Source organism: Paenibacillus taiwanensis DSM 18679 (assembly GCF_000425125.1).
Lineage (GTDB): Bacteria > Bacillota > Bacilli > Paenibacillales > Paenibacillaceae > Paenibacillus_B > Paenibacillus_B taiwanensis.
Genome location: NZ_AULE01000024.1, coordinates 115,344 through 346,029, shown reverse-complemented (window position 1 = coordinate 346,029; position 230,686 = coordinate 115,344). Strand labels below are relative to the sequence as shown.

The following is a 230,686-nucleotide window of genomic DNA, read 5'->3' as shown; positions in this document are numbered from 1 at the left end:
GTAAAGATTAGATCTCGGCCTTTGAAACGGAATACGGCAAGCGGATAGGCTGTAAGACAAGAAAAGAAGATGTTCATTACAACGCCCATCAGCGCAATGATAACGGTATTCATTAAGTATCTTGGAAAGTCCATGTAATTCCATACTTGGACAAAATTATCAAAGTCGATAAATGTCGGCAAGATCGCCGGCGGAGAGCTGAACACATTCTTGCCGGGCATGAGCGACACACTTAATATCCATAGGAACGGTCCCATCATAAAAATGGCAAATAAAATCAAAGCTCCATACAACAATAATAATTTCACGAATCGAAGTGGTTTTTTTCTCATATCATGCATCCATTAATATGGATTGACACCACCCTTCCGGTTGAATCTGAAGATGACGATACTAAGTGCACCAATCATGACGCTGACAATTAAGCCAAGTGCCGATGAGTAGCCGAAATTAAATTGCTGGAAACCCTGCTGATATATATACAAACTCGATGTTAAGGTAGCATCCCCCGGTCCACCCATCGTCAGGATGAACACTTCATCAAACACACGGATTGCTGCCATTAGAGATATAAGCGTGCAGAAAAAGACATACGGCTTCAACAGCGGAATTGTAATTTTACGAATGGTCTGCGCCCGGTTCGCGCCATCAATCATCGCAGCCTCTGTCAGGTCCTTCGGAACGGATTGCAGTCCGGCCAAATAAATCATCATATAGTAGCCAAGGCCCTTCCACATCGTAATGAACATCAGTGTCCACAGTGCTGTATCTTTGTTGGACAGCCAAGTAATTGGCTCTTTCATTAACCCTACATTGGTCAGCACATAGTTTATGACCCCATTCTGGTTGAGCAGCCAGCCCCAAATAAGCGCTACCGCAACCATAGAAGTAACTACGGGGATGTAATAAGCCGTACGAAATAATTTAATGCCTTTAACATTGCTATTGACTAGAATCGCCATAAGAATAGATATAATCTGAATAAATGGCACAACAATGACGTATAGCAATGAGTTGAGCAGTGACGTGATGAAGCTCTTATCCTGCAACGCCTTAACGAAGTTATCCAAGCCAACAAATTCGGTTTTGCCTATGACGGAGTAATTCGTCAGCGCCAGCGGTACGCTATAAATAATCGGCCAGAAGACAAATAGGGCCAGTAGAATCAAACCCGGCGTCATGAAGAGCCAAGCCACCGACGCTTCCGACTTGCCGAATCTAGCAAAAAATTTTTTCATGATAGTAATCCTCCACCACCATTAATTAGATAGTTCAAAAAGTCCACTTTTGAACATCCATTATAGAAAGCGGGCAGGACAAGCCCGCCCACCCAGACGTATTTAGTTGCCCAAGATTTTGTTAACATCGCTCTCGGCCGTAGTCAATGTCTTCTTCACGTCAGCACCATTCAAATAAATTTCCTGCAATGCTTTGGTGATAGTCTGATTAACGTCTTTAGCACTCTCAACGCCGATGTAGAAATCTTCGGCTTTATCAAGGCTCACTGCAGATACGGACTTAGCCACCCCTTCTAGAGTTCCGTCATTCTCCGAGAAGAATGGATCTTTGGCACTCTCTACCGTGGAAGGCAATGTATTAGCGATCTTGGAAAATTCCACCTGATTAGCCGCATTCGTGACGAATACAGCGAAGTCAACCGCTTCTTTCTTATGAGATGTTGCCGCAGGCACGACGATGTTCATCGTGTTGGAATAGCGGATTCCCGCTTTGCCAACCGGACTTGGAACGGCAAGCATTTTGTTGTATACATCCGGCGCGGCTGTCTTGATCTTGTTAATAAATGGCGAGCTGGATAAGGACATGGCCACTTGCTCACTCGCGAAGTATTGCACTTGTTTATCGTAGTTAATAATGTCTTTTGGAATGACGCCGTCTTTTAACAGCTGTAAATTCTCATTAACATACGCTTCCACTTCAGGTGTATTAAAAGCTGCCTGCTTATAATCCTCGGTCAGGAACGGCAAGTTCTCTTCCAGCAGAGTGCGCGCCTCCATCGTGAAGATGTAGCCGTAGGCGCCGGTTTTCTCTTTGATCTGGCGACCCCATTCGTTCAATTCCTGCTTTGTCTTCGGCGGATTGTCCGGATTCAGTCCCGCTTTCACCACCAGATCCTTATTCATAAATAGGACAGGCAATCCGGTGTACCAAGGGAGCGCGAACCCTTTGCCGTTCATTTCTGTTGAGGAGTAGATTCCCGGGAAATAAGCTGCCTTCTGATCCGCTGTCAGCTCTTGGTTGAAGTCAACCAATGCATCTTTGGTTCCCATCTGATTGGCCAGCTCCGTATTAAGGTTCACCACGTCTGGCGCATTACCGCCAGCAATATTCGTCATGAGCTTGTTCAGTACAGCATCGTAAGGGTAATCCTTCCAATCGATCTTGACATTCGGATTCTTCGCTTCATAATCCGCAATCAATTTGTTGAAGTAATCATTGAAGGTCGGCTGCAATGAGATGGTCCAGAACTCTACCGAGACTTTTTCCACGTCGTTGTTCCCACTTGAAGCAGCACCTTTGCTGCTCGATGAATCCGAACCACACGCCGCCAGTAGCCCCACCATCATCATTGATGCCAATAATAATGAAATCAACCTTCTGCCTTTAAAACTCATACCACAACACCCTCTCTTCTTGATAAACTATCTCTCAAAGCTAGGAGAAGAAATGACTATAAGTCCGGAAACGGTAGCGCTTACAAAAAAACCTTGTTATGCTAAGCTATATCTGTAATTGCTCCAATCCATAAATGATTTCGGAAAAAGAGTCGTTCCTGCAACCTCCTCCCTTCTTGCATGTTCATTGTAACATGTATAGAATGATTTCTCCACTATATTTTATAAAATAGGAGATTATTTTCTTCAAATTCATTAACTCCTGTTCACGTTGGCTTTGAATCGATCGATATCGGGCAATTGACCCGCTTCATTCGCCTCTCTCTTCAAGATATCGCAGATAATACACAATCCAGCTGCTCCCACCAGCTATAATCATCCAGATGGCTCACATCGAACAGCATCACACCGTGCGTGCGTTCTCGGCAGATCCGAACAGCTTTTTCAAATTGATCTTTGTTTCCTTCATAATCCTTCAAATACAAGCTCGCGATGACTGGAATCTGCCCGTTAATTGCCTCTAGGCTCATTTGGATCGCACCTTCTACGCTGTACCATTCCGCAGGCCTGCCATTATGTACCGCTTCTTCAATTCGCACTTCGGGATAATAACAACCGGTCATAATGAAATCCAATTCATCGGCATACGCGGAAATAAGATAATCTTCAGAAGCCCATGGCAAGTTCGAACGATAGGTTTCACTAGCCCAATTGACACCTTCGTTGTAATATAACGGATACCACGATCCAACATAAATGCTAAAGGACAGACTTGGATTTGTGGATTTAACAACTTGCTTAGCCGATTGCACGAAGTGTTTAATGTTCAGCGCACGCCATTCCGTCCATTTCGCGAACCAAGGACCATACTCGAGTTGTTTCGTACCTTCTTGTAAGGTAAAAATGTCCTGTGGCCATTGTGCTATCGGCTGCCCAATATATTGTTCGAATGCTCTCCTGCTTAATTCGCTAAAATCACCATAGACATTCGGATAGCGGCAGCGGTCTAGCACAATACCACTAATTTTATAGTTCGAGGCAATCTCCTTCAGAATCCCAAGTTCGTGCAGTTGAACCTCTTCATGAATCGGATTCACAAAAATCGTATCATCATCCGCATTTTCAGCCGCAACCGATTCCGAAGAAAGACTCGGATTATAAAGCATGACCTGCCAATCCTTCTTGTCATAAGCAATACCGTCTCTTGAATGCGTCGTACCTTCAGCGAATACATCCATATTCGCAATGACTTGAAGCCCGACAACACTCGCTTCCTCTATCATTTCCGCAAGAAAGTCTCTTCCTTCCCATATTTGATAACGTCCGTCCGACCAGCAACTTACATGATAAGCATAAGAACTTGGGAATGTCGTATGTCCATAGGGAATTTTGGCATCCACCACCAAGTGGGTTACTCCAGCTTGTTTCGCACTGTTCACAAGGCGCTGCCTCTCTGCACGATCCGCTAGTCGAACCCCATTCGCGATAAAATCAACCCACAACACATTTGCACCTTTTTCCATAGATATACTCATATTGGGATCACCTCAACTCTATAATTCTGATTACTTGTAGTCGCCGTAATATTTAGCTGCGTAACCGAGTGCCCGACCTTTACCTTGTAATCATACGTCGATGGTGTGAAGGAAGGCGTTAACTTCATTACCTTCTTCCTTGAGCTCACCGTCAATTTACTTAATTGCGTTTTCGCTGATTTGGATAAATAGACGTCTATCATTTTACGGCCATAGTCCAAATCATGCTTCATTCGATTCTTCACTTCTGTATGAATCGGGTTGCTTGCAAGAAGTTTGCTTATGCTGTCGATCTTCAGTTTCACGTCACTTGCAGTCTCATCCGTCATATCGGGATTCACATGTAGATTTTTTACAGCGGATTCAAGTTTCTGTATTAGTTTCTCGCCGTCCTTACGGCTCATCCCTTGGAAAGGAACGTAAATCTCATTGATTTTACGGATCATTTCTTCCATCACGATCACTAGCGGCTTGGTCGTTTCATATTGAGGCAAAATTGCCTTATTACGATACACCCCAATCTTCAACACCTTGTCATACTTATAATTAAATAGTCCTTCAAACTCGAATAATCCGGATCCAGCTCCATCATTCTTTGTCGCTTCGTTAATTTGATCCACAACAGTCGATGTAGGATTGCCTTGGAACGTGTCTAGACCCGATGAGACGAACGCCTTGTCCCCTGCTAATGCCATGGAGTTTCTCAAGTCCGTTACCGTTAATTCCGAGCCTGGCGCATAAGACATATGGAACAAGTGATCGATTAAATGATGATCTAACCAGTATTTCGCTTCTTGTGCGTGCGATTTCGGTGCTTCATCATAGTTCGGCCATACCGCAGTTGTTATTTGTAGCTTTGGTTTGATTTGATGCGCCTCGTTAACTACCCGAACGACCCAGGTATTGATCATGTCCGCACGGAATTGCAGCCATTCATCCCAGTAGCGATCTCCTGGATGAAGGTCAAGCGGATCAACCCCATACTTCTCGCTGAACAAATTGCGGGTATACGTGTCGTAACCGAAATCATTCGTGTAATCTCCAGACCCTGGATATCTCGCATAATCCAAATGCAGTGAAGCAATGTCATATTTCGTAACGAGTTCATCGTATACAGAAGCAACGAAATTTCTAGCTTGCGGGAGCGCTGGATTAAGCCAATACCACTTGGCATTGTGACTGCCTTCTTCATAATCAATACCTTGTCTGCTTTTCATAAGCCAATCGGGATGATTCACCACAACCGGTCCGCCTACAAAGAAGTTCTCTACCCAGGCATGAATTTCAATCCCCTGTTTCTTGCCTTCCTCAATGAATGCCCCAAGTACATCAAAGCCTTCATACAAAGGATTTAATTCAGTATCTGGCAACGACGTTGGCCAAGTGGTATATCCATTCCACCATGTTTCTAGATAGATGGCATTGATACCGGTCTCTTTAATTTTCTTCACATGCTCTCGAACCTGCGTCAAGTTCTTTTCCTTCGGCCTCATCCAGAGACCTCGAGTTTGTACTTTCGGAGACTCAAAATTCATGTAACTTGCATCCGTAACTTTCTGATCTAAATCATTCAGTAAATCCACCAATCCATTGGTACCGCTTTCATTTAGGCGTTGTTTGGCTAATTCATAAACGCCCTTCGCTTCTACAATCTTCTGTTCAATATCGGCATAAGGCACATCCATAAATTGATTCTTGGATAACTGGAGCGCCTTATCAGCGCTATCGATATTTATCGAGGCTTTATCTAAGTAAGATTCCGGCGTAAAAATAACCAGCACTTCTTTTTTAGCAAAATCTAGACTCAATTTAGCTCCGACCAGTGCATTGTTCTTTAACCATGTGTTCTTAACCCCATGACCGGATAATACGTATCCGCCGCCTTCAGGAATTTTACTGTTGTTCCCGCCATTGTTTGTCACATATCCGTCCGCATTAACAATCACTTCATTGCCCCATGAGTTCGTGCCAGTCTCCTCGCCGTAATTACGATCATAGACGATCAACTGATTCGATCCACGAAATCCTGGATAAGGCACATTGCCAACATTGTCCCAGCCTCCGGGATTATCATCTTTTACTTTCGGATTAAATGCATCAAACGAAGTTCTAGCGGCTTGGTAAATTAAACTATCCGTCACGAGCTCAACCTCTGCACCAATACGCACTTGACCCGCTAGTTGGTTATAGAATGGACTTGCCGATTGAATCGACAGTACATATCCATCCGATGGAATGGAGGAGTTGTTATCAAGATAAGCCCCTGTGTTGGCATCGTATGCAATTGCCACGACGTTGATCACCTTATTGCCAACAACTGTAAGCTCCATTCCCCAAGCATTCTGATTGGTGGTTGCGCCATAAGTAGGCTGGTACAACACCACTTCTCCCGATCCACGCGGACCATTTATTTTATCAATGGCTACCGCAGTACCATTCACTTTCAAATATTTGCTAGGCAGAATAGGAATATCTACGTTAATCGCTTGTACGGACTGCCCCACCTCCAAATTCAAGGATGACGCAGCGTTGCCAGAAGCCGAGATGACATAACCGTTCGCGGGAATGTAGGTTCCTCTCTGACCATGAACACCATATGTGCTTTTCACGACCGATACATCATTGGTGATGATATATTGAACGGTATCTTCGGAGAATGGTTTTGTCATCTCACCAAAATGACGTGTATAGACCGCGATGGTGTTCGTCCGTTGAGCCTGATCTACAACGTCGATCGGTATGCTTCCCTGCTCTGTGATGAGCTGTGGACCTCCGACCACCGGTGCAGGTAACGTGTAGCCAACAATCTCAACCGGATCTCCCGGACTCATATTGTCTTTAATCCACTGTTCACTCGATCCGTGACCAAACAGTACAAAGCCATTCGTCGGTATTTGTATAGCACCTTCTCGATAAGTCACGTCCGTAACGCTGTAACTACCTTCATGATAGTCCACGACTGCAGCAGCCGCATAAGGGTTCGAATCTGTGAGCTTACTACTATTTTCTCGGGTAAACAGAATCATTTCATCTGAAGCTCCGATGGCTCGATTCACTGCTGTAATGCTGATGGTGTTGCCATTTGCAGCTTTCGCCGTGATGGCTTCATCGGCCAACACAGTCAACGTCGTGCCTGAAAAAATGAGAGCAAAACATAAGATAAAAGACAGCGTATTCTTTAATCTCATTTTCAAACCTCCCCATGTTGTTCATGAAAAAACAGCTTCCCAAGCACTCCATCTTATGTACAACTAATCTCATCTACAAATCTATTTTTATGCCGAGTTTGCTACAGCATCACCTCCAACAATAATGATGGAATTATGGGTATTCCTCTTATGCTATGATTTGTGAATCATGTTGATTTTCCACGTGGAATTAATTAGTTTCGTGTGTGCTTCATACAACCCTGCCAACTCCCAAAAATATGAATACACCGTTATATTGATCATATCAGACAACTCAAATTTAAGGAAGAATATTTCCTCTTATTTCATACATAAAATTAAATTATTTCTCCAATTTGTCTTTACTTTTAATGAACGGCATTGGTTCCTCCCCTAAAATGGAATTTGAAATGCGAAACGAGCCTTAGAAGCGATTCTAAAGGCTCGTTTTTTTGCGGACTTTATTGTTGATGTTTTACAGTTGATGAAGGAAGAAATGTAGTTAAAAATTAAAAAATATTTTACCTGCCATCATGTGCACCCTCATACGAATCGAAATTGTCAGCCAACCAAAACCAATTTTCACCTTTACTAGCGTATAAATGCTCTAACAGTTCCGTAAAGCTTTTAGCAATAATCTGACTGTCCCCTGGTGTTGCATGTGTTTCCAAGAAACTATCATAGCACATAGCAAAAACCTAAATGAGAAGCGCTTAAGTCAATGCTAATGTACTGGTTTATTTGTTCAGATTCAGCAATTAGATACCACTCATTACTAATATTCCCCTCCAGTTCCTCCCAAATGACATCATCCTCTGAGTAAAGCCTTTTACTAGTTGGAATAAACTCATTTGAAGAAACTATTTTTATTCCATAAAGCTACTATTCTGATCCTATTCAAAGTCTTGTTTGTTCAGCAAATTTGCCAAAATCAACACTTCTAAGCTATGTAAACTTGATAAATTGGGAATATAACCCATTTTTCCAAAGGAAATTTGCAAGTACTTTAGATTCGCTCCTTCTAATCAGAAATGATCCCTTTCTCTTTCAGAAATAAAAACCAATCATCCTGTTCAGAATCTGGGATCACGTTGCAATATCCAGACCCAAACACATCATTTTTCAAAAAGAAATCTAATTCTCCAAAGCCATTCATCGTAGTTCCGTCTTCATCCAATCTATAAACATTCCCGTCAAATCTATTCATGATTAATGGTTCATAAAGAATCTGGCCTATTGATAACCATGATTCTTTGTCATCTTGCATATCGGAGAGAACATACTGATTACGCTCTAATTCACTGTAACTCCAAAAATCAATATCACCAAACCGCGCTCCATTTGTTACTTTTAATAAGTCGTAGTATTTCCCTAGCTTTAACGAATCAGCTTCTTCATGAATCCCCGTGACCCCGTCATTTAATTTTCCGAAAACAATAGCTGAAGGATCTTCTTTTAAAGCTAATTTTAGGCAATCAATCATTTTTGTAATATCCTCGTTCATTCAAAATCAACCTCTCTACACTTTTTAGGATGGGCATTTCATATATACTTTTAAGAATATTGCCAATAACTTTTTATGGGGTTCTCAATCGAATCTTCTAACATTTGTGCATATAAATAGATAGCACCGAACGCAAAGGGATAACTTTTTCTTGGTTTTATGAGTGTATCTGGATACCCATCTTCATCAACCTGGAATATAAAATCAAAACCGTCATCATGCAACTCCTTATAGTAATACTTTTCTCCTTGAATATGCCTTGGATTTCCTCCAAATTTGATAAGAAAACGTTCTTCAAATGACGCTTTATCACTTACCACATTGGCTTCCGAAATAAAGTGCTTTACTAAATTAGGGTCGGTAAAAGTATCAAATTTGCTCTCTTCTGTTTTAGGATGCTTCATTGTGAATAACGAACAATTGGGATATCTATTTTTAGAAATACGATCTTCAAATTCTTTAGGAGCAAAAATGGAGATCATCTCATTATCATCAAAAGGGTTAACGATAGAACAATAAAAATACATCTCCGTTTCCTTATTTATCATGCCTTCCATTTCATCAAAAAAAGCCGGTGCATTCCCTCCGATCCATCCATTACGGCTATCCTTTTCACTCGTTTGAAAAAGCATACACTCTTTTCGTTCTTTAAGACTTTTTAAATCTCTCATTGTAATCTTCCTTCTCTATTTACATTTTATGTGATATCGTCCTGTTCATCTTCTCACCATAATCCGACACCAATTGAGTTAAATCCCACCAAAAAAAAGGGGATGGCTATGTTTAAAACGTCAAAAGCCCGCCAAAAGGCAGGCAATACACAAATGAACTGAATCGGCAATTCCAGCAATATGAGGCTAAACGCGTTGTAATCAGCGACCTAACCTATGTCAGAGTCAAAAACAGATGGCACTACATCTGTGTGTTGATCAATCTCTTTAATCGAGAAATTATTGGTTTCAATGTGAGGCCGAAAGACGCTGCACTCGTAGTAATGCCTTCAGCATCTGAAATTGGACATCGAATTTACGGAACACTAGGCTATATGAGCCCAGTTAATTTCAGAAAATTGGCCCTTAAAAAGTTGTCTGGTTTGGTGTTGACAGTCCAAAAGCCCCTCTGCGATTGACCTTTTCTTATCCATAATTCAATCTTTATTTTGATAGCACTGATTCTCTATAACGTGCTCCCTCTATTATGGCGACTAATGATATTTCACATGTTAACTAATGATAATTTTTGTTGATATTATAGCTACTAATGATTATTTTCCGTAGTTGATCTTTCTATTAAATGACCACATATCGTCATAGCTATCTTTCTTTAACGCCATCAATCTATTTTTATCGCTAGCTCTCCTAGCCACGCTACAACCATTCCTAAGAATGGTAAAGACGGACCCATACCGAGTCGGTACAAGTCCGTCTTTAATTTTGCCTTCTTATTTATTTGCTATGCTTAAGCATAGGATTTTGAAAACTTTTAATGTACAAATACAGTAACAGCTATACTGGAAGATGAAGCATTGCGGGCTACGTCTACTGCTCTAATTAGGATGGTATATGCTCGTAGCCTTTCATATCGTTCAGGATGACCTGTTCATTATCACCTGTCGTCATGACTAATTCATCATTCACAAAAACTTGATGCTCTTTCACTCCATTATAATCCGTAGATGGATTCCAACTCAGCACTAGCTTTTTTTGCCGCGATGCTGCCGTCACACTAACTGGAGCGGTAGGTGCAAACAGATCCTCCATGAATTTTTTCTCAACTGGTAACGATGGCAGCTGGGATGCTAGGATTGTCGTACTCTTCGTGCCTTTCGCTACCGTCTTGGTTGAAGTACCCGCCAGACCTGTAGGAGCTACTGGCTACTTCGTTGTTGTAGTGTTCTCGATCCCAAGTTACCCCGCCATATTATATCCCCAGTTTAATATTCCATCGCCGATAACAGTTGCGTCATGGAGATAACCCGCAGATATACCGGATGAATTATTTAGTGCGGCAATTGTCCTCGGTGTAAGTACGTCTGCTGACACGCTTTCCCCAATTTTCCCTAAATTGTAGCTACCCAAACCAACACCGAGTTAGCATTTGTCCGAACCATGCTATGCTAGTACCCCCCAGAAACTTCCTTAATTCCGCTCAATGAACTGATCTGAACAGGTTTGAGACGCTCAACTTTTGTTACATTGCCGATTTGGCCGTAGCACAACTACGCGATTTTTAAGCATAAATTTCTGTCACCCGACACATCGGTGGATGGACATTATGACAAGGCAGCTGATCAAGCAATTGCTATCTTGTCATAATGTCTACAATTCATCGCTTAATGATTGCGCGATAAATAAATTTGGGCAGTGCTGCTTGTCTACGCCATCTCGATTTTTCCCCTTTAGAGACAGGCACTGTAAGTAAGCGATGCAGCCATTCAAGATTCAGTTTTTTCCATAACGCTGGGGTTTCTGGCACTTTCCCTGCTATGACATCCAAACTTCCTCCTACCCCAAAAACGACTTTGACATCTGAAAGTTTACTTTTATGTTTATAGATCCATTTATCTGAATACGGGGCTCCCATTGCAACAATTAAAAAGTCCGGTTTTGTTCGTTTTATTTCTTGAATAATAGATGCGCCCTCTTCCTCTGAAAAAAAACCGTGATGCCGCCCTGCAATCGTCAAATTATGATACTTGTTTTGGATTTCTTCCACTGCCTTTTTGTTGGTTTCCTCATCTGTTCCTAAAAAAAGAAGCTCCAGCCAAATGAGTTGCCTTTGTCTAACAATCTAAGCAATAAATCATACCCCGTAACTCTTTCCGGTACGGGAGTGCCTTTTCGCTTGGACGCAATTACAATTTCGATTCCATCTGGAGTAATTAAATCTGCTTCTTTTACAATCGTTTGCAGCAGTTTATCGTTCTGGTGTGTAATTGCAATTTCGGGGTTAGCTGTTATTAGATGAAATAATCCGGTTTCACTATGCATACGGTCAGCGAGAAGCTGCACAGTTTCTTCTAGAGTTAATCTAGAAAAAGGTATTCCTAATATGTTTACAGTATCTTGCAAATTAATCACCTTCGATAGTTATTATATATGCATCTGTCTTCACTTGGCGCATTGTTCTGAATGTCCAAAAAGCTTCTCTATAATTTCAATTATTTGGCTAGATTTGTTATGTATATAGAAGTGATTTCCTTCAATCATGTGAAGGGTGCATAGCCTTGTCGTTAACCCCCCCCCATGATTTCAATTCCCTTCTTGTTACTATTATATCATTAGTTCCCCCAAATACTGTAATAGGACAATCTAATGGTTTTTCCGAGGTGTAGGAGTAGGTTTCACATATTGAGAAGCCGTTTCTAAGTTGGGGAATCCACACACTTTCATTATCTCATAAGTAATTATAATATTTCCCGACTCATCATTATCCAAATGCAATACCAGTCTATTAATTTTTGAGATTAAATTCAAATACTCTGTTTTACTTGTTCCTCGAATAGCCGCATAGCGGGGGATGCCTTGTAGGTCATACCCGACAAAAACAGCATTATGGTAAGGACGGCTTTCATAGAGCCTACCAGATGAAAGACAGAAATCTATGATGCTACGATCAATGCCTCGACTGGTCAAATAAGCAATGACACGCTGATTGCTGTCACTTCGCTCTGGAAGCTTAAATTCCTTACTAGAAGAAGTTTCGGTATCATGCTGAACACCCCTATGCGATCTTTCTATTGAAGCTGGTCCTGTTAACGCAAGCACGGCTTCTGGAAAGGTTAATTCCCTGACTTTAATGAGGTAGTCTAATGCGGAATGACCGCCAAATCCACGCGACCACCAAAACCATTTTCCATTGGAGATTTTCAGACTATCGTGGGTTCGAGTACAGTAGACGTTACGAGAGCAGCGAGCCAGTTCGTAAGGCTCGTACATCTGTAAATATGTCAGCAAATCAAGCTGCTTCACCTGTTCAATTTGCTCCTTACTTACATAGCTCATAGCGTCCCCCCTAAACTAATTTTGGACAAAAAAAAGACAGCCCTGCGGCTGTCATTTGATTGAATCGTCAACTTTTATAAGGTAAACAATTCATTTTAGATTATTGCTTCAATCCCTTTACTTCTTCAACCGATAAGCCAGTTGCCTCTGAAACGGTTTGCAAATCCACGCCTCTTTCCAAAAGACGAATCGCAATTTCTTTGCTTGTTTCTGCTCTGCCTTTTTCTTCGGCAAATTTTTGGGCACTTTCAATCAGGGATACTTCATCGCTCAAGGCCTTCATGCGAGCATCATAAGCCAAACGTGCCGCCGTATCCTGACTCAAAAACTCCAGCGTATCCATAGCTTTTTTCAGCATTGGCTCCTTCATCGTCAGCACCTCCCAATTGGATTGATCGACTCCCTTTAAAAACAATAGCCAGTTCACCAGTCCGCCTTCTTCAAGCTCTGCCGAATGCTCGCTCAGCTTGGTCAACTCCATAATGTGAATTTCAATGTCATCCACCAGTTTAATTCCGGTGCGATCCTCTCGCAAATGAAACACGCTATGGTAACGGTCATTAGGCAGACAGGAATAGTTCAGTATATTAATGGTCACGCATTTCTTTAAGGTATTGTAATTTCCGCCCTTAGGTATCTGATGGTAGTACATTTCAGACCAATAGAACAGTGTTCGTTTTTCCATATGGTATGGGTTAAACAGCTGCATTTCTATATTCAACAGCTCGCCCTTGGCTGTCTTCGCCTTAATGTCCATAATGGACTGCTTGTCATTCGGACTATCTGGCTCGGTGTACGGATTGAGTAGCACAATTTCAGTCAGTGGCGGTTCACCCGCCTCACGGAATGTACTGTTTAAAAAGGCCAGCAGCACATCCTTGTTATGCTCGCTGCCGAAGATTCGTTTAAAAATAACATCTACACGCGGATCAAGCAGTTCAAGCATGAGCATCTCACTCCATTCCTGATTATCTTCATTATACCATTTTATCCAGATGGATTGCATCTCCTCACCTGTTTTAAAGGGACATTACACAAGGCCTATTTTACGCAGATAGCTGTAGCAGTCAGCATATCCCTGTAAATAAATGGACTTTCGATCCGTCTGTTCAAGCTCATCACAGACTCTGGCTTTCCAGCAAAGCCTCAGCGTCTGATAGAGATAGGCATCGAAGGTGTTCTCGGTGACATAGCGAAAAATATGAACCTCACCGTTCTGATTGCCAGTCGAATAATTCGTCCACTACGCTGCTCCAAATCCCTCGGACGCCACGGAAAATCCAGATCATGAAGTGCGATCAACTTTGTCTGCACATTCGTACCCGCACCTAGCTTAGCGGTTGATCCAAGCAAAATCCGCACCTGTCCAACACGTACCTTGGCAAACAGCTCCTTTTTTTGCACATCCTTATTGGCTTGATGGATATAGACAATTTCCTCAGCCGGCACACCCTTTTTTATCAGCTTTCGCTTCAACTCATCATACACGTTGAATGTGCCATCTGTTTTGGGAGTAGACAGGTCGCAAAATACGAGCTGTGTGAGTCGCTCCTTCGAGCCGTCCAACCAATGCTGATAGACGTTGCTTACACAAGCGCTCACCTTGCTACTCTCATCATCAGGGAGTATGGGATTAGCCAATCGTTGGTCTAAAGCCAGCTTACGTCCATCATTGGTAATCTTGAGCATATTATCCTCGTGAGGCTCAACCTGCTTAGCACGAACCTTCTCTGCACGCTGTGGCAGCTCTGCTACGATGTTTTTTTTGATATTCACTTTGCGGTACAGCAGCATTGTGAAAATGCGCCTTCGGCACAGGAAGCTGGAGCATATCTGCTGTTTGAATGTCTGCCACTTCCTTAAACATACTCATCAGCTCAGGCAAATTATAAAAGCGAGCAAACCTTGTTTTCGCTCTATACCCCGTCCCCTCCGGTGCAAGTTGTCAAGGAGGGTTTTACTCAATTAGAAAAACAGAATTAATACCGAAGGAACAAGATTACCAGCCGAAAAAAATTATCGCTCATTATCGTGATTTCGTTCCCTCCGTTTTTGCCATTCTCCCAACAATTTTATAATCGTCTGCTCCATTTGCAAGGCTGTGTAATCCTTTTGGAAAAAACCTCCTTCCGAAATTTGATTTGCGCCTTTTGATTAGGCTTTTCCTGGGTCATAATGCCAAAAATCACATCCATATCTAGCTTGTCTGCCCCACTCAGCTTTTTCATTCGCTGTGCTTGAGAAAGCGAAGGCGTGCTATCCTCGCTTCTCATCGTCCCGAGCAGGTCTGTTTGTTCTTGTTTGGATAGGTACGACAGTTCTACAGCAGGGCTAACAGCTATTTCCCGTCGTCAACCATTTCAAGAATCGGAGGAATTAGCTCCGTTAATCGAATGTAACGCTGAACCTGGGTTGAGCTTGTACCAACCTCAGACGCAATCTTTTCAAGTGACTTCTGTCTAACTTGGTCACAGGTTAACGGCTCGGATAAATCGTTTCGCTGCCCCTGAGCTTTAATTGCGTCAAGCTTTAGCTTGTAAGCCCATGCTTTTTCGGATGGTGAAACATATTCTCGATGTAAATTGCTATCCACCAGTGCAATAATGGCTGCATTTCTGTCCATGCCACGAACAAAGGCTGGAACGATTGTAATCCCAGCCTTTTCACAAGCTACTCTATGACGATGCCCTGAAATAATTTCATAACCTCCCTTCTCTCTTGGTCGGACTGTGTTTACATACCCGAAAGGCTTACGGCAGCGATAGCTACGGAATGGCTGTGTTACTTAGCCTTACAGGGTTGTCTGCATGAAAAAAATTCTTCGAAGTGTCACTGGTAGACCTCTTCTACTAATCTATATCCTTCATAAGCAAGCTTATCAGTTTTGGCTTTTCCATCTTCAGAGTAAAAAACCCAATTAGTAATAAACCCGTATTTTTTACGATTGTTCTCCTGCTTTTTACGTTTATATTCTGAAGACATATTCCTCGAATCAGATTCAGTACCTAAGAAACTGTCAACCGAAGACATGATTGCAGAACCTGTGCTCTCGATGACTTCAAATTTAGTAACATCATCAACATATAACGGTAAAGACCCACAAAAAGCATCGTTTTTATCTTTTGAATACGGAAACTCTAATATTTCAAAACTATTAGGATCTGCCTTTAATACTCGATATACAGACCAATCATCACTTGCATAAATATACACATTGTTCTTATCCTTCGCATAACGATACCGACCTTTTTTACTAATAATCTGGAAAGTATCTGGATCTGACCCTTCTATTTTTGTAGATTTAAAATATATTCTATTGTTATCTCTTGCGAAATCATTGTATTTTAAAATTTTGAATTCGTCTTTACTTACATTGATTGGATTAACTCTTCTGCCAACGCTTTCATCATAGGAAACATAATTCCATGTTCCATTTTCATATACATATCCTGGTTTGATTATGATATAAATGCAGAACAATATAGTAAGACCACATACAACATTTCCAACAGCTACTAACGTCTTTTTCATAAACACCACTCAATTCTAATTAAGCTGTAAAATTTCAATGATCCCTTAATTATTTTCACTATTAACTCCGAAGATAGTTCAATCCTTGTATTCTACAAATCCAAGTTATTTAGCGATAACGTTCTTGTATATATGAAACTAGGAGGCGTAAGGAGCAGAGTAGCTGGGTGGCTACGCTGCTAGCCTTGCAGACTAGTCTTCTTTGAAACACTCCCAAATTCATCTATCTTCAAACCATGCTTTATCAATAAATTCGTTCCATTCAATTATTATTTTTTTGTATTTAATTATGCAGTAACCAAAATCAGCATTATATTTCAAAGAAGCCGAGCCATCAAATCTATGTACAAAATAATCTTCTGCTGCTTGCAATTCCTCATTTTTAAGAATTTCAAAATCTAATAATAGTTCACTTTCTAACATTACCCTCTTTTGAGCTGCTTCCTCAACAATAATGTGCTTCATCCCTTTTATTTGGGATGTATCATATAGTATGGACTCAATAATCTCATAGTCAATAAATCTAACTTTTGACTTCCCAGTATACATACTGAATCCTGTATGATTAAACGGATGAACCGATAATACGTCTATGTGTTCAAGCCATACGATCAAATTCTTATCTTCTATTGAAACTTCTTCAATTACACAATCATGCAAGGATACAAAATTCAAAGTGTTTTCTGATTTAAAGCTAAATTCAGACATAAAATCATTCACTTTCATTCATGTTCTACTGTATGTTTACACAAATTCTTATAACGTTAGCCTCAGTGATTCCACTTCCTCACTCATCACTTCTTGTGAGCCAAGGGCGAAGCCCGCAGCATAGAGAAGGTGCTATATGATGAATCGATCTTCTTGTATGACTTTCATACTCAATATATTTATATGTACTTTTTTTAGTCAGTTAAATCTAGGCATAATAACCTCCTTCTAACAAATAAGTAGTTGTCTCTTTATAATGTTTATAGATCTTACTGAATGCTCTGTTTGCCTTATGCTGATATTCTCCATCACTGAGGCATGGTCTAATTACTTTTACTACTTCCTTCATATCCGTATTACTTGGTATCTCGCCAGATAATAATTTTTCTAATTCTAATTGAAACATCCCTTCAAAGTTTTCAGAACAATCCCCGTACACATAAATTGCTTTATTATCATCCATTTTTAGTAACTTAAATAGGATACAAAATGCCATTGTACTAACACCCTTCAATCTTATTTATTATTTGCAGCCGATACTTCATATAACGTGCTTGTGTCTCCGAATCCTCAACACCTTAAGGCAGCAGCATCCCGCCACGAACCGACGTAGATATGGTATTAAGCGAGTTCGGCCACTTCCTATGTTCCCCTCATTCAATAATTCCTTGGCTTAGTAATTCACTTCTAGTCGCTGGCCTTAAAGAAACGTCCCCTCTTGATCCAATCTTATTTCCATTTTTACCGTTATATAAACAACCGCATGTTCTACATTCTTTTAATACTGTATTACTAATTGTATTTGTATAATATTGGAGTTCGCCTTGACATACATCACATGATTCTTCATACGACCTATTAAAAATAGCTAGACCCTCAACAATTGAAATGTACAATTTAAAATATTCTTTTACTTCTCGCTCTTTAACTATTTTCTCCACTCTCTTAAATGTATCTTTGATCATATCCTCTTAAAAAGCTAATTCGTTTGAATCTATTGACTCTAATGTGTGATTCCAGTTAGTTGTCCAATTTGGATGTGTATTTTTTATGTACTTTTCGATATAAACCCAAGAATCCTTAAATATATTTATAATAACCAGTGGAACAAAGTTACATCTTTGAGAAATAAGATCTAGAAATATTTCATTAACTTTATTTAGATGGCCATATATATTCATGACATCACCCTATTATTATTTTTTCTGATTTCACTTAACGTTCTTGTATTGATGAGCTCGTGAGGCTTAATGGAGTTAACTTTCATTCTTCATTTAGCTTTCATCTATCATCCATGAAAAATTTTTCGCAATTGCATTTGCAAGATCTGTAATCTTCTGTTCCAAAACATCATTGATACACCAAGGGACTGCTATTTCAATTAAATTTATTTCTTCAATTCCATCAAGTGAATAAAACGCATAGTTTCCTTGCGAATTCGCAGGGATACCATTAATTCTAATAACCGCTCCATCAATCTCCTTAAAATAGATTAAGTTCCTCTTCTTCGTGAATTGTAGAATAGTTACTAAGTACTCATCGAGTTGATTTGTTCTTATCTTCTTCGAATACAACCTATCAGAACAAATTGAAATAAAATCGTACAAAGTTTACCTCCCTTATATATCATGCGAAAGGATTGTTATATGTGTGGTACACGCCTCTATGAAATATAATTACCAAGGTTCTTTAACCCATCTTTCTCTCCGAGCTATTAATATTTCATTCTCCTGAAGATTCGAGAAAAATATTGCCTCTTCAATACTTTGATAATAATTCATATTGCCTTTATTTATTATGGCAGCATCAAACATCCATATATCATCCAAGTCATTTTGCATTAACGCTTCCCAAGGACGACCATCCCCTGCTTCATTAGTAAAATACACACCCGATTGATTAGGGAGATGTGAGAATGCAGTCATTACCTTCCAAATCACTGATCTAACTTCTTCTCTTAATACGTAATCGAAAGAACTTTGTACAATCTCCTCTGTCCAGAAAAGAAGGCTAACTTCAAGCCAGGATTGCTGCAATTCTTTGATGCTTTTTGAGGTCCAGCCCATAACAAAAGGGCGAATGTGTAAAAGTTGTCCAGCAACCAAAAGTTCTTTTGTTTCTTCTCCTTCACTCACATACATAGAGCCGTCCTCATCCATTTCCCACTCTAGTCCACGAAAAGCAGAAATTAGTTCAGCGTCTTTAATCCCGCATTCTTGTAATGCATTTATAAAGTTATGCATTATCTCTTTTATATTGGTTTGATCGCACTTAATATAGGTTTGGATTTGAGAATATTCAGGCACTTTATCCCTCATTTCATTATTGCGTGTATGTCACCTAAATACATGTTTACGAAATTATTTAATAATTCCATATTATGAAAATTAATGAACTTCGTAAATACCAACTCCTATATCGGCAAAAGAGTATATATTAAAATATAAAAAAACCGCGATTTAAGCGGTTTACAAGGTCTATATAAACTTACCATCAGTGACTCTTACTGTTGATCTTATTTATATACAATTAATATCAAATGCTTCCTACCCTAATCCCAATCCATATACGATTGAACACTTAGCTTTTCATTTCCGCAATCAGGACAGTCCAGTTGGACATCCTCTATCTGGTCAATAGGCTTTGACGGCATTAAAGCCGAGCAGCGCAGACAAGTATGTCGATTGGTGTAATCATCGCTGTCTGATTTGATGTGCAAATATACTTCATTTAACAAGTAATGACACGACTGACAAACATACAGGCCGTCAAAACATTCAAACGACGCTTCCTTGTCCGTCTGAATGAAATCTCTGATTCGTTGTCTACCGACGTCATCCTTGTACCATTCAAGAATGGAACTCAAACTACAATAGCTGAACCCGAATCCCATGTACATATTTTGGTTATAGGTGCAATGCCCGCAGCTTAATTGATATGCCACTCCCATTAGTTCAGCCTCCTTTATGCTGTTCTGCATTTTTTAAGACCACTTTCTGTTTGATTTACAACTTCCTGCGATTGTTCTTGTTCAGAAACGATCTAGTAAAATAAAATGAAAGTCCAACTGACAACAATAAAGCAATCAAGCTCTTTAAGTGATAATCGGAAATCATGGTTGAAACAAACGCATTAACAAATACTTGAATTATGATCAACAAGACGATAAAAACTGCAACCGCATACAGAACCCGTTTTGCTTTTATCACGATAGTGTTCCCCCTATATAAAACTACCAGTCGTGTAATTATAATTACCTATTCCATATTATGAGATTCGATAAACTTCGTAAATAACTAAACGCACATCATTTAACCACACAAAAAAAAACGCAAAATATGCGGCATGGGACGTCTATATGCTTGTCGTCTTATTCCTTCTTTATGTAAATATGATGCATTAGTTCTTAAAGGATAGTCCGTTATCCTGCAGAGCAGCCCTAAGCTTAGGCAAGGAGGCCGGCCCCATACCGTGAAACTGCAAAATTTCTTTTTCTGAATATGTGGCAAGCTGTTCTAGTGAGGTTATTCCATTGTGTTCCAATGCCCGCCGTGCTGGTGCCGAGAGCACAGCTAGAAAACCTTGTTCCGGTTTACGTTCTTGCTCACAGATCGGACAAGTTGGACAATCGCTGCTTTTCTGGTATTGGTGTCCTCGAAGACATGTCCGTATCGTTTTATTGGATGTCGTCATAATGATTTGCCGCCTTCCTTATACATATCCATTCATTCCCTCTAAAACTGATCATCATGACACTAGCTTAGCTGCAACTACCTACATATAGAAACGCATATGTGTTTTATGTTTTCTATAATACTCCATTCGATCTTCTAATTGTCCTGTATGCAACTCAAATTTATGCCCATCAGGGTCTTCAAAATAAATAGAGTTCAGATCCTGAGCGTCTCTGATTCTTCCTGTTAATAGCTTAACGTTTAATTTTTGTAACTTTTCTACCCAATTTTTATAATCCGCTTCTGTTATGGAAAAGGCAATATGCGTATACGACTCTTTCACTTCAATACGTGGTATGTGCGCTTCCTCATTTATTGCAATCCACAAGCCGTTCAAATTAAAATAGGCAAGTTTTCGACCTTGAACCAACAATTCAGCATCAAAAACTTGCTTATAAAATGAAATCGATTGATGTAAATTTGAAACCGAAAAACAAATATGATTAATTGGACCCAGTTTCATGTCTTTGTCCTTTCAGCGCAACGGTTGGCCATAACTTACACCCAGAATATACGATTTTTATCATGGTCTATAATTTCAAGTTGTTCTTCAAAGCTTTCATTCGGTTCTATGTCGTCTATAAAGTGCCATCTTTTTTTACTGTCTTTCCAATATACTTTCCATAATTCATTCTCTCTTCTTAATTGCGCAATATCATGTTGTACCCATTGTTCACTCCTAAAAGCAGGTCTTTCTTCTATGAGCGTTACGTTATTACCTCGAATTTTATAATTGATTTTGATTTGATTTTGCAAATGTTTAGGGATTTTGTCCTTCACATACCCATCCATAATTTTCTTCACCTTTGCTTTTGTAAATTCATCCATATGCTCTCTCCTCCAGCTAATAAAGGCTGTATAAGCTCGTCTGCTTCGTCATGCGACGGGCAGCACCGTGATCCGTCCTTATCCTTATCGTTTCATGCTGCAATTCCTTATATTTACCTATCCCACATAGTGTAACCTACCTATCAAACAGCTTCAACCTCTCATCAAAATAGCCCTTGTCCCATTAGACAAAGGCTATCCGAAATCCCACTATTCCAAACACTCGAAACTTACCACTGCTCAATCCTGAGCGTTGGGGAATGCAAGCGCACCTGTCTCTGCACAGCGCTCCCCCTAAGGCAGTAGCCGATGGCGATCAAACCAACTACACACTCATGCTCTCCAATATCCGCCAGTGACAAAATCTCCTTGCAATCGGAAAACGCTCCTGCCTCCCAATACATGCCAATGCCATGTGACCACCCCAATAACTGCACGTTGCGAACTTGACAGCAAGCCGCTGCATAGTCCTCACCAGCAATGTGATCGTCTTTTTCTCTGCGAGCAGCAACGATCAGTATTCCCGCTGCTCGCTCCATGATGCTGCCTAGTTCCGCACTACGCTCCTTGGCAATTGCCTTGACCAGTCGCTTCTGTACCGCGGCTGTCGCATAACGAAAGCTCCACGGTTCTCGATTGCGATGGTTAGGCGCCCAAACAGCGTCATCTAAAATCTCCATAATCAACTCTTGCGGAACAGGCTGCGCCGTATAATCTTGAATCGGTTGCGAATCTAGGATCATAGAACGAATCGTTGTCATTAGTTCGGCCATCCCTTTCCGTCAGCAGCGTAAATTTATGTTTCGCCCCTATCCGCGGCTTTGCTTTTGGAACTTTGTCGTACTCTCCCACATAACACAAGCAATGGAGGTGTTCCCCCGGCTGAAGCCCTAAGCCCTTACTTAAAGAAGGATGCTGTAACTTTTCATCCGTCCCCCAAACCATGCCTATACGCTGCTCCCATGCCAATAACGAAAAGGTATGCAGCAACGAGCTTACTGCTGCATCATTTCGCTTCCTCTGATCTATATCCACGTCGAAACGGGTAATAACCGCAAGCAGAGCTGGAATTTTCATAATTCGATTAATCATAAACTGACTTACTTTGTTCGGTACCCACTTGTACAATTTCTGCTCCGTATATATGCTCATAACAGCTTCTCCTGCCCTGCGCTTTCCTTCTGCACTTGTCGCCAGCAGAATACTTTAGCTATTTCTGTTTATTAAAACGAAAACTCTGATGCTGCTTATATGGACTGCTCGAATCTCACTTTTTTGGATGTAGTAAACCATCAAAAAAAAGCTAGGATATAATCATAGCAAAAAAATTTGGGTATTATCGGGGAAAGAAAGGATGCTGCTTCATATGAGACCTATCATGCATGCACAAAGAAATTGCGAGGATCAGCAAAAAATTAACCATTTCTTGAATCACACACGGACAGGCTTATTAGGCTTGTCTGATGGACTTCAACCGTATGTTATTCCCTTAAATTTTGTTTGGTGGAATTCATGCATCTATTTCCACGGTCTAAGCAGCGGAAGGAAAGTTTCTATTATTAAACAAAATAATGCAGCTTGTTTTACGATATTCGAAGAGTTTGGTACTGTGACTGACCCCGTGCCCGCTAAAACGGATACAGCCTACATGAGTGTAATGTTATTTGGAGATGTCGAAAAGGTAACGCAGCTAGAGGATGCAACAGCTGTTCTTCAACAATTCCTGAACAAGTATGTACCTGGTTTTTATGATCGGCCGTTATCCAAGGTTCATGTGGATAAATACCGGTCCTCTCTTGATAATCAAACCGTATCTGTATATCGTCTGCAACCTCACACCATAACAGCTAAACACAATCCGGTTAATGAGCAACATCTGTTTTACCCGGGAAAATCGGCTTCCCCTTCCAACTACTGATGCGTTATTAGTAAACAGGACTGTGCACGACAAAACAGGCTATCAGAGGCGCTAACCATATTGATAGCCTGTATAGTCACAAGAGTATGCTTAAAATCCAACCTACAGATTGCAGACGAGGCGCTCTGTATGGTAACATTCCAACTATTGGATGGTTTCAAATTTGCCCAATTCACATTAATTGAGCAATCCATAATTGGCATGCATGCATCGGAGGTCAGTCCATTGCTAAACATTAACCGTGATGATCGTCTGCCCATCTGGCAGCAATTACTTGATCAAGCGATCCATAACATTACGACCGGAAAGTGGCCGCCAGGCGAGCTCCTGCTCCCCACCCGCGAGCTTGCCCAATTAGTGGGCGTATCACGTTCAACGATCCAAATCGTATATGAAGAGTTGTACAGCCGAGGATTTACCGTCACTTCGCGTCGAGGCGGAACTAGAGTAAGTGAGTGGACGTATCATCCAATTTCCACCACAACTACTTCACCGCCAGGGCCGCTTCAACCGGAATTGCCTACCTTGAATACAACAGTTACACATTTGCAAAATTGGCTTCACGGCAAAGAAAAAACGGTTGCAGCTATCGATTTTAGCCCACACGAGCCTTATTTGGATGACCATTTCCATAAGCTCTGGCGGCAATCGTTTGTACAAGCCTCGGCTAAGTCTGATTTATCTCATTGGGCTTATGGCAGCGCCTACGGCTTTGAGCCGCTGCGTGAGCAAATCCAACGCTACCTATCCCTGACGAGGGGTGTGCACGTGCAAACAGACCAAATTTTGTTAACTTCAGGTGCTCAGCATAGCCTTGATCTGATTGCACAAGCGCTCTTGCAGGCAGGAGATACGATGTCGGTGGAAGATCCCGGCTTCCCGGCTTCCTGGATGGCAATGAAATATCGACACGTAGAGGTAAACCCCGTTCCCGTCGATGAGCATGGCCTCCAAGTAGAAGACATTGATCCGAAGTCCAAGCTTGTTTTTGTTACTCCTTCACATCAATGTGCGACAGGTGTCATTTTATCAGAACCGCGCAGGCAGCAATTGCTGCATATGGCCGCCCAACGTCCATTTTGGATTGTTGAAGATGATTACGACAGCGAATACCGCTACCGTGGTGATCCGCTTCCGACTTTATATAGCCAGTTGCCGCAGAACACGTTGTATTTGATGAGCTTTTCTAAAATGATTGCCCCCGGCATCCGTATATCTGCGATCGTCGGACCTCAAGCGGCCATTCGCCAAATGGCTCAAGTGCAGGAGCTTGTGTATCGGCACCTTCCGATTATGGAGCAAGTAACACTTGCCCATTTTATCGAGCACGGCCACTTTATACGCCATATGCGCAGAGTACGAAATGTTTATCGCCGCCGGCATGAAGCGATGACAAAAGCAATCAGCGCCGCTGGCCTCGGCCAGCGCTTCATGCTGAGCGGCGTGGAAACGGGGCTGCATATGCTGCTTGAAGCCGGAGAGGATGCAACTTTTGACGAAGAAGCATTAGCAATTCAAGCGCTCCAGCATGGGATTAAGGTGTATCCGCTTAGTATGTACTGCCTAGAAAGCAAACGTAAGGGATGGGTGCTGGGCTTTGCCAAAGTGAATGAGGCCGCTATTGAAGCAGGCATATATCGCCTCTCAAAGCTGCTGTTATAAACGATGACCTCTTATTGATTAAAGCCTGATGTCATCAGGCTTTTCGGTAGGTTTTATCTGACTTGGAAGTTAAATCAAACTGGGCATCTGCTATACTTGTTCTTGTTTATGATTTCTGATCAGCGTGATAAGAGCCCTTTGCAGCATAGTATTTTTTGCGAAACTGCCCGTGTATTAAGGTGTGGGCTGTCAAGCCTGCGACCAATCCCCAAAATGCGCCGCCGACCCCAAGCAAGGTGACATTGGCAGCTGTCGCCAAAAAAGTAATAAGTGCAGTCTCACGGCCTTTTGGATCAGCCAGCGCATTAGCCAAGCTGCCCCCTATAGTACCAAGCAGCGCCAATCCTGCCAACGTTGCAATAAATGTAGCGGGAAGGATGAGGAACAGTGAAGCCAGCGTAACTCCAAATACCCCGACGATGATATAAAATAGACCACAGGCAATCCCCGCTAGGTAACGTTTGTTCGCATCTTCATGTGCGTCCTTTCCAGTACAAATCGCTGCCGTAATAGCCGCTACATTAAAAGCATGCGAACCGAATGGCGCTGCAAGCAGCGATCCCAGACCCGTTATAGTCAAAATGGGATTGGCGCTTGTCTGAAACCCGTCGTTACGAAGCACCAGCATCCCTGGCATATACTGTCCTGTCAACGTAATGATAAAAAGAGGTAATGCTACACCTAATAACGCGTGCAAAGAAAATTGTGGGACAACAAACATCGGCGAAGCAGCGGCCAGCTTAATAGTGCCGAAGTCAGCTTTCCCAGTCGTAATCAAATAAACGAGCCCGATCGCCAACATACCAATGATGGCATAACGTGATGTAAAACGCCGCAGCACCACATACACTGCAAACAATCCCACCACCAGCACAGGATCAACCTGTGCACCGCCGAATGCTGAGATGCCAAATTGAAGCAAAATACCTGCTAACAATCCAGAGGCAATGCCAGGCGGAATCATCCGTACGAAACGTTCAAACATGCCGGATAATCCCAATACGATAAACGCTAGCGCTGAGATCATATAAGCGCCAATTGCTTCTGCATATGGAGTTACCGCTAGCGCCGAGACAAGAAAAGCAACCCCGGGCGTTGACCACGCCGTAATAATGGGCGCTCGGTAGCGGTAGCTCAGCCATATTCCGGTAATTCCTACGCCAATCGATATGGACCAGATCCATGAAGCCGTCATTTCAGGGCTCAAACCTGCAACTTTTGCCGCCTGAAATACTAAAATAAATGTGCCGCCATAATTGACAATGACTGATATTAATGCTGCAATCGTAGTTGGTATCAAATCGCGGGCACGCAGCGATGGAAACGTTGAGTTCATATGTAATCTCCTGCCTCTCCTCTAGTCTTCATCATGTGCTTGTTCATTCCAGTAGTATCCGTCTGGGAGATAGCGCTGTCCAAACACGTTTGTCCCAACACGTATAATTGTGGCCCCTTCTTCAATAGCCACCCTAAAATCACCGGACATCCCCATCGAGAGCATATCCAACTCAACTCGTGCAATCTGCCTCTTTTTAATATCAGTTTGAATTTGCTTTAATAGCTGGAAGCAGTGTCGTGTCTCGTCATTGTTCGCGCCAAGCTTTCCGATCGTCATTAAACCTTTGATGTTTAGCGTTTCAAATTGGGACAATTGTTCGACCAGTTCCCATGCTGATTCCGGTGAAGCTCCAAATTTGCTTTCTTCGTATGACGTGTTAATTTGGACTAAAATATCGATAGTTTTGTTCTCTTTTAGTAGTTGCTGATGCAGCGCTTGGCCCAACCTCAAGCGGTCTACCGAGTGGATGAGCGTTACATACTTCACAACATCCTTAACCTTATTCGTTTGCAGGTGGCCAATAAAATGCCACTCCACCTGTTCATATTGCTGCATGAGTGGAAACTTGCTCCGCAACTCCTGCGCTTTATTTTCCCCAAACAAAGTTTCACCCGCTTGCATCGCCATTGTTAGTTTTTCAATGGGTACCGTTTTGGTCGCCAGCAACAATTTGACTTCTTCTGGCTGGCGTCCTGATGCTTGGCAAGCCAGTTTCATCTGTCGTCTGACCAGCTCGAGATTTTGTTTAATTAATTTCTCCATGCCCTTCCTTTTCCCCCTTTTTATTTGTCTGTTCTGTCTAGTGTCGGATTGTTAAACGAGCCGTGAATCGAAGCTTATATCCACCTGTTGCCTTATCAGATTGAATACCCTGCTAGTATAACAACAGTTGGATTGGTTATGTATATCCATAATGGTCATTATTAAGCAATCCATAATGGGATTGGAAACTTCATTTTTCGACTACGATAATTAAACATAAAAAAGACTGTTGAGACTATGCTCAACAGCCTATTTCACACAATCAATTGAAGTAATTTTCAAAGTACCATACTCCAAATGTAAATAAGATTCCTAGAATCAACAGTACCCCGTACAATGTTAGCAAAATAGTTAATAGTGCCTTCCCTATCCATTTTAGAGTTCGCATTTCATCTTCCCCTTCATATGTGAAATAGGTGAGCTGTGACCTTTGTTCGTACATATAGGATCTAACTTATCGATTAGCAAACCTTACATGAAGGCTGCTAGTGATCTAGCCTATTACATATCATTTTCTCCATTCTACGCGCTGTAACGATTATGGTTATGCTCTAGGAAGCTATGTACAATTGCCTTATTTGCCAATCACACCTCTTGCGAGGTTGGTTTTTATATAGATCAGGACATGAACCCCGACACCTCTCTCTCGAAGTTCAGGTCCCATTTCTTAATACCCTTGACAAACGTCTATCTCTACTATTCGCAAACAGACATTCGAAAGTTCCGGCGCAAGTGCAGTAAAAGTGGCCCCGCCAACGGTCTGATTTACAATTTGTAAAGTTTGAGCAACTGCACCTGTCCGAATCGTTACCGCAGCAGCAACACCTGCGTCACCCGCAACTAATATGCTGCAATCCTGACTATGAGGAATTTCGATATTATCTAGCAATAACGCCGTGCATACTTCGGCTGTAGTCCCTAGTGTAGGGATACCATTAGCGGAATAAATAATACGGTACGTTCGGTTAGCTGCAAGGATAACATCTGTGGAACCTGGTGTATGTGAAATGTCCGTACCATTAATGATTCGATTCGTATCAAGCGAGATAAGACCATTTTCGGCAACTACAATATCTGCCAGATTAGTAATAATGGCACTATTTGCTGGTAAGTCCACTCCCAATGCAACATCGAGATCACATAATAATAGGACTTCTGTATCTGTTACTTCATCTATCGTTTGCTGGACACCTGTATTAACGACAAGCAGGTCACTGATAGTTGAAGCTGGCGTTCCGCCTGGCAATGTTCCAACCGCTTGCTGTATAAGTTCTCCCTGCTCATTAATAATCTCAGCTAATTCTAATTCTTCCTGTGCAATCGTAAGTAATATATCTTCGTCCTGCTGAAGATGAATCGAATTAGGTGTCAAATTCGGCATATTAGAATCACTCATGCTATCCCCTCCCTTTCCTACTCTATAAATATAGTATGCTCAGAATAGAGAGAGGATTGGACACGCCATCTGATCTATTTCCAGGAAATAGAACCTAAATCTTCTCAAATAAGTAGATCGTATTTAGTGATCATTATATCCCTAATAAAGGAAATTACAATGCTCGATCATTCTCCATTGATTTCGTCATTCACAAAATCTTTGCATGCCGTTGACCTTCTGTTGATATACATACGGTAACGTTAGACGTAAAGAGATACCTCTCAGCACCGACCGCTTTTCAAGACAGAATAACGCCTTCTCTCCTCTGTCTCCCCACATTCGGTTCTGACCACCCACTTCAAGCAACACCTGTATACCTCACCAATACACCACCTTATGGAAAGGGGAATGACCCAATGAATCAAGTAGTACGTAAGCGCCCCGCACTGCTTATGCTTACTCTTGCTGTATCCCTCTTTATCTTGAGCCTTAGTCCTGTAGCAACTTCTGCAACTACGGCTTCACCACTACCTGCCACGCCTAACTATGAAGTGAAGCTGTTCCTCGATCCGAGCCTTGTGCTTGGTGCAGATTTCAACCTAAACAACACCGTACTTAACAAATTTGCAATGCCAAGCAGCAAAACTAAAATGAGTGTGCAGTACATGGACACAGATCAACTTCTGCTTGATGAGCAAGGCTGGAACGTAAGGGTCCGTAAAAAGGAAGGGTCCAAGGATAAGGAATTCGAACTCACCTATAAGAAACGTTATCCGATCACCAATGGGAATATTCAAGGTGCACTCGCTCAAGCTGCGCTCGATGGGTTTGATGCGAATGAAGATGATTATGAAGCACAGGTGGATTGGGGATACACTAAACAGACACTTAGCTTCAGCAACAATAAAAAGGTAAATAAGAGTGGATACAGCGGCATGGAGCTGCCTAACAAAGCAGATTCACGCACGTTGACGGTCAACAATGCACCTGGCAAGTTTAAAAACTGGACTTCAAGCAACTGGGGTACGACCCATCTTGCGGTCGCAGACAAATTCGGACCTGTTGATGCCAAACGTTGGACAGGAACATGGAACGGGAACAAACTGTACATTGAAGTATGGAAAATAATTAAAGAAAGTGGCGTCGGTTATGACTACGTGGTGGAAGCTTCTTTTAAGACAGACACACATGCTGAAGCCTCAACATTAAGAAGCCAACTCCAGCAAGAGCTGATCCAGCAAGGCTGGTTCCTGCCCATTGACGAGCTAAAGACGCAAATGATCCTTCATCGTTATTAATTTTTGCTACTAACGTTAATATAAAGGCACAGCCGCGAACCTCTTGTTCCAGGCTGTGTCTATTTATTGGGCGAGGAAAGAATAATAGCTGTATCTGATCTCGAATACTCGTGCTGCACAAAAAACCGAAGCGTTATCAGGCTAACGCTCCGGTTGGATAAGATAGATCATTTAGTTCATTCCATACAAATGTATATCCTCTTGCCGGCTTCCTCTATCACCTATTCAATCACTTGCGCCAGCTTCGTGAAGATTACACCCAAAGCATGTGCGCCCGCATCGGGATATCCCAGACTGCGTTCACCCACCGTTCCCGCTCTACCCATCCGGGCTACGATCGATTCCGTATGCTTAGCGCCTTGGACGGCTGCTTCCGCAGCTTTAACGGCAGCCAATTGGAGACTGTCGCCGTCTTCTGCACTGCGCCCCCATGCTTCTGCAAATGGAGCCAAGGCATCGATCAACGTCTTATCTCCTACAACAGCTCCACGTCCAAATGAACGTTCCCCTGTATCTTGAATGCCCTTCACTACAGCCGCCATCATACCAGCAAATTCAGCTACCGACAAGACGTTCTTGGCGCCAGCATATTTACTGGCAGCTCGGAATGCAGAACCCCAAATCGGGCCAGATGCACCCCCGCAGTGCTCCATAATGATCAGCGAGCAAGCATTCAGGAAGTCACCGATGTTTCCGGTGTGATATTGAGTGAGCTCCTTCCACTCTCGCTTCAACTGCTTAAATCCTTTAGCGACACTCATACCAAAGTCGCCGTCGCCTGCGTGCGAATCCAACTCGCAAAACGGGACTTCATTTTCAATAATAATCTCACTCATCTTGTCTGTCAGGAAAATCAGATTGTTAAGCGTGAACATATCGTGTTCTGTTTTGGCATACTTCTGATCCGTTTCACAGCGGTAGGACACGTCTTCCTTCTCTTCTGTGCTCGTATACACTTCTGCTACACGTGGTGGGGTGAACGGACCCGAAATTTGCAGCGCCGGCGTACTGCAGCTAGCCGCCAAATAATGTTTAAGCTGTTCATCTAGTCGAATAATTGACACCGATGCGCCCGCCATATCGATGCTAGTCATGTAGTTACCAACAAACATGTTTACGATGCTCACATCGTGTTGGTTTATCTCTTTAACAACCGCGTTAGCTAGTAAATACAATTCTTGCAGCGGTGATCCACCAAAGCCGTTAACTAATACTGCGATCTCTGAACCGTCGTTAATATTCATGTCACGGAATAGATCGGTTACCATCTTCTTGGCTAATTGATTCGCAGATACATTTTGCTCTCTGCGAATGCCTGGCTCGCCATGAATACCGACACCATATTCGATCTCATTGTCGTTTAGTTCGAATGTTGGTGTTCCTTTGGCGGGAACGGTGCACGAAGTCAATGCAAATCCGATACTACGTGTATGATCGATGGCGCGCTGTGCAATTTCCTTCACTTCTGCTAAAGTTTTGCCTTCTTCAGCGGCTGCACCAGCAATCTTATGCACAAGCACAGTTCCTGCAACACCTCTTCGACCAACGGTATACAGGCTGTCCTCTACTGCAATGTCATCATCCACTTTTACATAATCTACGTCGATGCCATCCTCACTTGCAAGATGCGCCGCATTTTTGAAGTTCATTATGTCGCCGCTGTAATTTTTAATGATAAGCAAAGTGCCTTGTTGACTAGCAGATGCTTTGATCGCTTGATAAACCTGAATCTGAGAAGGCGAAGCAAACACATCGCCGCAAACCGCAACATCTAGCATCCCTGTTCCAACAAATCCGGCATGTGCAGGTTCATGTCCACTGCCCCCACCGCTAATTAACGTCACTTTGTTACGATTGATTTCTTTTTTTTGAACAATTTTATATTTACTGTTAAATGTTAGTTCCGGATGTGCAAGCACAAGTCCACTACACATTTCCCGTACCAGTGTTTCCGGCTGATTAATAATTTTTTTCAAAGCACTCACCCTTTTAGTTTAAATTGCTGCCCTAGCTGATCTGCGACCCGAATTGCTGCCACTACTTGATCTTCATTAACCGGGAACGGCATAGAATGAATCGATTCTTCCGGTATGCAAGCTTTGCGGGCTACTTCACGCAGCTCGTCGTCTGTTACACTTGTCACGCCGATATCTGCAAGGCAGATCGGCAAGCCAACACTAAGACAAAATTGCAGCACTTGATTTATTTCCGCTGATGTCGCATTTTCAAGTACCAGTTGTACCAATGTCGTAAATGCGACTTTTTCTCCATGATAATACGAGTGGGTACCTTCAAGCGAAGTTAACCCGTTGTGAATAGCATGCGCAGCCGCCAGGCCACCACTCTCAAACCCTAAACCGGACAACAAAATATTCGTCTCGATAATATTTTCAAGCGCAGGTGTTACTAAGTTGGCATCACAGGCAATTTTCGCTTTAGCACCATCTTCCAACAGTGTCTCATAACACAGCTTGGCAAGGGCAAAAGCTGCCTTCGTTCCCTTCGCAGGACCTACTCCAGTGCTCGAACCACACGGCAGTCCTGCATTTACGTTTGAGTAAGAATGAGCCGTTGCTCGAGCCTCAAAGTATGTGGACAACGCATCACCCATACCAGCTACGAGAAAGCGTGTTGGCGCATTGGCGATTACAGTCGTATCAATCATAACGACACTTGGGCTTTGTTTGAAATAAGCATAATCGTCAAATTCACCTTCTGGAGAATACAAAACTGCCGAGTGACTTGTCGGTGCATCCGTCGCTGCAATTGTAGGTACGATAATTAACGCCTCGCCAGCGGCGACACATTTTGCTGTATCAATCGCTTTACCTCCGCCTAGACCTATCGTACAAGCGCAGTTATGCTCCTTTGCAAGCTGCTGCAAACGCTTAACTTCCTGACGTGAGCACTCCCCATTGAAACCGCTCTCAACAATAGTAACATGATAAGTATTCTTTGTATGTTCAAGCTGCTGCTTTACACGTTGTACATCATCAGCATGTGCAATTAGTAAGGCTGAATGACCAAACGTTTTGATGAAGTACCCTAAGTTTAATAGCTCATTTTCACCTTGTACATATTTGGCTGGACTTATAAACGCTTTTCTCATGTGCGTCATCCTCCTCTGTGTTCTTGTATCTCCATTATAGGGACGATGTAAGGGGATAGCATGGGACTATTCCTGCAAAATAAAGCGTTATTCCATCGTATTATTTTATCCTTATTTGACAAAATGGTACTATCTTGTCCTCTAATCCGATTATTATGTTATAATGACACGACTCGCGCTAAAGGAGCAAACGACTATGAGTTCTCATTTTCATCTGGATCATATTATAGATATGGAAAAGTGGCAAAAACTGCAAGATTCGCTATCCTTAGTTACCAAAATGGCCATCATTACAACCGACTATAAAGGCGTGCCTGTTACCGCGCACAGCCACTGCCAAAGCTTCTGTCAGGCCGTCCGCAAAGATGAAGCATTATCACCATACTGCCAAAAATGTGATGCTCGTGGCGGCTTGGAGGCGGTGCGACTCAATAAGCCCTATATTTATCTCTGTCATTTTAACATCGTTGATATAGCGATCCCGATTATAATCAACAATCAATATATGGGTGCCATTATGGCAGGCCAAGTAAAGCTGCGGGACAACCCGATGGAGTTAGAACAAATCGTGAACCGACCCACAAATGCCGATTCCCATCACAAATTTCGCAGTCTCGAACAAGATTACAGTTCACTCCCCTTACTGAGCTATGACGAAGTGAGCACGATATCGGAAATGCTGTACCATCTTTGCAATTACATTGTCGAAGAAGCCGTTCTAAAAAATTCAACCATTGAAATGTACCGGCAAACGTTACTCAACGACACGCCTTTAGCCGATTCATTAGCTGGACATTCGTATCGCAGCATCGTTACGATCAAAAATGAACTGGAGCATACTTTAATTGACAGTCAGATTGCGAAATTGTCGCTGCAACAAAAAAAATCCAGCAATGTGATGCTGCAACCGGCGTTTGATTATATGTACACGCACAAAAATGAAAACGTAAAGCTGACGGATATGGCCGCACTTTGCCATGTCAGCGCCAGCTATTTTAGTCGCATGTTTACGAAGGAGACTGGAGAAAATTTTTCGGTGTTTGTGCCAAGATTAAAGATGGAGTGGGCCAAACATATACTAGAGACTACAGATTTGCCCATATCGCAAATTAGCAATGAATTGGGGTTCAGCGAACCTAGCTACTTTATTAAAACGTTTAAAAAGTTTGAGCGTATAACCCCTTCTCGGTATCGCCAAGTTTATAAACGTTAGCGATAATATGTGAAATTTAAATATTTTAAGATCAAATCGCTCACTTACTCGTCCACATTTATAGTATAATTAACCAGGCATGATGACATACTATCATGTGGACATGCTGTCATTACCAGAATGAAGGAAACAAACAAAGGAGCGATGTAGATGTCAGTAGATGTGTATATTAATTTTAATGGAAACTGTCGGGAGGCCGTCACATTTTATGCAGATGTGTTTGAGACGGAGCAACCTCAATTTATGACCTTCGGTGAGGCACCTCAGAACCCAGAATACCCGCTCCCGGAAGCAGCTAAGCATCTTATCATGCATACAAGACTCTCCATCAGCGGAAGCAATGTCATGTTCTCCGACGTTTTTCCGGATATGCCCTTTGTTGAAGGAAACAATATAAGTCTTGCACTTGTCTCGCAAGAAGAAGAAAAGCTAAGAGCTTATTTTAACAAGTTAAAGGAAGGCGGTTCTGTAAGAATGGAACTGCAAGAAACGTTTTGGAGTAAATGTTACGGCAGTGTAGTCGACAAATATGGCATCGAATGGCAAGTAAACTGTATGAGCGAAGAAGATTGCGGGTAACCCAAATAAATGAACGACAAGGATATGGACGATCTCACAAGAGGTCATCTATATCCTTTTTATGTTGGCGCTGTTTGCAGCGAAAGCGACGAGGGATCATACGAATCATACGGCAACAGGTATCCGATGTATGGCTTAACAAATCTCCTATTGCATAGTTAAAAGAGAAGTGCTAAACTCATCTTAAACAACGTTTTAAACATTGTTTAAATTACATAAAGGAGGCTTTTTATGGTCCAATCCGATCCTAGCAACGATACAAAAGCCAAAATATTGGCGACCGCTCTCGACATGATCAAGGAGGACGGCTTCGAAAGCATCACAATCCGCAAAATCGCGGCAAGGTCTGATACAAACATTTCACTCGTTAATTATTACTTTGGCTCGAAGGATAAGCTTATTAATGAAGTAATCAAGCATTTGTTATCGGGATTTCAAGAGTCGTTTGAATTACTGGACGATTTGTCTATGGCACCTTCGCAACGACTCAAGTCGTTTCTGCTCCATTATGTACAAGTTATTCAACAGTATCCGGAACTTGTAGCTCGCACAATTGCTATGGGCACCAGAATGTTTACCTCACAGGTGGAATATGGCGAGTTTCTACAGGCTACCGGCTTTGACAAAGTACAGCATGTGTTGTCTGAAATGACGGATGAACGACAGCCTGACCAACTCATGACGATGCTGATGCAAGTGTTTGGTGCCATTTTTTTGCCCGCACTCATGCGGCCTATTCTGGAAGGCGGAGCTGGCGTGAAGATGGGGGCAACTGAGCAGCAGATTGATTTGTTGTTTGAACGCTATTTTAACAACCACAATCACTAGGCGTAGAGGAGAGAGTTACGATGAACTTCTTGCGAAAATACTGGTCTGATCTAGGTATGCTTATCGGCGTTATCGTATGTGTGAGCTTGGGTGTATACGGCAATAGCATGTCTGAATTAAGCATTTTGTTGTGGCTCAGCTTTGTAGCTATTCTTGTGCATCAATATGAAGAGTATCGTTGGCCAGGTTACTTTGCAGGGCTATTTAATGTCGTTATTTTTAAGAGTGACCGTCCAGATCGATATCCGCTTAATACCCAATCTGCCATGATCATTAATTTGATTATTGCTTACGTATTCTATCTTCTGCCCGTCTTTTTTCCTAACGTCATTTGGCTTGCACTTGCTCCTATCTTCATGGGATTTTTCCAATTTATATGGCATGGCATCTTCGCCAATATGAAAACCAAAACCATCTATAATCCAGGCTTATTTGCAGTTGTTACACTTCATTTACCCATTGGTGGATGGTATATCTATCATATCGTGACCTATCAGCTAGTAAATACGCTGGATTGGATTCTCGGCACCATATACTTTTTTGTAGCAGTCTATATTTTGATTATTAAAGGTAACATGTGGTTAAAAGATAAAAACTCACAGCACAGCTTTTCTGATAAGCAGTTAGGCCCGTACAAGTCTAAAACCATATAAGTTTCAGGAAAGTAACCTTGCCAGTATATTTCATGTCGAAGGGACATTGCCACCGTCGATAGAGCGATGCTCCTTTGACATGCAAGGTTTTATTTTGAAGACCGAATTCCCATTAAATTTATGAACAATTTAGTTCTAATCCGTAATCCGCTTTGCGTATACGTATTATTGCAGTCCAATGAAGGCTGTTCATTATTTAGAGCCGCAAAGTTTATACGTTATCAATTAATAAAAATGATGATGTATTAAATTTTGTTAAAATCTTTAGTTCACACAACGTTCACAATTTGAGATATGATAAGGACAAGTCATCTTCCCTCTTCCAACTTCATCCGTTATGAACACCACTCCAGTTATCTGTTATCAACTAGTCATTTCCCAGCTGATTTATCGACAACACACCTAATGTTTTCGATCTCACCTCGTATATGAGCTCATATGAGTTTATATAAATCTAGTCCTAGAAAGGAGTGTTCCTTGCCGCTTGAAGATCATAATGTTATCGCTTTAATAACACATGTATGGAAAGGAGGTTATAACGTCCATTTTCTGAAGCTCATTATCGAATTTTATAGATTGTCATTTTCCCAAATCTGAGGAGGTTAATGATATGAATCAACTTCGATTGTCGAACCAAGTGATGACCAAGCTATTGATGGCGTGTGGCGTGATGTTTATTGCTGCTATATGTATGGTACTTTTTTCAGATAAAGCATTTGGGCACGGATATATAGAGGGGCCAGCCAGTCGTGCCGCTTTATGTAAATTAGGTCAGAACACAGATTGCGGCGCTATCATTTATGAACCACAAAGCTTGGAAGCCCCTAAAGGCTTCCCTAACGCAGGCCCTGCGGACGGGAAGATTGCAAGCGCTAACGGTGCATTCCCTAAGCTAGATGAGCAATCTGCTACACGTTGGACGAAAGTGAACATTAGCGGTGGCCAGACTACTTTTAATTGGAAGCTGACAGCTGCTCATGCCACAACGAGTTGGAAATACTATATTACAAAGCCTAATTGGAACCCTAATTCAGCACTTACGCGCGCTTCCTTTGACCTTACCCCGTTCTGCTCTGTTAATTATGGCGGCGCACGACCTCCATTTACGTATTCCGATACGTGCAACGTGCCTACAGATCGTTCTGGCTATCATGTCATCTTAGCTGTGTGGGAAATCGCGGATACAGGAAATGCGTTTTATAATGTCATTGATGTGAACTTTGGCGGCAGCAACCCTACTGATCCCCAAGCACCAACTGCTCCCTCTGCTCTTAACTCTACTGCCATCACATCAACTTCAGTATCATTGGCTTGGAACGCGTCTACCGATAATGTAGGCGTAACAGGATACTACATCTATAACGGCAGTACCCTTGTTGCTGCTGTGACTGGATCGACATTAAACTACACCGTAACCGGACTTATTTCCAACACCGCTTATACGTTCTCTGTCAAAGCCTTTGATGCGGCTGGCAACATATCGGCTGCAAGCAATGCCATTACTGTCACTACGCCACCCGTTCCAGTAGATACGCAAGCACCAACTGTGCCAACCGGCTTACACGTGATGGGCACACCAACGTCTACTAGTGTATCGTTAATGTGGAGTGCATCTACTGACAATGTTGGCGTAGCAGGTTACCGTGTATATCAAGGAACCACCTTAGTGGGGACTGTATCCGGCGCAACAACGACTAGTTACGTCGTGACAGGTTTAAGCGCCAACACGACTTACACGTTTACGGTGCGTGCATTTGACGCAGCTAATAACGTATCCGCAGACAGCAATGCCATTAGCGCTACAACTGCCGCTACACCTACTGTTCCTGCGTGGGCACCTAATACGACATATACCGTCGGCACAAAAGTTAGCTACAATGGTAACGTATATGAGTGCCGTCAGCCGCACACTTCATTACTTGGTTGGGAACCAAGCAATGTACCTGCTTTGTGGCAGCTGAAATAAATTCATTATTTTGACCCCATCCACAATAATACGCTAGGGGCATAGCCCCTAGCGTATTATTGATTAGGCATTGCATATATATCCAGCTTTGCACCCGTCTTGAAATCAAAAAAATGATAAAAATATCGGCTAATACCATTTTCATCCGGACGTCGTACCTGAGCCTGCCATACAAATGTTTGTTCGCCCTTATCGTTAGCTTTCACGCCAGGAATAACACGTTCAAGATGAATGCCTGCATATTCCGTCTGAAGCATTTCCGTAATTTGCGCCTTCGAGACACCATCTGCTGCCTTCATCACCGTTACAGGGTCTGTATCCTTAGCACCTACCCATACCATCTGTATAGCATCGGTTTGGTCTTTTCCTGTTACGATATAATAAACGTTATCCCATATGGACTTGTCTATATGGATAATTTCTTTCAGTGCAATGGCTTTATGGGCACGCTGAATGATCTCTGCTTCTTTCGTATGCTCAATATCGGTTACCGACATCAAATATCGAACAGTTAAAAATCCTACCAACACTATGACAAAAGATACGGCTAATATCCACAACCTCATCCGGCTGTGCCGCCTCGCTCGAGTTCTGGCCATCTTCGCCTCCTACGTCTATCGGCTAAGCAAGCCTTCAAAGCATTGCGAAGCTTCATAACGAATTTGTTCTTCATCAAGCGTTGTGCAATTGCCATCCTTGACCACTTGTTTGCCGTCTACCCATACATGCTTAACGTCTTGCCCTGATGCGGAATACACCATGTGTGATACGAGATCGGTATGTGGCAGTAAATGCGGCTGATCTATGTTCACTGCCACAAAATCGGCCTTCATGCCCACTTCCAGGAGTCCGACATCGTGCAGGCCAATCATACGCGCCCCGTTAATAGTAGCCATCCGCATCGCCTCAGCAGCAGGAACCGCTGTTGGATCACCTGACACTCCTTTATGGATCATAGCGGCTAACCGCATTTCCTGAAACATATCCAGGTTGTTGTTGCTTGCCGCACCGTCTGTACCAAGTGAAACATTAACACCGGCACGTTGAAGATCTACTACTCTTGCAATGCCGCTCGCCAGCTTCAAGTTGCTAGCAGGGTTATGAGATACACCAACACGATGACGTGCAAGCACTTCAATTTCTTCATCTGTTAAATGAACACCATGAGCTACAAAGGATGGGCGGCTAAAGAAGCCCAACTTCTCAAGGTGAGCTACAGGGCGCAGACCGTAATCTTTAACGTTTTGCTCTACCTCTGCACGAGTTTCGGACATATGAGTATGCAGCATCAGATCCATATCATGTGCGGCCTGCACAAACTTCTCAATGAAGGCTGGCGGACACGTATAAGGAGCATGCGGAGCTAGCATTGTCGTAATACGACCTTCTGCCTGACCATTCCAATCTTGCGCAAATAGGACCGCTTCCTTCAACTTCATCTGCTGTACTTCGTCACTGCACAAGCCGATAGCTCCACGCATTAGTGCTGCACGAATTCCGGCCTGCTCACTTACCTTTGCTACTTCATTCATATGATCGTACATATCTACAAAAGTAGTCGTACCACCCTTTAACATTTCAAGCACTGCCAAGGAAGTCCCCCAGTATACATCCTGATCCGTAAACTTGCCTTCCATTGGCCACATTTTCTCTTCCAGCCATCTTTGGAGTACCATATCGTCTCCATAACCACGAAGCAGCGTCATAGCAGCATGCCCATGTGTATTAACAAGACCAGGCATAAAAAATAGCCCGTTACCATCCAAAATCTGTGCATCAGCTTGATGATATTGTTCAGGCAAATCTGCGCCAATATGCTTGATTCGACCATCTTCAACTACCATGTAGCCTTTGAGGGTTGAACTAGTCGCATCAGGCTGCAATTGTGCAAATAAACCGTTACGTACGATTAATGTTGTCGTCATGTGTCACTAGGTCCTTTCCTTCTTCATCATCTTGTAAATAATACGCTAGACTAAACAGGTCCGTCGTGAAGTCTGCCGTATGCACACGGATATGCGCTGGAACTTTTAAAATGACAGGTGCAAAGTTCAAAATCGCCTCCACACCTGCTTCAACGAACTGATCTGCAACTTGCTGTGCTTCCAATGCGGGTACCGTAATAATCCCGATGCGAATGCGATTGTTGATCACAGTAGATTGTAACTCTTCCATTGGTTGAACACGTAAATTGTTAATCGTCGTATTTATTTTAGACGGCTGCGCATCAAATACGGCTACAATTTTCATATTATCATTTAAATATACGGTGTAATTACATAAGGCATGACCGAGCTTACCAGCACCAACCAAACCTACGTGCACTTTCTGATCCAGCTTTAAAATATGTTTAATTTGCTCAATCAGGTAAGACACATCATAACCGATCCCTTTTCGTCCGAAATCACCAAAATAAGCTAAATCTTTACGAATCTGGGCTGGATTTAAATCCAGCTTCTGCCCAAGATCCTGCGAGGATACCGTTAGCACCTCACGTTGCTTTAATTCCAACAGGTGACGCAGGTAAATCGGTAGTCGACGAACGACTGCTTCTGATATTTTTAACGTCTTCATCGATAGAGCCCCCTCTCAATAGTTGAAATCCAGTTGTAGAGTTCTTAGCTGTTATTGTTTATCGTTTCATTATCTACTAACCATGTCTCAATCCGAGGCACTAGTTGGTCGGTCGCCATATGTTCCATCTTCGGACCTGGCAGCGAGTATAAGAAGTGCTTGCCATAACTCGTCTCAATAACACGCGTATCATAAATGATAACGATTCCTTTGTCCTTCGTCGTACGTACCAAGCGCCCGAATCCCTGCTTAAATCGAATGACGGCTTGTGGTATGGACAACTTGCGAAACGGGTTTTGCTTTTGTCTTTTCAGGCGATCTGATTTCGCTTCTACAAGCGGATGATTCGGCGGCTGGAAAGGCAAACGAACAATAGCAAGGCAAGTTAGTGCATCACCTGGAATATCTACACCTTCCCAGAAGCTGCTTGTACCCAGCAGCACTGAAGACGTCTGTTCTTGAAATCTTCTGGTCAGCTTACTCCGGTTGCCACTATCCATCCCTTGTCCTAACACTTGAATGCCGTGTGGAGCTAGCGAATCTTTGAGCTGTTCATACACATCCTTGAGCATACGGTAAGATGTAAACAGTACGAGCATGCGTCCACGAGTGACTTTAGCAATATCGCCAATCGATTGAGCCAGCTTACTGTTAAATAACGGGTCTCCTGAACCTTTAACAGTCGGGAAATCACGTGGAATTACGACTAGCGCTTGCTCGCGATAATTAAATGGAGAAGGTAAAATTACGCTATGCAGCCTGCCATCTCGTGCAGCTTCCTTCAAACCAATTTGTTCTTCCACGAACTGGAATGATTTATCAACAGATAATGTTGCCGATGTCAAAATAATACTTTTCTTCGGTTCAAAGAAATAACGGTTTAACGCTTCACTTACATCAACTGGCACGCCATACATCTGCATCGATTTATGACGGTACTGCATGTTGCCTTCCATCCAATAGACGGTATCAGGCTCCGTGCCCTTCATAAACTGTCTAAATTCATCTCTCACTTCAGCTAAATCTTTAAACAGCCCCGTAACGTCAACAACAACGGCTTGCAGTTCTTCATCATCTACATCTTTCCATTCGTTGACCAGCTTCTCGCCCGTTCGTACGATGTCACTTAATCGTACATGCACATCTTCCTCCAGCTCAATGACGCTGCTCCACGACTCCGGACGTGATTGTGATTGCAGTCTCAGCACGGATTGTCCTGCCTCTGCCTGGCCCGCTTCAGGAGGAGGCATCAGTTGGAACAAGGCATCATTCATCCGATCCCACACTTCTCGTACATCAGCAAGCTGTGTGAGCAGCTTCTCAATCCCGTCAGCCCAAACCATCGCTTTCTCGTTGCCAGAAAGACGCAAACGCATCTGTAAAAGAATGAGCGCCCCATTCTTGCTGTCTTTGAACAAACGAATTAATGGATGAATTAGTGAAAAGTATTGCAAGTGCAGACCCAAGTGCTTCCCTGCCGTCTCTTCAAAATGATGTGCTTCATCAATGACCAGGTGTTCATAGGCAGGCAAGAGTCTATGTTCTGCGATCACGTCCGTGAACAATAACGAGTGATTCGTAATAATAATGTCCGACATGTTCGCATCATTTTTAGCCCGATGATAGAAACACCTTCTGAACCAAGGACAAGCCCGGTTCAGGCATGAATCACTATCACTCGCCACAGTATCCCAGAATTCCGGCCCCTTCTGGATCAGATGCAGCTCCTCATCATCGCCATGCTCCGTCTGGCTTAACCAGACGATCATCTGTGCCGCTGTCAAAATATCGTCCTTGACGTGCACAAACTCTTTATAGTTTATTTTATGTTCAAATTTTCTCAAACACAAATAGTGGCTGCGCCCTTTAAGAATCGTCGCTTTAAATGGAACAGGCAATATCTGCTCCAGAAGCGGTAAATCGCGCTGTCTTAATTGCTCCTGCAAATTGATCGTGTGTGTGCTAACAATCACTTTCTTATCGTACTTCACACTATAATAAATGGAAGGCAGCAAGTAGCCGAGCGACTTACCTGTCCCGGTTCCGGCTTCAATTAACAGATGTCGATCATGATCCAGACTGTCCATTACCTCTTGGAACATCTGTTCTTGAGCCTCGCGTGGCTCGTAATGACTTAATTTTTGTTTCAAATTAGACTTCACTTCGTCCAGAAACTGTGTAAATGAGCTTCCTTCCAAAGCAGGCTGATCCATACCTTCACGTGGTGGAAGCACATGTGTCCACTCCCCCAGCTTAAATGCAAGCTGGCGATAAGCCGATACGTCCCCTTCGTCGCTGAGCCGAGCCGCATCTTGCTCACGTTCAACTAACTTCGTATATAAGAGCCAGCCAAGATCTTTCTCGTCGGAGCCAAACAAGTCCACAATCCGCTGAAGCGTTAGCAGAGGCAAATCATCTATAGCCTGTAAACAACGAACAAAAATATCCGCTGTTGCAAGCGCATCGCTGTCTGCTTGATGAGGACGTTCATGTGTAATATTAAATGCTTGAGCAACCGATCCTAACTGATATGAAGTCAAGGAAGGAAATAAAATGCGCAGCAATTCTATCGTATCGAGGATTCTACCCGTAAAAGGCAAGTAACCTGTATGTTCTAGCGCTTGTCTTAAATATTGATAGTCAAAAGCAACATGATGTCCAACAAGCACAACATCATTTAACAACGGTACCATTCCCGTCATCGCTTCATCCAGATCAGGTGCATCTTGCACCATCTCTTCGCTAATGCCCGTTAATTGTGTAATAAATGCGGGTATCGGGATTGTAGGTTTCACAAGAGTATGGTATTCCTGTTCTACCTGCAAATTAGCTCCGAGAATAACGAGTCCAATTTGGATAATTTCATCTCCCGGTTGATTACCCGTCGTCTCAAAATCCAATACGGCAAATCTCATCCCTAACAATTCCTCTCACCATTTCTGTTTTAAGAATAACAGATGTTCCGTCGTTTGAAAATGAGGAGAGGGCAACATCTACGAAAAGATGTTCCCCTCTCCCTGTGTATGATGCTGTTCTGAGCGAACGTTTGAGTACAGCTATACGCGTCATTTTATCGTTACGACATGTACGCCATCCGCTTCTCTCCAAATTGAAGTACGCCGTCGTTATGAATGCATACCTTCAAATTGGCAATTGGCTCCGGAATTGACGGATCAGCAAAATGCGCCTTCTGAAAATAATGTTGTGCCTTTTCAGTATTACGATGGAGCGCTTGTATACAGCCAAGAGCATTATATGCCAGCGCTTTAAGCTTTGCATCTTCCGTCAAGGGAATTATAAAATGAAAATGACGGCAAGCCTCTTGATTGCGACCGAGATGCAAATACGAAATGCCCAAATATACACGTGCTAACAATTTGTCCGGATGTCGGGAAATCGCTTGTTCCAGATGTCGGGAAGCTTGTTCATACATTCGAAGCGTAAAGTAACCTTGCCCATACTGTAGTGGATCATTGTAATCCGGCAGCTCATACTCCGCGCCTGATGGATTCTGATTCGACACTGCGGCTGGTACGTGATTACTTGTGCTCCGCTCAGTTCGAACAAGAGCCAGCTTTTCTTCAAAACGGAGCCATTCCTCGACTATGTGGTCACTCATGGAACGCAGCAAAGACATCTGATGTTCCAGTTCCTGCTTTGTTGCTCCTTCTGCTGAGGGGTACTGCTGAATAATCTCATCCAGCAGTTCATTCATCGTCGCGAACATGTGCTGCAACACAACTTCATCCCACCTTTACAATGTGATGCTGTGCATGATTGTACGGCTCATGTTCATTGTGTGTTAATCACGGATGTTTCATGCGATGCCCCAACGATCCAACAGCTTTACCGGTACTTGCTCGTTAAGAACCTGAATACTAACGGATAGTCGCGTGTACTTCAACATGAGCAAGCTCCACAGGCTGGTTACGATCATCAACAAATACAACTTTAGGCTGATATTGACGTGCCTCCTCATCATTCATCCCCGCATAAGAAATAATAATGACATTATCACCAGGTTGAACGAGTCGGGCAGCCGCGCCATTCAGACAGATTACGCCAGAATGACGTTTACCTGTAATTACATACGTTTCCAGACGAGCACCATTGTTATTATTGACGATCTGAACTTTTTCATTCGGTAAAATATCCGCCAATTCCATCAACTGCTCATCAATTGTAATGCTGCCTACGTAATTTAAGTTAGCCTCTGTCACCGTTGCACGGTGTATTTTCGATTTCATCATTTCACGGATCATATGTCTCACCCCTATTGTACAGCTTGAAGTAATCGATTATCAATTAAACGGGTAGTCCCGAATCGAACCGCCAGTGCAATTAATACGTCTGTGTTCCGTTCACTCATCGGGAACGAAGCAGCCAACGGCTGTAAGGAAGGGAAAGCGACCACTTCCACATATTCAATCTCAGCTAGTGGCGAACCGTTAATATACGTGCGAATACGATCTGCCAATGCAGCAGTTGTTAATACCGGTTCAACTGCAAGCCACTCCTGAACAAGCTGCAACGATTGCGACAGCACAAGCGCTTGTGCTCGCTCATCCTCGGACAAGTAAACATTACGCGAGCTAAGTGCAAGTCCGTCTTCTTCCCTTACGATTGGACATGGCACCAGTTCAACCGACATATTCAGGTCATACACCATCTGCTGTAACACAGCAACTTGCTGGGCATCCTTCATGCCGAAGTATGCTCGGTCAGGCTGCACCATATGAAACAGCTTCGAAACGACCGTTGTCACCCCATCAAAGTGGCCTGGTCGGGAAGCCCCACACAGTGAAGCGGTCATCTGTGCGACTACAACTTTCGTTTTGGTTTCCTGAGGATACATCATCTCTACAGAAGGCAAAAACACAATATCGATACCGCAATTTTCAGCTAGTGCCAAGTCACGCTGCTCATCCCGCGGGTAACGGTCAAGGTCTTCATTTGGTCCAAATTGAATCGGATTAACAAAAATACTGAGCACTGACACCTCATTCTCAGCCGCAGCACGTCTCATCAAACTTGCATGACCTTCATGTAAATATCCCATTGTCGGGACAAATCCGACTGTACTTTTCTCCTGTTTGCTTTTATTTTCTTGAATCGCGGTTCTCAGCTCCGCAATCGTTCGCACTACTAACAACGTTACTCCACCTTTCCATGTCCATACAAGCTGTCAAGCACCACATCATCCGCATGAAAAGCGTGAGATTGCGCTGGGAAAGAACGCTGCTTCACGTCCTTTACGTAGTTCTGCATGCTCTCCCGAATAGTAGAGCCGATATCTGCATACGTCTTAACAAATCGTTTCTCCCGATAAGCCGGTGTATATTTTAACACATCGTGGAATACGAGCACTTGTCCATCACAGGATGCTCCTGCTCCAATACCGATAGTTGGTATCGATAATCGTTCACTAATGTAGGCCGCAACTTGATCTGTCACAAGCTCTAATACGATTGCAAAGGCACCTGCTCTTTCTAACGTCAAGGCGTCATCCAAGAGACGGGCCGCATCTTCTGGTGTCTTGCCCTGAACACGATATCCGCCAAGCTGATGTACCGATTGCGGTGTCAGCCCAATATGACCAAGCACGGGCACACCCGCTTTCACGCAAGCGTCAACCATTAATGCAATCTCGGAACCACCTTCCATTTTAACCGCATTTGCATGACCTTCCTGCATTAAGCGCCGTACGTCCTTCATCGTCTCACTTACAGAGCTGTGATAGGTCATAAAAGGCATATCTGCCACAATAAAGGTATGAGGTGCTCCTCTGCGAACTGCTCTTGTATGATAGACCATATCATCAATCGTTACAGGCAATGTCGAGTCGTACCCAAGGACGACGTTTCCTAAAGAGTCGCCAACTAAAATAATATCCATATCGGCTTCTTCTACAAGGGCCGCAGAAGGATAATCATATGCCGTCATCATTGTGATCGGCTCTTTATTCACCTTCATTTGTTTCATTTTAACGATACTAAGGGGCTGTTTCGCTTTCATTCTAACTCATCTCCTTATCGATTCTCTTTTTAGTTTGCGCAAAACAAAAAAACCTTTTAGCGTTTCCACTAAAAAGGTCCCAAAGCAAAAAAGAGGTCGCATGCGACGTCTCTCTGTCTCGGTCCCTTCGGCTCAGAGCAGAAATATGCAGCACAACAAGGATATGTACTTGTCAGCACAGTTCCTTTGCTTTGCGAGTGCGATTCCAAACGGATATCGCCTACATAGGTAGTATAATCAAATCTGTAAACGAAGTAAATCCTCGAGTGTACCCATAGCTTCCATTTCTTATGCAAATTAGAATGCCGTTCCTTCGCTAGTAAAATGAACGTCGCCTGAAAATACTTTCCGGTACTGTCCATCCTGTCCGAGCAAAACTAATGCACCCGATTCGTCTAATCCTTGTGCAGTTCCCGTTACATCACCATAAGGTGTTGCTACCGATACCTCACGACCAATCGTGACACTTTGTGCCTCCCATAAAGTCCGTATTGGCCCGAAACCCTGCTCTTCATACAGCTTGTACAATTGCTCCAATTCCAGACAAATTTCAGCTAGCAGCGTAGCGCGATCTATTTCATGACCGTATTCACGCTTTAGCGACGTAGCAATTGAACGCAAATGGTCTGGATAGTCTTGCTCGTCCAAGTTCACACTAATGCCGATACCAGCAATAACACGAATTAAGCGCTCATCTTCTGCTTGCGATTCCAGTAATATCCCACAGACTTTACGCTCATGAATAAGTAAATCATTCGGCCATTTGATGCCAACCGGTACAGGTACGATCCGTTTGATCGCTCTGCACAATGCAACAGCTGTTAACAGCGTTAGATGAGGGGTAAAATGCAAGGGGATACGGGGTGTCAACACCATACTCATCCATATCCCTTTACCAGGGGGCGAATGCCACACACGCCCCCGTCGCCCTCTGCCTCCTGTCTGCTCCTCGGCGATTACAAGCGCACCTTCCTGCGCACCGTTTTCCGCCCATTGCAGCGCTTCGTTCTGCGTCGATTCCGTCCGGGCCACGATACGAATTTGCCGACCTAGCGTTCGTGTCTTTAACTGGGTCAGGAGCGAGATTTCATCGAGACGAGTTGGTTGCTGCAACAATCTGTAGCCAAGCTTTGGCACAGCTTCAAATTCAAAGCCTTTTGCACGAAGTCGATTAATATGCTTCCACACGGCTGTTCGTGAAATATTTAATTCCCGGCTTATTTCTTCACCAGATACAAACTCATTTGGGTGCGCTTGAAACCAAGCTAACATGCGATCGTTCACGATGCCCCCCACTTTCTTTCTAAATGTTGTTGCAGCATGTAAACGTTGTTCTCTACATTACCTAATGCCACATCAAGCCAAATACTTTCCAAACATGCTTTGACCCACGATCCTGCTGGTCGTGCAATTAATTTTAATACGTCTTTGCCGCTTATCGCTAAATCTTTAAGCTCGCGCACAGCCAATTCGTAAATCCATTTATCTCCTTCATTGAGCAGCAACTTCCAGTACGTATCGATAGATAAAGTCGATGGTGAATGTGTGCCATTGCCGCTCGCTAAAGGAAGCGGCGGATGTTCATAACTGTAAGGCGCGGCACTGTTGTCGACAAGCAGCGCCGTGGCAATGTCGCTTGCCGCAAGCCATGCGCGGCCGCAAGCTAGTGCTCCGCGCACTGCCGTCTCGCCATAAGCGAGCACGGCTTGCGCGACAGCCCGCCGCAGGGCGACAGCGTCGTCCCCTGCGGCTATGACGCTCGCGCAGGCAGCAGGCGTCATAGCCGCCTGCGCGAGCAGTTCGTGCGCGTGCAGGACGCCCAGAATGGCGTCCTGCTGCGCACCAGACAGGCGCAGCGCAGCTAGCACCTGCGCCGCCTCGGCTATGCTTGCGCGGTGCCCAAGCGCAAGCGTAGCCATACGCAGCTCGGGCGTAGCAACATGCCCAAGCGCATTCCATACCGAGAACGGCTGCGCTATAGAAGCAGCCTGATCGTGATGATCGCAAGCCCCTGACTTGATCATTGTCCGTGCATAATTACACCTATTAGCATTACGCCTAGAGATGCCTAATCGATCATCGGGTAGCTCTTTCGCAAAGCAGCCTACAGGCTCTTTCACATAAGCCAATACACCGCTACGGACCACCATGTCCCATCCGCGAGCTGGGTATGGACCAGCCAGCAGCTTCCATAACTCATCACGTACGCGCTCCATCGCAACAAACTTCAGCTTGCTGCGAGCTTCCCGCATGGCACGCCATGTACTTTTAGTCATACGCATATGGAGAACAGACGCAAATCGAATTCCTCTCAGCATGCGCAGTGCATCTTCATTAAAACGTTCACGAGCAGAGCCTACACAGCAAATGCGTCTACTGATTAAATCTTGTTGTCCCCCAAACGGATCAACGATGGAACCATCTGCTGCAAGTGCCATCGCATTTATGGTAAAGTCGCGTCGTGCGAGATCTTCTGTCAAATCTGTAATGTATTCCACATGTTCGGGCCTGCGATAATCTACATAAGCGGATTCTTTGCGAAAAGTTGTAACTTCGTATGTATGTTCGCCCATCAATACTGTCACCGTACCGTGCGCAATACCTGTTGGAATAACTTTATCAAACAACGCGGCCACCTCATCTGGCAAGGCGGAGGTCGCAATATCCACATCATGAATCGGGCGTCCAAGCAGTGTATCCCTTACGCAGCCGCCTACCATATATGCTACGTATCCACTTTCATGAAGACGGCAAATAACAGCTTGTGCTTCTTTCCATAAAGGACCTTGCAATTGCAGCTTCATATTTATAAACTCCTAATCCATCAATCCCTATAAAGCGATAGATTAGCAAGAAGGCTTCGCATTCATCACTTCACGATTGAGTACTCGATAATATATTTTTTCATATTCCCACGTAATAAGATCGTTACAGAATACATGACGCGCACGATGTAAACAAGCTTCTCTCATCTGTGCCGCAAGTTGGTCATTGCTAAGCAGTTGTACAGCATGTTCCGCCATCTTGTCTGTATCGCCAACAGGAGCCAAGTAGCCCGTTTCACCGTGGGTGACCAACTCTGGTATACCACCGGCTTCTGAGCCAATTGTTGGAACTCCGCAAGCCATAGCCTCAAGGGCCACTAAACCGAAGCTTTCTTTCTCTGATGGCAGCAGCAAGACGTCAGCCAATGAGATGACTTGTGCAATTTCGTCTTGCTTACCCAGAAAATGAACCCTGTCCTCCAAACCCATGTTTCGAATCATACATTGAACTTTTGGCATGTCAGGACCTTCTCCTACGAAGACGAGTCGGGAAGGAATTTGCTCATGTACTTTGGCAAACACTTCCACTACATCACTTACCCGCTTCACAGGACGGAAGTTAGAAATATGCATCAATATTTTCTCATGAGGATAAGCAAATTCGGAGCGCAAATGCGCAATATCCCGTGGATAATATACCCTTTTGTCAATAAAGTTGTAGGTCAAGTCGATATCTCGATTAATATCCAGCATTTCTCTCGTTTGATTAATCAAGTCCTGTGATACCGCAGTAACCGCATCACTCTGATTAATAGCAAACCTTATCATATCCTTCAACGACTCATCTTGTGCCAGCACGGTGATGTCCGTACCATGTAACGTCGTCACGACCTTAAGATCCGGATGAGCCATCTGTTTGGCAAGATAAGCACATACCGCATGTGGCACAGCATAATGAACATGCAGCAAATCAAGCTGCTGAAGGTTGGCTACTTGCGCCATCTTGCTGGCTAATGACAAATCATAAGGCGGATATCGGAATACGTAATAATCATTTACATCTACTTCGTGATACTGTATATTCTTTTGAAATTTCGAACCTAAGCGAAATGGAATATTATGTGTTATAAAATGGATTTGATGACCGCGCTCTGCTAACAACTTGCCTAGCTCTGTCGCAACAACTCCTGACCCGCCGAGGGACGGATAACACGTTATTCCAATTTTCAAACCTTCGCTCAACCCGTTCCCCTCCTCTATTCAAGCGCTGTCATCTTCCTATATGTGGTCATAACTTGACGGAACTAGAATAAATGCACCGCGTATGGCCCTTTATGAATAAATGCTTCCGCTTGTGTCATCCCTTTGCCTTGTCCAAGCAATGAATCACGAGCTTCCACTCGTTCTACATATCCTTGATTTAATGGTGTAGATACAAAATCAGTCTGGGCTGACGGAGCCGTAAATTGGGACTCATAAGCGAGCAGTGCACGACGCTTGCGATCATATACGTCCGACACGTCAACAATTAGATCAGCAGGTGCAATATCATTAATAAAATAATAATAAACCTGTTCAACAAGATGAGCCTCGATGTCAGGCAAATAACGTCTCAGCTTGGCATTAAACACAGCTTCCTGCACAATGCGACTGCACATAACATGATCAGGATGCCGATCTTCCCAATAGGGAGCGAATACTATGCGCGGGCGATATCGGCGAATGATACGAACAACTGCCTGAATATGCTCATCCGCCAGTTGAAGTCCTCGGTCAGGCAAGCCGATCGTTTCCCTCGCATACAATTGCAGCACTTCACTCGCGACGCCCGCTTCCTGCTGTCGCTGCTCTACCGTACCATTGGAGGACATCTCCGCATAGGTAAGATCACAGATCACTGTTCGGTAGCCAGCGAGCTGATGTTTGGCGAGTGTACCCGCCATTCCGATCTCGACATCATCAGGATGTGCGCCAAAGGCAACAATGTCCACCTGTTCCATTAGGATTCATCGACTCCTGGTTTATATTTATGCTGCAATTCACGCCATGCAAAATCTCCACGTTCCAGCGCTTTAACGAGAATTTCAGCTGTAGCGATATTAGTAGCCACTGGAATGCCTTGTACGTCACACAAACGCAACAGCGCAATGATGTCCGGTTCATGCGGCTGCGCCATTAACGGATCACGTAAGAAGACAATCAAGTCCATTTCGTTGTCTGCAACTAACGCACCGATCTGTTGATCTCCACCCAGCGGCCCCGATTGAAATCTAGTAATATCAAGGCTTGTCTGCTCCATAATACGCAGTCCTGTTGTTCCTGTGGAGTACAATTTGTGACCTTGGAACACTTTTTCATAAGCAATTACAAAGTTTACAATTTCTGATTTCTTCCGATCATGAGCAATAAAAGCAATATTCAGCATAAGTCTACTCCTCCATCATCTATCCCATTAATATGTACGTTCTACTGCTGAAAATCATAGGTCGATGATATCAACATGTCTATTCTTGATCCAAAATATGTTCAAAACCGTAAATAAGCTGGTCCAATTGCATCACTTTCTTAATCGCAACGTTGACACCTGGCATGTAACCTGCACGCTCGTAGGAATCATGGCGGATCCTTAACGTCTGACCATTGCCCCCAAATATAACTTCCTGCTGTGCAAAGATTCCTGGCAGCCGCACACTATGAATGCGGAAACCGTTGTAGTAGCCGCCGCGAGCCCCTTCAATCTTCTCTTCTTCATTCGGGTTGCCCTGCTTATGTTCCGCTCGTACTTGTGCAACCAGCTCTGCTGTTTTCACTGCTGTGCCTGACGGAGCATCAAGCTTCTGATCACCATGATATTCAATAATTTCCAGATCAGGGAAGTATTTTGCTGCTTGCTGGGCAAAACGCATCATTAGTATCGCACCTATTGAGAAATTAGGTGCAATTAACCCACCTAGCTCTTTTTCTTTGCAAATAGCTTGCAGTTCCTCAATCTGCTCAGGGGTAAATCCTGTCGTGCCAACTACTGGCCTCACACCGTGCTGTATAGCTAATGTTGTATGCTCCATCACTGTGTTTGGTGTCGTAAAATCAACAAGCACATCTGGCTTGCTGTTCACTAGTGCAGCAGTAAAATCGTTAGTTACCGTCACACCACAAGACGGCAGACCTACCAAAGATGCTGCATCTACTGGTCCTGTTGATGATGCAATGGCTGCCGTCAATTCCAAGGTGTCATCCTGGAGTACCATCTTCACTACTTCGCGTCCCATTCGTCCGCCTGCTCCAGCTACTGCTACTCGAATACGTTCCATGCTGTTTACGCTTCCCCTTCCGAGCTTTGCTTGCCGTCAATTCGTGTCCAACGATTTTTGTCGCGTGTGTTGAACTTATGCATGACTTCATCATGTGCTTTCGTTAAGTCTATGCCCAATGAATTTGCAAAGCATATTATTATAAATAGAAGATCACCCAGTTCATTCTCAATGGAATTATCGGCTTCTGTAGCTTTCTTAGGTTTCTCTCCATAGAGATGGTTTACTTCACGCGCCAATTCTCCAGCTTCTTCAAGCAGTCTGGCAAGCATCGACAGCGGACTGAAGTACCCTTCTTTAAACTGAGAAATATATTGTTCCACCTCATGCTGCATATCGGCTAAAGGCTTGCTGCGCAGCGTGTCTAAGATGGCTTTGCGGTCTTGTTCTGTCATGCCATCCCCTTCTTCTACTCGTACATTATTGTAGGCGGTATTTAGCTTCTATGTTATCGTAAAGCAACATGGAAAACAAATGCTTTTTATCCTCACATCATTTCGATATACTAAGAAAGGTTAAGCATTTTGACACAAGGAGAACAGCGATATATGACATCAACGTTTCTGAATAGGGTTTGGCATACATTCCTTCCGATTATGATTGGAACTGCCATTTACGCCTTTGGTCTGCTCTACTTTATTATTCCGAATCAACTTATGGAAGGCGGCGTAACAGGAATCACCGTCCTGCTCAAATATGCCGCAGAAATTAATCCTGCACTTTCCACCCTCGTTATTAACATTCCTTTATTTCTAGTCGGTTGGCGATCCCTTGGCAAGGTTCAAATGATTTATAGCATTTTTGGTGTTCTGTCTCTTACGTTCTTTTTATGGTTGTTCGAAATCGCCGTAACTAGACAGTGGATCGTACCGTTCCAAACCGAACATGACTTCATTCTGGCTACCCTTTATGCCGGCGTTACACTAGGAACCGGATTAGGCATCGTTTTCCGTTTCGGGGGTACAACTGGCGGTGTTGACATATTAGCAAGAATTGCAAATCGCAAGTTTCATATTAGCATGGGTCAATTTATTTTAATATTGGACGTATTTATTATAGGGGCAGCCTTGTTTTACATACCTAAAGAGAAAATATTGTACACACTTGTAGCTGTATTTATCGCATCCAAGATGATTGACTTCATTCAGGAGGGAGCATATGCAGCTAAATCATTTACGATTATTACGGACCATCCTGATGAGATTGGCAAGTTAATTACATCGGAATTAGAGCGCGGCGTCACTTTGATTCCCGCAATCGGTTATTATTCTCGACAGGACAAGCAAATGGTATATTGTGTCGTTGCCCGTCATGAGATGAGAAGACTAAAGTCCATCGTAAAAAATGTAGACCCAAGAGCATTTATCGTAGTTGGAGATGTTCATGATGTGCTTGGAGAAGGCTTTAAAGAAGAATAAGAAGCACTGAATCAAAAAGAGGTCGACATACTCGTCAATAGACGTGTACTGTCGGCCTCTTTTATATAGGATCGATTAATACTCATGATAGGTCGTTTCGTTTCAGCACAAGCTTGATTAATTCCACGGACCTGCATGAATATGATGTTCTTGATAACGATATTTCTGATAAGCGACATATGCCAAAGTCACTGTTACTATACAAGCTAACCACATTACAACCCGTAATGGAATTTGATCCTCCGTCACATTCGCAAATGCAGGGCTATCTTTTATGTGACCAAACAACGCCTTCATCAGCATAGGCTCATAATTCTGTAAAGCTTTTCGCGCCTGATCTCTTGATGCTTCTGCATCCGTAATCTTCAGCACGAGCACATTAATAGACTTTAACATTTCAATTGTCTGTACAGGCCTTTGTATCGCCACTGCGGGCATTATCCGATCCGTATGCTCTAACCAGAGGCGACTGGCTTGATCCCACTGCTGCTTAGTCACCGCCTGAACCATTTGTTCCAGATCATCTCGCAGCACTTGTTCATACTGTAGCCACATCGATTGGTCCGGATGTGCGAGCGCATCAACTGCCAGTTTAAACTTGGCAACCGCGTGAGATAGCTCTTTTCCGTTAGAGGAGGCTGCCTGAAGCTTACGCAACATGTCCTTATACGTTTCTGTAATGACGTTCATTTGATCAGTAGTCATGTTATGAAACAATTCTGCTGACGAAAACGCCCGTTCCAGCTCTTTCACCGTATGCAAAGCTCCCGACACATCACCAGAAGCAACTTTTCGGTATAAACGTTCCGTGGAGGCATCAACCATCCTCCATCCTTGGTGTATCGTCTGTTCTTTCGACTCCTTAACCGTATCATTTAACGCATGAAGGAGTGGGCTGGTGAAGATGAGTATAATGACAGCCAATAAGACACTCACAATTGTGTACCGGTACATGGACATCCCTCCTTGACTAACCTATGGGGTGATGTCCGTATTTAGAACGGCATTTTCTTCTATAAATAAAGAAAACAAGTGTGGCTACGCTCAACAACGAAACCAGCTTTCCTATTTCACATTCAGCTTAACGAGTTGCTGTTCGTCATACGTTCTTGTTTAAACCGGTAGTAACACGCGACGCCAGCAGTCAATACACTCATTCCGGTTAACACGATCGTAAAAGTAGACACTGTTGATACGTCGTCCCATAATGCTTGTGGTAAATAGGGATACACACCATATTTGTAATCCACATAATCATTCAGCCACGTCCATGCTGCTGCAACACTAAGACTTATTCCAGCAAAACGGAATAGCCGCACAAATAAAACGGCTTCAATAGCCATCGCTAAATGTGAACCTATTAACATCCAATCCTGCCAAATCATCGGGTCCCCTTGATAAGCACCTGCCAATATCATTGCACATGCCCAGACCCCGTACTTAATAGAAGTTACAACAGCTAAGGCCTCGATGACAACTCGGGCCGCGCTTAGCCACTTTTTCGGTTTTGTTATCGGAAATAGTAAGAACAACAAGGCTAATGAAAAAAACAAACTTGCTGTCGGACTATCGGGAACAAATACAATTTGCCATTTCGGAAAATTGTCCCACGTGTCCACCAATTGATACTTATACCAGTAGTAACCATAAATAGTTCCTGCCAGATTGGTTAGAAATAACGTCCATAGCACCCATCTTTGCTTCAAAAAATAGCGACTCCACAACATTGATACCTTCAACGAATACCACAGCCTCCCAAAATAATAAAACAAAAGCGACTAGACCAACGACATCGCTTGGACAACATACATCCCCAAAAAAGCTATGTACTAGCTGTATAACAAACAAAACCTGACCGTCATTAACGATCAGGTTGTTCCTAACTATATTTTACTGTGCTGCTTTCTGTTTCGCAAGCCATTCCGCTAGGTGATCAATGTCCTGATCTGTAAGGCCTGCACCAATTGCCGTATCATACATCGCTGGCATTTTGCCATCGTTTTTGCCCTCGTGGATGATCTTTAAAATCTCATCTTTTGAAAGCGTATCCCCAATTCCGCGTAGGCTTGGAGCGCTTGCGCCTTTCAAGTCAGCACCGTGGCACGCCACACAAGTCGCTTTCTTAAAGGAGGCCATCGCCGGGTCATCTTTGTCTACGATTGCAACTTCCTTGCCTCCTGGCTTAGCTTGACCCGTAGGCTTACCAGCCGCTGCTGCCTCGCGAGCTTTCTCTTCACGTTCAATATGCTCTGGGATGATGTTAAGCTCTTTTAACTCATGTTCATATCCATTCCACGCGACTTTGGTTAAGTATATAATCGCAAGCAGAGATACAAACATTAAGGAGGAAGCGATTGGTCGTTTGTAGAAACGACGTTCTTTACCTGAATCGAGGAAAGGTGCCATAACCAGCCCGCCGAACATAACTGCTGGAATTAGTACGGTTCCAATTACAACGTAGGAACCAGAGGCATATGGATACTTCAGTAATTGATACAGGAACAGGAAGTACCAGTCTGGAATCGGAACAAATCCTGTGTTGTTTGGATTGGCTGGATAACCTAACGGTGGCGGCTCGGAAATCGTCAGTACAAGAAATGCAACCAACGCCACGACGCCTACCATCCATTCCTTAAGCAGGAAGTTGGGAATAAATGCTTCCGACTTGCCAGGATACGCCGTGTAGTCCGGCTGTTCCGGATTGTAACTTCTTTTCTTTACGCGGGAGTCGCCAACATACACGACTTTTTCTTTGGATGAATGTCCGTGTGCCATCTTGGTTCCTCCTCTCTTATAGCGGTCCGGAAATACCTTGACGGCGAATCATAAAGAAGTGAGCGCCTAACAAGGCTAACAGGCCTGCCGGCAGGAAGAAGACGTGGATGGCAAAGAATCGCGTCAAAGTCTGGGCGCCTACGATCGTGCCGCCTTGCATCAATTCTTTTAAGTAAGGTCCTATGTAAGGAACCGTATCCGCAATCTCCATACCGACTTTGGTAGCAAAATATGCTTTGTTATCCCACGGGAGCAAGTATCCTGTGAAACCAAGGCCGAGCATTACAAAGAAGATTAACATCCCAACGACCCAGTTCATCTCACGCGGAGCCTTGTATGAACCCGTAAAGAATACGCGAAGCGTATGTAAAAACATCATTACAATAACGAGACTTGCGCCCCAATGGTGCATACCGCGAACGATCTGCCCAAATGCTACTTTAGTCTGCAAATATTCAACGCTGTAATAGGCATTCACAATATCCGGTACATAATACATAGTCAGAAACATTCCAGACAAAATCTGGATAACGGTAATAAAGAACGTCAATCCGCCGAAGCAATACACAAATGCGGAGAAATGGTGCGCGGGGTTGACATGTTCCGGTACTTCGTGATCGGCAACGTCCCGCCACATCGGCGTAATATCGAGACGTTCGTCAATCCAGTTGTAAACACCCTTAAACATCTGTTGCTACGCCTCCTTATTTCGCACGTGTGTTCGGCATCTTATCGCCCAAGTAAACAAAACCGTCTTTGATCTTTACTTTGTATTCATCCAATGGTGCACGGGCTACAGCTAGCTGCTTACCATCCGATGTATAGTGCGCGCCGTGACAAGGACAGAAATACTGGTCTTTATACTTCGCATTGTTGTTCCAGGAAACTGTACAGCCCAAATGCTTACATATCGGGGATAACGCCAAAATTCCTTGATCATCCTTGCGAATCCACGCTGTCAATGTCGGCTTGCTTTCGTACCAACCGTCAACTTGCGTCACTTCGAAGTTGAATTCTTGCGGCTGATCTGTAATCTTGCTTACTTCTACAACCTTGATGTAATTTCCCTCTGTCTTTTTCTGCAAAAGTGGATCTACCGCAAACCGAACCATTGGCAATGCTGCTCCCCCCGCCATAAAAGCAGTCGCCCCACCTAACGTGTATGAAAGAAATTGTCGACGCGACATTTCTTTGCGTGCCGCTGGTTTGTGAGGATTATGCTCGTTCTCATGCGGTTTGCTCATCGTCTCTTCCCCCCCTTTACCCAACCATTCTCGCAGCTTACTATGACGATTATCACATTCTAACTAGGACATCACTATAATATCCCAGCCCTATGTAAGCGTCAAGAATTTACCAATTAATTTGGTACGATCAACCAATAGTGTTTCGTTAAATGTTGGGATTTTGTCACATTTGACACTAGTATTGTGATGAAGACCACATTGTTTGGACAAGTTCACTGATTCGTTGGCGACTATTTTCACTCTCCGTTATTCGAATCGCAAATGGCGTTAATACAAGATCAAAATTCGACAGCGGCTGATGCGGAAGCTCCACCTGAGCAGACATCGCAATTACATAACGGAAGCCAGCAGCTTTAAGCTCTAAGGCTAAACGATCTAACTTGGTCCACTCTCCATTTACAGTCTGAAAGTCCGATGAAGGGTCAACAAAATGGTAGGCGGGATAAGTGACGATACGTCCATGAAAGGGAATTTCGACATGCTCCAGCCAATCTCTTAACTGTTCCAAACTTGCTGTCGCTTGGAAAGGTGCCAGAGCTCCTGTCAATCCTGTAACAGGAATGACACACGTGTCCAAATACGGTTTCCATTGTTGCCACTGCGCTTCCGAGATTTCACTGAACTTCATGCTGTCCCCTCCGTTTTTCCTACTTCTTCCTCTCCATTATACTGATTTGCACAAAAAAATGAAGAATCGCATGATGCGTTCTTCATTGTAACGTTTTCAGCTCGTTCGTCAGCATTTGAAAGGATGCTTCATCCCCTGTAGCCAATGCTTCATCAATTGCTACGTAAATTTGACGGGTACGATGCTTGCGAATGGCGTCGTCCCATATCATCTCTGCCGTCAAGCCTAACATCACTTCGTAAGAAACCTTCATTTTATCCATAGGATGCACCTCCAAACCCGAACGCTTAAGAGCTCCTATATTCCTTTCCTTTCACCACATAGCTATCTGTTGTTCGTTTCATACGCTGTAAATCTTCTTCTGTCAGCTCGCGGATAACTCGTGCGGGTGAACCGAGAGAAAGAGTATAGGCCGGTATTTTTTTATTTTCGGTAATGACCGATCCTGCCCCTATTAAAGCATATTCACCGAGTTCCGCACCGTTCAGGACGATAGCCCCCATGCCAATTAATGTACCCTTGCCTATCCGACAGCCATGTATAATAGCGGCATGCCCAACAGATACATCATCGCTTACAAGGAGTGGCTGATTGGTGTTGACGTGTCCGATAACACCGTCCTGAATATTGACGCGTTCTGCGATATGAATAGGTGCCAGATCTCCACGCAGCACTGCATTAAACCATACAGTGGAGCCTGCGCCGATTGTAACGTCGCCAATAAGCTTAGCTCCATCCGCCACAAATACCGATTCATCGATACGTGGCCTCTTATCTTGATAGGGTATGTACAACAAACGATCGCCTCCAACAGGTTCTTGCGCCTTCCAATAAGCAGAATAGGTTTTTGCAAGCGCAGCAAGAAAAAAGTTGGACTCATCTTAGCAATGCCGTTGCTGCTTGTCAACCATTAATGGAATCTTATCGTCATGGTCTACATACACCCCATGAATTAAAGTTTGTCCACGCTTCGTAACCTGTATAAGCGGACCAAGCTCTGAATGCTCTCCATACCGCAACAGCCCCAAATATACCATCATACGAACAATGCGCTCTCTAAAGATAGATTGCGGCGTATCATAATAAAACGGCTTGAGATATGGCTGCAAAATGGACTCTAACGATTGTAATGTTGACCAGCGCACGCAACACAAGTTTACCCAGTGCACAATGGACAATAAATTGGGTATCGCATTTTTGTATAGTTTTAACCAAAAGCGATATATAGGCTGTATCGGCTCATATCTGGCCCCATTCATCAACCGTTCTTGCCCTGTCGCAGTTAACCGCAAAAAACCTTCCATTTCCTCCAGCCAGCCTTGATAAAAAGCATAGTCGTAGATCAATGACATTCGATTGGGGTAATCATGAAACCTTCTGCCGTACCCGAACCGCCACTCGCCTTTCTGGACAACAGCTTCTTTTACCGCAAAGCACTCTAACAATTGCTGCTGCGTTTTTTTGTACATTACACTTTCGTTGTTAAGCGGCACAGTCTCCGTTTGCACAAATCGAAGCAGTTCGATCAGATCTTCACCTAGTCGCCCATCCTCATCCCGATACGCCTCTGGCTCGTGCACATGAACCAACTGATGCTGAAATCGCTTGTACAGAACATCACGAAACCTCCTTTTCAGATCATCAGGAACCTGAAATAAATACTTGGTTTGCTGACTGCACCCATTAAATAACCAGCCACTGTGTTTAAACTTAACAATAGTATCTCTTGGACTCACGGTTTCCTTGTGATCAACTTGCTGTGAATCAAACCGCGTCTGCTGCACACGTGAAATGAGCTCTTCTAAACTAAATGCTGCGCGTTCATCAAAAAGCAAAGAATTTAAAAAACGCAGTTCCTCCAATGACATCGCATCCACCTGGTGTTCAAATATATCTCTGCTGCCCACTGCGCTCAGAATGGATTGAATCAGCTCATGCTTGGAATGCGAGTTGCATTCACAGTCATATTGACGGGCGATACGTGCAAGCTGCTGTATATCCGCGTAACTGAGCATATCCGCTAAGTTCATGTTTCACCTCCATCCCGTATTCTTTTTATTTCTTGCCGAATCTCGTTGTACAGTAACCATTATTGGAAAATTGCACTTATTTATACGAACGATATCTAAACAGCTAAAAAAACTTTTTGTACACAACAAAAAAAGCCTGCGGATACATGCTTAGCAGCATGCAAACGACAGGCTTAATTATGATGTGTAAGTCGCATTACAAATGCGACTACTCACTCTATTACGATGTTTATTAACGCTGTAGGGAGTGGGATTGCACGTGGGCAGAGCAATTCATCAATAGAGAGCGCCATTCTGTGTCATTACGTTCGATAACTGTAAATGACAAATTGCCAATATGCCCTGTACATGAATCACCGAACAAACCCATAAACAGCTGCGCCAGCCAACTGCCATGAGATACAATTAAGATGTTCTTCCCATTGGCGGCGGATGCAATGTGCTCCAAACTATCGTGCGCTCGTTGACGAAGCACTTCGTCAGTCTCTTGACCAAGTTCCATCTTGCGCCAATTCAAACCCCACAGTGCTTCTCTTTCCTCAGCAGTTGTACCTTCTATCTGACCATAATAACGCTCTAACAACCCCGCATGAGGTGCTAGTAACGGAAGGTCTAGCTCGCGAGCAATAATGGTAGCTGTTTCTTCAGCACGACTCAATCCACTTGATATAACCGCTTCAAAGACGTAAGCCTCTTGTTTAAGTCGGTCAGCTAACAGGAGAGCTTGCGAACGCCCAATCTCATTCAGTGGTATATCAGTTTGTCCCTGTATCTTGCCTAATGCATTCCAATCCGTCAATCCATGACGGACAAGTCCGATTATTTGTGAAGTCATGAATTCTCCTTGGTCACCCTATATCTACTAGGTTAATTACGATGGGGAATCCCCTCACTATATTATGAACTTACTGCTTCACCCTCGTCAACCAATTCAGAAGCAGTAATGCAAACGTCACTCCAAACAAAGATAATGCTATCCAATAATGAGGAACTGTTGGAACAAGAAGAAGTGGTTCAATCGCACTATCTGCAGGTATATCGACGATAATAGCATTCGTCGTTGCGTCTGTACTTCCTGCAATAACGGCCGGGATAAGACCCGTTACCGGTTCTGCCTTGCTTGGTTCAAGGCGGATAACTAACACGATCAGACTACATAGAAACACAGCTAGACAAAATGAAATGATCCCCGCTAATACATTGCGTGTTCGCGGTGACATGCGATGACCGCGACGATGAACCGGCATAAGCCACTGGTCCTCGCTATAAATCCGTTCCATCACCAAGGCGGGCTCAAAGGTTATTCTTTCGAACACCTCGTCTTCCGCCTCCCAATCCATAAGGTCCTCATTCCATTCTTCACTTGCTGCCCATATGCGATATTGCTCCGCACACCCCTCACATTCTTGCAAATGGTTATCAATCGCAAGACGTCGCGGATCGTCAGCCGGCATATCGGTGTATTCCGATATCCAATCGAGCGCTTCCGCACATTTCATTATCCGTTCATCCCTTCAACCCAGGCTCAGCAATATAGCCTTCCAGCTGCAATTTAATGCTCGCTCTTGCCCGGAACAGCAGTGATTTAACGGAACTGACTGTCTGCCCCAGCTTATGTGCGATCTCTTGATAGTCAAGCTGGTCGTATTCACGTAAGATGATAGCGGATCTTTGTTTCTCGGGCAAATTATTAATTGCTTCCCTGACGAGATTCACTTTCTCGTTTCGTAATGCTGCATATTCAGGGACTACTTCCTTAGGCGCTTCCGGCACGATGCTGTTGTCTTCGTCAAGCGATACCTGAATGCTGCGCTGCTTCCGCAGCTCGCTTAGCACCGTATTACGTGCTATCGTGTACAACCAGGTTGAAAACGACGCCTCAGCCTCCCGGAACGTATGTAAGCTTCTAAATGCCTTATAGAAAGTATCCGCGCACAAATCCTCCGCCATCAGCTCTAGCTGAGAACTTTTGAGCATGTGATAAATAAAGGCTAACACTTTACGCTGATAACGATTCATCAAATCCGCATATAATTCGACATCACCGTCTTTAATATCGCGAATAATCTGGGAATCAGTCATGGATTGCGATCCTCCTAGCTTTCCATTTCGATCCCGATGCGCTACCTTACGTTTATACTCCAGAAGTTATAAAAAGTTGCGAATCGGTGATTCAAAACTATAAATCTCGTAATTTATTCTACCATTTTGTCAAGTTATGCTAGCTTTTGTCATCCTATTGGGCATAATCGTATTTTAACATAGGTCAAAAGCCAATTAACCTTAAATTTTCTTAAGATTCTAAATAAGGACTAAATAAGGACTAAATAAGGACTATTCATGCTGCTTCTATATTACTAACGCATCGTGTTCCAATTTTGTTGCACAAGGCGTAAAAAATTAAAAACAAAAAAAAACCACTCCATCAAGGAGTGGCTGCACATTGTGCAAATATTGGATAGGAGTGGAGAGAAACCATACTGTACTGTTATTATATTGTATACGTTTTCATTATGTCAATAACATTACAAAAATAATTTCTTCTTTTATCAAATTTTCCCTTTACCCCTTGATATCGTTGCCTATTCTAACCCGCTCACGCTTGCTTCTTAACCCAAATTCTTTATACGTATACCGTATAACCTATAGATGTTAACAGTGCATTAGCCTTGTCCCAATCCTCCTGCTGGCGGAAAGACAAACGCAACACGCCTGGCACATCCTCTCGACTTTCAATAATTTGAAGATTGCTCAAGTTAATGTGATGACTGCCAAGCACTGTTGCAATTTTACCGATAATACCTGGCGTATCAGGAACGTCCATATACAGATCGTAAAGAGCATGGATAATTCCTTTTCGCCGTTCAGGCATCCGGCTTCTAAATTCACCAGATTGCTTAAACGCCTGCTGTATCCGTTCTTTGTCTTGGTTTGTTAAAATATCTATCCAATCCTGAACGTTATGTTTCCAATCACGCAGCAGCGTGAGCATAACTTCTCGATTGTTAATTAAAATATCGCTCCAAATCGTTGGATCGCTCGAAGCAATCCGTGTAATATCTCGGAACCCGCCCGCAGCCAAATGAACATACATGTCATTATGCTCATTGTATTCTCGAACCTGATTAACTAACGCCGCAGCCACAATGTGCGGAAGATGACTAATCGCGCCTACAACACGATCATGCTCCTCTGGGTCCATTCTAATAATATGAGCACGTGTATACTGCAACAAGTCAACCAGACACTGGTATGCCGACTCGTTGACATCCTCGTTTGGTGTCAGCACGTAAAATGCATTTTCAAACAATAACGTTGAAGCAGCTTCGACGCCTGAGCGCTCAGAGCCTGCCATCGGATGCCCGCCGATAAAATGAATTTCCTCCCACTCCAGTTCACGCGCGCATTTAGATACGGAAGCTTTAGTGCTGCCCACATCCGTAACAACGCAACCGCGTCTAAGCGGTAAAGCGCGAAGACGCGTCAGCATACTATCAAGCATGCCTACCGGGGAGCATACAAAAATGTAATCTGCATCGCTTACCGCTTCTTCAAGCGAGGTCGTAGCCGTATCAACGACTCCGCGCTTTACGTATTTATCTGTAGACGACGGGTTTGGAGAATATCCGATCACTTTAATGCCTGGCTTCCCTTTAAAGCAAAGGGCGAGCGAGCCTCCAATGAGCCCTACGCCCAAAATTGCGATAGTTGTCGTGATGTTTGTACTCATGAGGTCACCTTAACTTCCAGCAAAATTTGCTCCAATGCTTGTACAAAAGCTTCATTATGCTCAGGCTTCCCTATTGAAACGCGCAAATATGTCGGATACTTTCCATGACCGGCTCGTGTAATTATTCCTCTTTGCATAAGCAACTGGAACATCTCTTGAGCGGGCATGCCAACATCTACGAGGATAAAGTTGCCGTGAGCAGGAAAACTGTGCAATTGAAGACGGTTAAACTGCTGTTGCAGGTACTCTCTACCTTGCTTATTGTTCATCTTGCACATTTTAATGAATGCCTGATCTTCGATAGCAGCCTTCGCGGCAGCCTGCGCAAAACGTGTCGTATTAAAAGGCTCGCGCACTTGATTAATAGTGTGAATAACAGCAGGATCGCCAACCCCATATCCGATTCTTAAAGAGGCCAATCCATAAATTTTTGAAAAAGTACGCAAGGAGATCAAATTGTTGTACTGTTTTAACAAAGCAAGTGTATCCAGGAATTGATCATCCGTCACATACTCGACATAGGCTTCATCCAGCACGACTAATACATGCTCAGGCATTTGATTCATAAACGTTACCATGTCATTATGGGAAACAATAGTTCCTGTCGGGTTGTTTGGATTGCATATCCAGACAATCTTGGTACGCTCCGTCACAGCTGCAAGCATCGCATCCAGATCATGAGCACCGTGCTTCATCGGTACTTCAATACATTTTGCACCTTCAATTTCAGCGTTATGCTTATACTGCGGGAATGTTTGATCCGCCATAATTGTCTCGTCACCTGCTACGAGGTAAGCTCGACAAATCATTAAAATAATCTCATCAGAGCCCGCACCAAAAATAATTTGATTCGTGTTGACACCTAAGTGTTGAGCCACGGCAGCGGTCGTCTGCAAAGCAGCACCATCAGGATAAATACTGGTATTGTTTACTTCATTTACGATCGCCTGTTTGGCTTGTTCGGAGCTGCCGTATGGATTCTCGTTCGACGCCAACTTAATTACTTCGTCAAGCCCTAATTCACGCTTTACATCTTCTACCGACTTGCCTGGCTGATATACAGGCAAGTGTACGACTGATTTCTTAGGCTGCATTGCTGCCCCACCCTTTCTGCAAATCCCTCATTGTGCTTACAAATTTATGACTTCAATTGTCGCACAAATTCACAAATTTGCAAGACCCCTGCACGGGAAGTATCTGGGTTTAGCAGCAGTGGGATGGCATTTTCAATTTGTCTAACGATCGCACTGCCGACAATAACTCCGTCACAGTGCGGACGGAACCGACGCACATGCTCAGCCGAGGAAATGCCAAAGCCAACGCCAATCGGCAACGTCGTGGAAGCGCGCACTTCGTCCAAGAACGCTTCTACGTTCGTTTCAAATGTGTCCCGTGTTCCAGTCACCCCAAGCGATGAGACGCAGTAAACAAAGCCACGTGCAGCATTTACGATTCGCTGAATTCGCTCTTTTGATGTTGGAGCAACGAGCGGCACAAGGTGTACGTGATAACGATCAGCAATCTCCAATACCGGACCGCTTTCTTCTACGGGTAAATCAGGAATGATAATACCGCTAATCTCTGCTTCCGCTAGCGCCTGAAATAATGGCTCCAGTCCGTACTGAAGCACAGGATTGTAATAAGTAAATAAAATGTAAGGAATATTAGCACCTTGTAAACGCGCTTGCTTGGCTAATTCGATCCCGTCACTAATCGTAATATGATGCTGCAAAGCCCGAGCCGACGCCTTTTCAATTACAGGCCCATCCGCTAATGGATCGGAATAAGGAATTCCGAGCTCAATTGCATCTGCACCTGCTTCTTCCATGCCGAGCAGCAATTGCAGCGTAATTTGTCTGTTCGGGTCTCCTACCGTAATAAAAGGGATGAGCGCTGTCTCCCCTTTGCTCTTTAATGTTGCAAATGCAGTATCGATTCGGTTTTCTTTTTGAACTGTTGAATTTGTATGCCCTAGCTGAGTCATTCTACTCGCCCCCCAATTCCAATGCTTGCATAATCGTACCTACATCTTTGTCGCCTCGACCGGATAAGCAGATCACAAGAAGCTGATCTGGACTCATCACTGGCGCGAGCTTTACTGCATGTGCAATCGCATGTGAGGACTCCAATGCCGGCAAAATCCCCTCTGTTCTGCATAACAACTGTAGCGCCTCAATCGCCTCTCTGTCTGTAATCGGTACATATTCGGCACGTGCGCAATCTTTTAGATGAGCATGTTCAGGTCCGACCCCAGGATAGTCTAGTCCCGCTGAGATGGAATGTGCTGGCTGAACCTGGCCATGCTTGTCTTGAAGCAAGTAGCTGAGTGATCCTTGAAACACGCCTGGGCGGCCAAGTGTCATTGTTGCCGCATGCTCCTCGGTATCAATCCCTTTTCCAGCCGCCTCAACACCTATCAGTCTGACCTGTTTGTCTTCAATAAAGGGGTAAAACATGCCCATTGAATTGCTCCCCCCACCAACAGCAGCCACTACAGCATCTGGCAATCGCCCTTCCATCTCAAGCAATTGTTTCCGTGTCTCATCACCGATGATCCGTTGAAAGTCTCTTACGATCATCGGATAAGGGTGCGGTCCAACAACGGAACCTAATATATAAAACGTATCTTCGACATGACTGACCCAGTAGCGCAGCGTCTCATTGCCTGCATCTTTAAGCGTCCGTGTGCCAGATAACACAGGAACGACTTCCGCCCCAAGCAGCCGCATCCGAAATACATTAAGCTGCTGACGCTTCATATCCTCCTCGCCCATAAACACTTTACATTCCATGCCAAGCAGTGCGGCAACCGTCGCCGTGGCAACACCGTGCTGGCCCGCTCCTGTCTCCGCGATAACTTTACGCTTCCCCATACGCTTAGCAAGCAGCGCTTGGCCGATCGTATTATTAATTTTGTGAGCGCCAGTATGGTTTAAATCTTCGCGCTTCAAATATATTTTCGCACCGCCTAGTTCTGTGCTCAGCCGTTCAGCGTGATACAAGGCGGTAGGTCTGCCTGAATAATTTCGCAGCAAATGGATCAATTCTTTCTGAAAATCAGGATCATTCACATACTGCTTATAAGCTTCCTCCAACTCAAACAGTGCGTTCATCAATGTCTCTGGAACGTAACGGCCCCCAAATGATCCAAAGCGACCTTGTAAATCCGGATAGGTGTATGTGTTCGTCGTATTAGTTGAGCTTGTCATAAGATCTCACCCTTTCTATGAATGAAGCCACTTTCGTTATATCTTTTAATCCATTGGATTCAACCCCACTGGATACGTCTACTCCCTGTATCGAATATTGTGAAAGAAGATCGCCTACATTGTTCGCATCTAATCCCCCTGCCGCATACAGCGGTAATTGCAATTGATGTGCCACTGCTGCGTATGCCGGAATGACTTCCCATGCAAAAAGTTTGCCTGACCCACCGCCATGCACCGGATCATGTGTGTCCAACAGTAACAGGTCCACATTACGGCTGCATCTATCCAGCGCAGACAACTGCTGTGTTGCTTCTTCCTTCAGTGTATATGGGTTTTGGTTTAGCGGCGCAACGCGGGACTTTGTTATCGATATCGTGCTCCATATTTGAACATCCCACCGTTCTTTTATCCATTGATAGATGTCAGTGTCTTCAACATGGTGTAATTGCACAGCCTGAAGTGGAACACGGTCTAACACTTGCTTCAATTCATCACGCCCTGCTTTTGCAAACACACCCACTGTTTGTGGGACAATCGCACTTGACGTTTGAAGGTGAGCAATTAGTCGCTCACCTTCAAGCGGAGTAACCTGACGCCTGCTCGGTGCAAACACAAAGCCGATATGATCTGGCCTTAAGGCAGCTACTTGACATAAAGTACGGACATCGGTCAACCCGCATATCTTTACTTTCATCGTGCTCCTCCTAGCTTTTGACTTGAAAAGAGGCGTTCTCCACCCCGCTCATGAGCTCGTTTACGGCTGCTCCAACCTCCACTTGACGCATAAAATGTTCACCGACAAGGACGGCGTCTACTTGCTGCGCTGCCAACGCTACGAGATGCTCCGGCAAATGAATACCACTCTCGCTAATTAAGACACGCCCGTCTGGTACAAGTGGGAGCAGCTTCTCTGTCTGCATAATATCCGTTACAAAAGTATGAAGGTTCCGATTATTAATTCCCACTAACTCCACACCCTCTAAAGCATTCACTCTCGCCAGCTCGGCCTCATCATGAACTTCGACGAGAGCTTCCATTCCCAGCTCAAGCGTAACACGGTGTAGATGCTTAAGCTCATCATCGTTCAGGATCGCCGCAATAAGGAGAACGGCATCAGCCCCAATTATGCGGGCCTCAAGCAGTTGCTCTTCGCTTATAATAAATTCTTTACGCAGCAAGGGAAGCTGCACTTCCGCTCTCACTTTTTTAAAGATATCATTTCCACCTTGAAAATAAGACACGTCTGTCAGCACCGATAATGCATCGGCACCTGCTTCAACATATTCACGCGCTATCGCAACTGGATCAAAGTTAGGTCGAATCAGCCCCTTGGATGGAGAGGCTTTTTTTACTTCTGCGATCAGACCGACTGCCCGTTTGCGCTGTATGGTTAACGCCGCTTTCAAGGAGCGGACAGGTGGCATACTTGCCGCTGCTTGCTCTACTTGTTGACGATTCATCGTCTGGCGCAGTTTAGCTACTTCGTCTTGTTTAGTCGCTACAATTCGATTAAGAAACATGACTTAAACCTCCTGTCGTTTCAATCCATTGTTCAAGCTTATATAATGCCTTTCCACTGTCAATTGCGACCGCTGCTGCATGGACTCCTTCTGCAATCGAGTCTGCTTGGCCGGATACATAAATGCAAGCACCAGCATTGGCCAGTACAATATCCCGATGTGCGCCATGCTCACCGTGCAATATTCTATTTATAAGAGCTGCGTTTACGTTCGCATCACCGCCAAGTACATCATTCAGCGGCATTGTCGCTAGCCCCATTTGTTCTGGCGTAATGTCATAAGTTAGGATATCACCATTTCGTAATTCGCTTATCCTTGTAGGCGCAGACAAGCTTATTTCATCCAAGCCATCTTCACTCGCTACGACCAAAGCCCGCTTTAGGCCCAGTTCACGTAATACGGCTGCAACTGTATCCGTCTTTGTACGATCATATATGCCAAGCACCTGTCGATCAGCTCCGGCAGGATTCGTTAGCGGCCCGAGCATATTAAATACGGTGCGCACACCTAATTCCCTACGTGGTGCAGCAGCATGCTTCATCGCAGGATGGAATACTTGTGCAAACATAAAGCAGATGCCAATTCGGTCAAGGCAATCTGCAGCTTGCTCACTACTAAGTTGAATGTTCACCCCTAACGCCTCCAAGACGTCTGCGCTGCCTGCTTTGCTTGAAGCCGAGCGATTGCCATGTTTTGCAACACGTACATCTGAGGATGCTGCTAAAATGGCGGATGCCGTAGAAATATTAAATTTATGAATACCAGAACCACCTGTACCACACGTATCCAGAAGACGATCTCTTGTAGTAACTACCTGATGCGCACGGCTGCGCATTGCTTCTGCAAAACCAGCAATTTCATCAACTGTTTCCACCTTTAGCCTCATCCCCGCCAACAAAGCACCGATCTGAGCCGAAGTGGCCAGCCCTTCCATTATATCTTCCATAACTGCTCGCGCCTGCTCCCTTGATAGATGGTTGCCTTCCAGCACAAGACGTAACCCTTCCTTTACCCGCTCATCTGTATGCATCATTGCATCCCCCTCTCTATTTCCAAGCCTGGCTCAACCTGTAAGTAGTAATCCCAATTCACTTGGGTGCACCCCGAAGGGGATGCAATTCGGTTATTATTGTCTTGTTGATGAAGCTGCTGACTGAAAATTAGTTCTGCTCGTTCAATGGCCACCAGCATTCCTTTTGCTTTATTAACGGTTTCTTCGTATTCTTTCTCCGCAATTGAATCCCACACGATGCCAGCCCCTGCCTGCACATAAGCTTTACCATGTTTAAAGATGATCGTTCTGATCGTAATGCAAGTATCAAGATTTCCATTAAAGCCTAAATATCCGATCGCACCCGCATAAGCTCCGCGCGCTTCGTGCTCCAGCTCTGCAATAATTTCCATCGCTCTAATTTTCGGGGCGCCTGATACGGTTCCAGCAGGCAAACAAGAAATGAAGGCATCAAAGAAATTTTGATCTGCGCGTAGTTGACCGGATACGTTAGACACGATGTGCATGACGTGCGAGTAACGTTCAACATTCATATAAGAATCACATTGAACCGAGCCGTACTCGCATACACGTCCAATGTCATTTCTTCCGAGGTCAACAAGCATGATGTGCTCAGCCCGTTCCTTCTCATCTGCGAGAAGTTCCTGCTCCAGTGCCTTGTCGCTTTCGACCGTACTTCCTCTTGGCCTTGTGCCTGCGATTGGCCGTGTCTCCACGCGATCTCCCTTCACCCGCACTAACGCCTCCGGTGAAGATCCTACAAAAGTTTCTTCCCCCATTTTGAGCATATACATGTAGGGGGATGGATTCGTTATACGCAGCATTCGATACACATCAAGCGGCTCTGCCTGCGTTATCCGCTCAAATCTTTGAGACAGCACCACTTGAAACACGTCTCCGGTCCGAATATACGCTTTCGCCCGTTCTACTTTATCCATAAAGGATTGCTTGGTTTCGTTGCTGCGCAGTGAACTGCTAGACGTCGACTGCTGGTCTGTGAACTCCGCATGGGGCATCGTTCTTAACGTATTGGTTAGCGGTGCTGACAATAAGCAAATTAACCGCTCCAGCTTTAGCTTAGTCTCCTCATACAATGACCTGATGACAGAGGCTGCCGCATGCTCTGGAATGTGTATGTTCACCATGACCTGCATTTGCTGCTTGACATGATCAAATGCAATTAGTTGATCACAAAACATAAACTGAATATCGTTCATGTTGAGATCATCCTTCGTATGACGAGGCAAGCGTGTTTCGTATTGCTGCATCAGATCATATCCAAAAAATCCGATCGCTCCGCCAGTTAAAGGTGGCAACCCCGCAATATTCGGGCTCTTGTATTGCTGCAACAAGCTTTGCAGTGCTTCTAGCGGTTTATTTTCTATGCAGCGCTGTCTGCCTTGCTCAACTACAACGTTCACACCGTTCTTTCCTTTAAAAAGCAGAAAGGGGTCTGTGCCAATAAAAGAGTAGCGAGCCCACTGGGTGCCTCCCTCCACACTTTCCAGCAGGAATGCATACTTCTCATGTTGGAGCCGTTGGAACAACCGTATCGGAGTTTCAGTGTCTGCAACTATTGTGCAGCATAAGGGAATCACATTATATTGCTTGGATAACTCAAGAACTTGATCAATATGGGGATACATCGTCCTTCACTCCTTTCAGTCCATGAGCCTGAATAAGCTCATTTAGCATGGACAGAGTGCAACAAAAAAACCTCTACGCACAGTAGAGGTTGTTGTAAATAACGATGAAATTATTAGTGAGTAGGTGAATACGCCCCAGGGTATAGATAATATGCCAGAATAAAGTCTTGTTTAACCCAAGACATTGCATATAATCCGCCTGAACGAATTCAATAAGATAGGCTCTAATTCTTAGCTCTGCTCTGCTCAACTAATCTCATCTAAACTATACTCTGCTCAACTCTGCTACTGTCAATATACAACAACAGCATCGCATTCGTCAAACGTTAAGATAAGGTTTGGGTACGCTCCACTAGATCTGGTCGCAATTTGGCCGCTTCATTCAAATAAATGTGATGAATTTCTGCCTGGGTTTTGTCCGTATTTACATTTAACATAATTCGAATACACATGGGCAAACTGCCCGCCACCGGTATTTCCAATGAACACATGATAGGGACCAGTTCCCAGCCTTCAATCGTTCTGACTGCACGGGCTGGAAATGTCGCATCCAGATCTTGTGTCATCGTAATCCACACATGCGAAATTTGCTCGGGATCAATTGTATTCTCTTGTACAATTTTGTTTAATAGCTCTGTCGTCGCCAATAGAATCTCATCGGCATCGTTAGTCGTTACAGTAGTAGCTCCTCTTATTCCCCTCACGAGCATCTTATTCTCTCTCTCCTTTCAGCTGATCAACGATTTCCCGCACTAAAGATACAGCTACGTCGCGCCGGATATCCACAGCCCCAATCGCAGTTGGCACTACAAACACCATCTGACCCTCACTAAACTTCTTATCATGCATCATCGCCGACATAATAGCATCTGTGTCATAATGAGCCGGAATTGCTGTTGGCAGGCCAAATGCCTCCATAAGTTCACGTGTGCGTGTCTCGATTGCCGGATCTTCCCCGAGACGAGCCGCAAGCATGGCAGATCCCACCATACCAATCGCAATGGCTTCACCATGAAGCAATTCACCATATTGGCCAACGGCTTCCAAAGCATGACCGATCGTATGCCCCAGATTAAGGATCGCTCGCAAATCATTTTCCCGCTCATCTTGGGAAACAACTTGTGCCTTCACACTACAGCCCGTGTATAATCCGTACTGTAAACTTTCTCTGTCCAAATTAAGTAACTCAGCAGCATGCTCACCACACCAAGCAGCGAAATCAGCATCCCAAATAAGGCCATGCTTAATCATCTCTGCCAATCCTGAACGAATGTCTCGAATGGACAACGTACGCAACGATTCTGTATCATAAATGACCATTTCTGGTTGATGAAATGCACCGATAATATTTTTGGCGAGCGGGTGATTAACAGCAACTTTACCGCCGACGCTGCTATCATGCGCTAATATGGTCGTAGGCATTTGCACAAACCGAATACCGCGCATATAAGACGCCGCCACAAACCCTGCCAGATCACCGACAACGCCGCCCCCAAGTGCAACAATGGTTGACTTGCGATCAAGTCCAGCTGCCAACGCTGCCGTCACACAGTGCTCCAGTTGGGATAAAGACTTCGACGTCTCCCCTGACGGCACAATATATTGTGCGACCCGATATCCAGCCGCCTCTAGCGAAGACTTCACCGTGTGTAAATGGTACTCTGCCACATGTGTATCGGTAATGATAAGAACGGGACTTTTCGATGTAATGTTTGCCAACTGAAACAACTGCCCAGAACGGACAAGCAGGCCTTCTCCTATCCAGATTGGATAGGAGCGGCCATTTATATCGACGGATAATTCCGCAGCCATCACTTGTTCATTTATGTTCATCCGCATCACCTAATAGCGCGCAAGCTGCGCTAAATAGTTCTCATAATTGGCTCTGATCTCTTCCATTGAGTCTCCACCAAACTTCTCCAAGAAGGCCTTCGCCACTTCCCATGCAACGACATTCTCCAATACGACACTTGCCGCCGGAACAGCACACGCATCTGAGCGTTCAACTTGCGCTGTAAAGGCTTCCTTCGTATCTATATCGACGCTGCGCAGCGGCTTATACAAAGTAGGTATAGGCTTCATGACACCACGGACCACGATCGGCATTCCATTTGTCATGCCTCCTTCAAAGCCTCCCAAGCGATTAGTGGCACGTGTGAAGCCACGACTCTCATCGTATTCAATCTCGTCGTGCACTTGTGAACCACGCAAGCGACCTGCTTCAAATCCAATGCCAATCTCAACACCTTTAAACGCGTTGATCGACATAACTGCCTGTGCGATTCGTCCATCCAACTTACGATCATATTGCACATGACTGCCTAAACCGATAGGAGCACCCTCGATCATACATTCCACGATGCCGCCAATAGAATCGCCATCTTCTTTGATCTGGTCGATATAAGCCTCCATCTTTTGTTCTGTCTCCTTGTCCACAACACGAACCGAGGATTGCTCTGTACGCTCAATAAGCTCATCGATAGGCAAGTTATGTGCGGGCGCCTCAATCTCGCCAATCCGAATCACTTGACCTGCTACCTTAATGCCAAAGGCAGCCAGCAATTGCCGTGCAAGTGCTCCACAGGCCACACGGGCAGCGGTCTCACGTGCGCTGGAACGCTCAAGCACATTACGCAGATCTTTAAGCTCATACTTCAAACCACCGTTCAAATCGGCATGTCCTGGACGCGGACGATGAACACGACGTTTCTCCTCATCAGTTCCTTCGATCGGCTCCACGTTCATAATTTTCATCCAATGCTTCCAATCGTTATTCTCAACAATAAGTGCAATTGGTGCGCCTGTTGTGCGTCCATGACGGACTCCACCTGCTATAGTTGCTGTATCCTGTTCAATCTGCATACGACGACCGCGGCCATATCCCTTCTGGCGACGATGCAATTGGAAATTCAATTGTTCAAAATCAACGGCCATATTGCTTGGCATTCCTTCAATGATGGCAGTCAATTGTGGTCCGTGTGTTTCCCCTGCTGTTAAATAACGTAAACTCACGTGTGTTCCCCCTTTGACTGTGCTGCGTTGAATTGCTAAAATCTCAATCTCTTTTGCTCATTATAGTATAGGCGGCAACGTTTGACAAGAAAACAAAAGCACGCCCCGCCTCGCCTGTATGGCTGTGGAACGTGCTCGTACGTATAGGTAGCACTTATATTCATTTTGTGAAGCTTAACTTTACACTTTTTTGAAGAGGAAACCGAATGAAGAAGATACTTGATCACTTGTACCAGTCCATGCGCCCGCGCTGCTATTCGTATCCAAACGTCCTTCCAGTTGCAGCTCGCCGCTTTCGTGAGCGATCTTGTTCCAAGCCTTATCTTGCTGAAGCCAGCTCTGCAAAGGGCTTAACTCCAGTCCTAGTATCTGCGCGCATTCCTGAAGGGATAATTCACCTCGATAATAGGCCGATATGACTGTTCTTTTATCCATAGTTGTTCCTCCGTATGTGGTCCGAATATCCAAATCATGTACGTTGTGCGCAACTGCTTGCCCAGCCGTTACTATCAGTATCGGATATTAGCCACTACCTTATACGGTGGACTTAGCTTTACGGTAGAAAAAGGTCTCCATCGTCTCGAATTCATATTGGGCCGGATTAAAAATTTGCTCTGTGCTGCCTACGAACAATACGCCACCAGGTCGCAACGCCTTCGAAAACTTGAGATACAGTTCATGCTTCGCTTCTTCGGTAAAATAGATCATCACATTGCGGCAAATGATAAGGTCGTATCCACCGTCAAATGTATCAGATAATAAATTTTGTTTGCGGAACGTAATTGACCGCTTCAACTTGTCTTGTACGCGGTACATTTCATCTTCCTTGTGAAAATATGTATCCTGAAAAGACGTAGGCACATCTTTTAGCGCACGCTCCATATACAAAGCTTCCTTTGCTTTAGCTAATGCGTTATCGTCGATATCACTTGCAATCATGGTAGTTGTGTTAAGCAAGCGCGCTTCGTCTAATATCATAGCTAGCGTATACGGTTCTTCCCCTGTTGAACATGCAGCACTCCAGCAGCGCAGATTTCGATTTTGTGCTGACAGATAAGGAAGTACTCGCTCACGCAGCGTTTGCCATCGATTCGGGTTTCTCCAAAATTCGGAGACGTTAATCGTCATCCGATCTAAAAACTCATAAAACAACTGTTTATCAGCATCCATTGATCTAAAAAACGCCTCAAACGATTCATATCCATTTTTTACTCGAAGTGTATTTAATCTTCTGCGCATCTGTGCTTCCTTGTAAAGGGCCAAATCTATGCCACTCTTCTTGCGCACCTGCTCAATAAATCGATAATAATCTTTAGTTTCCTCGTCTGTGTAGACGATGGTGCGTGCTTGTAGTTCTTCCAGGCCAGAAGCCGTATCTGAGCGGTTCATGCCTGTTCGAACATTCTTGTTGTCCATACTTCGTTCACCCCGTAAATGTCGCTATCTTTATAAATCAAGTCTACCGTGAACTGCATTAGCAGCTGCTGTTGTAAGAAATAGAAAACACGGTCGAATGTTAAACATTCGCCGTGTTCTTCGATGTTCCTGCTTCATGTAAGCTCTTACATCTATTCGCAACAAAAAAGATAATAATTCCGACTTAAATCCAAGGCTCTATCGCACGCTCAAATTGAACAGCGTCCGATTCTTCAAACATGTTACCAATCTCGCGGGCAGCGCTTTCAGGGGAATCCGATCCATGAACCAAGTTAAAATTCGTGTGTGAAGCATAGTCGCCACGAATCGTGCCTGGCTGTGCATCCGCAACTTTCGTCTTGCCAATCATAAGACGCGAGAGGGAAATAATATCATCGCCTTCCCATACCATGGCGAACACCGGACCGGATGTAATAAAGTCTACTAATTCTCCGAAGAAAGGTTTCTCGCTGTGCTCAGCGTAGTGAAATTCCGCTTGTTTACGTGAAATAATCATTACTTTGCCGGCAACAAGCTTGAAACCCTTGCGTTCAAAGCGGCTTACAATCTCTCCGATTAGACCGCGTTGTACGCCGTCTGGCTTAACCATGATGAATGTGCGTTCCATACGTTCACTCCTCGATACATGTGAAGTTGTCCAACACACGCATTATACCAGATATTTCTTGTATGTACACTATTTTTGTTCATCATTTTGTTAAAAGTTTAGTGGGATCGATTGGCAATAAAGTGAGCGATGTCACGTAAGCTTTTGCGAGCACGTCGATCAGGCAAATGCACAAGTGCATCTAACGCTTTCTGCATATAACGATTAGCCAATTGCTCCGCTTCGTAAATACCTTTACTATTTCGAATAATTGATAATGCTTCCGACACATCGGTATCTCCATTATGCTGATGAATCCGCTGAATCTCTGCTAACAAAGGACGACGGATGCTTTGTTCCTGCAAAGCAAACAAAACAGGCAATGTAATGTTGCCTTGTTTAATATCGTTGCCTGGCGGCTTGCCAATCTGAGCCTCCGTACCCGTCAAATCAAGCACATCATCGCGGATTTGAAAAGTCATCCCTACATTGTATCCATATCGATACAGCAAATGACTCGTCTTTAAATCCGACCCTGCCGCCAAAGCGCCCAATTGACAGCTTATCGCAATTAGAATAGCTGTCTTTCGGCGAATGCGCAGTAAATATTGGCGGACCGACTGTTCTGTATTAAAGAAATCACGAATTTGCTCCATCTCTCCAATACACATTTGTACCATAGCTTTTGATAAAATCTTGTGGATATGCGGATTTTCAAGCTCCGTAATCATCGTCAGAGCTTTTGCATAAATGTAATCGCCCGTGTACATGGCAATACGATTGTCCCATTTTGACTTAACCGTCAAATTGCCCCGTCTCGTATCTGCATCGTCAATCACATCATCGTGCACCAACGAAGCCATATGGATCAACTCAAGAGGAACAGCCACCCGCTTTAATTGCTCTAAATCATATGTACCAAACTTGCCGGCGAGCAATACGAATACAGGCCGTATTCGTTTGCCCCCAGACTTTAACAGATGCAACGACGTCTCATTTAGCAGTTCGTGATCGGATACAATCGTCCGTTCCAATTCACGTTCAATAAAGGAGACGTCATTTTTCATCGTTGCATAAATGTCCCACAGTTTCATGCTTTCACCTAACCAACCGTATTTTCCGACCAAATATCTAAATGAACTTTGTGATCAATAAGCCCTAATTCATAAGCATATTCAAAATAAAGCTGCAAGCCTCTTTGCTGCTCTGGACCAAAATCGTAATTCAGGTGATGAAAATAATGACGCCAATATGCCGCATCCCCACCAATCTGCTGAACGGCATCTTGAACCAGCGGTTCTGGATTAGCGATGCTAAGCTGCTTGCTCGCTTCAAAAGAATCAACAATACAACGAATATCTTCTGGATATCGTTTGATTGCTTCCTTACGGACCGCCCATACCGCAAATGTCATCCAATGCTTCGTAAAATGATTCCAGCGCTCGCCAAGATCAATTACTTCATACTTCCCATGCTCTCGGTTCGCCCAATAAGCACGAATAGCATGATCACCGATCAATAACGCACCGTCTGCTTGGGACATCATTTTATCAATATTAGGGTCCATAGGCAAGTAAGAAGGCTTAGCCTTATAAAACTTCTCCGCTATAATCTTGAGCAAATTAACAGACGTAGCGGAAGTTGTAGTTAAGGCAATGGTACCATTTAATGCTTCCTCAAGCGGTTTGTTTAAAAATAGTAATATTGAATTGACCGCACCATGCGCGCTTACGGACAAATCAGGAAACAAAGCATATTGATCACTAGAAACCCCATAGGCAAATGCCGAAATAGGCCCCATATCTATGTTACCTTCACGCATTGCCTGATTAAGCGTGGAAGGAACAGCCGGAATCATTTCAATCGCAGCTTTCGTATGTTGGGGGTTAAAATGATAAAAAATAGGCCATACATTCGTATAATTGATACGTCCTATTCGGATACAGCCCTCACTATGATGCGATGCAAACGGATGATTATTCAATAGTCTCCCCCCACCTCGTGAACAGTTGATGCTCAATGCGCATGCTGTCTAATACTTTGCCAACAAGGAAATTGATGATATCATCTAACGTTTGTGGTCGATAGTAAAATGCAGGCATAGCAGGTATGATGCGTACTCCCATTCGAGACAGTTTCAGCATGTTTTCCAGATGAATGGCATGCAGCGGTGTCTCCCGTGGTACGATAATGAGCGGTCGGTCTTCCTTCATCATTACATCTGCTGCTCTTGCCATAAGATTGTCGGAGGCACCTTGAGCAATCGCTGACAACGTTCCCATAGAGCAAGGCATAATAATCATGCCTTTTACTCGGAATGATCCGCTTGCGATGCTCGCACCGATATCTTGAATCGGATGATACTGAATGTTAGGGGCTTGTTCACCAAAAGCCTGCTCAATCGCAACTTGCCGCTTGGTGACCTCCCAATCCAGTTCTTCCTTTAACACACGCCAGCCAGCATCTGATATGAGAAGATGAACAAAATGCCCTGCTTCAAGCAAGGCTTGAACGAGACGAACACCATAAATAGCGCCGCTCGCTCCTGTAATACCTACCACATAACGATCTTGTTTATCCACTACTGCAACACCACCAAATCCAAGAGGGTAAATCCGAATACGACGATGCTAAGCACACCATTCATCGTAAAAAATGCCGTATTCAATTTGGTCAGATCATGCGGCTTCACAATTAGATGTTCATAAATAAGAAGTCCGCACGCAATGACCATACCAATAATGTACCACCAACTTAGACTTGTCATAAATGCCAACATCACAAAGCCGATTGCCGTCACAATATGAAACCAACGCGCAATACGTAATGAGCGAGGTATTCCGAATCTTACGGGAATCGAATGCAAGCCTTCTTTCTTATCAAACTCGTAGTCTTGGCAGGCGTAAATAATATCAAAACCTGTTGTCCAGCACGAAACTGTCAGGAAAAATACGATCGCAGTCCAGTCCATCACATTGGTGACCGCAACCCAGCCCCCCAGTGGCGCTAACGCTATCGTTAAGCCAAGTATAACGTGACAAAGCCAAGTGAACCGCTTCGTAAAGGAGTAGAAAACTAACATAAAGACAGCAATGGGTAATAAATAAAAGGATAATGGCTCTAGCATAGCTGCTGCCCATATTAGTAATCCAAATGACACGCCAGTAAAGAGTAGGACTTCGCCTGCCTTAAGCAATCCAGCAGGTATCGCACGATTCGCCGTACGTGGATTCTTAGCATCAATAGCCGCATCTATGACACGGTTTAATGCCATTGCAGCGCTTCGTGCACCTACCATCGCCATCAGCACCCAGCCAATCTGCGACCAGCTTGGCAAGTGCTGATGTACAACCATAGACCCAAGCAATGCTCCCATAAACGCAAATGGGAGCGCAAATAACGTATGTTCAATCTTGATCATCTCAAGGAATATTCGAATTTTCTTAAACATGGTCCTTCCCCTTTGTTCCTATATGCAATGCCGCGATGCCGCCTGTGAATGGTTTGGCCTCAACACGCTCAAGACCTGCTTCACGAAACATCTGGGCCAGTTGAACATGGTCAGGAAATGTGGTCAAAGATTCAGGAAGCCATTTGTACTGATCGTATCGCTTGGCGATTAGCTTGCCAAGCAGCGGAAGCATGTTGCGGAAATAAAAATAATATAACCCTTTAAATGGCTGCCAAGTTGGCTTGGACAATTCCAAACATACCACCTTGCCGCCTGGTTTGACTACACGTCTCATCTCTCGAATCACTTGCATAAAATCAGGTACGTTCCGTAATCCAAAACCAATCGTCACAAAATCAAAGCTATCGTCTGCAAAAGGAAGGGCCATTGCATTGCCCTCTATGAGCTTAATCTGATTGTGCAACCCTAGCTTGTCCACTTTCTTCTGCCCAAAGGACAGCATGTGTGGACTAAAATCCAAACCAGTAATAGCACCGGTCTGACTTGCTTGTGCAAGCTGAATCGTCCAGTCACCTGTACCACAGCATAGGTCTAATGCGGTCTGACCTGGCTGTACGTTCATCTTGCGCATCGTATAGGCGCGCCAAGCCTTGTGCCGACGGAAGCTCAAAATATCGTTCATAATATCGTACTTCGGCGCGATGCTCTCGAACACCGCGTGTACGTGTTCTTCCTTGGACTTGCCCGTCTTTGGCGAATGTGTATTCACGTTCACGTCACCTTGTCCTTTCATCGCCTGCTGTCATATTGTGTGTATTATCCGTGCTGCGGAGCACTGCTAAATGAAGGTATAGTTGTCGAATTCGATACATAAGGTGCATCGCTAGACACATATCCCAAATCAACAAGCAGGTCTGGGCTGCATAAGGCTATCGCTTGCTCATACTTGAGCTGTGCTTTATGCACCAGCTTAGATAATTGTAGTTTGCAGTCGTACTTGTCCATTAGCTGCATCCACGAAGTCTGGTCGAGGCTCCGACTCATCAGCAATTGCCGTTCATCCGAACTTGCATTATGCAAAATATGCCAAAACGACCAACTGCCTTCAAATGAATTAAAATCGTGAGCACGAATTTGCTCCTGCTCCATCACTTCGACTTCTGACAAGCGATGCAGTAGCGAATCCCACTGTGAAAGATCCTGTGCCAACAGACGTTCATCAAAGGCATGAAATAAGCATTGCTTCAAGTTAATACAATCTTGTAAATAACTTTCCGCTGTTAATTTCCACTGCCTCATCTTCTCTACCATCGTCATCTTCATGCGGTTCACTTCACATACCGCTCGACTTAACGAGCGGATCGCCTCCACTTGTCCCGCTTGCGCTAATAAATGATAAAAACGGCTGCTGAAATAATCGCCTGCAAGCACTTTAAGCTGCCTGGAACGCATATTGCGGTCATCTTTATCCGCGGCCATCTCTACCCCATCATGCGTATCGAGCCCCAACTGAACCAATGAAGTGACAACACAGGCGAGCTCGCTAATATGGCTATTCGCTCGATTGCGCTGTAAAAAGGCGAACAGCATCGCCGCGCGTGCATTAGCTAATGCCGGCAGCTCTGTGTGCGCCTGAATCATGTCATGCTCGACATACCGTTGAACGAGTTGCGGTATATGATAACCTTTCATGTAACTGCCTCCGAGTGCTGTCATCCTTCTGGATGTCGTGATCTAAATTATTATAGCATATGTTTCGTTTAATCGGACATATTTTATTGACAAATCAAAACCGAAGTGCAGGTGAACGCAACTTCCAATTGGATACGCTAATCCTCCACTTCATAACAGCTGTCACCATTCGTTATCGCCTGGGTGTTGAAAATTTCTGGAGCCAAAGTGGGGTGTATGTCAAGCGCAGTGCACGAACTGTTTCAGCTGAAATTCCGCCATTTGCATGCTTGATTTCCTGAAGTCGTTCCGAGGTAACCTCTTCACGCAGTGTATCTACCGCAAGCAGCACATGCTTTTTGCGTAAACGCTCATCTTCCAGCACAATTCTTAACTGCAAGCGGTTGACATTACTTGTTTCGTTAAAGCAGAAGTACATCCAGTGATGAAGCTCTTCGTATAAAATATTAGCATTTTGTACGCTTGAGGATACTTTGATATCCATTGACAACCTGCCATCTGGACTAAGCTGAACGCGTCGTATCGGCAGCGAGTAACCGCTGCTAATCAGCTGATCCACGATATGATCAGAATCAAGCGTGATCGTTGACTGTGAGGGCGTAAACACCGCCACATCGTTCCGTACTTCTTGCTGCTTCTGTCCTAGCGAGGCAAGCATTCCCAATCCAACCGTACCACCTACGGTTATGAGGAGAGACAAGACTATTAAGCGAAGCTTTTGCAATGCAATTCACCTCTTATCGTCAACTCCTTGCTTCCATCCTAGTTTCGACGTATGCAAGGATGTCCATACCTCATTGTACAATGAAAAAAAGCAGGCTATGCCTGCATTATTCATCTGTATCCGTATGAACGACACCGTGCTTGGTCATTACGATTGCTTTGCCGCGAATTTTCACTGCTGATGTGTGGTCTGTAAACTGAGCTACAAGCACCTCATTCTTATCTAACTTCTCCATATGATGAAAGCGGGTATCTTGACCACGAGTCAAGCCTATAACTTGAACACCCTGTTCTTTCGCTTTAACGACAATAAAATCATTCTGCGATTGTTCCACGTCTATGTCCTCCTTCTCACAATTACCTGATCCTATATAAGTAATGATGCCCGCAACAAGGAAGCTTGTCAACCGGGATCACGTATTCACTCTGTTCTCCATTACCCTCATAAACAAGCAAGCCGTGACGATCGTCACGGCTTGCCATCGATGGATACTATGTAAGCTAACAAAAGTCGCCGACCGTAATAGTTACTTGATTCCGTCTTTCAACGCTTTACCAGGTTTGAAAGCAGGTATCTTGCTGGCAGGGATCTCAATTTCTTCCCCTGTCTGCGGGTTACGCCCTTTGCGAGCGGAACGTTCGCGAACTTCAAAGTTGCCAAAGCCAACAAGTTGAACCTTGTCACCGTTCTGGAGTGCGTTCGAAATAGCTTCGAATACCGCATCAACTGCTTTTGTTACATCTTTCTTGGACAACTCGGTCGCTTCTGCCACTTCATTAATTAATTCAGATTTGTTCATGTTAAGCTCACCTCTCGATTCTAGTATGCCAATATCCCTTTTGTGCACGGATTCATGACAATTTATACATCTGAATATGCGATATCTTATTCTTGATGGCATATTCCGCTAATTGGAACAAATTTATAGTAATATACACGATTCACAAATGCAAGGGCATTCCTGCTCTTTTAAGAATACATTAAGCTTTACGCGACCTTTGAACTACATAAAATGTGACCGCCAAGGCCATAATCAGCACAGTCCCTTTGACGATGTCATGTGTGTAATATTGCAGATTCATCATCGTGAGCCCGTTAACAAGCACACCAATCAGCACAGAGCCTACAAACGTACCTAAAATGTTCGGCTTGCCCGCGCCTAATACTGAAAAGCCTACAAACACAGCTGCTACAGCCTCCATCAACAACGGAGCACCTGCATCAATTTGACCGGTACCTACCCGTGACGCATACAAAATTCCTCCAATAGCGGCGCAAACTCCAGACAAGACATATGCCCATGTACGTATACGCTTGACTCGAATACCTGACAACCTTGCGGCTTCTTCATTGCCCCCTGTCACATACATTTGTCTCCCAAAACGGGTATAAGCAAGCAGCACATGTGCGGCTATTACAGCAACAATCATGAGCAGAACGGGGATCGGGATCGAGAAACTTCCAATGTAAAACTCACCCTGCCCTATGAGCAAAAAGGTATCTGACATCTTGCCAGGCGCCTTGGTTCCGTCTTGAAACTGCATATGATTATAAATGGAATACCCCTTCGTATACGTTTTGTGTATACCAGCAATGATGTACATAACCGCTAACGTCGCGAGCAGATCCGGAATTCTGAATTTCACGATAAATAAGGCATTTAATAGTCCGATAGCAGCACCTATCAAGATTGGTGCGAGTATAACAACTGCCAGCGGCATTTCATACCAAATCATCATTGCAGCAGTCACTACCGTTGTCAGCGAAACGGTTGATCCCACTGAGAGATCAAATCCATCCACAATAAGCGAAAATGTGACACCAATCGCCACAAATGTAACAATTGAAATAGAACGTAAAATATCAGCAATATTCGAACCTGTAAAAAAATATTCCAATCTCACTGTGAAAAAGGCGATAACGCCCATAATGACGATAATTGCGCCATAACGAAACAAAAAAAGCAACAGCTTATCTTTGATGTCCATGTTCATGTTTGCTGTTCTCCTCCCTGCCAGCACTTGCATAAAATAGCAGTTGTTCCTGCGTAACTTCTCCCCGCTCAAACTGCTTGACGAACTTCCCATCGCACATGACGATGATACGATCTGCTATGCCACATGCTTCGGAAAACTCACATGTAAAATAAAGGATACTTTTTCCCTGCTGTGCAAGTTGACCAATAATACGAAAAATGTCCCCTTTAGCTCCGATATCAACCCCTTTGGTAGGTTCATCAAACACATAAACAGCTGCTGATGTTTCTATCCATTTTCCGATTGATACTTTCTGCTGGTTGCCCCCACTTAAATACTTGACTTCACTCTCGACAGAAGCCGTCTTAATCCCCAAACGTTCGACAACTGTACTGCTCCACTGTTGTTCGACGTTACGAGAGATATGTCCAAATCGTGTGAACTTATGCAGTAACGGCAGACTCAGATTCGCCCTTACAGATTCATGGACAAAAATGCCTTGTTTGCGCCGTTCCTCTGGAATGTGGACGATCCCCACTGATAACGCTTGTGCAGGCCCTTTAAAGCTAACCTCGTGGCCTCTGATCATAAATTGCCCCGCTTCTGGTTGATCTGCGCCTCCTATTAGACGAGCGCATTCCGTCTTGCCGGCACCCACCAGCCCAACGATAGCGACGATCTCGCCAGCCTTAACCGACAAGTCTACTCCCTGCACTTTGTTGCCCAAGCGAAGGCCGCTTACTTCCAGTACTACATTTCCGATCTCTGCCTCTGCCTTCGGAAACTCTTCTTCGAACGTCTTCCCTAACATTTCGTGAACGATACGAGCTTGAGTGCTACTTTTCGTTAATTCCTGGTATACAAGTCTACCGTCTCGCATCACGGTTACCCGATCACATTCTGCAAACACTTCAGGCAGCCGATGGGTAATAAAAATCACGATGATCCCCCGATCACGCATCGTGCGCATGACTCTAAATAGCGTCTCTGCTTCTTCTTGACTAAGCGGTGCAGTAGGTTCATCGAAAATAACTACTTTGGCTTGTTCGACCAGTGTTCTGGCGATTAATACCATCTGTTTCTCTGCAAGCGACAACTCACCCACTTTTTTATGTAACGGCAGCGCTACACCGAGTTCCTGACACGCCCGTTCTGCCTCCATTCGAATGGAGGAGGGCTTCACCCACCATGAATGTGTGCCATAGGACAGGCGGTCCAGCATGACATTTTCCGCTACCGATAATTGTGGTATTAGCGCCGTATCAACTTCCTGATACACACAATGAATGCCTATTCGCTTGGCATCAGCAGGTGTATGAAGGTGAATAGCTTGATCGTTTAATTCAATCATTCCTTCATCCAAGCTGTAGGCTCCCGATAATATTTTCATTAAAGTGCTTTTACCCGCGCCATTTGCGCCAAGTAACGCATGAATTTCGCCGCCATATGCGACAAACTCCACTTGATGCAAGGCTTGGTTACCGTTAAACGACTTCCCTATACCGCTCATACGAAGCAAGGAACGGGACACGCTCCTAACAGCGTCTCCCGTCTTCCTATCACGCTCATGTTCGGCCTGTATAGCTGCAAACTTGCTTCTTGTTAGCTTAATTCCCATTCGCTCACGCCTTTGTTTACATGTAGTAGCTCATCTACAGACTCAATTGATCATTTCTTGTATGCACTCATCCAGTCTTGTTCGCCTTGTTGACTACCGCTCCAGCCCTTTACATATTGACCGAGCTCAGTAGTTGATACCTGCTTATCTGTTGGTAAATCTTCACGTTTCACAAATACGGGCTCCAAAACAACCTTTGCCTCTGGCTTCTCTCCATGCAGCTGCTGATACAAGTACCGTACCTGAATGCGACCGATATCTTTTGGATCTACAGCTGCCGAGCCAACCCACGGATTGTTTTTGTCTTGTATCATTTGCAAATCTTCATCACTCATATCAATCCCATAAACCTTAATATCTGTACGCCCCGCCTGCTGGATAGCACGTGCTGCCCCTTTAGCAAATTCATCATACGCGGTCCATACCGCAGCGATATCGCCTTTCTTCGGATATTGCTTCAGAATCGCTTCCATCTTGGCTTGTGTATCCAACGCGGTGTTGCTTGTCACTGAACCAAATGCAGCTACTTCCTTAATATCGGGATATTTGTCCAGAAATGCCTTATAAGCCAGTTGACGCCGTTCCATTGGCGCATAACCCGCAACCCATACCTTTACGATGTTGCCTTTCCCGCCAATATCTTGCGCCAGCTGCTCTAGCGTCATCTCCGCCATCTTTTGATCTCCCTGCTCTAGCACGGTTACACCAGGGATGTCCAACAAAGCGTCAAACGCAACAACTGGTGTTTTTTGTGCAAGTGCTTTGTTAACGCCTGAAATAAGCGAATCAGGACTGCCGTGATCTGTTAAAATGCCATCAAACTTCTGGTTCACTGCCATATCCAATTGTGAAGCCATCTTTGCTTTATCGTTTTCTGCAACAAAAGTCGTTAATTCTCCCCCAAAACGGGCTACCTCTTCCTTGACGCCTTCTAAATACTGTTGGGAAAAGGTTCCTGTGTTAAACTCCATCACGAGTGCAATTCGTTTGCCTTTCAAATCGACTGCATCTGACTGTTTCGTTTCAACTGCAACAGTGCTGCCTTCACTTGAACTACCGGTAACGTTCGGCTCACCAGCTGTCTTCACGCCGCATGCGCTCACAAGCAGCGCCATCATTAGCAGCATCGTCATCATAATCCCTTTTCCACGCTTCGTGCTTTCCATCTGTTGTGTCTTCATCCTCATGTCCCCCTCTAGTTCCTGTACAGTCTGATTATGACATCCATCATTTACCTCACGAATCATTAAGCAATAATATATACGTTAATTCCGAGTATGTAAATCGGTTTATTGAAAATAAATATATTTTTTTGAAAATAAATTGCTCATTTTCATTTATAAACCGCTTTCATTCACTCGTTTTTTTATGATTTACATACAAAAAACCCGTCAGAGGCACTTATTCTCAAAGTGTCCAGCTGACGGGTCGCAGTTTAGATCCGCTTATTGTTATAAAGTTATTTCCGTTGTCTATGCCATGCTGTTCCATCACGATTAACTCGCATGAAACAGAAAATAGCAAGCGCTATGACTTCGGTTGTTCTGCATCTTCATGTGATTGAAGTGCAGCATCCAGCAGCGCGTCAAACAGTTCATCGTCCTGTTCAAGACGCTCGTCCAACTTCGTATATTCGTCCTCGTCACCTGATTGTGACGTAAAATGCAAGCTGTAATCCCAGTCACGACCGTTCTTGCTGAAAAACGAGATCTCATACGGATAATGAAATCCTTCCAACTTGAAGATGACGTTGCCTGTAAATTCATTCTCTGCGATCTGCTTCAAAGCAGCTTGCTCGATGTGTAAACTCATGCCTATCCCTCTCTTTTTACATTCTCAAGGTTAAACCCCTGCCTCATCATTATTTATCATACCCTAAAATGAGCATTTGCACATTAGCTGTTTTTGCTTGGAGGTTGAACAAATGTAATCCATAAAAAAGCTCATTCGGTGCAGACCACGAGGCCTGCTCGAACGAGCTTTTACACACCATATTTTAGCGCCTACAAAATAATCGCAATTAACCCGCCTGAGCCTTCGTTAATGATGCGGCCAAGAGTTTCCTGCAGCTTGTAACGCGCATTGTCAGGCATCATCGCAATTTTGCCCTGAATACCTTCGCGGACTATCGAATGTAAGGAGCGTCCGAATATGTCGGATTCCCAAATCTTCGTAGGATCATTCTCAAAGTCCTGCATTAAGTATCTCATCAGCTCTTCGCTCTGTTTCTCTGTTCCAATGATCGGTGCAAACTCCGATTCCACATCGACTCGAATCATATGAATAGAAGGTGCTGTTGCCTTCAGGCGTAGTCCGAATCGAGAGCCTTGTCGAATCAATTCTGGCTCATCCAGTGCCATCTCTGTCAAGGTTGGCGCAGCGATACCGTAACCGGTCGTTTTCACCATCTCAAGCGCTCCGGCAAAACGATCGTATTCACGCTTGGCATGAGAGAATTCCTGCATCAATTGCAGCAAATGGTCTTTGCCGCGAATTTCAACACCAACAACTTCCATCAATATTTGATCATACAGCTCATCAGGTGCATACAAATCAATTTCCGCAACACCTTGCCCCATATTCATACCGCTCAGACCTGCTCGAGCAATAAATTCATATTCTAAAAACTGCTGTACTACACGGTCCACGTCTCGCAAGCGACGAATATCTTTAACCGTATCGCGAACAGAGTTCTCGTAACTAGAACGGAGCCAATGTTGATCGTTTAACACCATTACCCAGCTTGGTAAATTTACGTTGACCTCATGAACTGGGAATTCGTACAATACCTCTCTCAGAACTCCCATCACATCTTCTTCACCCATCGTAGCGGCGCTGACCGCCATGACCGGAATATCATATTTTTCTTGAAGCTCACTGCGGAGCGCCTGCACCTCTTCACTTTTAGGCCGCGTCGAGTTAATAACAAGCACAAATGGCTTTCCAACTTCTTTCAGCTCATTAATGACTCGTTCTTCTGATTCTACGTAAGAGCTGCGTGGTATTTCAGCAATTGTGCCATCTGTTGTCACAACAACACCTAGTGTAGAATGCTCCTGAATAACTTTACGCGTTCCAATTTCCGCCGCTTCCTGAAATGGAATCGGCTCTTCAAACCAAGGTGTATTAATCATACGCGGACCGTTGTCATCTTCGTATCCTTTGGCGCCTGCGACCGCATAGCCGACACAGTCTACGAGTCTTACGTTTACCTCAAGACCTTCTGCTACTTGGATTTGAACAGCGTTGTTCGGAACGAACTTCGGTTCTGTCGTCATTATTGTCTTACCGGCTGCGCTTTGCGGAAGCTCATCCACGGCGCGGATTCTGTCAGACTCGTTCGTAATGTGAGGCAGAACCACCGTTTCCATAAAGCGTTTAATAAATGTCGACTTCCCCGTGCGGACCGCACCAACGACCCCGAGGTAAATATCCCCGCCGGTACGCTCGGCAATGTCCTTAAAAATGTCCACTTTCTCCAATGATATCCCCTCCTCAAATAATTCCCGACGGACATGAAGACAACATCCGCCTCACGTCCCTCAGAAACGATTGGCACCGTTGCTAGATTAGAGCTGTTGCCGTTGTCGCCAGTGTCGCCGCCGAGTTAGAACGTCGTACATATGCATTGCGACGCAACTCGTACATGCTTTGGACTAATATCATCATATTGAGAAAGCGGACCAAATATGACGACTGGACAAACTTTTTTTAAAGATCCGCCAACGCAATTCCCAATCTCGTCTCTTAAATGGCACGTATCCATTGCCTTCCTGCACAGATATATGTGGATTAGACTATTTTTATACCTACTACATATGTGTAGCCCCCTGCATACACAAAAGAACCTCAGCATCCCCTAAAAAAGGGAGTCGAGGTCCTTGCTTCAACTCTTGTTTAAGACAGCTTAAATTTCTGAAGCTCACCTTGAAGCTGCATCATGTCCTGCCGCAGCTTATCCGCAGAACGTGTTAACTGCTGTACAATGGCCATTTGTTGCATCGAATCGGTCTGGACTTCATCGGCATTACGTGCACTTGTTTCTGCAATTTGAGACAAATTATCAACGGAAGCCGCTACCTCTTCACTTCCTGCGGATATTTGTTGGGACACCGCTGACACCTCTTGTACCTGCTCATTCACTTCATTCACGTGGCTTAAAAGCTGCTGGAAGCTCTCACTAGCTATTTTAACAACTTCGCTGCCCTTCTCTACTGACTCGGCGCTTATTTCCATTGAACCAGCCAAATCCTTCATCCCTTGAACAAATGTTTGCAGCGTACTAGATATTTGTTCCGTTGACGCTCTCGTTTGCTCTGCCAGCTTCCGCACCTCTGACGCTACCACACCAAATCCACGCCCATGCTCTCCTGCTCTAGCCGCTTCAATTGAAGCGTTCAACGCAAGCAAGTTTGTCTGCTCTGCAATGTTAGCAATTAAAGCAACAACCTGTTCCATTTCAGCGGTATGCTTGGTCAGTTCTCGGCTTAAAGTAGTGGACTCCGTTACCGATAAATAAATTTGATCCATTTGGCGCATCGTTTCCTGCGTATATTCATCTCCCGATCGAGCCGCTGACGACGCACTTTCACTCAAGGTTGAAATGTGATAGGTAGATTCCGCGATTCGCTGAATACCAATCGCAATTTCATTCATTGCAATCGTGCTCTCTTCCGCCCCCTTTAACTGGGAAGTCGCCCCAAGGGAGACTTGAGACATTGCCTCTGCGATTCGTTGCGCAGAACGTGACGATTCATCCGCTACTTCGACTAATTGAGCTGAGGAGTCCGTCACTTCATCCGTTGTCTGTTTCACATTGGACACTAATCGCTGAATGTCCTTGACCATCGTATTAACGCTTACCGCTAACAATCCGACCTCATCCTTTTGGGACACGTCCAAGGATACAGTAAGATCGCCTCCGGCAGCGGCTTGAGTCACCTTTACCAATGCTTTAAGCGGTAAAATAACTCTCCTAACGGCAAATAACATAATGGCAACAAACACGATACCGATAACTCCACCGATAGCGATATTTTTCCAAAATATAGAATTAAGCTCTTTATCAATATATTCACTATTAAAATCAACAGCAAATATTGCTTTCACTTTATCCTTTTCCTTGATAGGTGCCAATATCGTTATCCATGTATCCTCACCCTCCGTATATTTATCACTAGTGCTGAATGTATTTCCTGCGACCAGCACTTTTTCGTAGGCAGTTGTTAATGCAGGGGGCAATTCATATATGGAACCAGGCGTGTGGCCTAACGCAGCAAAAGATTTATTGGCATTTAATATTTTAGTCTGTACAACCCCATTCTTTTGTTCGCCATTAGGTGAAAGCAAATAGGCGTTATTTATAAAGTCCTTCCGCAGCATGCTGTTTAAATTTTCATGAATCCAAGACATCTCATCTCCAACGATGTATGAATTGGCGTCCGCCCGATAAAGTCGATCTTCTATTTTAACGATATTGTCATCCTCAATCATTATTTGCTGGAGTAGCGACTGATGTACGGACTCGATCTTGCTTGTAAACTGATTTTTGCTATCTTGATAACTCATGATTGTATGTATACTAGTCATAAGTACGACCAAAATTGCAACCATCAAAATGAGCCTTACCATAACACTCATGTTTTTCATGCAGACTTTCTCTCCTATCCGATTTTTATTTTTAATGAGGTACATGACGTTAGATTACGCTCTTCTTTATCGACATCAGCAGGCTTTTTTTTAAGAGCAAAACTCATCATTTTTAAATTTTAATCTTTTTCTCATTTTTGAACATCTGTTAAACACGAAAAAGACGCCCAGCTTCTGCTGGACGCCCTTTATTAGGAGTGAAGGTAAAGAATGTATCCCTTATCGTATTATTCCAAAACGGGTACGGGGCTATTCTTACGCCACACATACTTCGCTGACTTCACTGGAACATACAAGCCTTGCTCTGTTAAAAGCGGTCGAATATCTTCTGTAGCCGACAATTGGGCTTGATTGCCCGCACGCGCTGCTGCTTGCATCAGATCAGCTGTATAATCCGCATACACCTTGCCTGAATCATCGATCATAAATACGAATGGCTCTCCGCTGTATGGACTGCTGACATCAATGTGACGTGCTCCAATATCTGTTACCTGTATACTGTAAAATCCAGGATAGAGCTTCTCACCCTTTGGGATGTGGCCTGTTCTAGCTTTGTACTTGTCACTTAAACGCTGCAAATCGTTTACTCGTTGTGCAGTGTTCAGATCCATAATACGAATGAGTGGAGTCGTCTCCTCATCGAGAATGAGGTATACACCCGTTCCCCCATTCTCAAAAGCATTCGCAGGCACCGTGCTTAACAATTCACTCGCTCGCAAAGCTTCAAAGTCCACTTTAAACTTCTCGTAACGCGGTGTGTCCGCATCCGCATTCTGAAGCGGAAGCAAAGCTTGTTTCTTCTGGTATTCATCTACTGCGTGCTGAACAAGCATTACTCCTTCTTTAGCTGGAGCTTGATTTGCCTTGCGCATTTCTTTCGGATATAAGCATCCTTGCAGCATAATACTAAACAATACAGTCATCAGAACCACTCTCATCCGAGGGTGATTTAAACTTACTTTCACCATAAGTTGTCATCCTCCTGCTGCTGCAATTGTCGACGAACTGCTGCCTTTAAGGGGTCTTCTGGTATGGTTACAATAAGGTCACAACCACCTGATGAAGCTACCTTCGCTTGACATGCCAGCCGCAATCCCGTAGATGCCTCAATACCAAGCTTCTGCCGCTCTGCTGCGGTCGGTGCCGATATCCCCTCACCTGTAACTTGCACCTTGCACATCAGGCAGCCTGCTTTGCCCTCGCACCGAGTTCGTATGCTAACACGGCTTGATCTTGCCACATCTAGCAGCGTCACACCCGACTTAGCTTCTGTCGTTCTATTATCAGGCATAAACGTAACTCGTCGCATAATCCTCCTCATTTCCCCTCACGTCAGATCCAAACCTCATTTAGAGTTTAACGCCCTGCAACTGCTCACCAGTTCCATCAGCACAGGAACTTGTGCTATCAACTTCCTCTGTATCATGTGATTAGGCTTACATTGTCCTAGCACCGCTTTCATCGCATCCACATGCTGCATTGGGTTGCGGTTTATGGACTCGGCAATGGTCACCACACGATCCGATCTGTCGCGCAGCACATTAAATACAAGCTCATGCGATAATGGTGTTAAATTCAGCATAACCTTACCTGAATGCTTCTGAATACGCTGGTTCCATAACACATCGCTAATAACCGTCTGATACGTACACCAATCTGTACGTACACTAAACTCCCCCACAAGTTCAATCGCGTTATGGTCGCATGAATAATGACTAAGTAAAGATCGATATATAGGCGATTCGTTCCATTGTGGCGTATCGATTGAACATGTTAGCCAGAAGGTGTGCAATTGTTCCGCATGCTTTGTGTCTGCATAAATATCGATGTCACGCGGTAGCCGATCCAATTCTACGCCTTGCAGAAGCAAGCTGCAGCTTCCGCCGAGCAGCCATCTTGTGTTGTGTATGTCTTGTGCCTTTAACCATAATAAAGCACCCTCGATTGAAGGTGGCAGCTTCATCTCATTCATTATGCAATACTCCTAACACGTCCGATATTAAGTATATGAATGCTCTAAGTTGTCATAAAACAGGCTAAAAATAAGGCTTATTAGATGCTCGGATAGGACCTTCCACTTCAATTACAGCTTGACAGCCTAAACGAAATCCTTGTTCGAACTCGGCTTCATCCATTCGCTCCCATTCTGCATCTGTGACATCATTAAGCAGTTCGGCACCTTCTTCCACCAAACATCTACACCGTGCGCAGGACCCGCGAGAACAGTTAAAACTCCAGTCAAGCTTCAGTTCCATAGCTGCCTGCAGCAATGTGACGCCTGTCCGAACCGGCATACTCGCTTCCAATGTACGTCCCTTTAGTTGCAACGTTGCCATCCTGTCACTCCTTAGACTATTGAAATAAAGCCGTATAACATACCTGCCAGCAATAAGATAAATGCGACAAAAGTGAGAATGCCTTTAATCCAGCCTTTTGTCTTGTAACGTGCAAACATGACAATAATAGCGGATAACGCCATTAAACCGAGACCGATAAAAGATACCCACATCTTTGTCATACTGTCCATGTGCATGTCTCCCATTCTTCCAATATCATCCCATTATACCATCGGGGTGCATGAAACAAAAGACGACAAGACACGCATTTTATGCATGTCTTGTCGTCTTGGTCATTTCCTAGAATAGCCAGCGGCTACTTCTTCATCATCAATTTCATAAGCGCTTCCATACTGTTTGCGTTCATGCCGCTCTTCCTTACCGTATTTACAATATCGGTTACGGTTGATTCTGACACAGGCAAATTGGCCATTTTGGCTACCTGCTTAATCAATTGACGGAGCTGGGCTTCGCTCTCAACTGTTGAAGGCTTAACCGTACTAGCTACCTTCTTGATCTGACTCTCCGTGATGTTTTTGCCTGCCTTTTTGTTGATGGCACTTAACGCATCTTTCGGAATTTTGTTGTTCGTCATGTCGTTCCTCCCTAGGGTCTGTACTTCCGTATAGTGTATGAACAGAATCGTACAGAGGTGAGGCGCATGTTACGTCCAGTTTGATTTGGCTACTTCTTCGATCTCATTTTTTCGAACTCGACCCATTAAGCTCTCAACAGCCGTCTTGGGATCAAGTCCTTCAAACAATACATGATGCAGTTGTTCCGTAATTGGCATTTGCACATGGTATTGATCGGAAAGCTTGAAAGCGGCCTTGGTTGTACGAATACCTTCTACAACCATGCCCATACGTTCCAGCACTTCTGGAATTGGAATACCTTGGCCGATCATTGAACCTGCGCGCCAGTTCCGGCTATGTGTGCTCGTACATGTGACGACCAAGTCGCCAACACCAGCCAGCCCAGCAAATGTGACCGTATTGGCCCCCATTTCTACACCGAGACGCGCAATTTCCGCTAGCCCGCGGGTAAGCAAGGCTGCTTTAGCATTATCGCCAAAGCCAAGACCATCCGATAATCCAGCTCCAAGCGCAATAATATTTTTGAGTGCACCTGCAAGTTCGACACCAAGCACATCTGTGTTGGTATAAACACGGAAATAGGATTCATTCATAAATAAATCCTGAGCACGTTCCGCAGTCTGGATAGAAGTAGAAGCAATCACCACTGTAGTTGGACATTGACGAACCACTTCTTCAGCATGGCTTGGACCAGATAATACAGCAATCCGATCTTCACCACATAACAATTCCTCTTCAATGACTTGCGACATACGTTCTAGTGTCTCCGTCTCGAATCCTTTGGTCGCATGGATTGCAATCATATCATCCGTCCAGAAAGGCTTCATCTGAGCTGCTACCTGTCGCATAGCAGCAGAAGGCGCAACAATAATACAAGCTGCTGCACCGTTCATTGCCGCTTCCATTGAAGTTGTCGCACGTATCCCTGCATGCAAGGATACTCCTGGCAAATATTTCTCGTTCGAATGCCGCTCATTAATTTCTAGTGCTTGTGCTTCATTTCGAGTCCAGACCACTACCTCGTTTCCGTTATCCGCAAGTACTTGACTTAATGCCGTTCCCCAGCTGCCTGCTACAAATACAGCTACTTTAACGGACACGTGGCAATCCTCCCTTACTTGAGCCGAGTCGATTCTCCGTCCCCTTCACCAGCTTTATAATGTTGGTGCGATGTCGGTAGAATGCAAATACACACAATAATAAGCTTCCCACAAAAATGCTAATATCCATTCTGAACAGCAAAATAAACACAGGTGTAAGACCTGTGAAAATCAACGATCCTAATGAGACATAACGCTTCCAGATGATCATTGCAATGGCAACAATTCCTGCAATCAGCGCAGGGAAAAACGCCAGCATAGCGAGGACACCAATCGTTGTGGCAATCCCTTTCCCCCCACGGAAGCGGAAAAATACGGGCCAATTGTGCCCTACAATAGCTGCGATTCCGCAAGCTACAGCTACCCAGCTTGCATCGGACACCATATGTCCGATCAGCACTGCTACTATTCCCTTCAGCGCGTCAAGCAGCAGCACGCCGATAGCTGGGCCCTTGCCAAGAATACGCAGCGTATTGGTCGCGCCTGCATTACCGCTTCCATGATGTCGTATATCAATGCCGCGCAGCCATTTCGCTATTAAGACACTAAAGCTTATAGATCCGAGCAAATAACTACCAAGAATTGCGATAATCGCCACTTCCGCTCGCTCCTAACTCTCGTCTGATTTCCGTCGCGTGAATAAACGTATAGGTGTACCTTCAAAGTCAAACGATGCACGAATTCGATTCTCCATATAGCGCTCATATGAAAAATGCATCAGCTCAGGGTCGTTAACAAAAACAACAATTGTAGGAGGCTTGACCGCAACCTGCGTCACATAGTTAATACGTAGACGCTTGCCCTTATCCGTAGGTGGTGGATTGTAAGCCACCGCATCGGAAATAACATCATTCAGCAAATGCGTAGGAATACGCTTCGCATGCTGTTGCGCCACGTGTTGAATGACAGGCAGCAACTTCTGCAACCGCTGCTTCGTTTTCGCTGACAGGAACACAACTGGCGCATATGGCATAAATAAGAAATGATCACGGATCGTTTGTTCGAACTGATGCATCGTCTTATCATCTTTCTCGACAACATCCCACTTGTTCACCACAAACAATGCCGCCTTACCTGCTTCATGCGCATATCCGGCAATATGCTTGTCCTGCTCAATGATACCTTCTTCACCGTTAATGACGACCAATACCACGTCAGCGCGTTCAATGGCCTTTAAGGCGCGCATAACACTGTATTTCTCCGTAGTCTCATACACTTTGCCGCGTTTACGCATACCAGCCGTATCAATAATGACGTACTTCTGGCCGTCCTTCTCAAACGGAGTATCAATCGCATCACGAGTTGTCCCTGCAATGTCACTGACAATGACACGATCCTCACCAAGAATCGCGTTCACTAGTGACGACTTCCCAACGTTTGGCCGCCCGATAAGCGCAACCTTAATAACGTCATCTTCATACATATCTTCTGTTGGTTCAGGAAGATTCTTCACCATCTCATCGAGCAGGTCGCCGATGCCTGTACCATGAGAACCTGAGATCGGAATGGGATCACCAAAGCCCAAACCATAAAACTCATAAATGTCATCCATACGATTCAAATTGTCCACTTTATTGACAGCAACGATTACTGGCTTTCCAGAACGGAACAAAATTTGAGCAACTTCTTCATCCGATTGGGTCATACCAGCTTTCGCATCGCACATAAACACGATAACATCCGCTTCTTCAATGGCCAGTTCAGCTTGAGCACGAATGGAGCGCAGGATTTCATCCTCGCCATCAATCTCAATTCCGCCCGTATCAATAATGCTGAACGGCTTCCCGTTCCATTCGCCCGAACCGTAAATACGATCTCGTGTTACGCCAGGCTTATCTTCCACAATTGCCAATCGGTCACCGATGACGCGGTTAAAAATGGTGGACTTCCCGACGTTCGGTCGCCCGACTATGGCAACAACGGGTTTTGCCATGCAGTTCACTCCTCATCTACTCAAACATATACACGTAGAACATCATATCAAAAAAACGGCGGCTTGGCTAACTATTCTCTCCCTTGAACATATACAAAACGACGCAAAACCTCTAATAACAATACACACATCCTAGATACGACAAACGCAATCCACCATTCGTCAAAGGTAGACAAAGCCCCCAAAACAATCTGCACAGCGCCGATCGCTTTTACAGCTACCAAATATTCTCCGATTGCAAGACTGAGTGTAATTACCGCCCATTGTCGGATGACAGAGCATCCAGTAAAGCCTGCGGCGCAGCCTAAAAATAAGCTCACCGACCAATCCGGCAGCTTCAGCAGCAGCCCGTATCCAGATAATACATTCAGCTTGGTCATCAGCAGTAAGGCTGCTAATACTCCGATATGTCCGACCAACAGCAGCGTTTGTGACATTTCTTTGCTCTGCACAATAACATAGAGCATGCATCCTAATCCCATCACGATCCAGAGAAGCCAAGCAAGATCAACAGTAACCATGCCAATTGTTAATGTCCTGCCTGCTGCCAGCATCCACAGCACAATTAATCCTAGCACAACAACTTGAGAAACATTCGGAAAAAGCAGTTCTTTCCATCCCGTGAACAATAAAATTAATAAGCAGATGGCTATTATCGTTGATAAGATGCCAGGCAGTATCATCACCCTAATTCCCCCATTCCAAGTTAGTATTTGAAATGAAGGCAAAAATAATCGGCGGACTCACAAGGAGTCCGCCGATTATAAAACTTTATTTTAATTTGTTAAGCTTGTCACCGAAGCGTTCAGCAAGTGTAAAGCTCATGCTCTGGTTGCTGAGCGATACGTTCGGGTTGTTTAGCTCTTCTTTGAATTTCTTTTCGGAGCGCTTGTCAGATTTCGGAGAAGGCGTTGGAGCTTCAGGAGCTTCCTCTGTCTCTTTAATGCTCAAGCTAACGCGTTTTTCAGCAGGACTGAAGTCAAGCACTTTTACTTGAACTTCCTGACCTTCTTTCAGCACTTCAAATGGTGTTGCAATGTGACGGTGTGAGATTTGGGAAATATGAACAAGACCCTCTACACCAGCTGCTACTTCTACAAAAGCACCAAAGTTTACAAGACGTTTGACCGTACCTGTAATGATATCACCAATTTTAATCTTCTCAGCCGATTGATCCCAAGGACCTGGTTGAGTAGCTTTAAGGCTGAGGCTGATCTTACCGTTAGCAGGATCAACTTTAAGTACCTTAACTTTCACTTGCTGGCCTTCTTGAACAACGTCAGCAGGCTTCTCAACATGCTGCCATGCCAATTCGGAGACGTGAACAAGACCGTCTACGCCGCCTACATCAACGAAAGCACCAAATTGTGTCAAACGTTGAACTGTACCTTCCAACTCTTGACCTTCTTTAAGGCCTTCCATCACACGCTGCTTATTGCTTTCAAACTCAGCATCAAGCACGTCTTTCTGGGAAAGAATCAATTTGTTGTTCTCACGGTCGATTTCTTTTACTTTGACACGAAGCGTGCGGCCTTTATAATCGCTAAAGTCTTCTACAAAATGGCGTTCAACCATAGAAGCAGGGATAAATGCACGTACGCCTACATCAGCCACGATGCCGCCTTTAACGACTTCTGCAACAGATACTTCGAACACATCCTGGTCTTCGAAGTGCTTCTGCATAGTCTCCCAAGCCGATCCACTGTCTACTTGACGTTTGGACAGTACCAAGCGCTCTTTATTATCGTCGACGCTTACAACTTTAGCTTCGACCTCTTGACCGATCTGTACAACTTCAGATGCTTTGTCTACAGATACAGATGACAATTCACGAACAGGAATAATACCGTCGTATTTATATCCGATGCTTACATAAGCTTGATCATCGTCAATTTTGACAATCGTGCCTTTGACAGTATCTCCTTTTTTAAGAGCAACAAAATTTTCTAATGCTTCTTGGTTTGTTGTTTCAACAGTCTCGTTAACTTTTGTTTCTTCGGACATGTGATAACCTCCTCGATTAAAACCCCATTTATAGAAACCTGCTTAGTGCAGAGTCCATAACGCATATTGAAAGGACAACCTACAAATAATACATGTAGTATCTTACTTACGATTCAAAATCATGCACGCCCTTGCTGCTCTTCAAGCATAATCGCATTAATCGTATCCATGATGCGTTCAGTCGCTTGCTCAAGCATATTACTTTCTTTACGCTCTAGCAAGTCACTCATATCTATAGGTGGTCCATAAACAACTTTAGTCTTGCGGAATAGTCCATACTTGCCACACACTGCAACAGGCACAACAGCTGCGCCACTCTTAAGCGCAATCATAGCAGCACCTTTCTTTGCGGCGACAGCCCCCTCCATATTACGGGTGCCTTCTGGAAATATTCCCATAATCTCGCCGTCTTGGAGCAGCTTAAAAGCTGTTCTTATCGTTTCCTTGCCAACGCCACCACGCTTGACAGGGAATGCACCTAACGCATCAATCGCAGGTCCAAACAAGGGAATCTTAAATAGTTCTTCCTTGGCCATAAAGCGTACACGCCGGTTAAGCATAATACCAATTGCTGGCGGATCTAGCAAACTAATATGATTGGAGCAAAGTACAACACCGCCCGTGTCAGGCACATACTCGGTGTTCTTCGCTTCAAAGCGGAACAATAAGCGATAAATTCCTCGCAGAAGCGCACTGCAAAACGTATAAAACATAAAGTTATTGCTCACCATCCATCCGTAATCGGGCTTGTTCCACCATTAGTTGTACGATCTGATCAACGTTTAAATGTGTGGTATCCAACAAGTTCGCATCAGCAGCTTGCTTTAACGGTGAAATAGCGCGCGTCTCATCTTGCTTATCGCGTGCTGAAATGTCATGCATCAGTTGTTCCAGCGTAACATTCTCCTGGCCCTGCCATTCGGCATGCCGGCGACGGGCTCGCTCCTCCACCGAAGCAGTCAAGAACCACTTCATCTCGGCCTGTGGAAGCACTGATGTCCCTATATCTCTTCCATCCATGACGATGCCCTTCTTAGCTGACAATAGTCGTTGTATGCGTACAAGCTCGGAACGAACACCTTCTAGCTGAGCAAAGGACGAAGCTAGCTGACTGACTTCAGCTGTACGAATCAGATCCGTAACATCTTCATGATTCAAAAATACACGCTGACCGTCTATGCCAGGCTGAAGCTCAATGACAACGTTATTCATCTCGTGTTGCGCACGATCTGCTTCTTCCGGCTTGATCCCTAATCTACGCATATGTAAAGCGACTGCGCGGTACATGGCACCCGTATCAATATAAATATATCCTAACTCACGTGCAACATGTCTCGCAACCGTGCTCTTGCCCGCTCCAGCAGGCCCGTCGATCGCAATGTTGATTCGATTCTGATGCTGATCTTGCAAGTCATTCAACGGGTCTGTCTCCTCTCTTCTGTACTCTGAATGGAGGCGTATAATCCCATTCAAGAAAAAAGCAGGCGATGCCTGCGGACGTGAAAATTATACCACACCTGAAAAAGGTATGCAAAATTCACAATCACCATTACGACACAAATTATGGCACATCTTATTGGTTTATCGAGTAAAATTCTGATCCACTCTAACACCTTCCAGCTCTTCGACTGGGCATATCAGTTGCCGCACCGGTGGCACCTGAAGCAGTAGCTGTAACAGCAACAAAAAAATACCGCAGGCGGCACCTGCTCGCAACAATAGCCGACACCTTTTGTCCCATCGACACAAAAAACGTCTTCTATATTCGTCCTCATCACGATGCGCAGCTTCACGAGGCTCAGATCCACAAGTACCTGTATTCGCATTTAAAAGGGACACGTCCTATCACCTCACGCCAATAAATGGTATGAGTAGTGTGGCTGATCCCCTGAACTTCTATGTATGGTGATCCGTCTTTATCAACTATTGTTTCCGCATCTCTAGTTGACGCTCAAAGCAGTAGCGAATAATTTTCTGTCGTTCTACATCTGTGATACGATCAAATTGCATCATAACTAGACAGTGCTTATCTCCTCGGGGCTCAATTCGAACTGTACTTGCTGTGAAGGACACATGTTCAACATCGCCCGCCCCCGCCTTAGGTGGAATGACAAGCCAGCAATCCAATAGTTGACTCTCTTCCAATCCCCATTGCAGTTCCGCCACAAATGACACGCCCCCGCCGCTTATATCTTCGGTTCGTGCTACTTTCTGTATACCTTCCGGGGTTCGCACTGCCATTTCTAGTGCTGCTTGTACCCGCAAATAGGAACGGCGCTGTGTCTTTGTAATTTGATCGGGTTGCGGCTTCACTAAAGCCAGCATACGAATGCTCTCATGTCGGTTACCGACCATCTTCGTTATAAAGTTACAGCGTACACCATCAGGCTGGACATAAGTAACGTCCAATTGTTCACCCAGTGTGAATCGTGCAAATTGTCCTGTCCCTTCTTGCAAAGGTATTTCGATCCATATACTGTAATCATCAATTTCGGTAACGCGAGCCCGATATTCTTGCTCATCTGCTCCTGCCGAACTCGGCAAAATATACACCGTATCATTTACACGTAATGACATTCAGGATTCCCCTCCCTTGTCGATTATAGCATCTCGTAAGCCCTGTAAACAGATTTAGGCGACAATTTATTCATCTCAAATAAATGCGGCGTACGTTTCACTCAACTAAAATAGCCGCTTCAAAAGCAACAAATCGTGCTTTCAAAGCGGCCACTCCTCTACGAGGATCTCACAGATTCTACGGACTCTTCCATACCTGTGTCTGCATTAACATATATTCGATACCCTTGCTTATCAAATGTGCCCCCAAATTCGTAACACAACACTTCCTTGGAGGCGTCGTTCTTAATCACAGCAAGCCGTGTATAAGCGATCTTCATATCGGAGTTGACATGCTGCTTTGCTTGCTGAACCGTCAGCTTTGGCTTCAAACTGACCGACTTTACGACTGCCATCGCATAAATGTAATCACTAGCCTGCACACCTGTAATGTCACCGTTGTCTAATGCAACACGAACTTGAATTTGCTGCGGGTACATGTACACTTGTTCTTTAACCGGTACAAACGTAAAGCTTTCTACGTTGTTATGGTCCTGATACCGTACTGCCTTCATCAGAGGGTAACCGTGTTTGCTCAAAAATGCACTTGCTTTTTTCTCTGCCTCATCACCAGATAATTGCTTGCTCTTGATGGTACGTGTATCCAGATAGGACATCATCATCCCTTGTTTAGTGAAGTCGATCGTAATAGTACCATCACCCTTGGCATGATTCGCACTTACTGTAAAAGTCTCATGATCGGCTGAGTTGCCATTTTTCTTAATGCTGACATCCTTTACCGGATGAGGCTTCATCAATTGCAGCCCCTTCTGCTTTAACTGTTCTGGTGCAACAGGCGGGCCTTGCAGCATTTTTACGGATCTTTTGGAATAAATACTTGAAACGGAAGGACCCCAATTAATTTCAGGGTATCCATTCACTTTGTTATCTACGGTCTTAAAACCATCCACAATCGTGTTATCAGCTGACTCCTTCTCCGTTGCTAAAGCGGATTCCACATCCATCCAGCGCAGTCGATTCTGAATCACTTTGTCTTGGACTTGAAACAAATCTTTTGAAATTTGCTTGGAGTTAGCGTATAACGTTTTTAAGGTTTTCATTTCATCAGGACTAAGTGGCTCTTTGGTCATATCACGAACAGCGGTTTTGTAGGCAAAGTTCGAGATACGCGACAAAAAGTCCTCTGTCTGGTTAAAGGGAAGCAATGTTAGTGGAAGCTGGTTAATTTCATTTTGTGCTTCACTAGTCAGCCGCCACACATTTACAAGACCTTTGCGATGCATACCTTGAGACAAAGAGTGAACAGCTAGTGTCTGACCCAGCTCGTTGTGCAGCTTGTCCATATGATAAGTCAGATCGTGGAAAGCACGTTGGTATTGATTCTCGGCTTTTAACAGGATGGAGTTCTTTTCTTGATGCTCTTGATACCCCCATACAATAGAGCCGATACATAAAAGCGTGACAATTGGAAACATCACCGCACTTAGTCGTTTGTACATCGACAAGCGTCTCCTTTCACAGCAACATATATAAAACATTAATGCTTATTGTGCTGGAAAAAGTAAGACTTTATGCATACTTGATGGAATCCAATCCTCACGCTTATACTGGTAACTCTTCAATAATAAAATCATCGCGATTGTCACAAAGACATTGCTTAAACCCAGTTTCAATCCGGCCTTTTTCACGTTTGCCACGCAGTACGAACTTCTCCCCGCAATGTTTGCAACGAATGGTAATTTTGATACGCATCTGTGCACCCCTCTCTTGAAGCCAACATGCCCGCTCCAACATATATACACAGCATTATTTCCCAATTCGTTAAGATTTAATCTCTCTCGAATCATCGTCATGATTCAGCATTCGAAACGGGGATCGTAAATTTGCTCTACGGACTTTTGCCATCCCGTAATACCATAAAAAGACCATAAGCGGGATGACAAGCCATATCCAGTAACGAGTAAAGGTTTGCATAATAATATCGTAAACTCCGTGCCAAAATATCGGAATAGCAAGTGAAAACCATAAATACTTTTTCGTCTTTTTTCCAGATGAAAATTTAGCTTTACCCAAATAATAACCCATCACTACACCAAACAGTGCATGTCCCGAAACAGGAAGCAGTGCACGAATAAGCAAGTAGCTAAAAGAGCTATGATTGACCCATGCGTACATCACATTCTCGATGGTGGCAAATCCAAGTGAAACCGCGACCGCATACAAGATTCCATCATAATGCTCATCAAACTCCACATGATTGTAAATCATGTGGTAGAGTACAAACCATTTCATAAATTCTTCAACACCGGAAGAAATAAAAAACGATGATATAAATGGATTGTTACCTAGACTAAGCACGAGCCCATGCTGGATGACCATGATGGGAAATACAATCAAAAAGCCAAGCAAAAAGACTCGGATCACCATTGAGATTGGCTCAGCTGCATAACGATCCTTTAAATAAAAATAAATAAGCAATGCGATTCCAGGCGCGATTGCAGCCGTCAAAATTGCTGCAACCGGAGTCGAGTATTCCGTAGACTGGCCTACGGCATCCGCATGAACCGTCGTCAGCATGCTAAAGAACGACATATTCATTTGTGTATACTCCCCCTTGAAAGATCTTGCTTATGTCCATTGGCACTCACTGATGCAGGCTTTAGTTGTGAAGCAGTGTGTCCGATTAACTAAACCATGCATATAGTAAAAATATGATTGTCTTTACACATAAAAAGAGAGTGTCGACCCCTTGATCGAACACTCCCTCCAACGCCGTACTATTCGCTGCGCGGTTTGAAATGTTGACACGTCACGGCTATAGCATCATCAGGGATGATCACCTTACCGTACTCTTCAAGCACTGCGGTCGTAACTGACGTTGCTTCACCGAATTCCGCTAATATCGCTATGAACGCCTGTAGTCGGTTAGACTCCAGAGCCGCCGACTCAGCATAATATATCCACTGACCATTATATTGGTATAGCGCGCCGGAAACGGTGAATTGACCGTTCACCGCATGAGCTGCTTCAATGAAATGCTCAAAATCACGGAAAGAAAATACGATGGAATCACTTTCCTCGAGTGTAACTTCCATCTCATATACATCATCCATCTCTTCCTCGTCCATACCGGAAGCGCGTGAGCCTTCCCAACGTGTACGAGTGACGATGACTACCATTCCTTGAGCAGGCATTGCAAATACTTCAACGGCTAACGGTCCAGTCGCGTCAAAGCCGAGTTCTGTGTAAGCCTGATCCATCATTTCCGCGAACAAATCCTGCAGCTTAGACATTTCCCGCCACAAGTCCTCACGTTGGATCCCGCGCTCTGATAAGTCGTCGAACGTAAGGAAAATACGGATTTTATCTTGACTTAAACGTTCGATTTTCATGACAGGACCCTCCTTTGCAACTCCGGTTATAACAGATTATGATGCAACATATAATATGTGCTGAAAATGGTTCTATGTAATTCATGTTATCATTTTTTGAATTGTTTTGCACCTACTAAAATAGAATCAACCATTCCAACGAAAAAGCCGTTGATAGGTATCAACGGCTTTTCCTTATATACTATGCTTGTTATTAATGCCTTAGACACTTTTGCGATGGCTTTTCTGACGGCGAGACCGCCGTCTTTGTCTCATGCGGTGAAGCGTTGACTTTCAGTGGGAATTAGGCACTCCCACTGGCTTATGCCGCACAGGGTCAGACGTCTTCGATACTGAACCTGTCGAAGTTGCTCCAGCTGTTGCACCTACTGTGCTGCTTTGACCTTGGCTGTCCCGCAAAATCGCATCCACTTGTCGTTTTACTTCAGGGTCACGCTCAATGAGTTCTTTCACGCGGTCAAGACTGAATGAATCATGGTGGGACGTGTGGCTTACCTGATGTCCAGAGCTGTCTTGTGACTCTTCATCTAATGCAGTATTACCCATTACAGAAAAAGCCGACTCCATCACCTTACCTCTTGCTTTCCCTACAACATCGGACATCATATCTCCCGCAATTTGCAGCTTGGATTGCAATTGCGATAATGAACGACGATCTGCCATGTACATGCCGGCTAACGTGCCGACAGCCATACCTGCGATAAATGTTGTGATTCTCACCGCTGTTCCCTCCTTGTCATGTTAGGATCAGTTGTAGTGTGAGCGTCACAGGCGTTTCGCATTCGCTTCAATTTTAGGAAACCCCGACACCACTTCTTAATGTAATAAAATGTGCTTCAGGAGCAGATCCTAGTCGCAGCGGCAAATGTGATGTTCCAAATCCTCTGCTAATGAACAACTTTAGTGGCATCGCGTCATGGGAACTACGATTGATTGAATACCAGCCAGCTAAATACTTTCTATAGAACGCACTTGTTTTGATTGGTCCGTATCCAGGCAACAAAATTTGCCCGCCATGTGTATGTCCAGCAATTACAAGCTCAACCATATCAGGGATGTTGGACCGAATGATGGCTGGATCGTGAGAAATAAGAATGCAGCAGTGCGGCTCATTGCGGGGCGATTCTAACGCCCAATCGAGATTAGTCTTCCCCGTTGTGAGATCATCAACACCGACAATCCACATCGTGCCATCTCCCTGCTCGCAGCGCATCGCTTCATTATCTAGCAGCTTAATGCCATGTGCGGACAACTCAGCGTCCAGCTTCCTGGTGTCTCCCTTATGATCATGGTTGCCATGCACCATGACAGTAGCACCTAAGGATCGCAGCTTCAACACATTATTGATTGCATCTTCAACTGGTGCATCTCGCTCCGTCACGTCTCCGCCTATAATAACAAGCTGTGCTTGCTCGTGCATTTTAATTTGAGTTATATGCTCTTCAGTAAGCTTCCGGCGATGCAAATCACTAATAAAAAATAACCGCAGCCCATCCAAAGATGAAGGCAGCTTACTTAACCATACAATCTCTTCTGTCACTTGAAATAATCGTGCCACTCTTCTCATATGCAGTATCAGTGCAAGTACAATAAGCAACATTGCCAGCACACTTGCAGCTGTCCATAAGTTCAGAGCATTCATCGTCAGTACCCCTCCATCGTCGTATGACGCCCCCAAAACAACAATGCTACAAGTAAACCGATAAACAACAAAAACAATACATTATAAAACCATTTCGCTAGTCTCCCATAATTGGAAGGAAACAAAATTTGTCGTGGAGGAAGTGAACGGTCCTCTTCCTCTTCTAACAAACGTTTGTGAATTTCCTCATCATCAGCAGCAGCCTGTTCTTCCACTTCCTCTTCAGCAGGTTGTTGCTTTAGCTGACTTAGTGCTTTAAGTGCTCGGCTCTCTACAAATGAAGGCTCTAAAGGGGATTCAGCCTTGGATGCGTCTCCTTGCCATTCCCTTTTGTGTCTAGTCATTTGCATCTTACTCATTCTTCCCTTCGATAACGCAATATCAATCCCATAACAAAATCAATTAAAAAATGTGCTGCAATCGGCGCCCATAATGAATCTGTCCAAATATATATATGGCCTAATCCATAGCTGATGCCAAATACAAGCGCCGTCGGTAACCAATGTCTTAAATATCTGACATGAATGGCTGCAAAAATAATACTCGTCCAGTAAGGACCTAAAGTATGCTGTATTGCTCCACGAAATAACATTTCCTCACAAATGCTCACGACAAGTGCGATAACAGCGATATGCCAAAACGGCCGCGTGCGGAACATTTTCTCATTAATTCCACCGTCATCTGTAACATCCTCAGGAACAAAACGTGAAATAATAAGATCAATCACAATAACAGCTACCGCGAATCCAGTTCCCCACACCCACGGTTCATATCCATTCGGGAGCCATAACAGTTCAAGCGGGTTGCGCCGCGACACCGCAATCCATATGATGCCAACAATTAAAGTTAAGGCTTGTGTCAAATACAAGTTAAGCAGCAGCGTCTTATCATCAAGCTGATCAATTTGAACCTGTCTTTTTTTGAAATCGTTCCATTTCTCTTTCATCTCATCCCTACCCAATGTTTGATGTAATTGGAAAACATCATCCCTGTTAATTCTGTTTCCAATTCTCTCATTTTTGCCCTATACTTATGTCAGGAATGAGCCGATATACCTAGTACATACTACATTTGATGTTCTCGCTTCGTAGTATTCCTTAAAAAATAAGACATTGTTCCTACGAAACGTGCAAAAGGAGAGGTATAATGAACCGGAATCCGACAAAAATGCAATTTTTATTCAGCATGAGCTTTCTGTTCACGCTTATTCTATGTATTGCAGCTTTTTTCTACGGTGTTAAGTACGGCACCGATCAAACAGAAGATAAGTACAGTAAACAGATGCAACAATGGTATGCTGAAAGCCACCCTGGAAAGTACGAGCAGCAGGACCTGGTCTCATTTTATCATAACGTATTTTGGCCTTATCGTGAATTTGAAATCCGTTGGTTCGACACGCTTGCTAAATTATCTTCAAATCACCATAACGCTGTTGATTCATTATCTAAACTACAACATACGGCACAAGAACATTACAAACGAATTACACTAGTCGCCTTGCCAAAGGACGCTACTGATCTTACACTTGCTCAAGCTAATTATGCTGCCAGCCTTTTACGGTTTCATGATGGGCTGAAACAGATTATAAGAACTTCGAGCCAGCAGAACAGCAAGCTCGATGCAGCCCACATACAGCAGCAGACTCCGATCAAAGAAGCGATGAAGTTAGCGCTAAAGGGTCAGCAGCAGTATTATTCATCGATGCTTGTGTGGAGCAGAACACAGGATGATACGATTAAGCAGCCTAGTCTCAAGAGCAAAGCAAGTCTTGAGCAATGGCAAGCCAGTTCATTCGCTGCCAAAAATAAATACATAGCTGACTACTTGTACCATCAGGGAGTAATTAAACCGTATCTGCCTCAAGACTTAACGGCTAGACTGGATCAATTCACGAAACAGGCAAGTCGCTCCAGCGCAGCGGCTAACAAAAAAAGCGTTGATCTTACCATTAAGCAGTTGTTGTCAACAAATAGTGTTCATGCACAGGACTACAGCCGAGTAAAGGGTAAGCTGTACCAAATGGACAACATCCCGCTGCTGCCGATGTTTGTAGAATAAAGACGATTCATACCCTATCTTATCCTAACAAAATGTTTAGCCAGTATTCAACTACACCCCTTGTAATTAGTGGGGCTCCCTACAATCAAGGGGTATTTCTAATAAATAGGATACAGCTGGATTAAACGTATTTTTTAATATTTTGTGAAGGCTAGAGCTCAAATTTGTAGTATAATCCCTCAAAACATGAACATTTAACAATAACTAAATTAATATTATTCGTGTTTAAAAGTATTGACAGTTGTAAAGAACCGTGTTACATTAAGTAAAATTTCATGACTCGAACAACATTGAAGGAAAAGAACAGACTTTGGAAGTCTTCAGAGAGCCGATGGTAGGTGCGAATCGGCGGCGGAAAGTTATGTTCCAGCATTCCTGAGTTATTATGCTGAATTTAGTAGTAGGCATAGTCGGTTAGAACCCGTTAACGTTTATCGTCTCTACGGAGATGACAAGGCTGCTCATGCGAATGCGCAGCGAATTAGGGTGGTACCACGAATCCAACTCTCGTCCCTTACTACGGCAGTAGTATGTGGATGGGAGTTTTTTTGCTTAAATTTTAGGTATAAACAAGAAAAGTGCATCGATTTGCAGCTTCTCGCAACCTGTAACAAGCAATGGTTTTAGCGCATTAACGCGGTCTTTTATTTGTGAATAATCTCGTAATGAGATTGATCTAACTGTCTGTAAAGACAACATTATTAATGGAGATTGAGGGAGGAATTCACATGTTTAAAGTTTTAGTGTCGGACCCAATTAGCGATTTCGGGATTCAACTGCTCATGGATGCACCAGATGTTAAGGTTGACAAAAATTCTGGCTTGACCGAGGATGAACTGATTAACATCATTGGCGATTATGATGCGCTGCTCGTACGCAGCCAAACAAAAGTGACACCGCGAATTATGGAAGCCGGAAAAAAACTGAAAGTTATTGGTCGTGCAGGCGTAGGGGTAGACAACATTAATTTGGAGGCGGCAACACAACGTGGAATTATTGTAATCAACGCACCAGACGGCAATACAATTACGACATGTGAACATGCATTTGCGATGATGATGGCCCTCTCTCGACATATCCCTCAAGCATATGCCAAAACAATCAATGGGGTTTGGGACCGCAAAAGCTTCTTAGGTGTAGAGCTGCGCAATAAGACGCTCGGCGTACTAGGTATGGGCAGAATCGGCAGCGAAGTCGCTAAACGCGCTAAAGCATTCGGCATGGAAATTATAGGTTTTGATCCGTTTATGACAGACGAGCGTGCGGAGAAGCTTGGCGTAAAGCTCGGCAGTGTTGACGAAATTATTCGTCAGGCTGACTTTATTACTGTACACACACCACTCACACCTGAAACCAAACACATGATAGCACGCCCACAATTTGAGGTGATGAAACGTGGTATGCGAATTATTAACTGTGCACGCGGTGGTATTATAGATGAAATTGCACTCGTTGAAGCGATTGACGAAGGAATTGTAGCTGGCGCAGCATTTGACGTGTTTGAGGTAGAGCCACCGGCTCCAGATCATCCATTCCTGACTCATCCGAAAGTCATTGTAACTCCTCATCTTGGTGCTTCCACTGTAGAGGCCCAAGAAAATGTAGCCATTGACGTGTCGGAGCAAGTTTTGCATATTTTACGGGATCAGCCGTTTAAAAATGCGGTGAATATGCCGCCCGTACCAGCTACAGTGATGAACAAAATTCAGCCTTACTTTAATCTCGGTTTGAAGCTTGGTCAATTTGCGGCTCAAATGTCTAAGGGCGCCCTTTTAGAAATTGTTGTAAATTACTCAGGTGACTTGGCCGAGGTGGATACGCAACCTCTTACACGTTACATCGTAAAAGGCGTGTTGCAGCAGCATCTAGGTTCTGATGTCAATATCGTGAACTCGATGCACCTCGCTAAAGTTCGGGATATTAATATTATCGTTCAAAAATCTCATGTGGCTAAAGGCTTTACGAATTTGCTTACCGTTACGCTTCGTACAAACGAAGAAGAACGTCTCGTAGCCGGAACACTGCTGAATGGATATGGCGAACGAATCGTTCAAATCGATAAATACCCAGTTGATGTGGCACCAGAAGGTCATTTGCTGTTGATCAAACATAACGACAAGCCAGGCATGATTGGTTATGTAGGGTCCCTGCTCGGCACAAATGACATTAACATCGCGACGATGCAGGTTGGACGTAAAATCGTCGGCGGCTCGGCAATTATGGTACTAGCTGTCGATCGTGTTGTTCCTCAAGATGTAATGGCCAAATTAAAAGGCATAGCTGACATAAACAAAGCAAAAGAAATCCTTTTTGTATAACAGAATACGCTAAGCCACCATTGTTTCACAAGCAACAAGATTTACACTTATATTATGACGTCTGCCAACGGCAGACGTCATTTTGCGTCTCCACCTGATCTCACTGTCCAGCCCTCGACAGTAGACAATTTCCTTCGCGCAGACAACCACACATTTATGTCTTGGACTGATATATATGTCGTAAGCTCCTTTAATCTGTCTTCTTAATTCCCTTTATTCAACAAAATGGCTGGTCAGAAAACGGAGAACGTTTTCCAGCCAGCCACATGATTATTAAATATTATGAATCGCGTTCCAACAGCATAGGCCTTTGTCTGACCGGTATACCAATAGAGAAGGTCGTTCCATAGCCAAATGAACTGCTCACCTGAATCGTACCCTCATGAGCTTCAACGATGTTTTTGACAATAGCTAAGCCAAGACCTGTCCCTGTTGTCCCTGCCCTCGTTCTTGCTTTGTCAGCCTTGTAGAATCGTTCGAATACGTAAGGAATATCCTCATGCGGGATCCCTTGTCCGTGATCCTCCACATGAATCCAGAGCCGTTCCTCTTTGCCTTCGCTTAACCGCAACGTTCGGATTACAATCGCTTGATCTGCTTGTGAGTGCCTTAACGCATTGTCCAGTAAGTTCGTGAGTACCTGCTCCAACCGATCTTCATCTGCCGAAGGCAAAATGGAAGGTTCCGCTTCACATATAGCGGAAATCGGAATCCCCCGCTCCTTGGCAATAACGGCATATTTACGTACAACACGCTGGACTAGCTCGTTAGTATCCACTTCCGCCCAGTGCAAATGTATATGTCCGGCTTCCATTCGAGCCAAATCGAGCAAATCCTTTACCAATCTGCCCATCCGTAAAGACTCATCATGAATCACTTGTACCAATTCCTGACGTTCTTCCGGCGTGGCTGCAATATCGTCCAACAGCGCCTCGCTGTAACCTTGAAGCATAGAGAGCGGCGTACGAATTTCATGAGACACATTCGCAACAAAATCTTTGCGCAGCTTCTCTAAGCGCACCTCTTCCGTTACATTCCGCAGCACTGCCACAACACCACGAACACGATTCGCATTGTACAACGGTCCCATCACGACAGACCAGACTTCCTTCTGAACATGAACCCGCTCCGTCACTTCAACGGCTTCGGATAACACTTTAAGGTAGAGTCTTCGCAGCGGGCCTGGTACGGCAGATGCAGGCTGATCATCCTCAAAATCATCCCATTCAATGGCATTCCATGAGGATAAGTTTGCCTGACCATGCGGATTGGCCAACAAAACATTCCCATTTGCATCAAACGTAATGACTGCGTCCGTCATACTTCTTAAAATACTAAACAGATGCTCTTTCTCTTGATGCAAATCCTGAATCAAAAAATTAAGTTCCTCCGCCATATGATTAAACGTGCTGGACAACTCGCCAAGCTCATCCGAGGAACGTATCGTTACTCGTGATGAATACTTGCCTTGACGAATCGTATCCGCAGCTTGCTTTAATTGTCGAAGCGGTTGTGTAATTTTCGTAAACAGAAAAAAAGCAAAAAACGTCGTTAACGAAAATCCGATAATGCCCGTATAGACAAATAGCTGCTTGATATCATTCGGATGTGTAAAGTTACTGTCAATATACGGCAATAAGTAAAAACCTAAAATAAGCAGTATACACGCAACAAGACCAATAATGGTCATCCACAACTTCCCAACAACACTGCGCCAAAATTTCACGTTATTTAGGCACCTCTAGTTTGTAGCCGACTCCCCAGACGGTTGTAATCATGGATGCAGCTTCTGGTGATACTTTATTCAGCTTTTCACGCAAGCGCTTCACATGGGTGTCCACTGTCCGCAAGTCACCGAAAAATTCATAGTTCCATACGTCTTTCAGCAGTTCCTCCCGCGAGAACACTTTATCAGGCGACACTGCCAAATAATGAAGCAATTCATATTCCTTAGGTGTCAGACTAATCTCCTGACCTCCGGCAGACACACGATGCGCATCGTGCTCGATAATAAGATGCGGGAACACAATGTTGTTGCTTGTCTTCGGATCATTGGTCAAGAAAGCCGTCGCTGAAGAACGACGTAGAACCGCTTTCACACGATAAATGACCTCGCGAGGACTAAATGGCTTCACCACATAGTCATCTGCCCCGACTTCAAACCCTTGAACTCGGTTCATCTCTTCCCCTTTGGCTGTCAGCATGATGATTGGTGTGGCCTTAACCTGGCGCAATCGAGTGCATACTTCCATCCCATCGATACCAGGCAGCATCAAGTCAAGAAGAATCAGGTCATAATCGTCGCCGGTTGCTTTACGCAGCGCTTCCTCACCATCTTCGGCCTCATCAATATCGAACCCTTCTTTTTCCAGATACATTTTTAGCAGACGCCGTATCCGTTCCTCATCATCCACCACAAGGATGCGGTTCACTTGTTCGGACATGCGCGATTCCCCTTTCCAGATCGAAAACATGTGTATTGTTGTATTCTAAGTATAAGTCAGGTTACTCTATACACCTGCATAAGAATGTAAACCAGAAATAATAAGATTAACCCCTAGCAGCGTAAACATTACAATAATAAACCCAATAACGGACAACCAAGAAGACCTCGTTCCTTGGAAACCTCGAGACAAGCGAAGGTGTAAATAGGCACTATAACATAACCAAGTAATGAGCGCCCACACTTCCTTCGGGTCCCACGCCCAGAATCGTGACCAGGCAATCTGAGCCCAGATCATCGCAAATACTAATCCGCCAAGCGTAAAAATAGGGAAACCAATCGCATTGGAGCGATAACTGATCTCATCCAGATCATCAGGGTCCATCCCGCGCAGCAGCGGCTGAATTCTCTCCGCTATCGGCTTGCGTATAAGAAGGCGTATGAGCCCATATAACAGTAAGCCGCCTATAATGGACCAGACGGTTGTATTGAGCTTACGAGCAGCTTGCACACCCTTCATCCAGTCTGGCGCTTCCATTAACGGCAGCTGGATGCCAAGCAGGGGATTAATGTCTGCAGGCTCACTGTTCAATGGCGCTATAAGCGGCGGCATCGTATACACAGTTGATTCTATTTTACTATTAATTTGGCCCTGCTTGTCAACTTCTTCGACACGTTGATGGATTGTCACTTCATAACCCGCGCCACGATAACTGAACACTACTGCCGTAAAGCCGATAATGACAACGATCAGCACCATAATCATTTCCAGCCACACCTGCGGTTTTCTTGGTGCATCGGGTGCCCAATTGACGCACCGAATCAAGTGCATTAAGCCGGCAATAAATCCGATGCCAAAAAAAGCGTAGCCAAGCGCAACCATCGTCACGTGAATTTTTAGCCATACCGAATCTAGTTGTGGGATTAGAGGCTGCACTTCACTAGGAAATACGGAAGCGTACGCCATAATAATGAAAGCAAGCGGCACCGCAAATACCCCTAGCACCGGAGAACGATAAATAAGATACATCACAATAAACGCACCGATAATCATCATCGACAGGAAAGACATAAATTCGTACATATTACTTACGGGTATATGTCCGCCACCGATCCAGCGTGTAATAAAGTAGACGATCTGTGCAGCTAGACCAATTAGCGTAATAACAAACGCAATTATTCCCCATCTGCGCTCGTGTACAACGCGATTCGCCTTTTTCTTGTGACCAGCCATCGCAAATACAAACATAATAAAAGCAATACAGAATAAGAAGAATGCAATTAGATATGCGTCCTGACTAATTTCCAATAACAGCTTCACACCTTATTCCCCCCACGGTCAATCGCCTTAGCGTCCACTTCTAATTGTGTAGCCTGCAAAATACGAGCTACTTCATTACGTAATCCAAACCAATTCTTATTCGTATGCGCTCCAAGGAGCAACTGTTGATGTTCAATTCTGATCCATATACGACGATGCTGCCAATAGAAGCCCATAACAAGTCCGATCATACTGATCGTTGCTCCTACCCATACAAACGGCATCGCTGTATCTTTACGAATATTTAAGTAACTGGTTGATTCTGAGATGGATACGTCATTCATAGATGCTACTTCAATCCGAAGTTTCTTCATGATGTCACGATTAATGGCCTCTTCCTGAAAGCGAACTTTATCTTTCTGAAGTGGGAAATACATATAGGGCTCGCCACTTTCCGGAAGATTGGGACCTTTAATGACAAATACAAACGCTGGAGCATTTGGCTCCTGACTCTTCGTCATCGGTGTCCCCTTCTCATCAAGCGCAAAATCCAAATACTTTTCCCTCAGCTCCAGTGTATAAGGCCCCACTGTATACTGAGTCTCGGTATTGGACATTTTCACATCAAAAGAGCCGAATGATTGTCCGGTTTTCTGGTCTTTTAGCATCGGCTTGACGGAAATTAGCTTAGGAGTCAAGTCAAAGTCATACTGATACGCCAGTATACCGTCATATTCAAACGGGTCATTAACGCGAATATCGTATTTTGTCACTTGCTCTAGCTTAGGCTCTAGTACAGGGTCGTCACAGTTGCTTACACAGCGGAACAAGGTTGCTTTTGTCTCAAACAGCTTTGGCATCACTCTGCCTTCTTTCACAAACTGTTCGGGCATTTCCTTATCGCTGTAATATTCCACTGTAAAATGATCATTTTGTAAATAATAAGGGGTGTCCGGGATCGGTCGCGGCTCCCCTTGCGGAAAGGCTGCATAATATTCCATATGCCATCCGGGAATACTTCGGGCAAGCACCGCGAGCAAAAATATAATTAGGCCAATATGGTTAATATAAGGCCCCCAGCGGCTAAAACGATTTTTTTCAGCCATTAAAGCGCCATCATTTTTGGTGATGCGATATCTTTTCTTTCGTAATGCTTGCTCCGTATCAGACAGCCACTGCTCTGTATCTGTCGTTAACTCGTGTTCATATACGATACGCTGCCGTTTCAAAAATTGATCATGCTTCCTTACCTTTTGCTTATGCAGCGCACGATAAAGCGGAAGCACCCTGTCAAGACTACAAATAACGAGGGAGGAACCAATCATCACTAGCAACGTAATAAACCACCATGACTCGTATGTATGCGACAAACCTAACAAATAGTAAATATGACCGAGTGTACCGTAAGTAGTTTTGTAATATTGTGAAGCATCCACATTTACAAATTGGCTCTCTTGAGGATAAATTGTCCCAAGCGAAGAACCAACTAACGTGATGACGATCAATATAACAGCAATTTTGACAGAAGAGAAAAAATTCCAGACAGAATCGATGAGCCCAGGACTTGCTTTTTGCGACTTTCGCGCAACCCCGTCATACCGCATCTCCAGTATCGAATGATTGCTGTCATCGTCATACAAGGGCTTGCCACACGCTTCACACAGCACAGTACCTACTGCATTTTGATGGCCGCATTCACATTTTGTATTTTGAAAAGATGTTAGTACCACAATTTGCTCCTCCCTGGCAACTTAAGATCCGATCATCTGCTTAATGTAAGTATCCAGCTCTTCAGCGGTTACCTCCCCAAGCTTGATCGCATGAACTTTGCCATCCGGGTTTACAAAAAAAGTGGTTGGCAGCGGACGAATGCCAAAGGCTTTGGAGGCAGTCTTCTTACGATCTAGCCACATCGGAAAATGAACTCCCATTTGACTGACAAAGTTGTTAACGACCAACTCATCTTCTCCATAGTTAACACCTATAATGTCTACACCTTTGTTCTTCCACTGGTCATATGCACTTTGCAGAGCAGGCATCTCCCGCTTGCACGGCTCGCACCAAGAGCCCCAAAAGTTCAGCACAACGGCTTTACCTTTGAGGTCCGACAAGGTACGTACCTCTCCATTCAACTGCTGAAGCTTAATATCGGGGACACGACTTCCAACTACAGGAACTTCTTCAGACTTAAATAAAGCAGCGCCGATCGCTGAACCGCCAAGCACAACAATAAATGCGAGAATGACGATTTGGACGACTTTGTTCCTTTTCCCCATAGCATATCGTCCTTTCTATGACTTTTTTCACATCTAGGCGGTTGACTTGCAACAATTTGATTACACCATTAACGTCCATTATAATCCAACACAAGTCGGCCATTTCTTCCTCAATATGAAAATTATGTGTCATAGACTGTACGAAACTTCCTATTTATCACCAGATATTGTCTTAATCGACTGTTTCAGTTCATTTATTTCAGATTTCGTCAGCAAGCGGTGCTTCCCACGTGCTAATCCGTGCAGCGTTATGTTCCCGAACTGAATCCGTCTTAAACGAATCACTTTGTGGCCGATTGCTTCAAACATCCGGCGAACTTGTCGGTTACGACCTTCATAAATAATGATACTGATCGTGGCTTCATTCTTCTCCAGATCGACGTCATGGTATTCCACTTCTGCGGGCTGAGTCATGCCATCTTCCAGCATAATACCGTGCTTAAGCTTCTCTAATGCATCACCGTGGGGAACACCTTTAACCGTTGCCCAATAGATCTTGCCCACGTGATGACGAGGGTGTGTCAAGCGGTTAGCCAGCTCGCCGTCATTGGTAAACAGCAGCAAACCCTCTGTGTCATAATCAAGTCGACCAATCGGATACACACGAGTTTTGATGCCTTTAATAAAGTCTTTTACTGTCTTGCGACCTTCGGGATCAGACATACTCGTAATGACTCCCTTAGGCTTATGAAGAGCAACGACGATTTTGTCCGCTTGCGCCAACTTGTTAATCGGACGTCCATTAACGGTAATGATGTCCTTGCGAGGATTCGCTTTAATTCCAAGCGTTTCTACCGTCTCGCCATTAACTTGCACCTTTCCTTCAAGAATATATTGTTCACACTTGCGGCGTGACGCAACACCCGCGTTTGCCATAATTTTCTGTAGACGTTCTTCCATTTGTGTCATTCACCTCACAACTATGATATCCGTTTGTGAACGATACCACAAGTTAATCGTTCAAAAACTTGTCGAAATACAAAACAAAGGGCAAACTCCCGCTTTACAAGGAGTTTGCCCGATCTAAAATCGGATATAAATGCCTAAATTAATCTACTTGTTGCTTTATGTAAATATAATCATACAAATAACGATTGCTGCCACAAAACCAACCATATCCGAAAACAGTCCCACCTTTAGAGCGTATCTGCCTTTACGTATGCCTACAGCACCAAAATAAACAGTTAAAACATATAACGTCGTATCCGTACTCCCTTGTATCGTAGATGCGATGCGACCAATCAATGAGTCTGGACCAAACGTTTTAATGAGATCTGTTGTAAAAGCTAACGAGCCCGCACCTGTAATAGGGCGCAAAAACGCAAGTGGCATAACTTCGCCAGGAACTCCAAACAGATCAAGGAGCGGTCTCATCAAGCTCACAATCCAATCCATTGCTCCTGATGCCCGAAATACGCTAATCGCAACCATCATACCAACAAGAGTAGGAATAATATTAATGGAGGTTTGGAAACCGTCTTTTGCTCCTTCTACAAACGACTCATATACCGGAACTCTTTTAAAGTATGCATATAAAGGAATAAATACGATAATAGCAGGTATCGCCCACGTCGATATCGTAGAGATTAACGCGTACACGGATATCCTCCCTCTCTTCAAAAGTATCGGCGTTGCTCAAGTTCTAACCAGCCGCTGCTTGATCTTGTTGAGGTAGTGAAGGTACAATCGGCGGCGTATGCCTGCTTCTGTACCAACGATCCGCCAAAATAGCAGCTATCGTAGCAATAATGGTAGCTATTAACGTCGTTCCAACAATTTCGGCTGGATGGGCGGAACCAAAATTCATCCTGATGGCAATTAATGTTGTTGGTATTAACGTAATGCTGGAAGTATTGATAGCTAGCAGTGTACACATCGCAGGAGAAGCTACGGACTTGTCCGGATTAATTTTTTGCAGCTCCTGCATCGCACGAATGCCCATCGGGGTCGCGGCGTTGCCAAGGCCAAGCAAATTAGCACTCATGTTGGACATAATAAAACCCAATGCCGGATGATTACGCGGCACATCAGGAAACAAATATCGCACAATAGGGCCGAGTAGCTTCGCCAGTCTTTGCAGCAGCCCTGCATCCTCAGCTATTCGCATCATCCCCAACCAAAATACCATGATGCTAATTAAACCAAAGCTGACACTAACTCCTGTTTTAGCACCATCAAATACGGCTTCAGTTACGACCTCCACTCGTCCTTGCGCCGCAGCGGCTACAAAGCCAACTACTAGCATAAAGATCCAGATGACGTTAATCATAAATATCTACTCCCCCTGTAACCCCTTAATCTATGTTCCCAGTCGAAACAATTCAACGGCTACAGTTTGAAAATGTTGCAGCCAGGCTTGCTCTTGAACGGCCTTCGCTTCCTTTTGAGAAATTCGGTCTATATCTGCAAAAGATGCTGCTTGCCCCGCCCCGCTTCGCTGTATTGTTGGTTGTGGTGATTTTGCCGTTTCGACGAGCGGCACGCTTCCTATTTCCACATCGTGCAACAACACTTTCAAATGCCCTCGGTACCCTAATTTATAATCAAGGCTGTCCTGCTCCAGCAAATCAACTTTGAAGGTTGTGTTCGTACGCTCTTGCTCTGACAATGGATACCTCCATTCCCGAACCGTCTGCAACGGATACCCTTCCACTTTCTGACTTTTTTCTATTAACGTATAAATAGGGTATGAGGAAAAGCCATAATCCAGCATCTTTTCGTGATCCACCCAATCTGATCCATCATTTAACGTCACAGCAGCCAACTGCTGTCCATTGCGTGTTGCAGAACTTACGAGGCATCGTAAAGCCTGCTTCGTGTAACCCGTCTTCACTCCATCTGCACCTTCATACAAACGAAGCATTTTATTTTTGTTTGCCCATTTGTAATCCCATTGATCGTTAGGATTCGGAGCCACCTTGACTTTCGTTTTTACAATTTCACGGAAGGTAGCATTTTGCAACGCATACGCACTTAATCGTGCTAAATCATTAGCCGTTGTGTAGTGTCCAGGCTCGTCCAAACCATGTGGATTACGAAATTGTGTATGTTCCAGACCTAGTTCTTCTGCCTTTTGATTCATTAAATATACAAAACCTTCTTCTGATCCCCCTACATGCTCTGCGATGGCAGTAGCCGCATCGTTACCTGATCTAAGCATTAATCCGTAAAGCATATGATGTAGTGACATTTCCTCGCCTAGCCGTAAATAAATAGATGAGCCTTCTTTTGCATATGCTCGTTTGCTTGTCTTTACTTTCGCCTGCAATTTGCCTGCTTCAATGGCTACAATTGCTGTCATAACCTTGGTTGTACTAGCCATCGGCAGTTCTTTATCTCCATTTTCACTATGCAGAATTCGTCCAGTAGTTACGTCAATAAGCGCTGCCGCCCGTGCATTTGTGTCAGGCTTGGCGACAGGGTTCTTTTCTTGCTTTATTGGCTGCTCCTGCAATGAAGTGATCCTGTAGGACTTCGCATACCCTTTTTCGCTAATAAATAAAGGGAGTATCGTCATGCAAAGTAAGGTTAAACTAAGCAAAATGCTGTTCCATTTGGATTTGGTTTGCAACATATAATCCTCCTTCATCTTCCAGACACCCCTACGAAGTTACTCCATATGTATGCATGCAAACTGGCAGGTATGTCCAAGCACTAACATTAAACTTTAAATGAATAAAAATGTAATCGTGAAGCAATCAGCAAAAAGCGCCAATTCGCACTGCGCGGCATCCGCTTGAAATGCATCGGACATGTGCGGCGGTATGCAGCAATTGACGCTATACTAGTTAATCCGTCATGGGATGATAATGTCATCCGACGTTGGCTTCTCTTGTTTGCTTGGACGCTTAAACATCGCTTCAATGCGGTCGATGACATGCGGTGCAGAGTCAATTAATTTTTCTAGCAGATGCGTCTGATTGTCCACTGATACCACTTGTACGCCATGCTTTCCTACTACTAAAAAAGCAATTGGATTGATGTACACACCGCCCCCGCTTCCGCCGCCAAACGGCTTCGTATGGTTTTGACCGCCAGCATGCTCACCACGATGGTCGTCTTTACTTTCCACGCGGAAATCACTACCACCAGCAGCAAAGCCGATTCCGACGCGGCTAATCGGCAAAATGATGCTTCCGTCTGGTGTCTGCACCGGATCGCCAACTATCGCGTTAACGTCAACCATAGCCTTTATATTTTCAAGGGCGGCCCTCATGAGGCCTTCGATTGGATGATCCGCCATGGCCTTAATCCTCCTTCTACCCGCATCATGCGGTATATAAGCACAAGAACTGCTCCTATAGCTTGTGACACCCGAATACGGCTTATACAAACGACACGAGTGGAAAAGTATGGAGTATTAAAATGGGGGACCACTTCAACGTGCGGCCTGTCTATAAATCGAAAATAACGTGTCATCAGCCCTGTCGCAACCGTAGTTGCACTCCATGTCAAACCTGACAAAATGGCTGTATCAGGTGCTCGTCCCGCTCCAACCTCAGTATCCCATACAAACTGAGTCACTTTAATTTTGAACAACGTTTCTTTGAGCCACTGTGTGATGCCGTAAATATGCTTTTTCCACAAATCCACCCAATTAATAGCCCTTCTTATTTTTTGCTTGTTGACATTATCCTGATAACTGCCAGCATGACCTGTACCAAAGTTATCTTTATGCTGCACACCTAATTGAAATCCCTCCCCCATTCCTTTAAATTGGATGGACTTTATCTCATAACGCCAACGTATAATACCATGCCATACCCGTATGCCCACCCATATTCGCTCATATCGACCCGATTTATGAAAAAGCAGTTTAACTTCAATATTGGACATCAACATACTGATCACAAGCAAAAGAAAAAGAACTACCAATAGTAACACGATAAACGTCCACATATTCACGAAAAACACCTTCCTTTTCCATCCTAACCGTATTATGACCCTGCTGCTTGCTTGCCATTCGTCTTTTTCATTCCTGATAAACATGTTCACAAATTAAAAAAAACGAATTCATTTCTCTCGAATGATAGATTTTATCGTCAGGTCTGGTATGCTTTAATTTGGGAGACTATTCGGGTAGTCTCTACAATTAAGCATGAGGAAAGGAGCAAAGGATTCATATGTACAACGTTGTAAGCCTTTACAAACCGGGAAGAAAAGTCGATTTAGGGAGGGATGTATTTTATGAACCATAGGGGACAAAGCAGCCTGCATTTCAAAGAAACCGATCTACCTGGCATTGGACGCAAATATAACCTACGCACGCGAAGTGGAGAAAACCTAGTTATCGTTGTCCATCACGATCAGCGTTACGATTTGTTCCAGATGGACAATGAAGATGGTGATAACATGTTGTCCATGCTGACGCTTGATGAAGAAGAAGCGAAAGCACTTGCCCTCATAATGGGCGGCATCTCTTATATGCCAGAGCAAGAAAAAGAACGGGAAGTCATGCTGGGCGGCCTGCTTATTGAATGGCTTCGCTTGGCCCCTCAATCCTTATGTCTTGGCAAAACGATTGGGGAATTAAATGTTCGCCACGTTACTGGCGCTACTATTTTGGCTGTCGTTGAACATAACAAGACAACACTAATCAATCCTGGGGCGCAGTACAAATTTGTCGAAGGGCTAACGTTGGTCGTGGCGGGAGAACGAGCACAAGTAAACCAATTAAAACAACTACTCGAGAGCGGAAAGTTATAGCCTATGGAAATGCTCATATTTGAAATAGGTGTTGCGCTCGCACTTATAACCATGACTGGACTGCTTTCCGCCAAGCTGCGCTTTTCCGTCATTCCCTTTTACATCTTGATTGGGATGGCCGTTGGTCCACATGCTCCTCATTTCTGGATTATTGATCTTCGTTTTATTGAAAGTTCGTCTTTTATCGAGTTTATGGGCAGGCTCGGTATTTTATTTTTACTGTTTTATTTAGGTTTGGAATTTTCAATTGCCCGTCTGCTCAAATCAGGGAAAGCGATCTTGGCAGGAGGCGTCTTTTATATTGTTTTAAACTTTGTATCCGGATTAATAATTGGCTGGATGTTTGGGCTGCCGTTAAAAGAAACTTTAGTTGTATGCGGGATTATGACAAGCTCTTCAACTGCAATTGTTGCTAAGGTGCTCGTCGATTTAAAAAGAACGGCCAACCCGGAAACCGAAATTATTATGGGTATGATTATGTTTGACGATTTGTTTGTTGCAATTCATATTTCCATCTTAACAGGCTTAATTTTGAGCGGTGCGACTTCTTTCCTTAGCGTGCTGCTGATCTCAATCACAGCGTTGCTATTTATAGTCTTGTTTTTGTACTTGGGAAGAAAAATTATAAAGTACATTGATGTCGCCTTAAACGTAAAATCATCAGAACTATTTTTACTCATTATTTTAACTTTGCTCTTTATGGTCGCAGGGTTCTCAGAAACATTACACGTAGCTGAAGCCATTGGGGCGTTAATGATTGGGTTAGTTCTGGGGGAGTCCAGACATGTAAAACGGATCGAACAACAAGTGATGCCGCTGCGTGATTTTTTTGGCGCACTGTTTTTCTTTAGTTTCGGTCTTACTATTGAACCGTCTTCTTTAGGTGGGGCGATTGGTATGGTACTGATTGCTGTTGTGCTGACGATTATTGGCAATCTGACAGCTGGAATAATTGCAGGAAAGATTGCAGGCACTTCACCAAAAGCATCCTTAAACGTTGGACTAACACTTGTGTCACGCGGCGAGTTCTCCATTATTATGGCTAACATTGGGAAAGCAGGCGGCTTGCTTGCTTCAGTGCAATCTTTTGCGGTGCTGTACGTGTTAATTTTGGCTGTCATAGGGCCACTGCTGACCAAAGAGTCCAAAAACATTTATGACGGTTATGTACGTCTTCGACATTTCTTAATCCGTAAGAAGAAAGCAGCTCCTGACCATACCGAATAACAACATGTGAAACGATATCCCTTCCCGACAGGCGCTATGTTGTAGGACCATGAACCGGAGTTTAAACGAGCAAGTAGCATCCAATACTGCACATCAGAGATGGTAGTGCATGCTACTTGCTCTTTGTTTCTTAAATATTCTGACAAATTTAAACCTATCTATTCATTTTAAAGCGGCATATCCGTACAAACTGACCAATTTGCTGTATTTAACGTCTGTCCCGGCTCCATGTAGTGACCCTGAATATGAAGCTCTGCCAGCTTCTCTACAAAAGCACGGCCATCTTGACGAATAGGCGGAAACGTATTGTAATGCACAGGAACCACATGCTTCGCCTGCACCCATTGCGCAGCTTGCAGCGCGTCTACAGGGTCCATCGTAAAGAAGCTGCCGATCGGAAGAAAGGCAATATCCGGCTTATATCGTTCACCGATTAACTTCATATCACTAAACAAAGCTGTATCACCCGCATGATATATCGTAATCCCATCTATTTGCAGTACAATGCCGGCAGGATTACCCAAGTACACATTTTGACCGTCAACCGAGAAAGAAGAGCTGTGCAGCGCAGGAACCCACTTGATATGACCAAAAGACAACTCTGCGCCCCCACCCAGGTTCATCCCGATCGTTGAGTGAACACCTTGCTTGGACATAAAGTCAGCTAATTCAACGATCGCCACAACGGTTGCATCATTGTGGTTAGCAATTGCCGCGGCGTCTTCAATATGATCTCCGTGTCCGTGTGTCAGCAGAACAGTATCCACTTGAATATCTACTGCCTGAACAGTTGTGGATGGATTACTGGTCAAAAAAGGATCGATAATCAAACGATGCTTGTCGCTTTGAATTTCCACACAAGCATGACCGTGGAATGTAAACCGCACTATTTATCGCCTCCTACATCTTCAATAGTTAACTGCCTGCCTTCTAACTTCTCGAACAACAGCTGAGTTTCCTCCTCCAAGCCTTCTGTACGTTCAAATTCTGACGCCTCTGGCAGCTCGGATAAGTTAGACAACCCAAAATAGTCAAGGAAAGATTTGGTAGTTCCATACAAAATAGGCCGCCCTATCGCTTCAGCACGGCCTACCTCTTCAATCAGATCCTTGTTCACTAATGTTTGAATGGCACGATCGGATTTGACCCCCCGCACTTCTTCAATTTCTACGCGTGTGATCGGTTGTCGGTAGGCTACAATGGATAACGTTTCGAGAGCGGCTTGTGACAACGATGAGCGGGACGGTGAATAAGCCATACGTTCAAAGTAAGGCACATGCTCAGGCAGCGTCGTTAGGTGGAACATACCCGCAATTTCCACCAATTGAATACCACGCTTGGCACGTTCCAAATCCCCTTTCAAATCATGTAACGCCTCTTCCACCACCTCAGCGCGAATTTCGGTAATTTCGGCCAATTGCTTTAAACTTAGCCCTTCTTCACCGACCATAAATAACAAGCCCTCAATAATCGACTTCAACGTCTGAAATTCCATCCGACTCCAACTCCCCGTGCCATTGAATCACAATGTCCTCAAATAATTGATCTTGGTAACAACGAATCTGTTTGAGCTTCATCAATTCCAACAAAGCTAAAAAAGTCACTACAATTTCATGCCGTGACATTTCCTGATGAAGCAAATGGGAAAACATTACTTTAGACCCTTTTCCCGAAGGCTTTAATATCGTAACGATGTCTCTTATCCGATCTTTGACCGATATTTCGTCACGGTGAATGGTAGCCACTTGTGTTCTTCTAACTGCCTTACGCAGCGCACGCTGAAAGGCTTGGATTAAATCGTCCACATGCAGCCCTTCCACCGGATTGCTTGGAGTATTCGGCAAAAAAGGTGTTAAATCTTCCGCTTCCTTTGAAAAGATTAAACTACGCTCCGTCTCCTTTTCGCGTAAATGTTCAGCTATTCCTTTGTATTTCCGATATTCTATCAGTTTTCGAATAAGCTCCTCACGCGGATCATACTCTTCTTCCTCATACTCAGGGAAGTCTTCCCAGTCCATGACGGGAGGCTTCGGCAGCAGCTGCTTCGATTTCATCGACAATAACGTTGCTGCCATAACAAGGAACTCGCTTGTCACCTCTAGCTCCAACTCATGCATGCTGTGTAAATATTCGAGATATTGATCTGTAATCTCACTAATCGATATATCCTGAATATTAATTTCAGCTTTATCAATTAGATGGAGCAGCAAATCAAGCGGCCCTTCAAACGATTGCAATTTATATGTAACGGACAACCGATAAAACCTCCTGAACTATAAAACAAATGTAGCACCCTAAAAAGGGTACTACATTAACTAAGCACTATTTTAACTGTTTCGTCAAGTTTGCCATCTCAATTGCAGTCGCTGCTGATTCCCAACCTTTATTTCCTGCTTTTGTTCCTGCACGTTCAATGGCCTGTTCAATCGTATCCGTCGTTAACACACCAAACACTGTAGGCACACCTGTCTTCAAGCCAACCTGTGCAACCCCCTTCGCTGCTTCATTACATACGAAGTCAAAATGAGGTGTCGCGCCTCGTATAACCGCCCCCAAAGTGATAACCGCATCATATTTACCGCTCTCAGCCATCTTTTGCGCAATTAACGGGATTTCAAATGCACCTGGCACCCAAGCGACATCAATTTCCTCTTCCTTAACGCCATGTCGCTTTAACGCATCCAATGCACCTGATACTAACTTGGATACGATAAATTCATTAAAACGTCCAGCAACGATCCCATATTTTAAACCTTCTGATACTAAATGTCCTTCGAATATGTGTGGCATGTAATAGCCTCCTCTTAAATTTAAGTTTATATGTTAGTATTTTCATTTTGCTCTACAACATCAAAAGTTAGCATGTGGCCCAGTTTAGCTTGCTTCGTATGCAAATAGTTGGTGTTGTCTTCATTAGCCGCCATTTGGATCGGAACCCGCTCCACAATTTTTAGCCCATAACCTTCTAACCCCTTAATTTTGCGCGGATTGTTTGTCATAAGCCGAATAAATCTCACACCAAGGTGTTTGAGCATTTGCGCCCCAATTCCATAATCACGCAGATCTGGTGCAAATCCCAATTTTAGGTTGGCATCAACCGTATCATAACCTTGCTCTTGCAGCTTATAAGCTTTCAGTTTGTTAATTAGTCCAATACCGCGTCCCTCCTGACGCATATAAAGCAGCACTCCTGTGCCCTCCTGCTCGATATTACGCAGCGCTGCTGCAAACTGTGGTCCGCAATCGCAACGGTGGGAATGGAACACATCACCTGTCAAACATTCCGAATGCACCCGCACAAGAATCGGCTGCTCGGGGTCAATCTCTCCTTTTACTAAGGCAACATGCTCTTTGTTGTCTACTTCATTCGTAAAAGCAACTACCCGAAACTGGCCAAAGTCCGTCGGCATGTTAACTTCAACTTCTTGCTTAACTAGATTTTCGGTTTCGTTACGATATTGAATAAGATCTTGAATACTAATTAGCTTCATATTGTGCGCTTTCTTGAATTCCACCAGATCTGGAAGACGCGCCATCGATCCGTCTTCTTTTATAATTTCACAGATTACACCTGCTGGAGCTGAGCCGCACATCCGAGCTAAATCAACTGCTGCTTCTGTATGACCTGCTCGTCTCAGCACGCCACCCTTTTTCGCGATTAATGGAAAAATATGACCTGGTCTTCGGAAATCTGCTGCTTTTGCAGTTGGCTCCATTAAAGCCAGTATCGTCTGGGACCGCTCATGGGCCGAAATTCCTGTAGAGGTACTCACATGATCAATCGAAACCGTAAATGCCGTCTCATGATTATCCGTATTGTGTGTCACCATCGGAGGCAACTCAAGTTCATCAGCACGTTCTGAAGAAATGGGCACGCATACTAGCCCACGCCCCTCAGAAATCATAAAGTTAATCACTTCGGGTGTTGCCATATCTGCTAATGCCACAAAATCGCCTTCATTCTCCCGATCCTCATCGTCTACTACAATGATGACTTTCCCCTGTTTTAAATCGTTTATCGCTTCTTCAATGGAATCAAAACGAAATTGGTTGTCCATAAGTAACCGCTCCTTTCCTGTCTAACGGATGTTGTATGTCTTGCTTATAAAATTAAATAAATCCATTTTCGGCTAAAAACGCAGCACTCATTGTAGACGACTTGGCAGATGTATTAGCTGTATTATGGCCTCTTGAGCCGGAACCATAACGAAGCAGATGCTCCACATATTTACCAACAATGTCACATTCGATATTTACGGTATCACCAGGCTGCTTTTTCTCCAGCGCAGTCTGAGCTAATGTATGAGGAATAATCGAAACCGCAAAGCCGCCCTCGTAGGCCTGAATGAGTGTCAGACTAATGCCATCAATAGTAATAGAGCCTTTTGGGATCATGTATCGTTCCAACTCAGACCCTTCTACTCGAAATTCAAACACAATCGCATTGGCGTCTGGTGTACGTCGTGTAATGACCGCAGTTCCATCCACATGTCCTTGAACGATATGCCCCCCAAACCGCCCATTCCCTGCCATCGCCCGTTCTAAATTAACGGGCTGCCCAGGACTCAGGTCTTTCAGATTAGTATGTCGAAAAGTTTGCGGCATAACATCAGCACAAAACGATGAATTGTCAAAAGAAGTCGCGGTTAAACAGACCCCATTAACGGCAATGCTATCGCCAAGTGTTATACCAGCAAGCACTTTGGAGGCTTTAATACGTAATACCATCGCTTCTCCACGTTTGGAAAGAGATTGCATCGTCCCAATTTCTTCAATTAGTCCCGTAAACATAGCTATTCCTCCTCTCTCTCTTGCTCATGCCGACCTGGCACGCCTTTTATGATGATGTTATTACCTAACACTTCGACGCTAACTTGTTCCAGACAATATGCATCACTCATCTTTGCAGGCCCTGGGAACATAAAGCTTCCTGGTGCATCTGGATGCCCTACTATTTTAGGAGCCATCATCAACACAACTCGGTCGATCAAGCCCGCTTCCAGCATCGAGCCATTCAGATGTCCTCCACCTTCCAATAATATGGAACTAATCTCGCGCTGACCGCATGCTGCTATTGCCTTTCGTACGTCCACACGTTTTCCTTTATTTATCCGAATAACCGTTACGCCAAGACGTTCTAGCGCAATGGCTCGCTCCTGATCCGCATTCATCGTTGTAAGGACCCAAGTTGGGGCCAACTGGTCCCTGACGACTTTGGCGTTCAACGGCAGACTTAATTGGGAGTCCACAATTAAACGGATAGGGTTCAGCCCTTGTACAGACAAACGAGTCGTCAAAGAGGGATCATCTTGTAATACCGTTCCAATGCCTACCATAATAGCTTGATGTCGGTGACGCAGTGTGTGCACCACTTCCCTTGCCTGCTCGTTCGTAATCCATTGACTGTGTCCTTCATGAGTCGCAATTTTGCCGTCCAATGTTTGCGCTGTTTTCAGTGTGACATAAGGTAATCCTGTCGTAATGTATTTGGCAAATGGCTCGATAATCCGCTCAGCCTCGGCGGCTAACACCCCCACCTTGACTTCAATAGCATGCTCGCGCAGCAAAGTTAAGCCACGACCCGCTACAACAGGATTAGGATCTGTACACGCAACTACGACCCGCTTTACGCCCGCCTCCATTAGTCGTAAGCTGCATGGTGGTGTCTTGCCATAATGACTGCATGGCTCAAGAGTCACATACGCAGTTCCACCATCAGCACGTGGTCCCGCCATCTGTAAGGCATGAACTTCAGCGTGGCCCTCACCGCGCTTCAAGTGCGCTCCCATACCAACAATTTGACCGTCATTTACGATAACGCAGCCCACAGCAGGATTGATGCCAGTCTGGCCGACTATCCGTTCTGCTAGCCCAATTGCAAGCTTCATATAAAATTCATCGTTTATTACGGTGTGCATAACATCCTCCTTGACTAGAGCTGCTTAACGAATTGGGAATGAAATCATAAGAAGTTGGCGCCTAACAAGCTAAAAGCGGTCAATTTGCTTCCTTTCACTCGTTGATCTTAGGATTCCATGAACAGCAACATTCATGTACGGCTTACACCTCCAAGCACTTAATCACACGGCTGTAAAAGAGCGAGTAAAAACAAAAAGCCCTCCGGATAACCTCCGAAGGGCGTATAGGAAATGTATAGACTCAGGTATATATTCTCTCCCACAATAAAGAAGTCCAACATCCACGGATGGACAAAAGGATTGATCGTATCCTCACAAAGGATACACCGATATAAACTTCCATATCCAGAAAACCGAAACACGGAAGCATCCTGCTTTAATTATTGTGAAAAAAAACACGTTGCATAGCTAAATAAAAGGCTGCTCAGCTATATGTCTTTAAAAAGGATACAACTGTCCCCATCATAAAGCTACATCCTGACTCCCTTCTCCCATCCAGACTATACTGTCGGCTCTGGAGTCTCACCAGATCCACCGCTTGAGGTTATCCTCTTACGGGTCACGGACTAAGAATAAGCTAAGCTCATTCAACACCGCCGGTCGGGAATTGCACCCTGCCCTGAAGGTTTGTCAACGATATGAAAATGTATATGTTCAATCTAGTTATTATGGAATTAGTGTATCATCGACCTGGAACATTTGCAACTATTTGAAATAATCAGTTATGTTACATTGGAAGATTACATTCTATTGACTAAAGTATACCGTTCTTCCCCTTACGAATGGATTCGTTTCTCCCCCGTAATTTCTTGGATAGGTTTAATGTTTTGCGTGAACTCCAATGTGCCTTTATATTCCCCTGCCGCATTTCGGACAGCAAAGTAACGAATGAATACATATTTGTCCCTGAACTGAATCCAAAAATCTTCTGCTTCTTTGCGTCCAGCTTTAAAGTCCTCCAGCAGTTGATTAACGATGTGGACACTTTGCGGTGGATGGCAATTTTGGACCGTACGTCCGATCACGGACGGAGTACGCGTAAATATACGATCTTTGCCGTGGCTGTAATAACGCACAACATCGTGCTCATCAATAAACGTCAGGTCCACCGGCAGATGGTTCATCATCAGCTCCAGTTGAGCCACGGATAATACGCCTGTTTCCATGCGTATAACTCCCTCTACTAATTCACCCGAATCCAACTGCTCGCGTGCAGGAACCCAAACCCCACTCGGCTCAGTTAGGAAATATCCGATCTGCTCGCTCTCGGCTGCAATTCGAACCCATTCGTCTTCAGTTAACGTCTGCATCGCCATTGGAAATAATATATTTTCCTCTTTATAGATCATCTCGTTAACTTCTTGTATTATATGGTGCAGCAATTCAACTATTGCTTGCTGGCATCCGCTGCCTGCTACATAGGCTTCTAATTGCCGCCCTACGTCTTTTAGCAGCAAACGAATGTTATCGTCCACTCCCCACATCACCTGTGTCGGTCCAAAAATACCGTATTTCTCCAAATAGGGGAACAACAAATTTTCCTTACGACTGTAATGCTTGTCTATTTCCTTCAACTGTGTCAGGTCTTCGAGCAGCTTGCTTTTATGGTGCTCCTGATCATCCTTAGCAAATCGTTCTGTATGAAGCACAAGCTTAAATTGAACCAGTTGTTCCAACTCACGGTTCTCCCGCTTAAAGGTATGAATCGGGTGGCCCACTTCCTCCGTAGCTGCTGGCTGATGAATGTCTTGAATCGATCCTTTAAATACGGCGGTATGGACAGAACAAAGCCGCTGTACCTCTGCCACCGGAATGCCTTCTTCCTGTATTAACGCATGTTCCAAGGCAGATATTTCTGCCACGGTGACGTCCCCAACAGCTTCCTCAAATTGACGCTTAACGTCGTCAGCACTTTTACCTTCATGAAGCTGCTTAATGATATCCTTTAACAATTGCTGACGCATGCTATTATTTAATCGATCTCGTTCCCGATTGTTAATGATCTCACTCATACGTATACAGCTCCTTTCCAATGACCGTATAACCCGCTTGTTCAAAGGCTTCTATAATAATACCAATGGATATCCCTTTACATTTGGCGCCTTTAGGAATGGTCATCGCACGGCCCGCCGTATTACGAATGATCGGATTTGCAATTTGATCAAACCCCAACTGCACCATAATCGAGACGATCTCCTCATTTGCTTCGCACAATTCATATATACTTTTACCTAAATCCACTGAGGATGTACCCAACCTAATCACCCCATTTTTAAAATGAGAATTCTTCTCAAAAGAAATGTAACACAGGATGAGCAGCTTCCTTGTGATTACAATCACTTTTTAACAAAAGGAGATGTTAGTCGCTTAACACAAAAAAACCGTGTCCCTGTCCCCAGGAATACGGGCTATGTACACTCATATAGGCAGCATATCTTTGCGCTCTGCGATGGGCTGGCACTGTCTACATGCTCCAACCACTGATCCATTATGATCTGCATAAAATATAAGCTTGTTAGACTTTTGTTTGCAATAGGAACATTTCTGACTGCCCTGCTGCATGGCCTTATACCTATTCATCGACACGATATTGTGATTCGCTTTGCGACTTTTAAAGCGCCGCAGTACAACATATACTGTCAGGGCAATGACTATAACAACTGCTACGATACTATAAAGCAACCTTTACACCTCGTTTCAGCGAAAATCCTAAAGGAGTATTTCCTTATCGCTGCTTCATCTGCCTTTGAATAATTGGAAGTTCGAGCAACTCTCCTTATATGGTACCACAATTGGCTGCACGACTCTATATGCCTGAATAGTCTATTTACACCAAGACTTACATACCAAATGAAGTTGAGGACGTCCATGACAAGCAATAAGTAATAGGGAAGTTAATAGTCACCCTTACAAAAAGAATAAGATGCAGGAATATAGCAGGTATATCTGATTTGTTATGAAAAGCATGTATTCGGAAGTGTAATGAGAGAGAGGGAAAACAGGGGATCTTTAACATGTCATAAAAGTGAACTAGATTGCAAACGCGCAATATGTGATTAAGCGCTCCTTCTCATTACGGTATGAAATGACGTAAACCAACGGTCATTTATTTATTCCTGCATCAATAATAGTTATCGTTCTCTTTATTGCGATTGAGCCAATTGCGCTTCATGCTCAAATTGCTGTTTATATTTTAATACCTTTTTGGTATAGGCGCTATCCAGTACGCCTTTATTGTCAATCCATTTCTTCGAGCCAGCACGCCCGCGGTTATAGGCTAGCAGCATCGCCTTCTCCAATTGCTTGCCTTCATACTCGCCTTCCCAATAAGCACGGCATTCGATTAACTCTTCTATGCCTAGCAGCACATTATGCTGCGGATTAAAAACATCAATCTTGGCTACTTCAATTTCTTTTGCCAACCTGCTGACGTTCCGTGAGTTCATTTGCACGAGGCCATAATCACTTGTGCCATTATCGTTATGATAAACCGTATGTCCATCAAAATTACTCTCTGCCTTGATCAAGCCGAGAAACATAAAATAGTTGATCCCTTCTTTACTCGTTTCATGCCAGATCATATCCAACACATCGTCTGGAAGCTTAATCGATGGAACATCGGGGCGTATGCTGGACGCACCTAGTACCGATACTTCTTTAGGCTTAATAGCCTTCCGCTGATCAACTGGTTTTTTAGAACCAGCCTTTGCTATAAATGAACGTGAAAAATCAATGACATAGGCATGACTTGCCTTGAATTTTTCTAACAACAGTGCCGCCTTGTTCGTTTCTTGCTGAGTAGAGGATGTAAAAAACACTACCGCTCCCAACAAAGATAGAACTATTTTAGCCATATCCAACTCCTTGAAATGTACTCCTGGAGAACTATGACTTTTCTCCTAGGGTGTTGTTTCTGCCGAATACATTTTTACATTAAACCATAAATTTCAGAATAAAACACGCTTTTATATGTATTTCCATTATTTTTTCGAAAGTTTTCACATTTACGAATGCGCTTACATTTTAAAAAAAACCCGCCACTCCTACCAAAATAAAAAATGCGTCTCCTGTATATACCATAAAATTACGCATTTTACCATCATTTATTTACGGGGTCCGGGTAAAGAGAACGTGCTAATTTCATCAATACATTCTTTTAATGGTCTTCCGTTCATCTTAATTGAGAACTCGTCATCAACTGATTATGGTTTTATTTCTTTAATTTCATCTAACAAAGTTTCCATTGTTTTTCCATTCATTTTTTTTGAGAAGTCATCATCTACTGCTGAGAGAACATAATCATTGTCTACGATGTAATATGTCCCATATCTAGTAAAAAAGTATTTTCCTGCATGCGAACGTTCCCCTGCGCCAATAGTTGTTATAATCTCCATTCCAGTTTTTAGATCGGGTTCAACCCCTTTAAAGTCTGAATTATAGACTAATTCAATAGATCCTGTAACAGGTATTCCACTTATTGTTTCTATCACTTTGACCTCATACCGTGTAAATTTGGCTGCGCTTGTTGGCATACTCAGGTTTTTTTTCTTTTCGTTCACTTTATATTCTGGTGTATTCGGCGCACCAAATAAATCCACTTCGTACTCTGGTAGTTGGCCTATAACTTCTGCTCTAATGATGGACTCAGCTTGATTCACGACTTCCTGAAAGGTAAGTCTTCTTGAGTTATAGTAGGGATGATCTGCATTACTTGCGGGGTAGCTTACTCGTAGTTCTTGCAGTCGCTCTGTAGGTAGGGTTGGTGCTGCATTAACTCCCGTGTATATGAGTAACAACACAACAACCAAAATCATAAGAAAACCTGCGACCATAAATGTCTTATAATTTCTATTCAAATCCATACTTCACTACCTTCATCCTTAATTTTCCAAAATGAATATACTTGAATCCATTTCTAGATGACTCGACCATAAAAAGTGTTGACTACAGAAAAGTGTTCCAGGATTATACTGATTTTGTGTACCGATAGCAAGATGACCTTTTTAGCGCTCTCTTCAAAATATGACTCAGACTTAATTTCTGGATAAGTCAGGAGTAATTAGCTGCTGGATGGATTCGGCAAAGCAATTCCATAATTCTATTAATTGAATTACTGGTCTAAGACAGAGTAATTGTTACAAAACAGACTGTATAAGGAGTGATAAAGAAAACTTTAATAAAAGAAAAGCCCTAGTTTCTAGGGTTCTCCGCATAAATGCAATAAGCAAAAATGTTGTTAGAGACAGTTAAAATTGTCTAGCATCCACAGTAGTAATATTCATATTAGAACCATCACTAGTGGTAACGTATACTTTCCAATCACCACTAATACCCATTGCTTGTTTTCTGCCATCTTATATTCCATCCAGTTCAAATCACCAACTTTAGCTTTTATTAAAAGGTTTCCTATCTCTCGTCATAGGATCTGTCTTGTATATCTCTTATAGCGAGTATTTTTTCCCCTCGAACTCATCCATCCCGAGGTAAGTCCTCGCTTAACATAGGGTTCTGAGTGGTTTTTCATTTCTCGGAGCGCTCGCACAGCCTGAACTGAAGAAGGATATGAGAAATATTAATATAAAAGCAACATGTTTAACAGTCATCTGATCTGCCCCTTTAGTCACTCGGTATGTAGTGTACGTGTGTAGCCACTTCACTTACACAACATATTTTACGATCTCAAAAGGATTAAAGAAACTTACTTTTAACAACAAATAATTTATTTTCATCTAAACTAGCTTGTATCCCTGATCCGTCTATGACAATATCAGCCAACTCATAAGAGCGATGTTCATTGACGTATCTGTCTTCTGCTGGCATCCATTCATTTTCCCATCGAGCACGAGCTGCTTCTCCATCTCGTGCTAAGCCTCGCTCAAGACGAACGTTATAAGGACTATCCACCCAAATTTTAAAATCATAAAATTCCGATAACTCTTTGCGTGTAGAGTAAACCCCTTCAATAATTACAATCCCATTAATCGGAACTTCGTGCCATTCTGCTAAACGGTCATTATCCCAATCATAGCGCTGAAAATTACCTTCTTTACCAGAACACAGAGGAAGCAAAACTTGCTCCCTTACACGCATCCAGTCAAAATCTGCTCCTACCGAATTTGATTCAGGATTAACTGTTCTTTCACTAGATGGACGATAAAAATCATCCATTTCAATTAAAACCACCTCATTACTAATGTCACGAAGCTTTCTAGCCAATGAACTTTTTCCGGAACCTCCACAGCCATCTATGCCTACTAAAAGAATATTATTTTTTCTCGGAAGTTTATGCAGCATATTCAATAGTTCTTCTACCGTGTGTATCATATTTGAGAAACCACCTTTGTTTGTGTATAAAATATTAAGAGTTATTAGCATTCTATACAGTCAAATATAGAGCTGCCACGTTGCTGCGTCGTAAATATGTCCAATCGCTAATCCTTCTTTAAGAGGGATTACATTGGCTTCTTCCAATAGTTCACGTGTAGCAGGTTCCAAATGGTTCTTTCTCATTTCAATTGCATCCTGAGCTAATTCCTAGCCTACCTGATTTATTGCAACACGATGCTGCGAGACCAGTGGTCGATTGAAACTTACTTTCGGACGACCATCGTCCATCTCGTTATGGATCGATATCAAGATCGATCCACAAAAAGTCTTATCGATGGACTCACAAATATTGTTTGCAGAAGAGATGACTGTGGATTGAATATGTTTATCAACATGCCCAATCTGGGTACCCTTGCTCAAATTAATGCAAAATTCTCAAATAAGTATTACCATATATAACAATACGGTAATATCTCAATAGATAAGATATTACCGTATTCCATTAATGTGATAATAGTTCCATTGATTTAATTTCGTCTAACAATGATGTTACTGTCTTCCCGTTCATTTTTTTTGAGAAGTCATCATCTACTGCTGAAAGAACATAATCATTGTCTACGATGTAATATGTCCCGAATTTGGTAAAGAAATGCTTCCCTTCGTGCACAGTATCCCCTTTGGCTATAACTGTGATAATCTTAGTTCCCTTTTTAAGATCAACTTCGGCATCTTTAAAGGCTTTATTGTAAACTAATTTAATATTTCCATTAACTGGTTCATCATTTAATGTTTCCAAGACCTTTACTTCGTATTGAACAAACGTTGCTCGTTTTGTAGGAAGTCCATTCTTTTTCATTTTCTCATTAATCTTAAATTCTGGTGTATTCGGCTGCCCAAATAAGTCAATTTCGTATTCTGGTAACTCACCGATGACTTCGGCTGAAATAATACTCTCTGATACTTTAGCTATTTCTTGAAAGGATGGCCGTTTTACATGATACATTGCTGATTCATTATTATATGCAGGATAATTTAGTCTTAACTGATGAATTCGTTCTGAGGATAGAGAACCTGAATTATTCGAATAAATCACTAAATAGGATATTACAAGTAATATAATACTACAAGCTACTAAGCTGAAGACTTTAGTTTTTTTAGTTATCACCATTAAATTATCCTCCTATCTTTTAGCATATATTAATACTTACTCGAAATATCATTTATATCATGATTTCTTGGTGTCGTATATCCTGAGTAAGCTGATTGTCTCATTACAGAGTCATCATTAACTGGGTAAAATATAGAATTAGGATGACCTAAACCTAAAACGTGTCCAATTTCATGCACCATTGTATACAATTTATCATTCTCACTTCCAAATACTTGTGCATGTGGGTTCATATATATATGACCGTACTTAATTAATCGAGAGGAATTTTGGGCAGAGGTGGTGTCAGTTACAAGGATATTGTCTGTGGTGGTTACATCAGTAAGCGCGTAAGCATAGTATTCTAATGAAGCGCCCACCGCTTGTCTCCAAAAACTTTTGTAGGCGTCAATATGTCTACATTAGAATAAGAAAACGTTGTTCTAGACGTTTGTACTTTAGATGTACTATTCGGCCATGCATTTGTTGCATTGACATAATGATTAGTGTAATCAGAACTTAGAGAATCATTGTTAAATTTTAAATGTGCCGCACCAAAATTTGTTATGCTCTACTTCAAATTAATCGGCGTCCAGTTTGGTGCTGATCCACTATAATACATTTCATGAGCACTTGAAGTTGTTGAGAACGATAATAGAAAAATTGACATTATCACGACAAGTCTTAATCTTTTTAACAATTTGTATCCACCTTTCTCAAAATAATAAAACTACCGAAACTATTTTTTAAACCAATCCCCGAAATCCTTCCTTTCTGTTCAATTATTTGTAAACCCAGATTATAATAGCATAACAAGTATTATAATTAATATGATCATTATTAATATTTATACAATTTTTAACTTGTATTCTCTAATCAGGATACTTTGTCAGTATTATCAGATCACAGGTCAAAAGAGGCTTTTAGAGACACAGGACATTTTAACGTAATTTGTATCGTAACAGTGGCAGTAATTTCAGGGGTTTTCGTAATTTCATACTTTCTTAAAAAGGGCTTTCTCAATAATGAAACCACTATGGGACTTGATAAGAACATTGCAGATCGAGTAAACGTTACATTAGATATTGCTGATATCGCTACTGACTATGTACGAGATTTGGCTGATGGTAACAAAGAGAAGTTGGAATTAGATGCGATTGATAAAGTTCTAAATGAACTAAACATAACTGTAATGGAAGATGAACAACGATTAATCGAGATCATTGATAAGGAAGGACTATCTTTCAGTAAATAAATATTTATACCCCCGATCCAAAATATCGAATCGGATACGGGGGTATTTTTTACTATCTATTTAAATAGTTTTGTCCACACACCATAACCGTTTCAAAATACATGAATTTCTTTTCATACTCATGATCATCGAGGCTTTGAGCCTTGAACCAATCAGCTCCCAAATCCTCATCTGTTATGATACGAGAACGATATAAGGTGAGTCCGATTTCAGGAAAGTCATATGCAAAGCCCCGTAAACACCCTTCATCCCTACGATAAGGTGAAATTCTATTTATCATCACAACCAATTCTGGCGCCTTGATATGGAAGACGGGAATCCCGTAGCAAGTGACATTCGCGCGCTCCAGCAAACTTAAATCTCTAAATAAAGAAAAAAATTCATATCACAGCATATATACAGAGAATCAATTGCAGGTTTGACTATCTTGATACTGTGTGTCTAACATATTGAGAGATATCCATTTATATGTCCACTGTATTTATTAAATCATCATATCAAACAATAAATACGGTAATATCTTGTGTAACAGATATTACCGTATTGCATTAACGAGGTGGAGGTAAAGATATTGTACTAATTTCATCAATAAATTCTTTTAATGGTCTTCCGTTCATCTTAACTGAGAATTCATCATCTACTGCTGAAAGTACATAATCGTTATCAACGATGTAGTAAGTTCCAAATCTAGTGAAGTAAAATTTCCCTTCATGAGCCAGTTTCCCTGCGGAAATAGCTGTTACAATTTTCATCCCTTTTTTAAGATCTGGTTCAATTCCCCGAAATGCTGAGTTATAGACTAATTTTATATTACCTGTTACTGGCTTTCCGTTTACGGTTTCCAAAACCTTAACTTCATATTGTGAAAATGTAGCAGTGAGAGATGGTAATCCATTTTGCTTCCTCTTCTGGTTAATCTTATCTTCTGGGGTGTTTGGTAGTCCTGTTAAATCGATCACGTACTCTGGTAATTCGCCAACTACTTCAGCAGTAATGATAGTTTCGGTTAGCTTAGTAACATCTTGAAAGGATTGTTTTTTCATATGGTATGTTGCATGTTCACCGTCTAAGGAAGGGTATTCTTGTCGCAATTCGTGTATCCTATCGGCGGAAAGTCCTATAGATGAACTTTTTTCGTTGTATATATACATTGATAACACAAACAAAATAGTAACACATCCCACCATACTAAAAATCTTGGTCTTCCTCGTAATTAGCATAACATTACCTCCATTCTTCAATATAAACATTAATATTTATTTGAAATATCGTTTATGTCATGAGTTCTTGGAGTACTGTAGCTCGAATACGATCCTTGTTTCATGATAGACTGATCATTTACAGGATAGTATATGTAATCTGGATGCCCTAACCCTAACACATGACCGATCTCATGCACCATTGTATATAATTTATCATTTTCACTTCCAAATACTTTTGAATGAGGGTTCATATAAATGTGACCGTACTTAATTAGTCGAGAGGAATTTTTAGCTGAGTTTGAATCTGTTATTAGAATGTTATCTGTTGTGGTTATATCCGTAATACCGTATACATTGTACACATTAAGATATCCTACTTTTTGTTCCCAAAAGGAATCTGTTGGCGACAATATGTCTACATTAGAATAAGAAAACGTTGTTCTAGATGTTTGTACTTTAGATGTACTATTCGGCCATGCATTTGTTGCATTGACATAATGATTAGTGTAATCAGAACTTAGAGAATCATTGTTAAATTTTAAATGTGCCGCACCAAAATTTGTTATGCTCTACTTCAAATTAATCGGCGTCCAGTTTGGTGCTGATCCACTATAATACATTTCATGAGCGCTTGAAGTTGTTGAGAACGAGAATAGGAAAATTGACATTATCACGACAAGTCTTAATCTTTTTAACAATTGGTATCCACTTTCCAGAATACAAAAAAAATCCTCTTAGAGCATTAAAATACACACTAAGAGGATTCTTTCTATTATGCCTATGCTACTTCAACTTTCGCCATTTTGTCGCCTTGTTTAATGGCATCAACATGCTCAACACCTTCGATAACTTGGCCAAATACAGTATGTACGCCATCAAGATGCGGGAATGCATCGTAACAGATGAAGAACTGGCTACCGCCTGTATCTTTGCCTGCATGAGCCATAGACAAAGCACCTTTAACGTGTTTGTGCGGGTTGCCAGCTGTTTCACATTTGATTGTATAACCAGGTCCACCTGTACCTGTACCGTTAGGGCAGCCGCCTTGAGCTACAAATCCTTTAATTACACGATGGAAGGACAAACCGTTGTAGAAACCTTCATTCGCCAATTTTTCAAAGTTGGCAACCGTGCCTGGAGCTTCATTTTCGAACAATTCAATGACAACTTGGCCGCCGTTTTCCAGCGTGATGTTTGCTTTTTTCATTATAATAAACATCCTTTCTCATATGCGAAATAAACACACCGTGTACAGTATATCATTGCAGACCGATTCAACACAACAAACACATCATGACCACAATCAGAACAACATTTTTTCCTTCAGCATAATAGCCCCGACTTACAACTTTACGAAGCCAAAAACAACACCAAGCCAAAGGAAATCCCCCTACAGCTCGGTGTTGCTCATTCTTGATACACCCGTACTTACGCAGACAGTCACAAAACTCTAATGAGCAAGTCACGTCTACCTCCACTATCGCAAACCTTATTGACTGACTAACACTTTTTGCAATCTTGCCGGAATGACATCCTTGCCGACGATGTCTTGGTGTGTCTCGCGGCCTACAACGAGGTCCGCTTGACCATTCTGAACAAATACAACCGCAGGCTTACGAATTCGGTTATAGTTGCTTGCCATTGCATAATTGTAGGCGCCAGTGCAGGATACCGCCAAAAGATCGTCCTGCTGCACAAGCGGTAACGACAAATCCCAAATGAGCATGTCGCCACTTTCACAGCATTTACCTGCGATAGATACAACCTCCTCCGCCGCCTCATTAGCTCGATTAGCTAACAAAGCCTCATAGCGGGACTCATACAAAGCTGGGCGAGGATTGTCCGTCATACCACCATCAACCGCAACGTATTTGCGAACACCTGGTATTTCTTTAACAGTACCGACCGTGTACAACGTTGTCCCTGCATCACCAACGATGCTGCGACCTGGCTCAACCCAAATTTCAGGCAATGACTCATTCCAATTTGCAAAGTGCACTTTTACCGCGTCTGTAATCGCCTTCACGTAATCTGCGACAGCTAGCGGTGTGTCACCTTCTGTATAACGAATGCCAAACCCGCCCCCCAAATTGACGACCCGGAAGCTAACGCCTGACTGTTCTTTTACTTGGCGTGTGAATTGAGCAACCCGTTCAACTGCCATCTGGAAACCTTCTACTTCAAAAATTTGCGACCCAATGTGGGAATGAACGCCTAATAGATCCAATCCATCCGCTTTAGCTGCCTGCTGAACCGCTTCATAGGCTGTGCCGTTGCCGATGTCAAAGCCAAACTTGGAATCCGTCTGACCTGTGGAAATGTATTCATGTGTATGTGCCTCTACGCCAGGCGTAACACGAAGCAATACATTTACCTTACGTGCCCGCTGCTTGGCCATCACATTTAACAATTGCAGCTCCGTAAAGTTATCTACAACAAAACATCCGATATTCGCCTCAAGCGCCATCTCAATTTCATCTGGCGTCTTGTTATTGCCGTGGAAATGAATACGATGGGCCGGAAATCCTGCCTCCAGTGCCGTATACAGTTCACCATCAGACACAACGTCCAAAGACAAGCCCTCTTCATCCGCAAGCCTACACATCGCCATTACACAAAACGCCTTGCTCGCATATGCAACCTGAAACTTTAAGCCAGATTCCCGAAATGCCTCCATATATTGACGACTGCGCTGTCTCACTAATTGCTCATCTACAATATAAAGCGGCGTGCCAAACTGGGCTTTCAGATCAGTTACATCACAACCGCCAATCGTTAAATGTCCTAGATCATTAATCGTGCTAGTTCCATGTAAATACACTGTCCATTCCCCATTTCCTGTACCATTTCCAATAGTTATTCATTACCAAAATTATAACAGGAAAGTTCCAATTCACAGAATGGACTAATGTGCACATCATTTGCATTAATCTTCAATCAGGAATCGGAATTTGGACGCATCTTGGAAGCGTCTTTTGTCTTGTTAAAGCTAGGCCGTTCCTTAGACAACAAGAATGGCTGTCGTACAAAAATGTTGTAGAGCGCCTTTGCATTAAACGGAATAAAGGGCCACAAGTACGACGAATTGTACGAGCGATGCAACGCCAGAAATACGATAAACACGGTAATGCCGATAATAAAGCCTGGCACCTTAAAGGCGGCGACGGCAACGAGCAGCATCAATCGAATAATCCGATTCGCCAGCGCCAGCTCATAACTCGGCGTTGCAAACATCCCCACTGCGGCAACAGCCATGTATAAGATAACCTCATTCACAAATACGCCCGTTTTTACCGCGATGTCACCAAGAAGAATTGCTGCTACTAAGCCCATCGCGGTAGCAAGCGGCGTAGGGGTATGCACCGCAGCCATCCGCATGAGATCAACCCCTAGCTCTGCAAGCAAAAACTGCAAAATAATCGGAAGCTTAGCGGACTGCTGTGGACCTAGAATTTGCAGGGCAGCTGGCTTCAAGCCAGGCTCCATCACCATTAGCAGCCATAACGGAAGTAGAAACAACGATGCAAAAATACCTACGAACCGAACCCACCTTAAGTAAGTTCCCATAAATGCAGTCTGTCGGTTCTCTTCCGCATGCTGGCAAAGATCAAAAAAGGTTGTCGGCAAAATCATGACAGAAGGTGATGTGTCTACAAACAAGACGATGCTGCCGTCCATAAGATGAGACGCGACTGAGTCAGGGCGCTCAGAATATCGGACGAGCGGATAAGGATTCCATCCTTTGTTAATAATGGCCTCTTCTAGCTGTTTATCCGCAAGTGGCAAACCTGATAAGTTTACTTTTTTAATTTTGTCTCGGACAGACTCCACCATTTGCATATCCGCAATGTCATCGATATAGGCTATGCAGACATCTGTTCGAGTGCGACGACCTACCTGCACCATCTCATATTTGAGCCCGGGGTCCCGCAAACGTCGTCTTACTAAAGTAACGTTTGTCAACAACGTTTCTGTAAAACCATCTCTAGCCCCTCGCACAACTCTTTCAAGCGAAGGCTCCTCTGGACCTCTACCAGGGAAAGTTTTAACATCTACAATAATCGCAGCAGCCTCATGTTCAATAAAAAAGGCGCTGCATCCTGACAATACTTTGTTAATCGCCTCGCTCATCTTCGTTACTTTCTCGACCTGAACATGAGGAATGTAACACTCAAAAAACGATTTAAAAGCGTTTGCGCTTACTTGAGACTTATCTAACATCGTAAGGCGGGCCAAAATCATCGTCATTACTTCGTCCTTCGCAAACCCGTTAATGTAGAACAACCCCACATTTCGTTGACCAAATGTCATTTCACGAAACATAATATCAAAAGACTTACCGAATCCGACTACATCTGTCAGCGTACGTTTCGTGTCCTTTAGTCGTCTTGGAATGGCATCATCTTTTTGCCAATAGACAATGGAGGCAACCAAGTCATTTGAAAGCTCATGCTCTCGTTTATAACGATGTTCTGCTGATTCTTTCGGCTTATCGCTGCCACCCTCACTATGCGAGCCGTAAGCCTTTGCTTCCGCTGCTGCCTTGGATTCAGCTTGTTTGCCTTGGTTTTGTTTGCCTGGATCTTGATTGGCTTCATGTTGATTGGCCTGCTGATCCGCATTATTTTGCTCTGTGCGGTGCTCCTGCTTCCCTCCCTGCTCGTGCTGTTGTGAAGATGTATCGTGCTTCCTTTGTTCTGATGATGAATCTCCTGAAGCGGATACGTGTTTAGACGCCTTGCTCTCTTTATCGTCATCAGAATTATTTGCCTTTTGTCCTGACGACATAAAGGATGAACGTTGCTCCTCTTCATGCGTGTGAACTTGGCTCCCAGATGGGTTCCTGCCTTTATTCACATCTGATACATAGCTGTCCCTGAATCCTGCAAATGTATAGGGACGACTTGTGTTGTCATGCTGCCTGCCATTTGTGCCCGCACCAGCTCCTTGTTGGGCGCTATCCTGACGCTGCTGCTCATAATCAGCGGTGAGTGATTGTTGATAGCGGCGTGTGGAATGTGTATTCATGGGCATTTGTTGATTGGATGCCGTATCCTGCGCGTTATAGTTTCTCGATGAATAGCCTTGTTGCGAGCCCCGCATCGTGCCTTGCCTTGCTGCTTGATGCTCGGACGAGCCCACAAGCGAAGATGGCAAACCTTCACCACCACTACTGTTTTCTTTCCCACCTGTTGTCGTTGTGCTTGACATCTTTACCCTCCTAAAACATGTTCATTGCGGTTAGTGAACGAACATACCGGAATGGTATTAGTATGGAACAGTTACAGCATCTTCATGAGCGATAAATAAATAAAAAACCGTTTGCCTCCCTTTTAACGGTTAGTGAGACAAACGGTTTCGTTGGACAGTCCGGTTACTGAGCAATTTGAGCTTTAATGGACTGTAATATTTTTTTCTCTAATCGTGACACTTGAACCTGTGATATGCCTAATCGACTAGCTACCTCAGACTGGGTCTGATCTCTGAAATACCTTAAATAGACAATTAACCGTTCACGCTCGTTTAGTCCTTCAATCGCTTCATTTAACGCAAGCTTGTCAAACCAGCGATCCTGTGACTCGTCAGCAATCTGATCCATCAGTGTAATTGGATCACCGTCATTCTCAAACACCGTCTCATGGATCGAAGTAGGCGGCTTGTTGGCCTCTTGAGCAAAAACTACATCTTCCGGCGTGACGCCCAGTTCAGACGCCACCTCGCTAATTGTAGGCAGCCGGCCCAATGTTTTTGACAGCTCGTCCTTCATCTTTCTGACCTTATTGGCCATTTCCTTGAGCGAACGGCTTACCTTTAATGTTCCATCGTCTCGAAGAAAACGTTGGATCTCTCCGATAATCATCGGTACTGCATACGTCGAAAATTTCACATCGTAGGACAAGTCAAACTTATCAACGGATTTCAACAAACCGATACAACCGATCTGAAATAAATCCTCAGGTTCATAGCCGCGATTCATAAAACGTTGTACGACAGACCACACCAACCTGATATTGCTGTTTACAAGCCGTTCACGGGCCAATCCGTCTCCCGATTGGCTTAAAGCAATGAGCCGCTTAACCTCCGCGTCGTCCAAATAGGCATTTGACGATTGCTTCATATCCACTTTCATCGCTTCAACCCCTAATTATAAAGCGCTTTTTTCGATTCAATTCGCTTTTTCATGCGAATACTCGTACCGGCGCCAAGTTCAGTGCTGACTTCGAACTCGTCCATGAAATTTTCCATAATCGTAAACCCCATACCGGAGCGCTCCATATCTGGTTTTGACGTATACAACGGCTGCCGTGCTAAGTCAATATCTTCGATTCCATGACCTTTATCCGAGACGATAATCGTCACTTCCTCACCCTCTATCTCCGCTGAAATCGTCACTTCACCATCAGGGTCATTATCGTATCCATGAATAATACAGTTGGTAACGGCTTCCGAGATTACGGTCTTCATATCTGTAAGTTCTTCTAATGTCGGGTCAAGTTGCGATACGAAGGCAGCTACCGTGACACGTGCAAAAGCTTCATTCTCCGAACGACTTGAAAATTGAAGGCTCATTCTGTTCGTTCCTGAGTGCTTCATTATGATACGACCTCCAGACCGGTAAGCGCGGTGCGCTCGTTATCGTACACACTTACAATTTTGAACAAGCCTGACAATTCGAACAAACGGCTTACCGCCGGATTCATGTCACACACTACCATTCTGCCGCCTTTTGCTTTAATCAGCTTGTAACGCCCCAAAATAACACCTAATCCTGAACTGTCCATAAAAGTTAGATCTTTCAAACTAAGCACCACATGGTTTATTTGGCCACGCTGAATGGCTTCATCCAACTGGATACGTACTAGCTCTGATGTGTGGTGGTCCAGTTCTCCCCGAAGCCGGGTAATTAATACGTTACGTTGATGAACTAACTCAACCTGCAAATTCATGCGTCTCACTCTCCTCCCGCGATGCTGAACGATTTCGTGATATCGCATGCCAATTCCTGCCTGCCGACAAAACTAGAAGCTACGTCTGTTTAGTTGACAAAAAACAACTTCCCACACGTGCGTTTAAACATCGTCCACCAACCTGCTTTTTCGATCGTTTGAGCCGATTCGACAGGAAATTCTTTTACGACTTTTTCCCCTTGATACACTACGATTTTGCCGATCGACTGACCAGCTGTAATCGGTGCTTTGATTGACTCCGGCGCGACCAGTTCATACCGAATTTGGTTGGAAGCCTCTCCCTTTTTGAGCAGGACATGATAGGAACGTTTTGCCGTAAGCTCCAGCTTCTCATTCATTCCCTTTTCAATACGAATCTCACCAATACGATCACCGCTCTTTATTAGTGGCACATTGGTATACTGTGCGAAAGCATAGTCAAACAATTGAGATACCTCGCTGTTGCGTGTCTTCGTATTTGGTTCGCCGAGCACTACCGCAACGATTCGCATATTGTCCCGCTTTGCCGTAGCAGATAAACAATATTTGGCTTCAGACGTATAACCTGTCTTCAAACCATCTGCACCAGTATAAAAGCGAACAAGCTTATTCGTATTGACGAGCCAAAACTTTTTCTCTGTATGCTGTCTAAGATAGTCTTCGTATGCGCCTGTAAATTTTGTAATTTCCGGATATTGCAGCAGCGCCTGTGACATCAAAGCGATATCATAAGCAGACGTATAGTGGTTATTAGCTGGCAAGCCGTTACAATTGACAAAGTGGGTATCCTTCATACCCAATTGCTTCGCTTTTTCATTCATCATTTGCACAAATGCCTGCTCAGACCCTGCGATTTTCTCTGCCATCGCAACAGATGCATCATTGCCAGATGCCATCGCAATGCCTTTTAACATCTCCTGCACCGTCATTTCTTCTCCTGGCTCCAAGAAGATTTGTGATCCACCCATAGAAGCGGCGTACTCACTCGTTCTAACCTTGTCTGTCATTTTCAGCTTTCCGTCTTTGACAGACTCCATAATAAGTAGCATCGTCATAATTTTAGTAATACTAGCTGGCGGCAGACGGTCATGACTGTTTTTATCAAAAATGATAGTACCTGTGTCCGCATCCATTAACACTGCTGAACGTGCACTTGCCGCTAATTGCAGCGCATCCGTTTCACTGGTTGCTGCCGGCATCGAGAGTTGTTCACTATTCGGCAGCAGGGCAGAGTTAGAATAATCAGGCGGCACGTCCGCCAAATAAGCAACTGCTTGAACTGGAAGCAACAGCGCCGCAAATACGATCATCGTTATACTCGTGCGATTCCATGAATTCAATAGATTACCTCCTATACCTCTACAAGGTGATGCATCATCCGTTTGATCCGTTCCAAGGTGAAATTCACCCGTAATGCCGTACAGGTGAGACCGTAAGACAGATGTGCCTGTTATTCATTGTTGTCCACTAAGAAGTAAAATATTCCAACAAAAGCTTTGCTTCACGCAAAAAAGACATACACTAAACCAAAATGGTCAAGTGTATGCCCTTGATATCCTTTATTGCCTGCAATTCATGAAGTTACACAAAACGTTGCACGCCATCTTTCGTTACGATTGCATAAACAAGCGGCTTCGGTGGAACAGGCTCGGCACTTAATTGATACGCCTGCAAAATGCGTGCTTTAGCCTCGTCTACTCGCTTCTCATCGTTAACGTGAAGGATGGCGAGCACATCACCCACCTGTACTTGATCTCCGACTTTTTTGCGTAAATCAAGACCAACGGCGAGATCGATGACACTGTCTTTCGTTTCACGCCCTGCACCCAAGAGCATTGCTGCAATTCCAATGCTCTCCGCTTCGATTCCAGCAACATATCCAGCTTGTTCTGCTTGTACTTCAATACGCTTCGCTGCATGTGGAAGCTTATTAGGGTCGGCAATCATTTCAACGTCGCCCTTTTGCGCTTCAACCAACTGCTTTAACCGATCCAAAGCAGAGCCGTCTTGAATATGCTGCTCAAGCTTAGCTCTTGCTTCCTCTACGCTGTTTGCTTGTCCACCAAGAACTAGCATGTGGGAACCTAGAATTAAAGATAATTCATGAAGATCATCCGGACCTTCCCCTCGTAACGTCTGGATCGCCTCTTCCACTTCTAACGCATTACCTATCAAATGCCCTAGCGGCTGATCCATATCCGAAATAATCGCTACTGTATCGCGTCCAACCTCTGTTCCGATGTCCACCATTGCTTGTGCCAATGCAATCGAATCATCCAGCGTTTTCATAAATGCGCCGCTGCCTGTTTTTACATCCAGTACAATGGCATCAGCACCTGCTGCAATCTTCTTGCTCATAACGGAACTCGCAATAAGCGGAATCGACTCTACTGTCGCCGTAACATCACGAAGACTATACAATTTCTTATCGGCAGGTGTAATATTACCGCTCTGACCAATAAGAGATACGCCGATATCATTAACTTGACGGAAGAAATCATCACGGGACAATTCCACCTGGTACCCTGCTATTGCTTCAAGCTTATCAATAGTTCCTCCCGTATGCCCTAGTCCTCTGCCCGACATCTTGGCGACAGGCACACCAGCGGCTGCAACCATTGGCGCAAGTACCAAAGTAGTCTTATCACCTACACCACCTGTAGAATGTTTGTCCACCTTAATTCCCTGAATTGGACTTAAATCGATTTGATCCCCAGACTTGGCCATCTCTAAAGTAAGCTGAGCCGTCTCTTGCGCTGTCATCCCTTTAAAAAATATAGCCATTGCCCAAGCCGCAACCTGATAGTCTGGAACCTCTCCATTGCTATAACCTTGGACCATAAATGTAATTTCTTCATTTGTTAAAACATGACCTTCGCGTTTCTTATGAATGATGTCAACAGCTCTCATCGTATGTGTGCCTCCCTAGTTGGTTCAAACGTTATAATATCCCAATTACCGTTCCATCATTGCCTATTATGACTTCGGTCATTCAGCCATCGCTGGAATAATATCAAGCACCAATTGCAAAAATTGACCCTTTACCTTCTCAGCTGTCTCCATAACTTCAGCATGAGACAACGGCTGATCCAAAATACCGGCTGCCATATTGCTAATGCATGAAATGCCAAGCACTTCGATACCGGCATGACGTGCTACGATTACCTCGGATACCGTGGACATGCCTACCGCATCTGCGCCTAATGCTCTTAACATCCGAATTTCAGCAGGTGTCTCGTAGTTCGGGCCTAACAAGCCCGCATACACACCTTCCTGGAACGTAAAGTTATGGCGCGCGCCCACTTCTTTAGCTATCGTCCGCAGACGATGGCTGTATGCCTCCGACATATCAGGAAAGCGAACTCCAAGCTTGTCGTCATTGGCACCTGTTAGCGGATTTTGCCCTGTCATATTTAAGTGATCACTGATCAGCATTAAATCTCCTGCCTCATAGGACATGTTAATACCGCCTGCCGCATTAGTAACCAATAGCTGCTTCACGCCGATTGCTTTCATAACCCGTACTGGGAAAGCCGTCATCTCAGGCCCATAACCCTCATACATATGAAAACGACCTTTCATGAGTACGACCGTGCGGCCTTTAATAGTACCAATCAGTAATTCACCTGCATGGCCTTCAACCGTTGATTGAGGAAAATGAGGAATCGATTCATATGCGATAGTCACCGGCTCTTCTACCAAATCAGCAAGCACACCCAGTCCTGACCCCAATATCAAACCGACCTCTGGCTCGGATGGAATTTGCTTAAGAATAAACTCCGCAGCTTCTTGAATATGTGTATATGACAATACTTGTAAACTCATCTTTATAACCTCCGCTCCCATGATTTCTTTATTATAATCCTATAACTGCTGCAAAAAACTAGTTCCGATCAGTGGCCGTGCAACATCAAAGTTGTCTGCTATCGTGGCCCCCAAATCCGCATACGTTTCACGAATACCGAGCGAGCGACCAGGCGCGAGTGAAGGACTGTAGATCAGTAGCGGGACATATTCCCTCGTATGATCCGTCCCCGCATGAATAGGATCGTTGCCATGATCAGCCGTTATAATAAGGAGATCATCGGGTCCAGTTCGCTCCAACAATGCGGGCACTGCAAGATCAAACTGTTCTAACGCCTTCGCATACCCTTCTGGATCGCGTCTGTGACCATATAAAGAGTCAAAATCCACTAAGTTAGTAAACAACAATCCCTCAAATGATTGTCCCATCTGATCGATCGTAATCTCAATTCCATGCTGATTACTCTTGGTAGGATAAGTGGCACTGACCCCTTCACCCGTAAAAATATCGTTAATTTTGCCTACCGCTATTACATCCTTACCACCATCGTGAAGCGCATTCATAACGGTTGGAGATGGGGGCTTTACGGCATAGTCGTGCCGGTTGGACGTTCTTGTAAAATGACCTGGTGCGCCAATATATGGACGAGCGATTACGCGCCCAAGCGTATAAGGTTCAACTAACGTGAGCTTACGTGCAATCTCGCAAGCACGGTACAGCTCATCTAGCGGGATCACTTCCTCATGCGCCGCTAATTGAAACACGCTGTCTGCTGAAGTATAGACGATCCATGCCCCTGTCTTCATCTGTTCCTCACCATATTGAACGAGTACATCTGTACCTGAAGCAGGTTTGTTACACAACACTTTACGTCCAGTCGCTTCCTCAAATTGCTGAATAAGCTCAGCAGGGAAACCTTCGGGGAACGTATTAAAAGGTGTCGTAATATGTAATCCCATTAATTCCCAATGACCTGTCATCGTGTCTTTTCCCGCTGATATTTCGGCCATCTTGCCGAAGATGCCTGTTGGCTGCTCTACGCCTTTCACTGCTCCCAGATTCGTAATATTGGCTAATCCAAGACGCTGCATATGGGGAATCTTGATCGAAGGCACACGTTCGATAATGTGCCCAAGTGTATGGGCTCCGGCATCTCCGAAGCTAGGCGCATCAGGTAGTTCTCCAATCCCGACGCTATCCAGCACAATTACAGTTATTTTGCGAAAACGCGGTTTGTCTGCTTGGCTCATCACGAATCACTCCTCGTTTAAATTCCTGATTAGTCTGTGTTATGTGAACGCTCTCCATTCTACACAGGCCAAGCGTGATTAGCTGCTAACAGTCAAGGTGACTTTCTCGCACGAGGATGCGAGGTTGTATACACCTCTTTCATGCTGAGCCGCGCTCCATAATGTGCATATCGCTGAGTTGTCGAAACATCCGCATGCCCAAGCATCTCTTGCACGGCTCTTGCGTCTGCCCCATTGTTAAGCATATGGGCCGCAAATGACTGTCTAAGCGAATTCGGAGTAAATGGAAAATGCCACGATAAAAGGCTCGCATACTTTTTTACCATTTTCCAAAATCCTTGTCGTGTCATTCTCTGGCCTCTCGTATTGACAAAGAGCGCTTGCTCCTTAGCCTCCACCTTATCCAAGTCGGATAACTCATCAGGCTGCGAATTGCTTACAAATTGTGGCCTGACATGATTCAAATAGGTATGAAGCGCTTCGACTGCAACTTGGCCAAGGGGAATAATACGCTCTTTCTGATTCATGATGCTGCGGAGAAAAGCCAAGTTCAGATGAACATCATCGCAATTAAGCGCGATAAGCTCTGAAATTCTTACTCCTGTGCCGTAAAGCGTTTCCAACATCGCTCTATCCCGTATACCTTGTGCAGTGTTCGGATCAGGCGCACTTAACAATTGCTCTACTTGTTCAATCGTAAGCAAATGCGGAGACTTGCGCTCTGCCTTTGGCGTATCTACCCCTAATGTCGGATCTGTGGCAACAAGCCCTTCACGATACATATACAAGAAGAACGATCTTATCGTGGCCTTGTGCCTAGTGACGGTAGAGGCTGCTCTGCCTATGGTGCGTAATTGAACGATATATCGTGATATATGGAGTGCTTGTACTACAGACGCGCACTGCAAGCCTTCTGCCCGTGCATAAACTAGAAAGGCATGCATGTCCCGCATGTACGCATCACGAGTATGGTCTGATAGATGACGTTCCTCCTTTAAATAGGTATCATACTGTTCCAACTGTCTTTCCAATTGAGTCGTCATACTTGCCACGTAACCCCTTAATTCTCTTCATCTATTACCTCTCTATCATACAACATATGCCTGCATAAACGCTATTCACCCATCCAATAGAATAAGCGTAATCGATCCGTCAACGTGTCAGGCTCCATCCGAATATTGGGGTCGCTGTGGAACACTTTAATTGCTCTGCCCTGAGGCTCTTTATATTTATCAACAGGGGCAATCCAGCTAGACATCATACCAAGTATTTGAACCATCGCATATGTACATACCAAAAATAAAGCTATAAATTTGAGCCTTTCCGCCCATCGGCGCACGGAAACAATCATATGATATCCCCCCACTTAAAACGTAATACATAGATATGACTGGCTAAGACTAGCGTATGAAGGAGAGGGTTCCAATATGCGTTGGGTTTGCTGCTCAGCAGCAAGAAAACGTCGGTTTACTCACCGTTCCGCTCTTGTCACATAAGATATAGAACGTATATATTTTTGCGCAAGTACGCATGTAGAGTGGAGGATTAGCCGGATGCGCCAATTATCACGAATGCTCACAGCGGTGATCCACAGCAAGCCGAGCAGCCAAACTGTCCGTAAAATGATCATTTTGAAAGACCGCAAAAGCTATGAAAACTGCGTTAAAGTACTGACGAAGCAAGGGATTACCCCCGTCAAACAAGTGGCTAAAGCTAACATGGTTTGTTGTCACTTGGATCAGGACATATCAATACAAGACTTGCTCCACCATCCAAGTATTAAACGAGTCGAGACAGATGTGCTCGTTCATACGCATGCTGCACCCTTTCAACTGCAAGCACCCACTGAAGAAATCAGCAGCAATCAATTTCAACAGCACCATTATCCTTGGGGAGTTACAGCTGTGCATGCACCCTCAGTGTGGCCTCGTGCGAAAGGTAGAGGTATTAAGGTGGGCGTACTGGACACAGGGATATCACCACATCCGGATCTTCGAATCGCAGGCGGTATAAATACAATTAAACGTGATTCCTCGTACAAAGATGACAATGGGCATGGCACTCATGTTGCAGGCACTATAGCGGGTCTGGGAAAGAGCAGGCTGCCCTATGGTGTCGCTCCACAAGTTTCCTTATATGCGATTAAAGCGTTGGATGAAAAAGGTGACGGTTTTGTCTCGGATATTGTCGAAGGGATCGAGTGGTGTATTGCGCAAAATATGAACATCATTAATATGAGCCTTGGCCTTGATGGTCCAAGCGATTCGTTGCACGCTTCTATTCGCAGAGCTCATCGCAGAGGAATCGTGATCATCGCTTCTGCCGGCAACAGCGGTCCCGATAACCTTACGATTGATGCGCCCGCCCTTTATCATGAAACGATTGCTGTGGCTGCCTCCGACAAGAAAGGACAAATTGCCGAGTTCAGCAGTCGCGGTAAAGGAATCGATATTACAGCTCCAGGCGTTGACATCGTCTCTACAAATAATAAGCAAGGTTTATCCATAGATTCTGGCACATCCATGGCCGCTCCTCACGTAACGGGTACCGTGGCGCTTATGCTGCAATTAAATCCTGCACTTGGCCCTGATCAAGTGCGAACGATCATAATGTCTACTGCACATCATTTGAAGGGCTATAACAACCGTTCAGAAGGACACGGCCTAGTGGACGCCAAACTGGCTGTAAGAGCCGCCATGAAGAGCAATGTCACCAAGCGCAGACCGCTAGTTCCAGCGCTAAGACGACGTACAACGCCCCCTGCTTTGCCTGAGCATAGCATGGCCGCTGCTTCGAGCAAGCGAACCGGAGCTGGTGCAGTCAGGCAACGGAATAGACGGCGCCTCCAAAGCAAGCGTATAGAAGCTCTCGTACGAACTTCGGCTCACAATCTACAACGATTAAGTCGACAATCAAGGAAATAATGCTCATCGAAGCAGGAAGTACTGCGGTACTACAACACAACGAAAAGAGCCTCAGCTCTGCGTCTGGGGCTCTTCGTATAGGTTGACCGTCAATAGGGACGGAATTCAATTCAAAAGTTACAGTTGCTGGTCTGCTTGTTGATCTTTCTCTTTCTCCTGACATTTCTTGCAAATGCCTTGGAAATCAAGACGGTGATCGATGACTTGAAATTGGAATTCCTTCTCTAACCGCTCTTCCAACGGACCAAGCCAATCGTCCAAGATCTCTTGCATCGATCCACATTGGACGCATATTAAATGATGATGATGGTGCTTCGTATTGTCCCCGCGCAAATCATAGCGCGCTACGCCATCACCAAAGTTCAGCTTCTGAACTACATGCAGTTCACTTAACAGCTCTAGTGTACGATACACGGTGGCAAGACCGATTTCGGGCGCTTTCTCCTTAACGAGCATAAACACATCTTCTGCGCTAAGATGATCTTCCTCGTTCTCTAATAGGACACGCACTGTAGCTTCACGCTGCGGTGTCAGCTTGTATCCTTGGGATTGCAGCTGTTGTTTAATCTTATCAATCCGCGCTTCCATGGTCTCCCCCCTTGCCGCCTAGCCGCAATTCGACTCACTTCTATTATTATAGGGGGGAAACGCAAGTAGTGTCAAATCTTTTAGCTATAAGTTAAACGCAATCCCAGGCTGAATAAGTGCCGACACCCAATTCATCAGCGCAGGACTGATCCACGTTACGATCGCTGCTACTACCACCATGCCAATACCAGCCCCTACTTGGACCGTTGCATAATGAAGAAACGGGTCTCGCAGCGATTTCATACGCTGCACAAAAAGTCGATTTTTCATAATATAGAGGGCGATCGAAATGGACGAGACGCTAGCGATCAACAGCAACGGAATTGCAATTGCATTTTGCGGCGCAACCGTAATTAACGCTATGATTACACCTTTCCAGGAATATTGTCCCACCAACGTTCCGATTGTAAAGCCAACCAGCACTCCTTTAGCAAAGTCCATAATCAGAACAAGCGGAAAACCGATAATGGAAAGACCAAATAAGGCAATCAAAAACACCCAGCGCCAATACGACCATAACGTTCCAAGAAAAGTCGTTTCATCCGCATGTTGTGCCACACTAATAAACGCTTGATTTAAATGCCTTGACAATTCCTGCTGCTGTTCGAACGTAAGCGTATTAACCAAGAGGGCTCCGAACACGATACCTATTGCAAAAATGACGGATACAAAAATATACAGATGGAGATGCTGGCGGACATTAGGCATCATCGCAGGCATAGAAATCTTCCCCTTTCACAACAAGCATCAGCACAACTCTCATTCGTTCCCATTGTATGCTGTGCTGCTTAAGGGTATGACTGCTTGTCTCTCTACACTTACCTGTACCTTCAATCGAATGCGTTATAAAAACGCATGCAAATAAGATAGATGAATTTAAAGCGTTACTCTTCCATACTTTCCTCCGCCGCCATTTGCAATTTCTATATCGCCTCCCCTAGCCACATGGATACGCTTCGCAGTATCCGCTCCAACCACTGCCGCCAACTCCTCTTCTGTTGCTTGATGGAGGACGTTCATCTCCGTCCCGAATTGGGAGAGCAGTTTGGTTAGCGTTTTAGGACCAACACCTGGAATGTATTCCAACGGAATCTGATGATAGTAAGGCGCACGCATCGCTGCAAATTGTTCTGCTTCTGTCTCGCTCCGATCTGCAAGTTCTGCAATTCTGTCAGAAACACCGGCGATAAATCGGCTCGTTCCGCATATTTCACACTTCTGTCGTTTGTTTGGCTGATAATGTCCTTCTACACACGTCGTCTGATGATATTTGCCTAGTCTAGGATCAAGACCGTAATTAGCTTTGATACCTCTCCCCTCGTTAGCTCTAAGTGCCATCACCCATTCTTTAAAAGTGGGCAATGCCAAATTTAGCGCATTATATTCTCGTGCAATTTTGTTTAAGGAATGAGCATCTGAATTGGTCAGGAAATGATATCCATCCAATTCCTTTATGTAGGATGCCATCTTACTGTCCGCACTCAATCCCACCTCAATGCCATCGATTAACGACATATCCAACACATCACACATACGATCCGCGCAACTTCCATACAAGCTTTTATGTGGTGTAAACACGTGGGCAGGAATAAATACGCCGCCATGCGCTGCCGTTTCTTCCTGAATATCCGTTATCCGCGCATAATTTCTTTGAGTGGATAAATTCATATTACGAACATATTGTGACATCCACGTCGAAAAGTGCTTCATCGCATCAAAGCTCGGCAAGTAACACAAAACATGAGCGGCACCACGCCCATGTTCCTTGAACTCAATTTCTGTTCCTAAAATAATCGTCGTCTGACCATAACGTATACCACCATCGGCGTGTTCTTGCATTTCACCACTGTCCAGCAATCGTTCTATATCAGCCAGCACACCAGGAGCATGACAATCGATAATGCCGATGAGCTGTAGCCCCTTGCGTTCTGATGCCTCACGAGCGATCGCTTCAAATGTCAAGTTGCGGCTACCACTTATTTTGACAGGCACACCATCAGATGTCGCGCCAATATGGATATGAAAATCGCCATAATACGTTGTTAAATCTGTTTTGTTCGCTGTCATCTGCTCATCCTGCTAATATTTTTATAATTTAATCCTATATTCATCTATGCATTTATTCGTTTATTCATTCATACACCCGCGCATTTGCGCATTCATGTACCAGCAAATTCATACGTTCATATACTCATACACTTAGTTAATTCACATTCACAATTAAACAGGCCATTTCCCTGTCAATTGACGGAGCTGCCAAGCGTAGACTGCGTTTATCGTTTTGGCATCGCTAATCCGTCCCGCTCTAATCGCGTCATAAGCTTCCGTTAGTGTTAGCGCACTCACTTCCAGAAACTCATCCTCATCCGTATGCATCTCACCTGCAATCAACTGTTCAGCCGCATATAAATGAATAATCTCATCAGCAAAGCCTGGTGACGTATAAAATGATCCTAAATGAACAAGCGTTTCCGTCTTATAGCCTGTTTCCTCTTCTAATTCACGTCTAGCCGCATCTTCTGGCCGCTCTCCTGCATCCAACTTTCCAGCCGGAATTTCAACTTGCGATTTGCCAAGCGGCTTCCGATATTGCTCCACTACAACCATCTTCTCATCCTGAATTGCAAGCACAGCGACTGCACCAGGATGCCTAACAATTTCACGGGTTGCCTGTGATCCGTCTGGAAGTGTAACGGTATCTACCTCCAACGAAATGATGTTACCTTTAAATATTGACTTGGTCTCCAGCGTCACTTCCTCAAACAACGGGCTGTCGGCAAAATTCGAATCATGTTTGCTCATCTTGTTATCTCCCTTCTTAATTGCACATAGGTATACGAAACATTCTATTTCATACGTTCATTTTTGTTATTACATGCATATCTGTAAAGAGATGCACATATTCATTATATCAAAGCAAAGTTGTCCGACTCGACCAAGCATTGTAGCAGCCTTTTACAGAAAGGAAGATCCTCACATGTCTATTAAAATGGGTCATAATAAGCAGCAGTTGTGGTTAAGCGGGACAAGCACTGAAATACAAGCTGCACTTCGACGATTGCTCTTAAAGATGGGGACAGATGTCAGACTGGTGGACGCCTTACAATATAGTTGTACCGATTATCAACTTCGTTCGTCTGCACCACAATCAGCACCGGTTAGCCTACGTTCCGTGTAGATAAGCCAGCTCCCATTGTAAAAACTAGATCGTTGTTTAAGAAGCCGTCCCCTCTTCATATTAGAGCAGACGGCTTTCTTTAATTTCGAACGAATACAGTTTGTGTTTGTTAGGTCAAATATTTGTTAAGTCAAATAAAGGACGATTACGATTTACTTGCTTCTTTAATGATGGCCACAACCAATTGAGCCGTTTTCACGAGATCATCACTATGAATTCTTTCCTTGGTCGTATGAATATCCAAGTAACCAACTGCCAAATTCACCGTCGGAACGCCAAAACCGTTAAAGATATTGGCATCACTGCCGCCTCCGGAATGAAATACTCGTGTGCTCAAACCAAGTCCTTCGATTGCACGTGCAGCAAGCTGTACCACTTCATCCCCTTCTTCAAAGTAAAACCCAGGATACATAAGCTTGCTCTCAAAAACAGCTCGTGCACCAAAGTCAGCAGCAGCCGATTCGAGCGCCTCTTTCATCGAAGCAACCTGTTGCTCCACCTTTTCTTGCACAATACTGCGTGCTTCCGCGTCAAGCTTGACATAATCTGTCACAATATTAGTTGCACCGCCACCTTCAAAGCGACCGATGTTAGCTGTCGTTTCGTGATCGATACGGCCAAGCGACATACGAGCTATCGCTTTGCCAGCAACTTGAATAGCACTAATTCCGTCTTCAGGATTTACACCTGCATGAGCGGACTTGCCGTAAATCTCCATCTGGATTTTCGCTTGGGCAGGTGCCGCAACGGCAATCGATCCAACTTCTCCATTGGAATCAAGCGCATAACCAAGATCTGCTTGCAAATAGCTGGCATCCATCGCGCGTGCACCCTGAAGTCCCGATTCCTCGCCAACCGTAATAACGAATTGGATTTGCCCGTGCGGGATGTCATTTTCTTGAATGACACGAATCGCTTCAAACATCGCTGCGAGCCCTGCCTTATCATCTGATCCCAAAATGGTTGTGCCATCGCTATGAATCATGCCATCCTCATCTACAATCGGCTTAATTCCTTTGCCTGGCGTAACAGTGTCCATATGAGAAGTAAAAAATAAGCGCTTCGTTTGTTCTTGTCCAGTTGATGCCGGCCAAGTGACAATCAAGTTGCCAGCGCCGTGCCCCGTCGCTGCTGTCGTATCGTCCTCCACCACTTCCAGGCCCAGCTCACTGAACTGCTTTTTTAATAGATCACAAATGTTCCGCTCGTATTTCGTCTCACTGTCTACCTGAATCAATTGCAAAAAATGTTGGATTAAACGCTGCTGCTGTACCATATTGACTTTCCTCCTGACTTGAATTTCGTTAGAATAGAATTAATGAACGTTCTGTACGAGAAAGGAGTGCCTTACATCCATGAATAAAAAGCGCTGGTTCCGCATCATAGTTTATCTTATGCTTATCGCCATGGTAGCTTCTACCTTGTTCGTACTGGTTGAACCCTTCTTATACGGACTTTAATCAGCCAGTCAACCCCACTACAAGTAAAGTATCGGATATAGAATATCCACCGCAACAATGACGGACGAGCCATGCATAAAGCATGGCTCGTGTTCGTCTGTTCTGCTAACTAAGTGCTAACTCAGACCAAGTCTCATTAACGGCCTGATCATACCCAAATACTTCAACGAAGTAAGGCAACAATTGCGCACCCACTTGTTGCACCGTAAACGTCTGACCGGTTACATCTTCCAGCGAGGTAACGCCATATTGTTGAATGCCACAAGGTACAATTCCGGTAAATCCCTCATACTGAATCCCACTTTTAATATTAAAAGCAAACCCATGACTCGTTACAAAACCACGATGACGGCGGCACTTGTTAAACTTAACGCCAATAGCTGCGATCTTCGTTTCTCCGACCCAGACACCTGTAAACTCTGGCTTACGACTGCCCAAGAGACCAAATGACGCTAAGTAGCGGATAATGACTTCTTCCAGATTACGTAAGTAGCCATGCAAGTCAAGCCGCTGACCATCCAACAGCAGTATCGGATAACCTACCAATTGTCCAGGCCCGTGATAAGTAATATCACCGCCGCGGTCAATCTCATACACTTGAATGCCACGCTGCTTTAACTGTTCAGGCGACAGCAGCAGATGCTCAGGGTGACGCTGTGAACCAATCGTATAGGTAGGCGGATGCTCCAACAGGAACAATGTATCTGAACGTGTCCCCTCATCCACCGCACGCACCACTTGCTTCTGCATATCCCAAGCCTGCTTATAGTCCAGCCTGTCAAACGTATGTACGACAAGCTGCTTTAGTTCATTGCCATCAGTTCCAACTGATTGTACCTGCTGTTCATCCATAGCCGCTCACACTTTCTTTCTATCTATCTGACATCCTCATGCTCCACTGTATAGCATGCCATTAATAAACTTTCGTTTCAAGATCAAACCCTTCCAGGTTTTCTTTCACACGCTGCAAGAAACGTCCGCAAATTACACCGTCTAAAATACGATGGTCTAATGACATACACATGTTAGCCATCGAACGAACAGCAATCATATCATTAATAACGACCGGTTTCTTGACAATAGATTCAAACGTAAGAATCGCTGCCTGCGGGTAGTTGATAATCGGGTAAGAAGAAATTGAACCAAACGACCCCGTATTGTTAATCGTAAAGGTTCCTCCTTGCAAATCATCAAGCTTAAGCTTACCTTCACGCGTCTTACGGGCTAGCTCTTCCACTTCACGTGCCAAGCCGGCAATATTTTTCTGATCAGCTTTCTTAATAACCGGCGTGATGACGGAATCTTCCGTACCTACCGCAAGTGAAATATTAATGTCCCGCTTCACGATAATTTTATCTACGGCCCAAACCGAGTTCATGATCGGATAATCCTTAATGGCATTCACAACAGCTTTAAGCACAAAAGCCAAGTAGGTTAAGTTAATGCCCTCATTACGCATAAATTCATTTTTTAATTTATTTCGAAGCTGGACCAGATTGGTCACATCGACCTCAATCATCGTCCATGCATGAGGTATCTCCGATACGCTTTGTCTCATATTACGAGCAATCGTACTACGAATCGGTGTGACGTCAATCAAATACTCGCCGCGGCCTGATTGACCATTATCAATCTCAATCGTTGGCAGACGAGGATTTTCAGAAAGATGTATTCCCGTCGTACGAACAGGTCCATTATGCACATTGCTGCTTGGAGTCACCTGTGCTGCTGCCGATGGTTGAGCGACTGGTGGCTGCTGTGCTGAGTCCGTATTGACTGTAGACCCACGCGTGCCCTGCTCTGCCCCCAAGTTGCTTGGCTGAGCGAACGCAGCAGCTGAAACAGCCGGCACAGATACCGCAACCGCTTGCTGATTTTCAACAAACTGGATTACATCTTTACGTGTAATACGCCCGCCAAGTCCAGTCCCAGGCACATCGTTTAACTGAATGCCATGTTCTTGAGCAAGGCGCTGCACAGCCGGAGAGTACCGGTTACGCATCTCTTGTCCTTGAGCAGGCACTGCTGGCTCGGACACACCAGAAGCTGGTCGCTCATCACGAACAGCAGCGGTTGTACTTACGACCTCATCTACGCCGTAATCCATACGACAAATAACCGCTCCAACTTGAACGGTCTCACCTTCCTGAGCTATAATTTCCCGCATAATCCCCGCTTCAGTAGCGGGAATTTCAGCCATCACCTTGTCCGTAATAACCTCACATATCGGTTCGTAGGCCTCGATTGCTTCTCCTGGCTGCTTTAACCATTTGCCGATTGTAGCCGATACTAACGATTCCGCAAGCTGCGGCATGACTACATCCTTCCCCATTCCGTTTCCGGACATCCACATTCACTCCTATCGCTAACGCGCGGTACGGGAACTACCCGTACCGCCGCTACGCATCGTTATTGCTGTGTTATACAGGCAAGCATACACCCGAACTAGAATATCGCGAGCTGATGCATCGCTGCTTTCACTTTATCTTTGTTAAGCATAAAGGTACGCTCAAGCGGGGGACTGATCGGCATCGCAGGAACGTCAGGACCACAAAGGCGCATAATTGGTGCATCAAGCTCAAACAAGAGCTCCTCAGCGATAATGGCAGCTACTTCTGCTCCTACACCGCCCGTCTTGTTATCTTCATGAATAATCAGAACTTTTCCTGTCTTGGCTACAGCTTCTAAGATGGATTCGCGGTCAAGCGGCTGAATGGTACGAAGATCGAGAATATGAGCGCTAATGCCTTCCTTCGCCAGCTCCTCCGCTGCTTCTAAAGCAAAATGAAGCGGCAAACTATATCCGATAACTGTAATATCCGTTCCTTCTCGGAGCACATTCGCTTTCCCGATTGGAACGACGTAATCCGTCTCTGGTACCTCGCCTGAAATCATACGGTAACATTTCTTGTGTTCAAAGAAAATGACCGGGTCAGGGTCACGTACCGCCGCCTTGAGCAGCCCTTTAGCATCATAAGCTGTAAATGGCGCGACAATTTTGAGACCTGGCGTACCAAAAAATACAGACTCCGGACACTGTGAATGATATAGACCGCCAAATATACCGCCACCAATTGGCGCACGAATTACGACCGGACAGCTCCAATCGTTATTTGAACGGTAACGGATTTTGGCCGCTTCGCTTATAATCTGGTTCGCAGCCGGGAACATAAAGTCTGAGTATTGCATTTCGGCAATTGGCTTCATGCCTACCATAGCTGCACCTATCGCCACGCCTGCAATGGCAGACTCCGCGAGCGGCGTATCGATAGCACGCTGCTCGCCAAATTGTTCATACAAGCCTTTTGTCGTCGTAAACACGCCGCCTTTCAGGCCCACATCCTCACCCAGTACAAACACTTCTTCGTCGCGTTCCATTTCTTCTTTCATTGCCAATCGAATGGCATCAATATATTCTATAACTGCCATTAGCTGCGACCCTCCTCTGACTGTGCATACACATGTGTGTACGTATCCTCCGGCTGCGGATAAGGTGCTTCTTCGGCATATTTTGTCGCCTCATTGATATGAGCTTGCAGTTCCTTCACGAGTGCAGCATCCTGCTCTTCCGACCACAAGCCGCATTCGATCAAATACTGACGATAACGAGGCAAGCCGTCACGCTCGCGATGTAAATCCACTTCTTCCTTTGAGCGGTAAGCCAAGTCATTGTCTGATGTAGAGTGCGGAGCAATTCGATACATCATTGCTTCAATTAATGTAGGTCCTTCTCCACGTACCGCTCGGGCACGAGCTTCCTTGACGACACGGTACACTTCTAATGGGTCCGTTCCGTCTACTTGCACCCCTGGGAACCCGTAACCAATGGCGCGGTCACTAATCTGTCCAGCCGATTGTTTGGAGAACGGTACAGATATGGCATATTGATTGTTCTCACACATAATAATGACAGGCAATTTATGCACGCCTGCAAAGTTACAGCCTTCATGGAAATCACCCTGATTGCTTGAGCCTTCTCCAAAAGTAACAAACGAAACGATATCCTGCTTGCGCATTTTAGCTGCCAGTGCAATGCCTACAGCGTGTGGCACTTGTGTCGTTACGGGACTTGAACTCGTGACGATGCGGTGACGCTTCGCACCAAAGTGCGCTGGCATCTGGCGACCACCACTGCTAATATCTTCTGCTTTCGCAAAAGAGGCCAGCAGCAAATCTTTAACCGTAAGACCAACGGAGAGCACAAATCCATAATCTCTGTAATAAGGCAAATAGTAGTCACGCTCGCGATCAAGCGCAAAAGCGGAAGCGACTTGAGCCGTTTCTTGACCTATACCTGATATGTGAAACGTAATCTTGCCCGAGCGCTGCAACAAAATGCCACGCTCATCAAATTTGCGTGCAAGCAGCATCATCTTGTACATCTCAACTGCCTGCGCATCCGTTAGACCAACCTGTTCATGCTTCGTTTGTTGACGAACCGAAGTTTCTGGTGTCATGGAGTATTCCTCCCTTTATTCAAGCCGTAGCTTTATTATTCCCTTGCTAGCCGAAACTAGAATTAACAGGGCTCTCTTTCTGGATATGATAAGCTCATGCAACCACAGCTAAAATAGCCCAGCTTATACAGCATCTTGTTGTACTTATGGCTGGAACTAATACCAGGTACTAAGACTTGAGCCTAAATCCATTATACTCCGACATTTTAAAAAAGAAAACTTCATTCCTCACACAACCAACGAAGCCTGTTTTCACCGATCTGTTACTATCCTTTACCTTACATCACTAAAGACTTATTTTCGGCAGCAAGCATGGCTTCGCTCATAATTTCGGACAACGATGGATGGGCATGTATCACTTGTCCCAGCTCCCAAGGCGAGGCATCGAGCAATTGTGCAAGTGAAGCTTCACCTATCAGTTCTGTCGCGTGCGGCCCTACAATATGTACGCCTACCAGATCCTGCGTCAGGCTGTTAATGACAACTTTTACAAATCCATCAGTTTCTCCCTGCACGATAGCTTTGCCAATCGCTTTAAAAGGAATTTTCCCTGTCACAACGTCAAGCCCTGCTTCTCGCGCCTGTTCTTCCGTCATTCCGATCGACGCGGCTTCCGGCCGCGAATAGATACATTTGGGAATCGTATGTTCAGATAATGGCGATTGAAATTCACCGCTGAAATGTTTCACAGCTGCAAGTCCTTCAGCAGAAGCAGCATGTGCTAGTTGCAAACCGCCAATACAGTCACCTATTGCATAAATGTGAGGCTCCTGTGTCTGCATCCATTCATTCACTTTAATAAAACCATTCTCAATACGAACATTCGTATTTTCTAACCCTATATGTTCAACGTTAGCTTGACGCCCGACCGATACAAGCACTCGTTCCACTGTTAGGGAGATCGGCTCGTCCTTTTTGTTGAGCAACAATTGTACGCAATCATCCGCTTTCAGAACACCGTCATGACCTACAGTAGTGTTAGTATGAATACGAACCCCACGTTTCTTCAACAAACGTTCCATCTCTTTGGATACTTCCTTATCCTCTGTTGGCAATAGACGCGGTCCTGCTTCAATTACGGTTACGTCCACACCAAAGTCAACTAGCAGAGAGGCCCATTCCACGCCAATTACGCCGCCGCCCACGATCGCAACGCTTTGAGGCAAGCTGCTCCATTCCAATGCTTCGTCACTCGTTGCAACAGCGTTGCCGTCAGGCTCCAATCCTGGCAAAATACGCGGCCGTGAACCCGTAGCAATGATGAGGTATTTGGGAACGATTGTAACCGACTCGCCTTCTTCCAATTCAACCGCTACTGATCCGCTCTGCGGTGAGAAAATAGAAGGGCCCATCACACGGCCATTTCCATAAATCACTTCAATATGATGTTTCTTCATTAAGTATTGAACACCACGATGAAGCTGGTCTACGATTTCTTGTTTGCGTGATTGTACACGCTCAAAGTTATAGGTTATGCCTTCCATATGTATACCAAATCGTTCACTCTCACGTGCTTGCGCGTATACTTCTGCACTACGAAGCAGCGCCTTACTTGGTATGCACCCTCGATGCAGGCACGTCCCTCCAAGACGGTCTCGTTCCACAACAACCACTTGATGCCCAGCCTGTGCAGCAGCAATTGCTGCAATGTAACCACCTGTACCGCCACCTAATATGGCGACATCCACTTGTTTGGTCATTTGACATATCCACTCCCCGTTACGATCGATAATGCTGCATATAGCCCTATTGTACAACTTATTTTATTTCTCGCCAAACCAACCACCACCTATAACGACAACAGGCGCGTCCGAATGAATGGGATTAGACAACGTCCTTATTTCAAGGTAAAATATGGAGAGAATTGGACTATTCAGACAGAAGGATGGAATAACGCATGAGCATAAGGACTACGATTTCCAGATTTATCGCCATCTTGTTATTAGTTGTTCCTGGAGTGCTGGCCACTATCGGCTTTTTACAAATGAAAAACGCTATCTTCCATTACATAGCGGATAATGGCAACAGCACAATCGTGTCTCCTACTTTCGAGTGGCTTTCCTTTTTATTTGGCTTACTCTTGTTTGCAATCGGCGTTTCGTTTATCGGAGGTTGGATTTTCTTTCGCGACAAGAAACATAATTATGTCGCCCCTCGCTTTCGGGACAAAAAGCCTCGTCCGATTGGGCGGGCGTCAGCTGCTCAATCCAGGGCCGCCGCTTCACAAGAGGAATAACATAACCAATGGCTGTCCAATAAGTAATTAGCTTATTCGAGAATATACAATCATAAAGACAGGTGAACAACATGAACAAAACAGAAATCTTGGAGTTGCTTAAGCAATTGAGTATTAGCTATGACATCGTGGAGCATCCCGCTGCGTATACGATCGAAGAAATGGATCGTTTTGCAATGCCTAATGCCAATCAAGTTGCGAAAAATCTATTTGTTCGGGACGATAAAAAAAGAAGTTATTATTTACTAACCATTCAAAAAGATAAAACGGTAAATTTAAAGGAATTGCGCGCGCTACTGAATTCAAGACCACTCAGCTTTGCTTCTGAAGAGGATCTGTTTAACTATCTTGGCTTGCATAAAGGCGCAGTGACACCCTTGGGCGTACTAAACGATACCGAACGTAAAGTCGAAGTTATGATCGATGAGGATTTATTACCACTTAATAACATTGGCATACATCCAAACGAAAATACCGCAACAATTTGGATTTCAATTGAGGATTTACTAAGACTTATACAGAGGCACGGTAACACTGTTCGTGTAGCTAAAATTTAAATCGTTCCTACTTTTAACATTAACAAAAACGAGGCATCCAGCAGTCAATTTGTACTGACTTGTTGGACAGCCCCGTGCTCATTCATAATGCAGTTTGGTTACCAGATATTATATGTTCTTATTAAAGAATGGAGTTCGACTCAACCGCTTTCGTCTCGGCTTACGGACAGGCGTATTCCCCGGACGCTGCTTGTTCCTTGATAACGGCGGCTTCCTTTTCTTATTCCTTTCGACGACAGACGCCTCTTCCGCTGCAATTTCTCCAGCATTAGGGAATATTTGCGCATCTTCTAACGCTTCGAACAAACCTACATTTTCAGCAAGCTGCTCGCTATTAAACAAATCCGGCGAAAATCCGATCTTGCCGAAATCTCCAGCCAAAATGACCTGTACCGATTTGTTCCGGTTAATTATGACAGACTCTATGAGCAGCCAATCATATAGCAGCGCTGCAATAAGCGCAGCCTTCTGCACCGTTAAAGGGCAGTTGGGCGGCCTGGGAAACGGAGGCTGTCTTTTGCCGCCTTCCTTCGGCCGCGGCTCTGCGCCTTCGTGAACAAACGGACCTTCACCATACGCGGCAGGAGAAGGTTCCCCTTGCGGCATGGATGATGCGGAGAACTGCTCGTTACTGTCGTTCCTTATTTCGCCATATCCAGAACTACGAGGATGCTGATTTGGCCGTGGACCCATAATAAGCCCACCTTTCATTCTTGTCTGACGACAATACTTTAATATCAACTGCTATTAGTATAGTCATTGGACTAAAGATTGGTGAGTATAATTCATAAATTGTCCTGCCCTATTCGTCCTGTTCTGCAGGCAACTTTGCATGGGATTGCTCACGTTTTAGCTTTGCTCGTAATCGTTCCAACTCAAGCTCAACTGGATCCACAACAGGCACATTTGTAATCTGCTCTGATTGGGTAAATGCGGTATCGCGTTCGTGAAGACCAACGTTCCCCTGATCTGTCATCTGAATTGCATGCGAATCACTTCTGCTGCCAATAAGTGTACGTTCAGGCTTAGGAACTTGAACATGAGCAGGTTCAAGTGTTGATGCAGAATGAACTATCGGCTCATCAGCACTTATTTGCTCCGTTTCGCTGCCCCCATTACTCTCACCGCTGTGCCCCTCATCCTCCTTATCGGTATGCAGAGTTACGACGTTCCGTGTACCACTTATCCGTTCATAGAATAACCGCTTGTCCCGACTGAACAAATTTAAAACGACGTGGATGGCCATAACGCCGATCAACACCAGGTGTACGATGACAAGACCCAAGCTCGCACTATAAGGTAGCTCCCCATAGGTATAAATGATGGCCAACACGCTGTTTAACCCAAACACCCCATAATACAGCATTCCGTATCGTTTAAACAACGCAAATGCTGTTATCTCAGGCTTATTGCCGCGGCGATTATCCTCGATGACGTGAATACGGGTAATCCACTTTCCGATCGTGCGCCCACCGGTAATAGATGTAATGACTACAAAATACACAAATACAGATATGGCAAGTGCAACTAGGCGGAATGAAGTCGCATCCATGTTACGATCAATATATCCCCAAGTCATCGCATCTGCACCATACAAGACAAGGCCGACAATACTTGCAAGCATTCCGAGCACAGTAGAATCAATCACAAAGGAGATGCCACGTCGGATAAATCCGACCGTCATTTTTTCCAAATCTATATGTTCATCCAACTTGTCTGCCCGCGGCAAAAAGTAAGTGAGAATAGGCGCAGCAACAAAACCGATCATACCACCCAACGTATTCAGCAGCAGATCATCTACATCGAATAAGCGGTACGGACATTCATAAAAACCATACAATCCTGTCAGTTGGGTCGTCTCAAAAAAGAGGGACACAACTAAACTTAACATTAAGGTGCTCATCCAGCCACGGCGGAAATAATAGCGCAAGTAAACACCTAGAGGCACAGTTAACACGACATTAAACAGCGCCTGCAAAAATGCACGCTCTTTAAGCAAGTAAATATAAGAAGCGGGACTGCTCCAGTTGATGACAGTTTCCTTCCGGATATCATTTATGAAGGTAAAAGGCTTTGTTTGCATGTATGACCATAATGAGCCCTCACGTAAACAATTACTGAAGTCCGCCGGCAGAGGCAAAATGACCAAATAATAAGCAGAAAGCAAATAAAGCAGCAAGGAATAGAGCACGACAGACCGCAGCTTGTTGACATACCCGTATTTGCGGTATTGAACAATAAGAAACGGAGTTGTGAGTGCCAATGCGATAAACGGGAATGTGATTATCGCTTGTTTAATCGGAAATAAGTAAGCGTTCATGCGTAGTTCTGACCCTCTTTCTTACGGTAAAAATAACAAACGGACCCCTGTAAACTTTTTGGAATATACGATGCTCCACTGGTCAACAAAAGATACGAAAAACAGCGCTCAAGTCCGAGCGCCTTTTGCATCATAACATATGAAGTCAATGAGAGAAAACATCTTGTACACTGTATGACTCTTATCATCAGCTATTTTTGACGGCGTTTGCCTGTAGAGGAATACTTCTAATAAAATTTAAAATTCGGTTATTGACGTCCTGCGGGTAATCATGATGAATATAATGCCCTGCTCTAATGTATGATTTTTGGGTCGCCTTGGACGATATGGACATAAGTTCGCGCTGCACCTCGCGCCAATTCGGATAGCCGTTATTGGGAGCGGACAGGACGAGTACAGGTATGTCCCCAACTTTACCATGTTCTAGTAATTTGAGGCCGTTCTTATGAAATTGTTTTCGTTCTTCCAACATCATCCGATTGTTTGCGTTTTTTAAAATCATACTTACTTTGAGCTTCTCAATAGACAAGGGGAGATCCTTCATGTCTTTAAACGAATCGTTCATCATGCCCAAATCACTTAAACCACGCAGCACACCCAGCTTTTTAGCACCTTCAATCATATACCAGCCCATTTTATATCCCCAGTCCATGTCAGTATCTCGAGCGTATTCAGGACTGATGCCATCTAACATAATGAGACCACTTACTTCATCTGGATACAGCTGTGCAAATCGAATTCCTTCAAGCGCTCCCATAGAATGACCCAATATAATGTAAGGCGGTCGCTCTCCAGATTGCTGAAGCAACTGCCGCAATTCATTTGTTATCGTATCGATATCTCTGGATGCGTCAGTGGCTTCGCTCCAACCATATCCAGGTCTTTCATATGTAACTACACGCGTGTATTGCTTCATCGCTTCTGTTAGGGGATAAAAATCAGCATAAGGAGAAGATGTCCCATTTCCTGCTGACAACACAAGCGTTCCTTTTGCGTTTGGTTGACCACTTGCCGAAACAAACATCTGATGGCCATTAATGGAAATAAGTTTGCCTGCCGGAGAGACATTTCTGAAATCTAGCCACAGTCCGATCATCTGATATAGCCAACCCAACAAACCTACACTAAGGATTACGCAACCTGCTCTAACTTTTTTTGACTTAAACATATATCCTCACCTTAATCATCACTCTCATGAAGTTGAACTATTTCGAGTGATACGACGTTATCGAAAAATAACTCCCCTTCAAACGAGTTTATCCCCATCGAGAAGAATCGGCTTCATTTCCGAATTGTTTTCGATAACACCATCTAGCCTTTGCAGCATGTAGCCTATACCCGCGCAATCACTTAATGGAAAATTAAAGACTTGGCCTTCAGATGTGAAAATGAATGGTAATAGTTTGCGAAACTTCTTTCCACCCAACATTACAATTTCCGCAGCTTGATCTATCTTTTTCTCCACCGCTTGCTGGCGTAATTCGGATATTGTTACAAGCTGTGGATGATTGGTTCCAAATCGAACGTTATAGTTCTCCGGCACAATATCGTGCTTAAACAAAAAGCCATGCTTGGCCGAAAGGATGCACCAATGCTCAAAGTGAGCACGGGCATAGGCTTGACATTTCCGGTGCAGTGCCCCGGTATATACATACTGTGCTTCGTAAGAACCAACAGCTTGTCGATCACTGTCCCATATTTTACGAGAGCCACAAGGAATTATACACAATCGTCTTCGTCGCAAGATGCGTCTACACTCCGTTTCATCATATCAACCTTAGCCTATTCTTTTTTATCATACCATTAAATAGGAATTGTGTAAGGTGATTATAGCAAAAAAGCCCGTATCCAAGCGAGTTGGAGGTTACGGGCTATCTATTACTCTACACTAGCCTAGATTTGACTACCCTTTACAAGCCACTTTACGCATTTTCCAGCCGCCCGCCTTTTGCTGTTCGTGCCAAAGGCGATTGTATATCCCTGCGCCATTTATCAGCTCAGAATGAGTCCCCGCTTCCGCCACTTGCCCGTCCTCTATTACGATAATCTGATCAGCGTTTCGGATCGTCTTCAGACGATGGGCGATTACCACAACCGTCTTAGAGCGAACAAGCGCTTGAATTGCTTGCTGAATATATAGCTCGTTCTCCGCGTCAAGCGAAGCTGTCGCTTCATCTAGCAATACAATCGGTGCATCTTTCAAAATAGCACGTGCGATGGACAATCTTTGTTTCTCGCCTCCTGATAAGGACGATCCTTCCTCACTGATGACCGTATCATATCCTTGCGGCAGCCTCGTAATAAACGAATGACAATTGGCAGACTGGGCCGCCTGCACAACTTGCTCAAACGTTGCGGTAGGATTGCCTATTTTAATGTTGTTCAGCACGGTATCATTAAATAAAACAACATCTTGAAAAACCATACTGATGGAGTCATATAAGTGATCCGTAGCGATCTGGCGCACATCAATACCACCAATCTGGATCGAGCCACTCCACACATCCCAAAAGCGGGCAATCAAATGTGCAATTGTGGATTTACCTGAGCCGGATACACCAACTAATGCCGTCATGCTGCACGGCTTTACTGCAAAGCTGATTCCAGACAACACAGGCCTGCCGTCATATTGGAAATGAACGTTCTGAAACTCAATCCCAAATTGTTGCGGTATTTTAGGCGTGATCGGTTCTGGTAAAATCGGTTCCTCTAATACACCTTGTACACGCTCACCAGCGTTGTTCATATAACGCAATTCTGCTAAATGAGCACCAACCATACGTAGTGGATTGTAAAAGCGCAGGCTAATAATAAGAAAGATCAGAAATACCGACACATCTAAAGTGCCTCCAAACAATAAATAACTGCCCAATAATAGTAAGCCGATAAATCCAACTTCTAGCACAATGGCGTATGACAAAATGATAGGTGAAACTGTCGCCTCCAGCTTAATGCTCTCATCACTAAGCTGCTTCATTGCCCGCTGCATCCGGGCAAACTTCTCCCCTGTCTGATTGTACGCTTTGAACAATTTAATGCCGTGAATGTATTCCAGCAGTCTTGAATTGGCATATGATGCCATTGTCAGACGACGGCGGCTAGCTCCATTAATAGTACGCTGTGACCATATTAGCAGGGGCAGAGCCAATGGAACTGAGACGATCATCGCTAAGGCAAGCCGCCAATCTAACCAAAGTAGACATAACGCTACAATCGTAGGCATCGCAATGGCACCGACAATGTTAGAAAACAGATGAGTTAATATTTTTTCAACTTCATCGACATTGTTAAGCAGTGTGTGACTTATCTCCCCCTTATCTGTACGTGCAAAGTAACCCATTGGCAGCTTCCGCAGATGCTCACCCAAGCGCAGCCTCGTATCTCGCATTAGACTTGCCCCTGTTATCATCGCATCGAGATAGCCAAAAACAGAACAGACAGCTTGGAGCAGGAAAGCACCAAACATAATGCTCATGCATAACCACATTTGTTTCATATCGAGAGGCGGATGAAACAGCTGATGGATGACTACAATTAGCATCCCATAAGGCACACTTGCAAAAATCATTTCCAACACTGTAAACATGGCTGCACGGCGAAGCTTGCCAAGCGATCCTCCTGTTACGGCTCTTACTCTACTAAGCATGCTGTGCTGCCTCCTCTCCGCCTACTACCCAAACACTTGCTTCGGTATACGCCTTCCATAAGGATCGATACGGTTGGCACTGCTTTAGCAATTCCTCATGCTCCCCTATACCGGCAATTCTCCCCTCTTCAAATACGACGATACAATCTACTTCTGTAATTGTGGATAGACGATGGGCGATCACAATGGCTGTTTTACCTGGCAACAATTCACTTAAAGCATCTTGAATATGGGCTTCATTCTCAGGATCTGCAAATGCAGTGGCTTCATCTAAAATAAGGATCGGTGCATTTTTTAAAATCGCCCTTGCTATCGAAATCCGTTGACGTTCACCTCCGCTTAGATGCATCCCACCATCACCGATTACTGTCTGATAACCAGCAGGTAGCTCCGTTATAAAAGTATGTGCCTGTGCAGCAGTTGCGGCTGCGTATACTTCGTTATCTGTCGCCTCTTTGCGGCCAAGGCGAATATTTTCCATAACAGAATCGTTTAACATAAATACATCCTGGAATACAAAAGCCATGCAGTCCATTACGGTTTCGGTCTTCATATCCTTCAAATTCACACCGCCAATGCTAATCGCCCCATCTGATACGTCCCAGAAACGGGCAATCAGCTGTGCTGCCGTTGTCTTGCCTGCTCCGGACGGGCCAACAAAAGCTGTAATCGTCCCCTCTTCAGCCCGAAAGCTTATATTTTGCAGCACCTGGCGTTTACCATAACTGAAGTGCACGTTTGCAAATTCTAAATCGTAGCGCTGCGGGATGAGCGCATTTGCAGGCTCCTCAATTTCATCCTCTTGTAAGATGTCTTCAATTCGACTTACTCCCTCCAAGTTTGCTCTCAACATGTGGCCAAGCTCCGAAATTTGCTTAATTGGTGCCGTAAAACCAACTCCTAAAATAAGAAATAACAGTAATATTTCTAGTGACACCTCACCTGCCGTGTAGAGCCATATGCCAACAGGTAAAATAAACAGAAGTCCTGTCTCTATCATAACCATAAACAGTGCGTATACCGGGGCAAGCCGACGTGATGTCTGAATCCAAAAGGCCGTATACGCGTGAACGGAATCTTGATAGCGAACAAATGACTTAACAGTCATACGATACGCTTTTATAACCGGCATAGCACGGACATATTCAAGTATCGTGCTGTTCATCATTTCTAATGTCTGATGATACGCCTTCATTCGTTCTCCTTGTCCACGAAACATAGTAGATTGCATCAGAAAAGCGAGTGGAATTGGAATAAGCGCCGCCAGAGCGAGCCGCCAATCCATCGCAAATAGCACGATAACCGTAAATACGGGCGTGAACAAGGAAGAAGCAAAATCTGGAAGGTGATGGGCAATAAAATTTTCGATTCGTTCAACGTCCTCCGCAATAATCTTTTTTAGCTTCCCGCTAGTACGGTCAGAAAAATAGCCCAATGAAAGGCTGGCGAGCTTATTGGTCAGTTCGATTCGTAGGGAATACAAAATCCGATAAGCTACAGTATGCGAAATAATTGTGGATGCGGCCAGCAACCCAAATCGTAATATGACAGCTCCAAGCGCAATCCATACCATCGTCCATACCTGCTTCGTATCTACAGGTGGGTTCAGCAGCGCCACCGTCATCTGATACACGATCAGATAAGGAACCAGACTTAGAGCTGCACTCAGCACGGAAAATAGGCACGACCAAAACAACTGCACGCGGTGCGTGCCGGCTAATGCCAAAAGCTTACGTAAACTACCTTTCGACTGCACGATCTCATCTCCCAACCCTATAAGCTGCTATACTATCTCCTGAGAAAGATTATCATTAAATGATACAACTTTCTGCCGCTCCACGGTTTAATTCCACCTGTAGACGGATAATAAATACGTTCAACATCGTTACTATTCGAATAAAGACTGTTATTTTTTCTTTAACTATATATAATAAAGTGTATGCTTTAAAAAGTTGAGCTTTCGTTTCTAAATATAATGCTAGAGGTGAAGTCCCATGTTGACGTTAAGTGTATTGGATCAAACACTCATCCCTGAAGGCAAATCCCCTACTGAAGCGCTCAGGGATACCGTTAGACTAGCTAAGCATGCCGAAGCGCTTGGCTATTATCGATTCTGGGTGTCGGAGCATCATGCTTCCAGCGGCATTGCCGGAACGAGTCCTGAGGTGCTGCTCTCTCACCTTGGAGCAAAGACTAGCCACATTCGCCTCGGCTCAGGAGGAGTAATGCTTCCTCATTATAGCGCTTATAAAGTAGCTGAAAACTTTAAGGTGCTTGAAGCATTATATCCTGGCCGAATCGATGTCGGTGTCGGCAGGGCCCCAGGCGGAACACCTCTTGCCTCACGTGCGCTGCAAGATGACATCCCTAGGTCCGTAGATCGTTTTCCAGAGCAAATACGTGATCTAACCGCCTATTTGCATGATTCTTTGCCGCAAAGTCATCGCTTTGCTGGACTGCGTGCGGCACCTTATGTAGAGACAGCACCAACGTTGTGGATGCTTGGCTCAAGTGGTGACAGTGCCATTGTAGCAGCAGAGCAAGGAGCCGCTTACGCCTACGCGCACTTTATTAACCCACATGGCGGTGCAGACACGATGCGTTATTACCGGCAGCATTTTAAGCCATCATCGTATCAAAAAGAGCTCACCACGTTGTTAACGATATCTGTCATTTGCGCGGATACACAGGAAGAAGCAGAGCTGCTTGCGCGGAGCATGCAGTTAACCTTTGTGCTGCTCGAACAAGGCAAGCAAACAAATGGATTCCCGTCTGTAGAGACGGCAATCGACTATCCCTATACCGCATATGAACGGATGCGGCTGCAAGATATTCGGAACCGGGTGATCGTGGGCAGCCCCGAACAAGTGAAGCAGCAGCTACTTGATATACGTGAACTATATCAAACAGACGAGATTATGATAGTTACGATGGTCCATGATATCGAGGCCAAGCTAAAGTCGTATCAACTGATTGCTGATGTATTTCGTGAGCAGCCACAATAAAATGCAAGAAATATAAGAGCCTTGTCCCGAAGCCCGTTATAACCTTTTGCGCCTCACTGGACACTGAATGGTGTGCATAAAAATACCCTCATATCCCATTTTGTTGTGGAATTTGAGGGTATTTCGGTTATCATTGCGGGGGCGGTCGTTTTCATTTATAGTGTGATGTAGAATCAGTTTAGTCCAAAGAATGCAGCAGTTCCTCTTTAAAATCCCTTTTAATAAACATAGTCACAATCATCCACCCCGTGCTCAAACATGCAAACCACAGCGGTAGGCCGATTGTGTTAACAAATACCCCTATCCAAGCAAGCACACTCACAAACAGCCAAAATGCCGTACTTATGAGCAAGAGTAAAATTCTCAAGAGGACATTTATGATGTCATCCATCGTGTCACCACCTGTTGTGTGTTATATTGCCGATTCCAGTGATTAGCTCATTTATTAAATAGTTAATTTCTGCACGTATATCACATTACACAAATTCCAGTAAATTCATATTTTTAATTATAATGAAAAAAATTATTAGACATAATTAGCGAGTAAAATGTAAAGAATATTTGACATATGGAAATGGTATAGTATAATTGTTGATGTAAAAGATGTTTTACTTTTGAGATAAGATAGGTGGAGAAGCCCATGATAAAATTACGTAAAGCAGACGAAATGGAACAGTTTTATAACGAGAAATCTACCAAAAATGGTTTTTTATTTTATACAGCAGCCTTGCTGGGATGGGCATTATACGACTTTTTTACGAAGGGAACGCCTGGTTTGCAGATGACCTTGCTTTTGATAGGATGTGCCGTCTACTTTTGGTCTAGGGTTTCATACAATTATAAAATGAAATAGAACTACCTTTCTTATATCGATTGGTATTCATGTTTAAGTCAAACTCAAAAAAGATGACAATGATCTCATTTATGGTGATTAAAAGTTGTCTTTTTTGCTTACATCGAACTAGTAGCTATTAAACTGTTATGCCTCACGACCTAAGCACACGATCAACAAATTTTGTTTTCGCTTCCGTGTAGGCTTCACGATCAAGATTAAATTTCTGTGCTAGATTATTTTTGAGATTGGCATATTCATTTGCTAGCTGCGGATTTCCCCTTAACTTATCACGAAAAAGCAACTGTTTTTCCCATCGTTGTTCTCCCTTTAGCATGAAGTGAAGATGAGCTACACGTTTATCGTTTTTGACCTTTACAAAAAACCTTCTCCAGTTTTTATTATCTAAATGAGGAGGTACATAATGCCAGTCATAGCTAGATAACAACGCAGCAACATCAGTAATCCGTTCAAATGAATCAACATCAGCCATTATATCGATGATTGGTTTTGCAGGGAGATTAGGGACAGAGGTACTCCCTATATGTTTAACCTCCCTCGTTCCAAATGGTGAAAGAAGTTCATAAAGCTGTTGTTCCTCTTGTTTACCCTTTTCTAACCATGCAGGGTCTGGATCAGCGATTTCAATTAATTCGGTTGCCCAGACGGGCCAATTAGTTTGATCATCATTTTTGCTCATAATAAACCTCCAACATAAAACGGAATTGGGTCACTCCTAAAGGTGATTCTCGCTTATCTAACAGAAGCCGTATGTTATTACAAATATTTTATATTTTTCACAATATAATTTGCCCCTGAATAAACCGTCAATATGAACAGCTGCCCATATCGAAATCAAGCGCACTGGGATTGATGTAATGAGACTAAAAGGAAAGTTTCCCAATAAACACATCACAATTGCAACAACTTGAATTACTAGTTTAATCTTGCCCCACTGTCTGCTTGAAGGAGTGCAATCCCTCGCGCAGCGGCATACGTTCGAAGCGCAGTAATTACAACCTCTCTACTAATAATAGTAGATAACAAATACCGAAGACAAAACACCATTTTGCACTAACAAAATCATCGCCGCTGATACGAGAAACTTATCTGCTAAAGGAGAAACAACTCCTATCTTACCTCACTCTTCCCTCTGCTGGGTACGACGGTATTGAACTCTCATTGTTGCTATCTGACTTCATTCGGACGTTTGCGGATCGGAATATCTGGGTGATAGTGCCTCTGTGACCGTAAAACTCACTTAAAATTCCGAAACGCGCCCACTTCCGAAAATGTATCGGCACAATGGGCGCGTTATTAATTAGCTATATAATCATCGGGAATGATGTACTGTGCATATCGTGAGGTTAATCCGTCTTGGACTCCGCTTCGATTCGCGGTACACGGACGCTGGATAGCATATAATAAGTTAGCGGCGAGAGCGAGGGTGATTTGTACAAAATTTATCGCAATGTTACACGTAAAGTTCTTCAGAACGTTCGTTAGCATGGCGGATAAGTTATCGGGAAATCACGTTTCCCCCAACGCCCGAAACTCGCACCACTACGCCATTTACGAGACTTTATGCTCAATTCTCAGCTTGTCAGCTACCATCGCGATAAACTCGCTATTAGTTGGCTTAGACTTGCTAATGTTAATGGTATAACCAAATAATCGACTAATACTGTCGATGTTGCCGCGTGTCCAAGCGACTTCAATCGCATGACGAATTGCACGTTCGACGCGAGATGGCGTCGTTTTGTATTTCTCGGCAATGGCTGGGTACAGAGTCTTCGTAATAGAGCCAAGAATTTCAATATTGTTGTACACCATAGTGATGGCTTCACGCAAATATTGATATCCTTTAATGTGAGCAGGTACGCCAATTTCATGAATAATAGTTGTAATATTCGCATCTAAATTTTTGCTCTTCGAAAGTGGCACAACGTTTGACTTTAACGAAGAGTTCGTAATAAATGAACTTGCATTCGAGCTTGATATCATATGAGCCGCAGAAGAGCCAGAAAGCTGACGAATTCGGTTGGCTAACACATCCATATCAAACGGTTTTAATATGTAGTAAGATGCCCCCAGTTGAACCGCACGCTGTGTAATGCTCTCCTGACCAAATGCAGTAAGCATAATGATCTTAGGCTGCGGAGATAAGTTAAGCTGGCGCAATCGTTCCAATACACCCAAACCATCTAAGTGAGGCATAATAATATCAAGAATAAGGACGTCAGGGACGGAGCGAGACTGCTCCAGAAATTGGAGCACTTCTTCGCCATTATAGGCAACACCCGTGACGACCATATCTTCCTGCTCCGACAAGAAATCCGCTAACAAATTCGTAAATTCTCGGTTGTCATCCGCTAATAATACTTCAATCTTTTGCAACTGAGGATCCTCCCTTAAACAAGTTTCGCAATCGTCGCGTCTTATCTTGCATTGAAGTGACGTGGCGTTATTCTTTCTTGATTATGATATTCGACATCTAAAATGAAATACCTTCTGTCGAATATAATTTTTCTTTCTTTTTCTCTATAAAACATTTATAATTATAATTTCGTTTGTTTTTCAACAGGCTTCATGCTTGTTCGTGACGTTTCGACAACGAAAGAAAGGTCCACGCGATTGCCGTGAACCTTTCCTTGTTGTGACCATTGGGAGTTGGACAACACTACGCCTGCATCCTGCAACATCCATTCAATAAAGCAACCATAACCTGAGCTTGGGTTGTTAACAAAAACGTGTGTGACCGCTCCAATAAGCTTATTATTTTGAATAATCGGACTGCCTGACATCCCTTGTACAATGCCACCCGTCTTTTGGAGTAAGCGCGGGTCCGTAATTCGTATGACCATTCCCTTAGTGGCAGGTCCCGATTGTCGTGTCACATGTACAATCTCAATTTTGAAACGTTCAACCTGCTGTCCATTAACAACCGTGAGCATTTCAGCAGGCCCTTCCTGAACTTCCTCATTAAAGCCAATCGGAATCGGCTCCTTAAAGACACTATGTTCTGGATTTGCAGTCATTTTCCCAAATATACCAAACGGTGTGTTTCGTTCCACATTGCCGAGAACCCGACTCTCTTTTACAAACTGAGCTCTTTTTTCACCTGGCTCACCATTTTGACTTTTGGAAATAGAAGTAACGTTTGATTGCACAATTTCACCTTTGCCGACTACAATTGGTGTTTGCGTATCCATATCCGTAATGACATGTCCGAGAGCCCCATACACTCCCTGATCCGGTGCATAAAACGTTAACGTACCTACACCTGCCGCTGAATCACGAATATAGAGGCCAAGCCGCCAAAGCTTATCCTCAGCATCATACGCAGGCTGAAGCTTGGTCTGAACTTCATTAGCTCCACGTCGGATTACTAGCTCCAAGGCTTTATCTGCTTCTCCTGCTTGACGTACGATGTCCGCAACTTTGGACACATCCTGAATACGGGTGCCATTCATACGCACAATAAGATCACCAAGCTGCACGCCTGCATCTTCCCCAGGTGATAATTTGCGTTCTTCACTTACTTTAACCAGATGATGACCTACTACTAAGATGCCGTCAGATTTCACTTTAACACCGATCGTTTGCCCGCCTGGAATTACTCTTAAATCAGGCACGACATTTACTTTCAGTGTCTTAATTGGAATCCGGTTAAACAGCTTCAACTTAAGTTTTGCCTGTCCAGCTTGTGAAGTCGAGAGCGAAAGCGGCTGACGAGAAGATACACTTAACGCTGCCGTACGTTTGCCATTTACCTGCAAGATGTCAGGCCGATCAACCGTTGCATTTGCCATTACTGGCATCACCAGATGTAGCTGTTTTTGTTGCCCTTCAAATAAACGTAATTCGCTTGGTAAAGCAGCATAAGTGCGAAAAGGGGTTGTTGTGCAGCCGATACTAATGATCAGGACAAGCACAAGACCTAGCAGCCGTTTAATGTTGGGGTTCAAAGGTGTCCACACTCCTTTGCTTCGAAGCTTTGACGTTTAAGGGAATGGCCCTTAATCGTAACATTAAGTTAACCTTGACCCCAACCTTTTATAAGTGAAAATGATTCCTCAAAACCTTGATTTTAAGCACCTTTTTGCCTTTCAGCCAATTTAAGCATTTCCTGTGCATGATGTACGGTTTTTTCCGTAACTTCCACACCGCCTAACATACGTGCCAGCTCCTGTACCCTGCCACCTTCGTCCAATTCGGTTACAAACGTAGATGTTCGTTCGTCTTGCACCCGTTTCTCAATGTAATACTGATGATCGGCCATACAAGCCACTTGCGGCAAATGCGTTATGGCGAATACTTGACCACTGCCAGCCACTTCTGCAAGCTTTTCTGCAATTGCTTGCGCAGCTCGACCGCTAACTCCTGTATCTACCTCATCAAAAATAAGAACGGGAATACGATCAACTTCTGCAAATATCGTCTTTAGTGCCAGCATAATACGCGACAGTTCACCACCCGACGCAATCTTATGTAACGGACGAAGCGGTTCACCTGGGTTGGGCGAAATAAGGAACTCAACATCATCCCATCCCTTCCTCGTCAGACGAGTAGCTACACCGTCAACATCTACACCCTGATGATCCTGAAGCAAATCAATCCGAACCCCAAGCCGCGTTCTTTCCATATGAAGATGCTTTAACTCACGCTCGATCCGAATGGTCAGCTCCGCAGCCAGCTTCTTCCGTAAATCACTAAGCTCACTTGCTAACAGTATCGCTTCCTCAAGCTGAATAGCCTGTTCTTTTTCTAATTTCTCAATTCGTTCATCTTTATTTTCCAGCTTGTCCACCTCACCTTGAATGTGCTCAAGGTGAGCAAGCATCGCTTCAATGGTTGAGCCATATTTCCGCTTCAAGCCGATAATGTGATCTAACCGATCTTCAATTTGCTCCAATCGTGCAGGATTAAATTCGATTTGTTCACGATAATCACGCAGTTGAAAAGCAGCATCCTCCAGCTGATAAAATGCGTTTTGCAATTGCTCGACTAGAGGCTGAAACTGTTCAGGGTCTACCGGAACAATTTGCTCTAATCGGTCAACTGCCAAGCTTACCGCATCCATCGCTCCTTGACCATACAACTTTTCATATGCGCCATTCACATTATCCATAAGCTTTTCAGCATTGGTTAGTTTGCGCTTTTCTTCCGTTAACCATTCATCCTCACCTAATTTTAGCTGGGCGGACGACAGTTCCTCAATTTGGAAACGGTATAAATCCAACATTTGATACGTTTGTTGGCTAGTCTGCTTTAACTGTTCCACCTCACGCAGAACTTCTTTATATCGATTGTACTGCATCGTATATCGTCGTTTTACCTCGGCTAATGATTCCCCACCGTATGCGTCTAGCCAATCTAAATGCTTGTCTACCTTCAAGAGTGATTGATGCTCATGCTGACCGTGAATATTGATGAGCATTTCACCCACCTCGCGCAGCATCGTTAAATTCACCATCTGTCCATTCATCCTACAGAAGCTCTTGCCTTGCGCGGTCAATTCACGTCTTATGATCAGCAATTCATCTCGGGACGCATTAATGCCAAGCCTGTCCACTGTATCCCACACGGGATGATCATCGTCAAGTTCAAACGAGGCTTCCACTTCTGCACGCTCGCACCCGTATCTGACAAAGTCCGAAGAACCCCTTGCGCCTGCTATGAGGCTCAGCGCATCAATAATGATGGATTTACCTGCCCCCGTCTCACCCGTAAGCACATGAAATCCTTTATGAAAATGCAATTGCACCGCTTCGATAACCGCCAAGTGACGGATTGACAATGCGACTAACATCCCGGCATCCCCTCCTATGCCTATCTTTGCGTAAGATTATGAAATGTAACTCATCACTTGATCAACAACACCTTGCCCAGTGTCCTTCGTCCGACTGATGATTAAAATCGTGTCATCACCGCACACCGTTCCTAAAATTTCTGGCCATTCGATGGCATCCATCAGCACTGCAATTGCATTAGCCGTCCCCGGCAAGCATTTGATGACGACTAGATTTTCTGCCCGATCTACACTCACAAAGTTATCAAGCAAAGCCCGCTTCAACTTCTGAGCCGGATTAAATCGCTGATCGATCGGTAAAGAGTATTTGTAGCGGCCATTATCCATCGGTACTTTTATTAAATGAAGTTCCTTCATATCCCTTGACACTGTCGCTTGCGTGACATGAAAACCAGCCTTCCTCAAGGAATCCACCAGTTCATCCTGCGTCTCAATATCGTTATTCATGACAATCTCTCTTATTTTAATATGCCTTTGACCTTTCATGAAGACCCTCCAAAACCAGTATTAAGCTCTATACTCTTGACTATTTATTCGCTGGAACCACTCGGTTCTCCTACATCCATACGAATGACTCTAACGCTCCGATCCGCCATATCAACAATGACTACCCCTGCACAATCCGGAAACGCAAGAAAATACGTCGTCCACAGCTTCCGAATACCGCTCGCTGTCCAATCCAACTGCATTCGTTCTCTTGCACACCGTACGATGTACCAATCTTCTTTTTGCTTTACAATGAGGTCTACCCACAATCGAGAACTTTGTTCTTCCTGTTCATCCACACGGATTCGAATGGGTACCGAGAACTTGCCGCCAACAATCTCATAACCTTCCTGCTCAAGCAATCGTTCGGTCTCATCGTCATGAACGTAATGGTCGGACAAAAATAGTTGCTCCATCGGCTCCGTTCGATACAATGCACGTCTGCTGACGAAGACGCCCCATACAACAAGTCCGATCAAAATAAACCACAATACGGCATAGTCGCCCTTCATGCCAACACCATCCTTAATTAGAGGTACATGATAATGGCTCATCGTGATGTGAAAAGGCTTCAATTTGCTGTATATGTACATTGTATAGGAAAAAGGGGGTAAACAGCAAAAGAAAACCCATCCGTTGGATGCTTGTCCCTTTACGGATAGGTTTCATCTAATACATATTTATAAAAATGATTACTTAGTTGTCAAGAAGAAGCCCGAAATTTCTGATTGGCCTCCTTGACAACTTGTGCAATATAATCACGGGAGGTCGTTACCCCATACCCCTCGTTTAGTTCATCCGGCACGATCCAGTACGCCAGAAATTCGATATTGCCCTCGCCTCCAGTAATAGGAGAATACGTTAAGCCCTGCAAAACGAAGCCCATTTCGGTTCCGAAGTCAAGAATGTCACGCAGTACAGCTTCGTGCGTAGCCGGGTCCTTCACTACTCCTGACTTCCCGACCTTTTCCCTGCCTGCTTCAAATTGTGGCTTAATTAAAGCGACAATACGTCCAGGACGTGTAATTAATGCCCGCAAAGGCGGCAAAATAAGCTTCAAGGAGATAAAGGATACATCAATTGATGCAAAATCCGGCTGAGGGCCTTCAAGATGTTCTCTCTCAACGTAACGGAAATTGGTACGTTCCATAACCTTTACCCGTTCATCATTACGTAAAGACCAATCCAATTGATTGTAGCCAACATCTACCGCATATACTTTCGCTGCACCGTTTTGGAGAGCACAATCGGTGAACCCTCCTGTTGACGAGCCAATATCAATCATCGTCGCATCTTGCAGTGATAGCTCAAAATGCTGGATCGCCTTTTCTAGCTTCAGACCACCGCGTCCTACATAAGGATGCGGTGCGCCCTTCACATGAATGGAAACAGCACGGGGTACTTTCATCCCTGCCTTCTCAATTCGTTCTCCGTCTGCATAGACAAGTCCCGCCATTATGGCTGCTTTAGCCTTTTCGCGGCTTTCATAGAAGGCCTGCTCAACGAGCAGCACATCTATGCGTTCTTTCGGTGTCGACATGCCCTAGCTCCTGTCTTGTCAAGATTACGTTATGCGCGTGTCAGTCGATTGTCGCCGCGCGAAAATAACATCGTTCTTAGCTCGTTAGCAACCCGATCCGCTGTCAAGCCGACTTCTTCACGCTGCTGCTTAATACTTCCATGTTCCACAAAATAATCTGGAACCCCAATCGGAGTAACCATTTGATTATAAATGTGGCGCTCTGCATAAAATTCCAGCACACTGCTGCCAAGTCCGCCTCTCGTACAAGCTTCTTCCAATACGATCATCGGCAAATGTTCTTTGGCAAGCTGCAACAACATCGTTTCATCCAGCGGCTTAATAAAACGAGCGTTAACGACGCGCAGCTGAATACCATCACGGCGCAGCAGCTCGGCAGCTTCCTCTGCAATCTGGATCATCGGTCCTACAGCAAGCACTACTGCATTGTCTCCCTGACGAACGACTTCCCAACTTCCGATTGGAATCGGATGAAGTTCGGGGTCACACGCTACACCGACACCGTTAATGCGTGGATAACGCACAGCAATTGGACCTGCATTGTATTCCACAGCGGTCTTCATCATATGCCGCAATTCGTTCTCGTCTTTAGGCATCATCAGTACGATATTCGGAATATGACGCATATACGCGATATCGTAAATGCCTTGATGGGTTTCCCCGTCCGGTCCAACAAATCCGGCACGATCAATTGCAAAAATGACATTTGCATCTTGACGGCAAATATCATGAACGACTTGATCATAGGCCCGCTGCAAAAATGTGGAATACACTGCGTAAACTGGCTTCATCCCTTCCAGTGCAAGAGCAGCGCACATCGTTGCTGCATGTTGTTCCGCGATCCCAACGTCTATCATCCGACCAGGAAACTTCTCTGCAAACTGTAACAGCCCCGAACCACCAGGCATCGCAGGTGTTACCGCAACAATTCGATCGTCCTGCGCTGCAAGCTCAATTAGTGCATTACCAAACACTTCCGTATACATAGGATTACCGACTGCTTTTACAACTTGACCGGACTCAATCTTATAGGGTGTGATGCCGTGCCACTTGTGCGAATCCGCTTCCGCAGGTGAATACCCTTTGCCTTTGCGTGTAATGACATGCACGAGTACAGGACCTTCAACACGATCAGCTTGATCAAATGTATCTATAAGCTTCCTAATGTCGTGCCCATCAACAGGCCCCAAGTATGTCAGGCCAAACTCTTCAAATAGCATCCCTGAAACTACTAAGTATTTGAAACCGTCCTTCATCCGTTCAGCTGTTTTGGCAAGCTTGCCGCCAATGGCCGGTATTTTCTTCAGCAGCTGTTCTACTTCTTCCTTTGCTTTTACATACGTACGGTCTGAACGGATCTTGCCTAAGTAATTGTGTAAAGCTCCTACATTAGGCGCAATCGACATTTCATTATCATTAAGCACGACCATTAAATTCCGCTTTTCGTGACCGATATGATTTAGAGCTTCCAATGCCATGCCTCCGGTTAGAGCGCCATCCCCGATTATGGCGACAACCTTGTTGTCCTCTCCCTTTAGATCACGTGACAACGCCATTCCCATTGCTGCTGATAACGATGTACTGCTATGGCCTGCTTCCCATACGTCATGTTCACTTTCTGCACGCTTAACAAATCCGCACAAACCTTTGTACTGCCTGAGCGTATCAAATTTATCTTTACGACCCGTCAATATTTTGTGAACATACGATTGATGTCCAACATCAAATAAAAACTTGTCGATAGGACTATTGTACAAATAATGAAGGACGATCGTTAGCTCTACCACGCCCAAATTAGGTGCCAAATGCCCGCCAGTGGCAGACAGCTTCTCGATGAGGAATTGGCGAATCTCTTCGGCGAGCGCTGGCAGTTGATCCACCGTCAGCCGCTTCAGATCACTAGGTTGATTTATCTGTTCGAGCAGCACGGGTTTTCCCTCGCTTTCGTTGGTTCATTTGGTGATGATACGTGTTAACCTATCTATATATACACCAATTCATGTAAAAGTTCTCACATAAAAGGTACCCGCTTATTATAACACATGAGCAGCTGCACTTCGAAATTTATCCGCAAGGTATACATTAATATACTCGATTCATCAAATAGTCAGCCAATTCCAGCAATCTGTCTGGGTACGGCAAATTGGCCTCCAGCACAGCTGATTTCGCCTCCTGCGTCAATCGTGCCACTTCCGCTTTGGATGCATCCAGACCAATAAAGTAAGGATAGGTCACCTTGCCGCTTTTCTCATCACTGCCCTTTTGTTTGCCGAGTAAGGCTTCATCACCGATAATATCCAGAATGTCATCCTGAATTTGAAAGGCAAGCCCCAGCTTTCTGCCGAATTCGGTCAGTGCGGCAATTTGCTGCTCGTTAGCGCCGCCGATTCTTGCACCTGCACGAAGTGAAAAGACGATCAAATCACTTGTCTTATGCAAATGTATGTATTCTAGCTGCTGAATGGAAGTCACGCCTTGCTCGCCTAGCATATCAGCGGCTTGTCCACCGACCATCCCTATCACACCTGAATAATAAGACAGCTCCTCAGCTACCGTTAACATAATATCTGCTGGCACACCATACTGACGAGTGGCCTGTGTCACACTATAAAATGCATGGGTAAGCAGCCCGTCACCGGCGAGAATGGCCATCGCTTCCCCATGTACTTTATGATTCGTCAGCTTGCCTCGACGATAATCATCATTGTCCATTGCCGGCAGATCGTCGTGGACTAAAGAATAGGTGTGAATCATTTCTACCGCACATGCTACAGGCATTGCCGATTGCACGTTGCCCCCCAAGCTTTCACATGCCACTAGCACAAACACAGGGCGCAGCCGCTTTCCTCCGGCCATTAACGAATACATCATCGATTCCTTTAGATTGTTGGGAAATACCCAATCTGCCGGAAGTGTCTTCGGAAGCGCTTCCTCAATCTCGCTTACCCGCGACTTTAGATAGTGTTCCAATGCCAGATTTGCTTCGGCGTTATTCAATCAGGTCACCTGCTTCCGGTTGAAACGCCTGTCGCTGCCATTCTCCGTCTTGCTCTGTCAGCATTTCGATCTTGCGCTCCACCTGTTCAAGCTTGGACGAGCAGTTCTTCGACAGCATCATTCCTTCTTGAAATAACTCAATCGCCTGCTCTAAGGGAACATCGCCACTTTCCAGTTGGTTGACGATGTGCTCTAAGCGTTCCATCGCAGCTTCAAAGGACATGGCTTGTACTTGTTCCGTATCATGATTCATCGTCTTCTCTCCCTTTCATGGACCATACCTGGCAATTCAGCTGCCCGTCCGACACGTTCACTTTTATGATATCACCTAGCTGCACGTCTGCAACTTGCTTAATGAGTTTGTTTTCCTGCTCATCATATACGAGGCTGTATCCTCTTGACATTACTTTAAGTGGACTTAACGCATCAAGCTGTCGCATAGTCCCGTGAAGCTGCATCTGCTGTTTGCTGACGATACTGTTGATCAGCGATCGCAGCTGTTTCGTATTTGTAACAAGACGCGTTCTAGCCATCTTCGTCTGATTTAGCGGCGACTGCTCACGCAGCCTTGCAGTTGCAGCATGTAGACGTTGTTCAGCACCAACGACAGTCAACTTCCCTCTGTTTAACAAGCGTTCATTCCAGCGTGCCAACCTTTCCCGATACTGCTGCACGCTTTGCTTCGGCTTACGAATGACAGGTGATTGCTGAACTCTTAACAAGCGTTCCTGTTGTATCGCAACATTACGCTGTATCGCCTGCTTCAGTCGTCGATCCAGATGATGCAAGTGCTGCTTGAGGTCGTCCTGATGAGGTACAGCCAGCTCTGCTGCCGCAGTTGGTGTTGGTGCTCGTAAATCTGCCACAAAATCCGCAATCGTAAAATCAGTCTCATGTCCAACCGCAGAAATAACGGGCAGATGTGATTCTGAAATTGCACGGGCAACAATTTCTTCGTTAAAGGCCCATAGTTCTTCTAATGAGCCGCCGCCTCTACCTGCAATAATGACATCTACTTCACCATGACGGTTTAGAGCTTGTATAGCATGCGCGATTGAAGAGGCTGCTTGCTTGCCTTGCACCAATACGGGATAGACCAGTACCGTCATACCAGGTTGTCTGCGATGAAGTGTCGTTAAAATATCACGGATGGCCGCTCCAGTAGGAGACGTTACAACACCAATCGCTCTCGGAAAAGTGGGCAAAGGTTTTTTGCGTCCCTCATCAAACAAGCCTTCCCCCTGAAGCTTCTGCTTTAACTGCTCATAGGCTAAATATAAGCTGCCAATACCGTCAGGCTGCATCTGCTGTGCATAGAACTGATACTGACCGTCACGCTCATAGACGGTCACATAGCCATTAGCAACGACTCGTGTGCCTTCCTTTGGCCGGAACGGAAGCTTTTGATTGTTGGAAGCAAACATAATCGCTTTAATTCGACTATCTGCATCCTTCAATGTAAAGTACATATGGCCGCTCGAATGATGCGTAAAATTAGATATCTCTCCACGCAGCCAAATATCCTGCATGCGTTCATCGCCATCCAGTTTCATACGAATGTATCGATTGAGATCTTTAACGGACATAATCCGCTGTTCATCTGTACGTGACATCAACATCCTCCCGCCTTATAAGTAAGACAAGGGTGATACCCGGTAGTCCTTCACCGCTATCACCCTGCATGTCAGTAAGCCTCATATATCCGTTACGTTATTTGGTGAATCCTCTTTGCTGCTTTAAGTGTATTGTACATAAGCATCGTAATCGTCATCGGACCTACACCACCTGGAACAGGTGTTATCCAAGCACACAAGTCTTTGACATCTTCAAAATCAACATCACCCGCAAGCTTGCCGTTATCAAGGCGGTTCATGCCTACGTCAATTACCACAACACCTGGCTTCAGGAAGGAGCGGTCTACAAAATTGGCGCGACCAATCGCAACGACAAGAATGTCTGCTTGACGCGTCAATTCCTTCATGTTAGCCGTGCGTGAATGACACATTGTAACGGTTGCATTCTCGCGCTGCAACAGCAAGGATACAGGTTTACCAACAATGTTGCTGCGCCCTATAACAACCGCATGCTTGCCTGCTATCTCTACTTCATGGCGCTTCAACAATTCAATGACACCCGCAGGTGTACAAGGCAACAAAGACTCGTCTCCAATAACCAAATTACCAACGCTTACCGGATGGAAGCCATCCACATCTTTGGCAACTGCAATGGAATCGATGACAGCCTTCTCGTTGATATGCTTAGGCAAAGGAAGCTGAACCAGAATCCCATGAATCGTAGACTGTCCATTCAGTGTCTCAATAAGTGCCAGAAGATCAGATTCCGTCGTATCTGCTGGGAGTCGGTGTACTTCTGAGTAATAACCTAGCTCCAAACATGTTTTATGCTTGCTGTTCACATACACCTGTGATGCTGCATCTTCTCCGACTAATACAACAGCAAGTCCAGGCTGAACACCCTTTGCTGTCAATCTGTCCACTTCTTGTTTCATTTCTTCACGCATAGCTGCTGATACCGTTTTACCATTCATCAAAGAACCTGCCATGTTCTCTCCCCCAATGCAAATCGTTATCTATTACAACATGAAGCACGATCAACAATAGAAATACATCCATGTCAACACGCTTTAGAACACTAACTTTAGAACACCAAATGACTTTCCTTGCCTAATACGAGCCTATTCTGTCAACCGATCTTATCAACTTACTCTTGTTCTACAGCACCAGCTTCTACATCTGTGTTAGTACTTGAAGCTGCTCCTTCGTCCGTTTCCACATCTGAAATAACTGCTGCAGGATTACGATCACGAAGCATTTGTCCTAATACGCCGTTTACGAACTTGCCTGACTCATCTGTACCAAAATGCTTCGCCAATACAACCGCTTCGTTTACGATTACTTTTGGCGGCACATCATCACGATACAACAATTCGTAACTTGCAAGGCGCAATATTTGACGGTCTACTCTTGAAAGTCGATCAACTTGCCAACCTTTCAAGTAACCTGTCAGCACAAAGTCAATATCCTCGCGCTTCGCCCAAGTTTCACCTACCCATGTCAGTACATGTTCACGCATGGCGGAGGCATCCTTTGCCTCTACACCCGTCTCGTTATCCTCTTGCTTCGCTTCATCCACGACCATTTCGACCGCTTGCTCAGGCGTAATCCCTGTCATTTCTAATTGGTACAAGCTTTGAATGGCCATTTCTCTCGCGATACGTCTTTTCATCTTTGTTCCTCCTGCGCTCTTATCAACATGATGTCCCAGCAGTCGATGCTCTATATCATCAATGTTTTATTTCTGCTGCCAAATGATTACTTGATATGTCGGGGAACATCCTAATGGCTCGACCAAGAAAAAATCCTATGCCCGCCCCGATTAGCTCCCCGTCGGTTGACCGGCGGTGCCACAGTCGTTCGGAGCGTCCATAGGACTACTTCAACCATCTCCAGCGCTCGGACAGCCACACACGCATTCGCTGCCACGGGATCATGGGGCCTAAGTCCATATCTTTATGCTTGCCAACGGTGTAACCGATAAATACGAGCAGCGCAACAAAGAGCATGTCCCAAAACCCAACGAATAAATACACTAGACCTAATCCGATTCCAGCTGCTATACCGATGATTCGTCCACTGTGACTCTCCCACAATTGTTTCCACATCGGAAGTTCACCACCTATTCAACACGTGCCTTAAACGTCTGCGACTGCACCACATTCGCGACGTAAACGGACACGTAAGATACAGGAATCCCAGTAATCTCATGTACATAGTCACGAACGTTGCGCTGAACTTCCTCCGTAATGCCAGGAATAGCGTTCTCCCCATCTACGATGGCACGGATCATAATATCCAACCCTGCGTCATTTGCACGGATACGCGCTTTAAGATCCTTAACACCACGCACCCGTCCTGCCGCCTTTAACGCTACATTCTCAATCGTTTCGAGCGAGATCTTAATATCTCCTATTTCTGTACGCTGATCGATCGATGGCAATGAAGTGCGCTCACGTCGAATCGACACATAGAAAAAGCGGATGCTTATCAAAAACAGAACCGCAGCTACCGTAATAACCGTAATTAACATGCCATCAGGCAAGTTCAAAACGATAAGCTCAGGTAGCAGGCCGCTTGCTACAATTATAGCCGCGACGGACAACGTGCCGATTACGATGCTGTATAGAAATAACAGCAGTCTGTCAAAGATTCTACCCATATTGCCGCGCCTCCTTGTTGAATTACAGGTAACCCCCTGCCATATGGAGGGGGTTCTCTCATCCAGCACTATTTAACGCGCGAAGAATTGTCCGGCTCTTCCGGCTTCTCCTGCGACTTAAAGTGAACATCGTGCACATGCACATTCACTTCTACCACATGAAGGCCAGTCATCATTTCGATGGAACGCTTTACATTGTTCTGAATGTTAGACGCCACCTCAGGGATGCGGTTGCCATACTCGACGATGATCGATACATCAACTGCCGCCTCACGTTGACCAACTTCCACTTTAACGCCTTTTGACAAGTTCTTACGACCAAGCAATTCAGCGATACCACCAGCAAAGCCTCCGCTCATGCCTGCTACGCCCTCTACCTCAATCGTTGCAAGACCTGCAATAACTTCAATAACTTCAGGTGCAATTTGAATATTACCTAAGTCTGTACGTTCGAAATCCGGAATAATCGTTTGATTCATCCATTATCACTCCTTACTATTCATGTATGGAGATATAATCCTGTCCACCTATTATTCATAACTATATCATTTGTCCAATTTTATGACAAACAACTTATCGGTGTAAACCATTATACCTCATTTTCCTCCAGAAACTTGATGTCAAAATCGCCACGAATGAAAGTCGGGTGCTGCAACAATCGCATATGGAATGGAATCGTTGTATAAATACCTTCGATAGCAAATTCTGCCAGAGCTCGTTTCATGCGCTCAATCGCTTCCTGCCTTGTTGGCGCCCACACGATAAGCTTGGCAATCATAGAGTCGTAGAACGGAGAGATTGTATATCCTTGGAAAGCAGCACTATCCACACGAACACCGATGCCTCCGGCTGGCAAATAAAACGTAATCTGCCCTGGAGATGGCATAAAGTTGCGATCCGGATCCTCCGCATTAATGCGGCACTCGATCGCCCACCCGTTAATCGTGATCTCATCCTGTCTGACTGAAAGCTGTTCGCCTTGCGCGACCATGATCATTTCTTTAATAATATCTACACCAGTAACCATCTCTGTAACCGGATGTTCAACTTGTATACGGGTATTCATTTCCATAAAGTAGAAATGACCGTCTGGTGAAAGCAAAAACTCAAGTGTACCGGCTCCTGAGTAATTAACGGCTAGCGCAGCACGAACCGCAGCATCACCCATAAGATTACGTGTTTCCTCACTCAGCACAGGACATGGCGCCTCTTCCACAAGTTTCTGTCTGCGGCGTTGGACCGAGCAATCCCGCTCTCCCAAATGAACAACATTTCCATGCTTGTCAGCTATGATCTGGATCTCGACATGCTTCATACCAGTCAAGAACTTCTCCAGATAGACGCCCGCATTGCCAAACGCTTTCTCCGCTTCTTGCTGAGCGGTCTTCATCTGTTTCAGCAGTGATGATTCATCTTCGGCAATCCGAATGCCCTTGCCGCCACCACCTGCTGTTGCTTTAATGATGACCGGATAGCCGATATCACGCGCAATCATAAGGGCATCTTCAATATCCTCAACAAGTCCGTCAGAACCCGGAATTACCGGTACGCCCGCATCCTTCATCGTCTGCTTGGCAACGGCCTTGTCACCCATACGCTCAATGGCATCAGCTGATGGGCCTATAAATGTAATACCGCATGAGCTGCAAATCTCGGCAAAGTCAGCATTTTCCGCCAAAAAACCATAACCCGGATGTACGGCGTCACACTCTGTCAATGTAGCCACACTCATCAAGTTCGTAAAATTCAAGTAGCTGTCCTTGGACGCCGTTGGTCCAATACAGTAGGCTTCATCCGCCAGACGAACATGAAGGGCGTCACGGTCCGCTTCCGAGTAAACAGCTACAGTTGCAATTCCTAGTTCACGGCACGCGCGAATAATACGTACGGCGATTTCTCCGCGGTTCGCGACGAGCACTTTCTGAAACTTCATCGTTCAACCTCCTCTTGGTTTATCCGAATTAACTACTCAGCCTTATTTACTCAGGCTTTACCAAGAACAGTGGTTGTCCGTATTCTACAAGTTGTCCGTTCTCGACCAGAATTTGTACGATCTCGCCCGATACTTCCGCTTCAAGCTCGTTCATCAACTTCATCGCTTCAAGAATACAAACAACGGAACGCTCGTTCACCCGGTCTCCCGTCTTCACAAAAGCACTTGCTTCTGGAGACGGCGAGGCATAAAACGTACCTACCATAGGGGATACGATCTTGTGGAGTCCTGCATGAGCTGATGCAGCATCTGTACTTGTTGCTGGAGCAACTACAGGTGCCTCAGCTGCCGCAGTTACTGGAGTACTTGCTGGGACTGGCGTATATGTATGTGTCGTTGGTGCCGTTTGAACAGTTACAACCTCTGTCTTGCCCGGCTTACGAATGGATAGGCGAAAGCCTTCGTTTTCTACTTCGAGCTCATGGACCGAAGTTTGGTCCAACAATTTAATCAGCTCTTTAATCTCACTAATTTTGAACAATTCATTCACTCCTCGTGAAAGTATGTATCCGTAAGGACTTTACATATAGACAATCTACATAGACGTATGTATTATATCACAACCTCAATAAATAGAAAGAGCCCAGTTTGGAACTGGGCTTTGCCAACCTTTGTATATTAGGTATATGTTATCCCATTATTCAGACACATACTGAACACTTATTTTGTCTTGAGTTACATTTAATTCCTTAATTAATTTATCCATAATATCAACGGCCTGCTTCACTTCCAGCTTGGCGCTCTGTACAACCACTTTGTAGCGATCATTATCCTGAGTAATGACGGCGTTGTCATATTCTTTTTGTAGCTCAGTTTCCAGGTTTGTAATTTTTTGCTCACGCTCATCAAGCTGATGCATTTCATCATACGCTTTTGTTAGTTTATCTCCAGAAATATTAGTTGTATCGTTAATAATGCCGAGCAAACGCTCTATATTTTGTTGATATTGCTCATTTCTTTCCATTTGCTTCTCTTCGATCAGGCTTCGTTTCGTTACACCGCCCGCAACTGCTTCATTGAGCACATCTTCATCTGTTTTGGCTTGTTCCTTGCCTGCTACTGACTTACTTGACTCCGTTGGTGCAGCTGTGTTTCCTTGTGGTTGTTGACCCGTATTATTATTTGCAACAGGCTCTGGACTTTTCTTTTCGTCTGCATTTGCCTGCTCCTTGCCCACTGCGCCGCTATCGCCAGCTGATACTTCCGTAATTTGTACGGTTGGCAGCTGACCCACTTCAGTAGCGTTTCCTTTAATCACTTGCTCGCCTTGTGTGCCAGTTGCCGCTTGTTTACTCGTTGTATCCTCTGTAAACAAGTAATAGGCGGATAACACAACCATCAAACTTAGCATGGATACTAACCAAATTGTTTGTCTCTTCGTATTCATTAGAAAAGGCCTCCTTTGCAATTCACTGCTTTATTCCGCCACTTTTCGCGGCACAACCGAGATTCGATAAGACGGGACATTTAATCCTTTTTCCACCGCATCCACTATTAATTGTTTGACGACTGCATTTTCTGCGCCTTTCGCAACAACGACGACTCCTCTCACCTTGGGCTTGATCCGTTTTGTTACGATTGGACTATGGCTGTTCGACTGCTCCGTCATTACAATTTCTCCATCACGCGAATATTGAGTCGTGTGACGCTTGCCCCCGTTCGCATCGGTCTCCTCCGTTATCTGCTGGCTATCTTTATTGTTGCGCTGGATAACCATCTCTTCTGTTGAATCGATCGTCACCAACACTTCAACCTGCCCCACCCCAACAATCTCCTCCAGAATAGATCGGATTTTAGTTTCGAAGGACTTCTCGATCGAATCAAAGACGTTGCCGGGTGTAGGCGTCAACTCACTTGACTGATCGTCAGCAGCTTGAAAGGCTCCCGCCGTCGGCGGTTCCCTGCCAACATTACCCTTGAGCCAACTGCCTGCCCCTTCGAAAGAGCGAAACGAGCTGAACAAGACAAGCGCGGCGCCAATTAGACCAAACAGCAACAGCAAGCGAAACGTATGCACCTTTTTGGACCCGTTCGATCCACTGCCAAGTAAGGATTCTATTTTCTGTAGCCATTTCGCCAATGCACTCAACCGCCCTTTCACGTGATGGACTTTCGTTTACTTGTCCTCATTTCACCTATACGCTGCTTGTTCAAATTTATGACTGCAAATTGCAAACTCGCTCCTCTTTTTAGATCACTACGCTTGCCACTCGACCTCGATTTGTTCTGGCTTGACGACCCATTGCTGCGACATTTGTTGTTTAACGAACGCTTCCACCGCCTGGCGTTCCTCACTGATATGAAGTGGTTCAGCAGTTTTGTCCAATTGCCCTAACGGGGTATTACTAGGAGCATGAATGGGTGGTATGCCAATTTTCGACACAGACTCGACAGGTTCAATCTCGTGAACTGTCCCCTGTGTCGAGGCCATAACTGGCAATGCTGGTTGTTCCATTTCTGATTTCCGCACGGGCTTCATCTGAATGTGTATCCTGTCGATTGTTGGCTGCTCCTGATTTAGGCGACTCGTTAATTTCACCTGCACAGCAATAACTTGGAATAATAGTTTTGACTGCGAGATAACAGCAGCCGCCCCTTCCAACTGAGCGCCCCCGCTTAAATGACCATTAGTCGATATGGCTAAAGTATCGTTTAACTGTTTCTTCATATTTGTCTCCAACTGTGCAGCCGCATAGGACATCACCTGTTCGTCACGCCTCGCTTTAATCCGGTTCGCTTCGCGCTGAATAGACGTCAATGAGGCGTAAGTGCCTGGCGTTGCCGCAGATGCACGATCCCATTGCTGTGCCAATTCATCCGTAATGTTCGCATCAAAAAGCTTCATAATCGGAGAGAGCAGGATGAGTAAGATGATGAGACTCATCATCAATTTGACATAACGCTGCATCGTCCGATTAGGCAGCAGCAAATCGATAAAGGTCGCTAGCAGGATGACCATAATGATTTCCTTTAGCCATTGGCTAAGCCACGTCATGACTATCCCTCCTAACGCATCATGACCGTTACATTTCCAGCTGTTAACAAGATCGTAATTGCCAGAAAAAACATTAAGCTGACTGCTGCAAGAGCAGCAAACACATAGATCATACTTTTGCCAACCGTCTTTAAGCAGCCTACGACTGGGCTATCTCCTAATGGCTGCATAATAGCGGCTGAGACATTATAAATGAGTGCCAGCGTTAATATTTTTAATGCGGGAAACGCGCACAAAAACAAAAGAATAATGACACCCGTTAGACCGACCGCATTTTTGACGAGCAGCGAGGCCGTTATAACCGTATCTGTTGCATCCGAGAATACACGCCCTACAACCGGAACAAAGTTGCCCGTTATATATTTAGCTGTGCGTAAGGCTACGCCATCTGTCACCGAACTTGTCACCCCTTGTACGGAAATGACGCCTAAAAATACAGTTAACAAAATGCCCAACAAACCAACGCTAATGTTCCGCAGCAAATTTGCCAGTTGTGTTACTTTATACTTGTCCGACATCGTGCTTACAATGTGCAGCACGGCTGAGAAAAACAACAGTGGAAATACAACCGCATAAATCAGCGTTCCGACCAAATGAATCATAAATACAATTAGCGGATGAAGTACAGATACCGTAACCACATTTCCAAGCGATGCCAATAATGTAAATAGCAACGGAACCATTGCCATCATAAAATCGATCATCCCTGATATAGCCTCTTTTGCATATCCGATCGCTACATGAAAACTGTTGATCGCTAAAATAATAATGACCATATAGGAAATAGAGTAGGCGATTTTACTAACTGTATTTCGTTCAAATGCGGTTTGCAGCGTCTCAAGCACCATACTGAACACAGCTAAAATAACTATCGTAACAATCAATTTCCCGTTCATAACGACTTCTTGCAGCATAAATTTGCCTAGTGCTTTAAACGTATTGCCAATCGTAAGCTGCTCGCCCCCTGGCAAAATGAGATCAGCAAAATCAGGCACAGACTCTTTTGGAAAAAAACCTCCATACTTGTCCAACAAGGTGTTCCAATACACCTCTACTTCACCTGTGCCGAGCTCCTTGCTTTGCTGCTTCACCCACGCTTCGGCAGGGGCAGAAGAAACGGACGTCTGCTGTTCATTTGAAAGCTGTTCATTTGCAGCATCAGAACCTGCTAATACAACGCTAACACCTGCAAGCCACATACTCAAAAGAAGTACGATGAAGACACGCGCCCGACTCGCATGAAATAGACTTTTTCCGATGGTCTTCACCTCTCCCCTGACGTGTTGAATTATGCTGGAAGCAGCTTCATGACAGTCTCAATGATGACACTAATTATCGGGATGGCCATCACCATAATGAGAACCTTGCCTGCCAGCTCAATCTTAGCAGCAATACCGTCTTGTCCAGCATCACGAACGACTTGTGCGCCAAACTCTGCAATATAGGCAATCCCGATAATTTTTAAAATGGTTTTTAAGTATACGGGTTGAATACCTGAACGATTAGCAAGATCCTCCAACACTTTAATAACAGCCTCAATCTTGCCGATTAAGAACAGGAAGATGACAATGCCTGCAAATGCGGATATAAGAAACGCAAACATCGGCTTCTGCTCCTTCACAACAAGCACAAGGATGGCTGCGATTAGACCAAGTCCGACGATTTGAATAATTTCCATACAAGCGTCACCTACTGAAACAAGAAAATGGTCTTAATCTCTTGAAACAAATTGTCCAGCAGCCGCACGACCATAAATAATACAACTACAAACCCGATCACAGTTACCCAGTGAGCCATGTCCTCTTTGCCCATCTGCTTCAGTACGGTATGAATCATGGCAATGATTATGCCGATCCCGGCAATCTGAAATATCGCGCTCACATCCACATTCATCCGAAGGCACCTCAATATATTAAAATGACTACTAACACCCCGCTTAACAAGCCTAAACTGCGACTTAATGTCCCATACCGCATATAATCTTCCCGCGCGTTTATTTCCTCCTGCTCCAGCCTTTTGATCGCATGTCGGATATGGTTCCGCTGATCCTCGCGATCACTTATGCCAAGACTCATTCCCAAATCATGTAACACACGAATTTCCGCATGTTTCAGTGCAGTTTCAGGTGTTACACGTTTTAATGCCTGATGCCATGCTTCTTTTGAAGTTAAAACAAGAGCCTCTCGCTGCTTCATGTTAGAGGCAGCTACAGCAAATAAGCTGTTTAGCGGCATGGACAACTGTGTTCCCAGTTCTTCAAACGCATCATCTAGCGGAGTATGACCATATACTATGGACGTCTCTAGCCGCTGCAATGCAACAATTAATTGTCTAAGCTGCCTTGGTCTAGCCGCGTAGGAAGCGGACTGCACCCAGCCGATGGCACTGGCTGCCGCAATAACGATTGCTGTTCCAATAAGCTTATACACGCCCACCCCCGCCTTTCACCATTGCGGTCAACTCAGGCATGAGCAACGCTCTTCGTTTGTCATCGTATATTTTCCTAGTCCACTCCTTCTTGTTTCTCTTGAGCAGTATAATTCGTGAAAATACCCCTTCTGCCAACAGCTCTCCTATGCCTGGCCTGCGTATCAATTCTTCTACATCACTCCCGTGAGCAGAAGCAATAACACGTACACCTGCATGGATCGCTTCTCGCATCGCAAACACGTCCTCTTCACGGCCGAATTCATCCACGACAATGACATCCGGTGACATAGACCTGATCAACATCATCATTCCCTCAGCTTTAGGACAGCCATCTAATACGTCACAGCGAAAACCTAGATCAAAGCTTGGCACTCCTTTGATACATCCCGCAATTTCAGACCGCTCGTCCACAATGCCAACTTTTAGCGATTGCCAGCGAGCATCCGGGTGGTTCCAAATGCCAGAAGCAATTGAACGTGCTACATCCCGCAGCAACGTAGTCTTTCCATGCTGTGGCGGCGAAACAATCAGGGTGTGATAAACAGACTGTGCTCTAAAATCGAGTACATATGGCATCACCGAAGCCGCTGTTCCTTTAACTTCTCTAGCGATTCTTACATTAAATCCCGAAATATCGCGCAGATGGCTTACCTTTCCTTGATGTAATACCGTTCGCCCTGAAAGTCCGACACGATGCCCTCCCGCAATCGTGACATACCCTCTCCTAAGCTGCTCCTCCATCGTATATAACGAATGATTAGTTAACAGATCCAGAAGACGGTGGCAGTCTTCCTTCGACGGGGCATATGCTTCTATTGGCTGCTCCGTTATCGTCCCAACATTCGTCACAAAGTGGCACTCTCCACACGTACTGACCTCAAGCGGCCTGCCTTCACGAATACGGATTTCTTCCATTACGTTTAATAGCCGCGAGGGCAACTGCATGATGAGCGAACGAAGCTCTGGGGGCAGTACGAGAGACCAGCTAGTCCGATCTTGCGCAGTCATGTTATCCCTCCTCGCTCACTTGATTCATTCCGTCACATCGGACCAATGCTTGCCCATCTACACTGATGTGTATGGAGTACATTGTGCAATTATGACAACGAGTCACCATTTCATTCGCAACCTATTGGTGAATTCCACGTTACTTAGCAGAGTTATTTTTTTAAAACACCAACTAATAAACAAGTGACACCGATCGTAATCCACACGAATTTGCCCCAAGAAAGCTTGTCCGCAATTCCAATCAAGCCAATCGTTGTTGTTGCAATTAACACGATAGGCCCAACTAACGCCAACATCGAATTAACAGCCAGTGCTTTGTGCGGTTCATTCAGCCTTAACATAATAACGGCAGCAAGCAGTTCCAAACTTCCAGAGAGGAATCGCAGGCCCGCCATACTAAGCACTATTTTGTCAAAAGACACCCCGCCGCCTCCTTTCTTTAATCTGGAGCTACTCGTCAACAACCTTAACCAGCTTCATAGTCTTCGGTTTATGTATATGCCGTCTCTCTTCAAAATAGAGCAGCAAGTCCATCCACTAGGCACGTGTCAGGGATAAAACGCATATATTGCTTCAAGATGTTATGTCAAGCAGCATATCCAAAGGAGAATCGGCATATGAACCGATTAATAACTACCTCAAAATGGCCAAATGGTCTTTCGGACCCAAGCGGAGAACGATTGCTTCGACCCAGAACATTCGGTTATACGATGGTCATGGACAAAGGCTTAGGCTTGCAGGCGTTTGAAGATTATTTAGCTTGTGTACATGAGCATATTGACATATTAAAACTCGGATTTGGCACTTCCGCCCTGCTGCCGCCCTCTTTCATACGTGCAAAGACGATGCTGGCCAAATCGTATGGATTGGAAATTATGCCAGGCGGAACCTTGTTGGAAATTGCGGTTGCAAAAGGTATGGTTGATGATTTTTTTCATATGATGAAAGAAACAGGCTTCACAGTCATTGAGGTTTCCGACGGGTCGATCACGCTCTCTCGTTCAGAACGAAGGTCGCTTATTTGTCGTGCTGTGGAAGAAGGTTATACCGTATGCACCGAATACGGAAAAAAGATAGCACATTACCCGTTTCAAATAGATGACATTACGGAAACGCTGCTGGATGATCTGGCACATGGCGCACAATGGATGACTCTCGAAGGCCGCGAGTCAGGTATCAACGTTGGGGTGTTTGATTCCAACGGCCATTGTAATGGGGAATTAATCGGTAACATTTTAGCTGCTGTCCCTTATCCTGAGAAGTTGATGTGGGAGGCACCTCACAAAAACCAACAGTTGTTTATATTACAAAACGCGGGTGTAAATGCCAATATCGGGAATGTAGCGTATGGGGATGCAATTGCGCTTGAAGCTTTGAGACGCGGTTTAAGAGCAGATACATTTCTTGACCATCTAGCCTTCTATTATGAAATCTAGTGCAGCTCTCAATGTCCTGTGCTTGCATAAGAAAGGAGGTGCATGCAGATGCAAGTCGATGCGATATCAAGTATTAGTGAAGCACGCGCTATTGACTTGTCCCACCGTACAGTCATTGTTATTGATGTACTGCGGGCTACGAGTACAATTGTAACAGCGCTAGCTTATGGTGCAGCCGGTGTTATTCCGGTTGAAACTGTCGGTCAAGCCAAGCATTGCTTTGTGCCAGGGGATATTCTGGGAGGCGAACGCTACTGCAAAAAAATAGTGGGCTTCGATGCAGGCAACTCTCCTTTGGAATATACGAATGACGATTTTCGCGGACGTCGCATCGTACTGACCACAACAAATGGGACACGGGCTATTCAAAAAGCAGTGCGAGCAGAGCATATTATTGCGGGGGCTTTTCTGAATGCACAGCTATGTGCCCAAGTCGCAGTGAAACTGAAGCGGGACGTAGCTTTGTTGTGCGCTGGCTCTCAGGATACGTTTGCATTTGAAGACGGCTTGTGTGCAGGACTGTTGCTTCACGAAATTAGTAATATAAAAGAGGCGACACACGATACGATCTTCATGAATGATCTGGGCTCGATGGTCATGAGTGCGTATCTTCACCATGCGGACAATTTGTTAGGCGCGATACAGCAATGTGCAAGTGCCAAGCGACTAGCTAAGCTTGGATATCATCAAGATGTAGCATTTTGCTCCGCCGTAAACACCATTCCCGTAGTCCCTCGTATGGTTCATCAGATGATGATTCCGTTTACTGGTGTCATTTCATCATAACAGTCTGATGCGCTGCTTCGGTAGCTGCATCGACTTTTCGTTCTAAAAGAACGCTATGTGTTCATATCGTGAGATAAGAGCTTGTCAAGCTTTATACATCAATTGATAGGCAAGCTCTTATTATCCATGACATGAAGGAGCTACCTTATATATGAACGGCGAAGTTGTGCTCGTCACATTAATAATAGTGGGACTTATTAGCCGCTCTCCGATCATTACGACGGCGGCCTGCTTTTTGCTCATCATGAAGCTTGTCCAGCTTGATCGATTTCTGCCTATGCTGGAACGTCGAGGTTTGGAGCTCGGCCTGTTATTTTTAACGATTGGTGTGCTAGTTCCTTTTGCAACTGAACGCATTGAAACAAAAGACATCCTAAATACACTTACTTCATGGACAGGCATCCTTGCGCTGACAGGCGGTGCGCTAGCTACCTTTATGAACAGTAAAGGACTCGACCTATTAAAAAACGATCCGCAAATGATCGTTGGGCTTGTCGCCGGATCGATCATCGGGATCGTCTTTCTGCGCGGCATTCCAGTCGGCCCTCTTATGGCCGCTGGTATAACCGCTTTTCTATTACAACTTGCAAGGTGGATATTTCAAAAATAATTACGGTCTGTGAACAACTAACGACGATCCTGTGGACCACCTACAAATACTTGTTCCACGGTATCCAAGCCATAAGCCGTGTGCAGCGCCTTCACAACATCATGAAGCTGTTGGTTGGCGATGACACAAGATACTTTGATCTCAGACGTACTAACCATCTTAATGCTGATGCCAAGCGCAGATATCACTTCAAACATTTTAGCCGCAACACCTGGATGGCTGACCATCCCAGCACCAACTATAGATATTTTAACCAAATCCGTCTCCGAAGTCACTTCACGGTAGGGCAGCTCCGATTTCAGCTGCTCCAAAACGTGAATAGCGCGATCACGATCATGCAGCGCAGTTGTAAAGGAGAAGTCTGCCTCTCCATTTAGTACACCGCTTTGCACGATAATATCAACATCGATCTCGGCTTCAGCAAGCGAGCCAAACACCTTAGCCAATATTCCAGGCAGATCAGCAACACCTAATATGCTAATACGTGCTACATTTTTATCGTACGCAATTCCGCTGACGACCACTCCCTGCTCCATGACCGCTTCCTCCTTCACGTAAGTTCCCTCGTTATGATTAAAGCTCGATCGCACCACTAAACATACATTGTTATGCTTCGCATACTCAACAGCCCGTGGATGCAGCACCGCCGCCCCTAAGTGAGCCAGTTCCAACATTTCGTCGTAAGAAATCTCTTGTAGCTTGCGAGCACATCGCACAATACGTGGATCGGTAGAATATATACCGTCAACATCAGTGTAAATCTCGCATACGTCCGCCTGTATAGCCGCAGCTAATGCTACTGCTGTTGTGTCAGATCCGCCGCGTCCAAGCGTCGTAATCTCTCCAGACTCAGACATACCCTGAAAGCCGGCAACAATTACGATGTTGCCCGTCGCAAGTGCATCCATGACCCGAAAGGGATCGATATCAGCGATTCGTGCCTTGCTGTGCGTATCGTCCGTGCGAAATCCAGCTTGCCAACCCGTAAATGACTTTGCTTGATGACCAAATGAATGAATGGCCATCGACAAAAGCGCAACGCTTATCTGTTCGCCTGTCGTTAATAGCATATCCATCTCTCGAGCAGGTGGATTGTCGTTTAGCAATCTGGATTTATCGATCAGATCGTCTGTCGTATCTCCCATTGCAGATACAACAACGACACATTGATGACCCTGCTCTTTCTTTTCAATAATACGCTTAGCAACCCGCTTCATACGTTCGGTGTCACCGACAGAACTTCCCCCGAATTTCATGACGAATAAAGCCACGCTGACTCACTCCAATCCCGTAGGAATGTATAATTTCTTTTAATTGCATATTATAGCATAACGTTTGCCAGAATAGTCGTAAAAATTGTACGTCTGACTAAACTTGTATGAGTACGTTTCCCCCTCGAATACAAACACATTTGAATGCCTTCCTATAGTGTACATTGGATATGCGTTCCATATATTTTCCTGCAATCTCCATATTCTACTGTTTATCTTCCCCTATAAACTAAAAAAAGTGATTAAACAGAAAACGTTCCTGTTCAATCACTTTTTTTATTTCAATGTCAGTATATACGTTGTACACAACTTACAACCGACATTTGATTAGGCGCGGGAAATATATTTACCTTCACGCGTATCGATCAGCAATACATCATCTTCATTAATGAAAAGAGGTACTTGAACGTTCAAGCCCGTTTCGACTTTCGCGTTCTTTGTTGCACCTTGAGCCGTGTTACCTTTAACGCCTGGCTCCGTCTCAATAACTTTAAGCTCTACGCTGTTTGGCATGTTAATACCTAAAATTTCGCCTTTGTAGCTAATGATGTTAACCATCATATTGTCTTTCAGGAAGTTAATTTCCCATTCCAATTGATCTTTGCTTAATGCAAATTGATCGTAAGACTCGTTGTCCATAAATGTGTACTCTTCGCCACTGTTGTACAAGTATTGTACTTCACGGTTATCGATCTGTGCACGGCCGATCGTCTCGCCTGCACGGAACGTCTTCTCGACAACGTTACCGTTGCGCAAGTTTCTAAGCTTGGAGCGAACAAATGCCGCGCCTTTGCCTGGTTTAACGTGTTGGAATTCAACTACGGAGAAGATGTCATTTTCTACTTCTACCGTTAATCCTGTCTTAAAATCGTTCACTGAAATCACTGTGAATACCCTCCTAAATCTATTCGTGCAAAATTACATCTCAAGCACGAGCAAGTCTTTCGTAGATTGTGTTATTATTTCAATCCCGTTCTCCGTAATGACGATATCGTCTTCAATACGTACACCGCCGAATCCAGGCACGTAAATGCCCGGCTCCACTGTTACGGTCATACCGGGAGTTAACACCGTATCGCTTGCCTTCGACAAGCCTGGACGTTCATGTACTTCCATGCCCAAGCCATGTCCCAAGCTGTGCCCAAAATTCGGACCATAGCCATAACGAGTAATGATATCGCGCGCCAACGCATCTGCCTCACGTCCAGTCATACCTGGACGAATATGCTCCAAGGCGTACAATTGGGATTCCAACACGATGTTATAGATTTCTTTATGCTTGTCTGTTGGTGTACCGAGCACGACTGTACGTGTAATGTCAGAACAATACCCTTGGAAGTAAGCACCAAAGTCGAGTTTAATAAACTCATTTCCTTGAATGATGCGCTCACTTGCTACACCATGCGGCAGTGCAGAACGTTCACCGGAAGCAACAATCGTATCAAAAGAGCTGGAAGTTGCCCCATGCTTACGCATAAAGTATTCCATCTCAAGTGCAATGTCCTTCTCGGACACACCCGGCTTCAAATAATTCAAGATATGACTGAACGTACGATCTGCCAGCGATGCAGCATCACGCATAATACGCAGTTCATCCTCGTCCTTGATCATTCGCAAGTCTTCTATTAATCCACTGGTCGGAATCAATTCAATTGGAGCCAACTCTTCGGCATAATTGGAATAAGCAGCAAAAGTAACATGGTCCTGTTCAAATGCAAGGCGCGAAATACGTAGCTCCTGTAGCAGCGTCTTCAACGTATCCGTTACTTTGGCATGCTCAATGACTTCGAAGTCAGGCGATTGCTCAGGTGCCTGCGTCATATAGCGGAAATCTGTCAGCAAAATTGCACGGTCATGTGTAATCAACACATAACCTGAAGAGCCCGTAAAACCAGTCAAGTATCGACGGTTAATATCACTTGCAACCCAGATCGCTTCTAACCCTCGTTGCTCCATTTCCTTGCGCAATCGCAAAACGCGAGCGTTACTCATCCGAATCATCTCCTGTCAATGGTGTTCATCGTTATGTATGCGTAGATAGTCCTTTGCCGTTCTGCTGCACTGCTTGATGAAGCGCATATAATCCAAGTTCATAGCTGTGCGAGCCAAATCCCGCGATTTGACCTACGACTACTGGTGCGGTCACAGAATGATGTCTGAAAGCTTCGCGCTTGTGAATATTGGACATATGAACTTCAACCGTAGGAATGCTGACGGTGGCTAGCGCGTCACGAATCGCATAGCTGTAGTGCGTCCAAGCCCCAGGATTGATTAAGATGCCGTCGCACGTTCCATATGCCGCATGAATACGGTCAATAACCACTCCCTCGTGGTTGCTTTGCATGCATTCAAGCTCGACACCTAGCTTATTGGCGATTCCAAGAAGACGAGCCTCGATGTCGGCAAGCGATTCCTTGCCGTAAACACCAGGTTCCCGAATTCCCAACATATTCAGGTTTGGTCCATTTAATACTAAGTAACAAGCCACGCCTATCCCACCTTATGCAGACGAATACTCACGTATTTTATCATACGAACAGCCGCTTGAGAAGCATGTACCTAGCTAAACCATAACGATTTCGATCCATGACCCTTTTGGCGTGATCTTACATAACCGGCTCCGGCTGCTTGTTTGAGCCCCCTCCCCCTGTTTGCTCCTCCTTGTGACCCTGCTCTTTGCCCGCCGCTTGATGATCTGACTGGCTTGTACCTTTTGGCCCGCTTGAATGTTGATCGTGTCGTCCCCCTGATGCCCCCGGCTCACGAAGACGCTCATCATTAAATTCCATCGCAACCGTATAGCCGATAAACAGTCCCCACAACAAAAACAGACAAAAATCAGTGTAAATGGAATTCCAAGTTGTTTTCGTTACTGGCGGCATCATTTTGACTAAAGGCCCTACAGCAACAAACAAAATAACCCACCATAAAATACCGTATACGATGCCAGCCCAAGGCCCGGGAACTTTCTTCAAAAACATCGTATAAATCACACTTGCAAGCATAGAGAAGCCAATAAAGACGACATATCCGGCTGCTCCGCCGCGTGCCGTCACCAAGTAGGTGTGGTTATAGAACGGCTCCATTAGAAAACCTGGAACTACGATAGTAAAATGAAACGCATATGCTAACCAGCGCAGCCCCCCCCAGATGAGTCCGGCAAACATGCCGAGCTGCATCGCAAACCAAAATGGATTCGTTTTCTTTTTATTGCTTTCTGTTTTACTCCGATGCTGTTGTCGATATTGCTGTTCATTCATAACTGTGTGCCCCCTTCATACCGCTCATCGTCCTTATAAGCTATTTTTCAGTTACGCTCGCAAAGGTAGTATGTGCGAATTGCGTGTATCTTAACGTTGTTCCGCTATATTCGGCTTCTGTGTTGTGGTAGCAATAAGACTTCAAATTCGATACAATATGACTATATCGTCCATCACAGTTGTTGTGGCTGGATCTCATTCAAGGAAGGTGAAGCGATTGTCAGAGCAATCCAAAGCAATTTACGGTGGACAAGCGGTTATCGAAGGAGTCATGTTTCAAGGACGCCACGTGAACGTGACAGCAGTGCGTCGTAAAAATAACGAGATTTCCTATTATGAAGTTCCACGTGAAGAAAAGAAGTGGCTAAATGCCCTCAAGAAGATCCCGCTTTTGCGTGGCTTGGTCGGCATCATTGAAGCGAGTGCACGAGGCGCACAGCACCTTAATTATGCTGCTGAGAAGTATGCAGAGGACGAGGAAGGGCCCATCCAGGAATCAGACAAAAAGTCTGGGTGGAGTCTAAGTATGATCTTGGGTGTAGCCGTTGTCGGCGTGCTTTCCTTTATATTCGGGAAAGTCATTTTTACAGCCGCACCAGCTGTAATTGAACAACTTTTGTTTGGCAAAGCATTTGAGAACCAAGTTGTTCATACGATTATTGAAGGTATTATTAAGATCGTTATATTGATCGTCTATTTGTGGGTCATTTCAATGACACCTATCATCAAACGATTGTTCCAGTACCACGGTGCTGAACACAAGGTCATTACCGCTTATGAAGCAGGACTAGAACTGACTGTTAAAAATGTTCAGAAATTTAACACGCTTCACTATCGGTGCGGCAGCAGCTTTATTGTGTTAACAGTTATTGTTGGCGTCATTATTTATTCCTTTGTATCATACGATTCTTTGCTTGAACGTGTATTATGGCGGCTTGCGCTGCTACCGCTTGTGATCGGGGTTTCCTATGAATTTTTAAGATTCACGAACGCACTGCGAGATGTACCTGTACTACGCTTTCTTGGGTACCCTGGATTGTGGCTGCAATTGTTAACGACTAAAGAGCCATCCGACGACCAAGTCGAAGTATCCATCGCATCCTTTAACCGTATGCTTGAACTGGATAAACAGCTTCAACCCAATGGAGCTACCAAAGCTTCTTGAAGACAGGAACAGACCATGTCGAAAGGATGGATAGTTGATGAGACGATTTCCATCATGGTTCATGATTACGCTGATCGCACTTGCAGCCATCGGCCTAATCGGAACGATCATTAGCAACCCGACGTACTTCCTGATCCCGCTTGTGCTAGCCGTTATTATATTTGCGCTTTACAAATGGGGCCCAAAGCGTACGACTGCAAAGCCACGAATTAAAAAATCAGCGCGAACAGAAGCCAAAGTGAAGAGAATGCAGAAGCCGCCTGTCAAGCCTAAAGCTGAACGTCGGCGCTCAACAGCCTCTCTAACTGTAATTGACGGCAATAAGTCTAAACCTAAATCAAAGACCAACTCGTAACCAGTTGGAAGCGGGGCGACTCGGTGCTACGCCTCACTAATTGTGAGACAGAAATTGACTCAAGTACATGTGAAATAGCCAGTCATCGGAATCTCGACGACTGGCTATTTCTTTATATTAATAGTTGAATTACCGTGACAATTACCGTTTTTAAGTTTAGAATTTAACGTTTTGCGAGTCATTATTTTTTTACGTTACCATATATAAATATGGTCGAAAGTGAAACAACTGAAGTAGCTTTAATGGCTATAGGAACTTCTACAAATAAGCTTACTATAACGTAATCATTTATTTAAACTTGGCCATAAACACTTCATAAAATTGCTCATATTGCGTATAACTCCAATCGTCAAAATAATTTAGACCTGCTGTCAGTCCGGAGTCATACAAAGCAAGACTTTGTTCCTTTGTAATACTAAATTCGGTCAGTCCAACTCCAAGCGTCGGAATCTTAATGGTCCGGTACCGATTATGTTGTTCGATATAACGTTGATCATGTGCACCTATCATCGTCTCGACCATTGCTTGCAGCATCGAAATAAGCCCTGTAATCGAATTGGCCTTCACTTCCTGATTTCCTACCATCTGAAAGCCAATTGTAGGTATTACACGCATCGTGCGCGGGTCCCGCTCCTGATCAAACAACCATAAAGGGAAATTGCTTAGCATACCACCGTCCACAACGTAAGTAAATTGCTTTCTGAACGCTTTTGCCTTGCCCCTCTCATTAATTAACGTTTCTCTAATCATGACGGGATCAAAAAAATAAGGAATGCAAGTGCTCATCCGAACTGCCTTACTGACCGAGAATGCCTCCGGTTTAATGCCATACTGTTTCATATCGTCGGGCAGCACCAACAACCGACCATTTGTAATGTCTGATGCAATAATACGAAGCTGGCCTGGTGCAAGATCTCCGAAATGACGTACTCCTTTTGCTAGCAGCAGCTCATAAATCCAATGCTCCAAAGCTTCCCCCGAGTACAGTCCTTTTTTAAGGAACAAACGCAGGATCGGCCCTATCCATTTCACTTCAAAAATAGGCGCTCTTTTAAGAAATGAAGAAAATGGCGTTCGAATAATAACTTCTCTCATCTCCTCAGCTGTATACCCAGCCGCAATTAAAGAAGCAACAATCGAACCAGAAGAGGTGCCAGCAACACGGCGAAAAGATATACCGGCAAGCTCAGCAGCCCTAACGGCACCGGCCAACGAAATCCCTCTTACTCCCCCGCCTTCAAAGACGGCGTTAATTTCTACGCTCATATCGGTATGCCCTCCCGAGCGGACTTTGAGTGCTACATATTGTTATGTATGCCTGCTCGGGAAAGGTTATGATACGAAGTCATACACCCATCATCTATATGACTCGTATACATTGTTGGCCTGGCTAAAACGTTATCCTGACTGGTGAGACGTTACTTTTCCTGATTCTCATAATATTGCTGTAACGAATCTCCCACTTGTTTCGTGTTACGGATCAAATCTTTAGCACTAAAATAAATGTCACCATTAACCGAACTGAACTGTTCATTGTACTTTAACTGTTTGATTAATACGTCCGCTGACGCCCAATCCTTCTCATTTGCATCCGCCAGTTTGTAAGCAGCATGACCAATATAAAGATCAACACCCGTTCCTTCGGTTTCCTTCACCCACCACTGAACTAGCGTATCGTAAGAAGCAGCTTTATGGCCGATATGCCAGTAGATTTGTGGTGCAACATAATCAATCCAGCCATTTTGAATCCAGTGTCGTACATCTGCGCTCAAAGAGTCATAACTCGTAACACCAGCATTCGTATTTGATCCAGTTGGGTCTACAGACGCATTACGCCATACACCAAACGGACTGATTCCAAACGAAACGTTAGGCTTTGCGCGATGAATTTTACTATCCATTGCTTGTACGAATTGATTGACGTTGTTACGACGCCATTCTTCTTTGCTGTTATATACTTTGTTATAAGTGCGATAAGATGCGTCATCCTTAAACGGCTCGGCTTCTTGACCATAAGGATAGAAGTAATCATCAAAATGAACCCCATCTACGTCGTAGTTGTTCACTACCTCCATAACAGAATCCATAATAAAGTTGCGTACTGCCGGAACTCCTGGATCAAATAAAAGTGTATTTTTGTGCTTAACGACCCAATCTGGATGTTGACGTGCGGGATGATCACTTACAAGCTTGTTCAGGTCCGTTTGAACGCTAATACGATACGGATTAAACCATGCATGGAACTTCATCCCACGCTTATGCGTTTCCTCTATCATAAACGCAAGCGGGTCATATCCGGGATCTTGCCCCTGCTTACCTGTCAACCATTCAGACCAAGGAAGCAGCTTGGAAGGATAAAAAGAGTCCGCTGTCGGCCGTACTTGGACGAAAATAGCGTTTAGCCCCATCTGCTGCAGCTGATCTAACATCGTCGTGAAGTCTTGCTGTTGCTTCAACTTGTCAAATCCTTTGCGTGGATCACTCGGCCAATCGATATTGTATACCGATGAAATCCATGTTGCACGCAAACCGGCAGCAGACTGCTCCATCCCTTCGCCAGTTACCAAGCTCACCGATTGAAGCAGCGGGTCCCAATTGACTTGCACGCCAAGACTTTCCCCAATAAAACGCAGCGGCACCATCGTCCGCCCCGATTTCATTTCGGCTCCGACTTCCAATGCCACATGCGTACCATTGACGAGTGCCCTTTTCTCACCTAATGTCAGTGTAATGGTCTTGTCACCTTTTCTAAACTCTACCCCACGTGTACTAGGACTCCAAGTAACGTCAGCACCTAGCCCTTCTCCAATTGCGCGAAAGGGCAGCATCGTAACATTTTTGCCAGGCACAAGATAGGGTGCAACATCAGATACCAGTCGCTTGCTATCGACAAAGATCTTAATCTCTTCTTTCGCCTGCACATTAGGAGTCGGCATCATTGCTGTGCATATCGTCACCGCTGCGAGTATCGCCACCAGTTTGTGTTTCCATTTGTTCATTATGCAATTCTCCCATTCTGTATGTATTGCTAATGCTAGTTTCACAGAGTCTATGAATCACAACCAAATAATGATTAAATAGGCTCTTATATATAGACGCAAAAAATAAAAGATCTGTTTCGCAAGAAACAGATCTTTTACGATTCGTTGTCCAATTCGCTGCGGATGCCGCGTAATACTTGCAGCCGCTCTGGCTCACGATTAAAATATTCAACCAGTGACGCAATACAATTTATGGAATCCGAACTTAAATGGTGTTCGATACCTTCGACGTCTGTATAAATGTGCTCCTCTTGCACACCTATAATGGAAAGAAATTGCTCCAACAACTCATGCCGATCAACCAAGCGCTTTCCGATCTTCTTGCCCTTGCTTGTAAGTACCAATCCACGATACTTCTCATAGATCAGATACTGATCCTTGTCCAACTTCTGGATCATCTTTGTAACCGATGATGGATGAACCTCGAGTCCCTCCGCGATATCAGACACACGTGCGTATCCTTTTTCATCGATTAATTTGTAGATGCGCTCTAAATAATCTTCCATGCTTGGTGTAGGCAACTTATTCCCTCATTTCTTACATCCATTTCAACACAGTCTTAATAAAACGACCTCTTTTATTTTACATGGTTCTTTGCCCAAGTTCAACCTTGATACCTATTTCGACATTTACCAGACAATATTTCACTCGCTTTAGTGCAAGCTAACAGCAGCTAATGATATCCTGCTATGACTCAACCTATTGGAGGTTTACGTATGTCTATGCCCAACACATCCTCAATTAATAAGCAGCGAACCAAACGAATACGAAAAGAAACACCCGCATTTGTGCCCGATCTTGTGTACTTTGAACCCGATGCCCTTCAATATCCGAAAGGCCAGCATATTATGGCATGGGTGAAAGAGCAGGGGATTGAATATTTGATGACGACTTCTCACAATCGAATTACGAACCTGCCTGGCGAGGGTGAACTGGAAAAGTATCGGATGGCAAAACGTACGCTTGTAGTAGGAATCCGTAAAACGTTAACGTTTGACCAATCTAAGCCATCGGCCGAGTATGCCATTCCGATTGGAACGGGCTGTATCGGACATTGTCATTATTGTTATTTGCAAACGACGTTAGGCAGCAAACCTTACATTCGTGTGTATGTAAATACAGACGATATTTGGAACGCAGCAAAGCACTATATCGAAGAACGTAAGCCTGACCTAACCCGCTTTGAGGCATCCTGCACATCCGATCCGCTAAGCTTGGAGCATATTACAGGAAATTTATCAGACCTCATTGTACGTATGGCAGCTGAGGAATTCGGTAAACTAAGATTTGTGACAAAGTACCATCATGTAGAGCCATTGCTGCAATTAGCGCATCAAAAAAGAACAGATGTCCGATTCAGCATCAATGCAGATTATGTAATCAAACACTTTGAACCTGGAACTTCCCGCTTTGAAGAACGTATTCAAGCAGCCGGTAAAATTGCGCGCGCCGGATATCCGCTTGGATTTATAATCGCACCTATTTATTGGTATGACGGCTGGGAAGCGGGATACGCACAGCTGTTAGAAAGGCTGGCAGAAGCATTACCTGAAGAAGCGACGTGGGATTTATCGTTTGAGTTAATTCAGCACCGTTTTACGAAAACAGCCAAGTCTGTTATCAAAAAACGTTATCCGAACTCTAAGCTGATCATGAACGAGGAAGAACGCAAATACAAATGGGGCCGCTGGGGGCAAGGGAAATATGTATACCCTGATGAACAAGCTACGCTGCTGAAATCCTTTATTTCTGAACGAATCTATCATCATTTTCCGACTGCACGTATATTGTATTTTACTTAGATTGGGAGATAACTGATTATAATACAACAATAGCCATAAAGTGCGGTGCCAAAGTAAACAAGCACAGCGCCTAAATGGCTATTCTATCGCATATAGAGACTATAAGTTGCCTTATGTAAGGTCAATCAGCCATTGAGGAGACAGTTTCAGCAACCAAATATTAATATCTGTTAGTTGATCCGTAAACAGCAGTACACCCATTATAATCATGAGGACGCCTCCGACCTTCATTAAAGGCGCGGAGTATTTCGTCAGCCAGCGAGTGGACCCGATAAAAAAGGCAAGTACAAAGAACGGAATCGCAAATCCTAACGCATACGCGGTAGAGAGCCAAAACCAAGAATCCGGCTCTTGTGTCGCTAAAGATAAAATCGCACCTAGTATAGGTCCTACACAAGGAGACCAGCCCGCAGAAAATCCAATCCCAAATAAAAAGGAGCCGAAGTAGCTGCCTCTTTTACCTGCAATCTCCCACTTTCGCTCTTTCATTAGCATATGAGGCTTAAACACGCCTACTAAAAACAGACCCATCACAATAATGATAATTCCAGCAATCTGCCTTACAAGATCACGATACTGTACAAGCAAAGAACCAAAAACACCCGCACTAAGTCCAAGCGTGTAAAACACCGCACTAAATCCCAAAATAAAAAACAACGTATGCGTCATTGTTTTCCATCTTACTTCGCGCTTGGAGCGTTCGTTTTTCAGTTGATTAACCGACATTCCCGTTATGACGGAAATATAGGAAGGATATAGCGGCAGGCAACATGGTGAAATAAAGGACACCATCCCCGCCCAAAACGCAACCCATATCGTTACAGTCATGAAGTCTGCCTCCACCTTCTAGTCATTGCACGCCGTTAACTTGTAAAATACGGTAATGTGCACTTATCACTAGTTTATACCTTTACTCCACGACGCACAAGCAGAGTAAAAATAAGAACGGCAATTAGGATCAACACAATAGTAGCACCTGGAGCCAAATTCCATACACCGGCCGTAATAAGTCCAGCTACCACTGCAAATTCAGATACAAACACAGATGCGATAATCGCTTTCTTAAAGCTGCGGGCCACGAGCAGGCTCGTAGCAACGGGAATCGTTAGCAATGCCGATACAAGTAAAGCACCTACGATTTTGATTGCGGCACTTATAACTAGTGCGGTAAGCACCGTCAAGGCAAGATTAAACCAACGTACAGGCAATCCATTTACCGCGGCGGCATCCTCATCAAACGTTAATAGAAACATTTCCTTCCAAAAGATGACCATAAACCCGATTACGATCAGCGTTACACCACCAACGACCGAGATGTCCATCCAATTTAACGTATATATGCTTCCAAAAAAATAGTTTGTGACATTGGCGTTAAAGCTCTTGCCAAGCGTAAAAAACAAAGAAGCAAGCGCGACTCCGCCTGACATAATGACGGCAATAGACAACTCCGCATATGTTTTATAAGCTTTTCTTAGCTTCTCAATTGCAATCGAACCAAGCAGCGCAAATATAAGTCCACCTGCTAACGGATAAATACCGATTAGAAATCCAAGCGCAACTCCGGCTATCGTCACATGAGCCAACGTGTCGCCTATCATGGAAAGACGCCGTAATACTAGAAAGATACCCATCAAGGGTGCAGTAATACCGATAAGCAGCCCGCCTATAAGTGCCTTTTGAAAAAATTGTGACGTTATAATGTCAATAAGCATATAATCTCCTCTTATCTCTCTTCTATCGTTATTCTAGGGATACTGACCTCAGCTCATGACGCTGTGCGTCAAGTTCGGCAGTGCACATTCCCTCTCGTGTGAATGTTTACGATAGAAGTTAAACTTGCCGCAGCATTGCACAGGCTCCTTGCCCAGCCATGCATTCACCATATCCAAATCATGAGACACCATCACAAATGTCATGCGATGATGCTCATGCAAATGCTGAAGCAGCTTAAAGAAGTCCTTTTGCGTATCCGTGTCAATGCCCACTGTCGGCTCATCAAGAATAAGCAGCTCGGGCTTATTTACCATAGCTCGAGCTAGAAATACGCGCTGCTGCTGTCCACCCGATAACGCTCCAATCCGCTTATCGGCCAAATCTGTAACACGCATCACTTCAAGCGCGTCCAAACATTTGTCTTTGTCGGCACGAGACAATCGCCGGAATAAGTTGCGGCGGTTATACATGCCGGATTGCACCACTTCCATTACCGTTGCCGGAAATAAAGGGTTAAAGCTGTTCTTTTGCGGCACATAACCGATCCGCTCCCAGTCTTTGAACTGTTGAATGGGTGTTCCGAACAATCGAACCTCGCCTGCTGTTGGTTTTAGCAAGCCAACCATCAAACGAAGCAGCGTCGTTTTTCCGGCTCCATTTGAACCGATAACACCAACAAAGTCACGTTCTCTAACTTCAAAGCTAATATCTTCAAAAACTTTCTGGTCTTCATATTGATAAGCAACTTGATCTAATGTGATCACCTGCTGGTGGCAGGCGTTAATTGTGTCTGTCATAGTCCTCTCACTTCCTTACTCCTCACTACCATCTTTCCTATTGTAGCGCTTGGAGTAAATTTTGCAAATTACGTTCCATCAATGTGATGTAATTATCGCCTGCCTTCTCCTGCTCTTGGGTCAAGCCTTCTAATGGACTCAACACAAGTGTTTCGACTCCCGTTTCATCAGCCAACGTCTTGGCAAGTTGATCAGACACTAGCTCTTCAAAGAAAATATATTTGATGCCTTCTTCTTTTACCAGCTTCGACAGCTTTACTAAATCTTGTGCGCGTGGCTCAGCATCAGGAGAAACACCCATAATCGCATGTTGTGCAAGGTTATAGTCACGACATAAATATCCAAACGCTTGATGAGATACGACCATTTCACGCTTTTTCAAACTTTGTAAAGAATCTACATATTCCTGGTCTAGCGCGACTAATTTCTTATGAAGTGTTTCATACCTTTGATCATACTCCGCCTTATGGGATACATTAGCTTGAATTAGCGCATCCTTCACGTTTTGCGCCATAATGAGCGCGGATTTTGGACTTACCCAAGTATGCGGATCTATGCCACCATGATCGTGATCATGACCTTCGTGACCTTCATGATTCTCATGGCCTGCCTCCGCTTCTTCATGCTGGTGAGCCTCCCCCTCATGCTCATCCCCTGTTGCGGTAATCAACGCTATCCCCTTGCTCGCTTCAGTAATCTGCACAGTTGATTGTGCATCCAAACCTTTCTTGAAATCATCCAGCCACCCCTCGAAGCCAGCACCTTGAACAATCAACAATTGAGCCTGTGATGCATTTTGAATATCTTGACTTTTAGGTGTCCAGTCATGGGGCTCAACGCCAGCAGGAATCAGATTGATCGTATTTACAGTATCTCCGCCTATTTCATTCACCAAAAAGTAAAGCGGATAAAAACTAGTAACAACGTTCACTTTGCCTTCCACAATGCCCTTATTGTTTGTATTGCCGCATCCAGCAGCCAGCAGCGCCATACTCAAAATCATCATCAGAACTATTCGCATACCCCTTTGTTTTCCAATCCATGCAGCTTTCAATCTTATCTCTCCCTTTCCAATCCCGACTTCTATTTTGTATAAAAGTAATTAATTCGTAATCATTACTATTAAGATTATAGGCACCTTATTTCGTTCTGTCAACGCCTAATCCTATAGGAGCGTATTTATTATGAAAAATTCACCCCTCATGAGCTGCTTACTCCATGTTCACCTTATTCTGACCCGTTTTTGCATTAGCTACTAATCTAGTCGACGTCAAATATGACATCACAGACAGGACAAAAGGTCTCCCTATGTAAAATTCGCTCACGCATAACAACAAAACCTGTAGTCGCCACTCTTCAATCGAGTGCCGACTACAGGTTATTTAAGTCTCTATAACTACTTCACGATAGCCCCATTTGGCATGCTTTCTGGAACGGTTGCCAACGTTAACTGACCATCCTTGGACGCTGCCAATACCATGCCTTGTGACAAAACACCACGCAGCTTCACTGGTTTCAAGTTAGTTACCACGATCACTTTTGTGCCAATAAGTTGCTCAGGCGTATAGTGTTGGGCAATGCCTGACACCACTTGGCGCTCTTCATACCCTAGATCAAGTTCTAGTCGAAGCAGTTTATCTGCTTTAGGCACAGGCTCAGCATGCTTCACTTGGGCTACACGCAGCTCCACTTTAGCAAATTCGTCTATGCCGATCTCTGGCAAGGCATCTGGAGCCGTCTCTACTGGCGCTGTTTCCTTCGTGACACTATTGCTTGTAGCGGCTTTTACCGTTGTGTCTGAGTCTGAGTTGATCAGAACGGCTGTGCCACCCATTGCCTCCACGATTGCAGCAACTTCCTGCTCCAGATCCAGACGCGGGAAGATCGGGCTGCCTTTCACTACTTTAGTTCCTGCCGGAATACTGCCAAACGTACGGGCAGAAGTCCAAGCCGTTGCCTCTCCTTCTACAAGTCCGAGCTGCTCCCAAATCCGTTTAGGTGTACTTGTTAAAAATGGCTGCAACACAATTGATACGATGCGTAGGCTTTCCGCCAAGTGATTCATGACAGACGCCAATTCATCTTTTTTCGCTTCATCTTTTGCCAATGCCCAAGGTTGTGTCTCATCAATGTACTTGTTCGTACGGCTGATCAACTGCCAAAGCGCCGTCAAAGCTACGGAAAACTCCATTTTCTCCATCGCTTCTTCCACTTTGTCCACAGCTTGTGCGGCTGCCTCTTCCAGTGCAGCATCAAACGCTGTCACTTGACCCGAATAGGATGGAATGTGACCATCAAAATATTTATCAATCATCGCAACTGTACGGTTCAGCAAGTTGCCAAGATCATTTGCTAGGTCAAAGTTGATACGTTCTATGAAACCTTCCGGCGTAAAGGCGCCGTCAGAGCCAAATGGTACTTCACGCAACAAATAATAGCGAAGGGCATCAAGACCATAACGATCGATCAATATGACTGGATCTACTACATTACCTTTGGACTTCGACATTTTCCCATCCTTAGCCAATAACCAACCGTGACCAAATACTTTCTTTGGCAACGGTAAATCTAACGCCATCAGCATAATTGGCCAATAAATCGTGTGGAAGCGCACAATCTCTTTCCCTACAAGATGTACGTCAGCTGGCCAAAATTTGTTATACAGCTCCGCATTATCCGAGCCGTATCCTAATGCCGTAATATAATTGGAAAGCGCGTCAATCCAAACATAAACAACATGTTTAGGATCCCCTTTTACTTTGACGCCCCAATCAAAAGAAGTACGTGATACAGCCAAATCTTCCAAGCCTGGCTTAATAAAGTTGTTAATCATTTCATTTTTACGAGACTCTGGCTGAATAAATTGTGGATGCTCCTCGTAATAAGCAAGCAGACGATCCGCGTACTTACTCATCCGGAAGAAATAGCTTTCTTCCTTGACTAGCTCAACAGGACCTCCACAATCTGGACAACGTCCATCGTTCAACTGACGTTCCGTAAAGAAGGATTCACATGGCGTACAGTACCAGCCTTCGTACGTCCCTTTGTAAATATCATCCTGCTGCAATAACTGATCAAAAATCTGCTGCACAACGGTTTTGTGACGCTCTTCCGTCGTACGAATAAAATCATCATAAGAGATATCTAACTTTTTCCATAAATCTTTAATACCAACTACGATGTTGTCAACAAATTGCTGTGGAGTTGTGTTCGCTTCAGCCGCTTTGCGCTCAATCTTCTGTCCATGCTCGTCTGTACCTGTCAAAAAACGAACATCGTAACCGAGAAACCGCTTATAGCGAGCCATCGCATCCCCTGCCACCGTCGTGTAAGCGTGACCGATATGAAGCTTTGCACTCGGGTAAAAAATAGGGGTTGTAATATAAAACGTGTTGTCTTTCTTAGCCATGTTATTTCCTCCTTATCATGTAGCAGCCCTTTATTTCTTGTCTGTATATAACGAAATAAAGACGCAAAAAAACCCTCATCCGCTTGGGACGAGAGCTTGAACTCACGTGGTACCACCCAAATTTCCATTCTTCATGTGCTTCCATCAAAAATGGCTTCATTATGCCGGCATATGGTTTGCCGTCTAAATTCGTTAACGGGAATGAACCGCCGTATGCTTACAACCTTATTCCAAGCAACTATGAAGTCACCTGAAAGGGCGCTTGCATCCAGTACCTCCAGGACCATCTTCCAAAGCGTCACCATACCGGCTCGCAGCCCACCCGGCTCTCTGCAATGGTTCATCTTTGTACTCATCCCATCATTGGCCAAACATATACATATATGCTCAATATAGCTCACTTCTTATAATGATGTCAAGGACGCCCGTCAGAGTGGTCCGTTCTAGGAGCAGCGATTGGTGAGCTCCCCTTGCGCGGCGGCACCAAATCAACGCCACCGGCGTGAAACGGATGACACTTGGCAATCCGCTTCACGGCGAGCCAGGTTCCCTTTGCCGCCCCGTGAATCTCTATCGCTTCCAGCGCATACGCAGAACAGGTCGGGTAAAATCGACAAGTTGGCGGCTTTAATGGCGAAATGAATTTGCGATAGAAATGGATCGGCACCTGAACGGTACGTGTCCACCTTGAGTTTGATTTCGATACGTATTCCTTACTTGGATTGGGCATGCCCATGATGAGCCTCCTGTGTCTGACCTGACACTGGATGATCCTGTGAGTCACTATCAGGTTGTGATGCTGGCAATTGGCAAGCTTCACAGTAGCCAAACACTTCGAATTTATGCTTTACCACTTGAAATCGAGCTGGAACATCAGTCAGCGGCATCGGACAGAAATGAATCGGGTATGTCTTCTCACATTGCAAACAAACCATATGGTGGTGATGTTGGCTTTCCGCGCAATGGCCTCTGAACTTCATCCCGTCTTCAAATACAATCTGCTCCAGCACACCAAGATCGTGCATAACTCGTAAATTTCGATATACCGTATCAAAACTTAAACCCGGATATTTCTTCCCCATCACATCGTAGACATCTTTTGGCGAAAGGAAGCCGTCCGTCTCCGAGAATAGCTTTGCAAGTGTTCTCCGCTGGTCCGTAATGCGCAGCCCTTGCTCTGACATCTTCTGTAACATCTGTTCGGTCTGTAGCATCCTAGTCCCTCCTGACTCTATAATGCGACAACGTTAAGCCCCTTGTCAAACTAGACCAGTACAAACGAAAAAAGAGTCGTTCCACAAAGGAACGACTTCTTTCCGTGACGCCTTTACATCAACAAACCATTTGTCAAACTCAAATTATGCTGTTTCGGGTATTCCTTTACGCAACAACCGCTGCACAATGGAAGTTCGATAAATTAGTCTTTCGATAAGCGTAAACAACGCATTTACTGCCCAGTATAAGCCTAGGGCAACAGGTGCCTGCCAGAAAACAATAAGCATGGTCGCTGTAAACACGAAGGGCAGACCCATCCGTTTGAACACGGAACCCGCAATCGCGAGTTCGGGCACAACCGGTATCATCATGGCAACAAACGATAACAGCGCATATAAAATCGGCATAATGTGGAATGGGTCTGATTGCCCAAAGCTTGCTACCCAAGGTATAAAGCTTGAGGACATCGCCCCGCCATGCGCAGTAAACATACGATATAACCCGATAAAAAGGGGCATCTGAATAAATGGCAGCAGCATCGTCAGTCCAATACCATACTGACGATACAGCTTTGTCGATTCTTCAAGCAGCTTCTCTTTATTATGCTCAAACTTGGCTTGTAGTCCCTTTAACGCCGCACGCATGGAAATCTGCTTGACCTGCCCCTTTGCATTGTAGAAATTAACATATATAAGCGCAACACGCACGAGCAAGGTTAATGCGATTACCGCAATTCCCCAATCACCTGTTGCTTGATAGAAGTAGTTCAACACGGAATTTAAACCGTCCGTAATCCATTGCATACGTTCATTCTCCTTTGTTGTTGATTAAATCTAATTCATCCAACATACAAAGGGAGATTTATCTTCGTCGGAGGAGCGATGGTCGCTCTGGTCAGGTTTCTTAATCCGAATTCGTCTGACATGTCGTAATACGTGTAATGCACATGTTCGAACCGTTGCCTGTATATGATGAATCGGCAACATATGTTCATTTGCACTTAGATGTGCTCGAATGGGAGTTGCGAGAAGCCCGATTAGAAGCCCTGACATACTGAGCAGCAACCATATGAGTGAAATATCCAACGTCTCCATAGCGCCACCTCCTTTCAACGTTCATCTCGTTCATCTGATTTACGACGGGTATTTACTACGCCTATACAAATAAAAGTCTACCATATATACCATACGTCTACCACCTTTGTATAACAAACAACAGACGCCTGCGAAAGCGCGGGCGTCTGTTGTTTGTTATATGCGAATGTCGATGACTTACTATGAGTGCTTTTTAGGAAGCGGTGCAAATAACAAGTTAACTGGCATACTGCTGCCGGCAGCAGGCGTAAACCACATCTCTACTTTCTCTTCGCGATCACCAGTACGGTAAACAACACCCGCTTCGTTTGAATTGTTTAACAATCCTTTAGTAGGCAATTCAACCGTTTGACCGTTTACAAGGATCGCCCCGGAATAAGTTCCTCCACGCGCATTAAAGGAAATAAGCGTATTAGGTGCTACACGTTCCAATGTAATGCGGTATAAGACACCATAATTGCCTGCGTTAATACGAGAATCTCCGTTCATCGTATCCCAACCTTGAATATAAGTATCGGTTTTGTTGTCGGCAAACACAAGACGAGATACTTTATCCCCTACTAGCTCTGCTACATTAAACGCACGATCTGCATTATTAAATGTGCCTCGAATATGGGTACCATCTGGGTCCAATTCCGATAAATAAGGTAATTCTTTCCAAATATTCTTATTAGCATCCAGTGCTACAATTTGATACTGCAAATTATCATCACCATAGAAATCCGCGTAAGAAGTATACACTTCATTTGGTTTTAATGCCCGATCGCTTAAAGAAGGCAGCAGTAACGTCGATTCATTCGGCTTTAATGTTTGTTCAGACATCGTTCCGTTCTCACGATACGATTGGAAATAACGTACAGCCGCCATTTTACCTGTTTGCTGCGGATTAGTGCTTGGGCCGGCTGTGCCTGCATGCTCGACACGGACCGTAGCATTTTCATCTGAAATATTTTTGGCAATAATGTACAACTTCATATTTTTTGAAGTAGCGTTCATGTGATGCAGCAAAATTCGAGTTCCACCCGCAATTTTGTCTTTGTAAAGAATACCATCTTGTTTGACAGATTCAGGGCTATTCGTCCGATACAAAGTACGCTGTAGATGCGTAAGCTTCGGTTGAATCTGCTTCATATCAACGATTGAACTGCCTTTAAAAATATACACTTCACCAATTCCGGTGAACAATTGATTAAATTCTTCAAACGTATACAACGTTTCATTTGTAATTGTAATCGTTTTGCTCATTTCATTAGCGAATCCATGCTTATCTGTAACACGGAGCGTAATCGTATATTGACCAGGCTCAAAAAATGCTTTTTTGTTGTTATTCCATTCCGATTTCTCAATACCCTCGTCATCTGTGCTTAAATCCGTATATGTGATGATCTCCCCCATCTTATACGTATCTTTATCCGTCGTAAAGTTTGCTACTGGCGGAAGATTAGGCGGCAGTACATTGACGCTTACACTGTATGGCTCACTCCATACGCCCTTCTCGTCCAATACACGCAGCGTAACGGTGTGTAAGCCTGGCTCAGCAAAATAGGTTTCCAGCCCGCTCCACTCATAATCAACAATTTTTAAGCCGCGCGGATGGAAGGACTCATCTTTTACTTTTACTTCTGTCTGGGTTGCCAAAATATCCTTCGGTCCGATAGAGAACTTAGCAACTGGTGCAGCACTCATTTGGACAATAATCCGCTTAGTAGCATTGTCAAACTTGTAAGGCATCTGGAATGCTTGCAGGGCTGACGTCAATGGAACCATAAACGTATTTTTTTGCAAATAAGATGTGCCGCTCATCTTTGTAGCATCACCGTTTACACGGTATGTATTGGTTCCGATCTTATAGCGAAGCTTCCGATTGCCGCTCGTAATAATGGATTCCTTTGTTTTCTGGTCATACGTCAGTTTAAAGCCAAACCGATCTACCAACGTACGCAAGGAAACAAAAGAGACACCATTTTTAATCGTAATCGGCTCTGGTGCTTTAAATTCCACATTGTTCTGCACCATAATATTACTATTGGCAACAATGACCAGCACGTCATTTCCATATATGGATGTATCAATAAGCTTACTTGCAGGGTTGGTCGTCTGATTTGCACCATCAGGATTCGACAGCTCCGAAGTGGAGCCTTCTAATCCTGTAGTTGGATCTGCACTGCTGGAGTTGCTATTTGTACTGTTGGAATCATTCGTACTCGGATTGGCTGCGTCTTGGCTTGATCCTTCAATTGATTGGCTGGATTGCTGGTTGGACTTACTAACATCCCCGTTTACTACAGCGAAGCCCGCTTGTGCAGAAGCCGTCGAAACCAATGCCGTACATTGAACTGCGACCATACAAGCGATTAACATATGTTTCCAGTTACTCTTCTTATTCATCATGCTCTCCTCACCCAATATTTATTTCTACATTCTTATATATAAAAAAAATGTAAATATGCACAATTCATTATTCTACCATGTATGTGTGTACATGGACATATAAATAGACGCCTTTGGGCCGAGAAAGTTGCTCTTTATGTAATATTAATTGCTACATACGGCTTAACTCCTATAACCCTGCCCATAGATATGTACGAAATTGAACTTGGCTTGCTCTCACAAAAAAAGGACCTGCCTAAGCAAAGCTTAGCAGGTCTAAATGAGGAGAGCACGATACTAATAAATAAACATGTGCTTGACGTATCGTTGTACGTCTACACTTGAACTGTATTACCTAACTGGTGCCCATAGCCAAAACCAAAGGTTTCATTAATAGTTACAGGCAGTCGACCAACCGCAGCGCTCTCGCCGAGCAGCACCTTAGCCAAGGCAGTCATTGTTGCTGGGCGGTTCTCATAGCAGCACAAATACGTTTTGACCTCTGGAAAATGATTAATATCATACGGATTACGCGTCGAAGCCACGATAACGCGCCCATGAGAGTGCTCCACCAGTTGCTTCACAATGTTAACCTGACCTTCATGCAGCTCAGACACGGCATTATAAGTGATCACGATCACCTGATCGTATTGTTTCGCATGGGCAACTGTAGCGTCCACCTCAGCTGCGTCCGGGTATGTTCCAATACGATATTCATCTACCTGTGACAGGGATGGCTGTAAGGCTGATGCCAGTGTATAAGCTTGAATAATCGGCTCATCCACTTCTGTACGTTGTCTAACTTCCGGCCAAATGACCAAAGTGCGCTCATCCTTGCGCAGCGGCAACTGCCCTTCATCCTTCACAAGCGTAATGCTGCTCTCACAGAGCTGCTGTACAGCTTGCTTCGAAGACTCGCTGCCGAATCCTTCAGCGTAATCGTCAGTAATAGCCGGTAATGTCTCCATCTGACGCTTGGCCTTCAGTGCCAAAATACGGTCTACAGATTCATCAATTCGTTGTTCTGATATACGACCAGAGCGTACCGCTTCGACAAGGGCATGGATCGCGTTTACTTGCTCAGGGAATCGATGGCTAATCAGAATCAGATCTGCCCCCGCCTCGACAGCTCTTATCGTCCCCTCTGGAATGCCGAATTCTTTAGAAATTGCATGCATTTCCAAACAATCGGTAACAATTACACCTTCGAAGCCAAGTCGATTACGAAGTAAATCCGTTAATACTTTACGGGATATAGTTGACGGGATCTGTTCAGGCTCAAATGCAGGGAACATTACATGTGCAGTCATAATACAATCTACACCTTCTTGAATAGCCCGTACAAATGGCGCCAGCTCCATCGCGAACAAACGCTCCTCATCGTGAGGCACCGCAGCTAGCCCATGATGAGAATCAACAGCAGTATCGCCATGACCTGGAAAATGTTTGGCGGAAGCAGATACGTTCGCATCTTGCAGTCCACGAATTTGCGCTGCTCCCATCTCGGACACCAGTGCTGGACATTCACCATAAGAGCGCACACCAATAACCGGATTTTTAGGGTTATTGTTAATATCAACGCTTGGAGCAAAGTTCATATTGATGCCCATACGCAGCAATTCTTCTCCACAAATACGTGCCATCTCATAAGCCTGCTCAACGTCACGTGTAGCGCCTACTGCCATGTTACCTGGTATAAGCGTAATGTCGTCCCAATCTAAACGCGCTACCATTCCGCCTTCTTGGTCAACCGAAATAAACAGTGGAATATCTGTAAATTGTTTTGAATACTGCTGCAAGTCAAGGGAAAGCTGTCCTACCTGCTCCTTGTCATTCAAATTTCGACGGAAGTAAATAATACCCCCAAGATGATATTGTTCGATTAAAGTTTTGATTTCCGTATTTAATTGTGGCGTCTGAAAGCCGCACATCATCATCTGTCCAATTTTCTGCTCCAACGTCATATTCTGTCTGCTCACGATTATCCCATCCTCGCTGAATTGATCTTTATATCTGGTTTAACCTTGCCGACTACGTATTTATATTAAGCTGTATATCGGATTATAACTAGTCTTGCGAAGGTGCAGGCGCTTCCTTTTCACGGAATTCTGAAGGTGTCATACCGGTATATTTCTGGAATACTTTGGAGAAATACCGACGCTCTGCATACCCAACCAGATGCCCCACTTGCGTAATGCTTTTATCTGTCATAATAAGCATCGACTTGGCGAGTTCCATTCGCTGCTTAGTCACAAATTCTACAAACGTTTCCCCAAAATGATTTTTGAAGAGCAGGCTGAAATAACTACAGCTAATCCCCAAGTAATCCGCAATTTCATCAATTCCGATATCTGAACTCAAGTTGCGCTGAATATAATCTTTGGCGGAAATCATCAGCATTTCGCTTGACTTCTTGTTCATCGCATGCTCATTGGTCTGCGCTAACAGCTGTGTAATAACAGTAAGCAAATCTTTGACGCTGACACAATATTGCAGCTTGTTCCACATATTTTCCTCTTCTTGCGTAGTCAGCAGCTCTAATTCCCGCATCTCACGCAACAAGTGGATAATAACATATTGAAGAAACTGTTCCGCACGTACAATGGATTGCTCCGACATTAACAAGAGACTGGATTGCAAATCATGCAAGCCATGCTCCACCTTTTGACGATCATTTTGTTTCATGCCTGATACAATTTCTTCAACCAACTGCCATTGGGATACCATCGCCACTTGACGTGCAGTGGAGCTTTCATCAACAGGTACAAGCTGCTCTACTTCCGATTGAAGCAGAAGCACACGCTGAAGTCGTTTATAAGTGGCAGCTAATCCTAGCATCGGAATCGGCCCTGAGTCCCACGCCAAACTTACCGTCATTTTGACATGCTCTTTTACAGCCTGCTGGATCGTGGTCGCCCATCTTTCTACGTCTGTTTCGGTAATGTCATATCGTTCTTTATAAAATTGCAGCAGCACACACCATTCCCCTTCTCGGGTTTGAAGCACTGCATATTTAAGCCAGTCATCCTGAAGCGCATCCTGCAATACGTTTCGCACCGCAAAATTCCACAGCTTGCGTTCATTGTCAGTCCACGATACGGTTCGCTGCGCATACCCGTCCAAATCAACAAGCAGTACCGTATAAACAAGTTGATCCGATTGATACTCGTCATCTACCATAAAATAGCTTGCGTTACCGGATGTGAAACCCATAATAACGTCAAACATCATTTTTTCGTAGGCGAGACTAATCACTTTGCCCCACCTGCGCTCCGCCATCGTTTTTTCCATTTTACGAGAACGGATAATATCTGATATTTTACGAACAATATCTTCTAATTCTTCATAGTTGATTGGCTTGAGAATGTAGTCACGTACACCATGCTGTAACGCAATTCTTGCATATTCAAATTCCTGATACCCCGTCAACATCAATACTTCACTTTCGCTGCCCATCTTACGAACTTCCCGCAGAAATTCCATTCCATCCATGACAGGCATCCGAATATCACACAGAATGAGATCAGGCTCGTGCAGCCGAACTAAATCAAGTGCCTCCGCGCCGTTACGGGCTGTACCAATGATTTCGACCTGCATATCTTCCCACGGGATGACAATCTTTAAGTTGTTTAGAATATGGACCTCGTCATCAATTAGTAATGCCTTCACATTCATTGGCTCTCACCCTGTTCATATCTCGGTATTGTGCATTGAATAATGGTTCCGCAATTCGGCGCTGAACAAATATACAAGCCATATCTGCCGCCATATTGAATGCGGATACGATCAGCTACGCTGCGGACACCAAGTCCTCGCCGTTCTGTATTGTAGGTGCCTTCTATTTGCGGAGTAACGGATTTCGTATCTTCCGATTGCAAATACTCAAATCGTATGAGCTGCTCATTGGACATACCCATCCCGTTATCCTCCACAGTGAGATAAATACGCTCCTCATCAGCATATGCCGATATGCGAATCCACCCCGTATGTGTAATTCCATCGAAAGCATGCTGGATGCAATTTTCGACCAACGGCTGAAGCGTCAGCTTCTGCATCATACAATTCATGAGATCTTCTGGAACGTCAATTTCAAAATTAAACAGTTCCTCAAACCGAAATTTCTGAATTTCCAAATAACTTCGTAAATATTCGAGTTCCTGCCGCACCGTTATTTCTTCTTTGTCCTGAATGCTAATACGCAAAATGTTGCCAAGTCGGTATACCATCTGGCTAACTTTGCGGCCCTCATTTTGAATTGCGAGAACGTTAATAGATTCTAACGTGTTAAACAAGAAATGAGGCTTAATTTGCGCCTGCAATACACGCATCTCAGCAGATGTCTTCTGCCCCTGCTCCTGCTTCACCTGATCAATCAAGCTGTTGACTCGATCCATCAAACGATTGAAGCCACGCGACAGCAATCGTAGTTCGTCATTGCCTTCTTCATCAAGTCGTACGCTTAAATCTCCGTCCTCTACTTTGCGCATAAATCGTACAGTACGTACAATATTTTTAGAAATACGATTCATAAACAGCAAGTTAAACAGAAACGCTCCCAGCACACAGATTACCATAATAACGGATACCCATTTGATGTATACGACCAT

At 44.4% G+C, this 230,686-nt stretch carries 245 protein-coding genes, 3 pseudogenes, 1 riboswitch and 1 other annotated feature (2 of these 250 only partly in view); of the genes and pseudogenes, 27 read left to right on the top strand and 221 right to left on the bottom strand.

From position 1 onward, the window contains the following. From H509_RS0106220 to H509_RS27525, 29 genes and pseudogenes are all read right to left on the bottom strand, one after another. Positions 1–260 carry the beginning of a carbohydrate ABC transporter permease gene (locus H509_RS0106220; protein ID WP_425414221.1) on the bottom strand. The gene continues 499 nt to the left of window position 1, outside the view, so 260 of the gene's 759 nt are visible here — the first part of the coding sequence; the start codon lies at positions 258–260; its stop codon lies off the left edge, out of view. A gap of 84 nt (positions 261–344) precedes the next feature. After that, a complete protein-coding gene (locus tag H509_RS0106215) occupies positions 345–1,181 on the bottom strand; it encodes a carbohydrate ABC transporter permease (RefSeq protein WP_245595989.1) in 837 nt (278 codons plus the stop codon). Positions 1,182–1,340: 159 nt separating this feature from the next. Further along, on the bottom strand, positions 1,341–2,633 hold the full coding sequence (locus H509_RS0106210) for an ABC transporter substrate-binding protein (RefSeq protein WP_028544324.1): 1,293 nt from the start codon (positions 2,631–2,633) through the stop codon (positions 1,341–1,343). A 326-nt stretch (positions 2,634–2,959) separates the two neighbouring features. Then, entirely contained in the window at positions 2,960–4,168 is a 1,209-nt protein-coding gene (locus H509_RS0106205; RefSeq protein WP_028544323.1) for an alpha amylase family protein, read from the bottom strand. Beyond that, positions 4,165–7,356 (bottom strand): family 10 glycosylhydrolase, encoded by a 3,192-nt coding sequence (locus H509_RS24440; RefSeq protein WP_051286842.1) that lies wholly within the window; start codon positions 7,354–7,356, stop codon positions 4,165–4,167. The genes H509_RS0106205 and H509_RS24440 overlap by 4 nt, the downstream gene beginning before the upstream one ends. Positions 7,357–7,856: 500 nt before the next feature. Continuing rightward, positions 7,857–8,006 (bottom strand): hypothetical protein, encoded by a 150-nt coding sequence (locus H509_RS27530; RefSeq protein WP_169450860.1) that lies wholly within the window; start codon positions 8,004–8,006, stop codon positions 7,857–7,859. A 350-nt stretch (positions 8,007–8,356) separates the two neighbouring features. Beyond that, entirely contained in the window at positions 8,357–8,839 is a 483-nt protein-coding gene (locus tag H509_RS0106190) for a hypothetical protein (RefSeq protein WP_028544322.1), read from the bottom strand. A 50-nt stretch (positions 8,840–8,889) separates the two neighbouring features. After that, positions 8,890–9,510, bottom strand: a complete 621-nt coding sequence (locus H509_RS0106185; protein ID WP_028544321.1) for a hypothetical protein — start codon at positions 9,508–9,510, stop codon at positions 8,890–8,892. 879 nt (positions 9,511–10,389) lie between these two features. Continuing rightward, positions 10,390–10,599, bottom strand: a complete 210-nt coding sequence (locus H509_RS0106180) for a hypothetical protein (RefSeq protein WP_028544320.1) — start codon at positions 10,597–10,599, stop codon at positions 10,390–10,392. Positions 10,600–10,955: 356 nt separating this feature from the next. Next, positions 10,956–11,057 (bottom strand): hypothetical protein, encoded by a 102-nt coding sequence (locus H509_RS28740; RefSeq protein WP_425414220.1) that lies wholly within the window; start codon positions 11,055–11,057, stop codon positions 10,956–10,958. 107 nt (positions 11,058–11,164) lie between these two features. Next, a pseudogene (locus H509_RS24430) lies at positions 11,165–11,829 on the bottom strand (WecB/TagA/CpsF family glycosyltransferase). A gap of 321 nt (positions 11,830–12,150) precedes the next feature. Further along, a complete protein-coding gene (locus H509_RS24425) occupies positions 12,151–12,843 on the bottom strand; it encodes a DUF3991 domain-containing protein (protein WP_051286841.1) in 693 nt (230 codons plus the stop codon). Positions 12,844–12,943: 100 nt separating this feature from the next. Next, positions 12,944–13,789 carry an Rpn family recombination-promoting nuclease/putative transposase gene (locus H509_RS0106165; protein WP_028544319.1) on the bottom strand — a complete coding sequence of 282 codons (846 nt, stop codon included), beginning with the start codon at positions 13,787–13,789 and terminating at the stop codon, positions 12,944–12,946. Positions 13,790–13,989: 200 nt separating this feature from the next. Beyond that, positions 13,990–14,619: a helicase-related protein gene (locus tag H509_RS24420; protein WP_425414219.1), complete on the bottom strand. Its 630-nt coding sequence runs from the start codon at positions 14,617–14,619 to the stop codon at positions 13,990–13,992. Between the two features lie 562 nt (positions 14,620–15,181). Next, positions 15,182–15,466 (bottom strand): hypothetical protein, encoded by a 285-nt coding sequence (locus H509_RS26675; RefSeq protein WP_028544318.1) that lies wholly within the window; start codon positions 15,464–15,466, stop codon positions 15,182–15,184. A gap of 24 nt (positions 15,467–15,490) precedes the next feature. Beyond that, a pseudogene (locus H509_RS28825) lies at positions 15,491–15,538 on the bottom strand (hypothetical protein); the annotation flags it as partial. A 134-nt stretch (positions 15,539–15,672) separates the two neighbouring features. Continuing rightward, positions 15,673–16,374 carry a DKNYY domain-containing protein gene (locus H509_RS0106145; RefSeq protein WP_028544317.1) on the bottom strand — a complete coding sequence of 234 codons (702 nt, stop codon included), beginning with the start codon at positions 16,372–16,374 and terminating at the stop codon, positions 15,673–15,675. A gap of 219 nt (positions 16,375–16,593) precedes the next feature. Next, a complete protein-coding gene (locus H509_RS0106140; protein ID WP_245595988.1) occupies positions 16,594–17,100 on the bottom strand; it encodes a hypothetical protein in 507 nt (168 codons plus the stop codon). 190 nt (positions 17,101–17,290) lie between these two features. Further along, on the bottom strand, positions 17,291–17,545 hold the full coding sequence (locus H509_RS0106135; RefSeq protein ID WP_245595987.1) for a hypothetical protein: 255 nt from the start codon (positions 17,543–17,545) through the stop codon (positions 17,291–17,293). 190 nt (positions 17,546–17,735) lie between these two features. Next, positions 17,736–18,047, bottom strand: a complete 312-nt coding sequence (locus tag H509_RS0106130) for a hypothetical protein (protein WP_028544314.1) — start codon at positions 18,045–18,047, stop codon at positions 17,736–17,738. 309 nt (positions 18,048–18,356) lie between these two features. Further along, the gene (locus H509_RS0106125; protein ID WP_028544313.1) at positions 18,357–18,689 is read right to left on the bottom strand and encodes a hypothetical protein; all 333 of its coding nucleotides are present in this window, start codon (positions 18,687–18,689) and stop codon (positions 18,357–18,359) included. A 69-nt stretch (positions 18,690–18,758) separates the two neighbouring features. Next, complete coding sequence (locus tag H509_RS0106120; protein ID WP_169450859.1) at positions 18,759–19,400, bottom strand: hypothetical protein; 642 nt, start codon at positions 19,398–19,400, stop codon at positions 18,759–18,761. Between the two features lie 233 nt (positions 19,401–19,633). Continuing rightward, the gene (locus H509_RS0106115; protein ID WP_028544311.1) at positions 19,634–20,032 is read right to left on the bottom strand and encodes a hypothetical protein; all 399 of its coding nucleotides are present in this window, start codon (positions 20,030–20,032) and stop codon (positions 19,634–19,636) included. Positions 20,033–20,087: 55 nt separating this feature from the next. Continuing rightward, the gene (locus tag H509_RS0106110) at positions 20,088–20,291 is read right to left on the bottom strand and encodes a hypothetical protein (RefSeq protein ID WP_028544310.1); all 204 of its coding nucleotides are present in this window, start codon (positions 20,289–20,291) and stop codon (positions 20,088–20,090) included. Positions 20,292–20,481: 190 nt separating this feature from the next. Further along, positions 20,482–20,775, bottom strand: a complete 294-nt coding sequence (locus H509_RS0106105) for an RNA polymerase alpha subunit C-terminal domain-containing protein (RefSeq protein ID WP_028544309.1) — start codon at positions 20,773–20,775, stop codon at positions 20,482–20,484. 81 nt (positions 20,776–20,856) lie between these two features. Then, positions 20,857–21,279, bottom strand: coding sequence for a metallothiol transferase FosB (gene fosB / locus H509_RS0106100; protein WP_028544308.1), 423 nt, complete (start codon positions 21,277–21,279; stop codon positions 20,857–20,859). A gap of 35 nt (positions 21,280–21,314) precedes the next feature. Beyond that, a complete protein-coding gene (locus H509_RS0106095) occupies positions 21,315–21,644 on the bottom strand; it encodes a DUF3024 domain-containing protein (RefSeq protein ID WP_051286840.1) in 330 nt (109 codons plus the stop codon). A gap of 230 nt (positions 21,645–21,874) precedes the next feature. Continuing rightward, entirely contained in the window at positions 21,875–22,405 is a 531-nt protein-coding gene (locus H509_RS26670; protein WP_211234310.1) for a nitroreductase family protein, read from the bottom strand. Beyond that, positions 22,308–22,796 (bottom strand): nitroreductase family protein, encoded by a 489-nt coding sequence (locus H509_RS27525; RefSeq protein WP_051286838.1) that lies wholly within the window; start codon positions 22,794–22,796, stop codon positions 22,308–22,310. The genes H509_RS26670 and H509_RS27525 overlap by 98 nt, the downstream gene beginning before the upstream one ends. A gap of 214 nt (positions 22,797–23,010) precedes the next feature. Between H509_RS27525 and H509_RS0106080 the strand changes: the two genes are divergently transcribed. After that, positions 23,011–23,562, top strand: coding sequence for a pyridoxamine 5'-phosphate oxidase family protein (locus H509_RS0106080; RefSeq protein WP_028544306.1), 552 nt, complete (start codon positions 23,011–23,013; stop codon positions 23,560–23,562). Between the two features lie 225 nt (positions 23,563–23,787). Next, on the top strand, positions 23,788–25,224 hold the full coding sequence (gene pdxR, locus H509_RS0106075) for a MocR-like pyridoxine biosynthesis transcription factor PdxR (RefSeq protein WP_028544305.1): 1,437 nt from the start codon (positions 23,788–23,790) through the stop codon (positions 25,222–25,224). A gap of 106 nt (positions 25,225–25,330) precedes the next feature. On the opposite strand, the gene H509_RS24400 is transcribed toward pdxR, so the two are convergent. The 3 genes from H509_RS24400 to H509_RS28145 all read right to left on the bottom strand — a co-directional run bounded on the left by H509_RS24400 (position 25,331) and on the right by H509_RS28145 (position 28,721). Further along, positions 25,331–26,560: a benzoate/H(+) symporter BenE family transporter gene (locus tag H509_RS24400; RefSeq protein WP_036696356.1), complete on the bottom strand. Its 1,230-nt coding sequence runs from the start codon at positions 26,558–26,560 to the stop codon at positions 25,331–25,333. Between the two features lie 21 nt (positions 26,561–26,581). Then, complete coding sequence (locus H509_RS0106065; RefSeq protein WP_028544304.1) at positions 26,582–27,325, bottom strand: YggS family pyridoxal phosphate-dependent enzyme; 744 nt, start codon at positions 27,323–27,325, stop codon at positions 26,582–26,584. A gap of 667 nt (positions 27,326–27,992) precedes the next feature. Then, entirely contained in the window at positions 27,993–28,721 is a 729-nt protein-coding gene (locus tag H509_RS28145) for an alpha-helical endospore appendage domain-containing protein (RefSeq protein ID WP_211234309.1), read from the bottom strand. 398 nt (positions 28,722–29,119) lie between these two features. Between H509_RS28145 and H509_RS0106050 the strand changes: the two genes are divergently transcribed. Next, a complete protein-coding gene (locus H509_RS0106050) occupies positions 29,120–30,001 on the top strand; it encodes a hypothetical protein (RefSeq protein ID WP_028544303.1) in 882 nt (293 codons plus the stop codon). 221 nt (positions 30,002–30,222) lie between these two features. On the opposite strand, the gene dhaK is transcribed toward H509_RS0106050, so the two are convergent. Together dhaK and H509_RS0106040 are read right to left on the bottom strand one after the other, a co-directional pair. Continuing rightward, positions 30,223–31,977, bottom strand: a complete 1,755-nt coding sequence (gene dhaK / locus H509_RS27105; RefSeq protein ID WP_028544302.1) for a dihydroxyacetone kinase subunit DhaK — start codon at positions 31,975–31,977, stop codon at positions 30,223–30,225. Positions 31,978–31,982: 5 nt separating this feature from the next. Next, positions 31,983–33,110 carry a glycerol dehydrogenase gene (locus H509_RS0106040; RefSeq protein WP_028544301.1) on the bottom strand — a complete coding sequence of 376 codons (1,128 nt, stop codon included), beginning with the start codon at positions 33,108–33,110 and terminating at the stop codon, positions 31,983–31,985. 196 nt (positions 33,111–33,306) lie between these two features. Between H509_RS0106040 and H509_RS0106035 the strand changes: the two genes are divergently transcribed. The 5 genes from H509_RS0106035 (at position 33,307) to H509_RS0106015 (ending at position 38,349) form a co-directional block, all read left to right on the top strand. Further along, the gene (locus tag H509_RS0106035) at positions 33,307–34,323 is read left to right on the top strand and encodes a PocR ligand-binding domain-containing protein (protein ID WP_028544300.1); all 1,017 of its coding nucleotides are present in this window, start codon (positions 33,307–33,309) and stop codon (positions 34,321–34,323) included. A gap of 150 nt (positions 34,324–34,473) precedes the next feature. Continuing rightward, positions 34,474–34,902: a VOC family protein gene (locus tag H509_RS0106030; RefSeq protein WP_028544299.1), complete on the top strand. Its 429-nt coding sequence runs from the start codon at positions 34,474–34,476 to the stop codon at positions 34,900–34,902. 231 nt (positions 34,903–35,133) lie between these two features. After that, positions 35,134–35,730, top strand: a complete 597-nt coding sequence (locus tag H509_RS0106025; RefSeq protein WP_028544298.1) for a TetR/AcrR family transcriptional regulator — start codon at positions 35,134–35,136, stop codon at positions 35,728–35,730. Between the two features lie 20 nt (positions 35,731–35,750). After that, positions 35,751–36,383 (top strand): HXXEE domain-containing protein, encoded by a 633-nt coding sequence (locus tag H509_RS0106020; protein ID WP_028544297.1) that lies wholly within the window; start codon positions 35,751–35,753, stop codon positions 36,381–36,383. A 610-nt stretch (positions 36,384–36,993) separates the two neighbouring features. Continuing rightward, entirely contained in the window at positions 36,994–38,349 is a 1,356-nt protein-coding gene (locus tag H509_RS0106015) for a lytic polysaccharide monooxygenase (protein ID WP_028544296.1), read from the top strand. 56 nt (positions 38,350–38,405) lie between these two features. On the opposite strand, the gene H509_RS0106010 is transcribed toward H509_RS0106015, so the two are convergent. The 15 genes from H509_RS0106010 to H509_RS0105940 form a co-directional block, all read right to left on the bottom strand. Next, positions 38,406–38,948: a hypothetical protein gene (locus H509_RS0106010; RefSeq protein WP_028544295.1), complete on the bottom strand. Its 543-nt coding sequence runs from the start codon at positions 38,946–38,948 to the stop codon at positions 38,406–38,408. A 15-nt stretch (positions 38,949–38,963) separates the two neighbouring features. Then, a complete protein-coding gene (locus H509_RS0106005) occupies positions 38,964–40,274 on the bottom strand; it encodes an amidohydrolase (RefSeq protein ID WP_028544294.1) in 1,311 nt (436 codons plus the stop codon). Continuing rightward, a complete protein-coding gene (locus tag H509_RS0106000; RefSeq protein WP_028544293.1) occupies positions 40,249–40,923 on the bottom strand; it encodes a redox-sensing transcriptional repressor Rex in 675 nt (224 codons plus the stop codon). Before H509_RS0106000 ends, H509_RS0106005 begins: the two co-directional genes overlap by 26 nt. A gap of 44 nt (positions 40,924–40,967) precedes the next feature. After that, positions 40,968–43,838, bottom strand: coding sequence for an ATP-dependent DNA helicase DinG (dinG, locus tag H509_RS0105995; RefSeq protein WP_028544292.1), 2,871 nt, complete (start codon positions 43,836–43,838; stop codon positions 40,968–40,970). Between the two features lie 161 nt (positions 43,839–43,999). After that, positions 44,000–44,662: a tetratricopeptide repeat protein gene (locus H509_RS0105990; RefSeq protein ID WP_028544291.1), complete on the bottom strand. Its 663-nt coding sequence runs from the start codon at positions 44,660–44,662 to the stop codon at positions 44,000–44,002. Positions 44,663–44,801: 139 nt separating this feature from the next. Next, a complete protein-coding gene (gene panD, locus H509_RS0105985; protein ID WP_028544290.1) occupies positions 44,802–45,185 on the bottom strand; it encodes an aspartate 1-decarboxylase in 384 nt (127 codons plus the stop codon). 11 nt (positions 45,186–45,196) lie between these two features. Next, the gene (gene panC / locus H509_RS0105980) at positions 45,197–46,075 is read right to left on the bottom strand and encodes a pantoate--beta-alanine ligase (RefSeq protein WP_028544289.1); all 879 of its coding nucleotides are present in this window, start codon (positions 46,073–46,075) and stop codon (positions 45,197–45,199) included. Positions 46,076–46,077: 2 nt separating this feature from the next. Beyond that, on the bottom strand, positions 46,078–46,938 hold the full coding sequence (gene panB / locus H509_RS0105975) for a 3-methyl-2-oxobutanoate hydroxymethyltransferase (RefSeq protein WP_028544288.1): 861 nt from the start codon (positions 46,936–46,938) through the stop codon (positions 46,078–46,080). A gap of 297 nt (positions 46,939–47,235) precedes the next feature. Further along, positions 47,236–48,222 (bottom strand): biotin--[acetyl-CoA-carboxylase] ligase, encoded by a 987-nt coding sequence (locus H509_RS0105970; RefSeq protein WP_028544287.1) that lies wholly within the window; start codon positions 48,220–48,222, stop codon positions 47,236–47,238. Next, a complete protein-coding gene (locus H509_RS26655; RefSeq protein WP_028544286.1) occupies positions 48,219–49,742 on the bottom strand; it encodes a CCA tRNA nucleotidyltransferase in 1,524 nt (507 codons plus the stop codon). Before H509_RS26655 ends, H509_RS0105970 begins: the two co-directional genes overlap by 4 nt. 42 nt (positions 49,743–49,784) lie before the next feature. Then, positions 49,785–50,945, bottom strand: a complete 1,161-nt coding sequence (bshA, locus tag H509_RS0105960) for an N-acetyl-alpha-D-glucosaminyl L-malate synthase BshA (protein ID WP_028544285.1) — start codon at positions 50,943–50,945, stop codon at positions 49,785–49,787. A gap of 62 nt (positions 50,946–51,007) precedes the next feature. Next, positions 51,008–51,703 carry a bacillithiol biosynthesis deacetylase BshB1 gene (gene bshB1 / locus H509_RS0105955; protein ID WP_028544284.1) on the bottom strand — a complete coding sequence of 232 codons (696 nt, stop codon included), beginning with the start codon at positions 51,701–51,703 and terminating at the stop codon, positions 51,008–51,010. After that, positions 51,703–52,128, bottom strand: coding sequence for a methylglyoxal synthase (locus tag H509_RS0105950; protein ID WP_028544283.1), 426 nt, complete (start codon positions 52,126–52,128; stop codon positions 51,703–51,705). The genes bshB1 and H509_RS0105950 overlap by 1 nt, the downstream gene beginning before the upstream one ends. A 79-nt stretch (positions 52,129–52,207) precedes the next feature. Then, on the bottom strand, positions 52,208–53,014 hold the full coding sequence (gene dapB / locus H509_RS0105945; RefSeq protein ID WP_028544282.1) for a 4-hydroxy-tetrahydrodipicolinate reductase: 807 nt from the start codon (positions 53,012–53,014) through the stop codon (positions 52,208–52,210). 5 nt (positions 53,015–53,019) lie between these two features. Beyond that, positions 53,020–53,409 carry a nucleotide pyrophosphohydrolase gene (locus H509_RS0105940; protein WP_028544281.1) on the bottom strand — a complete coding sequence of 130 codons (390 nt, stop codon included), beginning with the start codon at positions 53,407–53,409 and terminating at the stop codon, positions 53,020–53,022. A 153-nt stretch (positions 53,410–53,562) separates the two neighbouring features. Here H509_RS0105940 and H509_RS0105935 point away from each other — a divergent pair, with 153 nt between their 5' ends. Then, positions 53,563–54,432, top strand: coding sequence for a YitT family protein (locus tag H509_RS0105935; protein ID WP_036696348.1), 870 nt, complete (start codon positions 53,563–53,565; stop codon positions 54,430–54,432). 117 nt (positions 54,433–54,549) lie between these two features. Here H509_RS0105935 and H509_RS0105930 read toward each other — a convergent pair whose 3' ends face one another. The 64 genes from H509_RS0105930 to H509_RS0105615 all read right to left on the bottom strand — a co-directional run bounded on the left by H509_RS0105930 (position 54,550) and on the right by H509_RS0105615 (position 108,861). Further along, complete coding sequence (locus tag H509_RS0105930; RefSeq protein WP_028544279.1) at positions 54,550–55,386, bottom strand: sporulation protein YpjB; 837 nt, start codon at positions 55,384–55,386, stop codon at positions 54,550–54,552. A 122-nt stretch (positions 55,387–55,508) separates the two neighbouring features. Beyond that, complete coding sequence (locus H509_RS0105925; RefSeq protein ID WP_028544278.1) at positions 55,509–56,171, bottom strand: DUF1405 domain-containing protein; 663 nt, start codon at positions 56,169–56,171, stop codon at positions 55,509–55,511. Between the two features lie 151 nt (positions 56,172–56,322). Next, entirely contained in the window at positions 56,323–57,207 is an 885-nt protein-coding gene (locus H509_RS0105920) for a c-type cytochrome (RefSeq protein WP_028544277.1), read from the bottom strand. Positions 57,208–57,223: 16 nt separating this feature from the next. After that, positions 57,224–57,895, bottom strand: a complete 672-nt coding sequence (gene qcrB / locus H509_RS0105915) for a menaquinol-cytochrome c reductase cytochrome b subunit (RefSeq protein ID WP_028544276.1) — start codon at positions 57,893–57,895, stop codon at positions 57,224–57,226. A 16-nt stretch (positions 57,896–57,911) separates the two neighbouring features. Further along, positions 57,912–58,451: a Rieske (2Fe-2S) protein gene (locus H509_RS0105910; RefSeq protein WP_028544275.1), complete on the bottom strand. Its 540-nt coding sequence runs from the start codon at positions 58,449–58,451 to the stop codon at positions 57,912–57,914. 178 nt (positions 58,452–58,629) lie between these two features. Further along, a complete protein-coding gene (locus H509_RS0105905) occupies positions 58,630–59,082 on the bottom strand; it encodes a DUF2487 family protein (protein ID WP_028544274.1) in 453 nt (150 codons plus the stop codon). Between the two features lie 82 nt (positions 59,083–59,164). Continuing rightward, on the bottom strand, positions 59,165–59,344 hold the full coding sequence (locus tag H509_RS0105900) for an IDEAL domain-containing protein (protein WP_028544273.1): 180 nt from the start codon (positions 59,342–59,344) through the stop codon (positions 59,165–59,167). A 25-nt stretch (positions 59,345–59,369) separates the two neighbouring features. Next, complete coding sequence (locus H509_RS0105895) at positions 59,370–59,876, bottom strand: gamma carbonic anhydrase family protein (protein WP_028544272.1); 507 nt, start codon at positions 59,874–59,876, stop codon at positions 59,370–59,372. Positions 59,877–59,963: 87 nt separating this feature from the next. Continuing rightward, the gene (locus H509_RS0105890) at positions 59,964–61,112 is read right to left on the bottom strand and encodes a hypothetical protein (protein ID WP_028544271.1); all 1,149 of its coding nucleotides are present in this window, start codon (positions 61,110–61,112) and stop codon (positions 59,964–59,966) included. Between the two features lie 232 nt (positions 61,113–61,344). After that, the gene (locus H509_RS0105885; RefSeq protein ID WP_028544270.1) at positions 61,345–61,947 is read right to left on the bottom strand and encodes a histidine phosphatase family protein; all 603 of its coding nucleotides are present in this window, start codon (positions 61,945–61,947) and stop codon (positions 61,345–61,347) included. Positions 61,948–62,017: 70 nt separating this feature from the next. Next, positions 62,018–62,611 carry a zf-HC2 domain-containing protein gene (locus H509_RS0105880; RefSeq protein WP_028544269.1) on the bottom strand — a complete coding sequence of 198 codons (594 nt, stop codon included), beginning with the start codon at positions 62,609–62,611 and terminating at the stop codon, positions 62,018–62,020. A 7-nt stretch (positions 62,612–62,618) separates the two neighbouring features. After that, positions 62,619–63,194, bottom strand: coding sequence for an RNA polymerase sigma factor (locus H509_RS0105875; RefSeq protein ID WP_028544268.1), 576 nt, complete (start codon positions 63,192–63,194; stop codon positions 62,619–62,621). A gap of 541 nt (positions 63,195–63,735) precedes the next feature. Further along, positions 63,736–64,830 (bottom strand): prephenate dehydrogenase, encoded by a 1,095-nt coding sequence (locus H509_RS0105870; RefSeq protein ID WP_028544267.1) that lies wholly within the window; start codon positions 64,828–64,830, stop codon positions 63,736–63,738. Between the two features lie 8 nt (positions 64,831–64,838). Then, positions 64,839–65,936, bottom strand: coding sequence for a histidinol-phosphate transaminase (hisC, locus tag H509_RS0105865; protein ID WP_028544266.1), 1,098 nt, complete (start codon positions 65,934–65,936; stop codon positions 64,839–64,841). Between the two features lie 44 nt (positions 65,937–65,980). Beyond that, complete coding sequence (trpA, locus tag H509_RS0105860) at positions 65,981–66,826, bottom strand: tryptophan synthase subunit alpha (protein ID WP_051286837.1); 846 nt, start codon at positions 66,824–66,826, stop codon at positions 65,981–65,983. 1 nt (position 66,827) lies between these two features. Further along, positions 66,828–68,051 carry a tryptophan synthase subunit beta gene (gene trpB, locus H509_RS0105855; protein ID WP_028544264.1) on the bottom strand — a complete coding sequence of 408 codons (1,224 nt, stop codon included), beginning with the start codon at positions 68,049–68,051 and terminating at the stop codon, positions 66,828–66,830. Further along, positions 68,035–68,745 (bottom strand): phosphoribosylanthranilate isomerase, encoded by a 711-nt coding sequence (locus H509_RS24385; RefSeq protein WP_036696343.1) that lies wholly within the window; start codon positions 68,743–68,745, stop codon positions 68,035–68,037. The genes trpB and H509_RS24385 overlap by 17 nt, the downstream gene beginning before the upstream one ends. Before the next feature lie 10 nt (positions 68,746–68,755). Continuing rightward, entirely contained in the window at positions 68,756–69,571 is an 816-nt protein-coding gene (trpC, locus tag H509_RS0105845; RefSeq protein ID WP_028544263.1) for an indole-3-glycerol phosphate synthase TrpC, read from the bottom strand. Further along, positions 69,561–70,601: an anthranilate phosphoribosyltransferase gene (gene trpD / locus H509_RS0105840; RefSeq protein WP_028544262.1), complete on the bottom strand. Its 1,041-nt coding sequence runs from the start codon at positions 70,599–70,601 to the stop codon at positions 69,561–69,563. The genes trpC and trpD overlap by 11 nt, the downstream gene beginning before the upstream one ends. Next, a complete protein-coding gene (gene trpE / locus H509_RS0105835; RefSeq protein ID WP_028544261.1) occupies positions 70,601–72,229 on the bottom strand; it encodes an anthranilate synthase component I in 1,629 nt (542 codons plus the stop codon). The genes trpD and trpE overlap by 1 nt, the downstream gene beginning before the upstream one ends. A 326-nt stretch (positions 72,230–72,555) precedes the next feature. Next, positions 72,556–72,939, bottom strand: a complete 384-nt coding sequence (gene aroH / locus H509_RS0105830; RefSeq protein ID WP_028544260.1) for a chorismate mutase — start codon at positions 72,937–72,939, stop codon at positions 72,556–72,558. Between the two features lies 1 nt (position 72,940). After that, positions 72,941–74,062, bottom strand: a complete 1,122-nt coding sequence (aroB, locus tag H509_RS0105825; RefSeq protein WP_028544259.1) for a 3-dehydroquinate synthase — start codon at positions 74,060–74,062, stop codon at positions 72,941–72,943. 9 nt (positions 74,063–74,071) lie between these two features. After that, positions 74,072–75,241 (bottom strand): chorismate synthase, encoded by a 1,170-nt coding sequence (aroC, locus tag H509_RS0105820; protein ID WP_028544258.1) that lies wholly within the window; start codon positions 75,239–75,241, stop codon positions 74,072–74,074. 180 nt (positions 75,242–75,421) lie between these two features. Continuing rightward, the gene (locus H509_RS28140) at positions 75,422–75,676 is read right to left on the bottom strand and encodes a hypothetical protein (RefSeq protein ID WP_036696340.1); all 255 of its coding nucleotides are present in this window, start codon (positions 75,674–75,676) and stop codon (positions 75,422–75,424) included. A 99-nt stretch (positions 75,677–75,775) separates the two neighbouring features. Next, a complete protein-coding gene (locus H509_RS0105810; protein ID WP_245595986.1) occupies positions 75,776–76,657 on the bottom strand; it encodes a CheR family methyltransferase in 882 nt (293 codons plus the stop codon). A gap of 184 nt (positions 76,658–76,841) precedes the next feature. After that, positions 76,842–77,285 carry a nucleoside-diphosphate kinase gene (gene ndk / locus H509_RS0105805; RefSeq protein ID WP_028544256.1) on the bottom strand — a complete coding sequence of 148 codons (444 nt, stop codon included), beginning with the start codon at positions 77,283–77,285 and terminating at the stop codon, positions 76,842–76,844. Positions 77,286–77,383: 98 nt separating this feature from the next. Next, on the bottom strand, positions 77,384–78,358 hold the full coding sequence (gene hepT / locus H509_RS0105800) for a heptaprenyl diphosphate synthase component II (RefSeq protein ID WP_028544255.1): 975 nt from the start codon (positions 78,356–78,358) through the stop codon (positions 77,384–77,386). Positions 78,359–78,366: 8 nt separating this feature from the next. Beyond that, a complete protein-coding gene (locus tag H509_RS0105795) occupies positions 78,367–79,248 on the bottom strand; it encodes a menaquinone biosynthesis protein (protein ID WP_036696335.1) in 882 nt (293 codons plus the stop codon). Next, positions 79,241–79,846, bottom strand: coding sequence for a UbiX family flavin prenyltransferase (locus H509_RS0105790; RefSeq protein WP_028544253.1), 606 nt, complete (start codon positions 79,844–79,846; stop codon positions 79,241–79,243). Before H509_RS0105790 ends, H509_RS0105795 begins: the two co-directional genes overlap by 8 nt. Next, positions 79,846–80,715, bottom strand: coding sequence for a UbiA-like polyprenyltransferase (locus H509_RS0105785; protein ID WP_028544252.1), 870 nt, complete (start codon positions 80,713–80,715; stop codon positions 79,846–79,848). The genes H509_RS0105790 and H509_RS0105785 overlap by 1 nt, the downstream gene beginning before the upstream one ends. Further along, entirely contained in the window at positions 80,708–81,469 is a 762-nt protein-coding gene (locus tag H509_RS0105780; protein WP_036696332.1) for a demethylmenaquinone methyltransferase, read from the bottom strand. The genes H509_RS0105785 and H509_RS0105780 overlap by 8 nt, the downstream gene beginning before the upstream one ends. 23 nt (positions 81,470–81,492) lie before the next feature. Then, a complete protein-coding gene (locus H509_RS24375; RefSeq protein WP_051286836.1) occupies positions 81,493–82,368 on the bottom strand; it encodes a heptaprenyl diphosphate synthase component 1 in 876 nt (291 codons plus the stop codon). A 172-nt stretch (positions 82,369–82,540) separates the two neighbouring features. Continuing rightward, the gene (locus H509_RS0105770) at positions 82,541–83,092 is read right to left on the bottom strand and encodes a hypothetical protein (protein WP_157277479.1); all 552 of its coding nucleotides are present in this window, start codon (positions 83,090–83,092) and stop codon (positions 82,541–82,543) included. Between the two features lie 106 nt (positions 83,093–83,198). Next, complete coding sequence (gene mtrB / locus H509_RS0105765; protein WP_028544249.1) at positions 83,199–83,426, bottom strand: trp RNA-binding attenuation protein MtrB; 228 nt, start codon at positions 83,424–83,426, stop codon at positions 83,199–83,201. A gap of 192 nt (positions 83,427–83,618) precedes the next feature. After that, a complete protein-coding gene (locus H509_RS0105760) occupies positions 83,619–83,891 on the bottom strand; it encodes an HU family DNA-binding protein (RefSeq protein ID WP_028544248.1) in 273 nt (90 codons plus the stop codon). Between the two features lie 181 nt (positions 83,892–84,072). After that, positions 84,073–85,074, bottom strand: coding sequence for an ABC transporter permease (locus H509_RS0105755; RefSeq protein ID WP_028544247.1), 1,002 nt, complete (start codon positions 85,072–85,074; stop codon positions 84,073–84,075). Further along, a complete protein-coding gene (locus H509_RS0105750; protein ID WP_036696471.1) occupies positions 85,064–86,578 on the bottom strand; it encodes a sugar ABC transporter ATP-binding protein in 1,515 nt (504 codons plus the stop codon). The genes H509_RS0105755 and H509_RS0105750 overlap by 11 nt, the downstream gene beginning before the upstream one ends. A gap of 158 nt (positions 86,579–86,736) precedes the next feature. Next, positions 86,737–87,867: a sugar ABC transporter substrate-binding protein gene (locus tag H509_RS0105745; RefSeq protein ID WP_028544245.1), complete on the bottom strand. Its 1,131-nt coding sequence runs from the start codon at positions 87,865–87,867 to the stop codon at positions 86,737–86,739. 346 nt (positions 87,868–88,213) lie between these two features. Beyond that, positions 88,214–88,498, bottom strand: coding sequence for a hypothetical protein (locus H509_RS0105740; RefSeq protein ID WP_028544244.1), 285 nt, complete (start codon positions 88,496–88,498; stop codon positions 88,214–88,216). A 191-nt stretch (positions 88,499–88,689) separates the two neighbouring features. Further along, positions 88,690–90,168 (bottom strand): stage IV sporulation protein A, encoded by a 1,479-nt coding sequence (gene spoIVA, locus H509_RS0105735; protein ID WP_028544243.1) that lies wholly within the window; start codon positions 90,166–90,168, stop codon positions 88,690–88,692. Positions 90,169–90,583: 415 nt separating this feature from the next. Continuing rightward, positions 90,584–92,335: a methyl-accepting chemotaxis protein gene (locus tag H509_RS0105730; protein ID WP_028544242.1), complete on the bottom strand. Its 1,752-nt coding sequence runs from the start codon at positions 92,333–92,335 to the stop codon at positions 90,584–90,586. A 227-nt stretch (positions 92,336–92,562) separates the two neighbouring features. Further along, positions 92,563–93,303, bottom strand: coding sequence for a hypothetical protein (locus H509_RS0105725; protein ID WP_028544241.1), 741 nt, complete (start codon positions 93,301–93,303; stop codon positions 92,563–92,565). Then, a complete protein-coding gene (locus H509_RS0105720) occupies positions 93,297–93,644 on the bottom strand; it encodes a 2Fe-2S iron-sulfur cluster-binding protein (RefSeq protein WP_051286834.1) in 348 nt (115 codons plus the stop codon). The genes H509_RS0105725 and H509_RS0105720 overlap by 7 nt, the downstream gene beginning before the upstream one ends. A 36-nt stretch (positions 93,645–93,680) precedes the next feature. After that, positions 93,681–94,307 carry a hypothetical protein gene (locus tag H509_RS24370; protein WP_051286833.1) on the bottom strand — a complete coding sequence of 209 codons (627 nt, stop codon included), beginning with the start codon at positions 94,305–94,307 and terminating at the stop codon, positions 93,681–93,683. A 64-nt stretch (positions 94,308–94,371) separates the two neighbouring features. Next, a complete protein-coding gene (locus H509_RS0105710) occupies positions 94,372–94,671 on the bottom strand; it encodes a 2Fe-2S iron-sulfur cluster-binding protein (RefSeq protein ID WP_028544239.1) in 300 nt (99 codons plus the stop codon). Positions 94,672–94,682: 11 nt separating this feature from the next. Continuing rightward, positions 94,683–94,862 carry a DUF2768 family protein gene (locus tag H509_RS0105705; protein ID WP_028544238.1) on the bottom strand — a complete coding sequence of 60 codons (180 nt, stop codon included), beginning with the start codon at positions 94,860–94,862 and terminating at the stop codon, positions 94,683–94,685. A 125-nt stretch (positions 94,863–94,987) separates the two neighbouring features. Continuing rightward, positions 94,988–95,266, bottom strand: coding sequence for a stage VI sporulation protein F (locus tag H509_RS0105700; protein WP_028544237.1), 279 nt, complete (start codon positions 95,264–95,266; stop codon positions 94,988–94,990). A 69-nt stretch (positions 95,267–95,335) separates the two neighbouring features. Next, complete coding sequence (locus H509_RS0105695; protein WP_028544236.1) at positions 95,336–96,367, bottom strand: NAD(P)H-dependent glycerol-3-phosphate dehydrogenase; 1,032 nt, start codon at positions 96,365–96,367, stop codon at positions 95,336–95,338. Next, on the bottom strand, positions 96,357–96,965 hold the full coding sequence (gene plsY / locus H509_RS0105690; protein ID WP_028544235.1) for a glycerol-3-phosphate 1-O-acyltransferase PlsY: 609 nt from the start codon (positions 96,963–96,965) through the stop codon (positions 96,357–96,359). The genes H509_RS0105695 and plsY overlap by 11 nt, the downstream gene beginning before the upstream one ends. 12 nt (positions 96,966–96,977) lie before the next feature. After that, positions 96,978–98,300, bottom strand: coding sequence for a ribosome biogenesis GTPase Der (gene der, locus H509_RS0105685; protein WP_028544234.1), 1,323 nt, complete (start codon positions 98,298–98,300; stop codon positions 96,978–96,980). Positions 98,301–98,371: 71 nt separating this feature from the next. Continuing rightward, a complete protein-coding gene (locus H509_RS0105680) occupies positions 98,372–98,986 on the bottom strand; it encodes a hypothetical protein (protein WP_157277475.1) in 615 nt (204 codons plus the stop codon). Between the two features lie 85 nt (positions 98,987–99,071). After that, the gene (gene rpsA / locus H509_RS0105675) at positions 99,072–100,304 is read right to left on the bottom strand and encodes a 30S ribosomal protein S1 (RefSeq protein ID WP_028544232.1); all 1,233 of its coding nucleotides are present in this window, start codon (positions 100,302–100,304) and stop codon (positions 99,072–99,074) included. Positions 100,305–100,423: 119 nt separating this feature from the next. After that, a complete protein-coding gene (locus tag H509_RS0105670; RefSeq protein WP_028544231.1) occupies positions 100,424–101,017 on the bottom strand; it encodes a lysophospholipid acyltransferase family protein in 594 nt (197 codons plus the stop codon). Positions 101,018–101,021: 4 nt separating this feature from the next. Further along, positions 101,022–101,723 (bottom strand): (d)CMP kinase, encoded by a 702-nt coding sequence (gene cmk, locus H509_RS0105665; RefSeq protein ID WP_028544230.1) that lies wholly within the window; start codon positions 101,721–101,723, stop codon positions 101,022–101,024. Positions 101,724–101,885: 162 nt separating this feature from the next. Then, complete coding sequence (locus H509_RS0105660) at positions 101,886–102,143, bottom strand: hypothetical protein (protein WP_028544229.1); 258 nt, start codon at positions 102,141–102,143, stop codon at positions 101,886–101,888. A gap of 84 nt (positions 102,144–102,227) precedes the next feature. Next, entirely contained in the window at positions 102,228–102,881 is a 654-nt protein-coding gene (locus H509_RS0105655) for a flagellar brake protein (protein WP_028544228.1), read from the bottom strand. A 158-nt stretch (positions 102,882–103,039) separates the two neighbouring features. Beyond that, positions 103,040–104,380, bottom strand: a complete 1,341-nt coding sequence (ypeB, locus tag H509_RS0105650; RefSeq protein ID WP_028544227.1) for a germination protein YpeB — start codon at positions 104,378–104,380, stop codon at positions 103,040–103,042. A 103-nt stretch (positions 104,381–104,483) separates the two neighbouring features. After that, positions 104,484–104,633 (bottom strand): hypothetical protein, encoded by a 150-nt coding sequence (locus H509_RS27950; RefSeq protein WP_169450857.1) that lies wholly within the window; start codon positions 104,631–104,633, stop codon positions 104,484–104,486. A gap of 69 nt (positions 104,634–104,702) precedes the next feature. Then, entirely contained in the window at positions 104,703–105,473 is a 771-nt protein-coding gene (prsW, locus tag H509_RS0105640) for a glutamic-type intramembrane protease PrsW (protein WP_084159097.1), read from the bottom strand. Positions 105,474–105,658: 185 nt separating this feature from the next. Beyond that, complete coding sequence (locus tag H509_RS0105635; protein ID WP_028544225.1) at positions 105,659–106,273, bottom strand: genetic competence negative regulator; 615 nt, start codon at positions 106,271–106,273, stop codon at positions 105,659–105,661. Between the two features lie 273 nt (positions 106,274–106,546). Then, positions 106,547–106,993 (bottom strand): DNA-directed RNA polymerase, encoded by a 447-nt coding sequence (locus tag H509_RS24365; protein ID WP_245595985.1) that lies wholly within the window; start codon positions 106,991–106,993, stop codon positions 106,547–106,549. Between the two features lie 73 nt (positions 106,994–107,066). Continuing rightward, the gene (locus H509_RS0105625; RefSeq protein ID WP_051286832.1) at positions 107,067–107,915 is read right to left on the bottom strand and encodes a metallophosphoesterase; all 849 of its coding nucleotides are present in this window, start codon (positions 107,913–107,915) and stop codon (positions 107,067–107,069) included. Positions 107,916–107,917: 2 nt separating this feature from the next. Then, positions 107,918–108,274 carry a hypothetical protein gene (locus tag H509_RS0105620; protein ID WP_051286831.1) on the bottom strand — a complete coding sequence of 119 codons (357 nt, stop codon included), beginning with the start codon at positions 108,272–108,274 and terminating at the stop codon, positions 107,918–107,920. Next, positions 108,271–108,861, bottom strand: coding sequence for a CPBP family intramembrane glutamic endopeptidase (locus H509_RS0105615; protein ID WP_028544222.1), 591 nt, complete (start codon positions 108,859–108,861; stop codon positions 108,271–108,273). Before H509_RS0105615 ends, H509_RS0105620 begins: the two co-directional genes overlap by 4 nt. 200 nt (positions 108,862–109,061) lie before the next feature. Here H509_RS0105615 and H509_RS0105610 point away from each other — a divergent pair, with 200 nt between their 5' ends. After that, positions 109,062–109,973, top strand: a complete 912-nt coding sequence (locus tag H509_RS0105610; RefSeq protein WP_028544221.1) for a hypothetical protein — start codon at positions 109,062–109,064, stop codon at positions 109,971–109,973. A gap of 281 nt (positions 109,974–110,254) precedes the next feature. Further along, positions 110,255–110,491: a binding site (T-box leader), on the top strand. A 210-nt stretch (positions 110,492–110,701) separates the two neighbouring features. Next, the gene (serA, locus tag H509_RS0105605) at positions 110,702–112,291 is read left to right on the top strand and encodes a phosphoglycerate dehydrogenase (RefSeq protein WP_028544220.1); all 1,590 of its coding nucleotides are present in this window, start codon (positions 110,702–110,704) and stop codon (positions 112,289–112,291) included. Positions 112,292–112,571: 280 nt separating this feature from the next. Here the strand turns inward: serA and H509_RS0105600 are convergent, their stop codons facing one another. The 11 genes from H509_RS0105600 to H509_RS0105550 form a co-directional block, all read right to left on the bottom strand. Further along, positions 112,572–114,017, bottom strand: a complete 1,446-nt coding sequence (locus H509_RS0105600; protein ID WP_028544219.1) for a HAMP domain-containing sensor histidine kinase — start codon at positions 114,015–114,017, stop codon at positions 112,572–112,574. 1 nt (position 114,018) lies between these two features. Further along, positions 114,019–114,735: a response regulator gene (locus H509_RS0105595; protein ID WP_028544218.1), complete on the bottom strand. Its 717-nt coding sequence runs from the start codon at positions 114,733–114,735 to the stop codon at positions 114,019–114,021. 66 nt (positions 114,736–114,801) lie between these two features. Continuing rightward, positions 114,802–116,055 (bottom strand): c-type cytochrome biogenesis protein CcsB, encoded by a 1,254-nt coding sequence (ccsB, locus tag H509_RS0105590; protein ID WP_425414218.1) that lies wholly within the window; start codon positions 116,053–116,055, stop codon positions 114,802–114,804. Further along, positions 116,052–117,725, bottom strand: coding sequence for a cytochrome c biogenesis protein ResB (gene resB, locus H509_RS0105585; RefSeq protein WP_036696328.1), 1,674 nt, complete (start codon positions 117,723–117,725; stop codon positions 116,052–116,054). Before resB ends, ccsB begins: the two co-directional genes overlap by 4 nt. A gap of 21 nt (positions 117,726–117,746) precedes the next feature. Continuing rightward, positions 117,747–118,271, bottom strand: a complete 525-nt coding sequence (resA, locus tag H509_RS0105580; RefSeq protein WP_028544215.1) for a thiol-disulfide oxidoreductase ResA — start codon at positions 118,269–118,271, stop codon at positions 117,747–117,749. Between the two features lie 150 nt (positions 118,272–118,421). After that, on the bottom strand, positions 118,422–119,171 hold the full coding sequence (locus H509_RS0105575) for a pseudouridine synthase (protein ID WP_028544214.1): 750 nt from the start codon (positions 119,169–119,171) through the stop codon (positions 118,422–118,424). A 165-nt stretch (positions 119,172–119,336) separates the two neighbouring features. Beyond that, positions 119,337–119,870, bottom strand: coding sequence for a spore maturation protein (locus H509_RS0105570; protein ID WP_028544213.1), 534 nt, complete (start codon positions 119,868–119,870; stop codon positions 119,337–119,339). A 43-nt stretch (positions 119,871–119,913) separates the two neighbouring features. Then, positions 119,914–120,540 (bottom strand): nucleoside recognition domain-containing protein, encoded by a 627-nt coding sequence (locus H509_RS0105565; RefSeq protein ID WP_028544212.1) that lies wholly within the window; start codon positions 120,538–120,540, stop codon positions 119,914–119,916. Between the two features lie 30 nt (positions 120,541–120,570). After that, complete coding sequence (locus H509_RS24360; RefSeq protein WP_084159095.1) at positions 120,571–121,845, bottom strand: D-alanyl-D-alanine carboxypeptidase family protein; 1,275 nt, start codon at positions 121,843–121,845, stop codon at positions 120,571–120,573. Positions 121,846–122,067: 222 nt separating this feature from the next. Further along, entirely contained in the window at positions 122,068–122,514 is a 447-nt protein-coding gene (ytfJ, locus tag H509_RS0105555) for a GerW family sporulation protein (protein ID WP_028544211.1), read from the bottom strand. After that, positions 122,484–123,170: a DUF2953 domain-containing protein gene (locus tag H509_RS0105550; protein ID WP_036696457.1), complete on the bottom strand. Its 687-nt coding sequence runs from the start codon at positions 123,168–123,170 to the stop codon at positions 122,484–122,486. The genes ytfJ and H509_RS0105550 overlap by 31 nt, the downstream gene beginning before the upstream one ends. Positions 123,171–123,458: 288 nt before the next feature. Between H509_RS0105550 and H509_RS0105545 the strand changes: the two genes are divergently transcribed. Together H509_RS0105545 and H509_RS0105540 are read left to right on the top strand one after the other, a co-directional pair. Then, on the top strand, positions 123,459–123,977 hold the full coding sequence (locus H509_RS0105545; protein ID WP_036696325.1) for a cation:proton antiporter regulatory subunit: 519 nt from the start codon (positions 123,459–123,461) through the stop codon (positions 123,975–123,977). A gap of 3 nt (positions 123,978–123,980) precedes the next feature. Then, the gene (locus tag H509_RS0105540; protein ID WP_028544208.1) at positions 123,981–125,204 is read left to right on the top strand and encodes a cation:proton antiporter; all 1,224 of its coding nucleotides are present in this window, start codon (positions 123,981–123,983) and stop codon (positions 125,202–125,204) included. A gap of 167 nt (positions 125,205–125,371) precedes the next feature. Here the strand turns inward: H509_RS0105540 and H509_RS0105535 are convergent, their stop codons facing one another. The 17 genes from H509_RS0105535 to H509_RS0105460 all read right to left on the bottom strand — a co-directional run bounded on the left by H509_RS0105535 (position 125,372) and on the right by H509_RS0105460 (position 138,976). Then, positions 125,372–126,091 carry a metal-dependent hydrolase gene (locus H509_RS0105535; RefSeq protein ID WP_028544207.1) on the bottom strand — a complete coding sequence of 240 codons (720 nt, stop codon included), beginning with the start codon at positions 126,089–126,091 and terminating at the stop codon, positions 125,372–125,374. Continuing rightward, the gene (gene scpB / locus H509_RS0105530) at positions 126,091–126,699 is read right to left on the bottom strand and encodes an SMC-Scp complex subunit ScpB (protein ID WP_028544206.1); all 609 of its coding nucleotides are present in this window, start codon (positions 126,697–126,699) and stop codon (positions 126,091–126,093) included. Before scpB ends, H509_RS0105535 begins: the two co-directional genes overlap by 1 nt. Then, positions 126,668–127,459, bottom strand: coding sequence for a segregation and condensation protein A (locus H509_RS0105525; protein ID WP_028544205.1), 792 nt, complete (start codon positions 127,457–127,459; stop codon positions 126,668–126,670). Before H509_RS0105525 ends, scpB begins: the two co-directional genes overlap by 32 nt. A gap of 67 nt (positions 127,460–127,526) precedes the next feature. Next, positions 127,527–127,994 (bottom strand): 6,7-dimethyl-8-ribityllumazine synthase, encoded by a 468-nt coding sequence (gene ribH, locus H509_RS0105520; protein ID WP_028544204.1) that lies wholly within the window; start codon positions 127,992–127,994, stop codon positions 127,527–127,529. A gap of 26 nt (positions 127,995–128,020) precedes the next feature. Beyond that, complete coding sequence (locus H509_RS0105515) at positions 128,021–129,262, bottom strand: bifunctional 3,4-dihydroxy-2-butanone-4-phosphate synthase/GTP cyclohydrolase II (RefSeq protein ID WP_028544203.1); 1,242 nt, start codon at positions 129,260–129,262, stop codon at positions 128,021–128,023. Between the two features lie 52 nt (positions 129,263–129,314). Next, the gene (gene ribE / locus H509_RS0105510; protein ID WP_028544202.1) at positions 129,315–129,995 is read right to left on the bottom strand and encodes a riboflavin synthase; all 681 of its coding nucleotides are present in this window, start codon (positions 129,993–129,995) and stop codon (positions 129,315–129,317) included. A 2-nt stretch (positions 129,996–129,997) separates the two neighbouring features. After that, positions 129,998–131,122, bottom strand: a complete 1,125-nt coding sequence (gene ribD / locus H509_RS24355) for a bifunctional diaminohydroxyphosphoribosylaminopyrimidine deaminase/5-amino-6-(5-phosphoribosylamino)uracil reductase RibD (RefSeq protein WP_036696321.1) — start codon at positions 131,120–131,122, stop codon at positions 129,998–130,000. A 479-nt stretch (positions 131,123–131,601) separates the two neighbouring features. Next, positions 131,602–131,753: riboswitch (FMN riboswitch) on the bottom strand. Positions 131,754–131,898: 145 nt separating this feature from the next. After that, complete coding sequence (locus tag H509_RS0105500; RefSeq protein WP_028544201.1) at positions 131,899–133,134, bottom strand: DUF438 domain-containing protein; 1,236 nt, start codon at positions 133,132–133,134, stop codon at positions 131,899–131,901. Beyond that, on the bottom strand, positions 133,127–133,378 hold the full coding sequence (locus H509_RS0105495) for a DUF1858 domain-containing protein (protein ID WP_084159084.1): 252 nt from the start codon (positions 133,376–133,378) through the stop codon (positions 133,127–133,129). The genes H509_RS0105500 and H509_RS0105495 overlap by 8 nt, the downstream gene beginning before the upstream one ends. A gap of 162 nt (positions 133,379–133,540) precedes the next feature. Next, positions 133,541–133,804, bottom strand: coding sequence for a hypothetical protein (locus H509_RS0105490; protein WP_028544199.1), 264 nt, complete (start codon positions 133,802–133,804; stop codon positions 133,541–133,543). A 461-nt stretch (positions 133,805–134,265) separates the two neighbouring features. Further along, positions 134,266–134,976 carry a transglycosylase SLT domain-containing protein gene (locus H509_RS0105485; RefSeq protein ID WP_028544198.1) on the bottom strand — a complete coding sequence of 237 codons (711 nt, stop codon included), beginning with the start codon at positions 134,974–134,976 and terminating at the stop codon, positions 134,266–134,268. A gap of 348 nt (positions 134,977–135,324) precedes the next feature. Further along, the gene (locus H509_RS0105480) at positions 135,325–135,984 is read right to left on the bottom strand and encodes a hypothetical protein (protein ID WP_028544197.1); all 660 of its coding nucleotides are present in this window, start codon (positions 135,982–135,984) and stop codon (positions 135,325–135,327) included. A gap of 826 nt (positions 135,985–136,810) precedes the next feature. Continuing rightward, positions 136,811–137,446, bottom strand: a complete 636-nt coding sequence (locus tag H509_RS0105475; RefSeq protein ID WP_028544196.1) for a uridine kinase family protein — start codon at positions 137,444–137,446, stop codon at positions 136,811–136,813. Positions 137,447–137,506: 60 nt separating this feature from the next. Beyond that, positions 137,507–137,632 carry a hypothetical protein gene (locus H509_RS28540; protein ID WP_281169718.1) on the bottom strand — a complete coding sequence of 42 codons (126 nt, stop codon included), beginning with the start codon at positions 137,630–137,632 and terminating at the stop codon, positions 137,507–137,509. Positions 137,633–137,656: 24 nt separating this feature from the next. Further along, positions 137,657–137,869: a hypothetical protein gene (locus tag H509_RS28135; RefSeq protein WP_211234308.1), complete on the bottom strand. Its 213-nt coding sequence runs from the start codon at positions 137,867–137,869 to the stop codon at positions 137,657–137,659. Positions 137,870–137,951: 82 nt separating this feature from the next. Continuing rightward, positions 137,952–138,617 carry a hypothetical protein gene (locus H509_RS0105465; protein WP_028544195.1) on the bottom strand — a complete coding sequence of 222 codons (666 nt, stop codon included), beginning with the start codon at positions 138,615–138,617 and terminating at the stop codon, positions 137,952–137,954. Between the two features lie 29 nt (positions 138,618–138,646). Beyond that, a complete protein-coding gene (locus H509_RS0105460) occupies positions 138,647–138,976 on the bottom strand; it encodes a matrixin family metalloprotease (RefSeq protein WP_028544194.1) in 330 nt (109 codons plus the stop codon). Positions 138,977–139,482: 506 nt separating this feature from the next. Between H509_RS0105460 and H509_RS0105455 the strand changes: the two genes are divergently transcribed. Beyond that, entirely contained in the window at positions 139,483–139,851 is a 369-nt protein-coding gene (locus H509_RS0105455; protein ID WP_028544193.1) for a hypothetical protein, read from the top strand. Between the two features lie 52 nt (positions 139,852–139,903). Here the strand turns inward: H509_RS0105455 and H509_RS24350 are convergent, their stop codons facing one another. The 14 genes from H509_RS24350 to H509_RS0105385 all read right to left on the bottom strand — a co-directional run bounded on the left by H509_RS24350 (position 139,904) and on the right by H509_RS0105385 (position 154,406). Further along, positions 139,904–140,131 carry a hypothetical protein gene (locus tag H509_RS24350; RefSeq protein WP_169450856.1) on the bottom strand — a complete coding sequence of 76 codons (228 nt, stop codon included), beginning with the start codon at positions 140,129–140,131 and terminating at the stop codon, positions 139,904–139,906. A 268-nt stretch (positions 140,132–140,399) separates the two neighbouring features. After that, on the bottom strand, positions 140,400–141,071 hold the full coding sequence (locus tag H509_RS0105445) for a hypothetical protein (protein ID WP_028544192.1): 672 nt from the start codon (positions 141,069–141,071) through the stop codon (positions 140,400–140,402). A gap of 760 nt (positions 141,072–141,831) precedes the next feature. Next, entirely contained in the window at positions 141,832–142,260 is a 429-nt protein-coding gene (locus tag H509_RS0105440; protein WP_028544191.1) for a peptidylprolyl isomerase, read from the bottom strand. A gap of 282 nt (positions 142,261–142,542) precedes the next feature. Next, positions 142,543–143,874, bottom strand: a complete 1,332-nt coding sequence (gene lysA / locus H509_RS0105435; RefSeq protein WP_028544190.1) for a diaminopimelate decarboxylase — start codon at positions 143,872–143,874, stop codon at positions 142,543–142,545. A 116-nt stretch (positions 143,875–143,990) separates the two neighbouring features. Then, positions 143,991–145,841, bottom strand: a complete 1,851-nt coding sequence (locus H509_RS24345; protein ID WP_084159094.1) for a spore germination protein — start codon at positions 145,839–145,841, stop codon at positions 143,991–143,993. A 586-nt stretch (positions 145,842–146,427) separates the two neighbouring features. Then, a complete protein-coding gene (sigF, locus tag H509_RS0105425; protein ID WP_028544189.1) occupies positions 146,428–147,183 on the bottom strand; it encodes an RNA polymerase sporulation sigma factor SigF in 756 nt (251 codons plus the stop codon). An 11-nt stretch (positions 147,184–147,194) separates the two neighbouring features. After that, entirely contained in the window at positions 147,195–147,647 is a 453-nt protein-coding gene (gene spoIIAB / locus H509_RS0105420; protein ID WP_028544188.1) for an anti-sigma F factor, read from the bottom strand. Further along, on the bottom strand, positions 147,647–148,000 hold the full coding sequence (gene spoIIAA, locus H509_RS0105415) for an anti-sigma F factor antagonist (RefSeq protein ID WP_028544187.1): 354 nt from the start codon (positions 147,998–148,000) through the stop codon (positions 147,647–147,649). The genes spoIIAB and spoIIAA overlap by 1 nt, the downstream gene beginning before the upstream one ends. A gap of 89 nt (positions 148,001–148,089) precedes the next feature. Next, on the bottom strand, positions 148,090–149,199 hold the full coding sequence (locus H509_RS0105410) for a D-alanyl-D-alanine carboxypeptidase family protein (RefSeq protein ID WP_245595992.1): 1,110 nt from the start codon (positions 149,197–149,199) through the stop codon (positions 148,090–148,092). A 382-nt stretch (positions 149,200–149,581) separates the two neighbouring features. Continuing rightward, positions 149,582–150,910, bottom strand: a complete 1,329-nt coding sequence (locus H509_RS0105405; RefSeq protein ID WP_028544185.1) for a pyrimidine-nucleoside phosphorylase — start codon at positions 150,908–150,910, stop codon at positions 149,582–149,584. A 78-nt stretch (positions 150,911–150,988) separates the two neighbouring features. Beyond that, complete coding sequence (locus H509_RS0105400; protein ID WP_028544184.1) at positions 150,989–151,825, bottom strand: purine-nucleoside phosphorylase; 837 nt, start codon at positions 151,823–151,825, stop codon at positions 150,989–150,991. Positions 151,826–151,864: 39 nt separating this feature from the next. Further along, on the bottom strand, positions 151,865–153,055 hold the full coding sequence (gene deoB, locus H509_RS0105395) for a phosphopentomutase (RefSeq protein WP_028544183.1): 1,191 nt from the start codon (positions 153,053–153,055) through the stop codon (positions 151,865–151,867). 92 nt (positions 153,056–153,147) lie between these two features. Continuing rightward, positions 153,148–154,098 (bottom strand): tyrosine recombinase, encoded by a 951-nt coding sequence (locus H509_RS0105390; protein WP_028544182.1) that lies wholly within the window; start codon positions 154,096–154,098, stop codon positions 153,148–153,150. Positions 154,099–154,169: 71 nt separating this feature from the next. After that, complete coding sequence (locus H509_RS0105385; RefSeq protein WP_028544181.1) at positions 154,170–154,406, bottom strand: DUF4227 family protein; 237 nt, start codon at positions 154,404–154,406, stop codon at positions 154,170–154,172. A 202-nt stretch (positions 154,407–154,608) separates the two neighbouring features. Here H509_RS0105385 and H509_RS0105380 point away from each other — a divergent pair, with 202 nt between their 5' ends. Beyond that, positions 154,609–155,979 (top strand): S8 family peptidase, encoded by a 1,371-nt coding sequence (locus tag H509_RS0105380; protein ID WP_028544180.1) that lies wholly within the window; start codon positions 154,609–154,611, stop codon positions 155,977–155,979. Positions 155,980–156,096: 117 nt separating this feature from the next. Here the strand turns inward: H509_RS0105380 and fur are convergent, their stop codons facing one another. The 4 genes from fur to H509_RS0105360 form a co-directional block, all read right to left on the bottom strand. Next, on the bottom strand, positions 156,097–156,567 hold the full coding sequence (fur, locus tag H509_RS0105375) for a ferric iron uptake transcriptional regulator (protein ID WP_028544179.1): 471 nt from the start codon (positions 156,565–156,567) through the stop codon (positions 156,097–156,099). An 84-nt stretch (positions 156,568–156,651) separates the two neighbouring features. Continuing rightward, positions 156,652–157,287: a stage II sporulation protein M gene (spoIIM, locus tag H509_RS0105370; protein ID WP_028544178.1), complete on the bottom strand. Its 636-nt coding sequence runs from the start codon at positions 157,285–157,287 to the stop codon at positions 156,652–156,654. 156 nt (positions 157,288–157,443) lie between these two features. Beyond that, positions 157,444–158,634 (bottom strand): endonuclease Q family protein, encoded by a 1,191-nt coding sequence (locus H509_RS0105365; protein WP_028544177.1) that lies wholly within the window; start codon positions 158,632–158,634, stop codon positions 157,444–157,446. A gap of 153 nt (positions 158,635–158,787) precedes the next feature. Then, positions 158,788–159,369, bottom strand: coding sequence for an NUDIX domain-containing protein (locus H509_RS0105360; protein ID WP_028544176.1), 582 nt, complete (start codon positions 159,367–159,369; stop codon positions 158,788–158,790). 175 nt (positions 159,370–159,544) lie between these two features. Between H509_RS0105360 and H509_RS0105355 the strand changes: the two genes are divergently transcribed. Then, a complete protein-coding gene (locus H509_RS0105355; RefSeq protein ID WP_028544175.1) occupies positions 159,545–159,745 on the top strand; it encodes a hypothetical protein in 201 nt (66 codons plus the stop codon). Positions 159,746–159,890: 145 nt separating this feature from the next. On the opposite strand, the gene H509_RS0105350 is transcribed toward H509_RS0105355, so the two are convergent. Next, positions 159,891–161,021: a M20/M25/M40 family metallo-hydrolase gene (locus tag H509_RS0105350; RefSeq protein ID WP_028544174.1), complete on the bottom strand. Its 1,131-nt coding sequence runs from the start codon at positions 161,019–161,021 to the stop codon at positions 159,891–159,893. 79 nt (positions 161,022–161,100) lie between these two features. Here H509_RS0105350 and prli42 point away from each other — a divergent pair, with 79 nt between their 5' ends. Beyond that, a complete protein-coding gene (prli42, locus tag H509_RS27515; protein WP_157277469.1) occupies positions 161,101–161,205 on the top strand; it encodes a stressosome-associated protein Prli42 in 105 nt (34 codons plus the stop codon). 105 nt (positions 161,206–161,310) lie between these two features. Here the strand turns inward: prli42 and lipB are convergent, their stop codons facing one another. From lipB to lpdA, 5 genes are all read right to left on the bottom strand, one after another. Next, the gene (gene lipB, locus H509_RS0105340) at positions 161,311–162,057 is read right to left on the bottom strand and encodes a lipoyl(octanoyl) transferase LipB (RefSeq protein ID WP_028544173.1); all 747 of its coding nucleotides are present in this window, start codon (positions 162,055–162,057) and stop codon (positions 161,311–161,313) included. A 61-nt stretch (positions 162,058–162,118) separates the two neighbouring features. Then, a complete protein-coding gene (locus H509_RS0105335) occupies positions 162,119–163,552 on the bottom strand; it encodes a dihydrolipoamide acetyltransferase family protein (RefSeq protein ID WP_028544172.1) in 1,434 nt (477 codons plus the stop codon). Between the two features lie 98 nt (positions 163,553–163,650). Then, on the bottom strand, positions 163,651–164,634 hold the full coding sequence (locus H509_RS0105330; protein ID WP_028544171.1) for an alpha-ketoacid dehydrogenase subunit beta: 984 nt from the start codon (positions 164,632–164,634) through the stop codon (positions 163,651–163,653). Beyond that, positions 164,634–165,662 carry a thiamine pyrophosphate-dependent dehydrogenase E1 component subunit alpha gene (locus H509_RS0105325; protein ID WP_028544170.1) on the bottom strand — a complete coding sequence of 343 codons (1,029 nt, stop codon included), beginning with the start codon at positions 165,660–165,662 and terminating at the stop codon, positions 164,634–164,636. Before H509_RS0105325 ends, H509_RS0105330 begins: the two co-directional genes overlap by 1 nt. A gap of 278 nt (positions 165,663–165,940) precedes the next feature. Further along, the gene (gene lpdA, locus H509_RS0105320) at positions 165,941–167,362 is read right to left on the bottom strand and encodes a dihydrolipoyl dehydrogenase (RefSeq protein WP_028544169.1); all 1,422 of its coding nucleotides are present in this window, start codon (positions 167,360–167,362) and stop codon (positions 165,941–165,943) included. A gap of 197 nt (positions 167,363–167,559) precedes the next feature. On the opposite strand from lpdA, the gene H509_RS0105315 reads away from it, so the two are divergent. Both H509_RS0105315 and H509_RS0105310 read left to right on the top strand, forming a co-directional pair. Continuing rightward, a complete protein-coding gene (locus tag H509_RS0105315; RefSeq protein WP_051286828.1) occupies positions 167,560–167,898 on the top strand; it encodes a DUF2627 domain-containing protein in 339 nt (112 codons plus the stop codon). 71 nt (positions 167,899–167,969) lie between these two features. Next, positions 167,970–168,455: a prolyl-tRNA synthetase associated domain-containing protein gene (locus H509_RS0105310; RefSeq protein WP_028544167.1), complete on the top strand. Its 486-nt coding sequence runs from the start codon at positions 167,970–167,972 to the stop codon at positions 168,453–168,455. Between the two features lie 108 nt (positions 168,456–168,563). Here the strand turns inward: H509_RS0105310 and H509_RS0105305 are convergent, their stop codons facing one another. The 6 genes and pseudogenes from H509_RS0105305 to H509_RS0105280 all read right to left on the bottom strand — a co-directional run bounded on the left by H509_RS0105305 (position 168,564) and on the right by H509_RS0105280 (position 176,177). Beyond that, on the bottom strand, positions 168,564–169,148 hold the full coding sequence (locus H509_RS0105305) for a hypothetical protein (protein ID WP_028544166.1): 585 nt from the start codon (positions 169,146–169,148) through the stop codon (positions 168,564–168,566). A gap of 463 nt (positions 169,149–169,611) precedes the next feature. Further along, positions 169,612–170,775, bottom strand: a pseudogene (locus H509_RS0105300) (VanZ family protein); the annotation flags it as partial. Between the two features lie 187 nt (positions 170,776–170,962). Continuing rightward, entirely contained in the window at positions 170,963–171,943 is a 981-nt protein-coding gene (locus H509_RS24340; protein ID WP_051286827.1) for an alpha/beta fold hydrolase, read from the bottom strand. Positions 171,944–172,021: 78 nt separating this feature from the next. Next, positions 172,022–172,504 (bottom strand): DUF6884 domain-containing protein, encoded by a 483-nt coding sequence (locus H509_RS24335; RefSeq protein ID WP_245595984.1) that lies wholly within the window; start codon positions 172,502–172,504, stop codon positions 172,022–172,024. Between the two features lie 174 nt (positions 172,505–172,678). After that, the gene (locus tag H509_RS0105285) at positions 172,679–174,421 is read right to left on the bottom strand and encodes an ABC transporter ATP-binding protein (protein ID WP_028544164.1); all 1,743 of its coding nucleotides are present in this window, start codon (positions 174,419–174,421) and stop codon (positions 172,679–172,681) included. Next, positions 174,414–176,177, bottom strand: coding sequence for an ABC transporter ATP-binding protein (locus tag H509_RS0105280; protein ID WP_028544163.1), 1,764 nt, complete (start codon positions 176,175–176,177; stop codon positions 174,414–174,416). Before H509_RS0105280 ends, H509_RS0105285 begins: the two co-directional genes overlap by 8 nt. A gap of 238 nt (positions 176,178–176,415) precedes the next feature. Between H509_RS0105280 and H509_RS0105275 the strand changes: the two genes are divergently transcribed. Next, positions 176,416–177,426 carry an LLM class flavin-dependent oxidoreductase gene (locus tag H509_RS0105275; RefSeq protein WP_028544162.1) on the top strand — a complete coding sequence of 337 codons (1,011 nt, stop codon included), beginning with the start codon at positions 176,416–176,418 and terminating at the stop codon, positions 177,424–177,426. A 178-nt stretch (positions 177,427–177,604) separates the two neighbouring features. On the opposite strand, the gene H509_RS0105270 is transcribed toward H509_RS0105275, so the two are convergent. Beyond that, the gene (locus H509_RS0105270) at positions 177,605–177,817 is read right to left on the bottom strand and encodes a hypothetical protein (protein WP_028544161.1); all 213 of its coding nucleotides are present in this window, start codon (positions 177,815–177,817) and stop codon (positions 177,605–177,607) included. A gap of 249 nt (positions 177,818–178,066) precedes the next feature. Here H509_RS0105270 and H509_RS0105265 point away from each other — a divergent pair, with 249 nt between their 5' ends. After that, positions 178,067–178,279, top strand: a complete 213-nt coding sequence (locus H509_RS0105265; RefSeq protein WP_036696308.1) for a hypothetical protein — start codon at positions 178,067–178,069, stop codon at positions 178,277–178,279. Positions 178,280–178,412: 133 nt separating this feature from the next. Here the strand turns inward: H509_RS0105265 and H509_RS0105260 are convergent, their stop codons facing one another. From H509_RS0105260 to H509_RS0105130, 27 genes are all read right to left on the bottom strand, one after another. After that, complete coding sequence (locus H509_RS0105260; RefSeq protein ID WP_028544159.1) at positions 178,413–178,958, bottom strand: GrpB family protein; 546 nt, start codon at positions 178,956–178,958, stop codon at positions 178,413–178,415. Between the two features lie 872 nt (positions 178,959–179,830). Next, positions 179,831–180,655: a sporulation transcription factor Spo0A gene (gene spo0A / locus H509_RS0105255; RefSeq protein WP_028544158.1), complete on the bottom strand. Its 825-nt coding sequence runs from the start codon at positions 180,653–180,655 to the stop codon at positions 179,831–179,833. 161 nt (positions 180,656–180,816) lie between these two features. Continuing rightward, positions 180,817–182,226: a SpoIVB peptidase gene (spoIVB, locus tag H509_RS24330; protein ID WP_036696304.1), complete on the bottom strand. Its 1,410-nt coding sequence runs from the start codon at positions 182,224–182,226 to the stop codon at positions 180,817–180,819. 122 nt (positions 182,227–182,348) lie between these two features. Then, the gene (gene recN, locus H509_RS0105245) at positions 182,349–184,070 is read right to left on the bottom strand and encodes a DNA repair protein RecN (RefSeq protein ID WP_028544157.1); all 1,722 of its coding nucleotides are present in this window, start codon (positions 184,068–184,070) and stop codon (positions 182,349–182,351) included. A 36-nt stretch (positions 184,071–184,106) separates the two neighbouring features. After that, positions 184,107–184,556 carry a transcriptional regulator AhrC/ArgR gene (gene ahrC / locus H509_RS0105240; RefSeq protein ID WP_028544156.1) on the bottom strand — a complete coding sequence of 150 codons (450 nt, stop codon included), beginning with the start codon at positions 184,554–184,556 and terminating at the stop codon, positions 184,107–184,109. Positions 184,557–184,600: 44 nt separating this feature from the next. Then, positions 184,601–185,110: a DNA-binding protein gene (locus H509_RS24325; RefSeq protein ID WP_245595983.1), complete on the bottom strand. Its 510-nt coding sequence runs from the start codon at positions 185,108–185,110 to the stop codon at positions 184,601–184,603. Positions 185,111–185,259: 149 nt separating this feature from the next. Further along, the gene (locus tag H509_RS0105230; protein ID WP_028544155.1) at positions 185,260–186,096 is read right to left on the bottom strand and encodes a TlyA family RNA methyltransferase; all 837 of its coding nucleotides are present in this window, start codon (positions 186,094–186,096) and stop codon (positions 185,260–185,262) included. A 29-nt stretch (positions 186,097–186,125) separates the two neighbouring features. Next, entirely contained in the window at positions 186,126–188,024 is a 1,899-nt protein-coding gene (gene dxs, locus H509_RS0105225; protein ID WP_028544154.1) for a 1-deoxy-D-xylulose-5-phosphate synthase, read from the bottom strand. 154 nt (positions 188,025–188,178) lie between these two features. After that, positions 188,179–189,093 carry a polyprenyl synthetase family protein gene (locus H509_RS0105220; RefSeq protein WP_036696298.1) on the bottom strand — a complete coding sequence of 305 codons (915 nt, stop codon included), beginning with the start codon at positions 189,091–189,093 and terminating at the stop codon, positions 188,179–188,181. Further along, positions 189,086–189,346, bottom strand: coding sequence for an exodeoxyribonuclease VII small subunit (gene xseB / locus H509_RS0105215; RefSeq protein ID WP_028544152.1), 261 nt, complete (start codon positions 189,344–189,346; stop codon positions 189,086–189,088). The genes H509_RS0105220 and xseB overlap by 8 nt, the downstream gene beginning before the upstream one ends. Further along, positions 189,336–190,706: an exodeoxyribonuclease VII large subunit gene (xseA, locus tag H509_RS0105210; protein ID WP_028544151.1), complete on the bottom strand. Its 1,371-nt coding sequence runs from the start codon at positions 190,704–190,706 to the stop codon at positions 189,336–189,338. The genes xseB and xseA overlap by 11 nt, the downstream gene beginning before the upstream one ends. 92 nt (positions 190,707–190,798) lie before the next feature. Further along, complete coding sequence (folD, locus tag H509_RS0105205; protein ID WP_028544150.1) at positions 190,799–191,656, bottom strand: bifunctional methylenetetrahydrofolate dehydrogenase/methenyltetrahydrofolate cyclohydrolase FolD; 858 nt, start codon at positions 191,654–191,656, stop codon at positions 190,799–190,801. A gap of 158 nt (positions 191,657–191,814) precedes the next feature. Continuing rightward, complete coding sequence (nusB, locus tag H509_RS24320; RefSeq protein WP_051286826.1) at positions 191,815–192,339, bottom strand: transcription antitermination factor NusB; 525 nt, start codon at positions 192,337–192,339, stop codon at positions 191,815–191,817. A 205-nt stretch (positions 192,340–192,544) separates the two neighbouring features. After that, complete coding sequence (locus H509_RS0105195) at positions 192,545–192,775, bottom strand: DUF2273 domain-containing protein (protein ID WP_028544149.1); 231 nt, start codon at positions 192,773–192,775, stop codon at positions 192,545–192,547. Positions 192,776–192,789: 14 nt separating this feature from the next. Then, positions 192,790–193,329: an alkaline shock response membrane anchor protein AmaP gene (amaP, locus tag H509_RS0105190; RefSeq protein WP_028544148.1), complete on the bottom strand. Its 540-nt coding sequence runs from the start codon at positions 193,327–193,329 to the stop codon at positions 192,790–192,792. A 68-nt stretch (positions 193,330–193,397) separates the two neighbouring features. Continuing rightward, positions 193,398–193,808, bottom strand: coding sequence for an Asp23/Gls24 family envelope stress response protein (locus tag H509_RS0105185; protein ID WP_028544147.1), 411 nt, complete (start codon positions 193,806–193,808; stop codon positions 193,398–193,400). Between the two features lie 110 nt (positions 193,809–193,918). Next, positions 193,919–195,262 (bottom strand): acetyl-CoA carboxylase biotin carboxylase subunit, encoded by a 1,344-nt coding sequence (gene accC, locus H509_RS0105180; RefSeq protein ID WP_028544146.1) that lies wholly within the window; start codon positions 195,260–195,262, stop codon positions 193,919–193,921. A gap of 46 nt (positions 195,263–195,308) precedes the next feature. Beyond that, positions 195,309–195,803 (bottom strand): acetyl-CoA carboxylase biotin carboxyl carrier protein, encoded by a 495-nt coding sequence (gene accB / locus H509_RS0105175; protein WP_028544145.1) that lies wholly within the window; start codon positions 195,801–195,803, stop codon positions 195,309–195,311. A gap of 156 nt (positions 195,804–195,959) precedes the next feature. Further along, positions 195,960–196,709, bottom strand: a complete 750-nt coding sequence (locus H509_RS0105170; RefSeq protein ID WP_028544144.1) for a SpoIIIAH-like family protein — start codon at positions 196,707–196,709, stop codon at positions 195,960–195,962. Between the two features lie 30 nt (positions 196,710–196,739). After that, positions 196,740–197,402, bottom strand: coding sequence for a stage III sporulation protein AG (gene spoIIIAG / locus H509_RS0105165; protein ID WP_028544143.1), 663 nt, complete (start codon positions 197,400–197,402; stop codon positions 196,740–196,742). A gap of 117 nt (positions 197,403–197,519) precedes the next feature. Continuing rightward, positions 197,520–198,317 (bottom strand): stage III sporulation protein AF, encoded by a 798-nt coding sequence (gene spoIIIAF / locus H509_RS0105160; RefSeq protein ID WP_028544142.1) that lies wholly within the window; start codon positions 198,315–198,317, stop codon positions 197,520–197,522. A gap of 11 nt (positions 198,318–198,328) precedes the next feature. Then, a complete protein-coding gene (gene spoIIIAE, locus H509_RS0105155) occupies positions 198,329–199,585 on the bottom strand; it encodes a stage III sporulation protein AE (RefSeq protein ID WP_028544141.1) in 1,257 nt (418 codons plus the stop codon). A gap of 20 nt (positions 199,586–199,605) precedes the next feature. After that, the gene (spoIIIAD, locus tag H509_RS0105150) at positions 199,606–199,995 is read right to left on the bottom strand and encodes a stage III sporulation protein AD (RefSeq protein ID WP_028544140.1); all 390 of its coding nucleotides are present in this window, start codon (positions 199,993–199,995) and stop codon (positions 199,606–199,608) included. An 11-nt stretch (positions 199,996–200,006) separates the two neighbouring features. Continuing rightward, positions 200,007–200,210: a stage III sporulation protein AC gene (spoIIIAC, locus tag H509_RS0105145; protein WP_028544139.1), complete on the bottom strand. Its 204-nt coding sequence runs from the start codon at positions 200,208–200,210 to the stop codon at positions 200,007–200,009. A gap of 11 nt (positions 200,211–200,221) precedes the next feature. Beyond that, positions 200,222–200,746 (bottom strand): stage III sporulation protein SpoIIIAB, encoded by a 525-nt coding sequence (spoIIIAB, locus tag H509_RS0105140; protein WP_028544138.1) that lies wholly within the window; start codon positions 200,744–200,746, stop codon positions 200,222–200,224. Beyond that, positions 200,739–201,755 carry a stage III sporulation protein AA gene (gene spoIIIAA / locus H509_RS0105135; protein ID WP_036696295.1) on the bottom strand — a complete coding sequence of 339 codons (1,017 nt, stop codon included), beginning with the start codon at positions 201,753–201,755 and terminating at the stop codon, positions 200,739–200,741. The genes spoIIIAB and spoIIIAA overlap by 8 nt, the downstream gene beginning before the upstream one ends. A gap of 152 nt (positions 201,756–201,907) precedes the next feature. After that, positions 201,908–202,177, bottom strand: a complete 270-nt coding sequence (locus tag H509_RS0105130; RefSeq protein ID WP_028544136.1) for a YqhV family protein — start codon at positions 202,175–202,177, stop codon at positions 201,908–201,910. A 195-nt stretch (positions 202,178–202,372) separates the two neighbouring features. Between H509_RS0105130 and comA the strand changes: the two genes are divergently transcribed. The 3 genes from comA to H509_RS0105115 all read left to right on the top strand — a co-directional run bounded on the left by comA (position 202,373) and on the right by H509_RS0105115 (position 204,587). Further along, on the top strand, positions 202,373–203,191 hold the full coding sequence (comA, locus tag H509_RS0105125; protein ID WP_028544135.1) for a phosphosulfolactate synthase: 819 nt from the start codon (positions 202,373–202,375) through the stop codon (positions 203,189–203,191). Between the two features lie 48 nt (positions 203,192–203,239). Further along, on the top strand, positions 203,240–203,977 hold the full coding sequence (locus tag H509_RS0105120) for a 2-phosphosulfolactate phosphatase (protein WP_028544134.1): 738 nt from the start codon (positions 203,240–203,242) through the stop codon (positions 203,975–203,977). Between the two features lie 151 nt (positions 203,978–204,128). After that, positions 204,129–204,587, top strand: coding sequence for a DUF441 domain-containing protein (locus H509_RS0105115; RefSeq protein ID WP_028544133.1), 459 nt, complete (start codon positions 204,129–204,131; stop codon positions 204,585–204,587). 17 nt (positions 204,588–204,604) lie between these two features. On the opposite strand, the gene H509_RS0105110 is transcribed toward H509_RS0105115, so the two are convergent. From H509_RS0105110 to H509_RS0105090, 5 genes are all read right to left on the bottom strand, one after another. Beyond that, positions 204,605–205,858, bottom strand: a complete 1,254-nt coding sequence (locus tag H509_RS0105110; RefSeq protein WP_028544132.1) for an aspartate kinase — start codon at positions 205,856–205,858, stop codon at positions 204,605–204,607. Between the two features lie 327 nt (positions 205,859–206,185). Beyond that, the gene (gene efp, locus H509_RS0105105) at positions 206,186–206,743 is read right to left on the bottom strand and encodes an elongation factor P (RefSeq protein WP_028544131.1); all 558 of its coding nucleotides are present in this window, start codon (positions 206,741–206,743) and stop codon (positions 206,186–206,188) included. A 33-nt stretch (positions 206,744–206,776) separates the two neighbouring features. Continuing rightward, positions 206,777–207,850, bottom strand: a complete 1,074-nt coding sequence (locus H509_RS0105100; protein WP_028544130.1) for a M24 family metallopeptidase — start codon at positions 207,848–207,850, stop codon at positions 206,777–206,779. 31 nt (positions 207,851–207,881) lie between these two features. Continuing rightward, positions 207,882–208,346: a type II 3-dehydroquinate dehydratase gene (aroQ, locus tag H509_RS0105095; RefSeq protein WP_028544129.1), complete on the bottom strand. Its 465-nt coding sequence runs from the start codon at positions 208,344–208,346 to the stop codon at positions 207,882–207,884. Between the two features lie 118 nt (positions 208,347–208,464). After that, positions 208,465–209,118: a YqhR family membrane protein gene (locus tag H509_RS0105090; protein WP_028544128.1), complete on the bottom strand. Its 654-nt coding sequence runs from the start codon at positions 209,116–209,118 to the stop codon at positions 208,465–208,467. Positions 209,119–209,335: 217 nt separating this feature from the next. Here H509_RS0105090 and H509_RS0105085 point away from each other — a divergent pair, with 217 nt between their 5' ends. Beyond that, positions 209,336–210,283, top strand: coding sequence for a DUF1385 domain-containing protein (locus H509_RS0105085; RefSeq protein WP_028544127.1), 948 nt, complete (start codon positions 209,336–209,338; stop codon positions 210,281–210,283). A gap of 37 nt (positions 210,284–210,320) precedes the next feature. Continuing rightward, positions 210,321–210,638 (top strand): hypothetical protein, encoded by a 318-nt coding sequence (locus tag H509_RS0105080; RefSeq protein WP_028544126.1) that lies wholly within the window; start codon positions 210,321–210,323, stop codon positions 210,636–210,638. Between the two features lie 288 nt (positions 210,639–210,926). Here H509_RS0105080 and H509_RS0105075 read toward each other — a convergent pair whose 3' ends face one another. The 3 genes from H509_RS0105075 to mntR form a co-directional block, all read right to left on the bottom strand. Then, positions 210,927–211,904 (bottom strand): patatin-like phospholipase family protein, encoded by a 978-nt coding sequence (locus H509_RS0105075; protein ID WP_028544125.1) that lies wholly within the window; start codon positions 211,902–211,904, stop codon positions 210,927–210,929. 152 nt (positions 211,905–212,056) lie between these two features. After that, complete coding sequence (locus tag H509_RS0105070) at positions 212,057–213,637, bottom strand: family 10 glycosylhydrolase (protein WP_028544124.1); 1,581 nt, start codon at positions 213,635–213,637, stop codon at positions 212,057–212,059. 137 nt (positions 213,638–213,774) lie between these two features. Continuing rightward, the gene (mntR, locus tag H509_RS0105065; RefSeq protein WP_028544123.1) at positions 213,775–214,200 is read right to left on the bottom strand and encodes a transcriptional regulator MntR; all 426 of its coding nucleotides are present in this window, start codon (positions 214,198–214,200) and stop codon (positions 213,775–213,777) included. Between the two features lie 201 nt (positions 214,201–214,401). On the opposite strand from mntR, the gene splB reads away from it, so the two are divergent. Then, a complete protein-coding gene (splB, locus tag H509_RS0105060) occupies positions 214,402–215,481 on the top strand; it encodes a spore photoproduct lyase (RefSeq protein ID WP_036696421.1) in 1,080 nt (359 codons plus the stop codon). Positions 215,482–215,592: 111 nt separating this feature from the next. Here the strand turns inward: splB and H509_RS0105055 are convergent, their stop codons facing one another. The 14 genes from H509_RS0105055 to H509_RS0104990 all read right to left on the bottom strand — a co-directional run. Next, positions 215,593–216,309 (bottom strand): cytochrome c biogenesis CcdA family protein, encoded by a 717-nt coding sequence (locus tag H509_RS0105055; protein WP_028544121.1) that lies wholly within the window; start codon positions 216,307–216,309, stop codon positions 215,593–215,595. Positions 216,310–216,383: 74 nt separating this feature from the next. After that, positions 216,384–217,193 (bottom strand): metal ABC transporter permease, encoded by an 810-nt coding sequence (locus H509_RS0105050; RefSeq protein WP_036696293.1) that lies wholly within the window; start codon positions 217,191–217,193, stop codon positions 216,384–216,386. Positions 217,194–217,241: 48 nt separating this feature from the next. After that, on the bottom strand, positions 217,242–217,991 hold the full coding sequence (locus H509_RS0105045; RefSeq protein ID WP_028544119.1) for a metal ABC transporter ATP-binding protein: 750 nt from the start codon (positions 217,989–217,991) through the stop codon (positions 217,242–217,244). Positions 217,992–218,028: 37 nt separating this feature from the next. Beyond that, positions 218,029–219,012: a metal ABC transporter solute-binding protein, Zn/Mn family gene (locus H509_RS0105040; protein WP_028544118.1), complete on the bottom strand. Its 984-nt coding sequence runs from the start codon at positions 219,010–219,012 to the stop codon at positions 218,029–218,031. A gap of 375 nt (positions 219,013–219,387) precedes the next feature. Further along, positions 219,388–221,400 (bottom strand): methionine--tRNA ligase, encoded by a 2,013-nt coding sequence (metG, locus tag H509_RS0105035; protein ID WP_028544117.1) that lies wholly within the window; start codon positions 221,398–221,400, stop codon positions 219,388–219,390. Between the two features lie 131 nt (positions 221,401–221,531). After that, positions 221,532–221,744: a hypothetical protein gene (locus tag H509_RS0105030; protein ID WP_028544116.1), complete on the bottom strand. Its 213-nt coding sequence runs from the start codon at positions 221,742–221,744 to the stop codon at positions 221,532–221,534. Between the two features lie 71 nt (positions 221,745–221,815). After that, positions 221,816–222,130: a membrane protein insertion efficiency factor YidD gene (yidD, locus tag H509_RS0105025; protein WP_051286847.1), complete on the bottom strand. Its 315-nt coding sequence runs from the start codon at positions 222,128–222,130 to the stop codon at positions 221,816–221,818. Then, positions 222,114–222,614: a Fur family transcriptional regulator gene (locus H509_RS0105020; RefSeq protein WP_028544114.1), complete on the bottom strand. Its 501-nt coding sequence runs from the start codon at positions 222,612–222,614 to the stop codon at positions 222,114–222,116. Before H509_RS0105020 ends, yidD begins: the two co-directional genes overlap by 17 nt. A 144-nt stretch (positions 222,615–222,758) precedes the next feature. Further along, entirely contained in the window at positions 222,759–223,418 is a 660-nt protein-coding gene (locus H509_RS0105015; protein ID WP_028544113.1) for a YidC/Oxa1 family membrane protein insertase, read from the bottom strand. 30 nt (positions 223,419–223,448) lie between these two features. Further along, on the bottom strand, positions 223,449–223,709 hold the full coding sequence (locus H509_RS0105010) for a hypothetical protein (RefSeq protein ID WP_028544112.1): 261 nt from the start codon (positions 223,707–223,709) through the stop codon (positions 223,449–223,451). A 180-nt stretch (positions 223,710–223,889) separates the two neighbouring features. After that, positions 223,890–226,097, bottom strand: coding sequence for a stalk domain-containing protein (locus tag H509_RS0105005; protein ID WP_028544111.1), 2,208 nt, complete (start codon positions 226,095–226,097; stop codon positions 223,890–223,892). Positions 226,098–226,414: 317 nt separating this feature from the next. Further along, a complete protein-coding gene (nagZ, locus tag H509_RS0105000) occupies positions 226,415–228,058 on the bottom strand; it encodes a beta-N-acetylhexosaminidase (protein WP_028544110.1) in 1,644 nt (547 codons plus the stop codon). A gap of 88 nt (positions 228,059–228,146) precedes the next feature. Continuing rightward, the gene (locus H509_RS0104995; protein WP_028544109.1) at positions 228,147–229,754 is read right to left on the bottom strand and encodes a response regulator transcription factor; all 1,608 of its coding nucleotides are present in this window, start codon (positions 229,752–229,754) and stop codon (positions 228,147–228,149) included. Beyond that, positions 229,751–230,686: the end of a sensor histidine kinase gene (locus H509_RS0104990; RefSeq protein ID WP_028544108.1), read on the bottom strand. It continues 990 nt past the right edge of the window; 936 of the gene's 1,926 nt are visible here — the last part of the coding sequence; the start codon falls outside the window, past its right edge; the stop codon is at positions 229,751–229,753. The genes H509_RS0104995 and H509_RS0104990 overlap by 4 nt, the downstream gene beginning before the upstream one ends.

Coding starts and splice junctions, on each gene's coding strand:
- H509_RS0105050 (WP_036696293.1), bottom strand. CDS start 217,193: ATGCTTATTGACATTATAACGTCACAATTTTTTCAAAAGGCACTTATA.
- H509_RS0106135 (WP_245595987.1), bottom strand. CDS start 17,545: ATGGATGATAATAAAGCAATTTATGTGTACGGGGATTGTTCTGAAAAC.
- H509_RS0105740 (WP_028544244.1), bottom strand. CDS start 88,498: ATGAGTTTACACATCGAGCAAGCTGCTTTGAAGCAGATCGCAGAGAAT.
- rpsA (WP_028544232.1), bottom strand. CDS start 100,304: ATGTCCGAAGAAACAAAAGTTAACGAGACTGTTGAAACAACAAACCAA.
- H509_RS0105655 (WP_028544228.1), bottom strand. CDS start 102,881: ATGTCATTACGTGTAAATGATACGGTGTATATTTTGCCGAGTTCGGCA.
- H509_RS0106205 (WP_028544323.1), bottom strand. CDS start 4,168: ATGAGTATATCTATGGAAAAAGGTGCAAATGTGTTGTGGGTTGATTTT.
- H509_RS0105445 (WP_028544192.1), bottom strand. CDS start 141,071: ATGCTAATTACGAGGAAGACCAAGATTTTTAGTATGGTGGGATGTGTT.
- H509_RS0106120 (WP_169450859.1), bottom strand. CDS start 19,400: ATGAGGGATAAAGTGCCTGAATATTCTCAAATCCAAACCTATATTAAG.
- hepT (WP_028544255.1), bottom strand. CDS start 78,358: ATGAAACTGTGGGACATTTATGCAACGATGAAAAATGACGTCTCCTTT.
- H509_RS0106040 (WP_028544301.1), bottom strand. CDS start 33,110: ATGAGAAAAGCGTTTATAAGTCCAGCCAAATATGTACAAGGTGAAAAT.
- H509_RS0105390 (WP_028544182.1), bottom strand. CDS start 154,098: ATGACGACTCAATTGGAAAGACAGTTGGAACAGTATGATACCTATTTA.
- H509_RS0105550 (WP_036696457.1), bottom strand. CDS start 123,170: ATGTGGACGTTTATCGTGTTACTATTGGTAGTTCTTTTTCTTTTGCTT.
- H509_RS0105440 (WP_028544191.1), bottom strand. CDS start 142,260: ATGAAAAAAGCAAACATCACGCTGGAAAACGGCGGCCAAGTTGTCATT.
- xseB (WP_028544152.1), bottom strand. CDS start 189,346: ATGAATCATGATACGGAACAAGTACAAGCCATGTCCTTTGAAGCTGCG.
- H509_RS0106035 (WP_028544300.1), top strand. CDS start 33,307: ATGAGTTCTCATTTTCATCTGGATCATATTATAGATATGGAAAAGTGG.
- spoIIM (WP_028544178.1), bottom strand. CDS start 157,287: ATGCCTGCGATGATGCCTAATGTCCGCCAGCATCTCCATCTGTATATT.
- H509_RS0105270 (WP_028544161.1), bottom strand. CDS start 177,817: ATGGATGACATCATAAATGTCCTCTTGAGAATTTTACTCTTGCTCATA.
- H509_RS0105745 (WP_028544245.1), bottom strand. CDS start 87,867: ATGAAGACACAACAGATGGAAAGCACGAAGCGTGGAAAAGGGATTATG.
- H509_RS0105545 (WP_036696325.1), top strand. CDS start 123,459: ATGAACCATAGGGGACAAAGCAGCCTGCATTTCAAAGAAACCGATCTA.
- H509_RS0106095 (WP_051286840.1), bottom strand. CDS start 21,644: ATGGATGAATTTACAAAAGCAAAGGTGAAGAAAATTATGGATGGGTAT.
- aroB (WP_028544259.1), bottom strand. CDS start 74,062: ATGAACATAAATGAACAAGTGATGGCTGCGGAATTATCCGTCGATATA.
- H509_RS0105170 (WP_028544144.1), bottom strand. CDS start 196,709: ATGAATACGAAGAGACAAACAATTTGGTTAGTATCCATGCTAAGTTTG.
- H509_RS0105115 (WP_028544133.1), top strand. CDS start 204,129: ATGAACGGCGAAGTTGTGCTCGTCACATTAATAATAGTGGGACTTATT.
- H509_RS0105405 (WP_028544185.1), bottom strand. CDS start 150,910: ATGAGAGCTGTTGACATCATTCATAAGAAACGCGAAGGTCATGTTTTA.
- trpD (WP_028544262.1), bottom strand. CDS start 70,601: ATGCATACAGATGAGCGGGTAAAGGAAGGGTTACGTCTTGTGCTGGAA.
- H509_RS0105355 (WP_028544175.1), top strand. CDS start 159,545: ATGTCTATTAAAATGGGTCATAATAAGCAGCAGTTGTGGTTAAGCGGG.
- lipB (WP_028544173.1), bottom strand. CDS start 162,057: ATGGATGAACAGCAGGTACAATCAGTTGGAACTGATGGCAATGAACTA.
- H509_RS24425 (WP_051286841.1), bottom strand. CDS start 12,843: ATGAGCTATGTAAGTAAGGAGCAAATTGAACAGGTGAAGCAGCTTGAT.
- H509_RS0105905 (WP_028544274.1), bottom strand. CDS start 59,082: ATGAAGTTCAGTGAAATCTCGGAAGCGCAGTGGCAACAATGGAAACCG.
- H509_RS0105595 (WP_028544218.1), bottom strand. CDS start 114,735: ATGTCCGAACAAGTGAACCGCATCCTTGTGGTGGATGATGAGGAACGG.
- H509_RS0106080 (WP_028544306.1), top strand. CDS start 23,011: ATGAGACCTATCATGCATGCACAAAGAAATTGCGAGGATCAGCAAAAA.
- H509_RS0106180 (WP_028544320.1), bottom strand. CDS start 10,599: ATGGAGGATCTGTTTGCACCTACCGCTCCAGTTAGTGTGACGGCAGCA.
- H509_RS0105540 (WP_028544208.1), top strand. CDS start 123,981: ATGGAAATGCTCATATTTGAAATAGGTGTTGCGCTCGCACTTATAACC.
- H509_RS0105620 (WP_051286831.1), bottom strand. CDS start 108,274: ATGAGTAAGATGCAAATGACTAGACACAAAAGGGAATGGCAAGGAGAC.
- H509_RS0105940 (WP_028544281.1), bottom strand. CDS start 53,409: ATGACAGAACAAGACCGCAAAGCCATCTTAGACACGCTGCGCAGCAAG.
- H509_RS0105635 (WP_028544225.1), bottom strand. CDS start 106,273: ATGAAAATCGAACGTTTAAGTCAAGATAAAATCCGTATTTTCCTTACG.
- H509_RS0105010 (WP_028544112.1), bottom strand. CDS start 223,709: ATGGAGACGTTGGATATTTCACTCATATGGTTGCTGCTCAGTATGTCA.
- H509_RS0105705 (WP_028544238.1), bottom strand. CDS start 94,862: ATGGACAGTATGACAAAGATGTGGGTATCTTTTATCGGTCTCGGTTTA.
- H509_RS27525 (WP_051286838.1), bottom strand. CDS start 22,796: ATGAGCATATATACGGAGCAGAAATTGTACAAGTGGGTACCGAACAAA.
- yidD (WP_051286847.1), bottom strand. CDS start 222,130: ATGCCCAATCCAAGTAAGGAATACGTATCGAAATCAAACTCAAGGTGG.
- panB (WP_028544288.1), bottom strand. CDS start 46,938: ATGAAAGCGAAACAGCCCCTTAGTATCGTTAAAATGAAACAAATGAAG.
- H509_RS0105015 (WP_028544113.1), bottom strand. CDS start 223,418: ATGCAATGGATTACGGACGGTTTAAATTCCGTGTTGAACTACTTCTAT.
- H509_RS0106190 (WP_028544322.1), bottom strand. CDS start 8,839: ATGAACGAGGATATTACAAAAATGATTGATTGCCTAAAATTAGCTTTA.
- nusB (WP_051286826.1), bottom strand. CDS start 192,339: ATGAAAAGACGTATCGCGAGAGAAATGGCCATTCAAAGCTTGTACCAA.
- H509_RS0105465 (WP_028544195.1), bottom strand. CDS start 138,617: ATGGTGATAACTAAAAAAACTAAAGTCTTCAGCTTAGTAGCTTGTAGT.
- H509_RS0105810 (WP_245595986.1), bottom strand. CDS start 76,657: ATGGACAACAAGAATGTTCGAACAGGCATGAACCGCTCAGATACGGCT.
- H509_RS0105720 (WP_051286834.1), bottom strand. CDS start 93,644: ATGCGACGAGTTACGTTTATGCCTGATAATAGAACGACAGAAGCTAAG.
- H509_RS28540 (WP_281169718.1), bottom strand. CDS start 137,632: ATGAGAAAGAACCATTTGGAACCTGCTACACGTGAACTATTGGAAGAA.
- H509_RS0106185 (WP_028544321.1), bottom strand. CDS start 9,510: ATGAGAGATTTAAAAAGTCTTAAAGAACGAAAAGAGTGTATGCTTTTT.
- trpB (WP_028544264.1), bottom strand. CDS start 68,051: ATGACAAGCTCAACTAATACGACGAACACATACACCTATCCGGATTTA.
- H509_RS0105275 (WP_028544162.1), top strand. CDS start 176,416: ATGTTGACGTTAAGTGTATTGGATCAAACACTCATCCCTGAAGGCAAA.
- H509_RS0105880 (WP_028544269.1), bottom strand. CDS start 62,611: ATGAAATGTGCGGAAGCGCTCGATTGGATATCGGAATACACCGATATG.
- H509_RS0105365 (WP_028544177.1), bottom strand. CDS start 158,634: ATGACAGCGAACAAAACAGATTTAACAACGTATTATGGCGATTTTCAT.
- H509_RS0106015 (WP_028544296.1), top strand. CDS start 36,994: ATGAATCAACTTCGATTGTCGAACCAAGTGATGACCAAGCTATTGATG.
- H509_RS0106130 (WP_028544314.1), bottom strand. CDS start 18,047: ATGATCAAAGATACATTTAAGAGAGTGGAGAAAATAGTTAAAGAGCGA.
- lpdA (WP_028544169.1), bottom strand. CDS start 167,362: ATGACCAAACAAGTGGATGTCGCCATATTAGGTGGCGGTACAGGTGGT.
- H509_RS0105330 (WP_028544171.1), bottom strand. CDS start 164,634: ATGGCAGTTATAGAATATATTGATGCCATTCGATTGGCAATGAAAGAA.
- H509_RS0105260 (WP_028544159.1), bottom strand. CDS start 178,958: ATGAGCAAAAATGATGATCAAACTAATTGGCCCGTCTGGGCAACCGAA.
- trpC (WP_028544263.1), bottom strand. CDS start 69,571: ATGTTTCTTAATCGAATTGTAGCGACTAAACAAGACGAAGTAGCTAAA.
- H509_RS0106030 (WP_028544299.1), top strand. CDS start 34,474: ATGTCAGTAGATGTGTATATTAATTTTAATGGAAACTGTCGGGAGGCC.
- H509_RS24385 (WP_036696343.1), bottom strand. CDS start 68,745: ATGAAAGTAAAGATATGCGGGTTGACCGATGTCCGTACTTTATGTCAA.
- ribE (WP_028544202.1), bottom strand. CDS start 129,995: ATGTTTACGGGACTAATTGAAGAAATTGGGACGATGCAATCTCTTTCC.
- H509_RS0105565 (WP_028544212.1), bottom strand. CDS start 120,540: ATGATTAACGTCATCTGGATCTTTATGCTAGTAGTTGGCTTTGTAGCC.
- H509_RS0105185 (WP_028544147.1), bottom strand. CDS start 193,808: ATGAATCAAACGATTATTCCGGATTTCGAACGTACAGACTTAGGTAAT.
- bshB1 (WP_028544284.1), bottom strand. CDS start 51,703: ATGGAACAGGTGGACATTGTTGCCTTTGGCGCACATCCTGATGATGTC.
- H509_RS0104995 (WP_028544109.1), bottom strand. CDS start 229,754: ATGAATGTGAAGGCATTACTAATTGATGACGAGGTCCATATTCTAAAC.
- H509_RS0105950 (WP_028544283.1), bottom strand. CDS start 52,128: ATGCTGAATATTGCTTTTATTGCTCATGATCGGAAGAAATCAGAAATT.
- dinG (WP_028544292.1), bottom strand. CDS start 43,838: ATGAGATTTGCCGTATTGGATTTTGAGACGACGGGTAATCAACCGGGA.
- H509_RS24325 (WP_245595983.1), bottom strand. CDS start 185,110: ATGAGCCATTATCATGTACCTCTAATTAAGGATGGTGTTGGCATGAAG.
- trpA (WP_051286837.1), bottom strand. CDS start 66,826: ATGACTCAGCTAGGGCATACAAATTCAACAGTTCAAAAAGAAAACCGA.
- H509_RS0106215 (WP_245595989.1), bottom strand. CDS start 1,181: ATGACGCCGGGTTTGATTCTACTGGCCCTATTTGTCTTCTGGCCGATT.
- H509_RS0105360 (WP_028544176.1), bottom strand. CDS start 159,369: ATGAGCAAACATGATTCGAATTTTGCCGACAGCCCGTTGTTTGAGGAA.
- H509_RS0105055 (WP_028544121.1), bottom strand. CDS start 216,309: ATGACTGTAACGATATGGGTTGCGTTTTGGGCGGGGATGGTGTCCTTT.
- H509_RS0105350 (WP_028544174.1), bottom strand. CDS start 161,021: ATGGTACAGCAGCAGCGTTTAATCCAACATTTTTTGCAATTGATTCAG.
- H509_RS0106210 (WP_028544324.1), bottom strand. CDS start 2,633: ATGAGTTTTAAAGGCAGAAGGTTGATTTCATTATTATTGGCATCAATG.
- H509_RS0105780 (WP_036696332.1), bottom strand. CDS start 81,469: ATGAAAGGACAAGGTGACGTGAACGTGAATACACATTCGCCAAAGACG.
- spoIIIAA (WP_036696295.1), bottom strand. CDS start 201,755: ATGACTGCGCAAGATCGGACTAGCTGGTCTCTCGTACTGCCCCCAGAG.
- H509_RS24360 (WP_084159095.1), bottom strand. CDS start 121,845: ATGTTGCAAACCAAATCCAAATGGAACAGCATTTTGCTTAGTTTAACC.
- H509_RS0105410 (WP_245595992.1), bottom strand. CDS start 149,199: ATGCCGGCAGCAACCAGTGAAACGGATGCGCTGCAATTAGCGGCAAGT.
- H509_RS0105005 (WP_028544111.1), bottom strand. CDS start 226,097: ATGAATAAGAAGAGTAACTGGAAACATATGTTAATCGCTTGTATGGTC.
- H509_RS27950 (WP_169450857.1), bottom strand. CDS start 104,633: ATGCGTATCAAAATTACCATTCGTTGCAAACATTGCGGGGAGAAGTTC.
- H509_RS0105625 (WP_051286832.1), bottom strand. CDS start 107,915: ATGAATGCTCTGAACTTATGGACAGCTGCAAGTGTGCTGGCAATGTTG.
- H509_RS0105575 (WP_028544214.1), bottom strand. CDS start 119,171: ATGGAAGAACGTCTACAGAAAATTATGGCAAACGCGGGTGTTGCGTCA.
- fosB (WP_028544308.1), bottom strand. CDS start 21,279: ATGAAACTGGGTCCAATTAATCATATTTGTTTTTCGGTTTCAAATTTA.
- H509_RS24440 (WP_051286842.1), bottom strand. CDS start 7,356: ATGAGATTAAAGAATACGCTGTCTTTTATCTTATGTTTTGCTCTCATT.
- H509_RS0105670 (WP_028544231.1), bottom strand. CDS start 101,017: ATGTTTTATACGTTTTGCAGTGCGCTTCTGCGAGGAATTTATCGCTTA.
- ahrC (WP_028544156.1), bottom strand. CDS start 184,556: ATGAAAGGTCAAAGGCATATTAAAATAAGAGAGATTGTCATGAATAAC.
- H509_RS26655 (WP_028544286.1), bottom strand. CDS start 49,742: ATGAAGCTGCAATTGCAAGGTCCTTTATGGAAAGAAGCACAAGCTGTT.
- H509_RS24400 (WP_036696356.1), bottom strand. CDS start 26,560: ATGAACTCAACGTTTCCATCGCTGCGTGCCCGCGATTTGATACCAACT.
- H509_RS24370 (WP_051286833.1), bottom strand. CDS start 94,307: ATGAATGAGATGAAGCTGCCACCTTCAATCGAGGGTGCTTTATTATGG.
- spoIIIAC (WP_028544139.1), bottom strand. CDS start 200,210: ATGAATGTGGATGTGAGCGCGATATTTCAGATTGCCGGGATCGGCATA.
- H509_RS0105935 (WP_036696348.1), top strand. CDS start 53,563: ATGACATCAACGTTTCTGAATAGGGTTTGGCATACATTCCTTCCGATT.
- H509_RS0106115 (WP_028544311.1), bottom strand. CDS start 20,032: ATGGGAGTGGCATATCAATTAAGCTGCGGGCATTGCACCTATAACCAA.
- H509_RS0105380 (WP_028544180.1), top strand. CDS start 154,609: ATGCGCCAATTATCACGAATGCTCACAGCGGTGATCCACAGCAAGCCG.
- serA (WP_028544220.1), top strand. CDS start 110,702: ATGTTTAAAGTTTTAGTGTCGGACCCAATTAGCGATTTCGGGATTCAA.
- qcrB (WP_028544276.1), bottom strand. CDS start 57,895: ATGTTTAAGGGTGTTTACAACTGGATTGACGAACGTCTCGATATTACG.
- H509_RS0106105 (WP_028544309.1), bottom strand. CDS start 20,775: ATGACGACATCCAATAAAACGATACGGACATGTCTTCGAGGACACCAA.
- H509_RS28140 (WP_036696340.1), bottom strand. CDS start 75,676: ATGGATAAAAGAACAGTCATATCGGCCTATTATCGAGGTGAATTATCC.
- H509_RS0105385 (WP_028544181.1), bottom strand. CDS start 154,406: ATGATTGTTTCCGTGCGCCGATGGGCGGAAAGGCTCAAATTTATAGCT.
- H509_RS0105120 (WP_028544134.1), top strand. CDS start 203,240: ATGCAAGTCGATGCGATATCAAGTATTAGTGAAGCACGCGCTATTGAC.
- metG (WP_028544117.1), bottom strand. CDS start 221,400: ATGGCTAAGAAAGACAACACGTTTTATATTACAACCCCTATTTTTTAC.
- prli42 (WP_157277469.1), top strand. CDS start 161,101: ATGAATAAAAAGCGCTGGTTCCGCATCATAGTTTATCTTATGCTTATC.
- H509_RS0105325 (WP_028544170.1), bottom strand. CDS start 165,662: ATGACACCAGAAACTTCGGTTCGTCAACAAACGAAGCATGAACAGGTT.
- H509_RS0105090 (WP_028544128.1), bottom strand. CDS start 209,118: ATGAATGAACAGCAATATCGACAACAGCATCGGAGTAAAACAGAAAGC.
- H509_RS0105750 (WP_036696471.1), bottom strand. CDS start 86,578: ATGAGCGGTATAGGGAAGTCGTTTAACGGTAACCAAGCCTTGCATCAA.
- scpB (WP_028544206.1), bottom strand. CDS start 126,699: ATGGAATTTCAGACGTTGAAGTCGATTATTGAGGGCTTGTTATTTATG.
- H509_RS0105910 (WP_028544275.1), bottom strand. CDS start 58,451: ATGAGCAAACCGCATGAGAACGAGCATAATCCTCACAAACCAGCGGCA.
- H509_RS0105700 (WP_028544237.1), bottom strand. CDS start 95,266: ATGACGAACAACAAAATTCCGAAAGATGCGTTAAGTGCCATCAACAAA.
- resA (WP_028544215.1), bottom strand. CDS start 118,271: ATGGGGAAAAGGAACAAAGTCGTCCAAATCGTCATTCTCGCATTTATT.
- H509_RS24375 (WP_051286836.1), bottom strand. CDS start 82,368: ATGAAAGGTTATCATATACCGCAACTCGTTCAACGGTATGTCGAGCAT.
- H509_RS0105730 (WP_028544242.1), bottom strand. CDS start 92,335: ATGAAAAACATGAGTGTTATGGTAAGGCTCATTTTGATGGTTGCAATT.
- H509_RS24350 (WP_169450856.1), bottom strand. CDS start 140,131: ATGATAAATAGAATTTCACCTTATCGTAGGGATGAAGGGTGTTTACGG.
- splB (WP_036696421.1), top strand. CDS start 214,402: ATGCCCAACACATCCTCAATTAATAAGCAGCGAACCAAACGAATACGA.
- ndk (WP_028544256.1), bottom strand. CDS start 77,285: ATGGAACGCACATTCATCATGGTTAAGCCAGACGGCGTACAACGCGGT.
- accC (WP_028544146.1), bottom strand. CDS start 195,262: ATGAAGTTTCAGAAAGTGCTCGTCGCGAACCGCGGAGAAATCGCCGTA.
- H509_RS0105045 (WP_028544119.1), bottom strand. CDS start 217,991: ATGACAGACACAATTAACGCCTGCCACCAGCAGGTGATCACATTAGAT.
- H509_RS0106165 (WP_028544319.1), bottom strand. CDS start 13,789: ATGCTTGAACTGCTTGATCCGCGTGTAGATGTTATTTTTAAACGAATC.
- H509_RS0105265 (WP_036696308.1), top strand. CDS start 178,067: ATGATAAAATTACGTAAAGCAGACGAAATGGAACAGTTTTATAACGAG.
- H509_RS0105615 (WP_028544222.1), bottom strand. CDS start 108,861: ATGAAAGAGAAATGGAACGATTTCAAAAAAAGACAGGTTCAAATTGAT.
- spoIIAB (WP_028544188.1), bottom strand. CDS start 147,647: ATGAAGCACTCAGGAACGAACAGAATGAGCCTTCAATTTTCAAGTCGT.
- H509_RS0106025 (WP_028544298.1), top strand. CDS start 35,134: ATGGTCCAATCCGATCCTAGCAACGATACAAAAGCCAAAATATTGGCG.
- recN (WP_028544157.1), bottom strand. CDS start 184,070: ATGTTAGTCGCATTGTCAATCCGTCACTTGGCGGTTATCGAAGCGGTG.
- H509_RS0105930 (WP_028544279.1), bottom strand. CDS start 55,386: ATGTACCGGTACACAATTGTGAGTGTCTTATTGGCTGTCATTATACTC.
- H509_RS26670 (WP_211234310.1), bottom strand. CDS start 22,405: ATGACAACGATTCGTTCTATGATCCTAGATTCGCAACCGATTCAAGAT.
- H509_RS0105785 (WP_028544252.1), bottom strand. CDS start 80,715: ATGTTTAAGAAAATTCGAATATTCCTTGAGATGATCAAGATTGAACAT.
- spoIIIAD (WP_028544140.1), bottom strand. CDS start 199,995: ATGGAAATTATTCAAATCGTCGGACTTGGTCTAATCGCAGCCATCCTT.
- H509_RS0105230 (WP_028544155.1), bottom strand. CDS start 186,096: ATGTCGACACCGAAAGAACGCATAGATGTGCTGCTCGTTGAGCAGGCC.
- ytfJ (WP_028544211.1), bottom strand. CDS start 122,514: ATGGCGGATCATCCAATCGAAGGCCTCATGAGGGCCGCCCTTGAAAAT.
- H509_RS0105310 (WP_028544167.1), top strand. CDS start 167,970: ATGAACAAAACAGAAATCTTGGAGTTGCTTAAGCAATTGAGTATTAGC.
- H509_RS0105475 (WP_028544196.1), bottom strand. CDS start 137,446: ATGATACACACGGTAGAAGAACTATTGAATATGCTGCATAAACTTCCG.
- H509_RS0105335 (WP_028544172.1), bottom strand. CDS start 163,552: ATGTCCGGAAACGGAATGGGGAAGGATGTAGTCATGCCGCAGCTTGCG.
- H509_RS24340 (WP_051286827.1), bottom strand. CDS start 171,943: ATGTTTAAGTCAAAAAAAGTTAGAGCAGGTTGCGTAATCCTTAGTGTA.
- spoIIIAF (WP_028544142.1), bottom strand. CDS start 198,317: ATGACGTGGCTTAGCCAATGGCTAAAGGAAATCATTATGGTCATCCTG.
- H509_RS0105515 (WP_028544203.1), bottom strand. CDS start 129,262: ATGGACAACCAATTTCGTTTTGATTCCATTGAAGAAGCGATAAACGAT.
- H509_RS0105195 (WP_028544149.1), bottom strand. CDS start 192,775: ATGTGGAAACAATTGTGGGAGAGTCACAGTGGACGAATCATCGGTATA.
- aroH (WP_028544260.1), bottom strand. CDS start 72,939: ATGCTCGTGAGGGGAATAAGAGGAGCTACTACTGTAACGACTAACGAT.
- H509_RS0106005 (WP_028544294.1), bottom strand. CDS start 40,274: ATGACGACAACATTAATCGTACGTAACGGTTTATTTGCACAATTGCAG.
- H509_RS0106050 (WP_028544303.1), top strand. CDS start 29,120: ATGAATCAAGTAGTACGTAAGCGCCCCGCACTGCTTATGCTTACTCTT.
- H509_RS0105100 (WP_028544130.1), bottom strand. CDS start 207,850: ATGAGTAACGCTCGCGTTTTGCGATTGCGCAAGGAAATGGAGCAACGA.
- xseA (WP_028544151.1), bottom strand. CDS start 190,706: ATGTCACGTACAGATGAACAGCGGATTATGTCCGTTAAAGATCTCAAT.
- H509_RS0105920 (WP_028544277.1), bottom strand. CDS start 57,207: ATGGCACACGGACATTCATCCAAAGAAAAAGTCGTGTATGTTGGCGAC.
- H509_RS0105070 (WP_028544124.1), bottom strand. CDS start 213,637: ATGAACAAATGGAAACACAAACTGGTGGCGATACTCGCAGCGGTGACG.
- H509_RS0105480 (WP_028544197.1), bottom strand. CDS start 135,984: ATGGATTTGAATAGAAATTATAAGACATTTATGGTCGCAGGTTTTCTT.
- H509_RS0105610 (WP_028544221.1), top strand. CDS start 109,062: ATGAACCGGAATCCGACAAAAATGCAATTTTTATTCAGCATGAGCTTT.
- der (WP_028544234.1), bottom strand. CDS start 98,300: ATGGCAAAACCCGTTGTTGCCATAGTCGGGCGACCGAACGTCGGGAAG.
- comA (WP_028544135.1), top strand. CDS start 202,373: ATGAACCGATTAATAACTACCTCAAAATGGCCAAATGGTCTTTCGGAC.
- prsW (WP_084159097.1), bottom strand. CDS start 105,473: ATGTCGTTCTTTAGCATGCTGACGACGGTTCATGCGGATGCCGTAGGC.
- H509_RS0105080 (WP_028544126.1), top strand. CDS start 210,321: ATGAGACGATTTCCATCATGGTTCATGATTACGCTGATCGCACTTGCA.
- spoIIAA (WP_028544187.1), bottom strand. CDS start 148,000: ATGAATTTGCAGGTTGAGTTAGTTCATCAACGTAACGTATTAATTACC.
- H509_RS0105710 (WP_028544239.1), bottom strand. CDS start 94,671: ATGGCAACGTTGCAACTAAAGGGACGTACATTGGAAGCGAGTATGCCG.
- H509_RS0105500 (WP_028544201.1), bottom strand. CDS start 133,134: ATGAGTGAGATCATTAACAATCGGGAACGAGATCGATTAAATAATAGC.
- fur (WP_028544179.1), bottom strand. CDS start 156,567: ATGGAAGCGCGGATTGATAAGATTAAACAACAGCTGCAATCCCAAGGA.
- H509_RS0106065 (WP_028544304.1), bottom strand. CDS start 27,325: ATGGAGAAATTAATTAAACAAAATCTCGAGCTGGTCAGACGACAGATG.
- ypeB (WP_028544227.1), bottom strand. CDS start 104,380: ATGTACAAACGACTAAGTGCGGTGATGTTTCCAATTGTCACGCTTTTA.
- H509_RS0105020 (WP_028544114.1), bottom strand. CDS start 222,614: ATGCTACAGACCGAACAGATGTTACAGAAGATGTCAGAGCAAGGGCTG.
- H509_RS0105485 (WP_028544198.1), bottom strand. CDS start 134,976: ATGGCTAAAATAGTTCTATCTTTGTTGGGAGCGGTAGTGTTTTTTACA.
- folD (WP_028544150.1), bottom strand. CDS start 191,656: ATGGCAGGTTCTTTGATGAATGGTAAAACGGTATCAGCAGCTATGCGT.
- panD (WP_028544290.1), bottom strand. CDS start 45,185: ATGATCCGTGAAATGATGAAATCGAAAATACACCGTGCAACGGTGACA.
- amaP (WP_028544148.1), bottom strand. CDS start 193,329: ATGGGTAGAATCTTTGACAGACTGCTGTTATTTCTATACAGCATCGTA.
- H509_RS0105030 (WP_028544116.1), bottom strand. CDS start 221,744: ATGAACCATTGCAGAGAGCCGGGTGGGCTGCGAGCCGGTATGGTGACG.
- H509_RS0106010 (WP_028544295.1), bottom strand. CDS start 38,948: ATGGCCAGAACTCGAGCGAGGCGGCACAGCCGGATGAGGTTGTGGATA.
- H509_RS0106145 (WP_028544317.1), bottom strand. CDS start 16,374: ATGAAAAAGACGTTAGTAGCTGTTGGAAATGTTGTATGTGGTCTTACT.
- dapB (WP_028544282.1), bottom strand. CDS start 53,014: ATGGAACGTATTCGAGTAGCAGTAGCTGGAGCAGGCGGACGAATGGGA.
- H509_RS28145 (WP_211234309.1), bottom strand. CDS start 28,721: ATGAGTGATTCTAATATGCCGAATTTGACACCTAATTCGATTCATCTT.
- ribD (WP_036696321.1), bottom strand. CDS start 131,122: ATGCACACCGTAATAAACGATGAATTTTATATGAAGCTTGCAATTGGG.
- H509_RS0105760 (WP_028544248.1), bottom strand. CDS start 83,891: ATGAACAAATCTGAATTAATTAATGAAGTGGCAGAAGCGACCGAGTTG.
- deoB (WP_028544183.1), bottom strand. CDS start 153,055: ATGAGCCAAGCAGACAAACCGCGTTTTCGCAAAATAACTGTAATTGTG.
- ribH (WP_028544204.1), bottom strand. CDS start 127,994: ATGCCACACATATTCGAAGGACATTTAGTATCAGAAGGTTTAAAATAT.
- H509_RS0106000 (WP_028544293.1), bottom strand. CDS start 40,923: ATGAAGACGTTAAAAATATCAGAAGCAGTCGTTCGTCGACTACCGATT.
- H509_RS26675 (WP_028544318.1), bottom strand. CDS start 15,466: ATGGACAGAAATGCAGCCATTATTGCACTGGTGGATAGCAATTTACAT.
- H509_RS0105875 (WP_028544268.1), bottom strand. CDS start 63,194: ATGACTGATTCCCAGATTATTCGCGATATTAAAGACGGTGATGTCGAA.
- H509_RS0105040 (WP_028544118.1), bottom strand. CDS start 219,012: ATGCGAATAGTTCTGATGATGATTTTGAGTATGGCGCTGCTGGCTGCT.
- sigF (WP_028544189.1), bottom strand. CDS start 147,183: ATGAAAGTGGATATGAAGCAATCGTCAAATGCCTATTTGGACGACGCG.
- H509_RS0105315 (WP_051286828.1), top strand. CDS start 167,560: ATGAGCATAAGGACTACGATTTCCAGATTTATCGCCATCTTGTTATTA.
- trpE (WP_028544261.1), bottom strand. CDS start 72,229: ATGTATCCCCATATTGATCAAGTTCTTGAGTTATCCAAGCAATATAAT.
- H509_RS0105725 (WP_028544241.1), bottom strand. CDS start 93,303: ATGGTGAAAGTAAGTTTAAATCACCCTCGGATGAGAGTGGTTCTGATG.
- H509_RS0105305 (WP_028544166.1), bottom strand. CDS start 169,148: ATGGGTCCACGGCCAAATCAGCATCCTCGTAGTTCTGGATATGGCGAA.
- H509_RS0105400 (WP_028544184.1), bottom strand. CDS start 151,825: ATGAGTTTACAAGTATTGTCATATACACATATTCAAGAAGCTGCGGAG.
- H509_RS0106020 (WP_028544297.1), top strand. CDS start 35,751: ATGAACTTCTTGCGAAAATACTGGTCTGATCTAGGTATGCTTATCGGC.
- H509_RS0105285 (WP_028544164.1), bottom strand. CDS start 174,421: ATGCTTAGTAGAGTAAGAGCCGTAACAGGAGGATCGCTTGGCAAGCTT.
- H509_RS0105075 (WP_028544125.1), bottom strand. CDS start 211,904: ATGAGCGTAGAAATTAACGCCGTCTTTGAAGGCGGGGGAGTAAGAGGG.
- H509_RS0105890 (WP_028544271.1), bottom strand. CDS start 61,112: ATGAACTTAGCGGATATGCTCAGTTACGCGGATATACAGCAGCTTGCA.
- hisC (WP_028544266.1), bottom strand. CDS start 65,936: ATGCAGCCTAAGAAATCAGTCGTACACTTGCCTGTATATCAGCCAGGC.
- H509_RS0105900 (WP_028544273.1), bottom strand. CDS start 59,344: ATGGATAAAATGAAGGTTTCTTACGAAGTGATGTTAGGCTTGACGGCA.
- H509_RS0105885 (WP_028544270.1), bottom strand. CDS start 61,947: ATGACTTCACAAATAATCGGACTTGTCCGTCATGGATTGACGGATTGG.
- H509_RS0106140 (WP_245595988.1), bottom strand. CDS start 17,100: ATGAAAGTGAATGATTTTATGTCTGAATTTAGCTTTAAATCAGAAAAC.
- H509_RS24345 (WP_084159094.1), bottom strand. CDS start 145,841: ATGTCGTCAGGACAAAAGGCAAATAATTCTGATGACGATAAAGAGAGC.